The organism is Paludibaculum fermentans, from assembly GCF_051172195.1.
GTDB classification, from domain to species: Bacteria; Acidobacteriota; Terriglobia; order Bryobacterales; family Bryobacteraceae; genus Paludibaculum; species Paludibaculum fermentans_A.
Window position 1 is genome coordinate 467,782 of sequence record NZ_JBPJAQ010000001.1, and the last position, 229,857, is coordinate 697,638.

Sequence of the window (229,857 nt, forward strand, 5' to 3'; positions counted from 1 at the left end):
GCCCGCTGGTAGAAATTGTGGCCCAGTTCGTGGTGAATGACCCCGAAATCCTCTTCCGTGATGTCGATGCACATCTTCACCCGCAGATCGTTGTCGTTGTCCACATCCCACGCGCTGGCATGGCACACGACATCGCGATCCTTGGGCCGCACAAACAACGACCGCTCCCAGAACGTCGGCGGCAGCGGCGCAAAGCCCAACGAAGTGAAGAACCCTTCGCCGTACTTCACCATCTGCTGCGCATCGGTCTTCTTTGCCTTCAGAATCGCGTTCAGGTCATAGCCGACATCGGCGTCCTTCGGAGCCAGCAGCGGATACACGTTGTTCCATTGCTGCGCCCAGATGTTGCCCAGCAGATGCGCCGGAATCGGCCCATTCTCCGGCACCGCGTCCTTGCCGTACTTCTCGCGCAGCTTCCAGCGCGTGTAGGCGTGCAGTTGCAGGTACAGCGGCTTCACCTGCTCCCACAGCCGGTCCAGCTCTTTCGAGAACTCGTCCGGCGGCATGTCGTACTGCGACCGCCACAGCGCACCCGTGTCCGCGAACCCAATCTCCTTCGAGCCCTTGTTCGACAGTTCCGCCAACCGCACAAAGTCCTTCTTCATCGGCGGCGAAATGCTGTGCCACCCCGTCCACACGTCCAGCAACTGCTTCGGATCCCGGCTCGTCGCCATGATCTTCGTGATGTCGTCGATCGTCATGCACTTCGACTGGTCACCGCCCGGGCAGTACTTGCCCTTGCCGTAAGAGGCGTCCAACGAGGCCGCCAGCTTCGCCGTCTCCGCCGCTTCCTTCGGATCAGCCGGCGCCGGCAGCGTCAGCGACAGCTTCATCAGCAGCAACTTGCGCCGCAGGACATCGTCCACCTTGATGGCGTCGAACTTGGCCGCGTCCTTCGCATATTGCACCGCCAGCGTCGTGAGGCGTTCGCTCGCCTTGGCGTTGATGGCCTCTGTATCCTGCGTGATGAAATTCTGCTGCACCCACTGGGCCTGGCCGGCCTCGTTCGTGGCCGCGAACAGCTTCGCTTCCGCGTCTTCGACAAACTTCTTGGCGTCCTCGGCCGTCGGCTGGTTGCCGCACGCGGCGAGGATCAGGGCAATTGGAATAAGCGCAATTCGGCGATCCATGTTGGGTAGTGTATTCCACTCCACACGTGGCCTGTCGAAAACCTCTTGACTCCATCCCGATATTCCTGTTTAGGCAGAAATCTCTGTATGGAAAAGCTAAGCCCAACTTCGGAACGCTTCGTCCTCCACTGGGGCGAACTCGGCACCCGCTGTGGCCTCAACCGCACCGTAGCCCAGATCCACGCCCTGCTCTACATCTCGCCCCAGCCCCTGCCCGGCGGAGCCCTGCGCCAGCTCCTGCGCTTCAAAGGCCAGCTCCGGCGCCTCTTCTCCACCGCATCCTGAAACTGTCCCATTCGACTGGAGGGCCGACCCCAGGTCCGCGCAGGGTCCCCTGACCCTGCCTCTTCCGCTAACTCAACCAACCCCACCGTCCCTGGTCCCTATGGACGAACGCCATCATCCACCGCATCCACCAGCGCGTGCTCGATCACATTCGTGAAGTTTCGGAAAAGGACCGTCAGGGCAGGTCGTCGATCGACTTGGGCCAGTCGGATCCAAGCAGCCGCGACAACGACCGGTCCGCCAGCAGACGCCCGCCGGTCTGACAGCGCGGGCAATAGTTCGTCTCATTCGACGCATAGCGGATCCGCTGCACCGTCGTGCCGCACTCCGGGCACGGCTGCTTGAACTTGCCGTGCACCGCCATCTCTGCCCGGAACGCTGTCACCTTCTCGGGAAAGTCGCTGCCCGCTTCGGCCCGCAGCCGGTCGGTCCACCAGATCAGCGTCGCCTGCGTTGCTTCGTACAGCCGCGTCAGGTCCGCATCGCTCAGCTTCTGTGACAACGCCACCGGCGACAGCCTCGCCTTCTGCAGGATCTCATCGGAGTACGCGTTGCCGATTCCGCTGAACAGGTGCGGATCCGTCAACGATCGCTTCAACGTGTGGTTCTCGCGCCGCAGCGCGGCCACAAACTCAGCCAGCGTGCACTCCAGCGGCTCCAGCCCGCCCGGATCCAGCGCCCGCACGCCCTCCTCGCCCTGCGCCATATGCAGCGACGCCCGGTGCTGCGTACCCGCCTCAGTGAGATTCAACGTGCCGCTCGAGAACACGAACGACGCCAGCACTTTGCCCGCCTTGCGCTGCCAGTGCAGCCGCCCCGCGATCATCAGGTGCAGCACCATCCACACGTCGTTCTCAAAGCCGAACGCAATGCGCTTGCCTACCCGCCGCAGCCGCCGCACCACCTGGCCCTCAGCCGCCTTCACCGGCGGCGTCACGGTCCTCAATAGGAATGGTGTTTTGAACTCCACCCGCTCCAACCGTTCATTCAGGACCCGAGCCTCCAACGCCTCGATGTAGACCTGAATGTCCGGCAGTTCAGGCATGGCGTTTCGACTCTCTCAACCACGGCACCAGGGCCGAGGGCCGGTCCGTCTGGATCCCCGTCACGCCCTTCTCGATCGCCTGCTGCCAGAACTCGGGGAAGTCCGTCTTGCCCTGGCGGTCCAGGAAGATGTCGCAGCCGGCTTCCTGCGCCAGCGCCACTAGTTCCGGCTTGAAGTCCCAATCGCTGAAAGCCACGGCCACCGGCTTCAGCTGCTTCAGGTTGTCGCGCAGCACATCCACACCCACCGACTCCGGCATGCAAGGCCAGCCCGGCCGCAGTTGCACCAGTTCCCGCAGCAGCGCCTGGCTGCCATAGGTGTAGATGGAGTCGCGCATCCCGTGCGCCTCCACCTTGGCAATGATCGAAGCCGGCATCGCCTGCTTCACGTCGAGGTAGATGCGGATCTTGCCCTTCGCCAGGTCGAGCACCTCGTCAAACGTCGGCAACTCTTCCCCGGGCTTCAGCGGATCGTGCTTGATCAGCATCTTCCCGTCGGGCGCCGTCCGCAGGTCAATCTCGATAAAGTCGCACCCTAATGCAATGGCCGCCGTAAAGGCGGCCAAGGAGTTTTGCGGTTGTTGTTCGTGCGCGCCCCGGTGGGCGATCACTTTGATCCCTGAGTCCACGGTTGCGTTCCTCAGCGACGGTCAGTCTCAGCTCTGCGGACGGCGCAACTGGATGCCCAGTTCACGCAACTGCCGCTCGTTCGCCGGCGACGGAGCCTCCGACATCAGGTCGGTGCCCTTCGCCGTCTTCGGGAACGGAATCACCTCGCGAATGGACGACTCGCCGGCCAGGATCATCACCAACCGGTCCAGGCCCAGGGCAATGCCGCCGTGTGGCGGAGCGCCATACGTCAGCGCATCCAACAGGTAGCCAAACTTCGCCCGCGCCTCTTCCAGCGAGAATCCGACAGCGGAGAACACCTGCGACTGGATGTCCTGCCGGTGGATACGAATCGACCCGCTGCCCAGCTCGACACCGTTCAATACAATGTCGTAACTGCGCGCCCGGCACCGCGCCGGATCGGTCGTCAGCTTCTCGAGGTCTTCGTCCTTCGGCGACGTGAACGGATGATGCGCCGCCACCCAGCGCGAGTCTTCGTCATTCCATTCGAACATCGGGAAGTCGAGCACCCACAGGAACCGGAAGTCTGTCGGGTCCAGCAACTTGTGCCGGTCGTTGTACTTCTGGCCCGCATACAGCCGCAGTTGGCCGCACGCCTGGTAAACCGTCTCTTCCGGACGCTGCCCCTTGGGCTCATCACGCCAGCCGGCCAGCAGCAGCAGGTCGTTCTCGCCGGCGCCGGTCCGCTCGCGAACCTTCTCGACGACACCCGGGAAGTCCCGCTCCAGGCGCTTCGGATCGTCATACACCGTCAGGCCGCGCTCACGCCCATAGTCCTTCAGTTCGTCGCGTTCCTTGCGGCTCAACGCGCCCGTGCTCGGAATGTGGATCGCCACCAGCGGCAGACCCTCGCGCGTCAAGCCCGCATCGGCCGGGAACAGGTCTTCCACCGGCCAGAACCGCGGCAGGCGCAGATCCGGCTTGTCGATGCCGTAACCCTGCATCGCCTCGGCATAGGTCATCCGCGGGAACGGAGCCTTCACCGTATAACCGGCCACCGCGCAAACCTTCTCCAGCAGCGGCTCAATCGTCTGGAAGATCTGCTCTTCCTGCGGGAAGGACATCTCCAGGTCGATCTGCGTGAACTCATACTGCCGGTCGGCACGCAGGTCCTCGTCGCGGAAGCAACGGACGATCTGGAAATACTTGTCATACCCGCTGATCATCAGCAGTTGCTTGAAGATCTGCGGCGACTGCGGCAGTGCATAGAAGTTGCCCGGCTGGATGCGCGAAGGCACCAGGAAGTCGCGCGCGCCTTCCGGCGTCGACTTCGTCATGAAGGGTGTTTCGATCTCCAGGAAGCCCTGGCTGTATAACTCGTTGCGCACTTCCAGCGAGATCTTCGAGCGCAGCATCACGTTGCGCTGCATGTGCGGCCGCCGCAGGTCGACATAACGGTATTTCAGCCGCATGTCTTCATTGACGTCCACGTGCTCTTCCATCGGGAACGGAGGCGTCTCGCTGGTGTTCAGCAGCCACATCTTCTCCGCCACAATCTCCACTTCGCCAGTGGGGATGTTGGGATTGATGTTCTCCGCTGTACGAGCCTCCACCAGGCCCTCCACCGCGATGACGTACTCAGACCGCAACATCTCCGCCTTGCCATGCAGGCTGCCGTCGCATTCGGCGCGGAAGACGATTTGCGTGACTCCTTCGCGGTCGCGCAGGTGGATGAAAATCACACCTCCCAGGTCGCGCCGGCGGTAGACCCACCCCATCAAAACGACGCGCTGGCCTTCGTTGGCCGCGCGGAGTGCGCCGCACGAGTGGGTGCGGCGCAGGTCGCCGAGAAAATCCAGAGGAACTTGTTGAGCCATGCTAGGGACTACGAACTTAGAGAATCTCTATATTGTATCGTGCCCGGTCGTCCAGCATGGCCCCAAAGTCTATGGAAGTGACAACAGATACTTCGTGATCGCCTCGTTCTGCTGCGCTGTGAATGGATAGGTCGGCATCATGGAGTCCTTCGTAAACTTCTGAGGATCCAGGAAATGGCCCTTCACCCAGGTTGCATCACGACGATGAGCCAGACCGTTCAGCGGCGGCCCCGTCTTCATCCCTGCGCCGTTCACCATGTGGCAAAGGTTGCAACGGTTCTTCTGATAGAGCGCCGCTCCCTCCAGCACATACTGCGGGATGTCCTGCATTTTCATGGCGTTCTGGGGCGTCAACTTCAACAGGAACGCCGCCAGCGAATTCAGTTGCGAATCGCTCAGCGACACCGACGGCATCTGGCTGCCCGGCACCATCGAAGCCGGCTGCTTGAAGTGGGCGATCATCCAGGCCGCATCACGAGCCGCTCCGCCCGCACCAAGGTTCGGGCCCGGCTTGTCCTCCTGCCGCAACCCCAGCGTATGGCAGGTTCCGCAACTCTCTGACTTGAAGTACGACACACCGGCCAACTCCTCCGGTGTCAGGTCCCGCCACTCCATCGGCCCTTCCCGGTCGGCCGCGAATGCCTCCGGCGGAGTCGAACGCACCGCTGCGGCAGTCAGGCCGCTCCAGGTAATCGCCGCCATGATCACGATGGCGAAAGCGGTCGTTCGCTTCGTCACCCGCAGCATCGGAGCGCGGTCCAGGAACGGCACCAGGAACAGCAGGCCCACCCCCAGGGTCGGCAGCACCACGCTGGCCAGAATCTCCAGCGGCCCCTCGCAATACTTCAGCAATTGGAACAGGAACAGGAAATACCATTCCGGCCGGGGGATGAAGGTCGTATCGGTCGGATCAGCCAGTCGCCCCAGCGGAGCCTTTGCGATCACCGCCAGCGAAAACAGGATGATGAAGGCCACCGAGATCGCCGCGGTATCTTTGAATACCTGCCGCGGATAGAATTTCTGCTTCGGCTTCAACTCATCACCCGGAGCCGGAGCCACCCCATGCCGCCGCACCAGATAGACATGCAGGAAGATCAGCAGCATCGTCAACGGTGGCAGCACCAGCACATGCACCGCATAGAACCGCGCGAAGGTCACCACCCCCACACCGTTCTCGGCGCCCATCAGGCGCAGCACATACGGACCCGCCCCCGGCGCGCTGGCCGAGATCTGCGTCGTCACCACCGTGCCCCAATACGCCCGGTTGTCCCATGGCAACAGGTAGCCCGTCAGTGCGAAGGCCAGCGTGACCAGCAACAGGACCACACCCATCATCCAGGTGGCTTCCCGCGGTTTCTTGTACGCGCCCCACAGGAACACCTGCACCATGTGCAGCACCACGACGATCACCATCATCGAGGCGCCCCAGTGATGCAGCCCGCGAATCAGCGCGCCGCCGGTCAGCTCCGTCATGATGTAGCGCAGGCTGTTGTAGGCTTCCCCCGGCGTCGGCGCATAGTTCAGCGCCAGCATGATCCCGGTGAACGCCTGCGTGATGAACAGGAACATCGCCACCGAGCCGAACACCTGATGCCAGCCGGCCGAGGCGGGAATCTCTTCATCAAGGAAATGCTGGATGGCCGAAGGCGCACCCGTGCGATCTTCCAACCAATCGAGGATGGTGCGCATCGTTATGCCCCCTTCGTCTTCGATTGCTCGGGACCGATTAGCAGGCGATCACCCTGCACCTTCACCAGGTAGCGGTCCAAAGGCCGGGGCGCCGGACCATTCAGAACCTTCCCGTCAATTGAGAAGTTGGAGGTATGGCACGGGCAAAGGAACTGTCCTTTCGATTCCTCCCAGTGATAGGCGCAACCCAGGTGCGTGCACTGCGGCGTATAGGCCACCACCTCTTTTTCGGAAAGCCTGACCACCCAGGCCGTCGATTTCTCGGTGATGATCTTCCAGCCGTCCATGCGGACGCGCCGGAATGGCAGCTCCTCTGGAGCGTTGAGTTTCAGCTGGCTGATGTCGCCGGCGTCAACCCAGCCGCCGGTGGAACGGCTCTTGGCGGGCGTAAAGAGGTAGACGAAGGCGGGGATTCCCAGGGCGCCTCCGATCAGCGCACTCAACGCCTGCGTCGCGCGGACGAGAAAGCCGCGCCGTCCTTGGTTTTCCGTGTTGTACTGCATCGTTAGACCATAGCCGCGCGCTGCGCGGACTGTGATTGAGACACACGGAGCTGGCGGACGGAACAGGCCTACTTACGAGTTAGAAGAAAAGCTGTCGGCCACCGCTCGCCAGCGCCCATCCGCCAGCCTGCGGTATACCACGAGGTACTTACCTTGTTCCGTATGCAGCAAACCCGGATGAGTCTCCATCGTCAGCGCGTAGCGCCCCACTCCGTAGGCGATAGTCCGGTCCACCTCAAACTGCGAGGTCTCCAGCCTTACATCCACAAGCCCTGACCGGAATAGCGCCATCCAGAATTCGTGGATGGCTTCCTTTCCTTGAATTGCGGGACGGCCAGCGATCTGGAGCTGCGCGTCCTCGGCATAGAATAACTCAACCAGGCGTTCCGAGTCGCGCTGGCGGACGCTGCGCATCAACTCCTCGTCCAGCAACTGAAGGTCGCGGGCACTCGGGTCCAGGGCCACCGCTCCAGGCATCGAATTCCCCTCCTTGCCTGAAGCATGGGCAGCGGTTCAGCCGGTGTCAAGGGCTAACCGCCTCAGGCGCAAGCAGAGAGCAATGCGCCGCGCAATACCTCGGCCGCCTCCTGGCTCAGCTTGCCTCCGCCGCTGGTCACATGGAACACGTCGATCGCCTTGTGCGCCTCGGTATCCACCAGCACTACCTCGATGTTTCCATTGGCCCGCGAGATAGCTGAGCTCAAAAGATGCAGCAATCCCGGCTTGTCCTGCGTCACGACTTCAAAAATCGTGGCCGAAGGCGATGCCTCGTTATCGAGCGCTACCGTGGATTGAATCGCCCCCAGCCGGCTGGGCGGAGCCTTCACGGGACGGTGCTTCAGCAACTCATCCACCCGCACCGCGCCGGTGATGACCTTCCTCAGCACGGCCCGCAGCCGTTCCAGTTCCGGCGGATTCAGGTCCAGGGAACGATGCGGATCCACAAAGACAAAAGCATCGGCTACAAAGCCTTGTGAGTTGGAGAACGCCTCAGCCTTCAATATGTCGAGCCCGAAGGAGGAGAGAGCGCCGGCGATGGAAGCGAACAGGAAGGGCCGGTCGGCCGCGACCAGCGACAGATGCCACGTGCCTTCCCGGCGTTCGACGTGAAGGTCGGCCCCTGATTCCTTGGCTTCCTGGTACAGCAGCGAATGCGCCTTTGCCTGCTCCTTGGTATGCGTCCAGAGATAGCGGCTGGGCAGCCCTTCCAGGAACTCCGCCAGCAGCGGATCCACCGCCCCATAGGCGTCGCGCGGATTGTCGCTGGGTTCGGCCGTCAGCTCACCCGTCAGGTGGCGGTGCACAATGCGGTACAGCCGCCAGATCTGCTCCATCCGCCAGGGCGTCATGGCCGACGAATTCACGGCGCTGACATCGGCAAACGTGAGCAGGGTGAGCAGGCGCAGCCGCTCCGCCGTCCTGATCTCGTGCGCCAGCGCGGATGCCACCGCCGGATCGGCAAAGTCCTTCGTCTGCAGGGCCGACGACAGGATCAGGTGCTTCTCGATCAGCGTGAGCACCGACTCAGTATCCAGTTCGGATGCGCCGATGCGATTCAGGAACTCACGGCCCAGTTTCACCGCCTCCTGGCTGTGATCGTTGCCGGAACCCTTACCAATGTCATGCAGCAGCAACGCCAGCCGCAGCAGCCAGAGGTGATCGGAGGACTCCTCCATCATCTCGGCAAAACGCTTCTCCGTCCCCTCTTTCGCCTCGCTGAGGCCGGCCAGCACTTCCAGCGTGACGATCGTGTGCTCGTCGACGGTGTACTGGTGATAGAAGTCGCGCACCACCAGGTGGTCGATACGCTCCCATTCGGGCAGGATGACGGACAGGAACCCGGTGGCCCGCATGGCGCGCAGGGCTTCCGGCGTGTAGGGCAGATTGAGGAATTCGCGCCAGAACGCGGCCTTGGGCGGCTTGTCGTGGAAGTGGTGCGACCACACCATCAGGTGCGAGATCAGGCGCTGTTCGGTCTGCCGGGCCAGCGGCACCCCGTGCCGGGCCACGAACAGGAACATGCGCAGCGGCAGCTCCGGGTCCACCTCCAGGTCGTGCGGATTGCGCAGGAAAACCAGGTCGCGCGAGACCGTGAACTCCGAGTTCGACAGGCGGGACCGCCAGTCGCGGAAGTTGGCCATCAGGCTGCGGTCCTGGGATTCCGAAGTCTCGAGCTCGTACAGGCAGTTGCGAAGAATGGCGGAGCCGTGGCGGTAGTAGGCCCGCATCCATTCAGCGGGGTCATGCCAGGGAGAGAATTCAGCCGCCGAGATCTCGTCCTGCGATTCGAAGTTGAGCAGGTTGTTGTCCCGGCCGGCGCGGAAATGGAGGAAGCAGCGCACAGAGGCCAGGAACTCAGCCGGACGCGGATCGCCGCCGTTCTCCGTGGCCGCGTCGCGGTCTTTCAGCAGGCGCAGCCAGTGGATGGTCTGCAGGTCGCGCAGGCCGCCGGGCGTTTCCTTGAGGTCGGGCTCTAATCGATAGATCGTGTTGTGGAAGCGCGCATGGCGGGAACGAGCCATCTTGCACATGCGCCGCGTGAGGTCGCGCCGGTCGGCCGCGAGGAATTTAGCGAAGCGCTCGCGGAGTGTCGCATAGAGGGTCCGGTCGCCGGTCAGGATCCTTTCGTCCAGCAGGGAGACGGTCAGTTCAAAATTGCCTTCATGGACCGCGGAGCACTCCTCCACGGTGTGCACCGAGTGCGATACCCGCAACCCGGCATCCCACAACATACGTAGGAACTCGCTGAGGGCAGCCTTGGCCTCCTTGGAATCAAAGGCGCGGCGGGCAAGCAACATCAGGTCGACGTCAGAGTATGGAAAAAGCTCCCTGCGTCCATAGCCGCCCACCGCCAGCAGGGTCAAGCCCTCCGGAATGACCGGAGCGATGACCTGCGAAAAGGCTTCCAGCACCAGTGAATCCACCAGTGCCGTGCGATTCTTCAGGACGGGCTGGGGGTTCCCGTCCTGAAGAAAGCGCGCGCGCCACAGCGCGAACTCGTCGTTAGAGCGCTGCTTCGCCGTGATCATCATTGCGGATTCGAATCGCGTTCTCCACCGGCAGGATGAAGATCTTGCCGTCGCCGATCTTGCCGCTGCGGGCAGCGGCAGCCAGCGTGGCGACGATTTCGTCGACCCGGGCATCGCTGACCACAAGCTCGATTTTTACCTTGGGCAGGAGATCGACCTGATACTCCTGGCCGCGGTAAACCTCTTTGTGTCCCTTCTGCCGGCCGTGGCCGCGCACTTCGATGATTGTCATTCCATCGACGCCGATTCCTTTCAGCGCCTCTTTGACTTCTTCCAGCTTGAACGGCTGAATAATGGCTTCGATCTTCTTCATGGCTTACCTCTCTAGGCCTCCAGATTGTAGCCTTCTTCGCCGTGCATCGAAAGATCGAGTCCTTCGACTTCCTGATCGGGGGAGGCTCGCAGTCCGCACGTCAAATCGGCAATCTTCAAACAGATATAGCTGCCAACAGCACCCAGCACCAAAGCGATCGCGACGCCGATCGCCTGGTTCAGGATCTGGCCGCCGTTACCGTCGACCAGGCCGAGCGGCAGCGCCTTGCCGGAGGGATCCTTCAAGGCGTTGTTCACTGCGTTGGTGGCAAAGACGCCGGTCAGCAGCGCGCCCAGGGTTCCACCTGCGCCGTGCACACCGAAGGCATCCAGGGAGTCGTCGTAGCCGAACTTGTTCTTCACGACAACCACCATGAAGTAGCAGAACACGCCGGCGATGAAGCCGATGATGAGCGCCGACATGGGATCCACGAAGCCGGAAGCCGGAGTGATGGCGACCAGACCCGCCACACAACCAGAGATACCGCCCAGGACGGAAGGCTTGCCGGACCGGAACCATTCAGCCAGCAGCCAGCCGATGGAGGCCGCGGCGGCGCCGAAGTGAGTCGCGACAAAGGCCGAGGTGGCCAGGCCGCCCGCGCCCAGCGCGGAGCCGGCGTTGAAGCCAAACCAGCCAACCCACAGGAGGCAGGCGCCGATGAAGCTCAGCACCAGGCTGTGAGGCCGCATCGGTTCCACCTGATAGCCGCTGCGAGGCTTCAGGTACAGAGCCGCCACCAGGGCCGAAATGCCCGAAGTGATGTGCACCACCGTGCCGCCGGCGAAATCGAAGCAGGGAATCTTTCCACCCAAAAACGCGTTCAAAAGGCCGCCCTTGCCCCAGACCATGTGAGCCATGGGGAAGTAGACAATCAGCAGCCACAGCGTCGTGTAAACCAGCATCGCGCTGAACTTGATGCGTTCCGCGTACGCGCCGGAGATGAGCGCGGGAGTAATGATGGCGAACATCAACTGGAACGCCATGAACGTCAACTGCGGGATGGTGGCGGCGTAGTCCGGGTTGGGATCAACGCCCACGCCATGCAGGAATATGTACTGGAATCCACCGATGAAGGGATTGCCTTCGCTAAAAGCCAGGCTGTAGCCAACCACGGCCCACAGAACGGTTGCCAGGGCCATCAGGATGAAGCTGTGCATCATCGTGCCCAGGACGTTTTTGCTTCTGACCAACCCCCCGTAAAAGAGAGCCAGTCCCGGCCCGGTCATCATTAGGACCAAGGCACAACTGACCAGCATCCAGGCGTTGTCTCCGGAGGTTTGCGCCGACTTTACCGCGGCATCCAAAGCTTCTAGTTTCTGATCGACACTCGCAGGCGCTTGCGCCAGCACGAGGCCAGTGGAAAGGGCGAGGGCAGCTGCGCCCAACAGGATCTTTCTGAACACTATTTCACTTCTCCTCTCGTACCACTCGATGGAGCGGACACGGTTTAGCGGTGCTCGAACTTGGGGCGTCGCGAACAGCCTCACCCACGAACGGCGTCGGAACAGACGTCAATGGGTGAAACGGTACGGGAGTCGGCCAGGGAAACCAGACGGGGGTTTGGTTTCTCATCGTACACTGCGGCACATGGGCTGACTAACAGATAAATCTTCTGAAGGTCAGTGAAAATTTTTATTGCCTGATTTCAGATGGATACGAGAACCCGGCCAAAGCCGCATAACCGTAAGATAGTAGGCAGATGAACACCCCGTCCGCACTCTCCACAGGCACGGCCGAAGCGGTTCATTTGCCCTTGCAAATGCTGATTGTGTTCGGCTCGGCGAAGCTGCTGGCGGAGCTTGCCGAGCGGCTTCGGATGCCGGGTATCGTCGGCGGATTGCTGGCGGGCATCCTCATTGGCCCTTCGGCGCTGGGCTGGATCCAGTACGACGGTCTTCTGCACGCCCTGGCCGAACTGGGCGTGATGTTCCTGCTGTTCCAGGTGGGCCTGGAGGTCAAGGCCACGGAACTGATGCGAGCCGGGAAGACGGCCATGATCGTGGCCATGCTGGGCGTGATCCTGCCCTTCCTGCTGGGTTGGGCGATCATGCTGGGCGCCGGGCATCCGCATCTGGAATCGATCTTCATGGGGGCGGCGATGGTGGCGACGAGTGTCGGCATCACGGCCCAAGTACTGGCCGGCAAGGGGTTACTGAAGCACCGGACAGCCCAGATCATCCTGGCCGCGGCGGTGATCGACGACGTGCTGGGCCTGCTGGTGCTGGCGGTTGTGTCGTCGATGGGCGAGGGCAAGGGCATCGACTTCCTGGGCCTGGCTACGACGGCGGTGGTCTCCATCGGCTTCGTGGTGGCGGTGGCCAAGTTCGGGACGAAGACGGTCAACATCGTGCTGCCGAAGATGATGGAGAAGGCCCGCGCGCAGGAGGGCGAGTTTGCCATCGCGGTCTGCTTCCTGTTCATCATGGCCCTGCTGGCGACCTATTCCGGCGTCGCCGCGATTGTCGGCGCCTTCCTGGCCGGCATGGCGCTGGCCGAGATCGCTTCGCCCCGGCTGCACACCCTGGTGCAGGGCGCGGGCGAGCTGATGATCCCGTTCTTCCTGGCCTCCATCGGGCTGCAGCTCGACCTGCGGATCTTCTCCAGTCCTTCGACCCTGGGCCTGGCGGTGGTGATCCTGCTGGCGGCCGTTGTGTCCAAGGCGGTGGGGTGCGGCCTCGGCTCGTACGGCCTGGGGTTGAAGGATGCAACGAGGATCGGGCTGGGCATGGTGCCCCGGGGCGAGGTCGGGATGGTGGTGGCGCAGGTGGGCCTGAGCAAAGGGAACATCAGCCAGGAAGTGTACGGGATCGCGGTCTTCATGGCGGTAATGACGACGATTGTGGCGCCGCCGCTGCTGGGTTTTGCCTACCGGGACCTGGTCTCGCCGGACGGTGAGGACGATGACGGGACGCGTGTCCGACTGGGATGAACAAAGCGCTACAATCGTTAGAAGCTCATTTCAAAGGATTTACCATGGCAGAGACCGTAACCTACTTCTCCCTCACTATCTCAAACAAGCCCGGTGAAGGGGCAAAGCTCCTGACTTCCCTCAAGGACGCAGGCATCAACATGTTGGCGTTCTGGGGCTACCCGGTGAAGGGCAAGAAGGCGCAGTTGGACATCGCGCCGACCGATCCGAAGGCGTTCACCAAAGCGGCCAAGAAGCTGGGCCTGGAAGTTGGCGCCAAGCAGACTTCGCTCTATGTTGCCGGCGCCGACCAGCCCGGCAGCGTGGCCGACGCGCTGGCGAAGGTGGCCGCGGCGGGCATCTCCGTTCGCGCCGCCCAGGCGCTGACCACGGGCGACGGCAAGTTCGCCGTCCTGATCCAAGTGGCGGACGACGACGTCAAGAAGGCCAAGAAGGCCCTCAAGTAGTTCTCCAGCGGGCGGTTAGAGGAACAGTTTGGGCAGATGGCGCGGCGCGCCGGCAAAGGGCTTGTCCTGGCCGGAGGCGACTGTGTACATCCGTTCATGGCTACTGATGGCCGCCCGCCCCAATTCCTCGTAGGCGCGGTTGCAGATGTCGAGGAAGCCGATATTGTAGTTCTCGCCGTCGAAGCGCCCCAGGGCGCTCTGGTCATATAGGGTGAACCAGTGGACGCCGACACAATTGGGCTGGGCGGCGGCATCCTCCAGGTAGAAGCTGTAGGCCTTGCCGCGGTCTTCCTGGATCCTGAGATGCCCGATGCCGGAAGCCGGCAACCCCACGTCCAGCGCTCCGAAGTGCCATTCGCCCACCATCACGGGCATCTTCACCAGACTGTGGATTTTGTTCACCGTGTCGGCGGGCACGCTCTCCTGATAGCAGTTCATGCTGAAGACATCGAACGACTTCATGCCGGGCACGGCCCAATCCTCGGGTACGCCCTGCCAGCGCATGCCGAGGTTCAGGTGATTGGGGTCGACCTGTTTGCAGGCTTTGGAGATGGTCTGGAAGTAACGCTCGACCATGAGGGCGCTGAAGCCGCGGAGGTCGGGCATCGACTCGGGCGGCAGGACGCCCTGCCATTTGCCCTGGGCCACTTTGTCGAACGTCGCGGTGGTGTTCCAGGCCTTGGAGAGAGCGGCGTCGCTGTCGTACTTCTTGCGCAGGAACCGGACGAGCTCTTCGCGGGTGGCGCAGATGCTGGCGTTATAGAGCATGCCGGCGGCGGGCAGTTCAGAGGAGAAGGCCCAGGTGGGCTCGTTCATGAGGAAGTAGCCGATGAGGGCCGGATCGTTGGCGGTGGTCTTGAGGTCAGCGGCGTACTCGGCGGCGTCCTGTTCGAAGGCGGCGTGGAAGACGTCGGGGAAGTCGCGGTAGACCATGCCGCAGCGAGTGCCGCGGAAGCTCATGGGCCGGACGTAGGGGAAGCCGGCTTTGGAGGCGAACTCCCAATCGCTCCAGTTGCCGACGGTGTTGAAGCGCAGGCGCTTCAGTTCGGCGAGGGTGACGCGGGCCCACTTGTCGCGCCAGCCTTCGCGGCCGAGCGAGCGGATCATGTTGGCGGCGAGGTAGTTGACCGACTTGGACCCGGTGCGCTGGCGGTCGCCTGAGCGCACGGCGTCGGCGTACTCGGGCAATTCGGGCAGCCATTTGAGGGCGGCCTGGATGCCATCGACGCGGGCGTCGGCATCGACGCGCACACAGTCGATACCGGCGGACCAGAAAGCATAGCCATCGGGATCGACCAGCCACCAGCGGCCATCCTGCTGTTTGGTGCGGAACCAACCGGTGGGCTCAGTGAGTTTGCGGGCTTTCCAGCCGCCCCACTTGGAGAAGCCCTCGGGCCAGGACTGACCGGGCGCGGCGTCGAACTGGCCCTTGATGCGGGCCTTCAGCTCTTCGACCGAACGGGTCTTGGCCGGCCATTCCAGCAGGGCGCTCTGGCCGAACTCATCGAGAAGGACGCCCTTGGGCAGAACGGGCTCAGTGAGCTTGGGTGCAAGAGTTGGCAGGATGCGCAGGTCGGTCATGCACCAGCGAACGGGCTTGGGTCCCTTGCGGAGGATGGTGAAGGAGAGGCGATCGACTTTGGCGAGGTCGACGCGATCGCCGCCGAAGGTGGGCTTGAGGAACGCTCCGTCGCGATCGGACATCCACTGGCTCTGGTCGACGAGGGCCAGGTCGAGGCGCATGCGGAACGAGCATTGATTCAAGGCGCCGAAGCGGAAGGTGAGTTCGCGGCCTTTGGGGCCTTCGCCGAGGGTGATCTGGAAGACGGCGAGTTGGCGGCCATCCAGCAGCATGTCGGAGGCGAGGCAGCGCTGGCGCAGCAGGGTGCCGGGTTTGAACTCAAAGGCCATGCCGTCGCCGGCGGCTTCAGCAGAGTACCACTTGGCGCCATCGACCGGCGCGGCTCCGTCTTCTTCGCCGAGCTTGCCCAACGTCTTCCAGACACCGAGCTTCGATCCGTCGGCGGCCGCGGCCGTTGCCGCGGTTATTGCCGAAATGGTCAAGAATTTCCTGCGGTCCATGAGAAAAAATGACTCCAGGGGGAATCTATCAGAGTCGCGGCTCCGTGTCACAACAGGAGGGCGTCCTCCTTGAGGTCTACGCCCGAGAGACGGCGGGCGCGAGCTTCCTGCATGAGGAAGTGGAGCTTGTGGGCGGCGAGGGCATAGCCGAGGCCTTCGGGGCGGACATTGGAGATGCAGTTGCGTTCGGCGTCGGTGCGTCCGGGCTGGGGCGCCCAGGTGAGATAGAGGCCGAGGCTATCGGGTGAAGTGAGGCCGGGGCGTTCCCCGATGAGCAGGACGACCAGGGCGGCGCCGAGGCGCTGGCCGATCTCGTCGCCTATCGCGACACGGCCCTGGAGCACAACGTGGAGCGGGGGCAGACGCCAGCCCTCCAACTTCGGCAGTAGGGCAGCCAGCAGCGGCGGGGCATGGCGCTCGACGGCCAGCGCGGAGAGGCCGTCGGCGACGACGAGGGCCGCGTCGTACTCGCCTGGTGTGAGCAGCGCGGCGGATTCCGGGCTGAGGCGGCGACCGAGATCGGGGCGGCGGAGATAGGTGGCACGATCGGGCGCGGCGCTGTGCAGGAGGACATGCGGCGGCAGGTGGCGCGGGTCCAGGGCCTGGTGGACGGCATCGCGGGCGCGGGCATGATCGAGCTGGAAGCGCAGGAGTTCGGCGGTGGGCAGGCTGTGCCCGGTCCGGCCGAGAGCGACGCGCGCGTTGGTATAGGCCCTCAGGTCAATAGCCATTGGTTTGGGGAGAGGGTGGGCTGCGAGTGGAGCCAGGCTTCGAACTCTGGGGCAGGTTTGAGGCCGAGCGTGGAGCGCAGGTAGAGAGCGTCGTGGAAGCTGGTGCTCTGGTAGTGGAGCATGATGTCGTCGGCGCCGGGCACGCCCATGATGTAGTTGACGCCGGCGACGCCGAGCATGGTGAGGAGGGCGTCCATGTCGTCCTGGTCGGCTTCGGCGTGGTTGGTGTAGCAGATGTCGCAGCCCATGGGGAGGCCGAGTAGCTTGCCGCAGAAGTGGTCTTCGAGTCCGGCGCGGAGGATCTGTTTGCCGTCGTAGAGGTATTCGGGGCCGATGAAGCCGACGACGGTGTTGACGAGCAGGGGTTCGTAGCGGCGGGCGACGGCGTAGGCGCGGGCTTCGCAGGTGAGCTGGTCGACACCGTGGTGGGCATTGGCGGAGAGGGCGCTGCCCTGCCCTGTTTCGAAGTACATGACGTTCTCGCCGCGGCGGAGTTCGCGGGCGGCCTGCCAGGCTTCGTCGAGGAGGGCGAGGTTCACGCCGAAGCTGGCGTTGGCAGCCTGGGTGCCGGCGATGGACTGGAAGACGAGGTCGAGGGGGGCTCCGCGCTGGAGGGCCTGTAACTGTGTGGTGACGTGGGCCAGGACGCAGTTCTGCGTGGGGATTGCATAGGCCTGGCGCATGTCGTCGAGCAGGCGCAGGAGGTTGTGGACGACGGTGACGTTATCGGTGGCCGGGTTGATGCCGATGACGGCGTCGCCGTTGCCGTAGGAGAGGCCGTCGAGGACGCTGGCGGCGATACCCTTGGGATCGTCGGTGGGGTGGTTGGGCTGGAGGCGGGTGGCGAGGCGGCCGGGCAAGCCGAGGGTGGTGCGGAAGCGGGTGACGACGCGGCGGCGGGCGGCGACGCTGACGAGATCCTGGAGGCGCATGAGTTTGGAGACAGCGGCGACCATCTCGGGCATGAGGCCAGGGGCGAGGGCGGCGAGGGTCTGTCCATCGGCGGCCTCGGAGAGGAGCCAGTCGCGGAAGCCGCCGACGGTGAGGTGGGCGATGGGGGCGAAGGCCGCGGCGTCGTGGGTATCGAGGATGAGGCGGGTGACCTCGTCGGACTCATAGGGGATGATGGGCTCGTTCAGGAAGCGCTGGAGCGGGACGTCGGCGAGTTGCATCTGGGCGCGGACGCGCTGTTCAGCGGATTCGGCGGCCAGGCCAGCCAGTTGATCGCCAGAGCGAAGCGGCGAGGCTTTGGCCAGCAGTTCCCTGAGGTTCATGCCTGTTCTCCGGCTTGCGCCGCGAACTCCTCTTCGGGGGCCAGGATGAGGCGATGGCGGGCGTGGAGCCCGAAGTAGAGGATGCCCAGAAAGAACCAGACGGCGGCGCCCCACACGCCTTTGTTGTACTCCGAATTGAAGAACAGGGCCAGCAGGGTGACGGCGGCGATGAGCATGGCGAGGATGGCGCCGAAGCGGCCGAGGGGGCTCAAATAGGGGCGCTCGAGCAGCGGGAACTTTGCGCGGAGCATGAGGAACGAGACCATTTGGAGGATGTAGGCGAGGACGGCTCCGAAGACGGCCATGTTGAGGAGGATGGCGCCGACGGGGCTGTTCTGGGGCGTGAGGTGAATGGCGAGAGCGGCGCAGAAGCCGAGGGCGGCCCCGGCGACGAGGGCGCGGTGGGGGGTGCGGCGCTGGCCGTGGGTGACGGAGAGCCAGCGGGGGAAGTAGCCAGCGCGGGAGAGCGAGTAGATCTGTCGTCCGTAGGCAAAGATGATGGTGTGGAAGCTGGCGATGAGGCCGGTGCAGGCGACGAGGGAGAGGACGCGGGTGCCGGCTCCGCGGCCGAAGATGGTCTGGAAGCCGAGGAAGAGGGGTTCGCTGGAGGCGCCGACGGCTTTGGCTCCGGGGGCGATGCCGGCGCTGAGGAAGAGGGTGAGGAAGGCGCAGAGGATGAGGGTGGCGAGGCCCCAGAGGAGGCCGCGAGGCATATCTCGTTTGGGGTCGTGACTCTCTTCGGCGGCCAGGGGGAGTTGTTCGATGGCGAGATAGAACCAGAGAGCGAAGGGCATGGCGGAGAGGATGCCGGCTCCGCCGTTGGGGAACCAGTCGCCGGACCAGCGGGCGAGGTCGAAGTGGGGGAGGGCTCCGATCCAGAAGACGAGAAGGACGGCGAGGGCGGCGAGGGTGATGACGACGGAGAAGCGGAAGGAGAGCTCGACGCCCCAGATGTTGAGGGCGACGAAGACGGCATAGCAGGCGAGCCACCAGAGGGGAGCGAATTCGCGGGGGGTGCCGAAGATGGCGCCGAGGTAGCCGCCGATGCCGACGACGATGACGGTGGGGGTGAGGATGTACTCCATGTTCTCGGCGAGACCGGTGATGTAGCCGCCCCAGGGGCCCATGGCGGTGCGGGCGAAGGAGTAGGCTCCGCCGGTGTGGGGGAGGGCGGGGGACATTTCGGCGAGGGAGAAGCAGAGGCCGGAGTACATGAGGGTGACGATGAGGACGGCGATGAGCATGCCGCCGAAGCCGCCGGCGGCGAGACCGAAGTTCCAGCCGAAGAAGTCGCCGGAGATGACGGCGCCGACGCCGAGGGCCCAGAGGTGGAGGACGCGGGCATGGCGGCGGAGTTGGCGTTGTTCCAGATAGGCCGCGTCGGCGGCCGTGTAAGAGGTTTTCAATGTTGCTCCAGAAACGACGGCACGTCGCGGTGCGCAGGACTTTCGCTTAGGATAGCGGAACGGCGGGGGTGGGCGGCTGGGGTGGTGGTCTATGCGCGTTGGGTTTGTTTGGCGATAGAGCTGGGTCGGCGCTCGTAGGGAGGACCACTTCCTTACGGTCGTGGTTCGTTGCGGCTTGCGGATGGGTGGGCGAGCCCTGGAGGTGGCGGGGCTGGGTGGGTGAGCGCCGCCACCTGGGTGGAACTGCGCGACTGCGCAGGAGTGGAGGAGGTTTGGATGTCAAAGAGCTTGGCCGGGCGCACTTTGGGGGTGGGCCGGGGCTGGTGGGATAGACATTGGGGTTGGGGTTTGGCGGCGTGGCTGGTGTTACGTCGAGGGGCGGGGTAGGCCGGATGGGGGTTGGGGGCTTGGGTTTGATGCCTCGGAGGGAGTGGATTGGGGGGTTGGGGGCTGGGTGGGGTTCATCGTGGAGGTCGCGCTGGTAGCCCGTCGCTTTGGCTCCGGGACTGGGACTTGGCCGGGCTTGGCCCGTCGCTTTGGCTCCGGGAGGGGATGGGTGGTTGGGTTTGATGCCTCGCGGAGAGGGGATTGGGGGGTTCGGGGCTGGGTGGGGTTTGTCGCGGAGGATGCGCTGGTAGCCCGTCGCTTTGGCTCCGGGAGTTGGGCTTGGCTGGGCTTGGCCCGTCGCTTTGGCTCCGGGAGTGGATGGGCGGTTGGGTTTGATGCCTCGCGGAGAGGGGATTGGGCCGGGTTAGCCCGTCGCTGACGCTCGGGGACTGGGTGCGCAGCTTCATCTCGTTTGGCGGCTCGGAGGGGCATGCGGGACTCCATTCCGGCCGGGGTTCGCAGCGCGGTGGGGACCACTCCCTGACGGTCGTGGTTCGTTGCAGGGGTGTCCGCTTTGGTGGGCGGGCTTGGTTTGCGGGACTGGTTCAGGTAGCGGAGGCTTAGGCCGGGGACGGTGGGGGGGCGGATGGCTTTTACTGCCTGGGGCGCTGGGACGGGTCTTACGGCTCGGAAGCCGCGGCCTCTCAGGAGGAGTTGCAGGCCCGGGTTCATTGAGGTGGTGTTGGGACTGCCGGTGGTTGAGGACTCTCGCTCGGATTTACACGATGGGGCGGCCTGGACTGATACGGCTATGGGCTTGGCGGAGCCGGCCACGGAGGCCAGGAGGGTTTCGACCCTGGCGGGGAGGGATGCCTGATGGGCTTCGTCTCCTATGAGATAGGGGAAGATCGACTTCTGAATGGCCCGGATGCGGACGCAGATCCAGGCGTGGTAGCGGCCCAGGGCCTGGACTACGTCGCCTTGTTTCCCGCGGATCCAGAGGGAGGCGTTGGGGATGATTCCATCGTTGACCCGGAGGGCTTCGGCCCACAGCTTGCCTTCGAGTTGGAAGAGGCGGCGTTCGTGACCGCGGAGCATAAAGCGGTGGACGAGGAGGGCCCGGAAGCGCAGGTCGGCGATGTCCGCCGTTTCCTCGAGCGCCCTGCGGTAGAGGAGGTCCTCGATGTCCTGGGGGAGGCGGTGGAAGCCGGCATAGAGGTTGTGACGGCTGGCGTTTTGGGCGACACGGCGCTTGCCTTCGGGCGTGCGGGGGCCGGTCGATTTTTGGGCGTTGGCGCGATTGGCGGCGAGGCGGCGCTCGGAGATGGGTTGCTTTGTCATGGTGGTGGTTCGCTGGCGCTGGGATTCAGCGGGCCTTTCTCCTCGTCACTCGAAGACTGAGGTGGGCGCGCAACAGCAGGCGGGCGCTGTTCGACCGCGTGAGCAGTCCTCGAGTGCCCACCTCGTTCTTGCCAGCCTGTCCCGACCCAATTCGTCTTTCCATACATCTCCTTGGCCGGGATTGTAGTTGATGAGGTCCAAAGAAACTGGATTCCGGACTAGCGACGTCCAGACGGTAAGATATTGCTAATCAATGATTTACGTGGAATTTTGCGATTTTTTGAAAGCCTGTGACCGCGTTCGAACTGAGGCTGGATTTGGGGTAGAACTCCAGGCACAGGTGAAGATCCCATCAAATCCCGGCCGGTTTGCTGTATTTCCCCAGGTAGGGTCTAATGAGGCGGGGGTGATCGCGCCCGCCAATCCACTCCGACGAACCAATCGCAGGGGCGGACGCCAAGGGGAACGGATCCGATATGACGCAATTGCTGAAGATGGCGCTGATTGTCCTATTGGCCGCGCCTGCCGGGGTGTCGTTCGCCCAGGAGGCCGCTTCGGAAGCACCGATCCGAGCCATCGTGGCGGATCAGGTCTTGGCCTGGAATGCGGGGAGTGGGCGAGACTATGCCCGGCATCTCGCGCCGGAGGCCTCGTTCACAAATCTGTATGGGATGGTCTTATACGGTGCGCCCGCATTCGCGAAGCGACACACAGAGATCCTGAACACCTTCTACAAAGGCACCACGAAACACCACACAATCCGTCGCATTCGCTTCGTGGCACCTGACGTGGCAATCGTCGATATCGACAACGAGGTGCGCGGCGTCACGGCCATGCCGGGCGGGATTGTCGTCCCAGCCGATGGCGTGATGAAGACGCAATTGATGGAAGTGTTCGTACGGCGCGAGGGACGGTGGTGGGTCGAGGCCTATCACAACGTTGACGTCAAGCCATCGAAATGACCGTGACTGGATTGTCGAGTCAGGTGTCTCCCATCACGGATGCTACAAACCATCCAGCGAGGAAGACTTGACCTGGACCGTTAGCGCCTGCCGGCCCGCAAGAGACAGCTTTTCTGCGGACCGAAGCAGTCCCTCCAGGACGTGAGGTCGCTCCAGCGCGCCCTTGGCCTCCACCGGTACGGCGATCACGCGGTATTCTCCGGGCGGCAGTCCTTCAAACCGGAACTGCCCGTCCTCGTCCCCTTCCGTCGAGCGGATGCCCGAGAACACATCCGTGCCCAACGGCGAGGGCGACAGAACCACCCACGGCCGGAAAGCCCTCTGATTGTGATTGGAGACGATCCCGGTCACTGCGCCAGCCTGGTCGTCCACCACCAGTTCCACGGCATGGGCCAACGCATAGGGGTTCAGCGAAAGGTTCTGCCCGTTCACGGGCGCCTTGTTGTACATCACAGCCCGCAGGCAATGCGTCGGCGGGATCCCCGAGATGTCGAGGAGATAGTCTCCGAGAGCGGCTCCCTGGAATCGAAAGCGCCCATCGCCGCTGACCTGGACAGGGGCATGCTCCACGACCCAGTTCCGGGACTTAAGCAGGATGCGAATCTGCGTCGTGTCCAACTCAGCCGAACCCCGAACGGAGACCTGTCCCTCAATGGTCACTCCCGGCTCCAATGCCAGCGAGACAGATATGTTCTCGCGGCCGATGGTGAGCTCGGCGGACCCCTTGGCCCCCACTCCGCGAAGCTCCAGCCGATGCGCTCCCGGGGCGAGGCCCCGCAGAAGAAAACCCGTTCCACAGGGGACTTTCCCTGCCAGAGTGCCCGCTGAAGGCGTCAAGGGGCTGAGGACGTGCACGTTCACCAACTCCCCCTCCTGGCAGGAGGCTTTTGGAATGATCACCCGGGCACGATACTTCGCCGTCCTGCGCACCTCAATGCTGCCCATATCGATCTCCGCCCTGGATCCGGCGTGGATCGGCAAAACGGCATCCAATCCCGAGCCGCCGGGCCAATAGGTCCAGTCGTAGTCGGAATCAACGACCTCGATGTCTTTCTCAGAGAACTCCGTGACCAACTTTTCCTGTCCGAAGGCCCGAAGTTCAGGCGTGCGATCCATTTCCATGGCCGAGCGCATTCGTGGTCCCAGGGCAACGACGTAATCACCGGGAGGGAGCCCACGCACCGTGAAGCGCCCGTCCGCGCCGGTGAGAGCGCTCTGGCCCGGCAACAGCACCCCCTTCCCGGCGAAGAAGCTGTAGCCCTGTGCGATCACGGCAAGGCCGGAGACAGGTTTCTGTGTCTCTCTCTCCAGGACGACGCCCGAGACCTGCGCCGGACGTCCAAGCCGGAAGCGTAGCGATCTCGTTGGGTGAGCCTTGCTGAGAGCAACGGTGGCGCGAGTGTGCAGCCGCTCTTCGAACGATCCTCCCGGAGAATAGCCGGCTTTGCGGACGCTCACCTGATAAGTTCCCGGTTGGGTCACAAGGAACTGAAAAACGCCCATCCCATCGGTCTGCGTGGCCGCCACTTTCTCCCTGGGCGCAAGCGACGACACAGCGTCGCCAGCCATGGACTCAAGCGTAACTTCCACTCCATCCAGTCCGCGATTCAGGCCCGACTCGGTGACTTCTCCAGAGATCTTGAACCGGACCCCAGCACTTTCATCAGGGCTTTCCTGTGCGTAACAAAGCGGAATGAGCACCCATATGAAGACCGTCGCAAGTGGATTTCTCACGCCCCCTTACCTCCGTCCAGAAGATCCGAACCAACAAAAGGCCAACGACGAACCATCGCCTCGACAGGCCCTGATTTCGAATCGAATGTACCGTCGTGGATTGTCGCGTCCTTACCGAATTTTCGCATTTGCTACGACGACGTGACAGATCGGCAGCCAATGCTGAGGTAAATTTTGCGACTGCTGACAGTGCGGCTTTTCAAATGAGTGAAAGGGTGGCGCTGCGGTATGGGAGGAAAGCAATTTGCAGTCGCGGCGAGTCCGCACCGCGCCAAGTGTCCAGGATGCGGTGGACCTGGGCGCCGAGAATCGCGCGCGAACTCGCGACCGACGCCGATAAAAGAGCTCTCGTCTTAGCCGGTGTGGTCGTGACGAACGGCGCCCGCAACGGCGGAGTGCAAGGCGCGATCATCCAGTTTGCAGGCCGCGGCGGTACGGCCACTCGTCCGCTGCCCCGGACGGCGGTATAGGCGGCGATGCGTTCGGCCTCGAGGTGTGGACAGCTACGGAAGAGTACGCGGGTCTGCCTGGCCAGGCGATGGATGAAGTCGAGGTCGTCTCTCTTGCGGTGCGCGGCCCGGCGGCGCGGGCCTTGGCGCTGTGGTCCGCCTTGGCTTTGCTCGGAGATGGGTTGCTTCGTCATGGTGGAGGTTCCCGGCACTCGTTGTCGGCGCGGTTTGCTCCTGAGCTCTGCGCGGGTGGCCTGGCTGGGACACCGGGGATGGGCGTTATCTGCGGACGTGACGGGTCCGCGAGCCAGCACACCGTTCGTTCGAGCTTGTTCCGAGCCTCTTCGTCGTCTCATATATCTCCTTGGCTGGGATTGTAGTGGACGAGGTCCAAAGAAGTGGCTACCGGGGGAGATGGAGCAGCCTCGGTAAGTTTAAGAGGGTCAGATGGTTAACGGATACTTCAGTTTATTTTGAAAGCAAGTGACCGGGTTTGAGCGGGGGCTGGGTTACGGGTGGAATCGGGGATGGGCAGGCGGTATGGGACGGTCTGGCCGTAGTGTTGAGGTGGTTGGTTGCTGGTTTCCGGACTCGGACTTTCGCCCTCCCCGCTGGAAGCGGAGAGCGGCAGCGGCCGCGCCGCGGTCACTCGGTGAGGTCGCGGCCCTTGCGCTCCTGGCCCAGGCAGGAAGCTATGGTGGCCAGAAGCAGGGCGATGCCCGCGGTGATTGCCATGGCGTTGGAATAGGGCATGTGCTCCGCCGCTACGGCCTGGATATAGACGATTGCGCTGGAGGCCAGGGCCCCCATCTGGTAGGCGAAGCCGGGCAGCGAGCCTCGGACCGAACTGGGCGCGAGTTCGGCCAGATGAGCGGGAATCACACCCCAGGCGCCCTGCACCAGGAACTGCATGACCCAGGCGGCCGCGATAGTGAGGGCCAGGGTCGGCGCGAACGCCCACAGGGGGACGATCAGGACGGCCAGGCCAAAGGCTACAGCCATGGAACGGCGGCGGCCGATGCGATCGGAGAGGTAGCCGATCAACAAGGCGCCGATCAAGGTTCCGGTCAACGCCAAGGCAGAGACCGCGGACCGGGTGGTTGGCAGAAGGTGCCATTTCCGCTGGAGGAAGGTGGGGAACATATCCACGGTGGCGTGCCCCGCCAGGTTCAAGGCCGCGAGCAGGCCCACCATCGAGAACAGCAGCGTCCGATGGCGATAGAGTTCCGCCAGGATCTCCCGGACGGTCCGCTTCTTCTGGACCTGCCAAACCTCCGATTCGGACACGCGCAGGCGAATCACGAGGCAGAGAAGCGCCGGCAGCCCTCCAATGAAGAAGAGCGGGCGCCAGCCCCACTTGTCGAAGAAGAAGTAGTAACAGCCGGCGGCGAGCAGGTTGCCCATGGCGTAGCCTTGCTGCAACAAGCCCGAGACCAAGCCGCGGCGCGCCGTGGGCGTCTTTTCCATCACGAGCGAGGCGCCAACGCCCCACTCTCCGCCTAAACCAATCCCGAACAAGGCGCGCAACGCGAGGAAGGTGCCGTAGCTCGGCGCGAAGGCGGTGAGGATTTCCACCACGGAATAGAAGATGAGGTCGACCATCAACGGCAACCGGCGGCCGAACCGGTCAGCGAGCAGACCAAAGAGGATTGCCCCCAGAGGCCGAAAGGCGAGTGTCAGTGTGATGGCCAGAGCTATATCGGAGTCCTTCCGGTGGAACTCTTCGGCAATGGCGGTCAGGCAATACACCACCAGAAAGAAGTCGAAGGAATCGAGAGCCCAACCGAGGTACCCGGTGAGGACCGAGAACCGATAGCCGGCTGTCGGGGTAGAGGCTCGCGGGGACTCGGCCGGGGCGGCAGAGTCGGGAGCGATGAGACCGGACACATTCTGGGACAAGATGTTTTCCTCTCTGCTTTCGGGGGGAGATGAGGCCTGGCCTTTATCAATGCAACCGGAAAAATGTGGCGCCAGAGTCTACCAGGGGCACAGACGGGCGATTCGGAGAATGATCAGAAGCGCAAGCAAGCCGCCTCAATACAGTGACTTACGTGACTACATCGAAGTCAGCCAAAAAGCATCCCGGAACACTGGAGCCTGGCCCCTACCGCCGCTATGCTGATCCCACGATGGCAGCCGCCGGGTCAGACATGAGCCGCTGAATCGTGGATCCCAACCAGAAGGAGCGATGATGAAACCCACACGAAGAGACATCCTTCAGTACTCGGCGCTCGGCGCCGTCCTGCAGCAGAGTGTTTTCTCCCAGACTCGAAAATCCGCCGGTCCGGCGAAGTATCTGATCCTTGCCTGTGACGGCGGGGGCATGCGCGGATACCTGTCCTCCCTGATCCTGCAGCGCCTGAACAGCGAGTGCGGCATCCTGGGTGAAGCGAATGGCAATGTCGATCTTTACGCGGGGACGTCCACGGGCGGTTTGATCGCCCTGGGATTGGCGCAGGGAAAGAGCATTGACGACGTCGTGACGCTGTACCAGAATGCAGGCGCACAGATCTTCTCTCCGCTCGGCGTGCAACTCACATGCGCCGGCGCGGTGGCCGGCTGCACAAGCCCGATCCAAAACGATCCGGCAAATGGGGATACAGCGTCGGCGAAGGAACTATTCCAGGCGCTATTCGACAACATTGGAGATCCGTCGCTGTTATCGGTACTCGAGGCCTTCATTCCGGAAGACCCCGTGCTCTCCTCGCTGCCTTCCAAGGTGATGGTCGCGACCTTCCAACTGGCGGATCCCGCCGCCAATCCGGCAATCTGGAGCCCGTTGGTTATCGATAACTTCGACGGCTCCGCTGGAGCAAACACCCGGCTCTTTGATGCCGCATTGGCCACGTCCGCGGCGCCGGTCTACTTTCCTCCCTATTGCCATCCCCAGTTCGGGTGGTGCAGCGACGGCGGCCTGTTTGCGAACAATCCCGCGGCATTGGCGGTGAGCCTTGCGATTCAGCAGGGCCGATCGCTTTCCAACATCGCGGTTCTATCGATTGGAACAGGCAAGACGAGCGCGAACATCGTGCCAACTCTGAGCGACCGGCTCTGTTTTGGAGTCAACCGTTGGGCCTCACTGAAGGGACACGACTCCACGCCGACCTTCCCGCTACTGAATGCGATGATGGATGGGGTTTCCGACAGCACCCACGCCTTGTGCAGTCAGCTGCTCGGAGGCGGCGGTCCGAACGGCAGGTACATGCGGCTCAACCCCGCGCTGCCGGCATCGGTCGCGCTGGATGACTATTCGCCAGAGACGATGCAGATGTTTGAGCAGACGGCCGAAGCGTACTTCGATTCACCGGATTGGGCCCAGGTTGTGCAGTGGGCGAAAAGCACCTTCGTGAAACTCACGCCCGTGCGAGGCTCCCGGGTTCCGCCCGCACTGATTGGATGACCGGCTCACGAACGTGGGCATGAACCGTCCGCATGCTGTTGAATCTGAATTCGAGTGGTATGGGCACATCAGGGACGCATTCCTGATTCGTGCCGGCAATATTTTGATGGGGAACCAAGCCAGATTCGGCACTGGGCGGTGACGGCCCTTGGAAGCGAGCAGGCTCCAGTGCAGCAGCCTTGCCAGGATGGAGGTACTCCCGTCCGTAACGCCGCGGGACACTTGCGTGATCCGTCCTTCATCCTGGTAATGAAAATGTTGCCATTGATGCCGACGCCCGGGCCGGCGGGCCTGAGCGCGATGGTGGCGCTGCCGGCCCGCGCGGTGGGCGAGAAGGGCTGAAACCGGGCACCTGGCGATGCCAGCGGTTGAGGGAACTCCCTGGTCTCAGACCAGCGGCTGGGACCGGCCGGGCGAATCGAATTCAGGTTCGTGGGCTGAACGGGCCGCCGGTTTGCGCTTTCGGCGGAGCAGCCCGACCAACCCAAGCCCGGTTGCCATGGCGAGCCAGGTGGCCGGCTCGGGTACTGGCGCTTGTGATGGCTCAATGATGGTCCAGGTTCCGGGTACATTGCTGCGCCCGTAGAACGCCCCATGTGTGCCGTCGTTGAGTATGAGCAGGTCTGAGCCGCCGGTGGCTGAATTCCTCGTAAGGACGCTGGTGGGCGGATTCTGGTTGGACTGGCCATCGAGATAGACGAGCCAATAGGACGCGTCGGGCGAGAGTTGCAGGGTAGCGAGGTTGTTGGGGTTGCCCACGATTTGGAATTGAGTTGCACCATTTCGGAGGGACGCCAAGCCGACGGGGAGGCAACTGCCGGAGGTGCTCCCGAGCGAGTTGAGGTCCAGACAGAACGGGGTGGAAGGGGCGGGTATTGCACCCAGCACATTAAACTCCAGGGTGAGGCTTCCCGACAGGCATTGGACTGAGCTGCAGTTCAGGCCGTCGTTTGAAAAAGCTGCGCTGTTGTACTGGAGGATGAAACTCGCTTTCGCGGTGGGCGTAGTGAGGCTGATGGCCATCAGGCAGACGAGCAGTGGGATCCAACTCCACAGTCTCCGCGTGATTCCCGGTCTCTGGATGTGTTCGGCAAGGGCAGGCATTGTCTTGGTCCTTTCTGGTTTGTTCAGGTTTGAAGTGGGTTGAGCTCTTCGTGGTGAAGGTGCTGTCAGGAACGACTTTCGCCGATCCTGTTGCGGCGCTACATGGGTGGGGCCTGATTCCTGGCTGCTTTCTCCATGCGCGGCTAAACCATACGTGGAATTGAAGTTAGAGTGCTGTATTCGCGCGCGGCGCGACGCTGAGGGAGGCGGGTTGGCGCCAGAATCACCGGGCGGCGCGTCGTGGCCCCACCTAGACGGCACGCATCTTCCGGGCCGCCGACGGTAGCTATTGCCCGTTTGGGGGACCACGCAGGAAGGCGCCCGCGCCTTGCCAGCCGAGCAGACCCGGGCGAACCGGAGATCCATCGATCACTGATTAACGCTGCTGAGAGCATCGGGCAGGAACAGCAAATACCCCTATTGCCGTGGGGTTTGTGTTGCGCGCACCGACGGCCGAAGAGAGCGGATCCAATTGGCGAGCGCGTATGCGGAACTCGTGCCGCGGCAGTCATCTCGCGCGCATGGAGAGGACGGAACTCCGATCAGGGGGGCGACAACTTTGGCGACATGGTGGAAGCTGGCGCCGCCGCAGTTCTGGCTATGTCCAGGTGATCGCGGAGCCTATTTCCGGAATGCGGCGTGCGCCAGTGCTCGTAGCACAGGAGTGATAGGATTTACGCAGCCAGCGACAGGGAAGCCCACTTCGAGCCCTGGGCCGGCGAAGCGAGAGGCTGGTGATCTATGAGCGATGGAGTTTCGAGAAGGCATATCTTCTTTGGCGCCCTGCTGGCAGGTGGCGTACCGGCCGGCGGGTTCGGCAGTGTGCCGTCGTTGCGCGCGCTTGGCTACAAGCCGTTCTATGACAAGCTCAACGTGGCCACTATCGGGTGCGGCGGACAAGGGGGCGTGGACCTCAACGATGCCGCGGCGACCGAGAACATTGCCGCGCTCTGCGACGTGGACGAGGCGCGGGCGGCCGATTCGTTCAACCGGTATGGCAAGGCTCCGAAGTACAAAGACTACCGGGTGATGTTGGACAAGGAAGGCAAGAACATTGATGCCTGCATCGTGGCCGTCCCGGATTTCATGCACGCCACGATCGCCCTGGCGTGCATGCAGCAGGGCAAGCATGTTTATGTCGAAAAGCCGCTGACCAGGACTCCGTGGGAGGCCCGTTTGTTGCGCGACGCGGCCGCGAAGTATAAGGTCGCGACGCAGATGGGCAACCAGGGTTTTTCTCACGAATGCCACCGTGTGGCCGCTGAGATTGTCTGGTCCGGCGAGATCGGCGAGGTTCGAGAGGCGCATGTCGCGACCTCACCGAGCACGTATCCGACGGAACTGACACAGTTGCCACCGCCCAAGGACGTCCCCAAGACGCTGGACTGGAATCTGTGGCTGGGCAATGCAGCGGCGCGCCCGTTCAGCGATTGGTACATACCGTACAACTGGCGCGGTTTTTACGATTTTGGAACGGGACAGATTGGCAACTGGGCGACGCATACGGCCGGGCCAGTGCATACCGCACTGCAACTGGGCGCGCCGGAGAGTGTGGAGTGCGTCAGCCAGACAGGAAAGAGCAAGTACACCTACCCGACTGGGGGCGTGGTGCGGCTGGACTTCCCGGCGAGGGGACCGTTGCCACCGGTTTCGGTCTACTACCACGAGGCGGCCCGGCCTTCCGACCCCGGGGCCTTCCGGGTACCCGGGATGGAGGATGAGACGATTTTGCCTCCGCCCGACAACCTGGCCGACAAAGGCCGGCCGACGGGCAACGGCAGGGGCGGGTTTGGGGGTGGGCGAGGTCCGGGAGGAGGCGCCGGAGGTCCCGGTGGGCGTGCCTTCCCCGCGGATGGTCCACCGAGGGGCGCAGGCGGCCCGGGAGTGTTGGTTTTCCAGGGCTCTCAAATCGTGACGTCGGCCTCACAGCAGGCTCCTCGAGGAGGGTCCCCGCGCGGCGTGCTGGCGGGCAACGGGTCGGTGCTGGTCGGGAGTAAAGGCGTGTTGGCCACGAGTAATCGCGGCGAAGGCGTGTGGCTGCTGCCTTCCGCGAGGTGGAAGGAGTACAAGCTTCCGCCGCAGCTGCTGACTCGCTCCCCAGGTCACATGCTGGACTGGGTCCGCGCGTGCAAGGGCGGTGACCCGTCCTGTTCCGACTTCAGCGTGACAGCGCCCTACGCGGAGTGGCTGGCGCTGGTGTGCATTGCCTGGCGCGTCCCAGGAAAACTGCTGTGGGACAGCAGGAATACGCGGTTTACGAACAGCGAAGAGGCGAACCAGCTGGTCAGGCCGTTATTCCGTCGAGGATCGGACTTGAAGCTGTGATGGCGCGAGAGCAAGGGGATCGTATGAATCTGACAAGGCGTGAACTGGGCCTGCTCGGGCTGGGCGCTGTCTCAACGGGCAGAGCGTTCGGAGCGGCCAAGCCCAACTCCAAATTCGGCGGCGTCCAGATTGGAGCCAACGTGCCGTATATCTTTCGCGGCATGCCAGGCGGAGCGGACGACATCCTCAAGTACTGCCTGGAGCCGACAATCAGCCTGAGTGCGCTGGAGCTGCGGTCGCGGCCGGTAGAGGACTCGCTGGGCGCGCCGGCGCCCGCGGGCAGGCCGGGTTTTCCGGGTGGAATGCCAGGTGGCGGCCGGAGCGCGGCGCCAGGTGGAGTCCCGAGTGGCGCCCCCCCGCCAGGCGGACGACCGCCGCTGACGCCGGAACAGCAGGCAGAGCGGAAGGCTGCGACGGAAGGCCTCAGAAAATGGAGGCTCTCGCAGTCGATGAGCGGGTTCCGCGACTTCCGGCGGAAGTACGAGGACGCCGGTGTGCTGATCCAGATCGTGAAGTTCGATGGAGTTGACGGGTTCACAGACGATGAACTCGATTATTCCTTCCAGTTGGCGCGCGAACTGGGCGCGAACGCGATTTCCTGTGAGATTCCCGTCAGCACGACCAAGCGAGTGGGGGCCTTCGCGGAGAAGCACAAGATGATGGTGGGCTACCACGGGCACGGCAACCTGACGGATCCGGAGGCCTTCGGCCGTCTCGAGTCGTGGGAGCAGGCGTTCTCCTATTCGAAGTACAACGGCGCCAACGTGGACATCGGCCACTTTTTCGCCGCGAACGGTTTTTCGCCCGCCAAGTGGATCAAGCAGAACCATGGTCGGGTGACTCACGTGCACCTGAAGGATCGGAAGGCGAATAACGGCCCGAACGTGCCATGGGGTGAGGGCGATACCCCACTGAAAGAAATACTCCAGATGATGAAAGCGGAGAAGTACGCTTTTCAGGCAACTATCGAGATGGAGCATCCGGTTCCGCAGGGATCTTCCGCTCTGGCCGAGCTGGCGAAATGCGTGGAGTACTGCCGAGGTGTTTTGGCTTAGCTGCTGGTTTGGGCTGAGCTTAGCGCGCTGCACGAGGCTAGCGGCCGTAGAGTCCTGCGACGGCGCCGGACTTGTCGATGTAGACCACTCCCGGCTGCTGCCGGAGCAGGCGAATTCGAAGCTGCGCAAACAGGCCTTGCCAGGTGAAGAGCTCGTACTCCATGACAGGCGCCAGGCCATCAGAGAAGCGCCCGATGGAGGAATTGCCGAAGACGTTCAGCGCCCGACTGCCGGTCCGGTCGATGTAGGTGCAGACGGAGTTGCAGGCTACCGCGAGTCCTTCCGAGAAGTCCCCTACGCTGCGGAACTGAGGGGGGATTACCTGCCGCCCGGTGGTGTCGATGTAGCCCCATTGCCATCCTTGCTGCACCCTGGCCAGACCATCGTGGAAGTCGCCCACATACTGGTATTGCGGCGCGATTGCGACACGGCCTGTTCTGTCGAGAAAGCCGTAATGCTCGCCAACCCGGAAGCTCGCCAGCCCTGCGGAGAAGTCCCCAACGGACTCAGTCGTGACCGGGAAGGCGATGTGACCGTGCCGGTTGATGACCGCATGCTTTGCCCGGGAGAAATCATGGCACTCTTCCAGGCAAACGGTGGACAAGCCTTCGTGGAATTCGTCCGCATAGCTGAACCGCGGGGGGATCACGATGCTTCCCTGCCTATCGATGAAGCCGAACTTGCCGTCGTCGGCGCGAGCGAAACCGCATGGATTCTCATAGGGCGGGTTGAAGACGTACAGGGGCGCGGTGTCCCTGGTGAATTGCGTCCTGTTGCCGCGATAGTCGAAGGTGATGGTGGTCCAGACATAGATCCGCGCCAATCCCTGGTGAAACTCCCCCGCACCCTGGAACCGCGGCTGGATCGCCATGTTGCCGCGGGTGTCGATGTAGCCCCACAGGCGTCCGAGCCGGACCGGGGCCAGTTCCTCCAGGAAATCGCGAGCGTCGTCGAAGCGGGCCGGGATCACTAACTGGTCCCGCTCGTTGACGAAACCGACTTTGCCGTTCAGGCGGACCGCGGCGAGCCCGTGGAAGAAGTCGCGGGCCTCGTCGAAGCGGGGTGCAATGACGACGTTCCCACCGCGGTCCATGTAGCCGAATTTGCCGGCACGATAGATCTTGAAGAGAGGACCGGCTCCGGGCCGCTTCGAGAGATCGTCCGTGTACGAGCAGGCCCAGCAGGCGGCGATGCTCCAGGTGGCGAGGGTGATGGCCCGGCTGATCATCAGTGATTCAGACACCTGCGCGGGACGGTGAGTTCCCTGGTGGAGCTGCCGGGGCGGACCAGTGACGCGCGGGCGCCGGCGGATCCGTATTCTCTGGCAGAGTCCTGGGAAAGCCTCTGGCGCGTTCTGGTAAGGATGCAGATTCTGGATTTTCGAGGGGGCGGAGCTGAAGCTCCGCGCAGGATAAATCCTGCCCCACAAGACAGTTTCTGGCCTTCCGGACAGATCCTGGCCTACCGGACAGATCCTGGCCCGCAGGGTTCTTGTGAGATTGTTTTTGCGACGGCCTGTAAGGTGTTGCAACGGCGGTACGGGCTATTCTGGAAGTAGCGCTTGCCTATCGTGATTCCAGATTCCGAAGTGACCATGACCTTTGTTCGCGCTTCCGGCCCGGGCGGCCAGAATGTCAACAAGGTCTCTACTGCCGTCGAACTGCGTTTCGATGCGAGACAATCGCGGTCGCTGCCCGCCGACGTACGGCAGCGCCTGCTGGCGTTAGCCGGCAGCCGGGCTACGCAGGACGGGGTGATCATCATCATGTCCCGCGTGCACCGGACGCAGGAGGCGAATCGAGCGGAAGCCCGGGCACGACTGGATGAACTGGTTGCCCGCGCTCAGGTTGTGCCGAAGATCCGGCGCCCCAGCCGGCCTACGTTCGGATCCAAAGTTCGGCGGCTGACAGAAAAATCGCAGCGAGCTTCCGCCAAGAAACTGCGCGGCCGGGCTGACGAAGACTGAGTGGGCTGATCGGCTGTCTCGTGAGGAATTCCAGCTGCGGAGTTCGCCCAGGAGCCCCGGCGTCCATACGGTCACGGCTGTGAGTTAATGGGCGTCCAGTGGCGGGTAGCTGGCCGGCGGGCGGTTGAAAGTGACTTGGGCGACCGCGGTCCAGGGCACGTACTCGGGCCGCTGCTGACCCGAGGCGAAGATCAGAATGCCGGCATTCGCCTTGCCGAGGTCGCCCGCACGTTCCAGGTGGAGTTCCCGGCCACTATGCAACGTCACGGTGGCGTGTTGCGCGGCGGGCTCATCGGGGCCGGGCAGCACGACCGAGGCGATCATAGCGAAGGGGATGGTGTAGTCCACGCCCCTGGAGGGTGCGTCGAGCGTCTCAGTGAACTCGCTTTCGTCCAGGTCGTAGACCAGACGGCCCACGAGATGGCGGCCGTCGCGGGTGGTGACGGTGCCGGTGAGCGGGCCGCCCGGGGGAAAGTCGCCGTAGGCCGGTCCGCCGGCTCCGGGGCTGAACTCGAGGCGCTCGAAGGAGTCCCAGGAGACCAGGACCCGGCCGTAGCGTGGGTCGTCGACGTAGACTCCGCGATTCTCCTGGCCGACTGCGCGGGTGCCTGAGAGCACGAGATCGCCGCCGTCGAGGAGAATCACCCGAGTGCTGTCGCTGGAGTGTCGGGCGATGGAGCGGATGGCGGAGAACGGGATTGAGCGGTCCCCCGCGGCGGTGTGGCCGGCAAGTTCGTCGGAGCCGAGGCACTGCTGCCTGTCCCATTCGACGAAGCCGCTGAACTCCTCGCCCTGGCGAGTGCGCACGGTGCCGTGCAGTTGGTTGGGGGCGGGACCATTCTCCTGACGGGCCTCTTGACCGGCCCCGGGACTGGGGCGGAGATCGATGGCGCGAATACGGAGGCTGTCGAGGTCCACAACGCCATGCGCGGCGTCCCACACGCGCACGCCGTCGTCGAAGTCGCTGGCCGAGAAGCGGTCGAGTTCGAAGGCGGTGCCGCTCTTGAGCGTTATGCGCACGTCGCGGCCACTGGCCTCGATGCGGGCGATGTCGCCGAAGCGGGCCATGAAGAGCCGGTTGAGGTCGACGGGGCGTTCGCGGCTGGCGACCTGGAGTCCAAAGATCCGGAAAGGCTGGCGTTCCATGGGTAACTGGCCGGGCGGGATGTGGACCACCCAGGGGTTCGCCTTCTTCGCGCCATTGAAGTAGTCGCCCCAGAACGCCTCCTCGCCGCCGCCCCAGCGGAGCCGGCCCTGGTAGGCGGCCCCATCCACGGTGGTGACGAGGCCATAGAGGAAGCTGGGGTGCGCCGGTCCTGCGGATGCGGTGGGGGGTGGAAAAGCGGAGCGGGTGGCGGAGGCCGGCGGACCAGAGCGAAGGTTCTGCCGGAGTACGCGGAGGCCGACCAGGAGGGCCAGAAGCGCGAGGGCGGCGGCGAGCACCCCGGCCGTGCGACCAGTCTTCAAAGCTGGGGCTCCACGACAGAGACTAGTCGAAAGCTGTGAACGCCTGATTGCCCTCTCATTGCAATGTACTTTATCATGCAAAGTCGACCAGAAGCAAGATCAGAGAAACGCAGCTGAGGGGCGCGGGCAGACAGGCCGGAGACATGTGGCGCTTATGAGGATGGGGGCCTCAGCGGGCGACCGTCAGCTTGGTCCCATAGGGTGGGAGGAATTTCGGCTTCTCCGCGTTTGCGGGCGAGGCGGAGAGCAGCACCACTGTCTTGCCCCGTAAGGCGTCCAGCACGGTGAGCACTGCCTGGAACGGCACACGGGCGTCGGCCTTGACGTAGACGGTCTCCGCGCTCAAGCGGCTGAGGGCAGCGGGCTCAGAGCGTTGGATGCCGGCAAATATTGTCCCGTCGGCCGTGATGGCGACGACGGTGGTATCCGGTTCGTCGGCGGCGCGCATCTCGACTGCGTGATCGGCCACGGCCATCTGAACGGAAACGCCTTTGCGGAGTGCGGGCTTGGGCGCCTCCTGAGCGGCGGCCAGACAGGCCAGAATGGATCCAGCTATAAAAACTGCAAGTAACCGTTTCATCGCGTTGACTCCTTATCAGCTGATGACTTCGTACAGCCCCAGACTGTTAGCCGTGCTCGATGCGTGCCTTGATATCAGCGTAGGCGACCTCAATGAGCGTGGCCAGGGCTGCCTCGCTGGTGGCCGTGCCCGGCCTGAGCTTCACATGGCGCATATATTTGCCAGCGCCCTGTAACAAGCGGCCGGGATCCGGCAAGGAAGCGCCTTGAAAGAACCCGACGTTCACGTGCGAAGTGAAGACATTGACGTAGGCGAAGGGCACATCGCCCAGGCAGGCTACGGGGCAGCCGTCGTGCACCAGCTCGCGCACTTCGTCCCCGCAGTTTCGTAGCACCTGGAACCATTGACGCGCGATGGTTCCCAATTCGCCTGCGTGTTCGTCCAGCCACGCTTCGATTGCGGGATGGCGTTCGACAGCACCATTGAATCGCAGTAGATCCGTCTTCATGGCCGCTCCACTTTCCGGCCTCGGGCGCCGTTATGGATTACTTTCGCATGCGGAACGGGGCGGGTGGAGTTGCGGGAGCGGAGGTTCCACGATGGGGTGCCGACCGGGATTCCCGCCATTCAGAGAGCCTCAGGGCTTGCCTGCGATGCCCGTTCCCGTTGCTGCCGGGCGTCGCGCAGCCACTGGGCCAGTTTCTCGTCGTTCGCTGCGACGGCGGCCCAGCCTTCGGCCGTGGCGTTCCAGCGATAGTCCCGGATGGTCATGTCGATGCCGCGATCGATGAGGAACTGCATGGCCTGGTAGTTCCGGTGCCAGACGAGCTCATGCAGGATGCTGGCGGGCTCGTGCGAGCACCAGTTGGTGTTGATGTCGGCCCCGTGCGCAAGGAGAAAGTCTGCAACCTCGAAGTGGTTGTTGAGAACCGCCCAGGCGAGGGCGGTGTCGAGGATCCTCTGCTCATTCGGTTCTCCGCTGCCGAACCAGGCGTGCAGGTCCTGACGATAGTGGCCGTTATTCGCGGGGAAGTGATGGGTGAGGTCGCCCAAGGCGAGCTGGCCCTCGGCGTTGAACCAGCGTTTGACCCGGCCCAGGTCGCCATTGCCGGCGGCGTGGGGCAGATCGTCCGGCACGGGCCAGATGCGCAGCAGGAGGGGCAGCAGATGGGTTTTCACATAGGTGAAGGCAAACTCGATGGCCTGCGATGGCGGTGGCAGGCGGGTGTGCAGGATGGCGGGATCGAGGGTCAAGAAGGTTTCCAGCAAGTTTGCGCGGTCGTTCAGGACGGCCACCTCGATCCATCTGGCCTGGAACTGCAGGCCTGCTGTGGAGAGCAGCCAGGGTTCGCGGCGCAGGAGGTCGACGAAGGTGGTGGTGTCGCCGTCGCGCATCGCGTGATCGACTTGTTGGCTGACAAAAGCGTTCCAGGGCTCGAAGGGATCGGGAGTGTGGACTTCCGGCTTGTGCTCGAGGAAGTACTGAACGAACGCAGAACGCCCGGGTCCGGCATCGATTTGATGGCCCAATCCATCGTCGAGAGTGATTGCCGCGTCCAACAGCAGAGCCGCTGAGGACGGTTGCTGGAGGTGGCAGGCATACATGAATGCTTCGTTGACAGCGGCCAGATCGGCGGCGCTCGTATTGAGGCTGGCGCGAACCGCATCGACGTCGCCGAGGGCGGCCAGGAACTTGAGGGTTGGCGGAAGAAGGCCCCTGCGGTGGAAGAGGTCGAGCAGCCGCCTGGCTCGGGCACGGAGGAGTCCTTCAGCTATCGACGGAGCAACGACGGCTCCGGCGTCGAGCAGGAGTTCCGCACAGGCCAGGCGGGTGAAATGCTCTTCATGGGAGGGATCTCCGCTGTCGCCGTAGGAACTGGTGGCCATTGCGAGCAGGCCTCCGTCGTCATCGGCTGTCTGCCACGACAACAGGGCCGGGTATTCGGAGAGCAAGCGCCGGAGAGCTTCGAGGTCGTTGTCGTGGATGATGCGGCGAGCTTGGGCCGCGGCCCATTCGAGCCCGCGGCCGAGGCGCCGTTCCACCTCCTTGACCAGGTCTGGCCAGCCGGGAAAGCCATACTCTCGTGCGAGCACGAGTTGGGCAGCGCGCTGAGAGAGAGGGAATGAGGTTTGCGGTTGCTGGGCACGCGCCCGGGCGAGGGCAGCAGCATCGCCGGCAGCGGTGTCTCGTGCAAGCTTTTTGGCTTGCTTGCGAAGGGATTCGAGGGAGGGGCGAGCGGGCAGCTCGGAGGTAGGCATGGCAATCTCCTTTCGTGAGTGCCTGTGACCCGCTGAGACAGGCTGAAAGAAGATTCGAAGCACACTGGCTGAATCGGAAGCAGGTGGGAGTGATTCCCTTGCCGCGGGCCGGTGGCGCCCTGTCGCGCACTGCCGTCAGTATTGCGGCTTGCGGAAATCCTGTCAAGCGAAGGGTTGCGGTGGGGGAGGCAGGAGTGCTGCTATGATTGGCCCCATTCCAGCGGCCCTGGGGGCCGCACGGAGGGGTGCCGATGACGAGCGCAACACTGTCCCTGCCCACCGCGAGCCAGGCGCGGATTCCGATGTGGCTGAAGCTGGTGTACACGGCGTTCATGGCCGTGCTGGTGCCCGTGTACTGGCACGACTACGGGCCGACGAACTTCCTGTATTTCTGCGACATGTGCCTGTTCCTGACGCTGGCCGGGATGTGGCTGGAGAATGCGCTGCTGGTGAGCATTCCGACGGTGGGCATCCTGTTGCCGCAGGTGGTGTGGGTAGCGGATTTCGCGGGGCACCTGGTGGGGTTGTCGCTGGTGGGCATGACGGACTATATGTTTGACGCGGGTCACTCGTTGTTCCTGCGCAGCCTGTCGCTGTTCCACGGGTGGCTGCCGTTCCTGCTGGTCTACCTGGTTTACCGGCTGGGCTATCATCCCAAGGCGCTGCCGTACTGGTGTTCGCTGGCGTGGGTGCTGATGCTGCTGTGCTATTTCGTGATGCCGAAGCCCGGAGACCCGCTGCCAACCCCTTTGACTCCGGTGAATATCAACTACGTCTACGGGCCCAGCGAGACGAAGATGCAGACGTGGATGCCGGAGGCAGCATGGTTTGCGCTGCTGATGATCGGGCTGCCGGTGCTGGTGTGGTGGCCGACGCACCTGGGGTTGAAGAAGTGGTGCCGTCCGGCGCGTTGAAACAGGCTGCGAAGCGGCGTGAATTTGGGACTGCCGATCAGGTTTTGCGTGTCGCCGGATGCTAGATTTCTCTTCAGAGAGGGACTTGCAGAGATGGCTGAGAGAGACAAACGCGAAGCGGAACGTCTGTCCGCCGTTGTTCTGGAATCCCTGGATGAGGAGAGCGTCAAAGGCAAGCTGCCGAGGCGCGCGCTGCGCAGCAGGACGCAGTTTTATCGTCTGTTCCGGGCCCTGATCGAGGAGACTCCGGAGGCGATGAGAAGGCGGTTGTTGCTGGAGCGGGCGGCGTGGCAGGTGAGCCGTACGAGGCTCTCAGTGACGGAGATCGCCCTGGAAGCCGGCTACGGCTCGCTGGAGGCGTTCACCCGGGCCTTTCGCAAAGCGTTTCGCGTCTCGCCGAGCCTGTACCGGCGGATGGGGGCGCAACCGATTCACCTGCCGGCGCCGAATGGATTCCATTTCTGCGCGCCGGGATCCAAATCTGAAGGAGCACTGGCAATGGACCTGTTCGATCGTTTCTCGGGCACGGATACGTGGCATACCAAGAAGCTGCTGGAAGCGGCAGCGACGTTGACGGACGCGCAGTTGGACAAACGGCTGGGCCATCCGGCGAAGCTGTTGCCGTGGGAGAAGGAGCCGGAGAGTTTGCGGGCGGTATTGGAGCGGCTGGTGTACACGAAGGAGGTGTGGGCCGCCGCGCTGTTAGGGGGTGAGATGCCGGAGGAGAAGAAGGGGAAGGAGGACCTGACCGCGGCGGCGCTGCTGGCCCGGTTTGAGAAAGCGGACGGCGACTACCTGCGGGCCTTGGCGGAGGTGAGGAAGAGGGGCGGGTGGGACGACACCTTCATCGATGCGTTGTGCGAACCGGCGGAGACGTTCACGTTTGGCGGGATGTTCGCGCATGTGATCACGTTCAACACGTACCGGCGGCTGTCGGCGCTGGGCATGCTGCGGGACCTGGGTGTGAAGGTGGAAGGGTTCGGCTGCCCGACGGAGTATGAGATGGCCGTGGCGCCGTGGCGGCCGGTGGAGGTTGCGCGGTAGGGCGCGGAGAGGGAAAGGCCTGAGGCGAGCACGTCCTGGTAGCGGGCTTGGCGGCGGTTTGAAGGCTCAGCCGGACTGCCGAGCCCCGGTTCCCAGCTTGCGCCAGGCCCGGGGGCTCATGCCGAATTCGGCCCGGAAGTTGCGGTTGAAATTGGAGACGTCGCCGAAGCCGCAATCGAGGGCGATGTCGACGACCTTGGCGGGCTGGGTGCTGAGGCGGAGGGCGGCACGGCGCAGGCGCTGCCGGAGCAGGAACTGGTGCGGTGTGACTCCGGCGACCTCCTGAAATGTCCTGAGGAAGTGAAACGGGCTGAGGCGGGCTTCGCCGGCCAGGGCGGTGAGGTCGTGTGGCGCATCGGGATCGTTCTCGATGGCGCGGAGGATGCGAGCGACACGCGCGATTGCAGCAGGACCCGCGCTGCCGGACGCCTGGGAGTGACCGCGATCGAGTTGGACGGCCTGGGCCGCGAGTTCGACTCCGAGTTCTTCCCAAGAGGGTCCAGGGGCTCCGGCGAGAAGGGCGGAAGCCTGGGCGATGAGTGGCGAGAGGGGACGGACCGGCGGCAGACGCATGGACTGGAAGTGCGGCTGGGCATCCAGGCGATCGAAGCGAGCGGGCGAGTAAGAGAACGAGATGCAGCGGTCGCCGGTGCCATGTTCGTGGCTGCACTCGAAGCTGCGGCCGGCGCTGCCGAGCATGAGGGACCCGGGGGTGAGCAGCTCGCGGCCGGCGTGCGAGCGGTAGAGAAAGCTGCCGGCGGCGACGATGGCGATGGAGACGGACGAGTGCCGCTCTTCGAACGGGCGGTCGCGGGGGCCCAGGGTGCAGACGATTTCGGAGACAGACCAGCCGTCTCCGCGGGCGAGCACCTGCGCCTGGGGTGGGGTGACACCGGGATTGGATCTCGCCGCAATTTTCGCCAAGATTCGGCTCCCTCTGCCGCCTTACAACACTAGTATGACAGTCAAAAACACCGAAACACAGGCGATTGCCCTACTCTTGACGGGCCGGTTGGCAGAGACCGGCGAGAAGCTGGCGGCACTGGCCAGGGAGTACCCCGAAGCTCAGTTCGAGACCGCTCCGGCGGCGGGCGCCCGTACGTTTGGAGACGTGCTGCGCCACGTGGCGTTCTGGAATCTGTACCTGGCGGAGACGGTGCGGGGCAAGAAGGCAGACGGGGCGGCGAACGAGCTGCCGAAGTCTGAATACGGGACGAAGGTGCTGGCGATCCGGGGTCTGACGGAGAGCACAAATGACGCAGTGGGGGCGCTGCGTGAACTGAAGAACGGACTGGATGCGGAAAAGGCGGCCCAGGCGGAAGGGATCGTCGAGCATGTCTGCGAGCACTACGGGCAACTGGCGGTGTATGCGCGGCTGGCCGGAGTGGTGCCGCCCGCGTCGCGGAGTTAGGAGGGAAAAATCTGGAGGGCGAGTTTCTGGCCAAACGGGTGAAGTAACTGAGGTGTGACGCCAGGCCGCTTCCGGCCCCGGGAGCGGCGCTGGCGACTCAGGCAAACACCTGATCCGGGCTGGAATTCTATCGGCGTCCGTGGAGGACGGGCAGGGTCTGGTCGATGGACAGACATGCGGGTTTTCCATCTTGCCCTGATGTGTGTTGCATGCGGAACGGCCTCTCTGCTTTACGGGCAGAGCATGCCGGGCGCTCCAGTTTCCGAGAAGGCAGGCGCGACGCGCCTGGCCCAGGCCGCGACAGCTCCGGCTGCCTTGGCGGCGCCTCCGGCGGAGCGCAGTGCCTTGCGGCTGAACAGCCTCTCGGCCGGGGAGCAGGTGGTGAAACCGAGGGGTTTTGCGCGGCAGACGGGTGTGGTGCGCGCGGTCGAAGGGCTGGATCCGGCGAAACTGGACTGGACTGTCCTGCAGGACGGCCGGCAGGACGGCCGTTTGCTGGTGGAATCGGCTGGCGCGGTGAAGTTGCGGGTTCATTTCTCGAACTTTGACGCTGGCCAGGGCGAGGTATGGTTGCGGCGCGGCGACGGAACGGTCGCAGGCGGTCCCTACACAGGCAAAGGTCCGTATGGAGACGGCGACTTCTGGTCGGATCCGGTGGACGGCTCGCAGTTGCAGGTGGAATGGGTGGGCGTCCAGGACGATCAACCGGCGTTCCGCATTGACCGGGTGTCGCACCAATGGCCGCTGGCGTCGGGCAGTGACGATCCGATGTACTGCCAGCTGGACGTGTCGTGCTATTCGGAGTACTCGAATGCCGCCAAAGCTATAGCCAACCTGGACTTCGTGGCCGACGACGGCGGAGTCTACATCTGTTCGGGCGAACTGGTGAACAGCAAGCGGTCGACGTTTGCGCCCCTATTCCTGACGGCGAATCACTGCATGAGTACGGAGACGGAAGTGCGGTCGATGGTGACTTACTGGAACTACCAGACTTCCAAGTGTGAGGGTCCGGCCCCGGAGCGGGCGTCGTCGCTGCAGATCAGCGGGGGGACCATGCTTTCGAGCTATGCGGCCATCGGCGGGGATTTCACGTTGATTCAATTGCCGAAGGCTCCGGCCGGGGCATTCCTGCTGGGCTGGAGCGCCACGGATCCGGCGGTCGGTGCGAAAGTTGCGGCCATCCATCATCCGGGCCTGCCGCCAACCAGTTGGAAACGCATCGCTTTCGGGACGCGCGACTCCGACCAGAAGGGTGCGATGTACCTGGATAGCGAATTGTTCCCATTGGATAACTTTCTGCAATTCGCCGAGACGGGCGGACGTGTGCAGCAGGGTTCCTCCGGCTCGCCGCTGTTGAACGAAAACCAGCAGGTTGTGGGTGTGTTGTCTTATGGTTACGTCCCAACGGACGGGGGCAGCTACTGCGACATTACGGGGGCGGCCGCCTATGGCAAGTTCTCGTTGATCTACCCGATGATCCGGGAGTTTCTGGAAGAAGTACCAGCCCCGGCGCTGAAGGTGAGCAAGGCGAAGCTGAGCTTTGCGGTGGCGGATGGCGTGGCGCAGGAGCCGTCGAGGCAAGCCGTGGTGATCACGACGGATTCGACGACGCCGCGCGGTTTCCAGATCAGCACGGGTGCGTCGTGGCTGGCTCCTTCAGTATGGACGGGGACAGTGAGTGCGGATCAACCGGTGACGGTGGAGTTTTTTGCGGCTCCGCCGGCGCTGCCGGTGCCTGGGACGTTCAATACGACGGCTACGGTGGCGATGGGGCCGGTGACGGCGGCATCACTGCCGGTGACTCCGGTATCGATTGCGGCCACAGCGACCGTGACTTCCCGCAAGCCGGTGGTGACCGCGGCGGTGTTGCCGAATCCGGTGGTGGCGCATACGCCGGGGCAGGATGGCACCAATTTTGAGTTCCAACTGCTGGTGGAAGAGAAGGCCGGCTACCCGGTGCGGATCAGTTCGCTGAAGATCGACGGCGTGGTCTATTCAGACCACATCAAGGATCTGCTGGGGGCGACAGACCTGGCGGCAAACGGGTCGATCCAGGCGACGATCAAGGCGAATCTGCAGCCGTCGCAGGCAGACCGTTTCATCGAACTGAGCGGATTCTCGCCGACGACGGGTGCGCGTTGGAGCGCGAAGGCGACGACGAAGTTCCTGCCGCTGACCCCGGAAGAATAGGCGGAATGCTACAGTCTGGGTAGCGTGATATTCAGGCCTCTTTCTGACAATTATTCGGAAGATGCGGATCGTGAACTGGTAGCGCGGGCCCAGACCGGCGACCGGCAGGCCATGGAAGAGTTGGTGGTACGCCACCAGGCCTGGATCTACAACGTCGCGGTGCGGATGCTGTACTCCGCGGAGAACGCGGAGGATGCGACCCAGGAGATTCTGATTCGCGTCGTGCTGGGCATACATACGTTCCGGGGAGAGAGCAAATTCCGGACGTGGCTCTACCGCCTGGCGACGAACCAGATCCTCAACTTCAGGAAGAAGTGGGCAGCCGCCGATCCATGTTATTCATTCGACTGGTTCGCCGGGGATCTGGACGCTACCGGATTGTCTGAGGTACCGGACCCGCGCACGGTGCCCGTTCCGGTGGAAATACTGATTGAGGAAGCCAAGATGTCATGCACGGCAGCGATGCTGTTGTGCCTGGACGGGCGCCAGCGGCTGGTGTATACGCTGGGGGAGATTTTTGGAGTGAGCGATTCGGTGGGCGCCGAGGTGGTGGGCGTGACGCCGGACAATTTCCGTCAGATTCTTGCACGGACCCGTCGCGATCTGTATGCCTTCCTGGATGGGAAATGCGGCCTGGTGAAGGAATCGAATCCATGCCGTTGCCCGAAGAAGGTACGAGGCTTCATGGAGCGGGGTTACCTGAAGCCGGACAAGCTCCAATTCGCGACTGGGCACCTGCGCAAGGTACGCGATGTTGCCTCCAGCCGAGGGGATGAACTGATCGAAGCCTCAGACCGCCTGTATGCGGCGCTGTATCAGGATCAACCCTTCGTCGAGCCCCCCCAGGAGTTGGTGCGCCGGGCGCTGGCCGGCGTTTCGCTGGATCCGCCTATTTGATTGCTGGATTGTCACACTGCCAGGCGGGCGAAGGTCACAACGGATATGGAGATTTTGTTATGACGAGATTTGCGATACTCCCCCTGCTGTTCGTTTGCGCGGAGGCTGGGGAGGGTGGTGGTTCGGGCAGTCCTTCCGCGCGGGCGGACAAGGACGGAGAAGCGATCCTAGCGGTGGAGCGCGGCGCCTTCGAGCGCTGGGCGAAAGGTGATTTGAACGGCTTCCTGGAGGCTTCAGATCCCGAGGTCGATTATTTTGATCCGTTTCTTGAAACCCGACTTGTCGGCCTGCCGGCGCTGCGCGCGCTTTATGAAAAGATGCAGGGCAAGGTGCAGGTTGACAGCTGGGAGATGATCAATCCGCGAGTGATTGTCTCGGGCGACATGGGTGTGCTGACCTTCAATTTCGCCAGCCACACCAAAGGACAGACCGTGCGGTGGAATACGACGGAGGTCTACCGCCGCAAGAACGGGCAATGGAAGATCATCCACACGCACTGGGCGCTAACGAAGCCGGAGCTACTGAAGCCATTTGATGTCGATTTTTGAAGCTGAGGCGGGTGGTGCCGGAGGTGGGGGTCGAACCCACATGACCAGTAAAGGTCGCGGGATTTTGAGTCCCGTGCGTCTGCCAGTTCCGCCACTCCGGCTGAAGTGTGGGCAGGGCCGACTTTCAATATAGCATTGGGGGGCGGGGCGGCTCCAGCAGCGGGGCGAAAAACAAGGCAGGAGCCGGAACGAGCGGGCTCGCCGCTGAAACCATTGGTCTTGCCGGCGTTCAGGCGGCGGCGAGCTTCTCGATTTCGAACTGGTCGCCGGGCATCGTACCAGTGGCCCTGATCTGGCCTTCGGGCAGCTCCAACACGGAGTGGGCACGGAGGCAACCTGCGATGCGCCAAGGCTTTACGGACGGACTGACCTTCACCACCTGTTTGGCCTTATTCAGGAAGACGATGTCGATGGTGAACTTCATGAAGAAACAGTGAACGGCCTCGCAGGGCGTAATCCAGAGGCCTTCGCCGGGGGTGAGGCCGGTGCGCTTGAGCAGGCCTTCGCGGCGGGTGGCGCTGGAGTTGGCCAGATCGGCGGAATCGGCCACCAGGGTGTCTTTGGTTCGGTTGTGGACTCGGATCTTCATTTTGGCTGCCGGACAACACTGAGCCTATCGACCCTTCCCGTCCTTCCCTGTAGGGACAGGCTCTGTGGGGACTGGCTCGTAGCCCGGGCAGCGTAGCACCGGCAGCCTGGGGTACTTCGGGTAGGCTGTGTCGGTGAGCGCCCGGCGACAGAGCAGGAAGACGCTGCCCCGGTCGTTCTCAATGCGGCGCACCCAGGCGCAGGTCTCGCAGAGGCCTTTGAGCTGTGTCCTGAAGATGTCGTGCAGCCCCATCCCTGGTTGCCAGTTTGGCACGGGGCGGCTATACACTGGAACGGTTATGAAACTCGGACTCGGGCTGTATCGACATATGTTGACCGCGGACAACTTCCGGTTCGCGAAGCAAGCTGGGGCGACGCACATCGTGGCGCACTGGGTGGATTACTTCAGCCACGGTCCGAGGATCCCGGAGACCGACAGCGACACCTGCTGGGGTGTCAGCGACAATCGGGGCAAGTTATGGAGTTATGAGGAGTTAGCCGAGCTGAAACGGGCCATAAATGCCGAAGGCTTGGAACTGGCGGCGATTGAGAACTTCGACCCGTCGCACTGGTACGACATCCTGCTGGACGGTCCCAGGAAGCAGCAGCAGCTCGAGGACATCAAGACGATCATCCGGAATATGGGCAAGGCCGGTATTCCGGTAATGGGCTACAACTTCAGCATCGCCGGGGTATGGGGTCACGTAGAGGGGCCATACGCGCGAGGCGGAGCGCCGTCGGTGGGGTTCCTGGGGCCGGACGGTCCGGAAGAGAGGCCTATCCCGAACGGGCAGGTATGGAACATGATTTACGATCCCGAAGCGGCGCCCGGGACCGTGGGTACGGTCACTACTGAGCAACTTTGGGGACGGTTGGCGGACTTTCTGAAGGCGGTGGTGCCGGTGGCCGAGGAGGCGGGCGTCCGGCTGGCGGCGCACCCGGACGACCCGCCGATGCCCTCGATCCGGGGTACGGCGCGCCTGGTGAACCAGCCGCGGTTGTACCAGAAACTGCTGGATATCGTGCCGAGCTACAACAACGCACTGGAGTTTTGCCAGGGGACGATTGCGGAGATGACGGAGGGGGATCTATACGAAGCGATTGACCAGTACAGCGCCCAGGGCAAGATCGCTTACGTGCACATGAGGAACGTGCGCGGCAAGGTGCCGAAGTACCACGAAGTCTTTATTGATGAAGGGGATGTGGACGTGGCGAAGTGCCTGCGGATCTACAAAAAGAACGGGTTTGACGGGGTGATCATCGCGGATCACACGCCGCAGATGAACTGCGCCGCGCCGTGGCATGCCGGGATGGCCTTCGCGATGGGATATATCAAGGGCGTAATGCGGATGGTGGAAGCGGAGTGAACGCGTGATAAACTGGTAGTTCACGCCAGTTCTTCTCTGGAAACACCCTTGAAAATCGGATTTGTCAGCCTGGGTTGTCCCAAGAATCTTGTGGACACCGAAGTCATGATGGGCCAGTTGAACGCCCGCGGGCACGAGCTCACCAGCTCACCCGAGGATGCCGACGCCATTGTAGTGAATACTTGCTCGTTTATCGGACCGGCCAAGCAGGAATCGGTGGATACGATCCTGGAGATGGCCGAGTTCAAGCGAACCGGAAAGGCCAAACGGCTGATTGTGGCCGGGTGCCTGGTGGAGCGCTATGGCGCCGACATCCGTCAGGAGATTCCGGATGTGGATGCCGTGCTGGGGACGAACGAGCTGGACGCCATTGTAGCGGTCTGCGAGACCGGCGAAAAGCAGGCAAATCCTTTTGAGCCTTACCTTTACCATGACCTGACGCCGCGCATCCTGGCCACGCCACGGCACTATGCCTACATCAAGATCAATGAAGGCTGCGACCATCCGTGCACATTCTGCGTGATCCCGCAGTTCCGGGGTTCGTTTCGCAGCCGGCGATTCGAGTCGGTGATCGTGGAAGCGCAGCGGTTGTTCGCGCAGGGCGTGCGGGAGATCAACCTGATTGGCCAGGACACGACGGCCTACGGCGACGACCTGGGCATCAAGGACGGGTTGGCGCTGTTGCTGGGACGGCTGGCGGAGATCGAGACCGCGCACCAGAAGTGGGTTCGTTTCCTGTATTGCTACCCGAACCGGATCACGAACAAGCTGTTGGATACGATTGCCGAGCACGAGTCGCTGGTGAAGTACATCGACATGCCGCTGCAGCATGCGGCGGCGGGCGTACTGAAAAGCATGAAGCGCGGCGCATCCGGCGAGATCTTCCTCAAGACGCTGGAAAAGATCCGGAAGCGGATTCCGGGCGTCTCGATCCGGACGTCGATGATCGTCGGCTTCCCGGGCGAAACGGAGAAGGACTTCGAGGAGCTGTGCCAATTTGTGGAAGAGGCGAAGTTTGACCGGCTGGGGGTCTTCACTTACTCCGATGAGGAGACGAGCAAGAGCTACCACCTGGACGGCAAGGTGGACGCCCGGTCGATCTACAACCGCAAGCGGAAGCTGATGTCGCTGCAGCGTAAGATTTCGAAGAAGATCAACCGCGGCCTGGTGGGCCAGGAGCTGCCGGTGCTAATTGAGGGCCGGTCAGAAGAGAGCGAACTGGTGTGGCAGGCACGGCTGGCGAACCAGGCTCCGGATATCGATGGGGTCTGCTACCTGAGTGACGTAGGCGATGTGGAGCCGCGGCCGGGCCAGTTCCGGATGATGCGGGTGACGCAGGCTCACGACTATGATCTGGTGGGCGACCTGATCGACGAGCCGCCGAACGAGCCGGCGCCAGCACTGAATCCGTTCCCGATCATTTCGACGAACGCGGGCCATCAGCATCAGCACCAGTAAGAGCGCGCAAGCCGGCTGTGCGATGATCTGATGACATATGCAGGGTCCTGAGCGCGACCCGGATCCCGGCGAAATCACTCAAAGGCTGCAGGCCTGGCGGGCCGGCGTGCCCGGTGCGCAGGATGCGCTGCTGCCACAAATCTACAACGAACTGAAGCAGATTGCCGGCGGCTACATGCGGCGCGAGCGTGCGGGGCATACGCTGCAGCCAACAGCCCTGGTGAACGAAGCCTGGATGAGGCTGGCAGGCGCCAGCCATCCGGATTGGGAGAGCCGGCGTCACTTCTATTGCATCGCAGCGCGGCTGATGCGGCAGGTTCTGGTGGAGCACGCGCGCCGGCACCTGACGGCTAAGCGCGGCCAGGGCCTGAAGCCGGTTCCCCTAACTGAGGCGGCCAACTACTCGATGGAGAACGCAGAGCAATTCGTGGCTTTGAACGACGCGCTGGATGCGCTGGGGCGCCTGGACGACCGGAAGACGAAGGTCGTGGAACTGAGGTATTTCGGGGGCCTGAGCATGGAGGAGACGGCAACGGAGCTGGATATCTCCATCAATACAGTGAACCGGGATTTGCGATTCGCGGAGGCATGGCTGCAAAACGAATTGAACGGACGGCAGCGGCAGGCGGAGTAGGCGGTTGCCTTATACTGATGGGTTGCTGGAGGTCAAGCCGGCCCGGGTGGAGCCGTTGAGCAAAGGTGGCCAGGATTTCGGAGTTGGCGCGTGATGTTGAGGTGCCCGCTCCCTGACGGTCGCGTCTCCGTTTACCCGGATGCACCGAACCTGCCATTGCGCCTGAGCAATCAAGTTTATGAAGTGTCCAATCTGCAAGAAAGAAGTGAAGCTGGGTGATCCGGAGATGCCCTTTTGCAGCGAGCGCTGCCGGTTGATCGACCTGGGCATGTGGTCAGCGGAAGAGTACAGGATTCCGGGTCCATCCGCGGAGAGCAGCCCGAAGCCAGAAGACGAAGAAGATGAATAGAGTGGCGCTGGCCATCGCCACCTGGTTCGGCTGCGGTTTCTGGCCGAAGGGACCGGGGACGGCCGGCTCCATTGGGGCCCTTCTGGTGGCCTGGCCGCTGATCGCATGGCTGCCGGTGCAACCGTGGCACTTTGCTGTCCTGGCGCTGGTGATGACGCCGTTGGGCATCTGGGCGTCCACGCGCACGGCCGAGGTGCGGCAGATGAAGGACCCGCAGATTGTGGTGGTGGACGAGGTGCTGGGGCAGTGGATCACGCTGGCCGGAGCCTCGACCCTGGACCTTCCGCATATCGCCGCGGCGCTGCTGCTGTTCCGCCTGTTTGATATTACGAAGCCGTGGCCGGTGCGGAAACTGGAGTCGCTGCCGGCGGGCACGGGGATCGTGGCCGACGATCTGGCCGCCGGGGTTTACGGAGCGGCGGTGCTTGTGGTGCTGCGATTCGTGGTTCAATTCTAGTAGAAGTAAATTGTCTCGGATGTCATTAAAGAACAGCGCCATTGAGCGTCCCATCATCGAATCGGTCACGCCCCGGGCAGCGATTGCCGGCGGAGACTTTCAAATTCGCGGCCGGTCGTTTCTGGCCGCCCCGCGTCCCTCAGTGGCCATTGGCGGGGTAGCGGCGCCCCTGATAGTGGGTTCGGATTCGCTGGTGGTGGCGCGTGTCCCTGAAGCGGCAGGGCGCGGCGAAGTGATCGTAAGCAACGGCGAACTCGACAGCGCGCCGGCGGTGGTGGCGATTGGCAAACAGATCGCGGACAGCCTGCACCCGGTCGCGAACCCGGCGGTGGACCAGGACGGCAATGTCTATGCGACGTTCAGCGGATCGCGCGGCCAGAAGACTCCGGTTGCAGTCTACCGGGTGGATCCGGACGGGGTGATCACTCCGTTCCTCACGGACCTCATGAATGCGACGGGGCTGGCCTTCGACGCCGAAGGGCGGCTGCTGATCTCGTCACGCTTTGACGGCGTGGTCTACCAGGCCACGCGCAGCGGCGAGATGGGCGTGTATGTCGAAGGCATGGGCGTGGCGACAGGCATCGCATTTGACGGCAAGGGAAACCTGTATGTAGGCGACCGCTCGGGCACGATCTTCAAGATCAGCCCATCGCGCCAGATCTATGTGTACGCGACGCTGGAGGCCTCGATCTCTGCGTATCACCTGGCGTTCGGCGCCGAAGGTTATCTGTATGTGACAGGCCCGACGACTTCGAGTTTCGACGCAGTACACCGGATATCCCCCGCCGGCGAGGTAGAGACGTTCTACCGCGGATTGGGCCGGCCGCAGGGGATGGCGTTCGACATCGATGAGAATTTGTATGTCGCGGCATCGCTGGAGGGTCGGAAAGGCATTGTCCGCATCACTCCGGACCGCGAGGCGTCGCTGTTTGTATCGGGGCCGAACATCGTAGGCTGTGCGTTCGCGCCGGGCGGCGATCTGATGGTCACCACAACGGGCGCGTTATTCCGAGTACCTGCCGGCATCAAAGGCCGGCCGCTGCCTTAGCCCATTCGCACCCCAATGAACGCTGAAATCATCGCAGTCGGCAGTGAACTGCTCACCCCCGAGCGCTCGGACACGAACTCGCTCTGGCTCACTGCTCAATTGAACGAACTAGGCGTCGAGGTGACGCAGAAAGCCATCCTGGGGGATGACCGTGAGCGGTTGGCGACAGCGGTCACGGAGTCGCTCAAGCGAGTGCCGCTGCTCATCCTGACGGGCGGCCTGGGACCAACGGAAGATGATGTCACGCGTGAGGCTGTAGCGCAGGCGCTGCACCGGCGGCTGCTGTTCTCACAGGAGATCTGCGACGAAATTGAAGCGCGGTTTGCCCGAGCGGGCCGCAAGATGGCGGACATCAACAAGCGCCAGGCGTTTGTGGTGGAGGGCGCCGAGAAGTTGAGCAATCCGAACGGGACGGCTCCAGGCTTGTGGCTGGACCTGCCGGGCGGCATGCTGATGCTGCTGCCGGGACCGCCGCGCGAGATGATGCCCATGTTCAGCGACATCTGCCAGCCGCGGTTGGCGGCCCGACTGCCGCAGATGGCGATCCGCAAGCGTTTCTTCCGGGTGGCGGGCATGGGCGAATCGGATCTCGACGCATTGATCTCGCCCGTATACAAACCGTACCTGAATCCGGTGACAACCATCCTGGCGGCCGAAGGCGACGTGCAGATTCACCTGCGCGCCCGCTGCGATTCCGCGGAAGCAGCCGATGCGCTGGCTGAGGAGTTGGGCGTAAAGATCCTGGAGACCCTGGGCAAACGGGTTTACTCCCAAAACGGCGATCCTCTGGAAGCGGTGGTGGGGCACATGCTGCGGGACCGCAACGAAACGGTAGCGGTGGCGGAATCGTGTACAGGCGGAATGCTGGGTGCGCGGATCACCGATGTTCCTGGCTCGTCGGCCTGGTTCCTGGGTGGTTTTCAGGTGTACGCACCGGAGATGAAGGCGCGGCTGCTGGGCCTGAACCAGAAGACGCTGGACGAACACGGCGCGGTGAGTGAGGCGGTGGCGAAGGCGATGGCGGATTCGACCCGGGACCGGACTGGGGCGACCTACGCGCTTTCGATCACGGGCGAAGCGGGTCCGGAGTCACAAACGCCGGGCATCGATCCGGGTGTGGTGTGGATTGGACTGGCGTCGCCAGGCGGTGTTGAGGCGAAGATGTTCCGGTTCTTCAGCGGCCGGAATCGTGTCCGGAAGATGGCCGTGCAAACGGCACTCAATCTACTGCGGTTCCAGTTGTCGTGATTGCGGCTTTCCTCCTGCTCACCACAGTGACGTTTCACCAGGATGTCGAACCCATCCTGCAACGGCGGTGCCAGTCGTGCCACCGGCCAGGAGAGATTGGCCCGATGCCGTTGCTCACCTACCAGCAGGCGAGGCCGTGGGCGAAGGCGATGCGGCAGGCGGTGGAATTGAAAAAGATGCCGCCGTGGTTTGCCAGTGGCGGCGGTCCGTTTCACAACAACCCTTCTCTGACTTCGGAAGAGATCAGGATCATCTCCGCATGGGCGGAGGCTGGCGCGCCGCGCGGCCAGTCGAGAGAGGCGCCCAAACCGGTGCGCTGGTCCGAGGGATGGAATATCCAATCGCCGGACCTGGTGGTGGCGGCGCAACGGCCGTTCGCGGTGCCGGCGACGGGCACTGTGGACTACCAGTTCGTCATTGTGCCGCTAAGAACGATGGAAGATCACTGGGTGACGGCGGCGGAGATTCGCCCCGGCGCGCGTTCGGCGGTACACCACATCGTGGCCTACATCCGGGAGCCGGGCTCGCCGTGGCTGAAGGATGCCCCGCGAAACCAGGCGTTCCGGGCGCAGGGCGTAACGACGAGCGACATCCTGGCGATCTACACGCCTGGGCAGGCTCCGTTCCAGGCACCGGAAGGAATGGCGAAGAGGCTGCCGGCCGGGTCGGAACTGGTGCTGCAGTTTCATTACACGCCGAACGGCACAGCGGAGTTGGACCAGACCAGCGTGGGCATGGTATTCACCTCGAAGCCGCCGACCAAGCGCGTGCTGACGTTGCAGATTGGCAATGCGGAGTTTCACATCCCACCGGGCGAGGCGAACTACCGTGTATCGGCCGGCGGCACGCTACCGAACGACGCGCTGCTGCTGAGCATGTTTCCGCACATGCATCTGCGAGGCAAGGCATTTGAGTACGAGATTACGGCGGAAGGCGGGCGAGCGGAGACCCTGCTGCTGGTAGCGCCGTACTCGTTCCAGTGGCAGCTGAACTATGTCCTGGAGCAGCCGCGGTTGTTGCGCAAAGGAACCCACCTGCGGTTCAGCGGCTGGTTCGACAACTCCGCATCGAATCCATTCAACCCCGACCCCACGAAGGAAGTGGGCTACGGCGAGCAGTCGTGGGAAGAGATGATGATTGGATTCTTCGATGTAGCGGTGGACCCAAAGCTGGACAAGACAGCCTTTTTCGTCCGCTAATCGCCATATTGTTCCGATTAAAAACTATCCCCAAATTGCCTGTCTTTGGACACTGGCGGAAGTAGCCGCATTTGTAACGCAACGGCATTTGCAGGGCGATCAGGGCGCGCTGGAGGCGAGCCTTAATATACTGATCCTGCAAGCGATAAGTACAATCCACGGCAAGCGAGGAAGAGCCCTCCGGTGAGACAGGAGAGGGAGACACTTCACACTTCTTTACCTTCGCGGCGGCGGGAACTCGTAACCATGAGTAGACGAAAGCGCGACTTAATCAATAGCCGTCTCGTGAGGGAGCGGGTTTCTGGAATGATTCGAAGATTCATAACTCTCGTATTGACCGCCGCGGGCCTGCTTGTCGCCCAGCAACAGGAGCGGGTTGTCGGCGCGGTGAAGGCCCTGACGGCCGCGGACAAGGATTTGACCATCCAGACCGATGCCGGCAAAGCGGTAGCAGCGCACATAGCAGACAACTGCCGCCTGATGCGCGTCGAGCCCGGCGAGAAGGATCTGAGCAAGGCTGCGCCGATGGAACTGGCGGGGGTCGCCGTGGGCGACCGTGTGATTGCGCGCGGCACGATGGCGGAAGACAAGTTGACTGTCACGACGCTGGTAGTGATGAGCAAGAGTTCCCTGGCGGAGAAGAGCGCGAAGGAACAGGCGGAGTGGAAGGCGCGTAGCCTGCACGGCGTCGTCAAGAGCGTGAATGCGGCGGGCGGGGAGCTGCAGATTTCCACGGGTTCCAACGGTTCAGCCAAGGAGTGGACGGTCAGTGTGCCGGCAGAGGCCGTGCTGCGGCGCTATGCGAACGGATCGATCAAGTTCGCTGATGCGCAGTTGGCGCCGATCGGCGTGATTGAGACTGGCGACCAGATTCGCGTCCTGGGCAACAAGGACGAGGCGGCATCGAAAATTGTCGCCGAACAGATCGTTTCCGGTTCGTTTCGCACGATGGGCGGAGAGGTGATCTCTTTGAAAGCCGAAACCGGCGAACTGACGATGAAAGACGTGCAGACCAAGAAGCCGGTGGTGATCCACCTGACGGCGGATACCAAAATCCGGAGGATGCCCAACTTCGGCGGCGGCGCCGGAGGGGGCATGATGCGGCCGGGTGGGATGAACGGCGGAGGCCAAGGCGCCCCTGGCGGGGGAATGCAGGCGGGCGGAGGCCGTGGTCCAGGTGGACCCATGGGCGGCCGCACCCCCGACCTGGGACAGATGTTCGACCGGTTGCCGGTCTCCAGCCTGGCTGACGTGAAGCCGGGTGATGCGGTGATCGTGTCGGTGGCGAAGGCAGGGGGCAATGCAGCTCCGAATGCGATTTCGCTGGTAGCAGGCGTGGACTTCCTGTTGCGGGCTTCGGCGGCGCAAGTGAACCAGGCACTCGGTAACTGGAGTACCGAGATGTCGATGCCAGGGCAGTAAATCAGTTTCGTTTTCTTCTCGAGGAATTCCGTATGAACAACAACTACGCTCGTGGTGTGTTTACAGCCTTCCTGCTTGCGATGGCACTCGCCCTGGTGGCGGCCGCGCAGAGCACGACGGTGGTGAAGGGGGAAGTGGATGATCCGTCGGGTGCATTCGTGCCGGCGGCGCAGGTGACGCTCTCAGGGGGCAAGGGCTACACGAAGACAATCACCACGAATGAGATGGGCGCCTATGAGTTCGAGCCGCTGCCTCCGGGCAAGTACAAGCTGCGGATTGCCGCCACGGGCTTCACGCCTTTGGAAGTGCGCAACCTGAGCCTGGAGGGGGGCAAGCCGATTACGCTGAAGAGCCAGCTGGCGATTGCGTCCGAGACGCAGTCAGTCACAGTGGCGGACTACACGGCGGTTTCAGTGGAGACATCGAGTGTTGCGGGCGCCATCGTGCTGCGCGGCGAGGATCTCGATGTGCTGTCGGATGATCCAGACGACCTGGCCTCGGATTTGCAGGCGCTGGCCGGCCCCTCGGCGGGCCCGAATGGCGGCGACATTTATGTGGATGGGTTCAGCGGCGGCAAGCTGCCACCCAAGTCGTCGATCAGGGAAGTCCGCGTGAATTCGAATCCCTTTTCGGCTGAGTATGACCGCCTCGGATTCGGCCGGATTGAGATTCTGACGAAGCCGGGCACGGACAAGCTGCGAGGCCAGGCGTTCTTCAACTTCGGGAACGAGAACCTGAACTCGCGCAATCCGTTTTCCACAACGCGTGCGCCCTACAGCATGCGGCACTACGGCCTGAACCTTGGCGGCCCCCTCTCGAAGAAGGCCTCGTGGTTTATCGATGTCGACCGGCGGGAGATCGACGAGAATGCGGTGATCTCGGCTACGGTGCTGGACAGCAACCTGCTGGAGACACCTTTCCAGCAGACGGTGGTCACCCCGCTGCGCCACTGGTCGATCAATCCACGCCTGGACTACCAGTTGAGCCAGAACAATACCCTGGTGGTGCGCTATAGCGAGGCACGCAACAACAACCAGAACCAGGGGCTGGGCCAGTTCACGCTGCCATCGCGAGCCACCAGTTCAGAGAGCAGCGACCATATCCTGCAGATGACGGAGACCGCGATCCTGGGCACGCATGCCGTGAATGAGACGCGTTTTCAGTACAACCGCAGCAATTCGCTGATGCTGGGCGACAACAGCACGCCGGCGCTGAACGTGCTGGAATCGTTCAACAGCGGCGGCTCGCTGATTAAGGATTCCGGCAGCCGCGAGAACCGCTTTGAGTGGCAGAACATCACGTCGATCACGCACGGGACGCACATGATCAAGCTCGGCGGGCGTCTTCGCTATGACCGGATCGGCGACACCTCGGATTCAAACTTCAACGGATCGTACACGTTCGCGGGCGGGTTGGCTCCGCTGCTGGACGGCTCCAACAACATCGTGAACGGCGCTGACGGGCTGCCGACGATGGTGCAGGTGACCTCGCTGGAGCGCTACCGCCGCACGTTGTACTTCCAGTCGCTGGGCCTGCCGGCGTCCACTGTCCGGGCTTTGGGCGGCGGCGCGAGCCAGTTTACGCTGAGCGGCGGCACGCCCCTGACGAATGTCGCGCAGACGGACGTCGGCCTGTTCGCGGAGGACACGTGGCGCCTGCGGCCGAACCTGAACCTGAGCTACGGGCTGCGCTACGAGACGCAGTCGAACATCAGCGACTACAAGGACCTGGCTCCGCGCATCAGCATTGCCTATGGACTGGGCAAGACGCCGGCGCAGACGAAGACCGTGGTGCGTACGGGCTTCGGGATGTTCTATGACCGCATCGGGGACAACCTGACTCTTCAGTCGCTGCGTTTCAACGGCACCACGCAGCAGCAGTATTTCGTAACGAACCCGGACTTCTATCCGACGGTTCCGGATCTCGGCACACTGGCCTCAAACGTCGTGGATCCCACGCGCCGCACGCTGGTGAATGACATTCGCGCGCCTTACATCGCGCAGACGATCTTCGGCGTGGACCGCCAACTGCCGAAGAACACTTCGATCTCGACGAACTTCATCTATTCCCGCGGCGTTCACATGCTGCGCACGCGTAACGTGAATGCGCCGCTGGCTGACGGGACGTTTCCGATGGGCGACATCGGCAACGTGTACCAGTATGAGTCGACCGGGTTCCTGACGCAGAAGCAGTTGATGATCAATGTCACCTCCCGGTTCAACCGGTATTTCACGTTGTTCGGCTTCTACGTGCTGGGCAAGGCGGAGAGCGATACCGATGGCGTGGGGTCGTTCCCGGTGAACCAGTACAACCTGACCTCGGAGTATGGCAACGCGGCTTATGATGTCCGCCACCGCATGATGCTGGGCGGCTCGATTCGCGCCAAGTGGGGTATCTCCTTCAATCCGTTCATCATGGCGAGTTCGGGCTCGCCGTTCAACATCACGACGGGCCGGGACAACAATGGGGACACGCTGTTCAACGATCGTCCGTCCTTCGCCGCGGCGGGGGCCACGGGCGCGAACATTGTGAACACGGCGTTTGGAATTTTTAACCTGACTCCCGGGCAGAACGATGTGCTGATCCCGCGCAATTACGGCCGGGGACCGGCTCAGTTTACGGTCAACCTGCGCGCCAGCCGGACCTGGGGTTTTGGCGAAAGAGCCTCCGGGACGACGACACAGATGGGGGGCGACGGCCCGATGCGCGGCGGCATGGGCCCGATGGGTGGCGGAGGCGGGATGCGAGGCGGTGGCGGCGGCGGTATGCGCGGCGGCGGCGGTCCGGGCGGCCCGGGCGGGATGTTCGACTCTTCGTCCGGCAAGCGGTTTAGCCTGACCGCGTCGGCTTCGGCCCGCAACCTGTTGAATCACGTCAACTACGGGTCGCCTATCGGCAACCTGAGTTCACCGTTGTTCGGGGAGTCGAACTCCATCGGCGGCGGCTTTGGACCAGGGGGCATGGGCGGCGGAGGCGGCGCCGGCAATCGCCGGATCGACCTCCAACTGCGTCTTTCGTTCTAAATGTAATAAGAGGGTATTACCATGCGATTGAACATCGTGGCAATGACCGGCGGCCTCCTCACGGGGGCCGCTCTGCTATTTGCGGCCGACTTCTGGGAAAAGAAACCGTACACCGAGTGGACGGAGAAGGAAGCCCGCCGCGTTTTGACGGACTCTCCGTGGGCACGGAACGCCAACGTCACATTTGGCGGCGGGGTGGGTGACACCGGCGAGGGCGGCATGGGCCGGCCCGGCGGTGGCGGTGGTATGGGTGGACCTGGAGGAGGAGGAATGGGCGGCCCCGGCGGCGGCGGTATGGGTGGACCTGGTGGAGGAGGAATGGGTGGTCCCGGCGGCGGCGGCATGGGCGGTCCCGGTGGCGGCGGCATGGGCGGTCCGGGGGGCGGCGGCATGAGCGCCGTGGTCCGCTGGCAGAGTTCCCTGCCCGTGCGCCAGGCGATGGCTCAACTGAAATCCGCCAGCGAACCCGGCCAGGCGAAGTCTGCCCAGGCAGCCCTGAGCGAACCGAGCAAGAACTATGTCATCGCGGTGGATGGATTGCCGATGATGGGCGGTGGCATGCGTGGGGGCCCGAGGCCCGGCATGGAGCAGCAGCGATTCCAGGCCGGAGCGCAACAGGGCGGCCCAGAAGGAGGTGCGCGGCGGGGCCCGGATCCGGAGCAGATGAAAGCACGCATGAAAGCCCAGACCCAGATCAACCGCAAAGGACACGACCCGATGCATCCAGTGGATGTGCTGATGCCGAACGGCGAGGGTCCGCGGGTAGTCTATTTCCTGTTTTCGAAGGACGATCCGATCAGCCTGGATGACAAGGAAGTCGAGTTCGTTACCAGCGTCGGCCCGATGATGGTGAAGCGGAAGTTCAAGCTGTCCGAGATGGTGGCGGGCGGAAAACTGGAACTTTAAGGTGAGAGCGGCCGCCCGAGCCTGGAGCCGGGCGGCCGCTGGATTCCTGGCTGACTAGCGAACCATTAAGACAATGGTTTCAATGTGATAGGTCTGCGGGAAGAGATCAATCATAGTCATCTTCTCGAAGCGGTAGCCTGCGCCAATCAGGACGGCGGCGTCGCGCGCGAGGGTGGCGGGATCGCAGGAGACGAGGCTGAGGCGCGGCGGCAGGAGGCGGACCAGGTGTTTGACGACCGCCTTGCCGAGGCCGCTGCGGGGCGGATCGGCCAGGACAAAATCGGGCGTGGCGGTCAGGTTTTCGAGGTACTGCTCGGATTGCAGGCGTAAGGCCTTGGCTTTGACGCCGCTGCGCTCCGCATTGAATTCCAGATCCCGAACGGCCGAGCCATCGCTTTCGACACCGGTGACCTTTTCAAAGCGGCGAGCGAGCGGAAGGGTGAACAAACCCACGCCGGCGTAGAGGTCGAGCGCGGTCTTACCCTCGGCGCCTTCGATGGCGCATTTCACCATTTCATCGGCGAGGAAGCGGTTCACCTGGAAGAATGACTTGTGGCTGACGCGAAACTTTTCGCCGGCCGCGGCATATTCCAGCGCTCCTTCGGAGGCGCCGGGAATCTGCAGGCCCAGCCAGTCGAAGAAGCCCTTGGCCACGCCGCGGCTGCCCTCGGTGGAGAGCACGTTCACCATGGTTTGTTCGCCATTGGTGAATAGCTCTATCTCTTTGAGAAAACGGGGAAAATGCTTGTCGCGGCGCAGTCCGCGCAGTTTCTTCAGCGCGTCGTTGATGAGCGGCGCGGAGATGGGGCATTTGTCCACGTCGACAACGCGATCGCTGCCGGCGGCTTTGAAGCCCAGCGAGTGCTGGGGGCCGAAGTGGAACTGGCTGCGATTGCGGTAGCCCCAGGGTTCGGCGCTGATGGTCTCGATCTTTTCCGGCGCTTCGATTTTGCCTACGCGGCGCAGGACTTCGCGCAGGATTTCCGCCTTTTGGGCGACCTGCATGTCATAAGGCGCCATCTGGTAGTGGCAGCCTCCGCACTTTTCGAAATACGGGCAGGCGGGCTCAATGCGGGCCTCGCTGCGTTCCAACCACTCGGCCACCCGGCCTTCCACCATGCCGGTCTTTTGTTTGACAGGCTCGACGCGCACTTGCTCGCCGGGCATCACGAACGGTACAAGCGTGACCTGGCCGTCAGTCCGGCCGAGGCCCGCGCCGCCGTAAACCCACTTCTCGATCTTCACTTCAGCCATGCGCATCCCTTACGATAAAAATTACTCTTCTCTATCAGTTCAGCATGAAACCACGAGTCCTGTCCGGAATCCAGCCCACTGGAAGCCTCCACATTGGAAACTATCTGGGCGCCCTGAAGAACTGGGTCCGCATGCAGCACGACTACGAATGCGTGTTTTGCATCGTGGATCTGCACGCGATCACGCTCTTTCAGGAGCCGGCGGAACTGCGCCGGAAGATCGAGCAGACGGCGGCTATATTTCTGGCGGCCGGCATCGATCCGAAGATCTCCTCGGTCGTCGTGCAATCGACGGTGGCCGCGCACGCCGAGCTCTGCTGGCTGCTCACCTGTGTGACGCCGCTGGGCTGGCTGGAGCGGATGACGCAGTTCAAAGACAAGTCGGCGAAGCAGGAGAGCATCAGCGACGGGCTGCTGCAGTATCCCGTATTAATGGCGGCAGACATCCTGCTGTACAAGGCAAACGCGGTGCCGGTGGGGGATGACCAGACGCAACACCTGGAATTGACCCGCGACGTGGCGCAGCGTTTCAACTCGCAGTATGGCGACACGTTTGTGATGCCGGAGACCAAGTTGCCGATGGTGGGCGCGCGCATCATGGGACTGGACGATCCGACGAAGAAGATGAGCAAGTCGGAGACGGGTTCGAACCACGCGGTCGCGCTGTTGGACGAGCCGTCCGTGATCAGGAAGAAGATCATGCGGGCCACCACCGACTCCGGCAGCGGGGTCGATTTCGACACCATGGGTGCGGGTGTGGCCAATCTGCTGACCATTCACCAGGCGTTCACCGGCTGGACGGACGACCAGATCAAGAGCCACTTCGCGGGCCTGCGGTATGGCGACCTGAAGAAGACGGTGGCCGAGGCGGTTGTGGCCGGCCTGGAGCCGATCCAGCAGCGGTACCGGGAGATCACCGCCGACCCCGCCTATTTGAAGGGTGTCCTGCGAGAGGCCGCCGAGCGCGTCGCGCCGGTCGCCAATGATACCGTGCGGCTGGTAAAGCAGCGCATGGGCATTTACACGGACTAGGCCAGCCATGAGCGCGGCCGGGGCCAGATCCTACTCGCTGGCGGCGTACGGCCGGATACTCCGGGAGAACCGCAACTTCCGCCTGTTGTGGTTCGCCCAGGTAGTGAGCGAGATGGGCGACTGGCTGTACGCGGTCGCCATCTACAGCCTGCTGTTGGAACTCACCGGCGAGGCGAAATCAGTGGGCTTCGCCGTGGTGCTGCAACTGTTGCCGCAGGTATTCATGGCCCCCACCGCCGGGGTGTTGAACGACCGGCTGAACCGGCGGACGATCATGATCTTCGCCGACTGCTGCCGGTTCTTCATTGTGCTGGCGATGGTGTTTGTGAAGTCGGCCAGCATGGTGTGGCTGGTATGGATCCTGCTGTTCCTGGAAACCATCATGTGGGCGCTGTTTGAGCCGGGCCGCAGCGCAATTGTGCCGAACATCGCACGGGACGATGGCGAGGTGATGGTGGCGAATGCGCTCTCGTCCACCACCTGGGCCATCAATTTCGCGATCGGCAGCGGACTGGGCGGGTTGATCGCCTACAAGTTCGGGCGGGATGTATTGTTCGTTGTGAACGCCCTGTCATTCGTGGTCTCCGCCCTGCTGCTGGCGGCCATGAAGCTGAAAGAGACCCATGCGGCCCATCTGCCGGCCTTCTGCCTGAAGGACATGATCGACTTCAGCCCCGTGATGGAAGGCATCCGGTATATCCGGCGCGACCGGCGGCTGACGGCAACCCTGATGGTGAAGGCGGGCATGGGCCTGCTGGGCGCGCACTGGGTGATCCTGCCCATCTATGGGGAGCGGATTTTTCCGATTACCGGCCACGGTGCGGACCTGGCACGGGGCGGCACGCTGAGCATGAGCCTGCTATTGGGCGCGAGAGGGCTGGGGTCGCTGATCGGCTCGTTCTCGTCGGGCTACTGGGCCAGGAACAATGAGAAACGGATGCGCACAGGAATCCTGTTCGCGTTCCTGATTGCGGCCGCTTCCTACTGCCTATTGAGCGCCGCCCCCACGTTGGCTCTGGCCTGCGCGGCCGTCGCCTTGGGCCATGCGGGCACCTCGATCGCCTGGGTGTTTTCGACGACGATGCTGCAGGGGATGACGGAAGACCGCTACCGGGGGCGGGTGTTCTCAGCGGACTTCAGCGGTTTATTCCTGGTGATGAGCTGCATGAGCTTTCTGGCCTCGCAGGCCGTGGACCTGGGCCTTTCGGTGCGGACGGTGGCGTTCATCAGTGGCTGCCTGGGGCTGGTGCCGGCCGGAATTTGGCTGCTTATGCAGAAGAACTGGAAGGAAGCGGCGCCTCCGGGCGGACAACCGTAATCCGATCGAAGCCTTCGCTGGCTGCCGGCGGCTGCAGGCGAGCGGACATCCAGTCCATCACATGATCCGGGACGACGCGTTGGCGAGCGGCATTGCGCCGTTTGCACTCCGCCAAGGGGAGATCGAAGTACACCACCTCGGCCCGGCAATTGTGAAGCTGGGCAAAGCGCAGCCAGCAGCGGCGTTCCCAGACCGTAAGTGCCGTGGAATCGATGCAAGTGACGGGCATGCCGGCTTGCTGACGGGCCGCCGCGAGTTGGCGCAGGGTGCGGAAGACGAGCCTGTTGACGCCCTGGTGCGTCGCGTCGCCGGTGAGCAGCTCACGGACGGCATCCGAAGAGAGAATGGGCAGCCCCTTACTTTGGGCCCAGGTGGACTTGCCGGAAGCGGGCAAGCCCACCAGGATGACCAGGCGCATTAGAACAGATACCGGCCGGTTTCCAGCATCCGTGTGGCCAACCGGCGGCGAGCCGTCACGGAATCGACTGGTTCGTACTTGGCGAAGCGGCGGAGAACTGCCATGTTCGTCCGGAGCGCGTCACCTTCCGAGGCAGCGGAGAGCACCATGCGGGCGCTGTCCTCGACGGTATTCAGGGCATCTCGCAGGAACACATCGCGCACATCGGCTGCGAAGGCCGCCTTGGGGGTCCCTTGCAGGCGCTCACAGCGCAGCGCCACGCTTTCCATGGCGAAGGTGTTCATGGCGCAATCCGTCAGCGCGGCGACGACTTCCTGTTGCTCGTCGAGCTTTTCACGGAAACGCTGGAAGGCAATGCCGAGAGCAATGAGTGTGATCTTGCGTGCGTTCGACACGAGGTCGGGCGCGGCCGAGGAGAGCGAAGGAGACAGAAGCTCGTCCTGCACCTGTTTGACGGCCGCCACCAGTGGGAGTTGGCCGCGCATGGCCCGCTTCAGGAGCATGCCGGTGGCCAGCAGCCGGTTGATTTCGTTGGTGCCTTCGAAGATGCGGTTGATGCGGGAGTCGCGGTAAGCGCGCTCCACCATGTAGTCCTGGTGGTAGCCGTAACCACCGTGGATCTGGACGCCTTCGTCGACCACGTAGTCGAGCACCTCGGAGGCGAAAACCTTGACGTAGCTGCACTCGATGGCGAACTCTTCGGCACCCTTGAGGACATCGCCGTGGCGCTCGACTTCCCCGGCGACGCGGTAGCTCATTGTCTCAGCGGCGAAGGTGCGGATCATCATCTCGGCCAGCTTGTACTGGATGACACCAAAGCGGGCGATGGGTCCGCCGAAGGCGTTGCGTTCCTTGGCGTACTTGATGCACGACTGGATGACGTTCTTCGAACCGCCGACTGCGAACGGGCCGAGTTTCAGGCGGCCGAGGTTGAGGATATTGAAGGCGATGATGTGCCCGCGGCCGATTTCGCCCAAAAGGTTGGCGGCCGGTACACGCACATTGTCGAAGTAAACGGCGCAGGTGGATGAGCCCTTGATGCCCATCTTCTTTTCTTCCTGCCCGACAGTGAGCCCAGGGACGTTGCGTTCGACCAGGAACGCCGTGAACTGTTCGCCGTTGACCTTGGCGAAGACGGTGAACAAGTCGGCCTTGCCGGCGTTGGTGATCCACATCTTCGAGCCGTTGAGCACATAGTGCGAGCCGTCGGGAGAGAGATCGGCCCGGGTTTTGGCGGCCAAGGCATCGGAGCCGGCATGAGGCTCGGTCAGGGCATAGGCGCCGATCCAGTCGCCCGAGGTAAGTTTAGGCAGATACTGCTGCTTCTGTTCATCGGTACCGAAGAGCAGCAGCGGCAGTGTGCCGATGCCGGCGTGAGCGCCGTGCCAGCCTGCGTAGGAGCCGTCCCTGGCCAAGCCTTCGGCGACGATCATGGCCGAGATGAGGTCCATCTCCATGCCGCCGTAGGATTCAGGAACGACCACGGCGGTGAGGCCGAGTTCGGCGGATTTCTTCAGAACCCGCGCGGCCGCCTCATGATCCTGATGCTGGATCGCCTCCAGGTTCGGAACCACCTCTTTGTTCCAGAATTCGTCGGTTGTTTTTGCGATAGCCCGGTGCTCTTCGGTGAAGTCCTCAGGTGTAAAGATCTCCCGGGAGTCCACCGAGCGGATGAGAAACTCGCCGCCCTTCAATGTGGGCGTAGTTGGTGCGATGGTGCTCATTGCATGTTCTCCAGAATGCCCGCGGCGCCTTGGCCGCCCCCGATACACATAGTCACCATGCCGTAGCGCGCGCCACGGCGTTTCATCTCGCGCAGGATAGTAGCCGTCAGTTTCGCACCAGTGCAGCCCAGGGGATGGCCCAGGGCAACCGCCCCGCCATTCACATTGACCCGGTCCGGATTCAAGCCAGCCTCTCTTATCACCGCCAGAGCCTGCACGGCGAATGCTTCGTTCAATTCAATCACATCGATGTCTTCGATTCGCAGCCCGGCCAGCTTCAGCGCTTTTGGGATGGCGAACACGGGGCCGATGCCCATGACTTCGGGCGCGCAGCCGGCAACGGCAAACGAGACAAAGCGGGCCATGGGCTTCAACCCGAGTTCGCGTGCTTTGGCTTCGGAGGTGACGAGGGCCGCGGCCGCGCCGTCGGAGGTCTGCGACGCGTTGCCCGCCGTCACGGTACCCCTGGCGTGAAAGACCGGCTTGAGCTTGGCCAGAGCTTCCAGGGATGTGTCCGCGCGAGGGCCTTCGTCCTTCGCCAAGCCATTCACGGGTACCAGTTCGTCGTCGAACCGGCCCTCCTGCTGGGCCCGCAGGGCGTTCTGGTGCGAGCGGAATGCGAATGCGTCCTGATCCTCGCGGCTGATGTTGTATTGCCGCTGGAGGTTTTCCGCGGTGAGCCCCATCGAGATGTAGATCTCTGGCCACTCCAGGGCGAGCTTCGGGTTGGGCGCAAATTTGTAGCCGCACATGGGCACCATGCTCATGGACTCGGCGCCACCCGCCAGGACGATGCCGGCGCTTCCCGCCATGATCTTCTCGGCTGCCATGGCGATGGCCTGCAGACCCGACGAACAGAAGCGATTGATGGTGACCGCGGGGACGCTGACAGGCAACCCGGCCGCGAGCGCGGCGATGCGGGCTACATTCATCCCCTGCTCGCCTTCCGGCATAGCGCAACCGAGGATCACGTCGTCGATGGTTTCCGGCGCCACTTGCGGGTATTTGGCGACCAGCGCGCGGAAGACGGCGGCAGCCATATCGTCGGGCCGCATCTGGCGCAGTGCGCCCTTCGGCGCTTTGCCGGCGGGGGTTCGCAGACAGTCGATGATGACGGGCATGGTCATGGGGAGATCCTAATTGCGGAGCGGTTTCCCGTTCTTGAGCATGAAGGCGATGCGTTCCTGGGTTTTGACAGTGCCGCACAGGCTAAGGAACGCTTCGCGCTCCAGGTCGAGCAGATGCTGTTCGGAGACGAGGCGCTCGCCCGGGAATTCTCCACCGGTGAGAACGCGTCCCAACTTCTCGGCGATGAGCATATCGTGGTCGCTGATGTATTCAGACTGACGCATGAGCCAGGCGCCGATGCGCAGGGCGGCAAACGCCGGATCGCCACCCACTTTGATGTCGGAGCGTGGGGCTCCCGGCCGGTAGGAGGAGACCATGGACAGGGCAGCCTGCCTGGCGTCGCCGATCAGCCTGCGCGGATTCATCGTCACGGCCGCCGATTTTTCCAGTAGTCCGAGATCCCGGGCATTTTCAGCCGAGGTGGAGACTTTGGCCATTCCGATGAGTTCGAAGACCTTGCGCGGATCCTTGAGGCGGGCAATGAGTTCCTTGCAGCCGCCGGCGCCGGGAATGACACCGACGCCCACCTCTACCAGCCCCATATAGAGTTCCGCCGCGCTCTGCACGCGAGGTGCGTGCAGCACGAGTTCGCAGCCGCCGCCCAGCGCGCGCTGGTGCGGAGCGACCACCACTGGTTTCGCCGCGTATTTGATGGCCATGCTGGCCTGTTGAAAACGATGGATGGCGGCGTTGAGTTCATCCCATTCCTGCTCCTGCGCCGCGAGCAGAACCATCATGAGGTTGGCGCCGACGCTGAAGTTCTCGCCCTGATTGGCGATTACCAGCGCATCGAAATCCTCCTCCAAGCGCTTGAGGCCTGAGTAGATCATCGAAATGCCGTCGTCGCCCAGCGAGTTCATCTTGGAGTGGAACTCCAGGCACAGGCAGCCGTCGCCGAGATCACGCAGGGAGGCTCCGGAGTTGGACTGAACCACCGTCTGCCGCTGAAGAATAAAGATCCCGGGGCGTGGTGTGTCTACGGCTTGCGGCGGAGGCGGATCGAGCCCCAGAATTCGAGCGATGCCGAACGGACCCACGGTGTGGGCGTAGCCCCATTCCATTGCGTGATCGATGTCCTGGGGCGAATGCGCGATTTGGGGCAGCATTGCCGAAGCGTAGGCATAGACATCGTCGAACAGGCCGCGGTAGAACTCGCCAGCCTTCGAGGTGTCTGCATAGAGGGTACGCAGGCGCGTGGGCAGATCCTCAATCAGCTTCGCATTCTCGAGCGCGGGCAATTTGACCTTGGCGGCCAGGTGGTATTCGAAGGTCTTCCAATCGATTGCCCAGATCTCTTTCTTCGGGCCCCGCCGCTGGAAGAAGCCCTGTCCGGTTTTATCGCCCAGCCAACCGCGCTGGAGCATCTCACCCAGGAAGGGCTGAGGCAGGAAGCGCTCGCGCCACGGATCGTCCGGCACCAAATCGTAGAGGTTCTTCGAGACCAGGTTCCAGACATCCAGTCCGACGATGTCCAGCAGCCGGAAGGAGGCTGACTTGGGGAGGCCGATTACCGGACCGGTGAGCGCATCCACTTCCTCGATGGTGAGATCCAGCTTCTGCATGAGCTGGTAGATTGTCGCGCCGAAGAACGAACCAATCCGGTTGGCGATGAAGTTGGGCGTGTCCTTGCAGATCACAACGCCCTTACCGAGAACGCGGTCAGCGAAAGCACCGACGTCCGTCAGGAGAGACTCATCCGTAGCGGGACCAGGGATCAATTCCAGCAAATGGAGGTAGCGGGGCGGATTGAAAAAGTGCGTGCCCAGAAAGCGCCGGCGGCGATCCTCCGGCCAGCCTTCGCAGATGGATCGCAGCGGGATGCCGGAGGTATTGGTGGTGAGGGTGGCCGCGGCGGGCGCATTCCGCAGGACCCGCTCCCAGAGCGAACGCTTGATCTCCAGGTTCTCGGTCACCGCTTCGATCACCCAATCGACGCCGCTGAGCAGGGACAAGTGTTCGTCGAAGCTGCCTGGCGTCACAAGGGCGGCACCCTGCTCGGTATAGAACGCTCCGGGCGATTGCTTGCGCGCGGCTTCCAGGCCCTTGGCGGCCTGCGCCGCGGTGAGGTCGAGCAGCAGGGCAGGAATGCGCGCATTGGCGAAGTGCGCGGCGATGCGCGCGCCCATGGTTCCGGCGCCGAGCACCGCGACCTGGCGGATTGGCTTCATGATGTGGGATTCCTCTTCAACAGCGTGGAAACAATGAAATTCGCGAGCTGTTCGCCGCGTGCGTCGGCGGGTGACGGCCGCACCACAAACCCGACAAAGGCGGTATACATCAGCCGGGCTCGGGCGGCGGCGCTTTTCTGGTCGTGTCCGGCCGCTCGCAGCAACCGGCTGAGATAGGCGGTACGGCGCGCGTCGATCTGCGCCAGGGCCGTGGCGACGCGCTCCGCCTCGAGCGACCAAGCACGCATGGCGCGTTCGAAGCGCAGGTCCGTGGTGAACGCATGCAGGACTATCGCTTTCAGGCGGGACTGCGGGGAAGCGGCGGCGCGTTCATGCAGGTCGATCATTTTGTCGACGGCGACATGGGTCCAAAAGGAGAGCAGTTGCGCGTGGAAGTCGTCCAGAGACTGGAAGTGCCAGTAGAAGGAGCCGCGCGACACGCCCAATTCGCGGGCCAGGACCTCAGCACGGAGCGCGCGGGGGCCGCCGGCAGCCAAGGCGGACAAGCCGTGCTTCAGCCAGTCAGTTGGACTGAGCGGGCTAACCGGCGCGGTTTTGGAGGAACGCACGCCCCTGACACCCAGGTCAGGGCTGCCTTGAATGAGCATTGTGAGTACCATACATCACTGTATGGTGGATGTCCAGCACAAGCTGGAGGCTCACATTCAGGCAACGCAGGGTCTATTTGAAGCTTCTGACGGCCTCGGCCTCGTCGTCGAAGATTTCGAAGACAGTGATGAGTTTGGTGATCTGGAGAAGATTGTAGATCTTCTCAGGCAGACGGGCCAGTTTGATCTGGGCGGAGACGTTGCGGGCAGAGGTATAGGCACCCACCAGTTCGCCGATGCCGGTCGAATCGAGGTAAGTCACGCCGCCCAAGTCGAGCAACAGCTTCCGGGTTCCCTTCTGGAGCAATTCGCGTAAGGTATTTCGAAACAGGCTGGTGGATTCTCCCAGCGTGATGGTGCCGGTGCAGGCCATCACCGTAACGCCATTTACTTCGCGGGTCTGGATGTGGACGGACATGAGAAAGAGTTCCTCCTGTAGGAGAAAACTCATCGTAGCAAAGGAACCGCTCCCAATTGGGGCGGCGGGGCGCGGCTCTGTGCCTATTTCCGGCGCCGACGCCCGGCTGCCCAGCTAAACCATTGATTTCTAGACGATAGTTTCATGTTCGACATTGCGCGGCATGGGCTTATCGGTGGAGGCAAAATCGGCTGAGGATTCCCGCACGCAGCCGATGTCGTCCGCTCCGGAGGTGCGCAACAGGGAGACTGCCTGGTTCTTCCACTGTTTGTTGTCGCAGTGCACTGACAGAAGGATCGCCCCGCGACGACGCCGGCCATTGCAGCGGCGGGTCTCGTACTCGGGGATAATGCAGCCGGCCAGTGTGCCGATGAGCCCACCGATGACCGCACCGATGCTCATTCCGGCGAGCACGACCAGGGCCGGGTCGGCCGCGAGATAGGGGTCCAGATAGGGAACGTGGATCGAGCCGCCGGCCAGAAGCCAAGCGATAACGGCGCCGATGAAGGCCCCGGCGACGAAGCCCGCGACCGCGCCTTCCGGAGCTTTGCTGCTCTTCACATGGACCAGATCCTTCGTACCCTCGTTGATGGAGAGCAGGAGCGAATGATCTGTGCCACGAAACCCGGCGCGGCGCAGGAGATTCAGGGCATTTTCCGCATCATTGAGGGATACGTAGGTGGCCATGACTGCCAGATTCTTGCTTGCCATTGGGCTGTTCTCCTTACACGGAAGAAGATAAGCAAGCGCACGGCCATTCCGTCATGGTGTTTATTTTCTGTGGTTTGCGAACACCCGCTCACCGCTTCCGGGCCGTTAGAGGAGGAAACAGGCAATTCTTCCCGCCAGGCGGGTAGTAATTCCGCCTGACGATTTTCGCCAGATATCTCCGATCAGGAAAGCACTTCAGCGAGGGCTGTCAAAGCCTGGGCGCACTGCCCGGCCGAGACGTCGTAATGAGTGACGGCCCGCATGGTGGTGGGATTGATGCCGTTGATGAGCACGCCGCGCAATTTCAGGGCCGCGCTGATGGAGGCACTCCCCTGGCTGGTGCTGGAGACGTCGAAAATCACGATGTTGGTGGCAGGCACCGGGGTAATTACCCGGATGCCCGGGATTTGGGCCAGGCCGGCTGCCAGCGTGCGCGCATTCTCGTGGTCGAGGGACAGCCGGTGCGGCATGGTCTCTAAAGCGATGAGCCCAGCGGCGCCAAGGATGCCCACCTGGCGCATTCCGCCGCCGAGACGTTTGCGGTAGAGGCGAGCCTTCTTCATATGAGCCTCGGTGCCGACGATCATCGATCCAGCCGGAGCGCCCAACCCCTTGGAAAGACAGAACTGCACGGTGTCGACCTTCGCGCACATCTGTTTGACGCCGACACCAGAGGCAGTAGCTGCGTTGAAGATGCGGGCGCCATCCATATGGACGGCAATGCCGCGGTCGTGGGCGTGATCGCAGATTTCGTCGATCACCGCCTGTGGATAGACGGTGCCACCGGCCATATTGTGCGTGTTCTCGAGCTCGATGCAGCCGGTGTCGGCGGCGTGGGGACCCAGTGGACGGATTTCGCGCTGAATGGCATCCCATGTAAGGATTCCGTCCTCAGTATGGATGGCCCGGATCTGGCAACCCGAGAACCACGATGTCATGGAGAGTTCGTAGTTCAGGAGGTGGCCGCGGGCATCGCAGATTACTTCCTGGCCGTGGGTGGTGAGGCACTTCACGCCGATGGTATTGCCCATTGTTCCGGTGGGCAGGAACAGCGCAGACTCTTTGCCGAAGATTTCAGCCGCCCGGGCCTCGAGCAGGTTAATGGTGGGATCTTCGCGATAGACGTCGTCTCCCACCTCGGCGTCGGCCATGGCGCGCCGCATCTCGGGTGTGGGCCGGGTCACCGTGTCGGATCTCAGGTCGATCATAGTCTCAGGCATGAATGAATTCCTCAAACACCTCATTGGAGAGCAGGATGCCGCGCGGCGTCAGGCGCAGGGTCTGCCCGTCTGTGGCCAGAAGGCCGTCGGCAACAAACTGATCGATGACAGCGCGGTGCTCCGACCACTCGTCCGGGGTCGGTTGGATGCCTCTCATGAGGCGTAAACCGACGAAGAACCGCTCTTCGGCGAGGATCGCCTCGACGGAACTCAAACGCGGATCCGGAGTGGAGACATATTCGGAGGGCGACTCCACATTTTGCCAGCGCAGGCGGCCGTCGAACGAGTGAGCATCCGCCCCAAACCCATAATAAGGCTCAAGTTGCCAGTACTTGAGATTGTGCAGTGACTCGGAACCTGGCCGTGCAAAATTGGAAATCTCGTAGCGGTGCAGGCCCATTTCCGCCAGGCGATCCACCGCCTGTTCGTAACATTCCACTATCTGCTGTTCGCCGGGGACGTCCATCGCCCCATAGCGTACCCCACCCAGCAGAAGTTCCTTGCCCAGCCGCGAATCCTCGTCAACCTCCAGCATGTATACGGAAACATGGGGCACATCCAGGCTTTCCAACTGATCGAGCGATGCCGCCCAGCCGCGAGCGGTCTGGTCGGGGAGTCCGGCGATGAGATCGATATTGATCTCGGAGAAGCCCTCGGACCGGAGCATGGCGACATCCTGCGCCACATTCGCGGCGGTGTGTTTTCGACCAGTGCGGCGCAGTTCGGTTTCCACAAACGACTGCACACCGAGGCTGACGCGGTTCAAGCCGGAGCGAACCCAAGCCTGGGCGTGGTCCCGGGAGATGGCGCCCGGCGCTGCCTCAATAGTCGCCTCGGCCCAGGCGCGGCCGGGGATGAGGCCCAGGAGCCCGTCCAGGGCGGCCGAATCCATTGAAGCGGGCGTTCCACCACCCAGATAGACAGTCTGCGGGGTCCAGCCCCAGATTGTGGAGCGGATTTCGCGGGTCAGTGCATCCAAATACTGTTGTTCCAATTCACGCGGGAAGACCCCGGAGGCGAAATTGCAGTAAGTGCACTTCTGCGCGCAGAACGGCCAGGAGATGTAAACGCCGGCCACTAGAGGTGAAAGTCCGGAATCCGCTTCTGGATGGCGGAAACCATCAGGTCTTCCAGGGTTTGGCCGGAATCGAGGAGCATAAAAGCGCCGGCCTCGGGCTTCCAGTCGAATTTGTAGCTTTGGACGTGAGCCGAGACCCAGATCTGCTTGACGGGACTGTTCGGGCTGACGACAAAGCGTTCCCGGGGTTCCTCGAACTCGACGGTGAGCGCTCCGTTGTTCATGTCCACGTCGAAATCGTAGTCGTCGCTGGCTCCGGCCAGTTTTGCAAAGACGGTTTCCAGGGTCTGGTCGACCCGCTGCTGGAATTCCTGGTCGGTAAGCATCATCTACAGTTTAGCCGCTTGTGCAGGGGTGACCGAGGCGCCGGAAGCGCAGTCGAAGGAGAGGCAATGATCGGATTTGCTAGTCTGGGTTGGAGCAAGGCATGAGAAGCACCTGCATTCCGCATACCGAATTGCCGGGTACCAGCGCGCTTTTCGCTGACTATCTGTACCGCTTCGAGCGGGTGGCAAAGTTTTACGCGCACAATCCGCACGACCCGGAGTCTGTGCGCCGTGCGGCCATTGCGGCCGGAATTCCCGACGAGCGACGGCAGAAGGTCGTCGCGGCCTTGCGCAAGATCAACGGCGAATCCGCTTCCCTGGCCCAATTGGAACTGCCCGACACCGTGGCGATCGTGACGGGCCAGCAGGTGGGTTTGTTCTCCGGGCCGGCTTACACCGTTTATAAGGCCCTGACGGCAGCCAAGCTGGCGCGCCAGTTGACCGACTCCGGCATCCGGGCCGTACCTGTCTTCTGGCTGGCTACCGAAGATCACGATTTCCAGGAGATTCAGCACGCCTGGATGTTCGATCCGCGGCAGCGCGCGGCCCGCCTGGAAGCGACGGGGGCCGGGCAACCCGGGCAGCCGGTAGGCTCGATTCCCATCACGACCGCGCCCGTGGATCAAATGCGCGAGACACTGCGCGGGTTCCTCTACGCCGACGAGGTGATGGAACTGGTGGATGACGCCTATCAGCCGGGCCGCACCTTTGGCGAGGCATTTCGCCTGTTGATCCAGCGCTTACTGGCCGGCCACGGGCTGATCTTCCTGGATCCGCTGGAACCCGCCTTGCGGGAAGTGGCCGCGCCGATGCTGCATGCGGCGCTGGAACGCCGCGACGAGCTGACGCAGGCCCTGATGGCACGCGGCAAAGAACTGGAAGCCGCCGGCTACCACTCGCAGGTCCTGGTAGACAAAGACACCTCGCTGTTCTTCAAGTTGGAGGGCGGCCGCCGGCTGAAGCTCGCTCCGGATGAAGTCCCCTCCGATTCCGCTTCGCTCTCTCCGAATGCACTGCTGCGGCCGGTGATGCAGGACTATCTGCTGCCCACGGCGGCCTATATCGGTGGACCGGCCGAACTCGCTTATCTCGCGCAATCGCAGGTGTTATACCAGACCCTGCTGGGCCGCATGCCGATGGCCGTGCCGAGGAGTGGGTTCACACTGTTGGATGAGCGTGCGCACACACTGATGGATAAGTTCCACATCACGCTGACTGACTGTTTCCATGGAGCTGATTCCCTGAAGGAGCGCATCGCTTCGCGACTTATTCCCGAGTCATTGGGCGCGACGTTCGAAGACGTCTCGAGCGAAGTCCGCAGTTCGCTGGAGCGGCTGGAGCGAGAACTTCAGAGCTTCGACCCCACACTTGGCGCGGCCCTCGTGAAGAGCCGGGCGAAGATCCTTTATCAGCTTGAAAAGAACCGCCGCAAGACCTCGCGCGAGGCGATGCGCCGCAACCTCCAGGTGACTGAAGGAGCCGCGCACCTGAGCGGCCTGGTGTTCCCCGAACGCCATTTACAGGAGCGGTTGTTCTCGCTGCTGCCTTTCCTGGCGCGGCATGGCTTCGATCTGATCGACACCATTTATGAAAACGTCCACCGCGGCTGTCCGGACCATTTGTTGTTGACCGTATGAAACCCAATTCCGTTAAAAAGGCTCTGCGCGAGGGAAGGCTCCAACTCGGCACGGCTTTCGCTCAATTGCGTTCGCAGGACGTGGCGCGCATCCTGGCCGCCGCCGGATTCGACTGGGCTTTTCTGGACGGGGAGCACGGCGGGTTTGACCAGGAGACGCTGCAGGATCTGTGCCGCATCGCCGTGAAGGTGGGTTTGAGCCCCATCGTGCGGGTGGCTGAGCTTCAGTATTCGCTGGTCGCCCGGGCACTGGACTGCGGCGCCGAGGGTGTGATTTTTCCCAGAGTGGAAGATCCGGCCCTGCTCGAAAAGGCCGTCAGTTGGACCAAGTTTCCGCCTGTTGGAATGCGTGGCATGGGCTTGACGACTATGTCGTTCGACTTCGAGCCGGTCACGATTCCGCAGATGATGGAGCATCTCAACCGCGAGCAGATGGTGGTGCTTCAGATTGAAACCGTGAAGGCCTTTGAAGCGCGTGACGAGTTGCTGTCGGTGGCCAATGTCGACGCGGTGATGATCGGACCGGTGGACCTCACCATCAGCCTGGGCGTCCCCGGCGAATTCGAACACCCGAAGATGCTCGCCACGGTCGAAAAGATCATCGAGAGCTGCATTGCACATGGCGTCGCCCCCGGCGCGCAGGCCAGGAACCTGGCGCTGGCCCAGCGCTGGAAGAAGATGGGCATGCTCTTTGTAGGCTGCAGCAGCGAAACTGCGATGCTTTACGAACGCGGCCTGGAAATCACGAACGCGCTGCGGTGAAGCTACCCGACCCCTACCTGCACAATCCTGACGAACTGCGGATCGACGCTCCGCTGGGCCGCTGGAATTTGTACATCGGCGGCGCGCGACGCCACGTGCCGGGCTATGTAAACCTCGACATCCTGGCGACTCCGGGCGTCGACGTCCTTGGTGACGCGCATGAACTCCCCTTCCCGGATGACGTCTTCCAACGCGTGGAGTGCGATGCGGTGCTGGAGCATGTCTACATGCCGCAGCGTGTGATGCGGGAGATCGAACGCGTGCTCGCACCGGGCGGCTTCGCCCATGTGGTAACGCCGTTTTGCCACCCGTTTCACGAGTACCCCAAGGATTACCGGCGATTCACGCCCGATGGCCTGGCCTCGATGGCCGGGGGCCTGAAGGTAGTGAAAACCGGTTGGCGCACAGGCCCTGCCGCCACCTGGATTATCTTCACCATGGAGTTCGGGAAGATGCTGTTGCCCTGGCGTTGGTGGCGAATCCTGGCACACGGCGTGCTCGGACTGGCGCTGTGGCCGCTGCGTTACCTGGATCCCTGGCTGATGAAGACGCCACACGCAGCGCGGCTGGGCAATCACTGCTACGTGTGGCTGCAGAAGCCGAAAACCGGCCGCTAGACCGGATTGGCGGTCATAAACGCGGCGATCTCCGCGATCTCTTCAGGCGCTAGACGGAAGCCGGCCGCACCAATCACGCCTTCCAACTGGGCGGGCGAGCGCAGGCCGACGATGGCGGCGGTGATCTCGGGGCGGCGCAGTGCCCAGGCGATGGCCACTTCGCCCGGCGTACGCCCGTGCCGGTTGCCGATCTCACGGATGAGTTCGACGAGTGCCAGGTTGCGGGTCAAATGGGGCTCTTTGAAGCTGAGAGCATTCTTGCGGAAATCATCAGCGGGCAGATTCTCGATGCGCTCGCGGGTCATCTTGCCCGTGAGCAGCCCCGACTTCATGGGCGAGTAGACGATCATGCCGATGTTGTTTTCGGCGCAGAAGGGCATTGCCGCGGTTTCGATATCCGGCGAGGGGATGGAGTAAGGCGGCTGCAGGGAGGTAATGGGGCCGAACTTCTGGATCCGCTTCATCTGGGCGGCGTTGAAATTCGACACTCCGATCCAGCGGACCTTGCCTTCTTCCTTCAACCGCACCATGGTCTCCCAGCCTTCTTCGATATCTTCTTCCGGCTCCGGCCAGTGAATCTGGTAGAGGTCGATGACGTCGAGTTTCAGGCGCCGCAGGGAAGCCTCGCACTCTTTCCGAATGGAGTCGCTCTTGAGGCTCTTATAGATCTGGCGGTTTTCATCCCAGCAGCGCTCGCACTTCGTAAAGACATAGGGCTTCCGGGACCGGCCTTCCAGTGCCTTTGCGACAACTTCCTCGGAGTGGCCCAAGCCATACACCGCCGCGGTATCGATCCAGTTGATGCCCGCATCCAGCGCGGCGCGAATGGCCGCAATCGATTCGCTGTCGTCCTGCGGGCCCCAGGCGAAGGCCCATCCGCCGCCCCCCATGGCCCAGGCTCCGACACCGAGCGGGGTGATGTGTAGGTCGCTGTTTCCAAGTTGTTTTGTCTGCATCGCTCTTTTGGTTATACCCCGTAGGGGCCCCACCGCATGGGCGAGGGACCTTTCCGGCCCACCGGAGGATGCCCGGTTCCGATACTCTGATCGAAGCGAGGCAATCACCACAAAATGAACATCGGATTTGTCGGACTCGGCATCATGGGCAAGCCCATGGCCAAGAATCTCCTGAAGGCCGGCCACAAGTTGACCGTGTACGACATCGTCACTGCATCAGTCGAAGAGCTGACCGCCGCCGGCGCGGAAGCTGCCGCCTCAGCCGCCGAAGCGGCAGCGCGTTCCGAGCTCACCATCACCATGCTGCCGGATGGGCCGGATGTCGAAGCCGCTGTGTTGAACCCGGGCGGCGTGCTGGAAGGCGCGGCAGCGGGCTCAATCATCGTGGACATGAGCTCCATCAACCCCGTGACGGCGCAGAAGGTTGGAGCCGCCTGTGCGGAGAAGGGCGTGGAGTTCCTGGACGCGCCGGTGAGCGGCGGCGAGCCCAAGGCGATCGACGCAACCCTGGCGATCATGGTTGGCGGCAGCCAGGCGACCTTCGACAAGAGCCTCCCGGTGTTGAAGTCGCTGGGCTCCAGCGCGACCCTCACTGGCCCGGTAGGCGCCGGCAACGTGACCAAGCTGGCCAATCAGATCATGGTTGCCTGCAATATCGCCGCGATGGGCGAGGCGCTGGTGCTGGCTACCAAGGCGGGCCTGGATCCGGAGGTTGTATTCAATGCCGTAAAAGGCGGCCTCGCGGGCAGCACGGTGCTGAACGCCAAGGCGCCGATGGTCATCGGCCGCAACTTCAAGCCCGGCTTCCGCATCTGCCTGCATCAGAAGGATCTGCGCAACGCCTTGCTGGCCGCGGAGTCGATGAAGGTCGCCCTGCCCTTCACCAGCATGGTGCAGCAGATGCTCGTGGCCTCGGTGAACAACGGCCGCGGCGAGCTCGACCACTCGGCCATCGTCAACATCATCGAAGACATGGCGCAGTGCCAGGTGCGCAAGCCCGAGTAAGGAACCATAGCGATGCAGCCCCTCTATGTACGCGTCCATGCGCGCGACAATGTCGCCATCATTGTGAACCCAGAGGGGCTGCCTGCCGGGACCACTTTCGCCTGCGGGCTGACCCTGACCGAGTTCATCCCGCAGGCCCACAAAGTGGCCCTTATAGAGATCGGCGAGGGTGAACCGGTGGTCCGGTACGGAGAAGTCATCGGACTGGCCAGCCGCACCATCGCGCAGGGGTCCTGGGTCCGCGAGGAGTTGCTGAGCCTTCCGGCCGCGCCGGCCCTCGATCAACTGCCCCGAGCTAATGGCATTCGCCCAGCGCTGGCACCGCTGGAAGGCATCACCTTCGATGGTTATCCCAATCCGGATGGAACGGTGGGCACCAGGAACATCCTGGGCATCACAACGACGGTGCAGTGCGTGGCACCGACCGTTGATTACGCGGTCAAACGAATCAAAGAGGAGTTGCTGCCGCGATACCCCAACGTCGACGACGTGGTGGCGATCACGCACACCTACGGCTGCGGTGTGGCGATCCAGGCGCCTGGAGCTGCGGTTCCCATCCGGACCATCCGCAATCTGGCGCTGAATCCCAACCTGGGCGAATCGCCCCTGATCGTGAGCCTGGGCTGCGAGAAGTTGCAACCCGGCAAGCTCTTCCCTGCGTCACTGAACCTGCCCGTGCTGCAGGATGAGGATCCATTTGTTGTTCGGCTCCAGGATGAGCACGGCTTCCAGGCGATGATCGCGTCGATTCTGCGCTTCGCCGAGAGACGCCTGGAGGAGTTGAACCGGCGCCGACGGGTGCCCTGCCCTGCTTCGCAGTTGAGTGTCGGGCTGCAGTGCGGCGGGAGCGATGCGTTCTCCGGGGTCACCGCCAATCCTGCCGTTGGGCATGCGGCGGACCTGCTGGTGCGCGCCGGAGCCACGGTGATGTTCTCAGAGGTGACGGAAGTCCGCGACGCGGTGCATCTGCTGACGCCGCGCGCCGCCAGCGAAGAGGTCGCCCAGGCGCTGATCCGCGAGATGGCCTGGTATGACGAGTATCTGGAGCGTGGCTTTGCTGACCGCAGCGCCAACCCCACACCCGGCAACAAACGCGGAGGCCTGGCCAACATCGTCGAGAAAGCGCTGGGATCCGTGGCCAAGGCTGGCACCAGCGCCCTGATGGGCGTTGCCGGACCTGGTGAACGCGTCACTACGAAGGGGCTTGTCTTTGCAGCGACGCCGGCCAGCGATTTCATCTGCGGCACGCTGCAGCTCGCGGCGGGGATGAATCTGCATGTCTTCACGACCGGCGAAGGTACGCCCTATGGACTGGCGATGGCGCCGGTGATCAAGGTTTCCTCGCGCACGGCCCTGGCCGAGCGCTGGCCCGACTTGATTGATGTCAACGCCGGCCGCATCGCCACCGGCGACGCGTCGATCGAGCAGGTGGGCCAGGAGCTGTTCGACCTGATCCTGGAAGTCGCGAGCGGCCGGAAAAAGACATGGGCCGAGACGTGGAAACTGCACAACGCCCCGGCCCTCTTTAACCCCGGCCCCGTGACTTGAGGCTCACCCCAACAGTGCCTTTTCGAGCTCGGCGGCGCGGGGGAACAGGAACTCATTCTCTACGCGAATGTGCTCCAGCAGATCAGCTTCCAGCTCCTCGAGCGAGGCAAATACGGCGCGGAAGTTCGCACAGGCATAATCCGCAGGCACGTAGTCGCGAGTGATGGCGCGCATCTGCCGCAGCGACTCGGTGGCTCCGTCGTGTTCGCGGAGCATCATCTGGATGGGGTTGCGCACGGTCCCGAAGGGCGGCGCGCCGATGGGATAGCCGGTCTCGGCGGCTGAATCATAGCGATTGATGACCGGAAAGAGGATCATCTCCTCTTTGTGCAGGTGCAATTCGAGCTCTTCCTGCAGGCTGCAGTAGACCGTGTGCAGGCGGCTGAGCAGGGCGCCGTCCCGTTCCCCGTGGCGCCCGGCCATGCGATCGAGCCTCTGCCGAAGGCGGGGCAACTCCAGCTTCAGATATTCGTGATGGCGGGCATTGATGTGCTTCGTCAGCTCGCGCAGGGAGATGTTCGCCCAGTCGCCGGAGACGGCCTGCCGGGGCGCTGCCGCGGCCTGCAATTCACTGAGCACGGCTTCCACGTTTAAGCCACGCTGCCGGCAAGCTTCGTCGATGGGGACTTCGGCTTCCTGGTGAAAGTCGATGCCATACTTCTCCACAACCACGACGCAACGGAAGTTGCGAGCGGTCCAATCTCCAACGGTACCGGCGGCGACGGTTTGATTCATCGGTCGTTCTCCTGATGCCAGTTTCCGCCCGGAAGCCCGCCCCGGTCTGTGACCGGGATCACAAACGCCTTGGAAATCCGCCATGCGGCGGGTAAGATACTCCGCATGGCAAGCACTACCATCCGTAGCATCCTCTCCGTCGTGGCCGGCTGGGCCACCGTCGGAGTGCTGGTCGTCGCAACGGACGGCTTGCTGAAAGCACTCTTTCCGGATCGCTACGTCGCCGGCCGCCTACCGCCCGACAGCCTGGCCGCGCTGAGCCTCGCCACCAGCACTTTGTGGTCGATCGCCGGCGGTTGGGTGACGGCCAGGCTGGCGCCGGTCAAGCCGTGGCACCATATTCTCGGCCTGATCCTGTGGGGCGAGTTGCTGGGCTTTGTCTCGGCCGCGCTCTCGTGGGGGGAAGTGCAGATGTGGTACCAGGTCGGACTCCTGCTCCTGTGGACGCCGGCCGTCTGCCTTGGAGGCTGGCTGCGGGCCGGCAAGCCGCCATTCCAGGCAGCAAGCGTGAGCTAGGTGCCCGCGACAGTTGCTTTGACGCCGTTGGAGCACGAATGATACTGTTTGGGACGGAGAAGCCATGAACCGGTTCAGTGCCGCCTTTATTCTGTCGATTTACCTATGCGCCGCTCAACCGGCCAAGACCAGAACCATTTCCGTGAATGACCTGAAGGACCGCATCCGCGGCGGCTGGGCCGGGCAGATGTTCGGCGTCAGCTACGGAGCGCCGACTGAGTTCCGCTTCAATGAGAAGATCATCCCGGTCGACAGGCTGCCCGAGTGGAAACCCTCGAAGGTCGACAACGCCCTGAACCAGGACGACCTCTATGTCGACATGACGTTCGCGAAGGTCCTGGATGACAAGGGCCTCGACGCCACTACGGACGACTTCGGTGCGATGTTCAAGAACGCGCGCTACAATTTGTGGCACGCGAATCTGGCCGCTCGCCGGGCTCTCAAGCGTGGAGTGCCCGCCACTCTTTCCGGCACTCCGAAATACAACGCCCACGCGAACGACATCGACTTTCAGATCGAAGCTGATTTCATCGGACTGATGACGCCTGGACTGCCGCAGGTGGCCAACGACATCGCCTGGCGGGCGGGCCGAGTCATGAACTACGGCGACGGCATCTACGGCGGCATGTTCGTGGGCTGTATGTACGCCGCGGCGTTCTTCGAATCAGACCCCCACAAGGTGGTGGAAGCCGGCCTGGCCTGCATCCCGGCGAAGAGTCCCTACGGCCAGTTGATCTCTGACCTGATGACCTGGCACAAGCAGAACCCGAATGACTGGGAGAAGGCGTGGCACCTGATCGAGGAGAAGTGGAACAAGCGCGAACCGTGCCCCGAAGGCGCCCTGAAGCCCTTCAACATTGATGCCAAGATCAATGGCGCCTACATTGCCCTGGGCCTGCTCTACGGCGATGGCGACATGACGAAGACCATCCAGATCTCGACCCGCGCCGGGCAGGATTCCGATTGCAATCCGTCCTCGGCCGCGGGCGTGTTGGGCACGATGCTGGGCTGGAACCGCATTCCCGATGTATGGAAGAGCGGCATCCCGCCGCTGGCCCATCGCAAGTTCCAGTACACCGACTTCACCTTCGAGACCATCGTGGACAGCACCTACAACCGCGCCCTGGCCGTGGTGAAACGAGCCGGAGGCAAGCTGGAAGGGGATAAGCTCACGGTTCCTGCGCAGGCTGCGAGAGCTCCGAAGCTGGAGGTCTGGGACGACTACGGGTCGCCGGCTGAGCGTGTGGCGATCAACGACCCCCGCTGGCAGTGGAGCGGCCAGTGGACCGACGAATCGAGCCGTAACACAGGGTCTCGGGTCTCTTCCACGAAGGGCTCCTCCGCCGAAATAGGCTTCGAAGGCCGAGGTTTTATCCTGGTGGGCCTCTACCTTCCTGACGGCGGCCTGGCTGACGTGTATTTGGATGGCAAGCTCGCCTCGACAGTCGACGTTTACCCCGATGAGGATGCGAGCAAGGGAGGCGAAAGCGTCTACCATGATTTCGCGCTCAAGCCTGGCAAGCACACGCTGAAACTGGTTGTGAAGGGCGAGCCCTACCAGGGCTCCAAAGGGGCGAAGATCGCCCTCAGCAACCTGGTGGTTTTCCGCTAAACACGCTCCGCGTGGACGCGATCTACTTCAGAATCGCATCCACTGTGGCCTGCGTGATTGGATGATAGCCGGGCCGCGCCTGCTGATAGATGGACTGTGCCCGGGTCCGGCCGTCCGGTGTTTTCACCAGCGCTTCAAACAGCGGCTTCACAAACTTGCGACGCCCCACCTGCACCAGGAACTCCTGCAATCGCGGATAGGCCGGCTCATACTTGGCACGCACGGCCATCAGCAGCCACTGGGCCGCCACCTCACTGTTGCCGGCGTGGGTGAAGTCCCATTGCTGGTCGAGATCGGCCATCTTTGCGGCGCTCAGATCCTCCGGCAGCGACCGCAGCCAGTGTAGCCATTCCGCGGTGACCCAGGCCTTGCGAGGCTTCGTTTCGAAGTCGAAGTTGATCTTCGGGGCGTCCGGCGGCAAACCCGGCTGATGAATCCAGGCGTCCAGGTTTTCGTTGGGGAACGACTGATGCAGGTAGGAGACAAACTGGTCCGTCGTGATGGACTGGAAGGCGAAGTGGTCGAAATAGGACCGGATCCAGGCATCGAACTTCTCGCGGCCGTATTTCTCCTCCAGCTTCCGCAGCAGCAGTGCGCCCTTGCCGTACGGCACCTGCGTCATGCCGTCATCCGGATCCCGGCCCTTCAGGTCGACAGCCAGATGCTGATCGGCCGGGGGCAGGTCCTTCATCTCATCCTTGAGTTCGCCCACTTCGATGGCGAACTCCATTTCGGATTGGCGGCGGCCGTACAGCGCCTCCTGGATCCGGCGCTCAATGTAGGTGGTGAACCCTTCATTCAGCCAGAAGTCGGACCAGGTCGCATTCGTCACCAGATTGCCTGACCAGGAATGCGCCAGTTCGTGTGAAACCAACGACACGAGAGACCGGTCGCCCGCGATCACGGTGGGCGTGGCAAAGGTCAGGCACGGATTCTCCATGCCGCCAAATGGGAACGAAGGCGGCAATACGAGCAGGTCGTAGCGGCCCCAACGGTAAGGCCCATAGAGGCTTTCCGCCGTCGCCACCATCTTCTCCATGTCGGCGAACTCCCAGGCCGCGCCTTTCAGGACGGAAGGCTCGGCCCAGACGCCGCAGCGTTGGCCGATCGCCTGAAACTGAAGATCGCCCACCGCGATGGCAATGAGATATGGCGGAATGGGCTCGGGCAGGTGGAAGTGGCCAGGCCGCACGGTCCGCGCAGACATTAACGGAGTCAGTGGCACCGGAGCGTGGATGCGCGCCGAATACGTCACCCGCACGCCGGGTGAATCCTGAATCGGGATCCAAGAACGTGCATGGATCGCCTGCGACTGCGAGAACAGAAAAGGATGTTTCTTGCCCGCGGTCTGCGGAGGCTCCAGCCACTGCAGGCCCGAAGCCTGAGGGGCGGTTTCGTACTCGACCACTACGCTGCGGACACCCGGCGCCAGCGGAATCGTCAAAGGTGCGCCAAGGAACTTGTCCCGCGGCCCGAGAGTGAACCCCGACGAGGAGCCATTTACCCGCAGGATATTTAGGTCGCGTGTATCCAGCACCAGCGTTTTGCCGGCCTGGTCCAGCGTCAGCGTAGCCGCGCCGCGCAGTTTCTTCTCAGCGAAGGAGACGGCCAGGTCGAGCTCAACGTGGCGCACACGGGATTCCGTGGGATTCGAATAGGAGTGGATGTCGGTCACGATTCTGTCTTTAGGCTAGCGCGATTGGGCATCCGGATCTCGACTCCGCGCTGCTCCAGTTCCCGCAACAACAGGGTTACGGCCTCCGACGGCGGGCGTTCGTCCACTCGAACAGCCCAGCTCAGCTCTTCGCGGAACTCTCGCGTCGACACACGCCAAGGCAGCTGTTCGTCGGTAGCCACAATGCCGCTTCCGATCGTGATCAACGACCAGCGCCGGGCGAGCGCCAGGGCCTCCGGCAAGGTCGGCCGCGGCCCCCTCACGATGAAGTGATTGTCGCCAAATACCAGCAGCCCCACCTCTTCGGTCATGTCCGATATGGTAGCGTCTCACTGAGATGACCACCGCCCCGAGAGCAAGACTCCAGGCACTCGATCTGTTTCGAGGCGCGACGATCGCTTCGATGATACTGGTCAACAATCCCGGGCCCGGCCCTACGTACGCGCCGCTGGAACACGCCGAATGGCACGGCTGGACGTTCACCGACACCGTCTTCCCGTTCTTCCTGTGGATCGTGGGCGTGGCCATGACCCTCTCCACCGCCCGCCGCATGGAACGTGGCGACGATCGCGGCGCGCTGCTGCGCCACACCATCCAGCGGGCCGTCATCATCTTCCTTTTGGGCTTCCTGCTGGGTCCCTTCCCGAACATCGACTTTGCCACCATCCGCATTCCCGGGGTGCTGCAGCGGATCGCGGTCTGCTATCTGATCGCCGGAGTCGTCTTTCTGTTTACGAAAGTGCGCGGCCAGGTCGCCTGGCTTATCGGCCTCAATGTCCTCTACTGGGGCCTGATGACGCTCTATCCGACTCCGGAATGCGGTCCAGGCTCACTGACAAAGGAGTGTAATTTCGCCCGCTATGTAGACACGCAGTTTCTCAGCGGCCACATGTGGCGCGTGACCAAAGTCTGGGATCCCGAGGGCATCGTCAGCACGCTGCCCGCCATCGGCACGGTCTTCTTTGGAATCCTCACCGGCCATCTGATGCGGCGCTTTGCGGTGCCATTGCAACGGCTACGCGTGTTGTTTGGGGCGGGTGCAGGCCTGCTCGCTCTCGCGTACGTGCTCGCCATTTGGATGCCATTCAACAAGAACCTGTGGACCACTTCCTACTGCGTACTGATGGCGGGACTCGCCTCGCTCCTCTTCGGAGCCTGGTATTACATCAGCGACGTGCGCGGCTTCGGCCACTGGTTCCGGCCCTTCGAGATCTTTGGCTCCAATGCAATCCTGATGTTCCTGCTGAGCGGCGCACTGGCTAAGATCGCCATCCGCAGCGGCGCCGGAGCCTGGTTCCACCAGAACATCTGCCTCGCTGTCGCATCCCCGATCAACGCCAGCCTGCTCTATGCCCTGACGAATGTCCTGATCCTCTACCTTATCGCCTGGGCGTTGTGGCGCAGACAGTGGTTCCTTAAGTTCTGATCAGGCGCTGTGCGAACTCGATGGCGCGCAGCAGGCTGACCGTCGATGCGATGCCCTGCCCCGCGATGTCGAAGGCGGTGCCGTGGTCAACCGAGGTGCGGATGATGGGCAGCCCCAGTGCGACGTTCACACCGGCTTCAAAATCGAGCAACTTTAGGGGAATGTGGCCCTGGTCGTGGTACATGCACACGATGGCGTCGTAGCGTTTCTTCCTGACGGCCAGGAAGAACACCGTATCAGGAGGAAAGGGCCCATCGACGGGCATCCCCTGCGCCTGCGCCCATTCCACAGCCGGACGGATCTCGCGGATCTCTTCGTCGCCGAACAGTCCGTTCTCGCCGGCATGCGGATTCAGGCCCGCCACCGCGATCTTCGCGCCCGGTTTTAGCCGGAGCACCGCCTCGCTCGTCATGCGGATGATCGTGCAGATGCGGTCGAATCTCGCCCGTGCAATGGCATCGGCGAGCGAGCAGTGCGTACTCACATGGGTCACAATCAACTGGTCGGACGCCAGCATGATGGTGACGTCCTCCACGCCGCACAGAGCGCCAATCAGTTCGGTGTGCCCCGTGAAGCCAGGATCCGTCAACTGCGTGGCTTCCTTGTTCATCGGCAGCGTCACCATGGCCGCGATCTGGCCGGCCAGGGCAGCCTTGGTCGCCGCGATCACATACTCCCGCGCGGCATGACCTGACTTCGCGTTGATTACCCCGGGGGTGACGTCGGCGCCGCTCATCAGCCCCGAATTCACGACGTTCAGGACCCCCTCCCGGTAGTCGTCCGGCTGGGTGATGGAGCGCATCTCCACGCCATGGACGTTGTAGCGTTCCAGTGCCGCCGTGTCGCCGTAGGCGACGAACGGGCACGTGATCTCGCCTCTCTGAAACGCATTCAGGAGGATCTCCGGGCCGACTCCGCTGGAGTCGCCCATGGTTATGCCGAGCAGTTCCATGGTTCCTTTTCAGTCTGGCAGAGCCGTTCGTACAGCCGCAGCAGAAGATCCGGAGCGCCATAACCGCCGGCCTTGCTGATGAGTACACGCCGCCGTCCCTCATGTTCGAACAACGACACCGGAACCCCCGGCAGGACTTCGCCCAATGGGTGCAGCACGGGATCGTCCAGGCGATGCAGGACACCGCGCGCCGTATCGCCGCCAAAGATGATCAGCGTGTCGTGTGCGCCCGCCGTCCGGTCGAAGGCCCAGGGAATCCCCTTCTCCCGAGCCAGGCCGACCTGTGCCGCCGATGCGGGATGTGCGCTGCCATTGATTACGACGCAATCGGAGACCTCCGGCCAGCTCTCCGGCGTTGCCCGCGCAATGCCCAAGGCCCGGGCCAATGCCCCAGCCAGCGCCGCCGGGCCAGCCACCACGACGGGTGGAGGGCTTGCCAGCGCCTCCGCAGCAGCCGCATGGACGTCGGTGGGCGACTCTCCATCAAAGATGCGGACGCGCTCTAAATCGCAGCCCTGGGCAGCCAGCACCTTCCACACATGGCTTTCTGTTACTGGATTCAGCGGATCGCGCGCGAAGCTGGTCTGGTGGACAGGGATCCCGTTCACGTACAGAACTCCGCTGCGGACAGTGCGCCCAAGTTCTGGGTACGCTGGCACATAGCAGATCACTGACTCGGGGTAGGCGCCCAGCAAGGCCTTGAACTCCGCCCCAATGTTGCCGCGCAGAGTGGAGTCCGTTTTCTTGTAGACGATGTCCGAGACTGCACTCTCCATGGCGCCCAACAGCCTGAATGCCGCGACGTCTGGCGCCAGGTGGCGGGATTCGGTATCGAAGACTACCACGCTCTCGGGCCGGCCCGGCTGCGGCTTGAGCAACACGACTGAATCGCGGAAGCGTGCGCCTGCTTCCAGCGCGCCCGTCAGGTCATCAGCCAGTGCCAGCAAGCGGAGCGTTTCCACCCTTTATACATACATGGAAACGAACCAGCCCGTCAGAAGAACCACGAGAGCCGGACGCCCGCGGTGCGCGGTTGAACCAGGCGGGTGCCGACGAAAGCGGATTGGAAGTTGTACAGCGCCCGCTCGTTGCTGATGTTCGAGACCTGCAGCGAGGCCTCCCATTGCCGCTTCTCTCCGCGCAAATGCTGGTAGCCCAGCACCAAGTCCGTCACGGCGCGCGGCTTGGTGCGAGGAGGCGCCGAGGTCAGGTTCACCAGCGGCAACAAATCGGCATAGTCGGGATCTCTCGCTACCTGAACTGGATCAGCGGCGGCGGTCACCAGTCCGCTGTCATAGCGCATCGAACACGTCGCGTAGAAGCCCTTCTTACCTGTGTAATTCACAATCGTCTGCAGACTCAATACCTGATCGTGATCGATGACGAAAGGGCCTGAATTCAGCAGCGCGACGTCGCCATTGCCGATATAGAGCCCGCCCGTGAACGGCGGCGTGGAGATAGCCCGGGCATGGGTCACACTGAGCGAACCCGAAAAACCCCTCACCGGGGTCACCACCATACGGCCTTCCACGGAATTCACTCGGATTGACTTCAACTGCATCGGGAAGATGATGGGCGTATTGAAGAAACTATTATTGTCCTGCTGGTCCTTCGCATCCTTGTGATAGAACGACGCGTTCAGACTAACCTTCCGCCCTACCGCTTGCTGCAGCCCCATTTCGTAGAGGTTCTGCCGCTCTGGCCGGATGAGGACGACGGCACTCCCGACTGTCTCCCGGATGTGCGGCGCCACCAGCACACTGGATTCATCGGAGTTCGAGATCAGCAAATTCTCGTTGGGCGGTGTCTGATACAGCCGGTTGTAGGACGCCCGCAGCACCGTGCCCATCCCTCGAATGTTGTACGAGATGCCGAGCCGTGGTTGGAACTGGCTGCCATGCACTAGAAACCGGTAGTTGTCGAATCTGAGCCCGGCCGAGACGTGCAAGTTGCCGAGGTTGATCTCATCCTGCAGGTAGCTGGAGTAGAGCGAACCCGAGGCGCGCTTGGAGAACTGAAACAGTCGCCCGCCGCGGCTCAGGTCGAAGGCCAGCAGGTTCGGCAGGTAAGCATCCGAACCAGGCACATTGAACATCGGGTCCGTGATGCCGAATGAGAAATTCTCGCTCACCGGGAAATGCTGGATATCGACGCCAAAGCGGACATTATGCCGCCCGCGCACGACGCCCAACTGGTTGAGGAAAGTAACCGTCGACAGATGCCGCGCCTGCGCCGCCGTCACGGGAAAGTCGCCGTCACTTGGGAACAACTGCGCCACGGTCGTGCGGTAAGAGGAGTTGCTGCTCCACAGTGTATTCGCATTGAAAGTGTGGACCCAACCAAGAGCAGCGGATACATCCCGTAGTTCCTGTCGTTCATCCATCCCCCGCGCCTGTTGTGATCGCAGGTTCGCCAGTTCGAAGGAGGATCGCCCAGCTAGCAGATTCAGCCGCAGCACATCGTGTGCGCCGGCCTGGTAATCCAGCCGGGAGAACGCCCGCTGCGAGTTGCCGCCGTTGTGCAGGTTGTCGAGGGAGACCTGGTCCAGATAGCGGTTTGACTTCATCGTGTTCAGCGAGAACGTAAAACCCAGCTTGCCTTTCTCGCCCGCCACCTGCGTTACCTGGGACAGCGTATCGAACCCGGCGCCGCTCACAGCGATCGAGCCGCCCAGCAGCCGGCCGGTGCCCAGGCCGGTCTTGCTGGTGACATTCACCACCGCCGAAACCTTGTTGCCGAACTCCGCGGGGATGTTGCCGGTGAACAGTTCTACGTTCTGGACGATGTTGGGATCGACGGAATTGGCAAAGGCGCCAGTGAGCTGATCAGTAATCGGCATGCCGTCGATGATGAAGGACATCTGGTTGTGTGCGCCGCGCGGATGGATTGCTCCATTGGCGTTCTGCGCGAACCCGGGGAAGCTGACAACTACGGCCTCCAGCCCCCGATTACCCACCTGCAGTGCCATCTTGCCGATGTCGGTCTCGCTCAACTGGGCACGCGTCCCCGTCTCTTCGGCATTCACTAGCAGGGCGCGATCACTGGCCGTCACGCTCACGTGGGTCTCATTTGCAGCCAGTTCGAGCTTGACCGGTAATTCGGCCGTCAGGCGCGCGGCGAGTGCGAGGGTGGTCTCAAAGGGCCGGAATCCGGGCGCTTGGACCGTGACTTCGTAGTTTCTCGCAGGAATGTTCGTGATCTGGAATGCGCCATCCCCATCCGAGACCGAGCTTCGCTCGAAATTTGTCAGTGGACTCTTCACGACCACGTGCGCTCCGGATATTGGAGCCCCAGTCTGGTCGTGTACCGTGCCCGCCACGGAAGCGGTGCTCTGCCCGAAGGCGCACGAACAGACATAGAAATAGATCGGCCATAACCAGCGGTAGTGGTGGCTCATCAAGAGTTAAGTTGTCCCCGTCCCCAGAATTTAGGTGTGCCTAAATTGGATTCTAGAACGACTCCGCCCGTTTGGCAAGCATTTCCGGTAACCGGATCATTTCCAGCCGGGAACGGCCACTTCTGCTCTGTCATCGGACAGGTTGCGGCTCTCCGGCGCCATGGGCTAGGTTTAGGTTGAGTGGCAAAGAAGAGCACGACACGCGCGAACAGCGAATCGACCGACGATTACCTCAAGGCAATCCTCACCATCGGCGGACCGCAGGAAGACCGGGTTACAGGGAACGCCCTGGCGGAACACCTGCAGGTGCGGCCGGCCTCGATCACCGGCATGCTGCAGAAGCTCGCCGGCCAGGAAACGCCGCTCGTGGAGTACGAAAAGCATCGCGGCGCCCGGCTGACCGCGGCCGGCAAGCGCCGCGCGCTGGAAGTGATCCGACACCACCGGCTGATTGAACTCTTCCTGCACGACATCCTGGACTATCCCTGGGACGAAGTCCACGCCGAGGCGGAACGCCTGGAGCACTTTATCTCGGAACGCATGGAAGAGCGCATCGCCGCCAAACTGGGCGATCCGCTGATTGATCCTCACGGCCACGGCATTCCCCGCAAGGACGGCAGCCTGCCGGAGCGCCGGGAAATCTGTCTCGCCGAACTACCGGCTGGCAATACGGGGGTCGTGACCAGCGTGTCCGATCGCCGCCCGGACGTCCTGCGGGAATTGAAGAATCTCGGCATCGTGCCGCGTACGCGCCTGACTGTGACGGAGCGCCGTACTGGCAGCCGCCCAATGCGCGTGCGCGTCGGACCGGCCGCCCAGGACATTGCCCTGACGGGCCGCCTTTCCAGCGCGGTGTACATCAGCCAGTAACTCGCCGAAAACTGGATATAGTGTGAGCTATGCTCCGGCCCCGATGGTACATGTTCCGCCGCGCGAATGAAGCTCTCACGCGGGGTTCGGCTTAGTGCCCGCACCCGAGCAAAACTGGCGCCGCACAGTATGGGGCTTCGCCGTTCTCATCGCCATCTACCTGATCTTCACTAAGCTCATCCCTCGGCCTGCCACACTCACCCCCTCGGCCTGGAGTCTGACAGGCCTGTTCTTCGCCACGGTCGCCGGCCTGATCATCCGGCCCATCCCGGGCGGCGGCCTCGTCCTGCTGGCCATCACCCTCACCCCGCTGCTGACGACCATGAAGCTCTCAGACGCGCTGGGCGGCTATGCCGACTCCACCGTCTGGCTGGTCCAGGCCGCATTCTTCATCTCGCGCGCACTGATCAATACCGGGCTGGCCCGCCGAATTGCGCTTGGGTTTGTTCGCCTCTTCGGACACAGCACCCTGGGGGTATCCTACGCGCTATCGCTCTCCGACATGGTTCTGGCGACGATTATCCCGTCGAACGGAGCCCGCTCAGGTGGCGTGATCCTGCCTATTGTCCGCTCCATCTCCGAGCTTTACGGATCCACGCCGGGCGCCACGGCCAATCGGATGGGCGCCTTTCTGATGGCCGGCGTCTACCAGGCGATCTGCGTCACGGCCGCGATGTTCTACACCGGCCAAGCCAGCAATCCGCTCGCCGCCCAAATGGCCGGCAACCTGGGCTACCGCGTTACCTGGGGCGGGTGGCTCGTCGCGGGCATTGTGCCCGGACTGATTTCCCTGGCGCTCGTCCCCTGGGTGGTGATGCGGCTGTTTCCGCCCCAGGTCAAGCGCACACCGGAAGCTGCCGAATTTGCCCGCACCGAGCTCGAGAAGATGGGCCCGCTCACTTCGAAGGAGAAACTCCTGGCGCTGGTCTTTGCTGGGGTGTGCGGGGCTTGGGTCTCCTCCAGTTGGACAGGCATCGACATCACCGTCGCGGCGCTGTTGGGCAGCATGGTCCTGCTGGTCACGGGGGTCCTTCAATGGGAGCACATCATCAGCGAACACGCCGCCTGGGACATCTTCCTGTGGTACGGCGGCCTGTTGCGATTGGGTAAGGCGCTCAACGAGAATGGCGTCACCGAGACCTTCGCCAAAGCCGTCGGAGCCCATTTTGAGGGCTTGCACTGGTTCCCGCTGCTGGTGATTGCGGTGCTGATCTTCTATTACTCCCACTATTTTTTCGCCAGCATCACGGCGCACATGTTAGCCATGTACGCGCCATTCCTGGTCCTGCTCGCCCACAGTGGGGCGCCGCTTGGACTGGTCGTTTTCAGCCTCGCCTGTTTCCTGAACCTCAGCGCCGGGTTGACGAACTATGGGACAACACCGGCCCCGATGTTTTTCGCCCAAGGTTACGTTTCGATGAAGGACTGGTGGCGGATCGGCTTTGTGATCTCCCTTTGCCACCTGCTGATCTGGGGCACCATCGGCTTTGGCTGGTGGAAACTCCTGGGGCTCTGGTAGCATCCAGGCACTCAGGCAACCCTCGCAAAATCAGTATGTTATGGGAATTTTTGGCGGCTGGCCGAACTCATTTGAACTGCCCGGAGCGAATGGCCTGACTATAAAGTCCGGCCCCGTATCGTTCGATTTCAGAGTAAACAGTCCGGATCGAACCCTTGCGCTCGCCGGAATCTTGAATATACTGTAGATGGGTTGGCTCCCGAGAGTGTGGCCAATCCAAAGGGTTGCCCTGTGCGCTTCCTAAATGTGAACTGCCTGATTACCGTCGCCATGACGACGAGCCTCGCTTGGGGATTCGAAGGCCTGCCGTCTCTCCACGCCCCACTCACCCTGGTAGTACAGTATGAAAATCAGCCGCCGGCGGAGTCGCTTGTGGAGATGCGCCGGGAACTGAATACTCTACTGCAAAAGTCCTCCATTCAGGTTGAATGGCGCCTCCGGGAAGAGATGAAGGAAGGCACCGAAGTCTCGGACCTGGTCCTGGTTAAGTTTCGAGGCAACTGCCGGATGCAGACTGAACCAGCTCTGTTGGATGAGCGCGGCCCCTTGGCCTTCACGCATACCACCGACGGCGAGGTTCTGCCCTTTAGCGAAGTGCTCTGCGACAAAGTGCGGGTCGCGGCCCGCAGTGCTATGCATGGTGGCCAGGTAGCCCGGGGCAATACCCTGATGGGCCGCGCCATGGCTCGCGTCCTGGCCCATGAGATCTATCACATTGCCGGGAACACCAAGGGACACACCAAGGAAGGCGTCTCAAAGCGATCCCTCACCGGAGCCCAACTCATCGCCGACCGGATCGATTTCGACATCCTCGGCGAGCACGCGCTGAAGCGCCGGGATACGCGCTAGTTCGCAAACACCTCCTACGGCCGCCTCAGCCGCGCGGCTTGCTGACTTCGGCCTGCAGTTCCCCCAGGGGCGCGTTTTCTCCCGTCAGTTTCCACCTCTTCCAGAGGTACTCGGCGCCATAAAGTGAGCAGCCCACCGCGACCGCCGCCACGGCGTTCACGCAAAGCACCAGCAGGGCTGTCGTCAGGAAGGCCGCGGCATCCAGCGCCTTCATGCGCGGAATGCGCCGCCATGCAGACCAGTCGAGCAGGCAGAAGCCCATCCAGGCGGTCACCCCAGCCAGTGCGGCCAGGGGAATCTGCGCCAGGATGCCCGAACCGAATCCAATTACAGCCGCGAGCACGGCAGCGTGGAAGATGTTAGACATCCGCGTGGTGCCGCCACAGCGGATGCTCGCCAAGCTCCGCGCCGGGATTCCGACACTCATGGGCGCGCCGAACATCCCTGCAATCACGTTGGAAATGCCATAGGCACCCAACTCGACGTCCGCGTCCACCTTCTTCATCTTGATGTGCCGGCCGCGGAAGTGCTCCACGACGCGAGACGTAATCAGGATGTTGACGCTGGAAACGAAGGCCAGTGCAAACCCGGTGGGCAGTACCGAAAAGACGTCTTTCGGCGCCCATGCGAACCCGGCGAACGGCGGCAATTCCAATGAGAGTACGCCCACCTGGGCCTCACGGAATGCGAATACCTTAGCCGCCACAAGGGCCACCCCGACCCCAATCAGCGGCGCAGGCAGTCTCGGCCAGAGCTTGGCGATCATCACGCATACCCCAATCACGAGAAGCGATAGCAGCAGTGGTTGAAACCGCGCTTCCGTCAATCGCTGGGCGATGACTACCAGAATCTCCATCATCGAGCCGCTGCCGGAACCCTTAATTCCGGTAATTGTGAACAACTGCGAAACCACCATCATGCCGCCGATGCCGCAGGAGAAACCCGTGACAACGGAGTGAGGCACCATGGAGACATACCGCCCAAGCCGCATAAGAGAAAAGGCCATCATAAAAACGGAAGCGACAAGGCTTACTTTGGCGGCGCCACCCAGTCCGTGCAACCGCACGGCCTCTGCAATGAATGGGACGGTAACCGAAGATGTTCCGCCGATCAGGACGGGATTCCTGCCTAGAATCGCCGTGATCGGTGATGTCAGAAGGGATGTGAATACACCCAGGACGGGCGGCAGCCCCATGAGGGCTGCCATCGCCAGTCCATACGGCAGTGCGATGAGGGCGGCAATGAAGCCGCCACTCAGGTCGCCCGCCATCGTTTTCCACGTATAGCGGAGTTTGGGTAGTTGCATGGCTTAAGCCATTACTTTTTCGAACGCCACCTTAAACTTGGCCATCTCTTCCTTGGTTCCAACCGAAACGCGAACGTGAGTGGGCCACGCCTTCCAGACACGGCCGATGTAGACCTTCTCGGCCGCCATCGCCTTCACTATTTCCTGCCCAGGCCGTTTTACGTCCACCATGAACTTATTGCTCACGGAAGGCACGAAGCTGTAGCCCTTCTTGGACATCCAGTCGAAGGTGTCTGTGCGGATATCGGCGATGATCTTCCGGCGCTCGGGCACCAGCGTCTTCACTTTCAGGCTGGCGTGTGCGCCGATCATGCCAGTAACGGGGAGCGCACCGGCGCCGTAATGCTGGATCTTGGAGAGCAGGTCCGGACGGCCAATCGCCGCGCCGGCACGCAGGCCAGCCATGCCGTACAGCTTCGAGAAGGTGCGAAGAACAATGACGTCCTTATCCGCCGCAACCAGATCCGTGCCAAACGCTTCACCGCTCAGGTGGATGTAAGCTTCATCCAGCAACAGGATGCTGCCGGCTGGCTTGTTCGCCACCAGCCATTCGATGTCCGACTTCTTGGTGATCGTGCCGGTCGGGTTATTCGGGTTGCAGATGTAGAACACACCGGCGTCGGGGCTAGCCGCCACCATGGCCTTCACGTCATGCGCGTAGGTCTTGGTCAACGGCACCGTGATCACTTTGGATCCAATGAAGGCAGCCGCGCGCTGGCCGGCTTCGTATCCGGGATCGCCCATCACCAGGGGCTTGGTGGGCGAGGTGAATGCCAACACTGCGCGATGCAGCGGGTCGCTGGAGCCAGCGAACGGCATCACGTAGTTCGGCTTGACACCTTCCTGATCGGCCAGTGTCTTCGAGAAGTCGAACGTCTCTTCGTACAGATAGCGGCCGCCCTTCTGCACAACACTGTGAATCGCTTCGGCCGCCTCGGGACAAGGACCCATCGGGTTCTCGTTGGCGTTGATCTTTACGGCATCCGCCGAGATCCGGCCGATGTTGGAGAGCTGGGCGAGAGCCGGCTCGTTGAAGAAGGGCAGCGAAGAGCCGGCGCCCAGCAGCAGGCCGAGACGGCCCATGCTACGCCGGCTGAATCCGCGCTTGATCAGTTCGACTTTCTGTTCGTGCGAGAGAAGGTTAGTCATTGAGTGGCCCCCAGACAGACTTTCAATGCAAGCGGCGGAACGACAGTCCCGCCGCTCACGGTTAGTGGTTAGAAGTACACACGCATGCCCAACTGAAGCATGCGTGGGAAGTTGCCCTGCGAAGTGATGGTGCCGAACGAACCGCTGCCCCAGGCTGTGTTGGGTCCGCGGAAGAGCGGCGTGTTCATCGCGTTGAGCGCTTCGGCGCGGAACTGCACCTTCAGGCTCTCGAAGATCTGCGCCGTCTTGAACACCGAGATGTCCCAATTCGCCTGACCCGGACCGCGCATCGAAATCGTGCGCGACACGTTGCCGAGCGTGAACGGAGCCGCGTCGGTGAAAGCGGCCTTGTTGATCCAGCCGTCGATCCGCTGGCCGAAGCTGCCAGACGCCTCGGGAGAGACGCCAGTCGCATTCGGGCGCTGCCGCGAAGCGCCCAGGCCCGAGTTGCCGTTGTTGTTCATGTAGATCATCAACGGGTAACCGGTCTGGAAAGTTGAAATTGCGTTGATGGACCAGCCGCCCACCACGTAGTCCATCGCGCGGGAGACACCGGACAGCATCGCCTTGCCCTTGCCGAACGGCAATTCGTAGGTCAGTGCATTCGTCCAGCGGTGCGGGGAGCTGGAGTACGCCAGACCGTATTCACCGGCCATGGAGTAGACATCCTGCGGTCCGCCGTTGCCCGAGTTCAGGTTGTTGCCGGGGCCGCCGCCGCCCATGTCAAAGTTCTTCGCCCAGGTGTAGGCGGTCACCAGCGTCAGGCCCTTGGACATGCTCTTTTGTGCCCGGATCACCATGGAGTCAAACTGCGCCGAGTTGTTGTCGTTGTTGGTGTAGTTCACTGAAGCGAACTGCGGGAAGGGCCGCAGCAACTGGTTCGCTGCGACAGTAGCGCCGCCGATGGCCGACACGCCGCCCTTCTGGTAGTAAGGATTCGACACCGCGGCGTTCAACGCGGAGCCCATGCTGAAGTACTTCGGATCCAGCTGGTTGATGTTCTGCGACGCCGTCGTCCAGGTCAAATGAGCCGAACGAGAACCGGAGTAGCCGATGGAGGCCACCCAACCGCTGCCCAGATCGCGCTGGATGTCGAACGAGAACTGCTGCACCCGCGGCGAGGTCGCCGTCGGCGAGAAGATCGTCATCGGCTTGCCGATGCCGGTCAGGCCGCCGAGGGTGTTGCCCACCGGCTTGTCCAGGCCGTTAGGGAACGGATTGGAGAGCGAAATCAGCGGTGTCTTGTTGCCGTCATTCGAAGCCGAAGGAGCTGACGTGGCCGTGATGCCTTCACTGTTGTAAGGCGAGCCCAACGCGAAGTTCGGAGCCCAGAACATGCCGTAGCCGGCGCGAATAACGGTCTTCGAATTCCACTGATAGGCCACACCGACACGCGGGGACCACTTGCTCAGGTTCGGATTGCCTGTGGTGGAGTTCGCGCCAGGCTGCCCAGCGAACAGGAACACGCCCTTCGTCGTTACGCCCGAGGTTGTGGTGATCGGGTTCGTCGCGTTCGGATCAAACCCGGTGATCAGGTTGTTGTTGACTTCCTTCAGGCCGGTTTCCCGCTCCCACCGCAGGCCGATGTTCAGGGTCAGCTTGGTGCTGACGCGGAAGTCGTCGTGCAGGTAGAGAGCCTGGTAGTCGACATACTGATAGAGCTTCGTGGGGATGAACCCGGTCGCCCCGGCCGGCGCGCCCAGCAGCATGTCCGCCATGTCGGCGCCTGAAGCGCTAGTCGAAGAGTTCGAATTGGCCCGCGTAAACGTGTTGGCGAAGGTGAAGGCGCCGGCGCTGTTGCCGAAGTCGAGACCGTCGTCATGCATCCTGCGGAAGTCGTAGCCGAACTTCAGGCTGTGGCGGCCCATGTATTTGGCGGCCGAGGTGTTGAAGTTCTTCGAATGGTGCACGTAGTTGAAGTTGTTGTTCGTGCCCAGCGAATAGGCGTTCTGCATTGTCACGTTCGGGAATGTCGGCGACGGAACATCCTTGATGAACGCATTGCTGAAGCCGAGCGTGGCCAGGTTGAAGTTCTGCGACTTCTGCGTGCCGATATTCGGGAAACGGTTAAAGCCGTAGCGGACGGTCACAACCCAGGTGGGGGACGGCGTAATCGTCGTGTTGATGGCCGTCGCGTCCACATACCGGCGCAGCAGCCACTGGTCCGGCGAGGAAATTGTCGGGTAGGGATTCTCACCCGGCTCGGCCGAGTTGTACCGCATGTAGCTCAGACTCGCGCGCCACCAGGTGGTGAGCTGCTGATCGAACTTTCCGAAAAGCTGATCGGCCTTGGAGGCCAGCGGACCGGCGCCGGCCAGGTTGTTCTGACCGTAATAGTTCCCACCCGATGCCTTGTTGGGCAGCATGTACGTGGCGGCAATGTTCTTGCCCACGGTGTCCTGGCGGCTCAGCGGAATCACGTTACCCGCGAACGCGGTGCGCGAACCGTCGGCCAAAGTCGTGAGCGGATCGTAAATCGTCAGCAGGTTGCCCGCGCTGTTCTTGGTCTGCGAAAAATCGCCGATACGCTCGAGGGCGGTGGGCGTGTACTGCTCGCGGCTGGCGGCCTGCGTGTCGCGATAGCCTTCGAAGCCAAGCCAGAAGAACGACTTGTTCTTGCCGTTGTAAACCTTGGGAATGATCACCGGCGCGCCGAACGATCCGCCATAGTTGCGGAACGGCTGATCGGTAATCGCGATCTTATTGCGGTTATTGAAGAACGTGTTCGCCAGCCAGTCGGTCTGGCGCATGTAACCCATCAGCGATCCGTGCGCCTGATTGGACCCGGACTTGAGCAGGGTATTGAATACGCCGCCGCCGGTCCGCCCCATTTCTGCGTCATAGGTCGCATACTGTATCTTCATCTCCGAAACCGCTTCCAGAGAGGGGATGATGATGGCGCGATTCGAAAAGTCGGTAATCGGCACACCATCAATCAGATAGTTGTTGCCGCGCACCGGACCGCCATTGATCGAGATCTGCGAGGAACCAGACTGGTCCTGCATGCGGTTATACGCGGGATTGCCCACCTGCACCACAGTCGGTGCCAGGCGGGACATCATAAACGGATTGCGACCCAGGTTCGGCAGGTCGGTCAACTTCTGCCGGTCCACCACCTGGCCCTGGGAGGCAGTAGCAGTTTCCAGCAGCGGAACCTCTTCGGTCACCATCACACTCTCGGTCACCGCGCCGACTTCCATCTTCACATCCAGCCCGACAGACTGTTGCGTTGCGATCGAGATCCCCGTCCGTTCGAACTTCTTAAACCCAGGCGCTTCCGCCACCAGTTTGTATGTCGCCGGGGTCACCGACGCAAAGCTGTATTCGCCACTGGTATTCGAAATCACCGCACGGGACTGGTTCGTCCCCTCATCAATAATCATCACCTTCGCGTTGGCGATCGTCCCCCCTGAACTGTCGGCGATCAGCCCCCGAAGACTCCCGTAAATCGACTGCCCCTGAACGTTTATAGTGGTCGCAAGCATGGCCGCCAAAAGCGGCAATGTTCGCATGCCCCGTAATGCGCTCATTACCAGAGACTTATTGAACTGCATGTGGTGGTATCTCCCCTGAAGTCACGTAACTCGGATCCCGGGCGCATTCAAACCCGGAACTGGATGGATGAGTTTGGTGGGCTCAGTACTTGAGAGCGCTTGTATCGCTACGGAGCGACGTACTGCGATGAGGGAGGTGCGAGGAGAACCGTGACGGGAGAATCGGTTCTCAGTTTACTGCCTGATGTTCTGTGATTGTAATCGAGAACACGGCTGTCACGCTATCGAAAAAATTGATCTGACAAAAAAAGAAACCTTCCGGCTTCAACGTACGTAGGGCTTCCCTCGGGGTTGATAGACGCACGGAATCGGCCGTTCAGGAGAGGCTGAAGACTCGTTAACTTACAGCCTCGACTTCAACTTTGGCCGCATCACGTTGATAGCGGAGCCGCGCTTGGTGCTCCTGCCAGAGCGTGGAAAATCCAGCCCAGAAGTACCCGCTGACGAAGATCATCAGAAAAGGAAGAGCGAAGAAGTTCATGACCTCGACGCAGTACAAAGCCATGAAAAGGAAGAAGCAGCCCATGCCGATCTCAGCGAAGGGCAGCCATCCGGACTTCCGTTTGTAAGCTGTAGCACCCTGGCTGCCTGCGGCCTTCGGAGCGTACTTCGGGGTCCGTACGAACGCCGACTGCTTGCCCATGAGGGCCTCGATCACCGCCTTGGTGTTCGAAATCGTCAGGGCCACGCCCATAGCCAGTAGGAAGGGAAGGATGAAGATCGCCCTTTTCCAGTTGTTCGGGTAGAGCTCGTGCTCAGCCAAAAGATAGAAGGTGACGACAGACCAGAACGAACAGATGATCAGCGGAGCGTCGATCAGGAGCATCTGGCCCCAGCCGATGTAAAACCGCACGATCATGACCGGCAGCATCAGCGCCGACACAATCACCATCAGCGGGTAGCTCAGGTTCGGAGTCAGGTGGAACCATGCCTCTGCCTTCTCCCGCCAACCGATCTTCGCGCGGAAGATCGACGGCAGCAACTTCAGCGCCACCTGGGTCAGCCCCTTTGCCCACCGCTGCTGCTGAACCTGGAAACCATACGTATCCACAGGCAGTTCGCTGGGGCACTCGATCCAAGGCAAATAGATGAAACGCCAGCCCTTGAGTTGTGCACGGTAGCTCAGGTCCGAGTCCTCGGTGAGGGTGTCGTGCTGCCAGCCGCCGGCATCGTTGATCATCGTCCGGCGCAGAATGCCAGCCGTGCCATTGAAGTTGAAGAACAGCCCCTGGCCGAACCGCGCGACATGTTCCAGCGCGAAGTGGCCATCCAGCATCAGCGCCTGCACTTCCGTCAACAGGCTGAAATCGCGGTTCAGGTAGGTCCAGCGGGTCTGCACCACACCGATGTTCGGATCGGAGAAGAAGTGGATCGTCTTCTCGAGGAAATCTTCCGGCGGGATGAAGTCGGCGTCGAAGACGGCCATGAATTCACCCTTGGCCTGCGCCATCCCAGCCTGCAAAGCACCTGCCTTGAATCCGGTCCGATCCGTCCGATGGATGTACTCGATTGGGTTTCCCTGCGCCTTCAAGCGAGCAACCAGGGCTTCCGTATAAGGATGTGTGTCGTCGGTGGAATCGTCGAGAACCTGGATCTCCAGCAGGTCCTTCGGGTACCGAAGCTTGAGCACAGACTCCAGCAGTTGGTCGACCACGTTCCGTTCATTGAAGAGCGGCAACTGGACAGTCACCGGAGGCAGCGCCTCGAACCGCGTCTTGGGCACCAGCGGGACAAGATGCTTGTACTTTAGATAGCTGCGGACAACCGCATATCGATGTGCGCCATAGATCGCCAGAATCGTTAGCAGGACGAAGTAGGGGACGAGCAACAGCCAATCGAACCATCCCAGCTGGTGGATGCCGGAAAAGGTGTTGTCAGTCAGCGCCCGGGTCCAGCGATCTACCTTCGAGGGGGCTAGGATAAGTGCTAACGAACCAATTAGATCCATAGGTTTGCGCCCGTTCCCGTTAACCGCGAATGCCGTTGCGACTGATCGGAGGACGCCGGTGCGGGCGAAACACGCACTGCACCTGCGGACGGCACGGTCTGGACGATTCTGCAATTACTCGCAACTTCAACATTTTACATCAAAGGATGTCATTCTGTTCTTTCAGAATTGTCCTTATCGGAGTAGTCCCGATCTCCCATGGCTCGCAGCAGCCGCGGAGCACTGCTGGTTTTATCCAGCCGTTTTAGGGCATACATTGGGGGAACTACCAGGCGCCTACGGTCGTAAGATGGTCAGTGTAGGTTCGAGGAGGAAGCGGCATGCCCTTAGCAACGCACGTTCGGATACTCGCGTGGTTCAACATCGTGTTGGGTGGAATCGGCGTACTCGCCGCGGTGTTCACCTTCGCCGGAGCGTCCTTCCTTCACATCCTGCTGGCTAATGTGGTCGATGAGGCAGCCGCCGTCCCAGTTGAGTTAATCCAGCTGGCATCCACCATTGTCATCACGCTTATTCTTGTGATGTCCTTGCCCTGCCTGGTGTTAGGCTTCGGACTTTACTACGTGCGGCCGTGGGCCCGCATCCTGGGTTTGGTGTTGGCCGCCGTCAACCTGTTGCATTTCCCGCTCGGCACCGGCGTCTCATTGTATGGCTTCTGGGTCCTGCTCAAACCGGAAACCGAGGCCATGTTCAAGCAGGCCGCAGTGGTGCAGGCTTAGCATCCCGAGGAACCAGATAGAAATCCAGTAGTTCGTCGAGCCCACCCTGAGAGGGTTCCTGTGCCGCATCGGGATGCGTATTCCGGAATCGCTCCAGGGCGGCCTTCTTGAGGACTTCCACCTGTTTGGGGTGTGCGGCCGAGACATCCTGGAACTCTCCTGGGTCCGCCGCAAGATCGAACAAGCGGGTATTCCGGCCCGGGGTCGGGTTGTCGGTTAAGTAGCCATCCGTGCGGGCCCTGCGGCCGCTGCCGTACAGCATCTTCCAGCGGTCAGTCCGGACGAAAACTTCCTCATTCTCCAGATACTCATTGACAATCAGCTTCCGGCCCGAGTACAGCGACTGGCCGTGCTGCACGGGCAATGGCGGAGCGTCCAGGTGCGACAGCAGGGTGGGCCCCAGGTCCAGATGCTCGGTGAATCGCTTTACCACCGCAGGCTGGATTTTCCCTGGCTGCCGCAAGATCAAGGGCACTCTCAGGGCCGGATCGTAGCCGCAGTGCTTCTCAAACCGGCCGTGCTGACCCAAATCGTAACCATGGTCGGCGGTGTAAACGACCAGGGTATTTTCGTCCAGGCGCAGGTCCTTCAGCTTCTTAAGCACCCGGCCCAGGTTCCGGTCGAGAAAATACGCCGATGTATAGTATGCCGCCGCGATTCCCTGCTTCTCGGGGGAGGAAAGATCACGGAAGATCAGCGGGATCTGACCGCCATCCCGCGGCCCCACCACGGGAACAGCGAACCGTGCCGGATCCATCACCCCGGCATCTTCCAGCGGGAAATCGAAAGGCGAGTGCGGTTCCATCAGGCTGACCCACAGCGCGAACTGCGTGTTCGCATTTTCTTCCAGATACCGCATCGCCTGGTTGACGATGAAAGTTCCCTTCATCTCGGCGTCCCGGCGGGGATAGGGCAGTTTCGCCGCATTGAGCCATTCCCGGGCAGGCGTCTGGAAGGGCCTCCAGGGCAGAGACTTCGCTCTCGTCCCTTCCGGCAGGGGCGTGGAGGGGACTTGACGCCTCCACTCGCGATCAATTACATCTTCAGTCCAAACTGTATCGAAGCCGTGCAAACCCGGCTCCGCCGCCCGGTTGAAGTGCATTTTTCCGAACACCGCCGTGCGATAGCCTACCTTGCGTAACTGTTTAGCCAGGGTTGGTTTATCGGTGGACAAGGGTGTGCCCAGCACGGTCACGCCGGCCGAATGCGGCATTTGCCCCGTCAGCAGGGATTGCCGCGACGGTGTACATACGGGAGAATTGCAATGGTGGGCCGCGAAGCGCACGCCCTCTGCAGCCAACTCATCGAGGTTTGGAGTGAGGGCCTGGCGGTTTCCGTCGCACCCCATGACATAGGCAGCGTGGTCATCCGCCATCAGAAACAGCAGGTTCGGGCGCGTGGTGGATTGGCCCCGGATAATCACCGCGGGGGCGATTCCCGCAGCAAAGGCCCTTCGCGTCAGCACAGTCGTGATTATAATCTGGTGGTAGGGGTATGTTGTCTCCTCGAACAGTCGAAGTGCTGCACTCCATCGTGCAGATGTACATCGAGACCGGTGAACCTGTTGCTTCGCGCAGCATCGCACGGGTGCGCAAAGACAACCTGAGCGCCGCCACGATCCGCAACATCATGGCCGATCTGGCGGATCTGGGCTATCTGGACCAGCCCCACACCTCCGCCGGACGAGTCCCAACACCCAAGGCTTTCAAGCACTTCGCCCAGGGACTAGCCGCTTCGCGCGTGCCGGGCGCGAATCTCGACCGCCTGCGCGAGGAACTCGTGCAGCGCAACAGCCTGGAGGAGCGCGCCGAGCACAGCTCGCACTTGCTCACCGAACTCACCCGCAACGTCGGCATTGTGGCCGCGATTCCAGCCATTAGCCAGTGCCTTGACCACCTGGAACTCGTTCCCCTCTCAGAACTTCGTATTCTGATGGTCGTCGTCACCAGCGATGGGTTCGTTCGGAATCAGGTGGCGCATCTGACTGAGCCGGTTTCCCCCAGTGAGCTGACCTCCATCCGCAACTATGTCAACCAGGAATTTGGCGGCTGGAGTTTGCAGGACATCCGCCGCGAGCTGGGTCGGCGGCTATTGGAGGAGCGTGCCACGTATGACTCCCTTCTCCGCAAGCTGACGATTCTATACTCGCAGGGGATGTTGGAAATCGGAATGGTGCCTCAGATCTACCTGGAAGGCGCCTCCAACCTTGTCGGCATCGACTTGCACCTGACCAAAGAACGGCTGCGGGATCTTTTCCGGGCCTTGGAGGAGAAGAAGCGGCTGATGGAACTCCTCGACCAGTTCCTGGCGGATAGCAGCGATGGCATCCAGGTGCAGATCGGGTTGGGGGATGCGCATCCGGCCATGCGCGACTTCTCGCTCATCGGAATTACTGTGGAGATGCCCGGCGGACTGCAGGCCAAAATGGCCGTCCTGGGTCCCATGAGGATGAACTACCCCCGTGTGCTGGCAGCAGTCACACACGTTGGGTTGGTCCTGAAAACTCTGCCACAATAGACGTTAGACGCCTGTTACCCTGAAACTTGGAAGAAAAGATGGAGAAAGATACGACCAACGCCGAGGCTGTGCCCATGCCCGAAAGCGAGGATGTGGCAGCAATCAGTGACGCCTCCGCGCAGCTCGAGGCCCTGGCCGCACAGCGTGATCAACTGGAGAAGGAAAAGGCCGAATTGAACGCCCGCATGCTTCGGCTCGCGGCGGAATTCGACAATTTCCGAAAGCGAACGGAGCGGGAGAAAGCAGAGGCCATCGAATATGGCTCCTACGACGCCCTCAAGGCGCTGCTGCCCATTCTCGACGACTTCGAGCGCGCCCAGAAGATGGACGTGGCCGACTCGGAGTACGCGCGCGGAATGGCGCTCATTTACCAGCGGATGTCTGACGCCATGCGCAAACTCGGCCTGGAGCCGATTGAGGCAGAGGGCAAGCCGTTCGACCCGAACATTCACTTCGCCATTGACCGCTGCGAATCGCCCGACGTCGATGTAGATACGATCGTGGCCGAGTATCAGCGTGGATACATCTTCAAGGGCCGCCTGCTGCGCGCGGCGATGGTGAAAGTCGCGGTGAAGGGTTGAACGTGAGCAAGCGCGACTACTACGAGATATTAGGCATTGAGCGAAGCGCCAACGACCAGGAGCTCAAGAGCGCCTACCGGAAACTCGCGCTGAAGTACCATCCTGACCGCAATCCCGGGAATGGGGAAGCGGAGGAGAAGTTCAAGGAAGCCGCCGAGGCGTACAGCGTGCTCAGCGATCCCGAGAAGAAGCGCACCTACGATACCTATGGCCACCAGGGTGTCAGCGGCGCGGGCCAGCAGGGGTTCAATCCTGACGCCTTCTCGGATTTCGCCGACATTTTCGGGGACTTTTTCGGCTTTGGGGACCTGTTCGGCGGAGGCGGCGGCCGGCGCCGCAATCGGGCCCAGCGCGGTGACGATGTCCGCTACGACCTCGAAATCTCGTTTGAAGACTCGATCCGCGGCCTGGAAGCGGAAATTCAGGTGCCACGGCTCGAAGCCTGCCAGTCTTGCAAGGGCAGCGGCGCGGAGAGCGAGGATGGGTGGACCTCCTGCAGCGTCTGCCGCGGTCGAGGCGAGGTCTTTTACCAACAGGGTTTCCTCTCCATTCGCAAGACATGCGGCCAGTGCGGCGGCTCCGGCAAGATCCTGAGGCGCCCATGCCGCCAGTGTAAGGGCGAAGCGTACATCCAGACCTCGAAGAAACTAAAGGTTAAAATCCCGGCCGGTGTCGACACGGGGATGAAGATGCGCGTCAGCGGCGAGGGCCAACCGGGAGCAAATGGCGGGCCGTCGGGCGACCTGTATGTCTTCCTCAGCGTCAAGGCTCATCCGGTCTTCGAGCGCAAGGAGTACGACTTACACTGCATCGTGCCCGTCAACTTCGCCCAAGCGGCGTTGGGGACCGAGATTCATGTCCTCACCTTTGAGGGGCTGGAGAGCATGAAGGTGCCCGAAGGCCTGCAGAGCGGCGAGACCCTACGGCTGCGCGGCAAAGGCGTGCCGTTCGTGAACGGTGGCGGCCGGGGTGACCTCATCGTCCATGTTGAGGTCCGCACGCCTCGCAAACTAACGCGCGAACAGCGCAAGCTGATGGAACAGTTGCGCGAAACTCTGCCGGCGGAAAACGAACCCGAGGAAAAGAGCATCCTCGACAAGCTCAAAGATTATCTGATGTAGCACGGGGAGCCGCGCTTCATCGCGGCTTCCGCGCCACCACAATCAGCGAGGTGGGAGACCACGGCAACCACCCGTCGATTCGCTTCCACAGCCAGACGAGATGGTCGAAGATGGCGAGCTGGAACCGCGAAAAACTACGTTTGCGTAGGATCCGTCCGTTCAACCACCAGCCGGGCCGGGTAGGCCGGTTGAACCCGAACAATGCCTCGATCTCAAACCCGGCGGCCAGCACCTTCTCGCGGAGCTCGGCTTCTGAATAACGGCGGTAGTGACCCAGAACACGGTCCAGTTCGCCGTACACGGACATTCCTTCGGGCACCAGGATAATGGCGCGCCCGCCAGACTGCAGCGTGCGGTGCATATTCAGCAGGCCCGTCCGATCGTCCTCGACGTGCTCCAGGACGTTGAGGCAGACAATGGTGTCCACCAGATTCTCCAAATCGTCGAAATCCGGCGGATGGCTCAGATTGCAGGTCACAGCGCGGAAGTTGGGCCGGTGCGACAATCGCGACCGCAGGCGCGCCAAGTGCTCCTCATCGATATCCGACGCCAGGTACAACTCGCGGCGCGGCGCCAGGCAGCGCGACAGATTGCCGATCCCCGCGCCAATTTCCAGTACCCGATGCCCAACATAGGGCCGGATGGTATCCGCCATCCAGCGGTTAAACCGCATCGCACCCGAGAGCGTATCCAGGATTTCCGGCCCCGACTCCTTGTAAATGTCTCTGAGAAACGCAAAGCGCAGGACCGTCAGCAGGGCGATTACCGCGTCCCACTTGCCGATCTTCTTGCCTTCCTCGTACGTGCGCCCGTGATAGCTGATGGGCGTCTCGTAGATGTGTACCTGCCTCTGCGACAGCTTGATGGTCACTTCCGGCTCGAAGCCGAAACCATCGCTGCGCAGTGGGATGCTCTGGATGAGCGATGTCCGAAACATCTTGTAACAGGTCCAGACATCGGTCAGGTTTAGATCACTGAAGAGGTTCACCGTGTTGGTCAGAAACCAATTGGCCAGCGAGTGCCAGAAGTACAGCACGCGGCGCTCAGTCCCCACCGCAAACCGCGTTCCGTAGACGACGTCGGCGTTGCCCGTCAACAGCGGCGAAAGCAGCTTGCTATAGTCACGGGGGTCGTACTCCAGATCCGCATCCTGGATGACTGTGTAGTCACCCGCCACGTACTGCAAGCCGGTGCGAACGGCAGCTCCCTTGCCTTGGTTCTTCTCGTGGCGGAACGCACGCACCTGGCCAGGGTAGTCTTTCGCAAATCGGGAGGCGATTTCCCAGGACCCGTCGTCCGAACCGTCGTCCACAACCACCACTTCCCGGTTCAAACCCTCCGGCAGGGGGGTCGCGAGTACCCGGCCCAGCAATGCACCGAGAAACTCTTCCTCGTTGAATGCGGGCACAATAATCGAAAGTAAGGGCATCGTCTGTTCAGCCGTTTAAGCCAGCGGAGGCCTCTGCAGATGCCATTTCGTAGCCTGCTCGTACGCTAGCGCCACGCGAAGCGGAGCACCCTCTTCCCACAACCGGCCCAGGAAGCTCAAGCCTTGTGGCATTCCCTTTACAAAGCCGCAGGGCACAACCACCTGAGGGTGACCCGTCAGGTTTGTCGACCCCAGACTCGAAAACGGCGGGCACACCACCACATCCCAATTGTCGAAGAATTTCTCCATTTGTTCCACGAGGATAGTTCTCGCCCGCTGCGCTCGGAGGTACTCCACCGCCGGAATCAGCCTTGCGGTCCGGAAAGTGTTCGGCCAGTCGCCCGAAGCCTGACCCTTCAACTGGCTCACCCGGCCGTCTCTTGTAATGTCGTCGAAGGCGGTTGCGGCTTCCGCCGTGAGGATCAAACCCAGCGCGCCGGCCATGGAATCGGGCACTTCGACTGGAGTCAGCTTCACCCCAGCCTGCTTCAGGTCCTCAATGGCCTTGAGGTAGACGTCCTTCGATTCGCCGGCCGCCATCTGGTCGAACGATTTCTGAGCAATACCGACGCGCAACCTGCCCAGGGGCTGCCGCGGCTCCCAGTGGAACGGAGCGGCGGTGACGGTGCGGTCGTGCCCGTCTGGTCCATACATCGCGTTGAGTACCAGTGCGCAATCCTCGACGGAACGGCAGATAGGTCCGACCTTGTCCATTGTCCAACTCAGTCCCATTGCTCCCGTCCGCGGCACCCGGCCGTAGGTCGGGCGAAGGCCAACCGTCCCACATCGAATACTCGGCGAGATGATGGAGCCGCGCGTTTCCGTGCCGATCGCGAATCCAACCAAGCCTGCTCCGGTCGATGCCGCGGAACCTGCGGACGACCCGCTGGAGGTCAATTCCAGATTCCAGGGCGTCTTGGTCATTCCACCAAACCACAGTCCACCCTGGGCAAGGGCCCCCATCGAGAGCTTGCCCAGCAGCACTCCGCCTGCCTTCTTCAGCCGCGTGTAGACTGTGCAGTCATAGTCCGGCACTTGATCCTGAAACGGTTCCGCGCCCCAGGTCGTCCTGATTCCCTTGGTGGCAAAGAGGTCTTTCAGTCCATAGGGAACGCCGTGCAGAGGCCCACGATACTTGCCGGCGCGAATCTCCGCATCGGCCGCCTTCGCCTGCCGCAGCGCCACTTCCTCGGTCAGGGTGATGACACACAGCAGCTTCGGGCCGAAGCGCTTCAGCCGGTCCAGATACATTCTTGTGAGCTCAGTTGAAGTCACAAGCCGGGCGCGAAGGAGAGCCGAAAGCTCGGTGACGGGTGCGAACGCCAGGTCCTCTACGGAGGACCACGTTTTCTTCGCCGGCGCCGGCCTCGCGAGCGGCGTGAACCGCGACGGCCCCGCCTTTGGCTGTCTGCCCGGCAGGCCGGGATGGAAGCTGACCGCCGGTTCGGTATCGAGCGGTATGTCGATTTTGCGCAGCTTCTCGTAGTCGGCCACCGCGCGCCCCAACCCCGGCAGCATCGCATCCACCTGGGACTCGGTGAACTCGAGCCCCAGCAATTGCAGGGCAGACGTCACCTGATCGCGCGAGAATTTGGGGGTGGGCGGCCGCTCAGGTGGCTGGGCGGGGACGGTTTGGGTGGCCGAAAGGACGGCCATTAACTGCAACCACTGGCGACGCTCCATGAATGTCCATGGTAATCCACCGTCCCGGTGCGGCATCGGCGGCGTAAAATCGCACTTCTGGACAACTGGGCGCATCATAGGACTCAGATGCGCATTCTTCTCTATAGCGGCAAGGGAGGCGTCGGCAAAACGAGTGTCGCCGCCGCGACCGGGGTTCGCCTGGCGGAACTGGGGTATCGCACGTTGGTAATGAGCGTGGACCCGGCGCACTCGCTGGCCGACTCATTCGACATGGAATCGGGCCTCTTCCAGGCGAAGACTTCGGAACCCCTGGAGATCGCCCCCAACCTTTCGATCCACGAAGTCAATATCCAGAAGGAGATCAAGCGCCACTGGGCCGAAATCGCCGGCTACATTACTGGCGTTCTGCGCACCTCCGGGCTGAATGACGTTGAGGCCGAAGAGATGGCGATCTTCCCCGGCATGGAAGAGCTGAGCGCCATGATGTACGTCAACCAGTACCGGCGGGAATCGCGCTACGACGTCGTCGTACTCGACTGCGCGCCCACCGCGGAAAGCCTCCGTTTCGTGTCGATGCCCACCACGCTCGACTGGTACATGAAGCATATTTTTCCCCTGCAGCGCGGAATCCTGCGGGCAGTCCGACCGCTTGCGAACCGTGTCTCGCCGGTCGAGTTGCCACCCGATTCCTACTTCGCGAACGTGAAGGAGCTTTTCAACAAGATCGAAGGCATCGACACGCTGATGGAAGATCCCACCATTACCAGCGTCCGCCTGGTAACGAACGTCGAAAAGATGGTGATCCGCGAGACCCAGCGCGCCTTTGTCTACTTCTCACTACACGGTCTCACCGTGGATCAGGTGATCGTCAACCGCGTACTGCCCGACTCGATCACCGACGCCTATTTTCAGGAGTGGCGCGCCTCACAACAACGCTTCCTGGGAGAAGTGGAAACCTACTTCGACCCTGTGCCGGTCTCGAAGATCCCGCTGTTCCCCCACGAAGTACTCGGGCTGCCGCGCATCACCGAACTGGCGCGCGTCCTCTATGCAGACCAGTCAGACCCGGCCGCCGTCACCCGCACGGAACGTCCCTACGACTTCACCAAACACGAAGGGTATTATCTGGTCCACCTCCGCGTGCCCTTTACGGAAAAAGGAGAGGTGGGCCTGTTCAAGAAAGGCGACGAGCTCGTCGTCGAAATCGGAACCATCCGTAGGCACATCGGGCTGCCCGCCTCCATGATGGCGCTGACCCCCGTGCGCGCGAAGCTGGATGGTGGCATCCTGAGTGTCAGGATGGAGGAGCGCCCATGATCGATGACAAGACCAATCCGGCAAATTGCGGCAGTTGCTTCTGCGGCGGCGCCGGGCCAGCCATGAGTGAGTTCCTGCGCAAGATCGGCCCGCCCGAAGGCGCAAAACAACACTTTGACACAGCGCGTATCGAGTTCCTGAAAGGCATCCGCGCACTGATCGACGCTCGCATCGAGAACCTCTCCCATCCCGAAACCAAAGGTACGAAGGTCCCGGTCGAGTAGTTTATATGCGTCCACCCACAATCCTGGCTATCGCCAGCTACCAGAAGGGCGATGCCTTCCTCTATCGGGCCAAGGCCGAAGGCGCCCGAGTCCTGCTGCTCACCTCGCTTAGCCTCAAAGACCAATGGCCGCGCGATGCCGTCGACGAGATCTTCTACATGCCGGACGACAACAAGGTGTGGAATCGCGAGGACACGTTCAAGGCCGTCGCCTTCCTCGCCCGCACTGAGCACCTCGACCGCATCGTCCCCCTCGACGACTTCGACCTCGAGCTGGCCGCTTCCCTGCGCGAACACCTCCGCATCCCCGGCATGGGCGAAACCACGGTGCGCCGCTTCCGCGACAAACTCGCCATGCGCATGTGCGCCAACGAAGCCGCCATCGCCGTGCCGGAGTTCGTTCACATCCTGAACCACGAGCGCATCCGCCGCTTCGTCGAACGCACCCCCGCCCCCTGGGTTCTCAAGCCGCGCAGCTTCGCCGGATCCATCGGCATCCGCAAAGTGGAAACGGCGGACGAACTCTGGACGCTCATCCATGAGCTTGGAGACAACGCACCAAACTACCTGCTGGAGCGCTATGTACCCGGCGATATATTCCATGTCGACTCCATCGTGAACGACAGGGAGATCCTGTTCGCCGTTGCCAGCGGCTACGGACGCCCGCCCCTCGACGTCGCCCAGGGCGGTGGTATCTTCACGACCCGACTGCTGGAACGCGGCAGCGAACAGGAGAAGGAACTGCTGGAGCTCAACCAGCACCTGCTCAAATCCCTTGGCCTGGTCCGCGGCGTCTCCCATACGGAGTACATCATCGGCAAGCTCGACGGCAAAGTGTACTTCCTGGAAACCGCTGCCCGGGTTGGCGGAGCCCACATCGCCGAGTTGGTCGAAGCGGCCACCGGCATCAACCTCTGGGCAGAATGGGCCCGGATAGAAGTGGCCGGCGGCAAGAGCGAGTACAGTGTGCCCGCGGCACGCAGCGATTATGCCGGCCTGATTGTCTCACTCGCCAGGCAGGAGCATCCAGACACCTCGGCTTATCAATATCCCGAGATCGCCTGGCGCATGGATAAGAAGCATCATGTTGGCTTCATCGTGAAGGATGAATCGCACACAAACGTGCAAAAGCTGCTCAGCGAGATGCAGGACCGCGTCCAGCAGGATTTCTGGGCGTATGCCCCGGCCAAGTCGACGCCTACGGAATGACCGGGTCGGAGACAATCGGGCCTGCTGCTCCGGTGGCGGGCTCGTCATCCTTGGTGTATGCTTCTGAGTGAATCGTACTCAGGAGGTCCTGTATGCCCGGTTGGAATCGCCGCGATGCCCTTTACCTGTTAAGTGCTGCAGCCTTGCCCGTGCCCGTGTGGGCCGAGGAGCCCTGGGCTGCAAAGAAACCCGCGGAGTGGAGTGAGAAAGAGCTACAGCACATCCTCACCGATTCCCCCTGGGCCAAGCCGGTTTCGGTCACGGTTGGATCGAGCATCCCTTCCGCCGGAGGCGGAGGAAGAGGCCGTGGTGGCCGTGGTGGAGGAGGCGGCGTCTCCATGCCCTCAGCGGATGCGGGCGGCGCCATGGAATCCGGCGCCGGCGGCGGAGGCCGTGGCGTGACGAACGACGGGCCGGCGGCCGCGCCCAGCATCATCTACACCGTCCGATGGATGAGCGCCCTGCCCATGAAGCTGGCCTTCGTCTATTCGAAAATGGGGGCCGAGGCCTCTACCTCGCCGCAGGCGAAAGCGTTCGTTGAGAAGGATGACCAGTTCTACATCGTCAACGTTTCCGGCCCGCCCAGAAGAGGTGAGGCGCCCGCGGAACGCCCGCGGAAACTCACCCCCAAAGTGGAAGCAGAGATTAAGGAAGCCACCACCCTCAGCTGGAAGGGACATGACAAGCTGCAGCCGCTGGTGGTCCAGGTCTCGCAGACGAATTCGTTTGCCTTCAGTTTCAGCTTTCCGCGCACGCACATCATTGAACTCGAAGACAAGGAAGTGGAGTTCTCAACGAAGCTCGGTGAGTTGTCCATCAGACGCAAGTTCAAGCTGAAGGACATGATGTACGAAGGCAAGCTCGCGCTTTAGTCCGGCCACGAGTCATGCCAGCGCAACCGGACAGAGGAATAGACGCCGATCCCCCAAGGGCATCCACCGTCCTTTTCATCCTCGGCTCGGCCCTGATGCTGGTCAGCTTCTTTCTACCAGCGGTACGCGTCTCAGGTTCGGAATTACGGGGCTGGGTTTGCGCCCAGGTTACCCTGTTCAGCATAGTCGAACCGGCCGAAATGGATCCCCTGGCGTTCGGAAGCGGGCTCCTGAATGTATTCGTCCTGCTCTACTTCGGCGCCCGTCTCACCGGGTCGGCACTCCGAGCCCGCCGCTGCCTGCTATACCCCGTCGCCATTTGCCTGGTGATCACATGGGTCTTCTTCAGAAACGAGAAGATGCAGCCCCTGATCGGCCACTACCTCTGGGCCGCTGGGGCGCTCCTCATCACAGGCTGGGAAGGAGTGGACGCCACCAGAGCGATCTTCAGGCGGCGTTGAGCCCCTCGCACGAACCTGCGACACTGCCTTCATGTTCACTCACTGGCGCTGGGCCGCTCTACTCGTGTGCTGTACCGTCTTCGCCGGAGACACCAACTGGCCCGTGTACGGAGGCGATGAAGGAGGATCGAAATATTCTCCGCTCAAGCAGATCCATCGCCGCAACGTCACCTCCCTCAAAGTTGCCTGGACCTTCTCCACCGGCGAGCCCCTCACGCCGCCCGGCCAGGGCAGAGCGCCCGCCTTCGAGGCCACACCCATCGTGATCGACGGCGTCATGTATATCGGCACGCCCTACGGCCACGTCTTTGCCCTCGACGCTGCCACTGGTAAGCAGAAATGGTCCTACGACGCGAAGATCATCCCAGGCAACTATGGCGACTTCGCCAACCGCGGCGTCACGTTCTGGGCCGACCCCAATGCCAAAGCCGGAGCCCCGTGCCGCCACCGTATCTTCCTCTCCAGCATCGACGCCCGGCTCACCGCACTCGATGCCGCCACGGGCACACCCTGCGCCAACTTCGGCGACCAAGGCCAGATCAATCTGGAGACCGGCCTCAAACGCGGTCCCGAATACAAAGGCGAATTTGAAGAGACCTCTCCGCCCGCGGTCATCAACGGCCTTGTGATTGTGGGCTCCGCTATCGCCGACAACCACCGCGCCCGCAGCGTTTCCGGGGAAGTCCGCGCCTTCGATGCCCGCACCGGCGCATTGAAGTGGACCTGGCATCCCATCGACACCGCCAATACGGGCGCGGCGAACACCTGGTCGATCATTTCCACTGACCCCAAGCGCAACCTCGTATTCCTCCCCACCGGCAGTTCCAGTCCCGACTACTACGGCGGCCTCCGCCCCGGCGACAATCGCGATGCAAACTCCGTCGTCGCACTCAATGCGACCACGGGCGAGCGTGTCTGGGGCTTCCAGACCGTCCACCACGACATATGGGATTATGATGTCGCCAACCAGCCCACGCTCTTCACATTCCAGCGACGCGGCCAGAGCATCCCCGCCGTCGCCTTCGGTTCCAAGACCGGCCACCTTTTCCTGCTCGACCGTACCACCGGAGCGCCGCTGTTTGACGTCGAGGAGCGTAAGGTTCCTGCCAGTGACGTGCCCGGCGAACAGGCGTCGCCTACCCAGCCAGTGCCTTTGATGCCCAAACCGTGGACGCGCCAAAGCCTCCAGGCCGACGAAGCCTTCGGCCTGAACGATAGCGACAAAACCTGGTGCCGTGACCAGATCGCCGCCCTGCGCAACGAGGGCATCTTCACGCCCCCCAGCCTGCAAGGCTCGCTCATCATCCCCGGCAATGTAGGCGGCATGCAGTGGGGCGGACTCGCTTGGGATCGCGATCACAACACCCTCATCGTCCCAGTCAACAACCTCGCCGCCGTCATCAAGCTCATTCCCGTCGCCGACTTCAAACAGGCGCGCAGCACTAACCGCATCGGAGCCGAGATCACTGAGCAGAAAGGCGCTCCCTATGCCATGTCCCGCATCCTGCTTCGCGCCCCCAGCGGCGTTCCCTGCACGCCTCCGCCATGGGGTACCCTTGCAGCCATCGACGCGTCTACTGGAGCCCTGAAGTGGCAGGTGCCCGTCGGCGCCTTCCCGGGTATGCCCGATGCCGTCGCCGCCAAGTTCGGCTCGATTCTCCTCGGCGGGCCCATCGCGACGGCTGGAGGTCTCGTCTTCCTGGGAGCCACCCTCGATCCCTTCCTCAAGGCCTACGACATCGAGACCGGTAAGGAACTCTGGCGCGGCCAACTCCCGGCCAGTTCCCGAGCCGTGCCCATGACCTACCAGACTGGCGGGAAACAATTCGTCGCTGTCGCCGCGGGCGGCCATGAATCCAACCTCGGAAAGCTCGACAACACGCTTGTCGTTTTCAGCCTGCCGTAACGAAATCAAGGCTGCTCCGTCCACTCAGATCATCAGGAGGTAGCCGTGGGCGGTCTTTTGCAGGACCTTCGCTACGCGTTGCGCATGCTGGGTCGCGCTCCCGGCTTTACCGCCGTCGTCGTACTCACCCTCGCCCTCAGCATCGGTGCCAATACAGCGATCTTCAGCGTCGTTCATGCCACCCTCCTCAAGCCCCTCCCTTTCCACAACCCCGCAAGTCTTGTGGCGGTGTGGGATACCTACCTGCCGCAGTACCCCCAGTTGGGCATCTCTCCACTGGAACTGGAGGGGCTTCAGGGCGAAGCCAGACTCTTCGCCCAATCCGCCTGGTATCGACACGTGCCCAAGGATCTCCAACTTATGCCGCCCGGCGGTGAAGCCACCGAGGTCCACGCTGCATTCATCTCTGAGAATCTGCTGGCTACTCTCGGAGTCACACCCGCACTAGGCCGCGGCTTCGCCACGAACGAACCGGTCAGTTCCCTCCTCCTCAGCCACCGCCTCTGGCAGACCCAATTCAGCTCGGATCTTAAAGTGATCGGCCGTGGAGTCCGTCTCAACGAGCAGGACTACACCGTGGTGGGCGTCATGCCTGCCGCCTACCAGTTCCCTGACTGGGCGGATCTCTGGCTGCCCAAGGGCCCACTGCTTGCTGACGAGCTCACCAACCCCGTCCGCCATTCCCTGGGCTTCATCGGCCGCCTGCAGCCGGGCGTCACGACGGCACAGGTCGATCAACGCTTCACCGCCCTCTGCCGGCGCCTTACTGCTGAACATCCCACCACCAGCCGCGGCTTCGGCTCTCTCGTCAGTGGCCTGCAGGACGACCTCACGGCCAAACAGTGCCCCGTCCTGCTGCTTCTACTCGGCGCAGTTGCCCTGGTCCTCCTGATCGCCTGCGCGAACGTGGCCAGCCTGTTACTCGCAAGAGCCAGCCGCCGCACGCAGGAGATGTCTGTCCGGGCCGCCCTGGGCGCGGGCGCCTGGCGCATGATCCGTCAAATGCTCACCGAAAGCCTCCTCCTCGCCTTCGCAGGTGGAGCCGCAGGGTTCCTCATGGCCGCCTGGGCCATCGCCCTCTTCGCGCCGGAATCCACTCAGCTCAACGCGCCCGTCATCGCCTTCTCCGTCGCGGCCACGCTCTTCACTGGAGTCATCTTCGGACTCGCGCCCGCGCTGCATGCCGCCCGCACGGACCTCAACGCCACGATCCGTCCCGGCCCTTCCAAAGCAAGCCGCACCGCCACTACCCACAGCTCTCTCGTCGTCGTCGAATTCGCCCTCGCGCTGGTCCTGGTCGCCGGCTCCGGCATTCTCGTGAAGTCGTTCCTGCGGCTCATGCACGTCGATCCCGGTTTCCGCACGCAAGGCCTGCTCACCATGCGTGTCTCCATTCCGTCGTCGCGCAAGCCCGCGGAGTTCTACCACCGCATACAGGAGAAACTCCAGTCCGAGACCGGCATCCAGGCTGTAGCTGCCGCCAACACGCTGCCTCTCGTCGCCAATCGCGCTTTCTCCATACGCTTCAACGTACCTGGCAGCCCCCTCATCCACCCCGACAGCCTGCCCTCCGCGGAACTGCGCATCGTCAGTCCCGGCTACCTCCAGACCCTTGGCATCCCTCTCAAGGCAGGCCGCGAATTCACTGAGCGTGACGTGAACGACTCCGTGGTGATCATCAACGAGACCACGGCCAGGCGCTTCTGGCCGGGAGATGATCCCGTTGGCCGGAAGTTCGTTACCGGGCCCTGGGGCCCCAAACCCAGCTACTCGACGATCATCGGGGTCGCCGGCGATGTCCGCCAGTTCGGGCTGGACTCGGAACCCACTAACGACTTCTATTTCCCCAGCCTGGCGGCGAACTTCCTGATCATCCGAACCACCATCAACCCCGACAAACTTGCGAACACTGCCCGTCAGGCGATCCACTCCATCGACCCCGCTATTCCCATCTCCGACGTGCTCTCCATGCCGCAGATCGTCCAGGACACTTCGAGCACCCGCCGCACCACAATGGGGCTGCTCACGGCATTCGCAAGCCTGGCGCTTCTTCTGGCGCTGATCGGGATCTACGGCGTGATTTCTTGGTCGGTGACACAGCGTACCCGCGAGATCGGGATCAGAATGGCCTTGGGAGCCGGCACCCGCACGGTCCAGCGCATGATTCTTCGCCGGGCCCTGCTGCTATGTGTCGCCGGCCTGCTGCTGGGCCTGGTTGCGGCCGCGACCCTCCGCCCAGTAATCAGAGCCATGGTGTTCGAGGTAAATCCGGGTGATCCGTTCCTGTATGCAGGAACATCAGCAGCGATGCTGGTCGTAGCCATGGCTGCCTGCTACTTCCCTGCCCGCCGGGCTAGCAGGGTCGATCCGCAAATCGCGCTCCGCTGGGAATAGCCTCAAGTACCGGCGTCAAGGACCCGGCCATCCAGTAAGTCGACTCGTCCTGACTAGACCCCCTGGATCTTGAGGCTTTCGTCGCCTATAATCAACCCACCTAAGGTAAGGAGGCAGGCAAAGGATGCATGCCAGCCCTGTTGCCCCGTCCATGTCGGCGGAGCGGTCCGGTCCGTTGCCCAGTAAGCAGCGAGTGGTGAACGACTTCAGTATTCAGGTCGGCACCGTGAACGGCTCGGGCAGCCAAACCGCCAATAATGTGTTGATGCGTTCCATCTTCCAGATGGGCGTGCCCGTTTCGGGCAAGAACCTCTTCCCTTCCAATATCGCCGGGTTGCCCACGTGGTTTACGATCCGCGCCAGTAAACAGGGGTATATCGGGCGTAAGAAGGAGATCGACTTCCTGGTCGCGATGAATCCGGAGACGGCTCGCGAGGACGTCATGAACCTGGCTCCAGGGACGGCGGCGGTGTACGACGCCCCACTGAATCTGAACGAGTTGCGGGATGACATCCACTTCTATCCGGTGCCATTCGACAAGCTGGTGGCTCCGGTGTGTCCGGAGGCCAAGCTGCGGAAGCTGGTGCGGAACATGATCTATGACGGCGTGGTGGCGCACCTGCTGGGCATCGATCTGGAGGAGATGAGGAAGGCGCTGTACAAGCAGTTCGGAGAAAAGAAGAAGAAGGCGGCGGAACTCAACTGGGGCGCGGTGCTGGCCGGGCGCGACTACGCGGAGAAGAACCTGGTCAAGACCGATCCCTACTGGGTGGAGCCGATGGATAAGACGGCGGGCAAGCTCATTCTCGACGGCAATACGGCCGCCGCGCTGGGCTGCCTGTTCGCCGGCGTGACGGTGCTGACGTGGTATCCGATTACGCCGTCGTCAGCTCTGGCCGAGGCCCTGATCAGCTACCTGGGCCGGTTCCGGCACGATGAAGAGACGAAGAAGGCCACGTATGCAGTGGTGCAGGCGGAGGACGAACTGGCCTCCATCGGCATGGCAATTGGCGCGGGCTGGGCGGGTGCGCGGTCAATGACATGCACGTCGGGTCCGGGCATTTCGCTGATGTCGGAGTTCATCGGGCTGGCCTACTTCGCGGAGATCCCAGTGGTGGTGGTGGATGTGCAGCGGGTGGGACCTTCGACGGGCCTGCCTACGCGCACGATGCAAGGTGACATTGTGAGCAATGCGCTGCTGTCGCATGGGGACACGCATCATCCGGTGCTGTTCCCGTCGTCGCCGGAAGAGTGTTTCACGATGGCGCAGGAGGCGTTCGACCTGGCGGAGCAGTTCCAGACTCCGGTGTTCATGAACATGGACCTGGACCTGGGTATGAACAACTGGATGTCGGAAGCCTTCCCGTATCCGGAGAAGCCGCTGGTGCGCGGCAAGGTGCTGGACGCGGAGGCGCTGCGCAAGCTGGGCGGTTTTGCGCGGTACAAAGACGTGGATGGGGATGCGATTCCATACCGCACGCTGCCGGGCACGGATCATCCGGGGGCGGCATACTTCACGCGTGGGACGGGCCACAACGAGAAGGCGGGATATAGCGAACGCGAGGACGACTGGATCCACAACATGGACCGGCTGAACCGCAAGTTCGAGAATATGCGAACGCAGGCGCCGGCTCCGGACGTGCACTATATGGAAGGCGCGCGGGTGGGCCTGGTGTGCTGCGGGACGTCGCGGTATGCGGTACGCGAGAGCCGGGATCAGTTGTCGAGGGAACGCGGGCTGAATCCAAGCTGGCTGAGGCTGCGCTCGTATCCGTTCAGCAAGGAGCTAGAGGAGTTCATCGACCGGCACGACCGGGTGTACGTGGTGGACCAGAACCGGGACGGGCAACTGTTGATGCTGATGCGACTGGAGATGACTCCGGAGCGCATTGGAAAACTGCGGAGCGTGCGGTATTACGGCGGGCTGCCGCTGGACGCGCGCACGGTGACGGATGAGATCGTCCGGCAGGAGGGTCTATGAGCACGGCTCCGGCAGCCCCGAAGAAGACGAATCGGATCGGGCTGGAGGTTCTGCCGTACCGCGGCGGCAAGACGACGCTGTGCGCAGGCTGCGGGCACAACTCGATTACGGAACGGCTGATTGAAGCGTATTACGAGATGGGCGTGGAGCCCTGGCGAGTGGCGAAGATGTCGGGGATCGGGTGTTCGTCGAAGACCCCGGCCTATTTCCTGAGCCAGTCGCACGGATTCAATGCGGTGCACGGACGGGCCCCGGCGGTGGCGACAGGCGCGCTGCTGGGCAATCACACGCTGCAGTGCGTGGTGATCAGCGGGGATGGAGATACAGCGTCGATTGGCATCGGGCAGTTCATGCACATGCTGCGGCGCAATGTACCGTTGACGTACATCATCGAAAACAACGGCGTGTACGGGTTGACGAAGGGGCAGTTCTCGGCGACAGCGGATGTGGGCTCGAAGTTAAAGACGGGGACCGTGAACGAGATGCACCCGATCGACTGCTGCCTGATGGGGATTGAGCTGGGGGCGACGCTGGTGGCGCGGTCGTTCTCGGGCGATAAACGGCAGTTGAGCGCGATTCTGAAGGCGGCGATCGCACACAACGGGCTGTCGGTGATCGATGTGATCTCGCCCTGCGTGACGTTCAACGATCATGTGGGATCGACGAAGTCGTATGCCTGGATGAAGGATCACGAGGAACCGCTGCACGAGTTGGATTTCGTGCCGGGTTTCGCAGAGATCGAGGTGGAATTGGAGGAAGGCGAGTCGCGCGTGGTGGAGTTGCACGACGGCTCGCGGGTGGTGTTGCACAAACTTGAGCACGACTATGACCCGACGGACCGCTTCCACGCCGTGGAGGTACTGCATGAGGCCACGCGGCGGCAGGAGGTACTGACGGGCATCCTCTACCTTGACAACAAGCGCGCCAACTTCACCGAGACGCTGGACATGGTGGATGTGCCGCTGGCGACACTGCCAGTGGAGCGGGTGCGACCGACGAGACAAGTGCTGGAACAGATCATCGAGGAGTTTCGATAGCCATGAAGCCAACCGCGAAAATCGGATCCCTGCTGGGAGCCAAGGGCTCCGCCATCTGGGCGGTGGAGCCGAAAGCCACTGTATACGACGCCATCGCAATGATGGCTGATAGAGGCGTGGGCGCGCTGCTGGTGATGCACGAAGGGCGCCTGGCCGGAATCGTTAGCGAGCGCGACTACACGCGCAAGGTGATCCTCAAAGGGCGTTCCTCCAAAGAGGAACTGGTTGAGGAGATCATGACGGCCAATGTCACGACGGCGACGCCGGAGCATACGGTGGAAGGGGCCATGCGGCTGATGACGGAGAGGCGGATCCGGCACTTGCCTATCCTCGAAGGCGAGAGAGTCGTGGGCGTTGTCTCCATTGGAGATCTGGTGAAGTGGACGATCTCCGCGCAGGAGGAAACAATCGCGCACCTGACGAATTACATCTCGGGAGGGTATGGAGTGGCCTCCTAGGGGATCGCGCTGCTGGGTGACGTTCACGCCTTGTCCACACTTTGGGCGCCTTTGAGGGTTGCGGCAGTTTGCATCTTGGGACAGGGGATGAACGTCCCACCCCGCGCTAGCGCTTTTGGCAGGCGGGGCAGAAGTGAGTGCCCCGCTGGCCTACCACGATGCGGTGGATGGGTTTGCCGCACTGGAGGCAGGGCTCGCCTTCGCGGTCGTAGACGCGGTGGAAGCGCTGAAAGCTCCCGGCGCGGCCCTCCGCGTCGACATAGTCAGAGATGGACGAACCTCCGGCCGCGATCGCCTCGCTCAGCACCTCAAGGATCGAGGTGTGGAGGCGTTGCGCTCGCCTGGCCGAAATGGTGGACGATTGGGCGAGAGGGTGGATCCCTGCACGATGGAGTGCCTCGTCCACATAGATATTGCCTAACCCGCCGATGAACTGCTGATTGAGGAGGAGTGGCTTGATGTGTGCCCGACGAGCCCTGAGGCGCTGGGCGAACGCGGCGGGCGGGCATTCGAAGGGGTCCGGACCAAGGCTCGAAACGTTGGCGGGGAGTTCAGGCGACCAGAGGAAGCGGCCGAACTGGCGGACATCGTCGAAGATGAGGGTGCCGGGGTCGAGGGTGAGGATTGCTCGGGTGAAGGGGCCGGGAACAGCATCGAAGAGCAGCTTGCCGGTCATGCGGAGGTGGACGGAGAGCACGCCTTGGTCGAGGTCGAAAACGAGGAATTTGGCGGCGCGGCGGAGATCCACGATGGTGCGGCCAGTGAGGCTGGCGGCCATGGCTTCGGGTTGGTGGCCGGCCGCATGGGGCGAGAGGTAGCGGGCCTCGAGGATGCGGCGTCCAGCGACGCGCGGACGGAGCGTCCTAACGATAGTCTCGACTTCGGGGAGCTCAGGCATCGACGAAGACGTCGTCTCCCAGGATGACGACTGGGAAGCGGGTGAGGGTGATATCAGAGTTGTAGTCGAGGCAGCCTTTGTCGCAGCGGAACTCCCAGGCGTGCCACGGGCAGACGATGCGGCCGTCGACGAAGTTGCCCTGCCAAAGGGGTCCGTTGCGATGGGGGCAGAGGCCGTCAAAGGCGTGCACGGTGCCCTGATCGTTGCAGATCACGAGATCTTTGCCGTCAATGGTGGCCGGGATCATGCTGCCCGGCGGGAGGGACGTGAGCGTTGTTACGCGAACCAAAGCCATTCCTCTTTATGGTGGCACGAGGGACGGCGGAAAGTGGGTTCGAGGCGCGGCTAGAGTGCCTTCACCACATTGACGACGAACTCGGCGCAGTAATGGCCGGCGATTTTCTCGAAGGCGGGATGTTCCCATTCGGTGTCGGAGATGATGCGGATGGCCAGGAGAGGCACTCCCATTGCTAGAGCGGCTCCAGCTGAATAGGCGCTCTCCATGTCCTCGGAGTCGGTGCCGTAGGTTCTGTGAAGCCAGTCGATGTGATCGATCTGGCGGTTGAACTGGTAGGCCGAGCCGATATTGCCGCGGACGACGCGGCCGCGCGGATTTTGGACCTTCTCCGCCACGGACAGGAGGCGGGGATCGCCAGTGAAGGAGGGGAAAGCAACAGGGTCCCGGCCATTGGCACGGATGCGATGCGGGACGGGCTTCCAATTGGCGGGGCTCTGGCCTTGGCCGGGGTCGCCGTGCAGGGCGCTGAAGGCGGCGTAGTCGGTCGTCTTCTCGCCAAGCACAATATCCCAGAGTTTGAGGCTGCGGTTGTGGCCGCCGGCTGTTCCCTGGTTGATGATGGCGCGGGGCTGGAACTCGCGGATCCCGAGGGAAGTGACAGCCGCGGCATTGATGGGACCCATGTCGGTCCGTGAGATGACGATGTTCTGCCGGCCGATGCGGCCTGTCCAGAAAGTCCAGGCGTGGAGCCGCACTTCTTTGCGGCCGGACAGGGCCTCCAACAAGGGCCCGAGTTCGCTATCGAGGGCACCTTGGATCAGGAGGTCCGGCGCGGCTTTCGCTGAGGCAGCGGCGCCACCGGCCAGAGCCGCCAGCATTGTACGGCGAGTGACTGTCATGGTTATCCCTTTCCGAGATAAAAGAACCGCAGCAGAAACAGAGCCGTCAGGACGTAGACGAGCCAGTTGACCTTGCGCCACTCGCCGGCGATGACGCGCAGCAGAGTATGCGAGGTGAAGCCGAAGGCGAGACCGTTGGCGATGCTGAACGTGAGGGGAATGGCGGCCAGCGTGAGGAAGGCGGGGATGGCCACGACGGGTTTGTTCCACTCGATGTCTTCGGTATGGGTGAGCATGAGGGCGCCGACGATGATGAGCGCGGGGGCGGTGGCCTGGGCCGGGATGACGCCGAAGAGCGGGGCGATAAAAAGGGCGACGAGAAAGAGCAGTCCGCAGACGACGGCGGTGATGCCGCTGCGGCCGCCGGCGACCACTCCGGCCGCGCTCTCGATGTAGCTGACGACGGTGGAGGTGCCGCAGAGGGCTCCGGCGGTGGAGGCGATGGCGTCGGCGGTCAGGATGCGGTTGACGCGGGGGATGTGGCCGTCCCGGTCAAACAGGCCGGCGCGCGTGCCGACAGCGACGAGGGTACCGATATTGTCGAAGAGGTCGACGAACAGGAAGACAAAGACGATTTCGAGCAGGCCGAGCTTCATGGTGCCGGCGAGATCGAGCTGGAAAAAAGTCGCGGAGAGATCCGCGGGGGAGTAAGCCTGCGGGTTCCAGCGGACCAGGCCGGTGACGGCGCCCAGCAGGGTGGTGGCCAGGATCCCGATGAGCATGGCGGCGCGGACGCCCCAGGTCATGAGACCGGCGATGAGAATGAGGCCGAAGAGGGCGACGAGGGTGCCGGGATCGCGGAGGTTGCCGAGGCTGACAAGGGTGGCAGGATCGGCTTTGATGATGCCGGCATTGCGGAAGCCGATGAAGGCGATGAAGAGGCCGATGCCGACGGCGACGGCGGCGTAGAGTTCGCGCGGGATGGATTCGAGGATCAACTGCCGGATGCCCAGCGCGGTGAGGAGCAGGAAAATGATGCCGGAGAGGAAGACGGCGCCGAGGGCGACCTGCCAGGGGACGTGCATGCCGAGGCAGACGGTGTAAGTGAAATAGGCATTGAGGCCCATGCCGGGGGCGAGGGCGATGGGATAGCGGGCGACGATGCCCATAAGCAGGCAGCCGATGGCGGCGGCGAGGCAGGTGGCCGCGGTGACAGCGGTGGCTGGCATGCCGGTCTCGTGCAGGATGGAGGGGTTGACGAAGATGATGTAGGCCATGGTGACGAAGGTCGTCACACCGGCCAGGATCTCGGTTCGCCAGTTGGTGCCGAGTTCCTGAAATTGGAAGTAGTGTTCCAGGCGGGCCCGCATCGAGTAAACAGGATACCAATGTCGGGTGGGCAGGGATCAGTCGGGTAGGACGACGTAGGCACGCACAGGGAACGTGGCCCCGCCCTTCCACGCGATGGGCACGGCATGGAGGCGGCCCGAGTTGGCTGTGAGCGCTTCCAGATTGGTCATGTGTTCACAGATGGGGATGGCGTTGCCGAGCAGGACAGTGTGCGCAGGACGCCGCAGGTCACCCATGTCATCGATATTGACGGAATCGATGCCGACAAAGACGGCCCCGGCTTCGACAAGGTAGAGGCAGGCGTCTTCATTGAGAAAGGGATTAGGTTGGAAGTACTCTTCCTTATTCCAGTGCTGGTCCCAACCGGTATGGACGAGGACGGCTTTGCCGCGCAGGTCGAGACCCTGGAAGAGGTGCGGGCCAATGCCGCGCCCGAGGTTCTGGCGCGCGTCAACCTTGACGATTTCCAGGTCGGCGAGGCGGTCGAGAGGGAGCTCTGAGAGGTCTGGCGCGTCGGGGAAGCGGTGGTAGGGCGAATCGACGTAGGTGCCGGTGTTGCCGCAGAGATGAAGCGACGCGATGAGGAACTCCGACTGGTTCTTGTACTTGCGGCGAGAGCCGGCGTGATCGAAGAGGAGCACGGCCTGTGGACCGGGCAAGCCGGGAAAGGTCTTCATCCCCTCGATGATGGGATGGCTGAGTTCTATGAATCGGGGCATGAGCCGGTTAGGTCTTCAATTTTTGCAATTCTTCATCCAGGAAGGCCAGCTCACGCTCCAATTGCATGCGGAACCGTGTGTTGCAGGCGGTCAGCATCTCCTGCTGAATCCGGGTGCGGCTCAGTTGCAGTTGGTTGTACCGAGCCTGCTGCTTACGCTCTTCTTCTGTCATAGATGGTGTGTCAGCCTGGCCGGAGCGCCTCTTGCCAGCGTCCTCCATCTGGGATTCAATCGATTTACTCTCCCAGCCTCGAGCCATGCCTCATTGTAGGACCGTTAAAGCGGTAATGGAGTGTCCTGTTTGTTCCAGGAGTTTACGGCTGCCATTGTTCGCGGCGCCAGGCCATGTCCCAGAAGAGGTACTCATAGCGGGCGCTGCGGACGAACAGACGCAGGGCTTCGCGGCGCTGGGCGGGCGAGGCTTGGGCGGCCGCCTCGTTCATCATGGCGAGCACCTGACGGACAGTGGCGCCGTACTCTTCACCAGCATAGTTGTCGATCCATCGCTGGTAGTCTTTGTTGCGGGATCCTTGGCGCAGCAGCCTCTTGCCGACTTCCCAGTAAATCCAGTAGCAGGGCAGCATGGCGGCGAGACCTTCGGCGAAGGTAAGGCGCTGTACGGCGGCGAGCAGATGATTGGTGTAGGCGGCGTTGGTGGGCGCCATCTCGGCGGCGGCGACCATTCCCGGAGTGACGCCATAGGAGGCGAGCACCACCTGGTGCAGGCGGCGCTCCTCTTTGAGCGTGTCGATGGAGTGCTGGGCTAGAGTCATCGACCAGTCTTCCCGCGGCGCCCTGGCGGCGAGAAGGTTCAACGCCTGGCCGAAGGCGCGCAGGTAGAGACTGTCCTGGATGAGGTAGAACTGGAAGCACTCGCGCGGCAGGGTGCCGTCGGCGAGGCCCTTGAGAAACGGGTGAGAGAGCGTCTTCGTATAGATTTGCTCGATGGCGGCCCACTGCTCGCCTGTAAAGTCGGCCGCGCGGCAAGGCAGGGCGCCCAGGAGGAGGACGAGAGAACGGCGTGTCATGCCAGCAGCCTCCGCGCCCGCTCGAAGATGGCGCGCAGCATGGGTTCGGTGAGTTTTCCGGTGGAGGTATTCTGCTGGCTGGGGTGGTAGGAGCTGATGAGGATGGGTTCTCCGAGGCCGAGATGATGCTCGGCGTCGTGGGCGAATACGAACTTCGAACGGCGTTTGCCTAGGTAGTTGTCGAAGGCCAGGCGCCCGAGGGCCACCACGATTCGAACCTGCGGCATGAGGGCAAGCTCGCGATCGAGATATCCTCGGCAGGTAACGATCTCCTGCGGCGTCGGCTTATTGTCTGGCGGGGCGCAGCGGACGCTGGCGCTGACCCAGGCGTTGGTCAATTGCAGGCCGTCGTCACGATGATCGCTGGTTGGCTGGTTGGCGAAGCCGGCCTGGTGGAGGGCGCGGAAGAGCCAGTCGCCGGAGCGGTCGCCGGTGAAGACGCGGCCGGTGCGGTTGGCGCCGTGGGCCGCCGGTGCGAGGCCAAGGATGAACAGTGCGGCGCGAGGATCGCCGAAGCCAGGCACAGGCAGGCCCCAGTATTCCCAATCGAGGTAGGCGCGGCGTTTGACACGCGCCACCTCCCGGCAATATTCCCGCAGGCGCGGGCAGCGCTCGCAGTTGATGATTTCGTGTTCGAGCTGTGCCAGCCCCTTCGGCATCGCGGATTTCATCGCTGTTTCTCATTGTGAACGATTGGCGCTAGGATGATTAGCCATGAGCAAGCGAGTGAGTCGCAGAGCCCTGATGGCCAGCGCAATGGCGCCCAACGAGCGTCCTGCCTGGCCTGTGTTCGGCCCACTGGAAGAGACGTCTGTCCTCGAAGCATTGCGGAGCGGCCGCTGGAGCCGGTCGTCGGGCGGACGCAAGGTACTGGATTTCGAGCAGAAGTATGCGGCGCTGACGGGCGCCAGGTACTGCCTCGCGACGATGAATGGCACCAGTGCACTGATCGCGGCGCTGAACTCCGTCGATGTGGGGCCCGGTGACGCAGTGCTGCTGCCGCCCTATACGTTCGTGGCCACGCTGAACGTGCTGCTAATGCAGCATGCGCTGCCGATCTTTGTCGATTCCGATATCGAGACGTTCCAGATGGACGCGGCAAAGCTGGACAAGGCGTACACGCAGGAGTGCATCGCGGTGATGCCGGTACACCTGGGCGGCTCTGCCGTGGACCTGGATGCCGTCATGAACTTCGCGCGGAGACGGAGTCTGAAACTGGTCGAGGACGCCTGCCAGGCGCACATGGGCGAGTGGAAGGGTCGCAAGGTGGGGTCGTGGGGCGATTGCGGCTGCTTCAGCTTCCAGGCCTCGAAGAACCTGAATTGCGGCGAAGGCGGAGCCCTGATCACGAATGATGAAGAACTGGCGAACCGCGCCTATGCATTCCATACGAATGGGCGGCCCAGGGAAGTGGGTTCCGGCCTGGCCTATTCGAGGAACGGGGCGAATCTGAGGATGACCGAGTTTCAGGCAGTGATCCTTCTGGCGCAAATGACGAGGCTGGAAGAGCAGTCACGGATCCGCGAAGAGAATGCGCGTTACCTGGCCGGCATGCTCTCGAAGATTCCGGGCGTGCAGCCCGCGCGGCTGAACAATGGCTGCACCAGGAGCGCGTGGCACCTGTTCATGTTCCGGTATCTGGAAGAGGCGGGCGCGCCGCGGGCGCAGTTCCTGAAAGCGCTAGGCGGCAAAGGAGTCTCGGCGTCCAGTGGCTATACGCCGCTGAACAGAGAGCCGTTCCTGCTGAAGATGATGGAGGGCCGGCACTACACGCGGATCTATGGCCAGAAGCGCATGAAGCAGTGGTTGGAGCAGAATGAGTGCCCCGTGAACGAGCGGCTGTGCCGCGAAGCGGTGTGGCTGACGCAGACCGTACTGCTGGGTTCACGCAGTGAGATGGAGCGGATCGCGGAGGCTGTATCGCAGGCCCGCAAAGGCTGAGGCTACTTACGGAAGGCGAGGACGCCGGCGCCGGGCGCCAGTTCCACCTTCGTGGGAGCGGCTTTCAGCTTCAAGGTGAAGGTGGCGGGATCGGGTCCCGTACGGATCCACTTCACGATGGGCTGTGCCTGGCCCGGCACGCGAATCTCGACGGGGACATCGACGCCGAACTCCTCGCTGACGCCGCTCTGCCGGACCGAAACGGAAACCTGGACCTGCGGCGCCTTGCCCTTCACGCTACTGGTGCATTCCAAGGTGGGTACGCCGGTTGAGTAGACCCAGTTGTCGAAGAAGTTGTCGAGCGTGGAGTCCGGGATACCCTTGGGTGAGAACTCGGCTGCGATGAGGCGGAACTGGTCCGTATTGAAGGGCTGGTAAGCATAGCGTTTGCGGATGGCACCCAGCATGGCGAGGAAGTTGGCATCGCCCATGCGGCGGCGCAGCATGTGGAGGATCCAGGAGCCCTTGTTGTACACGATGATGCGCCAGGGATCGAGGGGCGCGTCGGTGCGCATGCGCATGCCCCAGGTGATGGGCCCGGTGGACTCCACCGGGATGGCGGCTTTGCCGGTACCGGAGGGCATCCGCATCTCGGCCCGGTACTCATCGAGCGTAGTTTCCAGGGCTTTGGGGCCTTTCTTGCGCTCGAGGATGAGCAGGGCGGAGTAGTTGGCGAAGGCCTCCATAAGCCACTCGTCGTGATAGGTGGCGGCAGTGACGAGGTTGCCCCACCACTGGTGGGCGGTCTCGTGGGCATGCAGGATCTCGGAATAGAAGGTGTGCTGCTTCTCGGTCTGCACGTTCGCCGGCCGCTCCTTCTCGCTGAGGAAAGAAATGGTGGAGAGGTACAGCAATCCAGGGAAGCCCTGGCCGAAGTTGCCGGGGATGGGTGACGCTGTGAGTGTCTTCAGGGGCGGCGGACCGAACTGGGTGGACATCCACTCCAGGGAGGAGGCGATCTCGGTGGCCAGCTCACGAAGACGCGCCTGGGGATTCGGGGCGGGTCCCGATTGGTTGGTTACGACCTCGGAGACTCGCGCACCGCGGCCGATCGTACCGCGCGTCCATGCGGGCGGCAGCACGATGGTATTGGGACGTGCCTGCAGTGCGGTTTCGACAGTGCGGTTTGCATAGACCTGGACCTCGAACCCGCCGCGCGTGATGCCCGCGTTCTCATAGGCACCGATGTTGAAACCGGCCAGGCGGACAGGCGCGCTGGTGCGGCGCCGGACGATGCGGAAATCGCCTTCCTCCTTTTCTTCGCCGATGTCGCCAGTCGCGACCACGCGGAGATCCTTCGGCACACGGAAGGTGATGTCGAAGTTCGTAAAGCCGAACCCATGGGACGGGAACCAGTTTGTGCGTGCCGCGACGTAGAAGACGTTGTTGCCGGCCGGCCGGATGACCTTGCCGCTGTGGACGAACTCCAGTTCATGCTTGCTGCCGGCTTCCAGCGGCTGCGCCAGGACCACCAGGAAGGGATCGTTGGTGCGGCCCCCGATTAGGTTCGCGCGCATCGATTCACGACGGTAGATCTCGACCGGCTGCCCATCGATCTTAACAGCGGTCACCTCCATCTCTGGAGCCAGCTCAAAGGCCAGCGCTCCGGATACACGCTGCTGGGGGCGGGCAGAGATGCGGGTAATGACATCCAGCCGGAGGTCGGGCTGCAGCTTGGCGTCGATGCGGTAGTTTTCGATGATCACGTCTTCGCGATTGGGCTCGCCTGCCTGGCGGTGCTTGCGGTCCTGGAAACTCGTCCAGACGTCGAAGCCGAGGATGCCCTTATTAGAGACCCGGCCGAGAATGCTCTCCTCGGGCAGGGTGGGGTCGTACATAAAGTCGAAATTGTCGAGGGTTTTACCGGTGATGGCGGTATAGAAGAGGCCGCGGGCGGGCTGTTTGGCGAGCAAGTCCAGCACGATGCGGACCTGGAAACTGGTGCAGAGATTTCTGACGGTGCTGTCGAGGCGGCTGGCGATGGCCAGGCCCATCTCGGGGTTCGGCTTGGGCACGCCGTCATTGATTGCTTTGAGGAACTCTTCGGCCGTATCGTCGGTGAAGATGAACAGGGCGGATCGGAAGTGCTCATCCAGATTGGGCGACTCCGTGGCCATCGACAGAGAGAGGCGTTCGCTCCGATTTGGCGGGCGTACGATCATCTCGGCATCATCGGAGGGTTCGGCGGCATAGTAGATCGCGACGACGCGGCGGCCGGCCACGGGTTTGCCGAAGATCAGGAAACCGTCGGTGAGATAGATGCGTGTGTCATCGCGCTGCAGGCTGAGATCCCTGACCCGGTAGCAGGCGTCTGGATCCAGTGTCATCTCGCGCACGGCGGCCCCGAGCGTGGCAGCGGTTTCGGCGCAAATGCCGGGTATCAGGATGAGTAGAAGCAGACAGACACGCAGAAGCACGCATCCAGTGTATGCCGCCTGTTCGTCCAGCGGCAGCGGGGGGGGCAGATGTTACGGCGGTCCGCCGTGGAATGAGAGACTGCCGGGCACAGAGGCGGGAGGGGGACAGGCGCCAACCGGTTGCTGGCGCCCGATCAGATAAACATCTCTTCGTCGTGCGTGGCTCTGTCGACGGTAGGTCGGCGGCCCAGTAGGAATGTCTGCACCGCGGCTTTGACGCCAGCCACCACGCCGCTCACTTCGCGCACCGGACGCAGCACGCCGCCATGCACCACGGAGACGACATCCTGGACTCTCATCAGGACATCCTCGACCACCAACTCCACCCGTTCGCCCTGGATGCGCAGATGCGTCGACAGTTCCTGTCGCGCCGTATCCAGGTGAGTGAGTTGGGTATCGATGGCCTGCATGATATCCCTCGCCTGCGTCGTGATCTCTTTCACGTCGCGTGTTGCCTCGGTCATCACCTGCTGGGCCCGAGCCAGGGTCTCTTTCGCCTCGGGGATGAGGGGCGAGACGTCCTGCTGCAGCTTTTTCACAGTACGGTAGATGCCAAGCGAGGCGAGCGCGTTCATCAGGAGCGCAATACTCGAGATCGATACCGCGCCCGCCATCAAATAGAATGCCGCGTCCGATTGCATGCGCGATTACACGCCTTCGATAATTTCGTCGCCGGGGTCGGAAATCGGGGTTACGGCGTCGACTTTCTCCCGATACGCCGAACGGCCCGCTTCGACGGCCGCTGCCAGTTGTTCCTTTTGCCGGGCAATGGCCTGCTTGCTCTTGTCGAGCAGGTCATTGGCCGAATCCTTGAGATCCTCGCTGCGGCGCTTGACGTAATCCTTGCCTTCGTCAGCCTTCTCGCGCAGAAGTTCGCGCGTCTCGGCTCCGGACTTGGGCGCGAAGAGAATACCCGCCGCTACGCCAATCCCCAGCCCGAGGAAGAAATAAGAGAACTTCTTGTCGTCTTCCATGAGTGCTCCTTGCTGCTTACAGTGTACTCCACGCACAATGAGTACAGGCCCATGCCGATCAAACAGCCGCGCAAACTCGACGCCGACGAGTTGCGCCATTACGCCATGAAGCTGCTCTCGTCGCGAGCGCTTTCCATTGGCGAGTTCAAGGCGAAGCTGAGGCTTCGCGCCGCCGATCCAGCTTCGATCGACGAGATTGTCCTGCAGTTGAAGGAGTACGGCGCGCTGAACGATCAGCGCTATGCGGGTCACTTCGCGGAGACACGTGCCGGAAGCGGAGCCGTCGGCAAGCAACGCGTGCTTTCCGACCTCATGCGAAAGAAGGTCGCCCCCAAGGTGGCGGAGAAAGCCGTGTCGGAGGCGTACGCGGGAACCGATGAGGTGGCGCTGGTGGAACAGTGGCTGGAGCGAAAATACCGCAACCAGGACCTGGGCGCCCTACTGAAGGAGCCCGCCAAGCTGGCTTCGGTGTTTCGCCGCCTTCGCCAGGCCGGATTCTCGACGAGTCCGTCGATTCGCGTGCTCAAGCGCTATGCCGCCGAGGCGGAGCAGCTAGAGGACATGGCGGAAGAGTAGCCGATCAGGCTTTGCGGCGCAGGCTGATCAGCGCCAGCAGGATGGCCGCGGCTGTGATCGCCAGGCCAAGGCGGAAGGACCCCGGCGTGTATTTCATCTCGACACGGTGCCGGCCCGGGGCCACGGCGACTCCTCGAAATGCGGCGTTGACCATCAGGACTGGGACGGCGTGCCCGTCGACAGTCGCTTGCCAGCCGGGGTAGAAGGCCTCGGAGGAGACAAGCAGTCCTGGGTGGTCCGTTTCCACGGAAAGTACGAACGACTCGGGCCGGTAGGACAGGACCTCGACCTTGCCTCGGGCTTCGGGCTGGAAGTCGGGCAGGGGGCCGGTGGTTTCCAGGATCACCTCCCGCGCGGGGTCAAACTCGTGCGAGTGCAGCCGCTCGATGGACTCCGCCAGATTCGACGTGCGGTAGACGTTGCCGTTGATCGAGAAGCGCGGCAGGGCGTCGGCGTTCTCCCAGATGGCGTGGCCGTCGACTGACTCCAGCTTGCGGATTGCGGGGCTTTGGAGGACCTCCGACTTGGACGCATCCCAGGCGATGAGGTAGCGCACGCTGAGCATGTCGAGCAGCGGGGACGCAGCCAACTTCACGGGGATGTAGCGCTCCCATTCGTGGGCCTCCCCGAAGATCCGGCGGATGGCGAGGACGCGTTCGGAGGCCAGTGGTTCATTGCCGGAGGCCGTGTAGTGGCCCAGAATCGGGGCCGCATTGCCCCACATCTGGGTGGAATCGATGGCATCGAGGCGCCAGGGTGGCGATTGCGTCGCGGTCAAACCGCGGATCCGGGCGACCACGCTGCGGCTGCCTTCGAACTCCCGGGCTGAGGTGCGCAGGGCGGCGTCAGGATCGCCGGTATTCATGGGGCGGCCGGCTCCTGCCCACCACAGATCCAGCGCGGCGATGGCCACCACGGCGGCGCGCAGAAGCAGGGCTCGGCGCGCGAGCAGTGCTTCGAAGCCGAAGGCGGCCAGGACAGCCAGGCTGAGGGAGAGGACACACAACCCAAACTCGTCGTACAGCGACGACCGGAGGACGCGCGGCAGGCGGGGATACACAAACCGCATGAACGGCGTGTGTCCACCCATCATGAAGAGCGCTGAGAGTGAGCCCGTCAACAGGACAACCTGCCAGCGCGCGGCTCGCCACCACCACAGACTGGCGGCTACCAGGAGGGCGCCCATCAGGCCACAGTAGAAGTAGGCGAAGGTTGGATTCCAGGGCAGATGGTATGTGGAGAAGTCGAAGACGCCATTCCAGTTGGGCCAGACGATCGCGCCAAAGGCAGTTGGGGGGATGCCACCTCCACCGATGTCGGAGAAATCCGTGCGCTGGTGGGCTGTGCTCCAATCGATGAGCTCCTTCGCCGGAATGAGTTGGACCGCAGCCAGGGCCGCGCCCCAAAGGCCGCCGGCCACAACTTGCAGCGGCAGCCGCCAACCCGCGTCGCGGAAAAGGAAGAGCCCGATGGCTAGCACACCGGTCGAGGCGATGGCCATCATGAGCACAGCTGGGAATCCGGCCAGGACAACCATCGCAATGGAGAGCGCGAGGACGGTCAGCCGGCGCCAGGAGAAGCGTTCGGCCAAGGCGAATACCATGGCCCAGGCCAACGGCATCCAGGCTGCGCCGGAGATCGCGCCCTGGTGCTGCGCCTGGGAAGCGAAGAAGGCTCCGAGCTCGTAACTCACTCCGCCGAAGAGAGCCGCGGTCCAGCCCAGGCGCAGGCGGCGGCACAGCAGATAAGCCAGCCAGCCGGCGAGGGCCATGTGCAGGGCGACGTGCCATTCCAGGATGTCCAAGACGTAATTCTCACGAGTGAGGGCATTGACGATCGCGAAGGGCCAGTTGGGCGGATAGAACACCTGCGCCTGCAGGTTGGCGGCGAAGGGCATGCCGCAGTAGGAGTAGGGATCCCAAAGCGGCAGACGCCCTTCGGCCAGGGAGCGGGCGAGGTAGCCGGCCTGCGGCACGTGGTACCCTGGCAGGTCGTACGGAATAACAGCCTTGCGGGTGATGATCGCCCGGCTGAAGAACAGCAGCGGGGCGGTCAGCAACACCAGGGCCACCAGGATCCGGCGGAGCCTGATGCTGCTGCCTGTCACAACTATTCCACCATGGCGGCTTCGTTCACCAGCACACCGATGGACGGAGCGCTGATGGTCACCACATCACCGGGGGCCAAAGCGGCCTCCTGCGTCACGATGATGCCCGTGCCCGTCAGGACAACGCTGCTGGCCGGCACGGCATTGGCCTTCAGCAGGTAATCGATCAGAGTCTCGATCTTGCGGCCCAGCTTCGCCGTGGACGTGCTGCCGTCGAACAGCGTCTGTCCGCCGCGCTGGATGGTGCAGCGCATGTCGAGCGAATAGGGATCCTTCAACTCGTCCGGAGTCACAAACCAGGGACCCAGCGAGCAGCAGGCCGTGTAGACCTTCGACTGTGGCAGGTAGAGCGGATTCTCACGCTCAATGTCCCAGGCTGAGACGTCGTTGGCGAGCGTGTAGCCCAGGACTTTGCCCTTTGAGCCCAGCAGAACGGCCAGTTCCGGTTCCGGCGCCGTGAATTTCGAATCGGACCGGATACCGATTGGCATGTTAGTGCCCACGCACACCCGCGATGTCCCTTTGAAGAAAATCTCGGGCCGCTCGGCCGTGAAGACATGGCGATAGAAGCCTTCGCGCGTGTTGTGTTCAGCGTCGCGGAAACTGGCGCTCATCTCATAAGTGCAGCCGCAGGCCCACACTTCGCGGGGCTCCACGGGGATCGCCGGTTCAATGTGCTCGGGGGCCCGCACCGCATAGCGGCCGGCCAGTTCCGTCAGGGGAGTGCCGTCGCGTTCAGACCGCTCGATCAGTTCACGCAGCGTGTAGCCAGGAATCGGGCGCGCCAGCCCGCCCTCGAATAATGCGGCCGTCAGGCGGCCCTGCCACCAAACTTGTCCAATTTTCATCTGTTTCCCGATTGCCTAGTATTTGATGTAAACCGTCTTGTGGTCGCTATAGAACTCCAGCGCCGCCGGACCTTGTTCCTTGGGACCGAAGCTCGAATCCTTGCTGCCACCGAACGGCAGTTGATACTCGACACCGGCGCTGGGCAGATTCACCGTCACCAGGCCCGCTTCGATGCCATAAATGTACTCGAACATGCGCGAAAGGTTCGTGGTCTGCAGGGAGGCCGACAGGCCGAAGTCGCTGCCGTTGGCGAGTTGCATGGCGTGTTGGAAGTCGCGCGCCTTGAGGATGGCCATGACGGGCCCGAAGATCTCTTCGCGGGCGATCACCATGTCTTCGGTGACATTGGCGAATACCGTGGGCTCGACAAAGTAACCCTTGTCGTAGTCTCCGCCCGTCAGCCGGTGGCCGCCGGTCAAGGGCTCACCAGCCTCCTTGCGGCCGATCTCGATGTAGCGCAGCACCGTATCCATCTGGCCTTCGTCAACGCACGGGCCGATGTCGATTCCCGCCTGCATGCCGTTGCCAACCTTCAGCTTCTTCGTGCGCTCGACTACGGCCGCCACGAACTTGTCGTAAATGCCTTCTTCCACGATCACGCGCGACGTGGCGGTGCACTTCTGGCCGGTGGAGAAGAATGTGGCGTTCACGCAGTTCTCAACGGCCGAGCCGAAGTCGGCGTCGGCCAGCACGATGGTCGGATTTTTGCCGCCCATCTCGAGCTGGATGCGCAGGTGGCGCTTGGACGCTTCGGTGTGGATCCAGTTGCCGATCTCGCAGGAGCCGGTGAAGCTGATGGCCTTGATCGGCTTCGCATTCACAATCGCCGCACCCAGGGTGCCACCGCTGCCACCTACGAAATTCACGACGCCCTTGGGGACGCCCGCCTCGTGACAGGCTTCAATGATGCGCCAGGCGCTCAGCGGAGCGGCTGACGCCGGCTTCATCACCACGGTATTGCCGCAGATGAGCGCGGGCGCCAGCTTCCAGGCCGGAATGGCGCTGGGGAAGTTCCACGGCGTGATCAGCCCCACGACGCCAACGGGCTTGCGCAGCGCGAACATGTGGACGCGGTCGCGTTCGCTGGGGGCCATGACGCCCGCCATGCGGGAGCCTTCGCCCGCAAAGTAGCGGAAGATGTTGATGGAACGGCGGACTTCACCCTTGGCTTCGGGCAGGGTCTTGCCTTCCTCGCGCGTCATGTCGGCGCTGATCTGTTCGAACTTGCGGTCGAGGATGTCGGCGATCTTGTAGAGCAGCGCTCCGCGCGCCGGGCCACTCATGGCCGACCAAGTCGGCAGCGCGCTCTGCGCCGCGTCGGCTGCCCGCTGGATATCCTCAGCCGAACCCTTGCCATGCAGTCCGACAACTTCGCTCGTATCCGCCGGATTGCGATTCTCAAATGTGGGTCCTTCGACCCACGCGCCGTCGATGTAATTCGGAAAGATGGGTGTGCTCATAATCCGTCTCTAGAACTTCACAGCCGGCGCGGTCCGGGCGCCTGGCTCCGTTTTGAAGTAGTCGTCGTTGCGATGGAAGCCCATCATGCCCGCGAACAGGTTGGTGGGGAACAGGCCGATGCTCGTGTTGTACGTCTGCACCGTTTCGTTGTACTTGCGGCGCTCCACGGCGATACGGTTCTCCGTCCCAGCCAGTTCGTCCTGCAGCCGCATGAAATTCTCATTCGACTTCAGGTTGGGATAGTTCTCCACCACCACCAGCAGGCGTCCAATCGCGGAGTCCAGCCCCTGGTTGGCTTGAATCTTCTCCCCGGGCGTTTTGGCGTTCAACAGCGCCGAACGGGCGTTGGCCACTGTCTCCAGAATCTGTTTTTCCTGGGCCGCAAAGCCCTTGACGGTTTCCACCAGGTTTGGGATCAGGTCGGCCCGGCGTTGCAACGCCACATCCACCTGCGACCACGCGCCGCGGATCGCCTCCTGTTTTGTCACCAGTTCGTTATTGGCCGAGGCGGCTTTGCCGCCGACAATCAGCACGAGCACCAGGATGATGCCGCCGATAATCAATCCAGTCTTCATGGGTAATTCCTCACCGCTCCAGTCGATCGACCACGGCGACCAGTGCCGCGATCTCCTCAAGGTACGTTGAAAAGAGACTGCCGGGGTCCAGGCTGCGGGGCCGGGTTTGACCCTCGCGGAGACCTAACAGCATATCGAACGCGCGCCCTTCAATGCCAAACGCCTCGCGAAGCTGGCTCACTACTTCCCGCTTGGGCCAGGGCGCCGAATGACCCGCCAAAAGCAAAGCGTGGCGGGCCAGTACACAAAATGTGGAAACCGAATCCGCCATCAGACGCAGCATCAGGTCGCGGTCGCTGAGTACGCCGGCGGCCTTTTGCCGCAATCTCAATAGTTTAGCCCGGAGTTCGTGCTCCACTTGCGCACGGTAAAAGGCATCGTCGATCGTCAGGCCGGCGGTGACGTCCTCTCCGTGCAGCACCCGGTGCCGCTCCGCAATGTCGTGATACTCGATGGGGAAGCAGTCCGACGAGGTCAGCACTTCGTCACGGCTCATGAGCAACGGCGCCGGATTGCCCTTCTCCCGCCACCACTTGAAGACCGGCTCCGACGCTTCCAGTTCCTTCGGCCCGATCCTGTCCAGAACGCACATCACGTTCAGGTCGGAGTAGACCCCATGCACATCGCCGCTGGCGCCCGAGCCATACAAAATGACCGATCGCAAGCCCTTGCCATGCGCCTTTTGGAGTTTCTCGACGAGCTGGTTTAGCAAACGATCCATCGGCTCCATCGGTTTCATCTCCTACCAGTCACTGGACGCTCCGCCGCCGCCCGAGTCTCCGCCGCCAAATCCGCCGAAACTGTCGCCGGAGTCGTAGCCGCCAAACCCGCCGCTGCTGCGAGTGCGCGATCCGCCGCCGCCCAGCAGTTGGCCCAAAATCATGCCCACCAGGAAGCCGCCACCGCCCCCTCCGCCGCCACGACCGCTGCGGCCGCCCCCGAAAAACAGCATCAGCAGCATCAGGCCGCCCACAACAATCAGAACCTCCCAGGGGAAGTTCTCAGGGCCGGGCCGCGAGTGCCGCATCGGAGCCGCCAGGCCGATCTTCACGCCCTTCGCCTGGGCAATCTTCTCCGCAATCGTGTGGGCCGCATCCGACAGCGCCTGTGCGTAGTTTCCTGCACGCAGCGAAGGCCGCATCTCCCGCAAGAGCCCGCCGGCGTTGCCATCCGGGATGATCGGCTCCAGACCGTACCCGACCTCCAGGCGCGTTCGCCGGTCGTTGATGGAAAGCAGCAGCAGGACGCCTTCGTTGTCTTTCTTGCTGCCGACGCCCCACTTGCGGTACAGCACGTTGGCCACATCTTCGATCGGCTCGCCTTCCAGGCTGGTGAGCGTCACCAGGGCGATCTGGGCGCCCGTGGCGTTCTGCACCTGCGCACAGTATGCCTCCAGTTGCTGGACGGACGCCGGGTCGAGCACCTTGGCGAAGTCGTTGACATACCCGTTGGGGCGCAACGCGCCGAAATCCGCCGCGGCCGCACTCCAACCAGCGGCCAGGAGCAGGATCAGAGCTTTGGTCCAACTGCTCATTACTTCAGCAGGCCAGGTCTTCCCGCGTGACGGTCAGGCCTTCCAGCCGGCCCAGCATAGCCAGTCCGATCTTCTCGGAATTGAAATACTCCCGCGCCAGGCTCAGCACCTGGTCAGCGGTGACGGCTTCAATGCTTTCGGCAAGTTCGTCCAGGGTGTAGAACTTCCCGAAGTTCATCCACTGCCGGGCCAGGTTGCTCATGCGGCTGCTGGTCGATTCCAGGCTCAGCATCAGCGAGCCCTTCATATGGTCCTTGGCGTGCCGCAGCTCCTCGGCGGGCAGCGGATCGTTTTTCAGCCGCCGCAGCTCCAGCATCACGCCGTCCAGCAGTTTTCGCGCTGTCTCCGACGAGGTGCCTGCGTAGATCGCCATCAGGCCGGTGTCGCGATAGAGGTTTAGTTCGGAGAAGATCGAGTACGCCAGCCCCTGCCGTTCCCGGATGTTCTGGAACAGCCGTGAACTCATGCCGCCGCCCAGGATGACATTCAGGGTGTAGGCAGCGAAGCGCAACGGATGGGTCGCCGGCACCATGGGAACGCCCAGGCACAAGTGCACCTGCTGCAGGCTCCGCCGGTTCTTGAGTATCAGCGGCGCCGCAGTGGGCGGTGTGGTGAAGTCTGGCAGCGCGCCCCCAACGGGCAGCGGACTGAGATACTGCTCGGCCACTCGGATCAGGTCTTCGTGCCGTAAGCTTCCAGCCGCGGTTAAGGTGATGTTTTCCGGACGGTAATAGCGCTGGTGATAGCTGCGCAGGTTCTCCGGGCAGAACCCGGCGATGGTCTTTTTGGTCCCCAGGATCGGCTGGCCCAGGGAGTGATGCTTCCAGAAGTTGCTGACAAACAGCTCGTGGACGAACGTCTCCGGGCTGTCGTTCTCCATCTTGAGCTCTTCCAGGACCACGCCCTTTTCCTTCTCGATATCCGATATGTCGAACCGGGGGTTCAGTAGCATATCGGAGAGAATCTCGAAGGCCAGAGGCATGTGCTCGTCCAATACCTTGGTGTTGTAGCCGACCAGTTCGCGGCCTGTGAATGCATCGAGGTGGCCGCCAATGGCGTCCACTTCTCGAGCAATATCCTCGGCCGAGCGCTTCGGCGTACCCTTGAACAGCATGTGTTCAATGAAGTGCGAGGTTCCGTTCTCTTCAATCGTCTCGCACCGGGATCCGGTACCAATCCAGAATCCGACCGCCACGCTGCGTACAGCGGGCATCGGCTCCGTAATGACACGAATGCCGTTCGATAGCGTGCTGACGCAAATATCCCGTTCCAAGGTGAGCTTCGACATGGACTGTCTCCAGTCTATCCTCTCACGTCCTGGAAAGCGGGCCGCCCCGCCGGGTGGCTAGTACTTCAGCCCAAAGCCGTTCTTGAACAGCACATCGGCCGTGGTGGCCGTCCCCAGCGGCAGTTGCTCGTCGGAACGCGGCCAGGCAAACGACAGTTTGCCCGTCGGCTTGTAGTCGCCAAACAGGACATCGGTCACGCCCTGCCCCTCGGTGCCTGGCAGCCAGGCAGCCACAAATGCGTCGGCCTGGGCCAGCACATCGTTGATGATCAGCGGCCGGCCCGACACCAGCACCACCACCACCGGGATGCCCGCCGCCTTCATGTTCTTCACGGCGGCCAGGTCTGCGTCGTCCAGGGCGAGAGTCTTCCGGTCGCCCATCATCTCGGCGTACGGCTTCTCACCAATTACCACCACGCCCACCGTCGCACCCTGGGCACCTGATCCGTCGGCTGAGTAGGTCACCTGTGTACCCTTCGCCACAGCCGACTGGATCGCCGCCCGAATGGTCGTGCCGCCGGTGGTGATGTTGCCGCTCTTGCCCTGCCAGTCGATGGTCCAGCCGCCGCACTGGTTGCCGATGTCGTCAGCGTTCTTGCCGGCAATGTGGATCCGCGCCACCGTCTTCTTCAGCGGCAGCGTCTTCTTGTCGTTCTTCAGCAGTACTAGCGACTGCCGCACGGCTTCCCGCGCCACCATCCGGTGTTCCGCTGAGCCGAAGGTCTTGTGGAGATTCCGGTCGGCCAACTGCGACCGGTTCTTGTCCATCAGGCCCATGGCGAACTTCACCCGCAGAATGCGTGTCACTGCATCGTCGATACGCGACATCGGCACGCGGCCTTCGTTCACAAGCTCCTTCAGGTCCTTCACATACTCGCGGTAGCGCTCGGTCACCATCACCATGTCCATGCCCGCATTGATCGAGATCTCGATCGCCTTTTTGTAGTCCGGCGTGATCTGGTCAATCGCGTTGTAGTCGGAGATGATGAAGCCCTGGAAACCCAGCTCGCCCTTCAGGATGTCCGTCATCAACTGCTTGCTGGCTGAGCATTTCACGCCGTTCCAACTGCTGTAGGACGGCATCACCGTACCCGCACCGGCTGCGATGGTTGTCAGATAGCCCTGCAGGTGCAGGCGCCGCAGCGTGGGTTCGTCTACCCGCGTGTCACCCTGGTCCAGCGGCGACTTCCCGCCCATGCCCGTACCAAGGGTCGTGCCACCGTCGCCGATATAGTGCTTGGCGCAGGCCAGCAGCGACAGGGGATTCGACAAATCTGGACTCTGCAATCCACGCACCGCGGCTTCGCCCAACTCCTTCACTACCTTCGGATCGTCAGAGAAGCCTTCATAGGTGCGGCCCCAGCGGACGTCCTGCGGGACCGTGACACAAGGTGCGAAGGTCCACTGAATGCCGGTGGCCCGCACCTCTTCCGCTGTCACGCGGGCAATCTTTTCGACCAGCGCCGGGTTCCGAGTGCAACCGAGGCCGATGTTCTGCGGGAACACTACCGCGCCAATGACATTGTTATGCCCGTGCAGCGCGTCGACACCGTAGATCAGGGGAATGCCCAACCGCGTCTTCAGCGCACGCTTCTGATACTTGTCATACAGATTCGTCCAGGCTTCCAGGCTGTTGCCGTCTTTGGGGTCGGAACTGCCCCCGCTCAGCACCGAGCCGAGGAAGAGATTCTCAATATCGGCCTCGTCCTTCAGGGCCTCCTGGTCGGGTTGGGTCATCTGGCCAACCTTTTCCTCCAGGGTCATCTTGGCCAACACTGTCTTGACCTGGGCATCGAAGGAGGAGAGCGCCTTCGGCTTGGCGGGCGCTGCCGCACCCAGCTCGGAAACGAAATAAGCACTCGCTGCAATCGTGCAAATCGCTGCGATAGAGAAGAGTTTCGGATATTGCATGCGTTAACTCCGCGGAGCGCTCCTAGCTTATCAGCCCTTTCCCCTCATGGCCATGCCCTCCCGTCATAATGGAACCTAGCCCCTCCATGGCCGCGCTCCTCATTTTCATCGCCACTTATGTAGTACTCGCCATCGGCCGGTTCCCGGGCCTGCGCGTGGACCGCACCGGCGCGACCATCATCGGCGCCAGCTTTATGGTGGCCGCCGGGGTGCTCAGTTTCGACGAAGCCCTGCATGCCGTCGACTGGGCCACCATCGTCCTGTTGCTGGGCATGATGATTGTCGTCGCCAATCTGCGGCTTTCCGGCTTCTTCCGCCTGGTGGCCGCGGCCGTAGTCCGGCATGCCCACGGGCCGCGCATGCTGCTGGCCGGCATCGTCGCGGTGGCTGGTGTCTTCTCGGCCTTTTTCGTCAACGACACCATGTGCCTGGTGCTCACCCCGCTGGTTCTGGAAGTGACGCTGTCCCTGCGGAGAAACCCGGTGCCTTATCTGCTCGCCGTCGCCATGGCCTCCAATGCCGGCAGCACCGCCACCATCACCGGCAATCCGCAGAACATGATGATCGGCTCGCTTTCCGGAATCCAATACCGGACATTTGCCATGGCCCTCACGCCCATTGCCCTCGGGTCGCTGGTCCTCACCTATTTCGTAATCCGGTTGCTTTACCGCCGGGAGTTCACCAGGGAGCGGTTCGACGTCGGACAGGAACTGCGCGTCCGCGTCAACAGTGGCTTGATGTGGAAATCGATCCTGGTGGCCGTTGCCATGGTCGGCTGTTTCTTTGCTGGCTATCCGGTGGCCCAGGTGGCGATTGTCGCCGGAGCCGTCATGCTGGTCACCCGGCGCGTGAAGCCCGAAAAGATCTACCACGACATCGACTGGTCTCTGCTTGCGATGTTCGCAGGATTGTTCGTGGTGGTCTCAGGCGTGGAGAAAACCTCCATCGAGGAGGATCTCTTCCGGATTGCCCAAGGCTTCGGACTGCACCGGCCCGCGGTCCTCACCACCTTCTCCGCCATGCTGTCCAATGTCGTCAGCAATGTTCCGGCGGTGCTGGTGTTCCGGCCCGTGATGGCGAAACTGCCGAATCCCGAGCTCGGCTGGCTGACCCTGGCAATGTCGTCGACCTTGGCTGGCAACTTCACCATTCTGGGGTCGGTGGCGAACCTGATAGTCGTGCAGCGTGCACGAGCTGAGGTCCGCATCACATTTTGGGACTACTTCCGGGCAGGTGCGCCACTCACCGTGGCCAGCCTCGCCTTCGGAGCGCTTTGGCTGACATACTTGAGGTAGAGGTATGCAAACCCTACTCGGCATGGAAACGGCGGACCTGCAGGCACTACTGCCTGGGCAGCCGGCGTTCCGCGCCCGCCAACTTTACCAAGCGCTCTACCATGGGCGCGTCACTTCCCTGGAAGCGGTTTCGACCCTCCCCAAGCCTGTCCGCGAGCAGTTGGAAGCCGAATGCAGCATCGGCCACCTGACCCAGGCAACGCGCTACCAGTCCACCGACGGAACCAGGCGTTACCTGCTCAGCCTGCCCGACGGAAAATCAGTGGAAGCCGTGTTCATGCCGGAGGAGAACCGGGATACGCTCTGCATCTCGACTCAAGTCGGCTGCCCAGTCGACTGCAAATTCTGCCTCACCGCCCTGATAGGACTTGAGCGGAACTTGACCGCCGGCGAAATCGTCGGCCAAGTCCTTCATCTGGCTCAGGATAACCACCTTTGGTCCGATCAGAAGCGAATCAACATCGTCATGATGGGCCAAGGCGAGCCGCTGTTAAACCTCGCCAATGTGCTCAAGGCCACCCGGTTGCTGTGCGACCCCAAGGGGCTGAATATCGCGCCGCGCCGCATCACGGTCTCCACCTCCGGGATCATCCCAAAAATGGCGGAACTGGCGAAGGCCGAGATCCGGCCTCGGCTGGCGATCTCGCTGAACGGCTCACAACAGGATCAACGGGCCGCCCTGATGCCCATCACCCGCAAGCACACCCTCGAAGCACTGATTGAGGCGTGCCGGGTATACCCGCTCCGTCCCTGGGAAAAACTGACGTTTGAGTACGTGCTTCTGAAAGATGTCAACGATTCGGCCGAAGATGCTCGGCGGGTCGTGCGCCTGCTGGCCAACCTGAACTGTAAAGTGAACCTGATCGCACTCAACCCCGGACCCGGTATCCCGTTCGAAACTCCTGATCCTGAAAAGGTTATTGCCTTTCAGGAGATCCTGAAGCGATCCTTCCCCTGCTTCATCAGGCGCCCGCGCGGCCTGGACATCTTCGCCGCCTGCGGCCAGCTCAAACGGATGGAATCGACGGGCTCATCACTGGTACAACTCTAGCGCTCAGAACACGAACCGCAAGGCCACCTGGAAAACCCGCCCATCATTCAGGGTGTTCGTGATCTTGCCGAACGCTGGCGACGAGAGGTTCCGCTGTGGTTCGTCAAACTGCGGCGTGTTTGAGAGATTGAACGCCTCGGCACGCAGTTGGGCGGTGAGTTCATTTGGAAAGCGGAACTGCCGCGCAACGGAAGCATTCCAATTCCAGATGGAAGCTTTGCGCATCGTACCGCGGCCCAGAGTGCCGGCATGCTGCCCCGGAGTGATGTAGGCGAACTTATTGCGGCTCAAGATGATAGGCGCGGTGTCCGGATGCCCGATGGTGGCGCCGAGAATCGTCGGATCCAGCAGATTCGGGCGATCCGATCCTCCGCCGTCGACATTGCCGAAGCCTGGACCGTCGCTGCCGACGAAGAGCGTCAAGGGAGTTCCCTTCTTCCACATGTTGGCCCCGGAGATCTGCCAATTCGAGGTCATGGCGTGGAACCAATGGGTCGAGGCGCGCACCGAGGGAATCTCCCACGCGTAATTCATGGCAAAGGCATGCGTGGAGTCGAAGTTCGACAGGCCCTTGCGGTCTTTCAGCGTGTTGTACTGATACTGGCTTCGGAAACTAGAGATGTCTTTGTTTGCCGCCGTCGCCGTGAAATCATTGCCCTCGTCAATGGCCTTCGAGAACGTGTAGTTCGATGAAAAAATAAGGCCTTTGCGGAGCGGAAGGTCCCACGCCACCTGTCCTCCGTCGTAATAGGCGATGCCGCCGTTGACCACTAGCTTCGTGTCGTAATAGCGTGGGTCCGGACGCCGCATGTCGATGTTGCCGGTGGAAAGTGCCATCCCGGCAATCGGTTCCGCGCGGTTCTGGGTATAGGTATTCAGCAGTTTGATCGTGCGGCTGCCGATGTAACTCAGCCGCACCATGGAACCCGCGACCACTTTGTGCTCGATGGTGGCGTTGTACTGGTGAGAGTAAGGCGTTGAGAGATCCGGCGAAATCCAGGTCGGAGAATACCGTACGTTCGGCGACGACAGATCCAGGCTGCGCAGCGGATTGGCGAGATATGGATCAGGCACCATCACGTACAGAATACTGGGCGGGTTATTGCGGATCTGCTGATAGGTCACAGGCAGGATTTGCCCGAATGTCGTGGTGTACATCGCCCGCACCACCCAACCCTGACCCGCCTGCCAGGCCAAAGAAACCCTCGGGCTGAAGTTATTCGCGTCGGTGGCGTATGGGATGTTCTCACGCTTCTGAACCTCCACCGGGCGGGTGTCCGCCGTGTAGCGCACCCCGTAATACAACTGGAATCGAGGGTGCAGTTTCCACTTGTCCGCCACATAGCCGGTCGCCGTCAGGTTGCGGTAGCCACGCGATAGCTCGCCAACCGCGCCTTCAAACATGTTCGGAGTGCCCAACCTCAGATTCTCGATGGAACTCCGCCCGAAGTTGCTGCCGAACTGGAATTGCCCGCGTATGTTATTGGCCTCAATGCCGTTGAGCTGGAATCGGGCAACGTCGGCTCCGGCCGTGACCTGGTGCCGACCGGCTTGGTGCAGCAGCGCCGCACCGAATCTGTATGTGTTGGTGGCTCGATTGACCGGGAACGAACTGTCCGGCCCGAGTTCCTCGACGCTGTAGCCGAACCGCACGCGCGGCCCCACCGCGTTGGGCTCCGAATAAAGCGCAGACCGGTTGCGGTTGTGCGAAACCCCCAGTTGCAGTTGGGTGGCCGCCGACATAGACCGCTGCCAAGTCATCCGTGCCTTGTGATTATGGATCTCCGTGTCAGGATTCTGTCCGGCCACCAACTGGAACGCAATGATCTTCTGGCGATCAATGGAATAAGTCGTCAGCAGCTTGGTCTTCGCATCAATCGGCGTGTCGAGCCGCACGGAACCGGCAATGTTGTTGATTCTCTGAGGGGAGTTCGTATTTAGGGCGCGCGGATCGAAGTCCAGCCGGTTTGGGAGTTCCTTAGGGTACGCATCCAGGAAGCGTTGGACGATGGCGCGGACAGCCGGATCGGTCGCCAGGGGCGTCCGCTCATCGGCCAGCGGAACAAGTACGTTGCCGTTCACCATGCCGCGGATGCTGCCTTGCGAGAAGGTCGTGGTCAAGGCGCCCAGGCGCGGCAGCAATCCGGTCAGCCGGCCGCCGTAAGAGTTTCTGTGTGAAGGCTTTACAGCCCCGACCTGGAAGAACGTGCGTGCGTTCACTACGCTGTTCTGGTGTGACCAGAAGGCTTCCCCATGCCAACTGGTAGGGATGGAGAGGGGCCGCAGCATCAGCGTTTCTGAGGCGGGCCGGCCATGCTCAGCGGCAAAGTAGTGTGATTCCGCCAGCGGTTCGACGACGGCGGTGGCCGTGGTCCCGACACGGATATTGGCTTCCTTCACCGCGTTCGTGTCGATGAACCAGATGGCTACGTTCTCGTTCCGCTGCCCGCTGGTTACCAGGCGCGTCTGCTGTCGCGCCGGAGCCTCTGCCGGTTTCGCGGCAGGTTTTTCGGCCGGTGTGTCGGCGCACAGAACTAGGGCCAGCAGAATATCCTGGAGCAGCAGCACCTGACTATTGTATGTGATCCGGGTATGCGGGTCCGAATTCGGAGGGGTCCTGGCGGACTGCTATGGCTTGTGTTTTGGAGCCAGCATCGCCTTCAACGTCAGCCAGGCAGATTCGTTGTACTCGGTCTTCAGCCGCTCCTGCGCCTCGGTGCGCAGGTCGCCCGGTCTCGGTCCCTGCTGCTTCAGGCTCCGGCCCAATAGCAGGGTTGCGGTGTCATCCTCAGGTTTGCGCTCCAGGGAGGCCCGGAAAGCATTGGCGGCATCGTCATAGCGGCCCTTCCGCCACAGCGCGTAACCCGCGTTGAAATGGTAATCGGGGTCGGCCGGATCGATCTCCACCGCTTTCAGGAAGGCCTGGTCAGCATCGGCATCGTTGATCCGAAGCAGGGTCGCCCCCAGGTTATTCCAAACTTCCGGCAGCGGGACCATGCCCGACAGGTTGCGGAAGACATCGGCCGCACCCTTGAAGTCCCCTGTACTGTAGCGGCTAAGCCCAAGAAAGAACAATGCTTCCCGGTAGTGCAGGTCCACTGGCGCTACTTTCTGAAACCACTCGGCGGAGGTACGGTAGTTCTTCGCCGAGAAGTTCAACCGCCCTAACTGGAAGCATGGCTGGGAGTAGGTAGGCTCCAAACGAGCAGCGTTCGTGAAAAGCTTGTGTTTCTGGTCGACGGTTGTCGCCAACAAGCCTCGGACATAGCTCTCCAGCGCATCGAGCCGGACGCGAGGCCGGCTGCGGCGAAACTCCTCTTCATTGATCGTCAGGCCCGGAGAGAGGGTCTTCACCACGTTCCAGGCAATGTCGGTCTCCAGTGAGGACAGATTCTCCAGTGGGCCGGCGGCTTCGGAAGTCCCGCGTCGACGGACACGGCGGACGTCCAGGATGTGTGCCGTGATCTTGAGCATCCCCTTGGTCGCGGGGCCGGCGGTGGCAGGCTCCAGGTCGATCTCCCCGTATACCACTACGCCCGCGTCGGAATTTACCGCAATCTCCATCACGCTGGCCGTCGTCAGGCGCACATAGCGCCGGATGCTCATCTGGCGCAAAATCTCATCGCGGGATTCGGCCGATGCCACAACGAGACCCTCAGAAGCTAGACTTTCTAGGACAGTTTCGGAAATACTGTCGCCAATCCAGTCCACACTTTTCGATTTACTTACATTGAAAAACGGGAGTATTAGGATTGTTTCTGCTGGAAGAGAGGGTGCCAGCAGTGCGGCGAGCAGCAGGGGACCGATCCAGCGAAACACGAGGGAAGTATACCAGAGGGGGAGGAGGCTGAGACGGAAACGGCCGCCCCGGTCGAAACTGGACTCGGGGCGGCCGCTCATCAGTTTGACGTTTGTTCTGCTACGAACGTCTTTCGTCTATCCTACTGATCGGACTAGGCTTAGTTGAAAACCAGCCGGGTAGTCGTGCCACCCAGGCGGATCTCCTGAACCTTCATCTTGCCATTGTCATCGGTGTAGCGGACGGAGGTGGCCGAGTACTTCGTATCGGAGGTCTCAACCTTCACGGACGCTTCTACCTTATCTTTGCCCTTGGCGATTGTGGCCTTGTCGTTGTCGACGGTCAACTTGTAGTCGCCTGCTTTCAGATCCTTACCGGCAACGGTGGAGGGCTGGAAAAGGGTCACCTGATAGGTGGCTGCACTGGCACAAACCAGCGCGATAGTAAGAAACAGAGCGAAAAACTTCACGGTCTTAGTCATCGTGGACTCTCCTGACTGAATTATAGTCTCATATGCGGAGCTTATGGCAACTCTTCGCGAAAAAATTCCCAACTTCTAGGTGGTGTAACCTAAACCTATTAGTTTTGGGTTCCGCAGAGGCTCAGCGCCATTTCGCCCGCTCACACTAGCTAATACGTCCGAGGTCAGCTTTTGTTCCGACCTTTACCGTAAGGTACATGTAAACTCTCTAATCCAGCCAGAGGCGGTTTCGACCGCGGCCAGATCGTCCCCAAAACAATCTATCCACCGAATGTCGGATTCCCGGCGGAACCAAGTCAGTTGCCGCTTGGCGTACTGCCGGGTGGCGATTGTAGTCAGCTCTATAGCCTGCTCCATGGTGAGTGCCCCGTCCAGGTAGCGCAGGCACTCCTTATATCCAATGGATTCAAAGGCTTTAGCGTCCTTCGGGACCCCGGAGGCCAGCAAGCCTTGGACTTCCTCGGCCAAGCCCGCTTCAAACATAGCCCTCGATCGACTAGCAATCCTCACATGCAGTGCCGGCCTCGGCGGACTCAGACCTATCTTAAGGACCCGAAATCCCTCCAGTCGGCGGCGGTCCGCCTGGAATAGTTGGGAGGCAGGCCGCCGGGCAAGCAGGCAGATCTCCAGGGCGCGGAGAGTTTTGTTGCCATCGTTCGGGTGGATCCGCGCCGCCGTGGCCGGATCCAGACGGCTCAGCAGCCGGTACAAACTGCCCTTCCTCGTCAATAATCGTTTCCGTAATTGGTCGTCCCGGGACGGGCCGTCGTTCAGACCGTCCAGCAACGCCCGGATATAGAATCCAGTCCCTCCGGCCAGGATCGGCAATCGACTGCGCGAGACGATATCGGCCAGGACAGGACCAACGAATTTCACGTAATCGCCGGCGTTGAAGAGCGTTGCCGGGTCGAGGATGTCCAGCAGGTGGTGGGGGATGCCCGCACGCTCGGCCGCCGGCGTTTTGGCCGTCCCAACGTCAAGACCGCGATACACCTGGAGCGAGTCGCAGTTGACAATCTCACCATCAAATCGCTGAGCCAACGCCAGGGCAAGGTGGCTCTTACCGGATCCGGTAGGCCCGGCAACTACCACTAAGGGGGACTCCACGTCTTTCATTCTAAGGCTAGGGCGGGTCCTTGCCGATCTAACGACAAGGCGATGCAGGACAAACCCAGCGCAACCTGCCGGACCCATGAGGCATCGGATATAGTGTCACATCGGATATAGTTGAGAATGAAATATATCGCCGTTGGCGGTGTCGGCTGAGGGACTGCTCTGGAGGGTTGGCACTTTTCATGGAGAGGCACGGAATGATAAACCCATGCGTGGCGAGGCTGGCAGCGGTGTTTCTGACCGCGGTATCTGTCGTATCGGCGCAGCCACAGGCAACCGCGCCCAAGAACCCAAAGGCTTCGGCTTACTATCACGCGGCATTAGGGCACCTCTACGCGGAGTTGGCTGCCCAGTACGGCGGACGCGGCGAATACGTCAGCAAGGCGATCGACAACTACAAGATTGCCATGCGTGAGGACCCGGAAACGGCCAGCCTGGCGCAGGACCTCTCTGACCTTTACCTGCAGTCCGGCCAGATCCGGACCGCCGTCACCGAGTTTGAAGACTTCGTGAAGAAGAGCCCGGAGGACATCAACGCCCGCCGCATCCTGGCCCGTCTCTACACCGCCCGCATCCGTGAGGGACAACAAACCCGGCCCAATGAAGAGATGATGAAGGCGGCCATCGAGCAGTACGAGAAGATCGGCGAGAAGGCTCCAAAGGATGTCGACAACTGGCTGATGCTGGGCCGGCTGCACAAGCTGGCGCAGAACTCATCCGCCTCTGAGAAGGCCTACAAAAAGGCTCTCGCCATCGACGCTGAGAACGAGGACGCCCTCACCGGACTCGCAATGGTCTACTCGGACCTGGGCGATACCGCCAGCGCCAGCCAGGTGCTGCGCAAGGTGGCCGACAAGAATCCCAGCCTGCGGACACTCACTGCTCTCGCCGCCGCCTATGAGCAGTTGAAAGACTATAAGCTCGCCGCGGAAACTTACCGCCGCGCCGTCGAACTGAACAAAGAAAATGGCGACCTGCGGCGTGCCTATGGCGAGGCGCTCTTCAAGGCAGAGGATTACGACACCGCCAAAGGCGTATTCGAAGATCTCTCTAAGGAAGATTCAAGCGACCTGCTCTCTGTCCTGCGCCTGTCGCAGATCTACCGCCAGAAGCGGGATTTTGCCAAGGCCGACGAGTACTCCAAGAAGGCGAAGCAACTGGATCCCAACAACCTCGAGATCCAGTACAACGATGTCAGCCTGCTGGAGGCACAGGGCAAGACTCCGGAAGCGATCGCGCGCCTGAAGGAGATTCTGGACGGTATGCCGAAGAAAACCGACTCGGTCGGCGAGCGCGGCAATCGTGTCATCCTCCTGGAGAAGTTGGGCCTGCTCTACCGGATCACAGAGCAAACGCCCAACGCTGTCGCGACTTTCCGCGAAATTGCCGAACTGGAGCCGGAATCGGCTTCCAGGGCTCAGGCTCAGATCATTGACGCCTACCGTGCCGGCAAGGACTTCGCCTCGGCGGAAAAGGAAGCCAAAGCGGCCGCGCTGAAGTACCCGAACGACCGGCTGATCAAGTCAGTTGTCTCCAGCCTGCAGACCGACCTGGGCCATTTCAAGGAAGCCGAGGCCACGCTGAAATCGATGCTGGACGGCAAAACAGACCGCGAAACGTGGCTGTCGCTCTCCCAGGTCTACGAGAAATCCAAGAACTACACGGAGATGAGCAAGGCCATTGATACGGCCGAGAAGCTCTCCACCTCTGATGACGAGAAAGAAAACGTACACTTCCTGCGCGGCGCAATGTACGAGCGGCAGAAGAAGTTCGATCTGGCGGAAGAAGAGTTCCGGAAGTCATTGAAGGTGAATCCGGAAAGCGCCGCTGCCCTGAACTACCTGGGCTATATGCTGGCCGATCGCAATGTGCGCCTGCCCGAAGCGCTGGAACTCATCCAGAAGGCGGTCAACCTCGACCCTAACAACGGCGCCTATATGGATAGCCTCGGCTGGGTTTACTTCCGCATGAATCGCCTGGATGAGGCCGTTGCTCAATTGCGCGGCGCGTTGGAGCGCGGCAGCCGCGACCCAACGGTCCACGATCACCTGGGCGACGTCTATAGCGGCCTGAACAAGTGGAAAGATGCCCTCGCCCAGTGGGAACTGGCCCTGCGGGAGTGGCATACGAACGCCCCCAGCGACGTCGACACCACGGAAGTGGCCAAGATCCAGAAGAAGGTCGAGGGCGCCAAGGTGCGGCTGGCCAAGGAAAACGGGCCGAACAAAAACTAAGCGCTAATCAGCGCGGTACGAAGAGGCAGGTGAATGCGGAATCGCGTTCCCTGCCTCTTTTCGTTACCGGGGAGAGGACTCTCCACGGTGATGTCGCCGCCATGCTCCCTGACCATCCGGCGAAACCCGAACATGCCCCAGTTGCCCGCGGCAATGCGATCGCCTGTGACCTGGAACCCTGGATCGAAGAGCGAATTGATTTGCTCATCCCGCAGCGGAGTGCCGTCGTGATCAATCACCACGTCGATACCGTGCGACGACGCCTCACTGCAGGCGTGGATCAAACCGCTTCCCTCGCCGATCGCCCGCACCGAGTGAGTGATGATTCCGAGAAAAACGGAGCTCAGCTGAGAAGGTTTGCACTCCAATCGGGGCAGGGCGGAAAGCTTAGTTTCGATAGTGATCCCGCTGGAGAGGTTTGCGCGCGTCAATGCCACGGCGTCCTCCACCAATTGGTTCAGGTCGACTTCCTGAATCTCCGCCTGGTCCAGGTTGGCGAAGCGCTGCATGCGGGTGACGATGCGGCTCAAGCGGTCGATGGACTCCTGCGCGGCCTTGCGCAGGTCCGACTGCAGCCGAACCAGCCGGCAATGATCCTCTGGCGGGGCGGTGGCCTGGCGGGCGGTCAGCAGCAACAGGGTGTCGACGGAACTCTTCAGGGCGCCCAGGGGATTGTTCATCTCGTGGCTGAGCGCGGCCGCGATCTTGGCAATCGTAATGGACTGCTCCGCCATCACCGCGCGGGTCTGCGCCTCGCGCAGTTCCTCGGCTGCCTGCAGGCTGCGCTCATAGGAGACATACGTCAGGTAGCGCTGGCGATACAACAGGCCCGAGAGGCCGGCGGCCAGGACAGAAAGCATCATGATGAACAGCAGGTTCGTTCGCAGCGGGCCACTCCCCAGGTAAAGGGTGCGGTGGATGATACTGGTTTCGACAGTGTAGATTACGCACATCGCGAGGCCCATGGCGAAGGATTGGGCCGGCCGCAGCGGATAGGCTGCTACGCTGACGAGTAGGACGAGTGTGACGAGGCTTGGGATGAAATCCTCATAGCTGGGTGCCACACCGGTGATCAGCAGCGAAAATAGAATCAGCGTGGACGCCGTGACAAGAGAACTGCAAACTGCAATCGTGCGCGCCCGCCGTGCGGTATTCGGCCAGGAAGCGAAGAGAAAGTTGAGCGAACCCAGCGCGAACATCACCGCCGCTTCGATCAGGCGCAGCCTGAGCGTCTCCGGTTCGGGTTGCACAAAGAACCGGCCCACAGTCAGAAATAGCGTCGTGCCGATGGTGACGCCGCCCGCCACCTGCAACCCCGTGGCACCCAGGCGCTGGATTTGCCGCCTGAAACCGTCATCGGCCTCGGCGGCACCGGGAAAGAGATAGGCTTGCCAGCGTCGAAGCCACATAGGAATACATTAGCGCGGGTGCGCCGGGTTCAGTTCCTCCGGCTGACAGGGCAGCCTATGCTAAACTCACATTTTCTCACGAGGTCCGCACCTTGCTGAAGCGCCTCCAGGCACGACTGAGCCGAGCGATCGATGTGCGGCCAGGAGAATACGCCCGCACCGCACTGATGTTTCTATACCTCATGTGTGTGCTGCTGGCCTATTACATCCTCAAACCCTCTTCACGAGCGCTATTCCTCACGCGATTTAGCACCGACCATCTGCCCTATCTTTATATGGTCATGGCGGTCAGCGGCGGCATTCTCGCCTACTTCTACTCGCGCATCGCCGTGAAGTGGTCGCTGAACGCGGCCGTCAATGCCTCCATCATCTTCGTCGTGCTCTGCCTGTTGGAGCTCTGGCAATTGCTCGATACGGGCCAAAGTTGGGTTTATTACGTATTCAATGTCTGGGTAAGCCTGTTTAGCCTCGTGCTGGTTTCCCAGGGCTGGCTCGTGGCAAGCCAGGTCTTCGATGCGCGTGAGGCGAAGCGGGTCTACGGTGTGCTGGCCGGCGGCGCCGTACTGGGCGCGGCGGTCGGCGGATCCCTTACCGCGCAATTCGCCGCCGCGGTCGGAACACGCAATCTTCTGATGGTCAGCGCGTTCTTCGTCGTCCTGGCCTACGTCTTCTACCGGCTGCTACTGTTGCAGCCAGGTGTCAATCTCGAGAAAGCGCGTGGCGCCTCACGCGAGGAGATTGAGTTTTCCGTCCGCGACATCGGCCAGGCCGTGCTGCAGAAGCGGCATTTACAGGTGATTGTGGCTATTCTCACAGTCACTTACGTGGTCGATACCCTGGTGGAGTTTCAGTTCAACTCCATGGCCGTGCGCGGCCGCACGGGCGACCAGTTGACCGCCTTCCTGGGCGGCTTCTATGGCCTCTACCTGAACCTCGCCACGTTCTTCCTGCAGATCTTCCTCACCTCGTGGATCGTCAATCGCTTCGGCGTGGGCGGCACTTTGCTGGCGATGCCCATCGGCATCGGCTGCGCGTCAGGAGCAATGCTGTTCTCCCCTGGGGTCTGGGCCGCCGGCGCTGCCCGGCTGATCGAAGCCTCCACCCGGTATTCTCTCAATCGCACCGGCATGGAACTGCTCTATCTGCCCCTTCCGGACGACCTGAAACAACGCACTAAGGCTTTCGTCGATGTTTTCGTGGACCGCATGGCGCGGGGCCTGGGGGCTGTGATCATCCTCACCCTGGGCTTCCTGTTCACTGACAGCCTAACCGCGGTCACGGTTACCGTCCTCGTGCTCTGCGGCGTCTGGATCGCCTTGTCCCTCTACGCCCGCCGTGAGTACATCGCCACGGTACGCAGCCGCCTGGAATCGAGGCGGCTCGACCTGGAGAGCATGCGCATCCCTTATCAGGACGCCGGCCTCCTGCGACTGCTGGAAGAGACGGCCCGCAAACAGAGTCCGCGGCAGGCCGTGTACGCCCTCGCGATGCTGGACGAAGTGCCGGATTATCCGCTGGAACCGCTGGCTGTCCGCATGGTACGCCAGGCGCCCAGCGAGGTCCGCGCCAAGATCTTCGACATTGCCGCCCACCGCGGCTGGCACTCCCTGCTGAACGAGGCCCACGCGGAGATTGAACTACCTGGCAGTGTGGCCCTGAAGTCGGCCGTCCGCTACGCGTGCAGTGTGAACGGCTGTGAGGAAGAATTGCTCGGCCGCATGCTGGATTCCACTGATCCGAAGATAGTGGAAGCGGCTGTCGAGTCGTCGGCCAAGACGCCCCTCACCTGGGCCAGAACCGCACTGGACTCAACCGATCCGGCCCGCCGCCGGTTGGGCGCGCTCGCCTTGCGGGGGCACACCAAGTTCGCTCTGGCGGAACTGCCGCGAATGCTCGCCGATTGCGACAGCTCTGTCCGCGGGGCGGCCGCGGATACGCTGGTCCTGATGGGAGACGCAGTCGCCCCTGTCCTGGCGCCAATTGTCGCCGACGAGTCCGCCTTGTCCCGGCTCCGGTTGCGTGCCTTGCGCGTCCTGACCCGGACCCAGTCCCAGGCAGCCCTGGATTCGATGCTCGGTCTGCTCAGCGTGGACGACCTCGTGGTGCGCGGCGGAGTCGTGCGGGCGCTGACCACAATGCGGGACCGCTCGCCGCAGCTTCGGTTCGGCGGAGAGCCAGTGGAAGAGCAGATCCAGCAGGAAGCGCGTAGCTACTACGGGATGCATGCGGCGCTGGGCGCGCTGCGGCAGAGCGGCCGCAAGGCTCCGGCTCTCGCCTTGCTCATGCGCACGCTGGAAGAGCGCATGGGCCGTACGGTGGAGCGCCTGTTCCGCCTGTTGGGCCTGCGCTACCCGCCTAAGGATATCGATGCGGCGTTCCGCGCGTATCAGCGCAATAAGCAGGAGGAACTGTCGAACGCCATCGACTTCCTCGACAATATTCTCGATCACGAGCTGAAACGCCTGGTGCTGCCCCTGCTCGACGAAGATGGCACCGACGACCAGGCGCTGCTGCTTTTCGGCATCGACCGGCCTACCGCGGGTGATGCGTTGGGGCGGATGATAGATGAAGGGGATCCGTGGCTGATGGGCTGCGCCTTGGCCGCGGCCCGCGATCTGGGTCTGAACTCGGGTGTCTTGGGGAGGCCGGAAACGATGCGCCAGTTAAACATCGTCGAGCGTGTGATCGCATTGGAAGGCGTGGACCTGATGAAAGGGTTGACCCCGGACCAGTTATCCCGCGTCGCCGCCATCGCCACCCAGGATCATGCCCAGCCCGGGCGCGACATCCTCACCCCGCAAAGCCCGCTCGATGCGATGTACATCATCCTGGACGGCAGCGTCGCTCTGCTGCAGGATGGCGAACAGTTGGAAGTGGTTCATCAGAACGAAGTGCTGGGCAGTTGGGCGCTGTTGGACAATTCGCCGTTACCGGTGACGGCGAGGGCACTGGAAGATACGGTTCTGCTGCGAATCTCGCGCGACGATTTCTTTGATCTGCTGTCGGACAACATGGAAATTGCCTCAGCCATCCTGTCGACACTGGTCAAACGGTTCCGCGCGCTACTCAGTGGTGAGGTGAAACAGTGATGCAGGAACTCGACGCCACAACCGAGGAACGGGAGCGGCTGGCGGCGCTCGGCCAATTGGTGGCCGGGGTCGTCCATGAGATCAATAATCCGATCGGCTCCATCATTTCCAATAACGAGGTTGTACTGAAGGCTCTCGACAAGCTCAAGGATGCGCTCGTCACGGCATCCACGGGCAACCAGCCGCCGCCAAAGAAAGCGATCGATCTGGTCGACACGCTGCGCAGCCTCGCCGCGGTGGACAAAATCGCCTGCGAGCGGATCTCCGCCGTAGTTCGCAGCCTCAAGACGTTTTCCCGCTCCACCGATACGGAAGTTCGCCTGGTCTCTCTCAACGACCTGATGCGGGACACCGCTAAACTCATCGACTGCCAGTACAAGCGCTGCCTGCGCCTGGATATGCAGCTCGGTGATATTCCCGAGGTGGAGTGCCGGCCTCAGCAGTTAGGCCAGGTGTTCCTCAATCTGCTTCTGAACGCGGCGCAGGCCATCGAAGTCTCAGGCAGCATCATTGTCAGGACCCGCCTCGCCGAGGATGGCATGGTGGAGGCGTCCATCACCGATACCGGCAAGGGCATCGCGCCGGAGAACCAGTCGCGCATTTTCGAGGCGGGCTTCACGACGAAGCCCATGGGCATCGGCTCAGGGCTGGGCCTCGCGCTATCAAAGCGCATCGTGGAAGAAGACCATCACGGCCGCATCTGGTTTGAGAGCGAGCCGGGCAAAGGTACAACGTTTTTTGTCAGGATCCCTGGGAGGTAGCGTTTGGAGAACGGTCAACAGCCGAAGGTATTGTTGGTGGACGACGAGGAGATGGTGCTCACGAGCGTGCGAGCGTTCCTGAGCCTGGAGACCGATTACGACGTCGAGACGTTCAGCAACCCGGTGCAGGCGTCTGAACATCTCAAGACCAGTCCAGTCGATGTCGTCGTTAGCGACTACATGATGCCGCACATGAACGGACTGGAGTTGCTGCGGGCCGCCAAAGAGCATCAGCCTGAGGCGGGCCGCATTCTTCTCACCGGGCATGCGGACAAACAGAGCGCGATCCAGGCGATCAACGAGGTCGGCCTCTATCAGTACCTGGAAAAGCCCTGGGACAATGCGCAGTTGCTGCTGGTCATTAACGGCGCAATCGAGCGCGCCCGCCTGTTGCGAAACCTGGAAGAGAAGATCGCCCAGCTCGACTCCGCTAACGGGCAGATCAAGGACGCCCAGCGCCGCCTCATCCGTGCATTCCTGTAACGGCTGATGCGGCGCACCCGGCCCGCCAGGGCAGGCTGAATTATTGGTCGCGACTTGGGACAATAGGACGCATGAAGTACCTCGTATCTCTTCTCATCGCGGCTGCGCTCTGTTTCGCGGCCGAATCGAAGCTCGGTAAACCCCTGACTTTGACCACCCAGACCGCCATCGCCGACATCAACGCGAAACCGGCCGAGTTCGTCGGCAAGACCGTGCAGGTGAAGGGCAAGATCTCCGAAGTCTGCCAGTCCATGGGCTGCTGGATGCAGTTGGTGGATCCCGCCACCAAAGCGGCCGTGAAGATCAAGGTCAAGGATGGCGAGATCGTCTTCCCGAAAGACTCCGTCGGCAAGATCGCGGTCGCCGAAGGGAAGCTCTCCAAAATCGAGATGACCAAGGAACAAGCCATCGCGCAGGCCAAGCACGAAGCCGAAGAGAACAAGAAGAAGTTCGATCCGGCCAGCGTCAAAGGACCGGTGACCATCTATCAGATTCAGGGCACTGGCGCGGTGATCGAGTAGGGACCGATGAAAAGAACACTCCTCCTGGCGGCGCTCGGCGCCGCTTCCCTCCTGGGCTGGGCCCAGACACGCCCGGCCGCGGCTCCGGTGAAGAAGCCGAAGCTCGTGGTGATGATCGTGGTCGACCAGTTCCGGTACGACTACCTCACCAAATTTGGGTCACAGTTCACGGGCGGATTCAGGCGCCTGCTGGACCATGGCGCGGTCTTCTCGAATGCTTACTACGACCATATGCCGACCGTGACCGCCGTGGGGCACTCCATTGTGCTCACCGGCGCCATGCCGGCCTCCAGCGGCATAGTCGGCAACGAATGGTACGACCGCCGGACTGGCCAGCAGGTGACGAGTGTCTCCGATGATCACGTCGAGCAATTGGGTGCCCCCGCCAAACGGGGTGCCTCGCCGCACCGCCTGCTCGTCTCCACAGTGGGCGACGAGTTGAAGATGAGCGGCAAGGCTCCTTCCAAAGTGGTGAGCTTATCCATCAAGGACCGCAGTGCAATCATGCCCGGCGGCCACATGGCCGATGGCGCCTACTGGTTCGACAAACCCAGCGGCAATTTTGTCAGCTCCACGTGGTACTTCAAGGAACTGCCCGCCTGGGCAAAGACCTTCAACGACAAGAAGGTGATCGACCAGTGGAAGGGCACGCTGGGCTACGACAAGATGGCTGAGTCGAAGTTCGGCAATGACGTCGTCGAGACCTTCGCCGAGACCGCAATCGAAGGGGAAAACCTCGGCCGCAACGAAGGCATCGACCTGCTCTCCATGAGCTTTTCAGCCAACGACACGGTCGGGCACGCCAAAGGCCCGGACTCGCCCGAAGCGAAAGAGATTACGCTCCACACCGACAAAGTTCTGGATAAGTTCTTCACCTTCCTCGACAAGCGCATCGGCATGTCCAATGTGGTGGTCGTCCTCAGCGCCGACCACGGCGTGGCGCCGCTGCCGGAGCTCATGGCCACCCGCAAAATGCCCGGCGGCCGCATTCAGGAAAGTGCTGTTCTCGACGCCGTCACCGCCGCGCTCAATGCCAAGTACGGTGAGTCAAAATGGGTGCTCGGCAAGAGCGGTCCCAGCCCGTACCTGGACCACAAGCTGATCGCCGACAGCAAACTCGACCTGGAGGAAGTGCAGCAGGTGGCTGCACACGCCGTCCGCAATCTGCCGCACATCGCCCGCGTCTTCACCCGTGAAGAATTGCGCCGCGGTCTGTCGCAGAACGACATGGTGGGCCAGCGCGCCCAGAACGGCTTCTTCTACCAGCGCGCGTCCGACCTGGTCATTGTGCCGGAACCTTACTGGCTCTTCGAAAAGAGCGGCACCTCGCACGGTACCCCCTGGAACTACGACGCACACGTGCCCGTCATCTTTATGGGGCCCGGTGTGAAGGCCGGGAAGTATGCCGGACGGGTCTGCGTGAACGATATCGCGCCGACGCTCACCAACATGCTCGAGGTGGAAACACCCAGCGGCGCCGTGGGACGTGTTCTCACTGAGATGCTGGTCAAATAGACGGCAAAAGATGATAGCATCTTGAAGCTATGTTACTTATCGCTGACATCTTAGGCATCCTCACCTATGGCATGATCGCCGCCATGCTGGGCACCATCCTGCCCGAGTTGTCCAAGAAGTTTGGGTTGTCGCCCAAACAGAATGGCAACATCGGAATGGCACAGGCGGTCGGATTGATGATTGGATCCTTCTGCGCCGGACCCCTGATGGACCTGGAAGGCAAGAAGTTGGGCATGCTGCTGGCGCTGACCGTCATCACGGTGGCCCTCATTGGACTGCGCTCGGCTTCCGGCTATGGTTCCGTGGCCGGCCTGATGCTGCTGCTCGGCACCGGTGGCGGCGCGCTGGTAACAGCGGCCTTCGCCCTCGCCGGCGACATCAGTGTTCCCTGGCTGCAGGGTGCGGCCGTTTTTAACGCCGTCAACCTCTTCTTCGGCCTCGGCGGCCTCATCACCCCACTCGTCGCGGCACGCCTGTTCCAGAACAACGCGAACCGACTGCTCATCTTCGCCGCCTCCATCGCAGTCATCGCCCTGGCGGTGAATGGCATGACGGCCATGAGCCCGCCCAGCGGCAAGGTTGCCTTTCAGGCGGATCAGGTTTCCATCCTCATCAGCAGCCCGGTGCTCCTGCTCCTCTCCCTGGCCCTGTTCCTCTACGTCGCCTGCGAAGTGGGCGTGTGGAACTGGCTCGCACGCCACCTCATCGCACAGGGCGTGCCGGAGTCCAAGGCGCTCACCATCCTCTCCCTCGGCTTTGCCTTGGGCCTGCTGTTGGGCCGCATCGCCGTCGTACCCGTCCTGGCCAGCGTGACCCCGAAGATGGTTCTCTTCGGCGCCGGCATCGCCATGGCGATCACCACTTACCTGATGCTCCAGACCGGCAATCCGAAAACCGCCTGGATCTTCGTCTTCCTCGGCGGCCTCGCCATGGCGCCGGTGTTCCCAACCGCGCTCGGCCTGGTTGGCGGCGCCTTCAAGGCGCAAGGCCTCGACTCCACGGCTACCGGCCTCGCTTCAACAGCCGGTTGGCTGGGCCTGGTCATCAGCTCCCCTGTCATCGGCGGCATGGCTGGCGATGATCCCAGGAAACTCAAGAAGGCATTGCTGCTGCTGCCCATCGCCTCTGCAGTGATGGCGGTAGTGATTCTCGCCTTATAGGCGAATCACAGGGAGTTCTCAATGAACAATGGAGCGCGTTCTGGTTCATCCGTGAACTGGAACGCGCTTCGCGTCGTTTTGCCCTACCTGCTGGTGGCCGGTCTCTGGATCCTGACGTCCGACGAAGCCGCGGCCCGCCTCTTCCCCGGCAAGGATCTTTGGCTCAAGGTCAGTGTCTACAAAGGCCTGTTCTTCGTCCTCGTCACCAGCCTCCTGCTCTACGTCCTGCTGCGGCGCACCTTCACCAGCATGGAAAAATCGCGCCAGGCGCTGGAAAAATCGGAACGGCTCTTCGCCGCTTACATGGACCACTTGCCCGTAGGCGTCTTTCTCAAGGGCTCCGATGGCCTCTATATCTTCGCAAACGAGTTCTGGAAGCAGTCATTCTCTCAAGGCCGCCCGTTGGAAGGCGCGCGCGCGTCCGACCTCTTCCCCCCCGAAACCGTGGCGGCTTTCCAACGCGACGATAAGGCCATTCTCGACGACGGCCGTGTCAGTGAACGCAATTTCGTTCTCAACCTCAACGGCAGATCCACTGAGTGGATGATCAAAAAATTCCCAGTCACCCTCGAAGGCGGCAACACCCGCCTGGTGGGCGGCGTGGCCATGGAAATCACTGAACGGCGCAGGCTGGAGGAACAACTCCGCCAAGCCGCCAAGATGGAGGCAGTGGGTCAGTTGGCAGGCGGCATCGCGCACGACTTCAATAACCTGCTGACGGTCATCAACGGCTACGCCGAGCTCGTCGCGATGCGGCAGACCGACGTGGGCGCCGCGGCCGACGAGATCCGCAAAGCCGGGGAACGGGCCGCCGCCCTCACCCGCCAGTTGCTCGCCTTCAGCCGCCGCCAGATCCTCAAACCGGAAGTCGTGAATCTGAACTCGATCATCACCGGTCTTGAATCAATGCTGCGCCGCCTCATCGGCTCCCACATCCTCCTCAGCGTCCAACTCGACACTGCTCTCAAACCAGTCACGGCCGACCCCAGTCAGGTGGAGCAGGTCATCATCAACATGGCCGTGAATGCCCGCGATGCCATGCCCGCCGGCGGCCGGATCACCCTTACCACTGACCATATCCATATTTCCGGCCAGAATGAACGGGAATGCCTCGGCCTGCAGGATGGCGACTACGTCCGCTTCACCATCTCCGATACCGGCGAAGGCATGGACGAGGCCACCCAGCGCCGCGTATTCGAACCGTTCTTCACCACCAAGGAGGTGGGCCGCGGTACCGGACTCGGTCTTTCCATGGTCTACGGCATCGTCAAACAAAGCCAGGGCTCCATTCAGGTGGAGAGCCGGCTGGGCGAAGGCGCCACTTTCCGCGTCTATCTGCCCGCGGCCGTCGAAGCCCCTCCGTCGCCGCAACCCGGCGAAGATCAGTTGCTCTACGGCTCGGAGACTCTGCTGCTCATTGAGGACGATGAGAGCGTTCGTGACCTGCTCGCTGGCATGCTGCGCCAGCGCGGCTACCGTGTCCTGCAGGCGCGTGATTGCGACGACGCCCTGCAGTCCCTCGCTTCCGCGCCCGGTTCCGTCAACCTTGTCATCAGCGATGTCATCATGCCTGGCATCAATGGGCCCGAAGCCACCCGCCGCCTGCGCGCCATCGAGCCTGGCTTGCGCGTCATGTTCGTCACGGGCTACTCCTCCGAAGACCTGAACCTTCGCGGGATTCAGGACCAGGGCAGCCTCACGCTGGAGAAGCCGTTCGATCTCGACACCCTCGCCCGCGCCGTCCGCCAGAGCCTCGATCGGCCTTGACTCCTATTTGCGCAGCCGCGCATCCCACTCCAACATCAGCCCCGCCGCCGGCACAATCGGAAACAGCTTCAGCAGCCGGGGGTACGCCTGCGCCGTACGGCTGTCGAAGCCGTTGAAATAGTCGTACGTCGTGTTCTCGTGATTGGTGAGGTTCGCCACTTCCACGAACAGCGTGCTGCGCCACGAACCCCACTGGAATACCTTGTTCACCCGCACATCCGCGCGGTGATAAGCCGGCAGCCGTAGCGCGTTCTTCCGCGTGTCCAGGAAATACGTGTCCGGCGCCGTCCGCCGGAAATAGCCCGGGATCGGAAAGTTGCTGCCGTACGAATAGCGCCCGCTCAGGTTCATCGTCGGCTTCAAACGGTAGCTCCCATAGGCATTCACCGTGTGCCGTTGCTCGAAATCGGAGGGGTAAGCCGCGCCCGTCACCCCATCCCTCATCGACGTCAGGACATATCCGTAGGAAACCCATCCCGAAACGCGGTTCGCCGTCCGCCGCTGCAGGAAGATCTCCGCCCCCCGCGCAATGCCACGCTCCGAGTTCATGTACGGCGCGATGGCCGGAGGGTGGAAGATGAGGCCGCCGGCCAATAAACGCGCCTCCTGCAGCGGCTGCCGGATCAGGTCCCGCTCGGCGCGATAGAAGAATTCCGCCCGCAGCCGGGTTCGCTGCCCCAGCGTCTGTTCCACCGCCGCCACGGTATGATTCGCACGCTCCGGCAATAGGAACCGGTTGCCGGTATTCTCGATCAGCAGCAGTTGCAGCGCCGGATACTGCACCGCCTGGCTCCACGCCACCTGCAGGCGCGTCGTTGCACCCACGCGCAACAGCGCCGAGGCGTGCGGAGAAATCGCCGGCGCATCCACGGCCGAGTACGAGTCCGTCCGTACACCTGCGGTCAGCGTCAACGGCCCGCCCACCCAGTCCTGCTGAACATAGCCGCCCGACCGCAGGGCCGTCCCGTGCCAGTTGTCCCGCCGCCGCACCGCCAGGGGATTGAAGTTGTAAATCGCCGAGAAGCCGTCGTCGTGCAGGCGCCGGAACGATCCGCCCGCCTGTAGCGGCGCCTTTGCGTTCCAGCTCCACACCAACGACGGGTTCCACACTGCTTCGCCGTAGCCCTGCCCCGCCAGCAACAGTTCCAGCGGGTTCTTCGCGTCCGAGCGCTCGCGCATCCAAGCCAACCGGTTGGTAATCTGCACCGCGGCCGTGGGCGCATACCGCCATCCCAGGCTCACCCCGGTGACATGATGCCCCGCTTCCATGATCCCGTTCACCCCCAGCGTGGTTCGCGCGCGTGTCCGGTCGAGGTCCGACCGCCCGTCCATGATGCTCAGGGTGACGCTCTGCGACTTCGACAGGTCGTATGCCAGCTTCCCCTGGAGATCCGCGAACCCGAAGGCCATCGAACTCGCCTCCGGCACCCGCCGCAGCAGGTATTGCAGGTAGCTCCGCCGCATCGACACCAGCCATGAGCCGCGCGACTCGCGCCCCAGCGGTCCTTCGGCAATCACCGCCGCGCCGGTCACCCCCAGGTTCATGCGCACCGCCACGCCTTCCCGGCTGCCTTCGCGGAGGCGGACATCCAGCACGGAAGCCGACCGGTCCTGGTACATGGCCGGAGGCGCCCCCGCATGCAGCGTCATCTCCTCCACCAGATCCGCCTGCAGCATCGACAACGAACCCGTGTCCTGGTGATTCTGTACCGTGTGGAACGGGTTGTGCATCAGCACGCCGTCCACATACAAACCCACGCGGTCGAAGGCTGAGCCGCGCACCGAGAACTGCGCCGCAAAGTCGTTCGACGAGGCCACGCCCGGCAGCGACTGCACCGCCCGCAAGGGATCGTCCACCAGCACGCCGGCCAGGTTCTTCATCTCCGCGCCGGTGAGCGTCCTCTCCGACGGGCTCGCCGACTGTGTGACGTCGAATGGCCCCTCGCGCACTTCCACCGAGTCGCGCCGGCCCAGGGAGTCCGGTGTCATGGCCAAGTCCAGCTCCACTGCTCCGGCCAGCGGCGTCCGCAACGGGCGATACCCCACCGCCGACAACGTCATCGTGCATTCCGGCAGCGTGGGCGCCTCAAAGGCGAACCGCCCGTCCAGCCCCGTGCGCGCCGTCAGCACGTTGCCGCCACAGGCCAGCACGCACTCAACGCGCGCCAGCGGTTCTCCACCCCGGGCATCGCGCACCAGGCCATTCAGCCGCCCTTGGCCCCATGCGCTAAGATTCAGGACACAAATAGAAAGAACACAGACACGCGTACCCGCGCCGAGGACCAACATCTCACTCCCCCAACGGTCCTTGCGGACCATTCCCACACCTACCCCTACCCTCTCCGGTGACCAACCGTACGAAAGACCCCGGCTCCCATCACTGGAAGCCGGGGCATTGTATTAAAGAGAGCTGACAGCTAAGAATACTAGACTTCGTAACAGGCTTGACCCCGCACAGGACGAACGAGCGGCAGAATCTGCAGCACGCGGTGGTTCTTGAACTCCACGTGATACTGATGCTCGTCGATCTCCCGGATCGCGGCCACTTCGCACTCACAACACAATACAGGACCCTGGCTGCCCCAATCGCACCGGTGGACCCGGATCGGCTGGTTCTTCTCCGCCATGGCCCTGCATCTCATGGCAACCTCCGGAGTGGTAGTGATCCACTCCGGACGGTTGTCATCCAACCAATGACTCTGACGTGCCTGCGGCGCATTTCTGTGCCGCATCACGATATGGAACGACACGGTTACCCTCCTCGTGATGGATTAGCACCCGCGGCGCGTCACGTTTAGCGCGTCGCGGGTTTCAGCGCGTAGCTGGAAAGCACTTTCATGTAGTTCGCGCGCTCGAAAGCCGCCGGTTCGGCCACCGACTGCGAACTCATCGAACCTCTCATCTGGGCGATGGATTCGTACTCGTGCTCTTCCATCCAGTCGAGCAGGTCTTCTTCCACCTTCGCCAGGTACGGAATGCCGTGGCGCAGCAGGGCAGAAGTCATCATGGTGCAACGCGCGCCGGCCATGACACCCTTCACCGCATCTTCCGCTGTGTGCACGCCGCCCGTGATCGCCAGGTCGGGACGAATCCGGTTGTACAGCAGGGCCGTCCAGTGCAGGCGCAGCCGCAGTTCCTGCGAGTCGCTCAGCATCAGGTTCGGCACCACTTCCAGGGCTTCCAGATCGAAATCCGGTTGATAGAAGCGGTTGAACAGAACCAGGCCGTCGGCGCCCGCCGCATCCATGCGCGTGGCCATGTGGGCAAAGGCCGTGAAGAATGGCCCAAGCTTAACCGCCACCGGGATCCGCACGCTCGCCTTCACGTGGCTCACCAGGTCGAAGTACATCTCTTCCACCTTGCCCGACGGCATTTCCAGCTCGGTCGGCAGGTAGTAGATGTTGAGTTCGATGGCGTCGGCCCCGGCCTGCTCCATCATTTGCGCGTATCGGATCCAGCCGCCCGTCGAGACGCCGTTCAGGCTCCCGATCACGGGGATGTCCACCGATTCCTTCGCCTTCCGCAGATGGTTCAGGTACGGCTCCGGTCCGAAATTGTACGAAGTCATCTCCGGGAAGTAGCTGACGGCCTCGCCGTAGCTGTCGGAGGTCTCCGTGAGAAAGCGGTCGAGTTCGCCGCTCTCCACCTGGATCTGCTCCTCGAACAGGGAGTGCAGTACCACGGCCGAAGCGCCTGAGTCTTCCAGCCGGAGAATATTGCCGATGTCCTTGCAGAATGGCGAGGATGACGCCACTAAGGGTGAGCGGAGCTTAAGTCCGAGGTATCCAGTGCTGAGGTCAATTGACATGGCTTACTTCCCTCCTTCGGTGGTCTTGGTCTCCGCGCCCGGCATGGCCGCCATCTGTTCGTAGATGCGCCAGCGGTTCATGACGTCGGCCTGCGCCTCGGCCAGGAGACGGCGGGCGTCATCCGGCTTCGAATGGACGAGCATCGTGTAGCGGGTCTCGTTGTAGATGTACTTGTCCAGCGGCAGGGACGGTGCCTTGCAGTCGAGGACAAACGGGTTCTTGCCGTCCAGCGCCAATGCCGGGTTGTACCGGAACATCGGCCAGTGACCGGTCTGCACAGCCAGCTTCTGCTGTTCCAGGCCGAACTTCAGATCGTATCCGTGGGCGATGCAGTGGCTGTAGGCGATGATGATCGACGGACCATCCCACTTCTCGGCCTCGATGAAGGCCTTCACCGTCTGCATGTCACTCGAGCCCATCGCCACCCGCGCCACATAGCAGTTGCCGTAAGCGACCGCCATCATCGCCAGGTCTTTCTTGCCCGACGGCTTGCCGCCGGCCGCAAACTTCGCCACCGCGCCGCGCGGCGTCGACTTCGAGCACTGTCCACCCGTGTTCGAATAGACTTCGGTGTCCAGTACCAGGATGTTCACGTTCTTGCCAGAGGCCAGCACGTGATCCAGGCCGCCGTAACCGATGTCATAGGCCCAGCCGTCGCCACCCAGGATCCACACGCTCTTCTTCACCAGCGCATCTGCTACGCCCAGCAGGTCGCGCAGTGCGTTGCCACTGCCGTTCGCCCCGGCGGCGAGCAGTTCCTGCACCCGGTTCTTCAGGGCGCCGACACGCTCGCGTTGTGCGAAGATCCCGGCTTCCGTCGCCTGGTCGGCTTCCAGGAGTTCCTTCACCAGGTTCTCGCCCAGCTTCACGGCGAAACGGTTGACCAGCTCCTTGGCGTAGATCACCTGTTGATCCACGGCCATCCGCATACCCAGCCCGAACTCGGCGTTGTCTTCGAACAGCGAGTTCGACCAGGCCGGACCCCGGCCTTCGTTGTTGTACGTGTAGGGCGTGGTCGGCAGGTTGCCGCCGTAGATCGACGAGCAGCCCGTGGCGTTCGCGATCATCGTGCGGTCGCCGAACAATTGGGTCAGCAGCTTGACGTAAGGCGTCTCGCCGCAGCCGGAACAGGCGCCCGAGAACTCAAACAGGGGCTGCAGGATCTGCAGGTCCTTCACCTGGCTCTGGCTCAGCTTCGTGCGATCGAATTCAGGCAGGCCCAGGAAGAAGTCCCAGTTCGCCGCCTCGGATTCGCGCAGCGCGGGCTGCTCCGTCATGTTGATCGCGCGGTGCTTTACTTCCGTCTTCGACTTCGCCGGGCAAGCCTCCACGCAGAGGCCGCAACCCGTGCAGTCTTCCGGAGCTACCTGCAGCGTGTAGCCCGACTCCTTGTAGTCCTTCCAGCGCGCCGGAACCGACTTGAAGGTAGACGGGGCGCCTTCCAGCGCCGATTTGTCGTAGATCTTGGCGCGGATCGTGGCATGCGGGCAAACCAGTACGCACTTGCCGCACTGGATGCAGAGGTTCTCGTCCCACACCGGGATCTCGAGGGCAATGTTTCGCTTTTCCCACTGCGCCGTACCGCTGGGGTAGGTGCCGTCAATGGGCATCGCCGAAACCGGCAGGCTGTCGCCGTCACCGGAGATCATCATGCCCAGTACGTCACGGACAAATCCGGGCGCTTGCGAGGGCACTGAAGGCCGCAGCATCTGTGTGCTGGAAACTTCGGCCGGAACTGTCACCTGGTGCAGGTTGGCCAGCGACTGGTCGACCGCCGCGAAGTTCTTCTGGACCACAGACTCGCCGCGCTTGCCGTAGGTCTTGACGATCGCCTTCTTGATCTGCGCAATCGCCTCTTCCCGCGGCAGCACGCCGCTGATGGCGAAGAAGCAGGTCTGCATCACGGTGTTGATGCGCGAACCCATGCCCGTAGCCTTGGCCACTTCATAGGCATCAATCACATAGAACTTGATCTTCTTCTCAATAATGTCGGCCTGGACGGGACGGGGCAGTAGGTCCCAGATCTCCGACGCACCCACCGGCGCGTTCAACAGGAACGTGGCGCCCGGCTCGGCCCACTTCAGCATGTCCAGCCGCTCCAGGAACGAGAACTGGTGGCAGGCAATGAAGTTGGCGCGCGAAATCAGGTAAGTGCTGCGGATCGGCCGCGGCCCAAACCGCAGGTGCGAAACCGTGATCGAACCCGATTTCTTCGAGTCGTACACGAAGTAGCCCTGCGCGTAGTTGTCCGTATCTTCGCCAATGATCTTGACGCTGTTCTTGTTCGCACCCACCGTGCCGTCGGCGCCCAGTCCATAGAACAGGGCCCGCACCGTCTGCGGATCTTCGGTCGAAAAGTCTGCGTCGTATTCCAGCGAATTGTTCGAGACGTCGTCCTTGATGCCCAGCACGAAGTGGTTGATCGACTTCGCCTTGGCCCCTTCGTCGAAGGCAGCCTTCACCATCGACGGCGTGAACTCTTTCGACGACAGGCCGTAGCGGCCGCCAATCACCTTGGGCATCGTCGCGAACGGCAGTGTGCCCGCCGCCTGAGCCTCGCTCAACGCCGTAATCACATCGAGATACAGCGGTTCGCCGGGGCCGCCCGGTTCCTTCGTGCGGTCCAGCACCGTGATCGACTTCGTCGTCGCCGGCAGGGCCGCCAGGAAGTGCTCCATCGAGAACGGCCGGTACAGCCGGACCTTCAGGATGCCCACCTTCTCGCCGCGCTTCACCAGCTCGTCCACGGTCTCGTGGGCGGCTTCGGCGCCGGAACCCATCAGGATCACTACCCGCTCGGCGTCGGCAGCGCCTTCATACTCAAACAGCTTGTACTTGCGGCCCACCAGCTCGGCAAAGCGGTCCATCGCTTTTTGTACGATTGCCGGCGTTGCCACATAGTACGGATTCACCGTCTCACGCGCCTGGAAGTAGACGTCAGGATTCTGGGCCGTACCACGGATCACCGGCCGGTCAGGCGACAGGGCACGTGCGCGGTGAGCCTGGATCAGGTTCGACGGCAACATCGCCTTCATGTCATCGACCGTCAACTGCTCCACCTTCGCCACTTCGTGCGAGGTGCGGAAGCCGTCGAAGAAATGGATGAACGGGATGCGCGATTCCAGGGCCGCCGCCTGGGCAACCAGCGCCATGTCCATCACTTCCTGCACCGAGTTGGCGGCCAGCATGGCCCAACCCGTCGCACGGACACTCATCACGTCCTGGTGATCGCCAAAGATCGAAAGACCCTGGGCTGCCAGACTACGCGCCGCTACATGCATGACCGTCGAGGTGAGCTCACCCGCGATCTTGTACATGTTCGGGATCATTAGCAGCAGGCCTTGCGACGATGTAAATGTCGTCGTTAGCGCACCACCTTGCAGAGCGCCATGCACCGCGCCCGACGCGCCGCCTTCGCTCTGCATCTCAATAACCGTGGGGACGGCGCCCCAAATGTTGGGCTTACCTTCCGAGGACCATTGATCCGACCATTCGCCCATCGGCGACGAGGGCGTAATCGGGTAAATGGCGATAACTTCGTTTGTTTTGTGCGCGACGTACGCGGCCGCTTCGTTCCCGTCCAGGGTAACTTTGATTCTGGGCATGGTTGGTGAACTCGCAATGGATCAAGTGCATGCCGGGGGCCAATAGGAGTAACGGAGAGTGAGATCTCTAAATATTGATTCTGCAAGGCTTGTTTTCGTTGATGCTTGCATAAGGAATCTTGATAGTGGGGCAGATCACCCAGCTGTCCCAAGTTTCTACAGCCGCCGCATTCCACCATGCTGCATTTCACCCACCCTGCCCTGGTGCGCTTTCTCTCGCATTCCGGCGAAACTTCTCGGCCCCGGAATCTGTCTTTACTTACTGATGCTTTATTTCCGTACCGTCGTGCTGGCTTTGACCGCCTGGACACTCGCTCTGCCGGCACAGCCGCGGATCGGCCAGATCGAGATCTACGGCACGCGCAAAATTCCTCAGGACAAGATTCGCAAGGCCCTCGGACTCGCCCCAGGCGACCCTCTAACCAAACCAAAGGGCGAGATCGAGGACACGCTCGAGTCCATCGACGGCGTGGTGCAGGCCCATGTCGAGGCGTTCTGCTGTGATCAGGGGAAACCTATCGTTTATGTCGGGATCCTGGAACGCGGCGCCCGCAATGTCCAATACCGCTCATTCCCCGATCAGGACCTCTCCCTCCCCGATGAGGTCACCCGCGCCTATGCCGCCTTCACCGCCGCCCTCGAACGCGCCTCCGCCGAAGGCGACCTCAAAGAGGACCTCTCCCACGGCTACTCCATCATAGAGAACCCCGCCTGCCAGGCCGCCCAGGCCAAATTCGTCGATCTAGCCGAGAAACACCTGGCCGTCCTCCGCAATATCCTTAAGAACGCGCGCGATCCCGAAGACCGCGCCATCGCGGCCTACATCATCGGCTACGCACCGGATAAAACCGCCGTCCTCGGCGACGTCCAACTCGCCATGCAGGATCCCGACGGAGCCGTCCGCGCCAACGCCGCCCGCACCATCAGGGGCTTTGCTTTCTATAGCTTCGCCAACCCAAATGCCAACCTGAGGGTGCAGGCTACGTGGTTTGTCGAACTCGCCAATTCCGTGGAGCTCGGCGACCGCCTGGAAGCCGCCAAGGGCCTGCTGCTCTTCACCGAGAAACGCGACGAGACCGTCCTCGCCAACATCCGCGACCGCGCCATGCTCTCCCTGCTCGAAATGGCCCACTGGCAGTATCTCCCCCACGCCCTGCCTGCCTTCCTCGTCGTCGGCCGCGTTTCCGGCCTCTCCGACGAAGAACTCGAGAAGGCCTGGTCGGACGGCGAACGCGACAAGACCCTCAAGTCCATCGAGAAACCGGCGAAGAAGTAATCACCCCTTCGCCATTCTTCCTTCAAACAATCTAGATATTCTTGCTAGAGATTATGCAGATAGGGTACGCTATCCACGTAGCGTACCCAGAATGACTGTTCCTGTCCTATCGCATCTCCGCGCATTGGAAGCCGAAAGCATCCACATCCTGCGCGAAACCGCGTCGCAGTTCCGCAAGCCGGTGCTGCTTTACTCCATCGGGAAGGACAGCTCCTGTCTGGTCCACTTGGCGCGCAAAGCCTTCTTTCCCGGGAAGATCCCTTTCCCCCTCCTCCACATCGACACGACTTACGAGTATCCCGAGATGATCGAATTCCGCGATCGTTTCACGAAGGAGATCGGGGCGGACCTGCGCGTCTACACCAACGACAAGGCCATCCAGGAGGGCGCCAATCCCTACGACCTCGGTACCGCCAAGTGCTGCCACCTGCTGCGCACCCGCGGCCTGGTCGAAGGCCTCCAGGAAGGCGGCTATGATGCCGCCATCGGCGGAGCCCGCCGCGATGAAGAGAAGTCCCGCGCCAAGGAACGTGTCTTCAGCTTCCGCGACCGCGAAGGCCGCTGGGACCCTCGCAATCAACGCCCGGAACTATGGAATCTCTACAACGGCAAGGTAGATCCCGGTGAATCCATTCGCGTCTTCCCGCTCTCTAACTGGACTGAGATGGACATTTGGCGCTACATCGAGTTGGAAGCCATCCCCATCGTGCCCCTCTACTTCGCCCAGCCGCGTCAGGTCGTCCTCCGCGGACCCACGGTCATCCCACTGGAAACAAACGTCAAACTCCTACCTGGGGAACAGCCCCAGACCGTCACCTGCCGCATGCGTTCACTCGGCTGCACGCCCTGCAGCGGCGCCATCCGCTCAGAAGCCGACACCATCAGCAAGATCATCGACGAGCTCGCCGCCTTCCGCCGCAGCGAGCGTGAGAATCGCGTGATCGATCACGACCAGGACGGCTCCATGGAGATTAAGAAGCGGGAGGGCTACTTCTAAATGGCCGCGCTCACCGACAACAGGACCATTGCGCTTACCCACTTCACGGTCAGCAACCGCGACGAGAAACCGCTGCTGCGCATCTCCACCGCGGGCAGCGTCGACGACGGCAAAAGCACCCTCATCGGCCGCCTGCTCTTCGACACCAAGACGGTGTGGGAAGACAATCTGGAGGAGATCAGCAAGAGCAAGGTGAACCGCGCCAGCCACGGGCTGGACCTTTCCCTGCTCACCGACGGCCTGCGCGCCGAGCGCGAGCAGGGTATCACCATCGACGTTGCCTACCGCTACTTCTCCACGCCCAAGCGCCAGTTCATCGTCGCCGACACCCCCGGGCACGAGCAGTACACCCGCAACATGGCCACCGGCGCCTCCACCTGCGACCTCGCCATCATCCTGCTCGACGCCCGCAAAGGCGTGCTGGAGCAGTCGCGCCGCCATTCGCGCATCGCCTGGCTCCTCGGCGTCCGCCATCTGGTCTTTGCTGTCAATAAGATGGACCTCGTCGAGTTCAGCCACGAGGTTTTCGACGACATCCGCGCCCACGCCACAAAGCTGCTGGCCGGCATGGACGGGGTGATCGCCGACTTCATCCCGCTCAGCGCTCTCGATGGCGACAATGTCGTCACCCGCAGCGAGCGCACCCCCTGGTACAAAGGCCCCAGCCTGCTCGAACTGCTCGAAACAGTCGACCCGCCCCACATCGCCGCCGCCCAGCCCTTCCGCATGAGCGTGCAGATGGTCATCCGGCCCCACCTCGACTTCCGCGGCTACGCCGGTCAGTTGGCCAGCGGTTGGGTCCGCGTCGGCGACCCCATCGTCGCCCTGCCCAGCGGCAAGCGCAGCACCGTCAAGCGCATCGTCACCTTCGACGGCGACCTGACTGAGGCATTTGCCCCCATGTCGATCACGCTGGAACTGGAAGACGAGCTCGACATCGCCCGCGGCGACCTGCTCGCCTCACCCGCCACTGCGCCCAAGGTGGCTCGCCGCCTCCACACCACCCTGGTCTGGATGAGCGAGGAACCGCTCGACAAACAAAAGACTTACCTGCTGCAGCACGGCACCCGTGTGGTGCCCGCCCGGCTCAACGGCGAGTCGCTCACTTTGAATGGCATCGGTCCGGTGGAGGTCGAAACCGCCGAACTGCTGCCCTACGACACCTACCGCGAAAACCGCTCCACCGGCGGCTTCATCCTCATCGACACCATCTCGAACCTGACGCTCGCCTCCGGGCTGATCGAGGGCGAGGTGCGTGAAGAGGAAGAGACCCTGGAGAGCTTCTCCGACGCACCCTTTACTCCGGCCGAGCGCCGCAAGCTCCGCGCCCTGCTGGCTCACATGAAGCGCTTTGGCTTCAGCTTCGACCACGAGGATTTCGAACAGGGAGAGGGCATCTGATCATGCGCGATCCGTTGACGCAAGCTACGGCAGTCATTGAACATGCGCTCAGCCAGGGCGGCCGGCCCGGCTTCACCTGCAGCTTCCAGGCGGAAGATGTCGCGGTGCTTCACCTGCTGCGGCAACAGATTCCGGACGTTCCAGTGATGTTCCTGGAGACCGGCTACCACTTCGCAGAAGTGATCGAGTATCGCGACCAGTTGGCCAGAGAATGGGACTTGAACCTCGTCAACCTCGAGGCAAAACAGAGCGTCGCCAGCCAGGAATCGCAGTTCGGCATCCTCAACCAGACCGACCCGGCGCGCTGCTGCCACTTGCGAAAGGTGGAGCCGCTCATCGCAGGCTTAACCAATGTGGATGTATGGTTTACGGGCTTACGCCGGGAGCAGAGCCCCACCCGCGCCAACCTCCAGCCGGAAGAACAGCATCGCTTCCCCACCGGGCTCACCCTCAAGAAGATCAGCCCCATCTACGACTGGACCAGTTCCGAAGTCTTCGCCTATCTAGCCGCTAACGACATTCCAGTACTTTCCTTGTATGATCAGGGCTACACCAGCATCGGCTGCGAACCCTGCACCGCCAAACCCGAGCCCGGGGAACATGCCCGAGCCGGTCGCTGGGGCGGCCGCAAGCTGGAATGCGGACTGCACACGGTAACCGTTAAGGAAGCTTGAGATGGAAGCGCTCCTGGGCTTCGGCATCGCACTGGTCGTGGGCCTCACCGGCATGGGCGGCGGACCCCTGGCTGCGCCTCTGCTCATGCTGGTCCTGGGCGTACCCACAACGGAAGCTGTCGGCACTTCCCTGCTCTTCGTGACCATCACTAAGTCGGCCGCCGCGCTCGTCTACTGGTCGCGCGGCCACGTCGACTGGGCTAACCTGCGCCGGTTGCTCTACGGTGGCCTTCCGGGCGTGCTCATCGGATCGCTGCTGCTGCAGCGCATGAGCAAGCATGAGGGCCTGCAGCCCGTGGTGCTCACTGTGATCGGTTTCATCATCGCCGTGATGGCGTTGCTCAGCCTCTACAAGACTTTCCGCAAAGTAGAGGTGGAAGAACGAGCGGAGCGTCCCGGAGCCCTGCCCTGGGCCGCCTTCCCCATCGGCCTGGAAGTTGGCTTCTCCTCAGCCGGCGCCGGAGCGCTCACCAGCCTTTCTTTACTTCAGTTTACGCGCCTGACACCTGCCCGGATCGTGGGCACTGACCTGGTCTTCGGCCTCTCCATCGCCGCGCTCGGCGGAGGCATCCAGTTCGCCGCCGGAAACGTAAACCAACATCTGCTGTTTGTCCTTTCCTCCGGCGGAGTCTTCGGAGCTCTCTGCGGAGCCTGGCTCGGCACCCGAGTCCCGGCCCGGGCCCTCCGGGTCGCCCTCTCCGCCATCATGATCATCCTCGGACAACAGTTGTTGTGGAAGGGCATCACCGCCCTCGCCCGCTAAACTGCGCATTGACCCTGCGTATCAAAATTGATACAGTGCAGCTTGGCGCCGGGATTCAAGCGACTGCCCGCGTATTTCTATCGCTCTGACCAGGGTCGCGAACCTGTGCGCGAGTGGCTGAAGGATCTCGACCCGGAAGAGCGGAAGGTTATCGGCGAGGACATTAAAGACGTGGAGTTTTCCTGGCCGGTGGGAATGCCTGTGGTGCGGTCGCTGGGGCGCGAGCTTTGGGAGGTCCGAAGCAGTCTGCCGCGCGGTCGCGTTGCGCGAGTAATTTTCTGTGTGCATGGCGAACGGATGGTCTTGTTGCACGGGTTTATCAAGAAGACGCAAAAGACTCCGCAACACGACCTCGAATTGGCTCTGAAACGGAAACGAGGGGCAAGCCAATGAAAAGCAACAACATCGGATCGTCTTTTGACAGCTTCCTACGAGAGGAAGGGGTGTACGAGGAAACGACATCCAATGCGATCAAGCGCGTCCTGGCACGCCAGATTGAAGCGGCGATGAGGGAGAACCAGTTCACCAAGGCCGAGATGGCTCGCCGGATGCACACTAGCCGCGCGGCCCTCGACCGGCTGCTCGATCCCGATTACGATGCAATCACCCTGAGTACCCTGCGCAAAGCAGCTGCGGCGGTTGGCCGGGAGTTGCGCCTCGAACTCGTGTAGCCGCCCCTCTTCCTCTGTTCCGCCCTGTATTTCCAACGCGGTCCCATCCCGCGTGGCATCCTACTGAGTAGGTATCGCTCGCGTGATCCTTCTCACCAACGTCACCAAGGAGTTCGACGGCAAGCGCAAAGTTCGCGCCCTCGCCGGCGTCAACCTCCACATTCGCAGAGGGGAAATGGTCTCGCTCGTCGGACCGTCCGGCTCCGGCAAGTCCACCCTGCTGAATCTTATCGGGACCCTCGACCAGCCCACTTCCGGCCAGATCGCCCTGGACGGTCAACCGCTTTCCGGTGTCGCCGACGACGAGCTCACCCGCGTCCGGCGTGACAAGATCGGCTTCATCTTCCAGTTTTTCAATCTCTTGCCGTCGCTCAGCTGCCTGGAGAACGTCTCCCTACCGCTCCACTTGCGGGGCTGGAATCGAAAGCAGATCAGGGAACGCGCCGCGGAACTGCTCGACCTGGTCGGACTCACCCAGCGCAAGGATCATCTGCCCGATGAGCTGTCCGGCGGCGAACGCCAGCGCGTAGCCATCGCTCGCGCCCTCTCCGTCTATCCCCCCATCCTGCTGGCGGACGAGCCCACCGGGAATCTCGACACCCACACCGGCGGCGAGATCCTGGCCCTGGTCCGTGACCTCCACGAACGCCTGGGCGCCACGGTCCTCATGGTGACCCACGACCGGGCCGTGGCCGAAAGCTGCCCGCGCACAGTCACCCTGCGCGACGGTGTTGTCGTCGATGATGTCTCCCGGCGGTAACCCACTCATGTTATTGCGCTTGATCACCTGGCCGTACGTCCGCAAACACCTGCTGCGCTGCGCGCTCACCACAGCCGGCATTGTCCTGGGCGTGGCTGTCTTCGTCGGCATGCATACGGCGAACCAAAGCGTCCTGTATGCCTTCAACCGCACTGTCGACAAAATCGCCGGCACCACCCAATTGCAGGTAACGGCCGGGGAAACGGGCTTCCCCGAAGAGGTGCTGGAGCGCGTCCAGGCCCACCCGGGTGTCGGCGTCGCTGCGCCCGTCATCGAAGCGACGGTACAAACCGGACTCCAGGGGGAAGGCAACCTCCTCGTCCTGGGCGTCGATATGACCGGCGACCGCAATCTGCGCGACTATGAACTCGAGAAGGCGGACGAGTCCATCATTGACGATCCTCTCGTCTTCCTGGCCCAGCCCGACTCCGTGATCGTCAGCGAAAAGTTCTGCCAGCGCAACGGCTTGAAGCTGAACGACCACCTCACCATGCGCACCATGGAGGGGCCCAAGAAGTTCACCATCCGCGGCGTTATGCAGGGTGACGGGCTCGCCGCAGCCTATGGCGGCAACCTGGCCATCATGGACATCTATGCCGCCCAGATGGTCTTCGGCCGCGGACGCACGTTCGACCGCATCGACCTCTCCGTCGCCGAAGGCCAGCAGGTGGCCCAGGTCCGCAAGACGCTCCAGGCGGCGCTCGGTCCGGGACTCCAGGTGGACCCGCCCAACTCCCGCGGCCAGCAGTTCGAAGCGATGGCCAAAATCTACTCGGTCAGCGCCAACATCAGCAGCCTGTTCGCCCTGTTCATCGGCCTGTTCCTGATCTACAACACGTTCTCGATCGCCGTCACTCAGCGCCGCAGCGAAATCGGGATCCTCCGCGCCTTGGGAGCCACGCAGGGTCAGGTGAAACGCCTGTTCCTGCTGGAGAGCGGCATTGCCGGGCTGCTGGGCTCGCTGGTGGGCCTCGGCTTCGGCTTGCTCATCGCCCGCGGCATGGCGCGCTATATCAGTGATTTCATGGGAGAAGTCTACGGCGTCGCACAGCGCGCCGAAGAAATCTCAGCCGATCCCCGCCTGCTTCTGACCGCGCTTTTTCTGGGCGTGGCCACCAGCCTGATCGCCGGCTGGATCCCCGCCCGGAACGCCGCTGCCGTCGATCCCGTGAAAGCCCTGCAGAAGGGCCGCGTCCAGGTCATCACCGAGGGTGAGAACCGCCTGCGCCGCTGGTCGGCCCTCACCTGCCTGGTCCTGGCCGTCGTCTCCATCTTCTTCAGCCATCAGCCTTTTTTCCTTTACTCGGGCTATCTGCTCAGCGTCCTGGCGGCGCTGCTGCTCACCCCTGCACTCTGCAGTTGGCTGGCGGCGCTGCTGCGGCCCGTGATGAAGTTCCTGCGGCCCGTGGAAGGTGCCCTGGCCGCCGACAGCATCCTGCAATCCCCGCGCCGGACCTCGGGCACCGTGGCCGCCCTGTCGCTCTCGGTCGCTTTGGTCATCGGTTTGGGCGGCGTCTCCAAAGCCAGCTACGAAACCATCCTGAATTGGGCGGATGCGGCCCTGAATCCCGACCTTTTCGTCAGCAGTTCGCAGGGCATCACCCAGCGCAGCTTCCGCTTCCCTGCCTCCCTGGGCGAGGAGATCCGCGTCGTGGAAGGCATAGATGAGATCCAGGCCGTGCGCACCGCCCGCATCGTCCACGAAGGCACGCCCGTCATGCTGGTCGCGGCCGAGGTTCACCGGCTCGCCAAGCGCGTGAAAATGCAGGTACTGGAAGGCGATCCCAGGACAATGTACCAACTGGTCGAGCGCGGCCAGGGGGTGGTGATCAGCGACAACTTCGCCCTCCTGCGGAATGTTCACAAGGGCAACATCCTCCACATCATGACGCCTTCCGGACAACTGGACATGCCCATCCTGGGCGTCGTGGTCGACTATAGCGACCAGCAGGGCACCATCCTGATGGATCGCCGGGTCTTCGTAAGGTATTGGAAAGACGACACCATCAATGTCTTCCGGGTCTATCTGAAGCGCGGCTACACCCAGCAGGCCGTCCGCCAGGAGTTATTGCGCCGCTTTGGCGAGCGCACGCGCTTCTTCGTCCTCACCAACGGTGAGATCCGGGCATTTATCCTCAAGATTACCGACCAGTGGTTTGGGCTGACGTATGTCCAGATCTTCGTCGCCGTGCTGGTGGCGATTCTGGGTATCGTGAACACGTTGACGGTGTCGATCGCCGACCGGAAACGGGAACTGGGCGTCCTGCAAGCGGTGGGCGGCCTGCGGAGCCAGGTGCGGCACACCATCTGGATGGAGGCGCTGGCCATCGGAACGCTGGGCTTGCTGATTGGCTACGCCCTGGGCGCGGTGAATCTGTACTACATCCTCGAGGTGACCCGCCGCGATATTGCCGGTATGCGCCTCAACTACCGCTATCCGTTCGAGATCGCCCTGACGCTGATCCCGGTCATGCTGGGGGCGGCACTGTTGAGCGGCGCTGGCCCCGCCGAAGCGGCGGTTCGCGGCTCCCTGGTGGAGGCCCTGGAATATGAATAAGTACTTCCTGATCTTTCTCTTATCCCTCTCGCTGGCGGCCCAGGACGGCCGCGCCATCGTGGCCGAATCGCAGAAGCGGTCGCACGCCGACTCCCAGCGGTACGAGGGCACGCTCGAGGTGAACGACGCGAAACGCAAGGTCTCCACCAAACGCTGGATCTATGAGCGCCTGGGCTCGGCCGGCGAGTCGAAGGCCGTGCTCCGCTTCACGGCTCCGGCTGAGGTGAAAGGCGTCGCCCTGCTCATCCACAATCACCCCGACCGCGCATCGGATCAATGGATGTGGACCCCGGCAGTCGCCCGCGAACGCCGCATCGCGCTGCAGGACCGCCGCACGCGCTTCTTCGGGACCGACTTTTCATTCGAGGACCTCGAGGAACGCGATGTAGACCGCTCCAGCTACAAGACCCTGGGCGAGGAGAATGGCGCCTGGAAGATCGAAGGCACCCCCAAGCCGGAGGCCAAATCGCAGTACACCCGCCTCCTGATCTGGATTCGCAAAGACAACTACGTCGCGACGCAGATCGAATGCTACTCCAATGACAAGCTGATCCGCCGCATCCGCTATACCGAGCTGGAAAAAGTGCAGAACATCTGGACCGCCCGGAACGTGGAAGTCCATGACCTGTCGAGGGATAGCAGAACCACGCTGAAGCTGGAAAAGCTGCAGTACAACCTGAGCCTGGCCGCCGAAAGCTTCACCCTGCAGGCTCTGCGCCGGGAGCAATAACGTGCGCCTGCCGGTCCTGCTGCTCTGCTGTGCCTGCCTCTCCGGGCAAAGCTTCACGCAGAGGGGCTTTTTTGAGACGCGGAACTACGTCTATCCTCAGACGACGCAGGGGGATAGCGGCCGGCTGGTGAGCGAGGAACTGCTGCGCTGGGAGCCGTCCTGGAAACCGCGGCCCTGGATCCAGGTCAACGGCGGGCTGGACGTGCGCTTCGATTCGCACCGCCAGTTTGAGCGCGCCTGGCGGCTCGACTGGGCGGACCGCGGCGAACAGCGGCCCGCGTTCGGCGTGCGGCGCTTGAGTGTTTTGTTGAACAAAGGCGGGCTCACCTTTGAGGGCGGGCGGCAGTTCATCCGCTGGGGCAAGGCCGATCTGCTGAATCCCACGGACCGTTTCGCGCCCAAGGACTTCCTGAACGTCATCAACTCCGATTTCCTGGGCGTAACCGCCGCCCGCATCACCTACGAGCGCGGTTCGAATACCTTCGATGTCGTTTACCAGCCGGTGTTTACCCCCAGCCGCGGACCGTTGTTCGGGCAGCGTTGGGTTCCACTGCCGGAGCAGGTGCAAAACCTACCCATCCGCAACCTTGGAGCCGACTTCCCGGGCCGTGGCCAGATGGGCGCCCGCTGGAGCCACGGCGCGCGCGGTGTCGAGTACTCCCTGAGCCTCTTCGACGGCTATAACCACTTGCCGCTGCTCAACTTACAACCGGGACTGAGTGTCGGAGTGCAGCGCTACTTCGCCCAGATGCGGATGTATGGCGGCGACTTCGCCATGCCCCTGCCCTGGTTCACTTTGAAGAGCGAGGCGGCCTACTTCACCTCCAAGACACGCACGGCGGACGAATATGCCCTGTATGTCGTTCAATTGGAACGGCAAAGCGGGGAGTGGACGTTTGTCGGGGGCTACGCTGGCGAAGCGGTGACCAACAAGCGGGTGCTGCTGGACTTCGCGCCGGACCGGGGCTTGGCCAAAACCTTCCTGGGCCGGGCCAGCTATAATCTCGACGCCAATCGGACGGTATCGTTCGAAGGAGCCCTGCGCCAGAACGGCGCGGGCATGTACTCGAAGGTCGAGTATTCGCAGAGCATGGGCAGCCACCTGCGGGCTACTGCAAACTTCACACTGCTGCGCGGCGACGCGGGTGATTTTCTGGGGCAGTATCGACGCAACTCCAATTTGCAGCTCATTTTGCGTTATAGCTTTTAGAGTGGCTCAACTACGACAGCTTCGCGCGGCCGATCTGGACGATGCCATGGCGTTGTCCACTTCCGTCAGTTGGAACCAGACCGGGGAGGATTGGGCCCGATTGCTGCGCCTGACACCGGAGCATTGCTTCTGCGTCGAGGAAGACGGCCGGGCCGTGGCCTCCGCTGTGGCGATCGCCTATGGTGACGCGCTGGCCTGGATCGGGATGGTGTTGACGTTGCCGGAGTATCGCGGGCGCGGCTTCGCTTCGCTACTACTTAGACAGTGTTTGGATTCGCTCACCGTACCCACGGTGAAGCTGGACGCGACGGAGTTGGGCCGGCCGGTCTACGCGCGCCTGGGCTTCCAGGAGGAGTATGTGGTCGAGCGTTGGCGCGGGACGCTCCCGGACAGCCCGAAGCAGAGTTTCCCGATCGACTGGGAACTGGACCGCCAGGCGTTTGGCGCGGATCGAAGGGCCTTGTTGATGGAGTTGGGCGAGGCGCGTCCAGGCCGGATGGCTTCCTTTGTCGGCCCCATCGTCTGCCGGACACAGGAGGAAGCTCGGGTGCGCATCCTCGGTGCAGGAGTCTCCGGGCCCACCCTCTGGGATATCCCTGAGAACAACCGGGATGCCGTCGCCTTGGCAACGGAACTCGGCTTCCAGCCCGTGCGGAAGCTGTGGCGGATGCGCAAAGGGGCGCCCATCGAGGAGCGCCCGGATTGGGTCTATGCGCTGGCCGGCTTTGAGTTCGGCTGACGGCTATTCCAGGATCGTAACCCGGCCCGTGGCGAGGTCGTAGTCGGCTGCCACCACTTTCAGCGTGCCTTCATGTACGGCATGCGCCAGTATGGGCGGGGCGTTGCGGATCTGGCCGGCCACCCGTTTGGCATTGGCCAGTACGCAATTGCGGACGGCGTCGCCCGGCTCCTTCTTCGTGGCCTGCACCGACGGCTCTATCGCCTTCACAATGCTGGAGATGTGCGCTTCCCTGGTGTGGTTGACGGCGGCCGTGACGGCGCCGCACTTCTCGTGGCCAAGCACCATCACCAGCTTGACGCCGAGATGCTCAACGGCATACTCCACGCTGCCCAACACCACGTCGTCGACCACATTGCCCGCTTCGCGGATGACAAAGAGGTCACCCAAACCGGCGTCGAAAATCAACTCCGGCGGCACGCGCGAATCGGCACAGCCCAGCACGACGGCATAGGGGTGCTGGCCTTTGGTCAGTTCCGCGCGGCGTTCCAGGCTGGCATCGGGATGGGTCTCACGGTGTGCGGCATAACGGTCGTTGCCATCAACAAGCATCGCCAGCGCCTTGGCGGCCGGCACTCCGGCCGGATGTTCTTCCGCTGCCTTCAGCGGCAGCAGTGACGAGCAGAGGGTGAAGAGCACGAGTCGGTTCATCTAATTATCTACTTTAGGACCTTGTCGTCTTGAATGAGTAGAAGTTTAGGAAATTTCCGCGAAGCCCGTACGCCGCTCGTACAATGGAGGCATGCTGCGGTGTCTCGCCTTCATGGCCCTAACTGCTGCTTTGTGTGGAGCCCAGGAATTGGGCGAGTACAAAGTGGAGCGCGCCGGCTCCGGCTTCCGCTTTCTGGAAGGTCCGGTCTGGTCGAAGGACGGGCATGTCATCTTCAGCGATACGTCCACCGGCAAGATCCACCGCTACACGCCCACCAAAGGCATGGAACTGCTGCGCCAGGATGCGGGCGGGCCCGCCGGCAACGCCCTGGACGAGCGCGGCCGGTTGATCACCTGCGAGGAATCGCGGCGCCGTGTGGTGCGCACGAACTCGAAAGGCGAACTGGACGTCCTGGCCGATAAATTTGAGGGCAAGCGGTTGAATGCGCCAAACGACGTGACGATCCGCAAGGATGGTCATATCTTCTTCACCGATCCGGCGTTCGGGAAGGACGACGACGCGAAGGAGTTGCCGTTCTACGGTGTCTTCCACATCACGCCGAAGGGGGAATTGAGCGTGGTAGCCCGCTGGCCGAAGCGGCCAAACGGCATTGCGCTTTCGCCAAACGGGCACGTCCTGTATGTCACCGGCAGCGATGAACGCGTGGTGCGGGCCTATGATGTGGACCGTCAGGGCGCGGCCACGAATGAGCGAATTCTGATTTCGGGCATCCAGGGTGTGCCCGGTGGTATCCGAACCGACGAGAAGGGCAATCTGTACATTGCCTGCAAGGGTGTGGCGATCTACTCGCCCGAGGGGAAGCTCCTGCGGAACTTGGAGATCTCGGAAAATCCGTCCAATCTCGCCTTTGGCGATGCGGACCTAAAAACGCTTTATGTCACAGCGCGCACCACTCTGTACAGGGTGAGGCTGGACGTGAAGGGATCGGCACAAATCGAGTGAAACAGGAATCCGCGCAGAGCCGGCGCTATCCGGCGCGCCCCTTGTTGGGCGTTGGCGCAGTGATCTTTAAAGATGACAAAGTCCTTTTGATTGAACGGGGTAAGGAGCCCCTGAAGGGCTGGTGGACGCTCCCCGGCGGTTTGGTGGAGACCGGCGAAAGGCTGGAATGCGCCGTGCGTCGGGAAGTGATGGAAGAGACCGGGCTGGCGGTGAAACCCGTCGTGGCAGTCGCCATCTTTGAGCGCATCATGCCCGATGTGGAAGGCCAGACCGAGTTTCATTACGTGATCGTCGATTATCTGTGCGATTGCACGGGCGGGACGCTGGCCGCGGCAAGCGATGTCGCGGCGGCGAAATGGGTGGCGCTGGACCGGTTGGATACGGTCAAAATGGCGCCGGGCACTCCGCCGGTGATCGAGAAAGGCCGCCTCATGCTGGCGGGCATTAAGGGATGAATCCAGAGAGCCTGGAGTTGTTGGAATACGAGAGGTTGCGAGCCCTGGTCGGGCGTTATGTCGGCAGTGAAGCCGGGCGCCGCGAACTGGGGCGGGTGGAGCCGTCGATGGACCGTGCGGCCCTGGAGACCGGGTTGGCCGAGGCCGCCGAGGCGATGGCCTGGTTCAAGGATGCCGCGAAACCGAAGACCCGGGGCGGCGACGCTCCCCCGCGCCTGCGGTTTGAAGGGCTGCCGGACGTCGAGGCCGCGGCGGCGAAGCTGCGGATTGAGGGTGTCGTGCTGGACGCGCTGGAGATCAGTGCGATTGTGATGGTGCTGGAGCGCGCAACGGAGGTCCGGCTGGCGCTGGCTCCGCAGTCGCAGTTCTACCCGCTGCTGGCGGGCCGCGCGGCGCAGATTGGCGATTTCCGGCCGGCTTTGCGGCAAATTAGCGGCAAGATCCTGCCGGACGGTTCCATTTCAGACGATGCCAGTGTCGCCTTGCGCAGGATCCGCCGCGACAAGGAGCGGATGCGCGGCGACATACAGGACTCGCTGGAACGGTTTCTGAAATCGCACCGCGAGGACGGGCTGCTGCAGGAAGAGTTCGTCACGATTCGCAACGAGCGTTTCGTCGTTCCGGTGATCCCGGGGGCCAAGAAGAAGCTGCCGGGCGTCGTACACGGGTCGAGCGGCAGCGGACAGACTCTGTTCCTGGAACCCATTGAAACCATTGACCTGAACAACGATCTGGTGCGGATGGGCGAGGAAGAGCTGCGCGAGGTCTACCGGATTCTGCGGGAGATGACGGACCATCTGCGCGAGCACCGGTTTGAGATTCAGGGCGCGGCCGAGACGCTGGCGGCGCTGGACCTGATCTTCGCCAAGGCACGGTTTGCGCAGGACTTCGACTGTGTCATTCCCCGGTTCTCGCCGGATGAGTCACCGCGGCTGTTCCTGAAGCATGCCCGGCATCCGCTGCTGCAGGACGTGTTGAGGCGGCAGCAGAAGAAAGTCGTGCCGGTCTCGCTGGAACTGGACAGTTCGCGAAGGACGCTGCTGATCAGCGGCCCGAATACGGGCGGCAAGACAGTGGCGATGAAGACGGTCGGGTTGATGGCATTGATGGCGCAGAGCGGCTTGCCGGTGCCGGCCGAAGACGCCGAGTTCCCGCTCTACGACGACGTGCTGGCCGATATCGGCGACAACCAGAGCATTGAGCAGAGCCTCTCCAGTTTCAGCGCGCATGTGGCGCGAATCAAAGAGATGGTGGAGGCGGCCACGTCGGGCGCCCTGGTGCTGCTGGATGAACTGGGCCGGGCGACCGATCCCGAGGAGGGCGGCGCGCTGGGCGTGGCGATTCTGGACGAATTTCGGCAGCATGGCGCGTTCACGCTGGCCTCCACCCACCTGCTCGCGCTGAAGGTGTACGGCTCGAATACGCCGGGTGTCGTGAATGCCTCGATGGGGTTCAACGAGGAGACGCTGGAGCCGACATTTGTGCTCCGGATCGGGGCTCCGGGCAAGTCGGCGGGGTTGGACATCTCCAAGCGGCTGGGGCTGCCGGCGCGGCTGATTGAGCGCGCGCACAAGGCAATGTCGTCGACGGAACGGGACATCGCAACCTTCCTCAATCAGTTGGAAGCCAAGATTGGGGAAGTCTCCGCCGAAGCCGAGGAACTGCGCAAGCAGAAGGCGGAACTGGAAGCGCGCGAGCAGAAGCTGACCAAGGAAATGGAGCAGCGCGAGCGGGCCCGGTTGCGGGAATTCGAGCAGACGGCGGCCGAGGCGCAGAAGCGGTTTGAGCAGCAGGCGCGGGAAGCGATCGAGTCGGCGCTATCGGCTCCGGAGCAGCGCAAGCAGGTGGAGAAGGTGATGCGCCAGGTGGCGCGGACGAAGCGCGAGTTCCAGGAGTCGGTGGAGGCGCTGGCCCATCCGGAAAAGGCGAAGAAGCAGGCTCCGAAGGAAGAGATCGTGGAAGGAGCGCGCGTGCGGCTGCGTGACGTCAGCGGCCCGGCGCGGATCCGTAAGGTATTGAATAACGGGCTATTGGAGGTAGACGTCGGCTTCCTGAAGATGCAGGTTCCGGTAACGGAAGTGACGGAAGTGCTCAAGGGCGACGCACCGCAGACCAAGATGCTGCCAAAGGGTGTGAGCCTGACGACCGGGCCGCGCTGGGACACGCTTTCGCGCGAGGTGAACATCATCGGCAAGCATGCCGAGGAGGCGCTGGAGGAGGTAGACCGGTTCCTGGATTCCGCCTACCTGGCTGGAGTGTTGCGGGTGCGAGTGGTCCACGGCCACGGGATGGGGATTCTGCGCAAAGGCGTCCAGGATCTCTGCAAGGCGCATCCGAACGTGGAGAAGTTTTATCCGGCCAGCCCCAGCGAGGGCGGCACTGGGGCCACCATCGTGGAGCTGAAGGAGAACTGAGCGGGCAGGATTAAAGTGCGGCGAGGGCGGCCAGGACCTCTTCGGTGTGGCCGTCCACTTTCACTTTGCGGAAGATCTTGGCGATGCGGCCTTCCTTGTCCAGGATGAAGGTGGAGCGCTCAACGCCCATGTAGGTTTTGCCGTAGTTGGTCTTTTCGACCCAGACTCCGTACTTTTCGGCGACGGCATGATCTTCGTCGGCGAGGAGGGTGAAGTTGAGGCCGTATTTCTCCTTGAATTTCGCGACGGCGGACACCGGATCTGGCGAAGCGCCGAGGATGACGGCGTTGTTCGTTTCGACGCGGGGCAGTTCATCGCGGAAGCTGCAGGCTTCCTTGGTGCAGCCGGGGGTATCGGCTTTGGGGTAGAAGTAGAGGACTACGTTCTTCCCTGCCAGGGAGCTGAGCTTGAGCTTCTCGCCTGCGTCGGTGAGAAGGGTGAAGTCGGGGGCTTTGGAGCCTTCGTTGAGTTCGGCCATATCGCTCTTTAGGATGCGGCGCAATGGGGCTGCGGATGCCGAAATTCGACGGCCGGATTTGGCAGGAGCCAAGCGGCATGTTATATTCAGAATTGTCCGCAAGAGCGGGGACGTAGTTCAGTTGGTTAGAACGCCGGCCTGTCACGTCGGAGGTCGCGGGTTCGAGCCCCGTCGTCCCCGCCATTCCCTTTCCTGCCCAGCCCATTCGGGCTTCCCTTTCCCCAGATCATAAAATTTCTGCCGTGCCGGTGGTGCGGCTGTAACGCTGCCGATTTGTTAGGATGAGGGCCTATGCTCCCCAATCAGAATCCGCCCGCCCTTAAGCTGGAATCCGCTGCCGACTATCGCGAAGGGTATGCCAATAGCGTGCAATTGCGCGCTAGCCTGTGGGACTTCTTCCTCATGTTTGGTACGGTACGGCAGCAGACTCCGGAAGCGGTGACGATTCAGAACTTCCAGGGTGTCTATCTCAGCCCGCAGCAGGCCAAAGCGCTGTTGAACGTGCTGGCCACGAATGTGCAGCAGTACGAGTCGACGTTTGGCGAAATCCGGCTGGAACCGCAGGGCGATGCGAGTGTGATCCAGTAGAAGTTCATGCCACAGCGGGCGCGGCCGACGACCTACGTCTACTTCTTCCTGTTCTTCCTGATTGCGCAGTTTGGGATTCATGCCACGCTGCTGACGATGCCTTACTTCTGGGATGAAGTGGGGTCGACGATACCGGCCGCCCTATCGATCGGGCATCCCGGAACGGGTGTGCCGCCGGCCATTTCGTTGTACCTGGCAGGGGTCTGGAAGCTGTTCGGAGCCTCTGAATTGTCCACCCGGTGCGCGATGCTGCTGCTGTCGGCTGTCGCCATGCTGGGCATCTTCCTGTTGGCGATTGGGCTGTGCGGATCCCTGCAAGGTGCTCCGGCGATCATGGTCGCCGCCCTGACCGCGTTGTCGCCCTTGTTCTTCGGCCAGTCGATACTGGCACAGACACCGATTCCTGCTGCGCTCTGCCTGGCTTACGGGCTGTGGTTCTACCTGACCGGGCGAAGGGTGGTCGCGGGCGTCTTCGGGCTGTTGCTGCTTTGGGTGCTCATTTCCAGTTTGCCGGGGATCGGGTGGGGCCAGGTGGCGCCGCCTCGGCCGGTCGACTTCGCCGTAACGGCGGCGCGGCGTTTCGGCTCGCTATTCCTGGCCAATTTCCATTTTCTGGCAACGATTGGGGTGCTCATGGGGCTGCGTTCGGGGCGATTGAACCGGACGCGCTGGAAGGTGGCCGGCGGCGTGGCGGGTGTCTATTTCCTGTCGCTTTGCGTGGCCGGGCCGGTACTCGACCGGGACCTTGTGCCGGTGCTGCCTGTGTTCTACACGGCGGCCGTGGTGGGGTTCTACAGCTATGCCTCCAAGTGGAGGATGGCTATGCCCGTGGCGATGCTGTGTGGGTTCCTGACCTGCCTGTGGTTCGCGCCGCCCTTGTGGCCGGACGCTCTTGAGAACAGCCTGGCCATGTCGGATTTCTCAGACCTGCAGCGCATGACGGCGGTATATCTCGAAAAGAATGCCCACGGGCAGGTGGTCGCCACGGCGTGGCCTCTGTCAGTGGTCTTGAAAGAACCGCAATTCGGCTTCGTGGAGAAACCGCAGCGGGTGATGAGGCTGCCGGATTTTAGCGCTGCGTGCCTGGCCAAGGTCGAGAAGGACAGTGCCGGCATCCTGGTGCGCTATTCACGCAGTTGGGATCCGCCGCGGAATATCCTGCTGGCGAACCGCGCGACGCGCTGGTTTGGACGCCGGTATCTGGGTTATCAGCTACCGGTCGAACCCGACGAGATCGAGCGGAAGCTGGGCCTGCACTTGACGGCTAGCTGGCAGAAGCGGGGGCAGTGGGTGGAGATTTACAGCCGCTAAGCGGAATCCCCCTTCCTGTCCGCCTACTTCAGCACTTTGTAGATGTTCGAGTAGTCGTCTGTCCAGACCGGCAGCCAGGGCGCCGGCTTGGGGGCTTCACCCGCCTTCTTGAAATCGGGCCGGTCCAGCAGGTCCTTGTTGCCGGTGATCAGCACCCAGGTGGTGCCGTAGCACTTCTCTTCCTCGTCGTCTTCCGTCTCCACCACCAGGGCGTACTTGCCAATCGAGTTGGCGGCGCGCTCCAGCACGGGCTTGAGATCGATATAGCGGTTGGAGATGTGGATGGCCAGGGCCCCATCGGGCTTGAGGTGGTGGAAGTACAACAGCATCGCCTCACGGGTCAGCAGGTGGACCGGGATGGAGTCGCTGGAAAAGGCGTCGACAGCGATGGTGTCGAAGTTCTGGACCGCCTCACGTTCCAGCGACAGGCGGGCATCGCCCATGGCTATGTCGATGAGGCCTTCGGCCGACTTCAGATACCAGAACTGCTCGTAAGCGATCTTTTTCACCAGCGGATTGATTTCATAGAACCGGTAGAGGTCGCCCATGCGGGAATAGGAGGCGATGGTGCCTGTTCCCAGGCCGATGACCGCCACGCGCTGGATGCTGCCGATGGAGCGGGCCTTCATGACAAGGCCCAGCGCGGTATCGGGGCAATAGTAGGTCGCGATCTCTTTGCGGCGAGCGGGGTGCGTGTACTCTTCGCCATGGTTGATGGCGCCGTGGACCAGGGAGCGGTGCCCGTCCCAGTCGTACATCCCCTCATACTGTCTCACGCGCAGCTCGCCGTAGAAGTTGCGGGCGACGAGGATGCTGTCGGAGACCATTTCGCGCATCTCCCGGGCGAGGCCCCCGATCATGAGCGCGGAGAGCGTGAACAGCGCGATGGATGGCCAGCCGAGCAGCTCCTTGCGGAAGGGCCAGTCCTGGTCGCGCAAGAGGACCAGGGCGGCGATGGCCACGCAGCAGGCGAGGGACAGCGGCAGCTCGTAGTTCGCGTTGAAGACATACGGGGCGATGAGGGCCACGAAGACTCCGCCGATGGCGCCGCCGATGGAGACCATCAGGAAGTAGCCGGTGAGGAACTTGGGGTGCGGTTTGAGGCGCGCCAGTTCGCCGTGGCAGCACATGCAGATGATGAAGAACGACAGCGAGTATTCGGCGATGCAGATGCGGACGTCGGGGCGGGCGGAGGGGTCAAGCCGCATCAGCCAACCGATGGCCCCGATGGCGAATGGTAGAGCCGAAAGGAAGTAGATGCGGCGGTACCAGCCTTCGGCGTCGAAGCAGAGGATGAACGTGAGCAGGTACAGAGCCAGCGGGAGGATCCAGAGGAACGGGATGGGGGCGAGGTCCATGCTCATGTGGCTGGTGAGTGATAGCAGCAGCATGGAGGGCACGGCGGAGAGGCCGATGGCCATCAGGTAGAGCGAGCGGGTGGGCGCCTGCGGAGCGGTCTCTTCCGGAGCGGCCACCGATTCAGCCACGACCGCGGTGCGGTAACTGCGCCATCCGGTGAAGATACAGAGCACGGCGAAGATCGCGAAACCGCCGCTCCAGACATAGGCCTGGTGGTGCAGTGTGAGGTTCGGCTCGATCAGCGGCGGATAGCTGAGCAGTGCCAGCATCGAGCCGAGGTTGGAGAGCGCAAAGAGACGGTAGGGCGTGGCGCCCGGATTGGACTGAACGTACCAGGCTTGGATCAGGGGTCCGGTAGTGGAGAGCAGGAAGTAAGGTAGGCCGATGGTGGCGGCCAGCAGTCCGAGGATGCGGAAGGTGGGGGCGTCCGGCGTGAGCGGCTTCCACGAGGCGGAGGGTGTAATCGGCAGCAGGGCGAGGCAAACCAGCAGCAGGCCGGCGTGCAGCATCCACTGCTGCTTCGGCTTGAGCCTCTTCACCAAACCGTGCGAGTAAAAGTAGCCCAGCAGCAACGCCGACTGAAAGAAGAGCAGGCAGGTGGCCCAAACGGCGGCGGTGCCCCCAAACCAGGGCAGGATCATTTTGGCAATGATCGGCTGGACCTGAAACAGCAGAAAGGCGCTGAGGAAGATGGTAAGAGCGTAGAAAAGCATTCGGAATGTACGATTCTACGGTATTCGGGCAGCTCTGATGGGCGTATCGGACGATGGCATTTCGAGGGAACGGGCACTAGGATCGCTGGACACAGAGGTGGGCCAACCGCCACGCAGTAGAAATTTGATCTGCTTTTGGAGCCGGTGCCGCGTTTACGGAAGGAGATCGAAATGAAACGCAACATCTGGCTGGCGCTGGGATTCGGCGCACTGATCACGAGCAGTTATGCATGGGACGGCGCGCTGCTGCGCCTGGGCTTGAAAGACGTGGACATCCAGCGGATCGCGGAACAGGAGTGCCGCAAGGACTACCTGGGCGAACTGCCGTATGTCAGCAGCACGGCCCGCAAGGCATTGAAGGGCATGACGGAGGACGAGCGGGCACAAGCCGTGCGTGAGGTGGCGGCCGTGGCCAAGGCCTTGGTGCTGTCCCCTTCCTTTGAAGCGGCGCACAACGAGTACATCAAGAAACGCTACAACGCCGTCAATTATGGGATGAAGGTCCAGAGCCAGGAAGAGAAGATGCAGGCCGCCTCAAAGAATCCGGACGCGATGATGGCGGACATGCAGCGGCAGGTGGGCATCCAGTTGGCGAAATCGTACAGCCAAATGGATGTTTCGAGCCTCAAGATGGTATTCGACCAGGACCTGGAGAGCTGGAAGAAGAGCGCGGCCCGCCCGGGCAAGGAACAGGCAAAGTTCAGGCAGTTGCTGGACAAGGGGACGCAGCTGAAGGCCTTGCAGCAGAGCAATCCGGACGAGTTTCGGAAAGGCTATGCGGTGCTGAAAAGCACGGAGATGGGCGGCCCTGACAACTGGGCGGAACTGCAGGCCGGCGGCGACGCGGCGGCGAAGGAAGAGCAGCAGAAGAACTTCAACCAGTACGCGCTGCGTCCGGTGCTGAAGAAGAAGCTGGCTGAGTTTGTGAAGCTGGCGCGCAGCGTCGACTATGAGGCGCAGACCACGACAACGGGCGTACGGAAGTTCGTGAAGCCGGATTACGAGCGGCGCCCGAACAACTGGAAGCTGCTGTTCCGCGTGGGCAAGGCTCCGTCGCTGGCAGCGGCCCAGGCGGCCGAGCAGGTGATGAAGGAACTGTAGATCCGCTGAGGAGTGGAGGGTCTAGCGGACCTTCCACTCCTGCAGGCCGGCCGACCAGTTGGGTTGCATGGTGACTTCCAGCCGGAGTGCCTGCGTGGTGACAGGTTGGAAGGTGATGCGATTGAAGTTGTCCCGGGCAGTCCCAAAGCTGCTGGCTCCTTCCACGGGGACCCAGGCGTCGCCGCGCTTGTAGAGCAGGCGCCAGGAAGCAGGTACGCGCACCTCACCGTGGCCCGTGTCGTCAAACCAGTAGATCTCACTTTCAGAGACCCTGGCGGTCTTCTCAAACGCCAGTTCCACCCATTCGGTTGTGCCCTTGGTGGGCCACCAGTCGAAGTAGGAGGAAGGGTCGCTGGAGGACTCCGGCTGCTCCCCGTCGATGATGGTTTTGGGCTCCTTTTTGCCGGAAGTCGTGATCCGGCTGGTGGTCGCCACCGAGGGGAACGGCAGGGGCTTCGCGGCCGCGTCGTTCATGGGCAGCCACACCGTCATTTGACCCTTTCCGCGGTTGGCCCAGGCGAAGTAGGGGATGGCGGTGAAGGGCTGCGTTTTTCTGGTAATCCGTCCCTGGGCATCGAAGGCGAGGGCTTGCGCGGTGCTGCGGATGACGGTGACACCGCCCAGCAGTTCGGGCTTGAATTCCGCCGTGAGAGTGGCATTGGCGGGCAGCACCAGGTTGCGAACTCGGCCCTCGGGGTTGTCCGGCCACTCCGCGGTGTACACGAGAGGACCGCGCTGCAGCGCGACACGGCCGCGGTCGGCCGCCACCTGGTCATTGGCCAGCACGCGGCGAATGGGCATCGGCAGATTCAGTTCGATGACATCGCCGGCGCGCCAGCTGCGGTCGATCGCAACGTAGCCATTCTGAAGCTTCATCGCGACGGGCTGGCCGTTCACCTTGATGGAGGCGGCGGGGGCGGAAGGCTCCGCAAAGCGGTAAAGGTCGCTGGGCACGGCTTCTCCGCGAGCCCAGCCCGGAATGCGGACATTCACAGTGAAAGCGGCCGGCTTGGCTGGGTCGACCGTGAGTTTCACCGCTCCATCCCAGGGATAGCGGGTCTGCTGGGTGACCTTCACCTGACCCACACCCTCCATCTCGATGCCGGCGGTGCTGGCGGCGAACAGGTTCACGAAAAGCGTGGAGCCGTGCTGGGCGTACATGTAGCCGGGTAAAGACGCGAGGAAGCGGGTGATGTTGCCGGGGCAACAGGCGCAACCGAACCACGGACTGCGCTCGTGCTGTCCGTTGGACTCCAGTGGATTCGGGTAGAAGAATGTCTTGCCGTCCAGCGAGACACCGGAGATCAGGCCGTTGTAGAGGGTGCGTTCCATCACGTCGATGTACTTGGCGTCGGCGTGGAGCAGGAACAGGCGGTGGTTCCAATAATCGTTGCCGATGGCGGCGCAGGTCTCGTTGTAGGCGCTCATATTGGGCAGTTCGTAGGCTTTGCCGAACGCCTCGCCCGCTCCGGTGGCGCCGATGCCGCCGGTGATGTAGAGTTTGCGGGAGACGACGTTCTCCCAGATGCGGTCGATGGCCTGGACGTAGGCGGTGTCGCCGGTCATGGCCGCGACATCGGCCATGCCGGAGTACATGTAGGTGGCGCGGACGGCGTGACCCACGGCTTCCGTCTGGTCGACAACTTTCACATGCGACTGGTTGTATTCGCGGCCGCCACCCTTCTCGGGGCCGGGCCCGCGGGTGTCGAGCAGGAACTTGGCAAGCTTCAGGTAGCGCTCTTCGCCGGTGATGCGGTAGAGCTTGACGAGGCCCATCTCCGTAATCTGGTGGCCGGGCCAGATGGCCTGTTTGCCGGGGCCGAAGGTCCGGTCGAGCAGGTCCGCGGTCTTGAGGGCGATATCGAGCAGATTCCGTTTGCCGGTGGCCTGGTAGTGCGCGGCCGCGGCCTCATAGAGATGGCCGAGATTGTAGAGCTCGTGGCTGTCGACCCCCTCCGATGCCCAGCGGTTGGGGCTGGACCATTTGTGAGGATGCTCCGGATTCATCGTGCGGGCGGTGTATAAGTACCCGTCCGGTTCCTGCGCTGCGGCGATGCGCGTGATGAGCGTATCGAGATAGGCCGCGAGCTTGGGATCCGGTTGCACGCTGAGGGCGTACGACGCGCCTTCCAGCACCTTGTAAATATCGGTGTCGTCGAAGGGAAAGCCGGGCAACTTGTCGCTGAAGCCCTGCCCCTGGAGCGCTTTGGCCGCGCGGATGAAGTTCTCGACACGATCGGTCTCCTCGCACTTCTCAAAGGCGAAGGGAATGGTGACGGCGCGATTGACTTCGATGCGGGGCGCCCAAAAGACGTCATTCACGTGGACTGCGGTGAAAGGGACCGGCTTGACGGGGTAATCGTGCTGCGCCGCGGCAGGGCTGACGAGCGACAGGGCGGCCGACACAACGAGGAGGATCCGGCTGGCTTGCATGCGCTTGCATTATGCCACGGTCCGGCGCATTGCTGAGCCGGAATTGTCCGCACTTCCTGGCAGGGGACCCTCTCGTTAGGGCGCCAGGCAGGATTTCGGGCGCCCATTCTGAGGCCAGGTTCATGTTGCCAGCCGAACACCTGCCGCAATAGACTGTGAGCTTATCGGACGCGACCTGAGACAGCTGGCGAAAGCTTTGCAGAGTTTTCGCAACACCGCCGGCCTGTGCAGAGGGCTACTTTGCTGGGATCGAGGCCGTGCGTCCACGCTGCTCGTGCTTGTAGGGATGCTGACGCTGGCGGGTTACGCCGCCGAGCGTCCACCGATGAAGCACGTGCTCTTCCTGAATTCCTATCACGAAGGCTACGAGTGGAGCGATGACGTGTTGCGCGGGATCCGCTCTACCGTCACTGGACAGCCGTTCGAGGTGGAGATCTGGACAGAGAACATGGACACGAAACGCGTGTCGGGCAGCGAGCCTGCTCAGGCGCTGCTGGCGTTTCTCGCGCAGAAGTATCGCGGCCGGAAGCTGGATGCGGTGGTGGCGTCGGACGATGACGCGATCCAGTTCATGAAGCAGCATGGCTCCGACCTGTTCGGGACCACTCCGGTCGTGTTTTGCGGCTTGAATGAATGGTCACTGGCCGAACAACTGCCCCGGACCCAGTTCACGGGTGTCCTGGAAGATTTCAAAGTAAGTGCGATTCTCGACCTGGCGCTGCGGTTCAATCCGGAGGCGGGGACGGTCTGGGTGGTGAGCGACAACTCACCCATTGGCAAATACCAGAAGTCGGGTTTCGAACGGATTGCCTCGCAGCGGAAACAGATCCGATTCCAGTTTGTGGATGGGGCCACGCTCACCCTGGACGAGGTGGTGTCGCTGATGAGCGAGGTCGGCCGCACCGACATCGTTATCCTGACCGCATTCACGCATGACAAGACCGACGAGTATCTCGATCGCGCGGAGGCGCAACGGCGCATAGTCCAGGCTTCGGCGGGTCCGGTATACAGCCCTTCCATCAGCGCCCTGGGCCAGGGCATTGTCGGCGCAAACGATAACGCGGGGTTCCCGCATGGTGTCATTGCCGGCCGGAAGGTCGTGCAGGCGCTCAGCGGCACCCCAACGGCACAGATCCCCATTGAGAAGCACGCGCGTGAGCGGTATGTCTTCGATTACGCACAACTGGTCCACTTCGGGTTTGAAGACCTGGCGTTGCCGGCAGGCAGCCGGATTCTCAACCGGCCGGCCTCGTTCTACGCGGATAATCGGCGAGCGATCTGGCTGGCGGCGAGCGCCCTGACGGTGGAGACCGTGATCATTCTGTTTCTGCTCGTGAACATCCAGCGGCGGCGGGCAGCGGAGCGCGCACTGGCCAGCCAGGCCGGAGCATTGGCGTCGGCGAACGAGGGCCTGCACAGCGCCAACATCGCACTGCAGGCGGAGATTGAGGAACGGGAAAAAGCGGAGGACCGGGTTCAGGCAATCCAGGAACAGTTCTGGCAGTCGCAGAAGATGGACGCGGTGGGGCGGTTGGCCGGCGGCATCGCCCACGACTTCAACAATCTGCTGACCGTCATCAGCGGCTACGGGCGGATGATCCTCGACAACCGAAAGCCGGAATCGACGCCGGAGCGGGTGGAGCAGATGGTGAAGGCCAGCGACCAGGCCGCGGCGCTGACCAGCCAGTTGCTGGCCTTCAGCCGGAAGAACGTGATCCAGCCCAGGGCCATCTCTTTGAATGAGGTGGTCCGCGACACGCTCAGCATGATCCAGCGGATCGTCGGTGAAGAGATTGTCGTTTCGACCCAACTGGAGCCCGCCCTGCCCGCCGTAATGGCCGATGCGGGCCAGGTGAGCCAGGTGTTGTTGAACCTGGCCGCCAATGCCCGGGATGCCATGGCCGCGGGTGGACGCTTCGAGATCGGAACCTCAGCGGTGGTCCTGGGCGCCGACTATGCGCGGGAACATGTGGAGGTTGAGCCAGGGCGCTATGTGGAATTGTCGGTCAGCGACACCGGTCTTGGCATGAATGAAGAGACTCGCCAGCGCATCTTCGAACCGTTCTTCACGACCAAGCCGGTGGGGCATGGCACAGGGCTCGGATTGTCGACCGTGTACGGCATGATCAAGCAGGCGGGCGGTTGCATCTGGGTCTATAGCGAACCGGGCGAGGGCAGCACCTTCAGGATCCACCTGCCGGCCCTGGAAACTGAGGCGGAGTCTACGCCCGGGCCGCAGCCACCGGCGGCGGCGCCCGTGGGCAACGAGACGATTCTGGCCGTCGAGGATCAGGACGAGGTCCGGTCGTTCGTGGTCACCGTGCTGGAGGCGCATGGCTACCGTGTGCTGCCCGCCAGCAATGGGGACGAGGCACTGAGCCTGGCCGGGGAAGCGGGCCACATCGACCTGCTGCTCACGGATGTAATCATGCCCGGCATGAACGGAAGGGCGCTGGCGGAGAAACTGGGTGAACGGCAACCAGGATTAAAGGTCCTGTACACCTCCGGCTACGCGGAAGCGGTGATCGTCAGCCGCGGCGTGCTGGAGCCCGGCTTGGCTTACCTGGCGAAACCCTTCGCGCCCGGCGACCTTCTGCGCAAGGTACGCCAGGCGCTGGATTGAAGCTCTCGTCTACTCGTAGCGCAGCGCGATCATAGGGTCGACGCGCGTGGCGCGCAAGGCCGGTGAGAGGCAGGCCAGCGCCGTGACCGCGAGCAGCAGCAGGCTCATCCCGACGAATGGGATGGGGTCAAAGGCGCCTACACCGTAGAGCGATCCTCGCAACAACCGGTTGAGGATCAGCGCACCGGCGGCGCCTATCCCGACACCCGCGCCCCCGAGAATCAGGCCCTGGCGCAGCACCAGCCGCAGCACGTCGCCCTGCAATGCGCCCATCGCCATGCGGATGCCGAATTCGTTGGTACGCTGTGCGACAGAGTAGGCCATGACACTGTAGATGCCAAGCGCCGCCAGGCCCAGCGCGACCGCCGAGAACAGCGCGATCAGCAGCGTCAGGAACCGCGGACGGGCCTGCGCCTTGGCCATCACTTCCGTCATCGCCATAACACCGGAGACCGGCAGCGACGGATCGAGTTCACGAATCACCGCGCGCAGCGCGGGGACCATCTGGGCCGGGTCGCCCTGGGTCCGCGTCACCAGGTATGCCGAACGGAAGTTTCCCTGCGTCTGCGGCATCGGGAAGTACAATTCCGTGCCGGCCGGCTTGTCCAGCCCGGCATTCTTCACATCCGAGACGACGCCCACGATGGTCCTCCAGGGGTCGTCGAAGCCAGGCCGCATACGTTTGCCGATGGGGCTTTGTCCGGGGTAATAGATGCGGGCCAAAGTTTCGTTGATGATCAGCACGGGCTGGCTGGACGCCCCGTCGCTCTCATTGAAGAGACGGCCTTCCACCAGTTGGATGCCCATGGTGGAGAAGTAATTCACCCCCACCCCATTCCAGTAATCGATGTTCTGGATAGGCCCGCCCTGCTTCTGCACGAAGCCTTCAATCTGCGTATCGTTGGCGTTAACCGGGCGGATGGGCGGTAGGCCATTCACAACGGAGGCGCTGTAGACGCCGGGCAGAGTGCGCGCACGCTGCTCGAGTTTCGCCCAGAAGCCCAGGATGTCGGCCGGCTCCCGGTATAACTCACGCGGCAAGGCGACCCGCATGGTCATAACGTTCCCGGGCTGGATGCCGCTGCGGACGGTCTGCAACTTCCAGAAGGCGCTCATCATCAGTCCGGCTCCAATGAGCAGCACCAGGGCCAGCGCGATCTCTGAAGTGATCATCAGGCGTCGCAGGAAATGGGCTTCCCGCGTAGCGGTCGTGCGGCCTCCTGCAGCCTTCAGCGTCTCGGCCAGCGGCCTCGGCAGGGATTGGACCAGTGGTGCGAAGCCAAAGAAGATGCCGGTGAAGACAGAGATTCCCATGGTGAAGGCCAGCACGGTGGGATCCAGGCCAATTTCGGAGGCGCGCGGCAAGCTGGCGCCGGCGGCGGAGACAATCAACTTCAGGCAGCCGAACGCGAGGCCCAGGCCGGCTACCGCGCCACCCATCGAGAGCAGCAGGCCCTCGACTATGAACTGCCGCACCAGGCCCGTGGTGGAGGCCCCCATGGCCCGCCGCACGGCAATCTCCTTCTGCCGGGACTCCGCGCGCGCCAGCAGCAGGTTGGCGACATTGCCGCAGGCGATCAGGAGGACGAAGCCGACCGCGGCGAACATAGCCAGCAGGGCCGGCTTGACGCTGCCCGTCACTTCCTGCTGCAAGCCGAACATCACAAGCGGGTGCCCCTCGGGGTCGAGCATATGCTGGTTCGGGTTCGCGCGCTCCTTTTCACCAGTCGCGCGGACATATTGCGCCGCCTCCTGGCGGGCCTGTTCCAACGTGGTGCCCGCTTTCAGCCGGCCCAGGAGATTGAAGCTGTGCCCGCCCCGATTGCCCGGGCGCGCCGGATCAAGCTGCAGGGCGCTCCACATCTCCGCCGGTTCCGTTTCGCCGGGCGGGTACTGGAAGCCCTCGGGCATCACTCCAATGACGTTCGCCTTCCTGCCGTCCAGCCAGACTTCGCGGCGCAGGATGTTCGGATCACTGCCGAAAGCGCGATTCCACAATCCGGCGCTGAGCACAACCGCCGGGTTGGCACCGGGGGCGTCGTCCGACGGCGTCAGCACACGGCCCATGCGCGGCGACACCCCCAGCGTCTCCATCAGGCCTCCGCTCACGAATCCGGCCACCACGCGGAGCGGTTCGTTCGACCCCGAGAGATTCACACCGCCCAACCGCCAGGCGTCGATCGACTGCCAGCTTTTCAGGTCCCGCCGCAATTCCAGGAACTCTGGGCCGGAGGTCCAAAAGCGCCGCAGGCCGCCATTGGGGAACCGCGGGAACTCGGTGTAGATGCGGGCCAGCCCATCTGGATTCTTATAAGCAAGCGGGCGGAGCAGTACGGCATTCACCACACTGAAGATCGCCGTGGTGGCGCCAATGCCAAGGGCCAGGCAGGCGATCGCGGCCAGGGCAAAGCCGCGGCTGCGTGCCAGGGAGCGTACTGCCAGGCGAACTTCAGACAGGATGTTGGGCATGGTGGTTCTCCTGTTATATACGCAGGGGTGCTGGCGCCGGGTCGGTAAACATGTAAAATGTCAGCGTCCGTGAATCGTTCAATCGCAATAGGGTGCCCTCTGAAAACCGCAATTTCCACGCGGTTCGCGAATCCTGCGCCTGCGGCCCGAACGGAAGCCGAAGACCTGCGCCGTGAACGAGATGAAACCACACAGTCCGGCAAGGAGCACTCATAATGATTACTCGGCGTGAAGCTGCCAAGGGAGTCGCGTTGACGGCGCTCTCTTACTCTCGTGTGATGGGAGCTAACGATAGGATCGGCGTGGGTGTCATCGGCACCGGCAGTCGCGGCACCTATGTGATGACCCTGTTCCAGAAGAATGCCGACGTCGAGGTGCGGGCTTTGTGCGACGTCTATGCGGCGCGCATTGATGAGGCACAACAGAAGGCTCCGGGCACAAAGACGTTTCGGGCTCACGAAGAACTGCTGGCGCTGAAGGAAGTGGATGCCGTCCTCGTCGGGTCGCCCGACCACTGGCATAAGACGCACGCCGTCGACGCCATGAACGCGGGCAAGGACGTCTACGTCGAGAAGCCGATGTGCCGGACGCGCGAGGAAGCTCCGTTGATGGTGAAGGCGGCTCGGATCAACGACCGCATCCTCCAGATCGGTGTCCAGCAGCGCTCCGGTCCCATCTACATCGAACCGTTGGAACTGTTCGTACGCACCGGCAAGCTGGGGAAGATCGCCCACATCGATGCCATCTGGCACGGTGGGGTCACCCGCCGCATGGTGACCGAACCGGCCGAGAAGCCTTCCAATCTCGACTGGGCGCGCTTCCTGGGACCGGTGAAGTATCGCGATTGGGATCCAGGCCAGTACTTCAACTTCCGCGCGTACCTCGACTACAACGGCGGGAAGATGACCGACTTCGGCCATCACTGGATGGACGTAGTCCACATGTATATGGGCGAGCGGGCCCCCAGGACAGCCAGCTTCGCCGGCGGCATCTACTACGACTTCAAGGATGGGCGGACGGCCCCGGACACCTGCAATGCCCTGTTCGAGTACGACGGCTTTTCCACCCTGTTCCAGTCAAATGCCTATGGGAACCCGCCGGAGTACGGCATCACCTTCTATGGCGACAAGGGCCGCCTGTTTGTAAACCGCAACCGCTATGAGTTCCTGTCGGCCGAGAAGGGCGCCCAACCGGTGGTGAAGCGCACTCCCGGCGACATCACGGCGGATCACGTGCGAAACTTCCTCGATTGCTGCAAGTCGCGGAAGCACCCAAATGGGGACTGCGGCGTGGCTTCCATCTCTATTTTGCCGCCGCTGCTGGCCGTGCAATCCTATGTCGAGAAACGCCAGATTCGCTTTGATCCCGACCGTTTGGAGGTCTTTCCCCTGTAGTAATGAGGGAGCGAAGGGGGAGGGCTGGTCCGGACGATGGTTGAGTGGGTTCCCTGGGTTCGCTATCATCTCTGGTAGATAAGGTCGAGAAGGAGTTCCCTGGATGGGTCCGCTAGGCTGGCAAGAGACCCTTGTCATATTCGTGTTGGTCCTGCTGCTCTTCGGGCCGAAGAAGTTGCCCGAGGTCGGCAAAAACATCGCCAAGGCCATCAGTGAGTTCCGCCGGGCTTCCAACGATTTGAAGGATACCTGGCATCGCGAAATGGCGAATCTGGAAAAGGAAACTCAGGAGATCCGCAAGGAGACTGAGTCGCTCGCCCAGATTACCAACGATACGGTCAACGACACGAGTTACTACAACTACGATTCGTCGTACGACTACGGTGCCTATGGGTATCCGGAGTCGGGCGATGCGTCAACAACGACAAGCACGGATTCTACCGCCGTAAGCGCTTCCGCAATTCAGGGCGCTGACAGCACCGGTGCGGCCGCCACAGAGGTGGCCGAAGCGGCTCCAAACTTGAAAGCGGCCGAAGGAGCCGTGCCCACTTCCGGCACGACAGCCTCCGCGACGCCCGAAAGTTCCTCCACGGAGTCGTCGGCAGCCCGCTAGCACAAGTCCGGTCACAAATCAGGAACACGCAGTACGCGAATGCCGGAAATGCCGGATCATACAAACGACCCGCAAGAACCACGTCCGGAGCTTGAACCGGAGCACGATGGGCGTCTGACGCCCGAATCTACGTCCGGGAATCTTGACCCGTACGCCAAGGAAGATGGCCTGGCTGAAGAAGTGACGGCGGTACCGGCGGAAATCACGCCGGTCACCGCCGTTACTCCGGCGCCCGTAGTTGCTGCCGCGCCGCCAGCCCCGCCCGCACCCCCAAAGTCCACTGACCCCGAAGAAGACGACGAGGAAGACGACGGCATGCTGCGCATGTCCTTCCTGGAGCACCTGGAAGAGCTGCGATTCCGCCTCATCCGGGCCCTGATGGGGCTTGGTGTGGCGTTTGGCGTCTGCCTGTTCTATACCGATAAGCTGTGGGACGCAGTCCGCGAGCCCGCCGCCAGTGCCTTGAAACAATTGGGTTTACCCGAAGATCTGGCTCAGATTACGCCCATCGAGGGCTTCAGCATCATCTGGGTCAAGATCCCCGTCATCTGCGCCCTGTTTATCGCCTCGCCGTGGATTCTGTATCAGGTTTGGGCCTTTATTGCGCCCGGTCTGTACAAGAAGGAACGAAGGCTGGCGACGCCGTTCATCTTTACGACGGCGGGCCTCTTCATCGCAGGCGGCGCCTTCGCCTACTTCGTCGCCTTCCGCTTCGGCCTCGCCTTTCTGCTCGGCATCGGCGTCGGCCATGGTGTGAAACCGGTGGTCTCCATCACCGAATATACAGATCTGTTCGTGAATGTGATTCTCGGCGTGGCGCTGGTTTTCGAACTGCCCGTCCTGATCTTCTTCCTCACCTTGCTGCGCATCGCGTCGCCAAGGTTTCTGCTTGCGCATTCACGCTACGCCATTCTCATCATTGTGGTTCTGGCCGCCGTCATCACCCCGACGCCGGACGCCGTGAACCTGACAATCTTCGCTGCTCCGATGATCCTGCTTTACTTCGCGGGCGTCTTCGCCAGCCACCTGCTGGTGCTCAGCCGCGAAGGCCGGAAGTTCCCCTGGTATCGAGTCCTCTACGTTCTGCTGGTGTTGGCCGCGATTATCGGCGGACTACTCTGGCTGGCCCTGACGAAGTATGGGTATCACTGGCTGTGGAAATGGCCGTTTCTGATGAAGTAGACTTCACAGTGACATTCGAATGAGCACGCAACCCGCTCGCACCCAACCCGTTCGCAGTCCACAGACGGAACAGGGGGTGCGCGCGGTGCGCCAGGAGAATACTCTGGCCCAGAAAGCCTACCGGTTGGTGCGGGAACGCATTCTCAAAGGCGACTACCCGCCCGGAGCCGCTCTCTCCCGCCGCCGCCTGGCCGACGAGTTCGGCATGAGCCTGCTGCCCGTGGCCGAGGCCCTGCAAAGACTCGTGAATGATGGCCTGCTGGAAAGCCGTCCGCGCGTCGGCACCCGGGTCCGCACGCCCAGCCGGGACGAGGTCAAAGACCGTTATCTTCTGCGTGAGGCACTGGAAAGCCAGTCCGCGCGCCTGTTTGCTGAGCACGCCACGCAAAAAGACAAGGCCGAGATTCTACGCATGGCGAAGCACCTGGATCACCTCTATGCGTGCTGCGACGGCTCCGATACCGATCACGAATTCCGCTTGTCTGTCCGCGTCTACCACGTCAAGTTCCACCTGCGTGTGGCCGAGATCGGCGGCTGTGCCCTGCTGCGCCAGGCGATTGAGCGGGAACAGGATCTGCTGTTCAGTTGGTTGTCGGATACGGCCGCACAGGTTCATCCGCTGCCTGCGCGCTATCACTCGGAACTGGCCGAAGCGCTGTGCTCCGGAGAGATCCTGGTGGCGGACGAAGCCATTCGCCAGCACATCCGCTACGCCCTGGATGAACTGCTCAAGGTCGCCTATCAGCCGAATGGCACGCGCTGGCGCATGGCGCCTAAATCAGCCCGCTGACTAGCGCTTAAAGAACCAGAGCCAGAAATACTGCTGGCCCGCGCCGTGCCGATAGCGCGGCTCAAAACCGCACTTCTCAGCCATCTCCACGGCCTGCTCATCCGAAAACGGCACGCCGAGCCAAGTGTCGTCCACTTCCGTCTGCAAGGTGGGATCACCCTGCACCTGGAACTTGAACAATGCCCCCGGGCGCAGTAGCCGGCTCACTTCCGAGACGTAGTTGTAGATCACTTCGCGGCTCGGGATGTGTTGGAAAACGATGGTGGAGAAGGCGAAATCAAAGTCAGCCACCGGGATGACCGAAAGGTCCATGCCGTTGTTCTGGTAGACGTGCGCGCCAGGGAACGGCTTGACGGCTTCCGTGGCCAGCGCCACCATCTCACCGCTCACGTCCACGGCGTGGACTTCCCCGAAATACTTGGACAACGCCCGGGTGACACGGCCGGCGCCGCAGCCAATCTCCAACACCCGCATCTGGCGGGGGTCCTTTCCCTGGCAGATATTTGTGAGATCCGTCAGGATCTCTTCCGCAAAGGTGCGTTCGCCCGAGGCGTAGAAGTCCTGGTCGGTCCAGTCCGTGCGTTCCGTGTTGACATAGAAGCGTGCGTTCTCCCGGGCGCGTTCGTCCCAGTCGCGACGCATCTTGTCGAGGGTCTGTTCCAGTTTCTGTGACTCCATAAGACTCACTTTGATTGTACCCGGCGGGCTGTCCTCGAAATGACGTGGTATATTGAAAAAGACAGCAAGCGTGGGCGGCTAGCTCAGTTGGGAGAGCACCGCGTTCGCAATGCGGGGGTCGTGGGTTCGAATCCCACGCCGTCCACCAAACCCACCCTGCTGTCACCCACCGGACCGTCACCTTCCACTGGAACCAAATCCGCCCGCACCACGGGTCGACTCGTTCAAGCCGCCTTCCTCCCACTCAATGGCCTCATAGCGCGCGATCACCATCTGGGCAATCCTGTCACCCTTGACGATGTGGTACGGCGCGGTGCCCAGGTTCAGCAGGATCACGCGGATTTCGCCGCGATAGCCCGGGTCGATGGTCGCCGGCGCATTGGGCAGCGTAATGGCATGGCGCAGGGCCAGGCCGCTGCGCGGACGGAGTTGGGCTTCATAACCCGGCGGCAATTCAATTGACAGCCCAGTCGGCACAAGCGCCGGCTTGTTCGGCTCCAGCACGACATCTTCCAACGCTTTCAAGTCCATGCCTGCGTCTTCCGCCGCTCCATGTGCGTATACGGGCAATTCCGCCTCGGCGTGAAGCCGGTTGATACGAATCTTCATGATCTTGTGTTCGCTATCATAGCTGTTTGCCCAACGAACCAGCAGCACGACGAGTGATCACGGTCGGTCCGATGCCGCCCGAGAAACTGGCTTATGCCTTGGCTCGCTACAGCCGGTCCCCCGACTCCATCCAGCAGTCCATCGACTGGGTCCGGACCCACGACTCCTCTAAGTTCCTCGAGAGTTTCTACTTCCAGTACGGCCACGCGTCCATCGCGGATCTCGGGCATGTCGCCCTGTCCTGGGAGGGCGTCAGCGAGATTGCCGCCATCGAGATCGAGGACGAGCAACTGTGGGATGGCCAGGCGCGGTCGTCGCGCTATCAGGATTTCTCCCGCTCCGGCTTTGTGACGCCGCCCGGGTTGGACCCCGCCCAGACGGAGATCTATCAGGCCGCCGGCCGCCGGCTTCTGGATGCCTACCGCGAGATCCACGGCCGCATGGTGGAGGCGCTCAGCGCCAAACTCCCCCGGCCGGACTCCATGAAGCCGGAGGCCTATCAGCGCAACATCGCCGCGCGCGCCTTCGATGTGGCCCGCTATGTCCTGTTCCTGGGCATTCCCACGGGTGTCGGCCAGGTGACCAGCATCCGCACGCTGGAGAAGCAGATCCGGCGCATGCGGAGTTCCGAATACGGCGAAGTGCGCGAAGTGGCGGAAGAGGCGGCGCGGTCCTGCGCCGAAACGCCTCACTGTGCATGGCGGCCGGAGGTTCAGGAAGAACCCCTGGCTCCAACGTTAGCCAAGTATGTCGACCCTGACCAGTATCCCGGCCAGGCCAAAGCGGATTTAGCGCAGTGGGCGGCGGAGAATCTGCCGGCCGCGGCGCGTGCGCCGCAGGACGCGGTGGTCCTGACCAGGACGACTGATCCACTGGTGGACATTGCCGCAACGCTGCTCTATGCCGTGACCGACCGGCCGTTCCAGGAATTGCACGAACTAGTGAGCGGATGGGGCCGTGCCCGCCAGGCGGAAGTTCTCGATGTGGCCCTGAAAGCCCGCTCACGCCGCGACGAACTACTGCGCGAATTCCGGGGCGGACCCTACGCCTTCGACATGCTGATCGATATCGGCGCTTACCGCGACATGCACCGGCACCGGCGCTGCCATCAGACTCGGCAGGCTTTCACCTGGCAGCACGGCTTCGCGGTGCCCCAGGGGTTGGTCGAGGCGGGTTTGGAATCGGTCTACGAAGCCGCGCTGCAGCAGGCGCGCGACGCCGCCAGCGAATTGCCCGGCGGCAGCGGCCACTATCTGCTACCCTTCGCCGCCAAAGGCCGCTTCCTGTTCCGGATGGACTTCGCCGAGGCGGAGTACATTTCGAAGCTGCGCAGCGGGGTGAAAGGCCACTTCAGCTATCGCGATATCGCCTGGCGCATGAAGGTCGAAATGGACCGTGTAGACCCCGAGCTGGGCCGGTTGATCGAAGCAACTCCGCCGTGGGTGGAAGACCCCTTGGTGCGCTGATCTACTCTTGACGCGATCTGGTATTCTGGGGGTGTCCCTCCCAGCTGAGCGGGAGTAATTCAGTGGTAGAATGTCAGCTTCCCAAGCTGGACGTCGCCGGTTCGACCCCGGTCTCCCGCTCCAACTTTTCAACGACTTGAGAATCATCAGCAACTTCTTCCACTCCATTCCACTCCGTTAAGCCGCTTCGGAGCGGTTTTCCTCGGTTTCGCGCTCTGCCTCAGCCGTCTCCGGCTGTTCCCCGGACAGAATCGCGTTCACCAGCATCTCGGCGGCTGCCCGCCGTGCTTCAATGCTGGACTGCGTATAAACGTCGAGCGCCACGCCGATGCCGTGGCCGCGCTGATCCGCCGCTACCTTCGGGTCCACTTTGATGTCATGGCCCAAACTGGCATGCGTGCGCCGAAGCACCTGGAAATTAGCCCATCCAAGCCCTATGGCGTCGAGCTTGGGTTTCATGTGCCGATACCAGACGTTGTCGCGCCAGAGGGGTTTCTTTGGATTCTCCGATGCGAATAGCCATGCTTCGGGCTGTGGCGCTACCAGCTCCATCCACTCCCGCAACACTTCTGCGGTTTGAGAAGGGATGCCGACCTTCCTCTTGGACAAAGCCGTCTTCGGATCGTCGATGTCGCCGCGATAAAGACGCTGTTCAATGCTCAGCTCGCCGCAATCTTCCGTGACGTGCCTGCGCTGAAGCGCCAGTATCTCGCCGGGCCGCATACCGGCAAAGAGGGCGAGATGATCGATAACGCGCTCCCGCAAGGGCAGCGCGTTTATATGCTGCTGTGCCTCCTTTCTGTTCATGACGCGCTTTGTGCCGACCTTCGCCTCTTTCGGGGTGAAGAGGGCAGGGGTCGGGTCGCGCACGATGTATCCTTCCGCCACGGCGAGCCTGAAGACTGCACGCAGGTCCCACCTCAGATGGGCCACCACGCTTTTTGAGAGCGTCGCGGCTTTCCCTGAGAGAAACGCCTGTAATCGTTGAAGCCCGAGCCCGGAAAGTTTCTCCTCGCCGAACTCCTCCAGGTGGTGACGGATGCGGTTCTCCGTGGTGTCGCGCGTGGATCGCTTCCACTTCGACCGCAGAAACGGCAACGCAACGCCTTCGAGAAAATCCCCGAAAGTAATCTGTGGATCGGGAGCGGACGCGGTCCTGGCGTTCACTTCCTTCATGAAGTCCGCTTGCGCCTGCTGCGCCTCGCTCTTGCTCATCTTCGAGAACAGGCCGATAGTGTGGTACTTCTTGCTGCCGCCGTCCCGATATTGAAGAATCCACATCTTGCGCTTGCCGTGGGTTGAAACTACCTGCAAACTGCCATTTTGATATCGCTTTCTCCGCACAGTTTCCTCTCGTGCGTTCTTAGCGATCAACTCAGTTGATCGGATCATAACATCGCAAACCGCCCTAGCGAAAACAGCCGGTGAGCCGCTGCGCTTCGATTTCGCGCGCTTCCAGGTCCGCCATCCAGCGCTTAAGACCCTCGGCGCGCACAAGCCTGCGCCTGCCGATGCGCAGGACGGGCAGGGGCGGCAGGTCGTGGACCTTGCCCGCGATGATGTTATGGACATGCGCCTTCGAGCAGCGCAGCTCGGCTGCCACTTCGCGAATGGTAAGCACGGGCGGCGAGGGCGGCGAGGGCGGTGATGCCGGTAAGGGAGTAGGGGGCATGGACATGGCTCACCCCCGGCTCTTCCTGAGCAGTATCTGTCCGCCTTTGCAGGTGCTGTCCTGCCACTCGGCGGAGAGCTGGTCCACACCGAACGGCGTGACGGTCATTCCCTGAATCGAGCATCCGTCCGGTGTCTTGCCAATTGCCTTGTCCAGCGTGAACAGTACGGAGCCCTTCTCTGCGGTTCCGGTCAGCACCGAGGACATCGGCGCAAAGCGCGCCATAAGTTGCTGCTGCGCGTCCCGGCCCCTGAACAGTGGCGGCACGATCGGAAAGCAGTTGAGCACCGGGAATCCCGCGAGCTTGGTAGCGTCACCTTCCTTGGGGCGGATTTCCAGTTTGAGCGTGCAGCTATTAGGAGGAACGGCGCCGATGCCCTCCCATACGCCGGTGACGCGCTCGAAAGATGGATCGGACGCAGGAACCGGAGTCGCATTAGTAGGGGCCGGGGGCGGTGCGCTGTCCTTCTTTGGCGCGGGCTGCTGGGGACGCATCGGCGGGCCGAAGCGGATGAGCGGTCGCGGGCCGAAGAACACGGGAGCGATATAGTAAACGCCCGCTACGCCCAGCAGGGCAAATACGAAATTGCGTTGTTTGGTGGTCATGGTTGTTCCGTTCTGCCGGTCAAGGCGGGAGCGAGGCAGGCGCGGACAATCAACCTGAGTGACTGGCCGACTGGCGGCTCAGAGGGATGAGGATTGTTTCCGGCTCGTCCCTCGCTCCTGCGGCAATCATGCGGCAGCCACGGCAGACGCCGAAAGACAAGCGACGTTAAGCGGCCACACTGCGGCCAACAGAATCAGGCTTGCTCACCAAGAAGCTTGCGCCGTAGGAATGCAAACTCATGAGGCGTGATGAGCGCCGCGAGACGATTGGAGTGATCATCCGCCTTTTTCTGGTCGCCCAGAGCCAGATACATCTCCCAGAGTCCAAAATGCGCCGTCCAGCCGTTGGGATCGAGCAGTAGCGACTTCGCGAATACCTTTTCGGCTTCCTCGTAGCGCCGCACGCGCGCCAGGTGAATGGCGTACATGGCGTGTACTTGCGCATTGTCGGCGTGTTCTTCGGCCTCCAGGGCCATGAGACGGAGCGCCTGGTCTTCTCTTCCGGTGCGAAACAGGAACTCCGTATATCCGCCCCGCGAAACCGTCTCTTTCCGGTCGAGCTTCAGCGCTTTCCCAAATTCCTTCGCCGCCGCCTTCCTATCATCCATGAAGAAGTGCAGCATCGCGCGGACATTGTGGGTGCGCCAGCTTGGGCCAGCGTCCTTTTCAATCTGCTTTAGCCAGATCAGCGGACCGGCGACGAGCGCCTCGTCCGGACCGCCTGCGATGCCGGTTAGAAGCTTGATCGCCCAGGATTCGACGACGCCCAGCTTTACCTCGGGATGGCCGGGCGCGGCGCGCGCTACTTTGTCGAACTGCGCCATCGCCTGGTCGATTTGCGAAATTCCGCCACGGAGCAGGTGAAACGCGACGGTCAGCTCCCTCGCCATCCAGCTCCTGGGGTTGTAGACAAAGAAGGGCGTGTAGGCTTCACCCGCCTGAAACTTGATGCGTTTTCCTTCGGCTGTCTGCTTCGTGTCGGGCAGGGCGACGATAACCGGGTCGTACTGCCCGTCGCGCTGGTAGTAGTCCTTCAGCAGCCTGCGCAGCCTGTCCATCGCACCGCGCGCGGTGGTGTCGTCCTCGTCGAATGTCGTCTTGCCGAATACATCCTCAAGCAGGTTAAGTTCCGCGATTTTGTGACCGCCCAGCGCGCGCTCGACGATATACCGCAGCACCTTCGCGGGATTCGGGTTCGACGCGATGACATCGTCCGCAAGGAGCCGGTCGAGCTGGCGCTCGACTTCGTGCCGGGATGGGTTGACGCCTTCCGCATTCGCCATGAGGCATGACCGATCCAGCCATTGTCTCGCGGCAAACGGCACGCGCGCTTAACGTCGATTGTCTTTCGCGGACAACCGCAGTGCCCGCACGCTGAAACCATGAAAACTTCACTCATCCTCCTTGCGGCGCTCACGGCGGGAATCGCCACGGCGCAGCAGGATACAACACCGCAACCGACGAAGACCGATACGCCCGCGCAGGCGGCCCCGATCAAAGAAAAGAAGAAGAAAGAGAAGAAGGTGGCCTGCTCGGACATCCCGCCCGACCAGCAGATACTCTTCCGCCTTCCACCGGAAAAGGAGGCGGAATGGGCACGCAAGCGCGCGGAGTTCCAGCGCAAGACGGGCATCTACATTCCGCCGCCGAAGCCACCCAAGCCGCTTCCGCCATGCCCTCCAGCGGCTCCAGTTCCACCTGCCGCACCTGCGCCCGCGAAGCAATAAGCAAAGGGGGCGCGAGTCTCTCGGGCCTCGCGCTCCCGCATTTCAAACACCATGCACACGGCAAACAAACTCGTCACACTCCCGGCAAGCCGATTAGGCGTGCATTCTTCAAGCGCGACACCCGAATGGGAAACGCCGCGCGCCCTGTTCGAGGAACTTTCGGCGATTTACGGTCCCTTCACGCTCGACCCTTGCGCAACGCAAGACAACGCCAAGTGCGCGCGGTTCTTCACGCGCGAGACGGACGGCCTCACGCAGCCCTGGGACGGCAAGGTGTTCATGAATCCGCCCTACGGTCGCGCCATCGGCAAGTGGGTAAGCAAAGCCTACGAGGAATCACGGCGGGGGGCTTTGGTCGTGTGCCTTCTGCCTGCGCGCACCGACACGCGCTGGTGGCAGGACTATGTCCGGCGCGGCTACGTGCATTTCCTGAAAGGGCGGCTGCGCTTCGGCGCGGCCCGGCACGCCGCGCCCTTCCCGAGCGCCATCGTCGCGTTCGGACGTTTCTTCAGCGACTAACAAAGGAATAACCATGAGCCTGTTCGACACATTCTTCCGTTCGAAAGAAGTCCGCGTCTTCACGCCGTCCTTTCCCGCGCAAATGCGGGCGCGCGATCCCTGGGACCTGGATTTTCCGCTGTTCTTGTGGGGGCAAAACGACGCCTTCACGCTGCGCAACGCGGTGGAGTCCGTCGCCATTTTCGGCGAGCTGGGCGCTGCCAAGACCACCGGCTCCGCCGCCTGGCTGCTGCTCAAATATCTGCGCCTCGGCATGGGCGGGCTTGTCTGTTGCGTCAAGCCCGGCGACCGGGAATTGATCGAAGCTTATGCGAAGAGCACGGGGCGAGAGGATTCGGTGATCGTGGTCTCGCCGTCGAGCGCCTGGCGGTGCAACCTGATTCGCTACGCGCTCAAGCGCCCCGGCGTCACCGGCAGCCGCGTCGAGCAGCTTGTCTCGCTGCTCATGACGATTGTCGAAGCCGCCGAACGCTCCGACCGGGGCAGCGGGCAGGGGGATAAATTCTGGCAGCGCTCCCTGCGCCAGATTCTGCGCAACGGCCTGGAAGTCTGTCTCGCGGCCGGACGCGAAGTCACGATGACACTGCTCAACGATGTCATCACGTCAGCTCCGCGCTCGCACTCGGATGTCCATGGCGAAACCTGGCAGAAGGAATCCGCCTGCTACCGGCTGATTGTGGAAGCAGAGACGAAAGAGAAGGGCGAGAGGGAACAGGCGGACTTCGAGCTGGCGGCGCGGTATTTCCTGCGGGATTTCCCGGACCTGCCCAACGACACGCGCGGCTCAATCCTTGCGACCTATTCCGTTATGGCCGACGTGCTGCTGCGCGGCCACATGGCAGACCTGTTCGACGGTGAAACGAACTTCGTTCCCGATCTCACGTTCGACGGCGCGGTGGTAATTCTCGATCTGCCCATCAAGGTCTATGGGCAGGCGGGCGTCTATGTGCAGTCGGCCTTCACCTATCTCTGGCAAACCGCCTGCGAGCAGCGCGACGTGAAAGCCAACCCCCGGCCCGTGTTCTGGTTCGTGGACGAAGCGCACGAGCTGGTCAGCTCCTACACCTCGGAGTTCCTGGCGACCGCGCGCAGCTCGCGCGTCGCCTCGGTGCTCATCTCCCAGAACAAGCCCAATTACCTGGCCGCGATGGGCGGGGAGGCCGGACGCCACCGCGTCGATGCGTTCCTGGGCAACATGGGCACGAAGATTTTCCACGCCAACGGCGATCCGGAAACCAACCGCTGGGCCTCCGACACCATCTCGGAAGAAATCCAGACGCGCACGAACTGGAACGCGAGCAGCGGAGCCGGACAGGGCAGGGGCGGCGGAGGGGAAGCGGTCGGCCGCAAGGTAATGCCCTCGGAATTCACCACTCTCAAAAAGGGCGGGCCGCAAAACGGCTTCGTGACCGAGGCCGTCGTCTACCAGACCGGCGCGAGCTTCGCAGCCAATAACGGCGAGCCCTGGCTGCGCACCTCATTCGCCCAGCAAATCCCCGGTGTCACCGGCATGGGCGGCAAACGGGACAAGTAGGGCTTTGGAACACGGCGGGGGGCGAGTTAAGCGCCGCGCCAAACATCACGCGCTCAAAGGAGGGCGCAACGCATGAAGCTAATGAAAGAAACGCGGTCCGTCTTCGGCGGCACCGATTTATGGCAGAGAACGGAGTGGGCGCTGGGGCTGTTAAGCCTCATGACTAGCTGCTTCGCGATCAGCGTCGTCGTGTTTATCCGCAAGGATTTTGGCGAGCGCTACCTGGGCTGGCTCAATCTCGCCTTCGGCTACACCATCGTCGCCAATTTCATGTTCATAGGCGGCATTGTCGGCTCGTTCCTGGGATGGGGCGGAGGGCAGCTTATGTTTGTCTTCTGGGTCGCCTTTATCGCCATGAGCGCCTGGCACCGCCGCGAGATCACCCGCAAGAACAAGGCGGGAATCGAATGGCACTCGATGTACATGGGCACCTCCATCCTGCCGCTGCCTTTCTCGCGCGAGATCGTCTACAAATTCGCGGAGCCGGGACTGGTATTTTTGCTAGGCCATCTGCTCGGGGCCTTCTCGGCCCAGGTCGGAATCTGGCTTCAGATCGCGGCAGGCGCGCTGTTCGTCAACAACCATATCGTCTACTACCAGCAGCGCCAGGCTATCCTCGACATGCGCGATGCGGAAATCGAAGCGCGCTACTTAAGCAAGGCGCTCTCCGGCGCACCGTCGAATGAAACTGGCGGACTCATGGTCGCGGAGTCCTGCATCGAGATGATGAAGACCGACGCGGATTTGAAAGCGGCCTTCGGCGGACTCGCTCCCGAACTTAAAGACATGCTCGATGCCGCGCCCGCAGACGCGGCCGAGAAAGTGGCCGGGTGACATGCCATGTCGCCAGCGGAAAAGTACGGCAAGCCTGCGGAGGCTCTGTCGGCGGAAACACTCACCCAAGCGCGCGCGGCGGGGCAGGCGCTCGCAAGCAAGGGCGTAGTCGAGCAGACAAGCTTGGGAACGGGTGCTCCGGCTCCGACACCCGCCATGAAATACGGCGGAGCAAGCGACGTTCGCGAGCGGCAACTGCCTCCGCCTTCGAGGTCGAGATGACACACGCCATGCGCGCATTTGTTTGTGGTGAATCACGGCGGGGGCAGACCGGTGCTCCCGTCGTCCGGATGGGATTTTCGGAGTGTGACTCGGACCAGGTCAGGACCATCTTCCGTCACCCGTGCGTCCGAAACGCGAGCGCATTTTCGGCGACGACAGAACACAGCTTCGATGGGGTGAAGCCCTCTGCTGTGATATTTGGGCAGCACTCGCTGTGGCTGCTACATCACGCTGGCAAACCACAAGATTCCGGCCTGGCATCGCAGGCCGGAAGTTTCCCTAAGCACCGCTTAGGAGACACGTCTATACGCTTACTTTCTGCTTGCTTCTCTCAACCGATTGGGGTAGCCGTCGGTGCTACACCACTACCGGTAGTGTTCTGCAAACCCTGACGGGATCGCCCCATGTTGTTCATCAACCACGCTACCGACACCAAGGCCGCCAAAGACTACTTTACCGAGCACCTGTCCCGCTCCGACTACTACATGCGCGATGCCCAGGAGGTCGTAGGCGACTGGCACGGACGCGGCGCGGAGCTGCTGAACCTCTCCGGCCAGGTGGACAAGGAAAGCTATTTCCGGTTGTGCGAGAACCTCAACCCCGAGACCGGCGAGCAACTGACGCCGCGCGTCAAATCCGACCGGCGCGTGCTCTACGATTTTACGTTCGATGCTCCCAAGTCCGTCACGCTCGCCTACGAGCTGGGCGGCGATGAGCGGATCATGTCCGCGTTCCGCGAAGCCTACACCGAAACGATGGGCGAAATGGAAGACGCGATGCGCGTCCGGGTGCGGACGAAGGGCGCGCAAGAGGACCGGCAAACCGCCAACATGGTCTGGGGGGAATTCGTCCACCGCACCACGCGGCCCGTGGACGGCGTGCCCGATCCGCAACTGCACTGTCACGCGGTCGCGTTCAATGCCACCTATGACCCGGTAGAGGAACGATGGAAGGCCGGAGAGTTCGGCGATATTGTCCGCGACAAGGGCTATTATCAGGCGGCTTTTCATTCCCGCTTTGCTAAGAACCTCGCGGGACTTGGCTACGGCATCGAGCGCGACGGCAACAGCTTCCGCCTTGCCGGTATTGACGAATCGACTTGCGAAGAATTCTCACGGCGCAGCGAGGTTATCGAAGCCGAGGCGAAGCGATTAGGCATCACGGACCCGGCCAAAAAACGCGAGCTGGGGCGCAAGACGCGCGAGGCCAAACCCGACGAACAACTAAGCATGGCGGAGCTGCGCGAGCTATGGCTTAAACGCCTGAACGACGGCGAGCGCACGGCGATTATCGGAGCGCGCACCAGCCATGAAACCCAAGGCATGACGGCGGATGAGGCTATAGATTATTCCCTCTCCCATTCCTTCGAGCGTTCCTCCGCCGTCACGAAAAAGAAGTTCCTCGAAACCGCGCTTAAACACAGCCTGGGCAAGGCGAGTGTCGCGGATATCCGCAAGGCTGCCGAGCGCCCCGACATTCTGGAAAAGGACAAAAAAGGGCGGCGCTACGTTACGACAAAGGACGTGCTTACCGAAGAACGCGACATGATCGCGTTCGCTCGCGACGGACGCGCCACGCGCGCCAAGCTCGGCGGCTTACAGACTCCCGCCCTCGATCCCAAACTGAGCGACGAACAGCGCAACGCCGCGCTCACCATTCTTAACTCGCGCGACAAGGTGACCGGGCTGCAAGGCAAGGCGGGCACCGGCAAAACCACGATGATGCAGGCGACTATCGGCGCGATTGAAAAGACCGGCACACAGGTTTTCGTATTCGCTCCCTCGGCGGAAGCCTCCCACGGAGTGCTTGCGGGCGAAGGCTTCGCCAATGCCGAGACGGTCGAGCGCCTGCTTATCGACAAGGAAATGCAAAAGCGCATGAGCGGGCAAGTGATGTGGGTGGACGAAGCCGGGCTGCTCTCCGTCAAGGATATGAAGCGGCTTTTCGACGTGGCGAAGGAACAAAACGCCCGCGTCATTCTCTCGGGCGATTCCGCGCAGCATAACGCGGTCACGCGCGGCGATGCGCTGCGCGTGCTCGAGAATTCCTCCGCGATGCAGTTCGCTCGGCTTACGGAGATCCGCCGCCAGACAAATGCCACCTACCGCAAGGCAGTCGAGGCCATCGCCCAAGGTGACGCCGCTGCGAAAGACGGCAGGACGAAGCTCGAACACGGCATGGAAATGCTCGACGGCATGGGAGCCATTATCGAAACCAAGGGGGACGAACGCTACAAGCAGATTGCCGAGGATTACGCGGACGTGATTACGCAGCGCAAGGCGAACGGCGAGCTAAAGACTTCGCTCGTCGTCGCTCCCACCCACGCGGAAATCCGCCACGTCACCGCCGCGATTCGAGTCACGCTCAAAGCGCAAGGCAAGCTCTCCACCAAGGAACGGGAATATACTATCCTGCGCTCGCGCAATCTCACGGAAGCGGAGCGGGGCGATTCGGCGAGCTACGAAGCGGGCGAGGTCGTCCAGTTTCACCAGAACGCCAAGGGATTCAAGCGCGGCGAGCGCGTCACGGTGCAGAACGCCGACACTGCCGGCGTTCACGTCAGGCGCGCGGACGGCAGCAAAGCGCTATTGCCCTATGCCGAGACCAAACGCACGCAGGTCTACCGCGCGGAAAAGCTCGCCCTGGCCGAAGGCGACAAGCTCCGCGTCACCATGAACGGGTACACGCGGGAAACACGGCGGGGGCTGCTTGGGGCAAAGGGTAAAGACCGACTCAATAACGGTGCGCTCTATCAGGTCGCGGGCTTCACCAAGCAGGGAGATATTCAGCTTACAAACGGGTTTGTAGTGCCCAAGGATTACGGCGGGCTCACGCATGGCTATGTCGTCACGTCCCACGCATCGCAGGGCAAGACGGTGGATGTACCGCTCGTCGCGCTCGGCTCCGAGTCCTTCGCCGCTGCGAACCGGGAGCAGCTTTACGTGTCGCTTTCTCGCGGGCGGGAAGCCGTCCGGCTCTACACCGACGACAAGGCCGCGATGCTCGATGCCGTCAAGGATTCCTCTGCGCGTCTCTCCGCCACGGAGTTAATGGGGCAGCAAGTCGAGCGCAAGGAACGCAAGCGCAAGGCGCTGACGCGGTTCTACGGCCATGCCCAGCGGCTCTATTACAAGCTGCGCGAGCGCATTGCCGCGCATGATTTTATCCAGGCGTACAAGGCGCAACAACAGGGAAGGAGTCTCGCCCATGAAAGATAATTCCGCCAAGTCCTACGCATCGTCGGTGCATCGCTTCACCAAACAGCAAACGCCGCAAGCGCCGGACACCGAAACCGGCGACATGGGGGAAGTCTTTCAGGAAGCCCGCGCCAAAAGCCGGGAAGCGCTCATGCTCGACGTGCGGCGGCATGACGGGGCGATTGTGAGTTTCCCTTACGCTATTCTGCGCCGGGTCGTATATCAGCCCACGGGCGAGATTATTCTCCGGTTCGGATCGGACACGGTGACGGCGGAAGGTCGCAACCTTCACCGGCTGCGGGACGCCCTGGTCGAGCACCGGGCGCGGTTTATTCAGGAAGGAACCGAGGCGGAGGAAGACGGCAAGCCCGAGGATGCCGCCCATATCGAACGCATTGAGATTGTGGAAGGAGAAGACGAATTATGACGCAGGAAGCGGTTAAGGCGCTGGGCGATGCCGAGCTATCGCAGGTCGTCGCCTGGGCGCAAGCGGAAATCAAGGCGCGGGCCGAACGACGCAAGCAGGAAACCATAGCCAAGATAAGAGAGCTGGCCGGGACGGTCGGTGTCTCCGTGACGATTGGAGGGGCGAGGGGAAGGCCGGTGAAGGCGAAGATAGAAAAAGCAACTCAAGGCTCCGGGAAGTAGCAAGGCGTTCACAAAAGAAACGCGGGCAGGAGAAACTTCTCCTGCCCGCTTGTGCCCGTTACATTATCACAGAGAATAGTGGCGAACCACGTAGGTTCCGTCAGCGCTGCTAGTCAACGTGAAGGCGTCCGTGCTGTTCACAAAGATCATTGTCGGGCCACCTCCAAATGAAACCGCCGAATAGCTGGCAGTCGGCGGGCTCCCCAAGCCCCATCCATTGGGCAGAGTGTAATACGATGGCGACGTGTACGTACCGTTGCCATTGCTTTTGAACGTGAACACCTGGGTGCTTTGCATCAGGGCGTAGTCGGCCTTGCCGTCACGGTCCAGATAGCCTACGAATGGCGCAAAACCGGAGCTTGGCGGCGTACCAAACCCCCAGCCGGATGTCACTGTTGTGTAGTTCGGCGACGTTGTATACATTGCCGGGAACGTGCCGTCGCCGTTGTTTCTGAACGTAAATATCTGTGTGCTTCCCAGCACGGCAAAGTCCGTCTTCCCGTCGCCGTCGAGGTCTCCCACTACCGGCGTATAAGAGGAACTAACAGGAGTTCCAAAATTCCAGCTATTCGGAAGGGTGTAGTAGTTCGGAGACGTTGTATACAACGGTGGAAACGTGCCATCGCCGTTGTTTCTGAACGAAAACACTGCATTTCCCGACAGAAAGGCAAAATCGGTCTTCCCATCGGCATTCAGATCTCCGACGATTGGCGCATACGTGCTGCCCGGAGGTGCCCCGAAAGCCCAGCTATTCGGAAATGTGTAGTAATACGGAGACGTCGTTTTGAGAGTGGTGAATGTCCCATCCCCACTGCTCTTAAACGTGAAGACCGCCGTAGAGCCAAGAAGCGCGAAGTCGCTCTTTCCGTCTCCATCGAAATCGCCGACGATTGGCGTGTACGATGAGGTCACCGGCGTACCGAAGGCCCAGCTGTTCGGGAACGTGTAGTAGTAGGGCGAGGCACTTGGCTGAGAATAGGTTCCATCACCGTTGCTCAGGAAACTATACACCTTCGTGCTCTCGACCAGAATAAAATCCGTCTTACCATCGTTGTTAAAGTCCCCGACAACGACAGTGTTCCCATTGGTGACCGGGTTTCCAAATGACCAGCTATGCGGGAATGTGTACGTATGGCTCGTCACATTGCCCGCACCGTCACCGAAGGATGTAACGACCTGGGTGCTACTGATGACGGCAAAATCCGGCTGTCCGTCACCATTAAAGTCCCCCGCGATATTGCCGGTCGGGCTGACATAGGCGACGGATACTTTGTTGACGCCGACGCCAGCAGCCAGGGCAAAGCACCCGTACGAATTGACGACGACATTACTGATCGCATATGTCGCTGTGTTGATGGCCCGCACGGTACATGACGTAGAAGTCACCTGCGCCGAATAGGCAGTGGTACCATCCGTCGAGAAGGCCACCTCCTCACCGTGGTCGGAGCCAATTGTAGTTCCGGTTTTATTGTTGGTAGTCGTATCAATGACAGCAATGTTCTGGTCGTTGGTATTAACGACCCATGCCTGAGTTCCATCCGGCGTGACGGCAACGCCCACCGGCAGCCGTCCAACCGTGATATCTTTGTTCCACGACGGCGTCCCGGACGCGTTAATAACGGTCACAAATCCATAGACGCTTAGGTAGGGGTCATAGCTCGCCGCATAGGCATATTGCCCATTTGGTGTTATCGCGACACCTCTCGCATAGATACCGGGCAGTGTGACTGTGTAGGCGAGAGTCGGAGCTGCCCCAGTATTGTAAATCTTAACGGAGGCATGTGAGGTAGGGCCATCAACCGTAACGTAGGCGTAAGACCCATCCGGTGTGAATGCCACATAGTCAGGCGTGTCACTGAAAGAAAGTGTATAGATCGACCCGCCTGCGGTGGGAATCACCGAAATTGTCTTGTTTCCGGGATTCGATACCCAAAGATACGCGCCGTCTCGGCTTACGGCCACACGATAAGGATTTGCCCCACTGGGAAGCGAAAAGTAGCTAACAGCGTAGGTCGCGGTATTGATCTTCGCCACCTTGTCAGCGGTAAAGAGGGCGGCATATGCAAATGCGCCGTCGGGACTTGCTGCGATGCCGACAGGCGAGTTGTCAACGTTCACAGTTGCACGTACGGTGTTGGTCCAGGTGTCCAGAATCTCCACCTGACCACACTTGGCTGGGCTTGATTGCCAGCAGTAGCTGGTTCCGACGTAAGCGTTGGCGGCTGCCGCAAGTTGTGGCATCGCGGCCAGCCATGCCAACAACAATAACAACACTCGGGCTGGGCGCAATGCTGAGCGCAGCCATGATCCTGACCATAGAGTGACAGTGGTTCGAGCATACGGATGTTTCATGAGTGATCCTCCGAAGCGAAATCGCCGCGAGACATTCGCAGCGTGGGAGGGATCGTACGCTCGCGGGAAAGTTCCCGTCAAGCGAAAAATGCTCTGATTATTTCACTATTACAATTGGTTACTTACGAGCGCCTTGACGCGCCGCAGCATGCCCCCCGCCGTGTTTCATGCCTTGGCTTTGGGTTGCAGGTCTTGCAACCCACGTACCCGCGGGGACACGTCTATATATAGAGCACCGTTTGGGGGATTACCCAAACCTTCAACTTGGCCTCGGGAATGCGTTAAAGCTCCTCTGTGCGCATCGCCTTTCCAGCGGTGTCGAGCCATGCCGAATTGAGTTACTACTACCTCAACCTGCTAGCTAAGCTAGGGGCCACCCCACATACGCTTCTTCAAGTCTCCGTACGCCGGATTGTCGAATGCAGGACGATCCGCGTTTCTGAACGGGTCTGGTTTGAATACACTCCAATAGCGCTCTTCAAGAAGTCGGCTGTTTGCGCGTGCACCTGTGGTCACATCGAGCGGGGCCACATAAGGCGTATCATAGTCCTTTCTGAGCGCAACGACGAGAGCACAATCGGTAGCTTTGTATGAGCTGAGTTGTCTCATAGCGTCTTTGTTGAAGGAAGAGATTCCGTCGAGGATATTGTTTGGAAGCGCGTAATAGCTATCATCGCTGTTGAAACTGAAATGGAGCAGACGATATCCGTTGCTACGCGCCAACATCCAAAAGAACTTGGGATTATAATTTACTAACCCGTGGTTAAACATTCCTTGAGCGGGCAGGTTGTGCAGCATCACCCCGCCAACCTCGGTGAAATCATGTATCACTTTGAAAGCATTCAATTGATTTGCAACATGCTCCGTCGTCCCACAATTTGAGACAACCTGGTATCGTCCCCGATGCGGGGATGGAACATCATCGTAATTGAGATCCATAAATATGCTGCCGGGTGTTCCGTCAACGTCAACAGATGCGTATTCGTAACCTAGCCAACGCCAGAAACTGCTGGCGAGCGGGGCCGCAACTTCTAAGTGCCTAGTGGCCCCGTGTAGAATGGTGACCTTTCCTGATGGCTGCGGTAACGGGCACGGACCTGCATGGTGGAGCTCACCAAGAATACGAAGTTCTTCTGTTCCTTCCAGAAATGACTCCGCGAGTTGTTGAGCGCCTATCTCCATCACCGCCCCACGCGGCTTGAGGTGCCCAGCCTCCGTGAGTTGGATAAATAGCGGCAGTTCTTTGCTTCCCAGTGCCATCCGTTGGTTTTAGCCATGGTCAATAGAAGGTCAAGGGAATTCCTTAACAGTTCTAGACTAGCGGCAGTGCTCTCGGCACTCGGCTTCGCGCTCGGCATTCCGCTGCTGTTCGCGGATCGTGTGCGCTGCTTCATAGGCGAGCGCCGTGCCCACGGAAGCGAGCCGCACATAGCGCCAGCGCTTGTCCGCGTCTTTAACGAGTTCTCCGATAACGATGGGGGCAAACAGGCCCGCCATGTGTATCCAGTGGCCCGCCGCGCCCATGGATGTGCGCGGGCGATTGAACTGCTGACGATTTGCGTGTTCCTCGTGATCGGTCTTGGCAGAAGGGTTGTGCTTCGGTCGCGTGCGCTCAGACCAGTTGGTGGCGGTGTCCATCGTCGGTTCCCGTGCAATTGCGCCGTGAATCTTACGCTCCACGGAACTTCCTGGCAAGCAAAACCACAACCTATGGTGGGTAGAGTGGGGGAGAACCCACTATAGTTCGATTCAATGATGGCGAAGCATGGCGCGCGCCTGCTTCACTGTCGGCAGGCTCGCGGCATCCACGTTCCTGAAGAATTCCCCAATCGCCGCCGCTGGCACGTTTACGAGACGGCGGGCCAGGCTGTGGGCATGGCCCGCAGGATCGACGATGCAGAAGTCTCTCCGGTCGGCGCGCGCGAGCTGATAACCATGCTCGCGAAGCGCTTCGATGAAGCGCGCCGCCGTCGCGCTCTCGCGATAGAGCCGCATCACGTCGCGCTTCATTGCATATGGGTCGATACCGCTCTTCTTGCCCCGGAAGGTTTCCCAGGGCTTCGCACGGCGATGCGGGCGATGCCCCTGCGACCTGTGGCTGCCGAGGACGCTCGGCACATGTTCCAGGTGAAACTCATGCTCCAGGTGACGCGCCGTCGCCTGGTGCTTCTCGTAATCGTCCGTCATCGGTACGGCGCGCATTGCCGGAACGGCAATACGCGACCACACGACGTGCCTGTGGACGCGGCCTTTCTTCTGGTGCTCGACAACGAAGCGGGCGTGCCCTGCAAGCCCGAGATTCGTTTCCAGCGTATCGACGGCAATCATCCACTGCTCAGGCGTGAGGTGCTCCGTGTCGAGCGGGTTGATATTGACGTGATAGAAGAAGTTCTTGCACTGCGTCGCAAGCGCTACCGCCTCCATTTCATGAAGGGCGTCGGCAATGGTCAGCGCGGCGAGATTCCGAATCTCGCAGAGCATGACGCGCTCGTTCTCTTCCGCGTTCGCCAGATGCTTCGCGAAGAACCGCGCGTTGCTCCGCGATCCGCCGTTAATGATCATGCGCGTCCTTTGACAGGGTAGGGTGCTTGCCCATCGTCACCAGAATGGCGGCTACCGCTTCGCGGAAGCCTGCCATCGCCTGCTTCAGCTCGTCGTCCGTGACTACATCGCCCCGGCCGTGCTTCTTAACCACGGCCTGAAGCATCCCACTCAATACTCCAAGCATCCCTAGCAAGTGCGCGAGCTGCTGTGTCTCTACAGCCGGGCGGCGCTGCGCGCGTGTCACGGGCTTCGCAAGTGCCCGTGACCGCACATAGGAGCCGACGGTCAGTCCGGCGCGCTGCGCCGCTGCTTCAATCTGCGCGCGCTCCGCGTCCGTCGCCCGGAATCCAATAATCGGAGCGCGCTTCCTCGTCTCGCTGCCGCTCTGTTTCTGCCGAAACGCCACGCATGCCCATGTCGTTGGCGTCCGACGATGCGATTGAGCATTGACGCCAGGAGCGGGAATCACGGCGGGGGCGACTACGCCCTGGCATTCCGTGACGCTCGCTAGTGGCGGTTTTTCGTGCTCTTTATCCCCGGACGCGGTTAAACCACATATTGCTTGTCACTCAGGTATGAATGACAAGGGTTGTTTTAGAGCGGGACAACGGTTGTGTCAAGAAGAGACAGCGTGGCCGAGGACGACGATAGCTGGGCGAAGAAGCAATATCCGCACGGCATCTGTGGGGCTGGACGATATTGCATTACCTCAGACTCGGGTAGTGCATCAGTTTGAAAAGTGCGTACTTAACTTATATAGATACACACTTATTCTAAACGGAGTTGCGAAACATGATGTGGATTGTGGCTATTCTAGCCATTGTATTGATGGCTGTATTGTTCTTTTTGTTCAAAGTCCTTTATGAGGCAAACATAATGCGGTCCATGTTTGTTATGGCCGTACTTGATAGAGAGTTTTTAGAAGGACAGCGTGGGAAGATAAATGACTACATGAAGTCGATTGCGGCGGCCAATGCAATAGAAGTTTCAAAACAGTTTAACGCCGCCTTAGATAGCATGGCTTTTAGGATCGCAAAGGAAGCACCTATCCTCTTAGGTGCGCGGGCGGTGCTTTGGGAAGCATTCAAGAATGCCAATTCCAATACCTCATTTAGACAATAGGAGCTAACAGTCACACTGAGATACTACCCAGAATCGAATGTTCGTGACCGCCAGGCACCCTATACAAAGGCGGGTTCCTTGACCGCGCGAGGGCCCTTGCTGCGTTCGCAGGTGAATCGCGCTCAGCCCCATGCCTGGGTTAGAGCGGGACGGAAGACGTGTCAAGGTGTACCAACAATGTTGGCTTTACCGGAAGGCACATGCTGGGCGAGGTTGCGCAACCACCGCTGCACCGGCCTCTCAAAGCAAAGAAAACTGATACGGCTTATAACAAGAATGCTGATGACAGCCGTGATGTAGAGTAACCACGGATTGAGGTTGAGATAGTAATAATCCCTAGCGTTCCACCCAAGGAAGGCGTGCAACAGATAAATAGAATAGCTTGCCTCGCCTAGCTTAACTGTCAATTTGCTACCAATCGCCCTGGAGCACAGTGCCTGCGGATAGTGGGATAGCACATAAACCAGTACTGTCACCATTGGCACGTAGAGCAGGGAGCCGTTGCGGCCAAAGAACGGATTATGTGGAGCGATCATCAGATAAACCGATAGATGTGCGGCAAGCGTCGCAACGACGCATCCCGTTACAACGTATCCCGAAATGGCCTTCTCCACTCGGGTTGGCGCTTTGTCTTTGAGCGAGAGATGGATGTTAGCCGCCACGGCACCGCAGACAAAGGCTGGCAGATTAATCAGTGGGTTAAAGTAATTAAGCCACCGCAGTAGCGAGTCCTGGTAATTGTGCTGCACCGTTGCGATTGGCCCGAAGGCGACTTCCGCCACGCGGTCGATTGCACTTGAGTAATGGTCGAACCACAACAGGAGACCCACGCCGACTAAGTAGCCGAACCCGGCGATAGAAATCTGCTTGAATAGGCTGGATTGCGAGCACAGCCAGCGCACGATCAAGAGATAGGTGAGGTAGAAGAACGCTTCGACACTCAGAGACCAAATGACGGATGAGACCATGTGATATTGGTAGATGAGATTGTTCTGGCATATCACGCTATAAAACCAGGCTTGGGTAAACGTAAGATAGAACGGCAGCGCAAAGAAGAAGCCCATGCGTACCCCTGCATGCCCGCATGAGCCCCGATGATAATAGAACGAGGACGCAAACTCGGCTATAAAAAGGACGAAGTACAACGGGTAAAGCCTTGCGAACCGTGCCCACAAGAACTGCTTGCGACCGCCGGGCGCGTCGCAAATAGAATGATAATTGTAGTGGATTACAAATCCGCTCAGCACAAAGAACAATGCCATGCCCAGACCGGCCATCGTAGAAATGCCGTTTGTCAATGAATTCGCGATCTTCTGGTCGTTTAGGACCCAATGCGTATAGTGAGCTATCAAGACGAAGAAAGCCGCGAAGAAGCGCAACCCATCCAATGCGGGAATATGTTTGCCTGTTGCCATGGGCGCGCCTCCGATTCTGAGCAACCTTATCTATTGCGCGCAGTAGCTGGCCGCAACCGCTTTGTTTGCGGTGAAGGCGCACGTTGCGCTCAGCGGATAGTGCTACCACCCCAGGAAGTGAATCCAGCGAGGGGTTTCTGATACCGGCCCACCGCCGTGAGGTGCGCCTCGGGCCGGTGATCCTCCCTCATCTCAAACAGGGTGAGCTGCTTCTGCCTGGCCTGCGCCTGCAATTGTCCCCGGCGCATCTTCACCTCACGCCAGACATACGCTTTTCCGTCAATCAGAATGAACCGCGAGTTCATGACGCCCTCACGCAATAGGTGTTGCCCAAGCACTCAATCTCCGTGTAGTCCATCGACAGATCACGCGCCAGCAGATCGTAGTCGAGGTAGGGCAGAACTTGCTCGTTGACGCCTGCCGGGTAGATGCCTTCCTCCGCGAATTGCTCCGCTAATTCCTTCGTCGTCATCTCGTACACGTCCACGTCGTCCAGCGCGCCCGATGCCGTGGCGTCCTCCCACGTCGTGCCTTGGTATTCCATAAGGTAGGAAAGGGCCGCGAGCCGATGGCCCTCGTAACCGGTGTCGAGCGCTTCAAAGTAACCCGCCACATTGCCCTGATGCGGTTTGCAGAGCTTGAAAAGCAGACAGTCCTCGTCGGTGCCGTCGATGAACTGAATCTCGACCTCCTCAAACGGAGCCTTCTTCATCCGCTCTGTGAATTCCTCCGCAGTCTCGAAGTAAAACCCTGCGTAAGTGATGTCGTAAGGCGTGGCGTGTAATGTCGGCATGATGTTTCCTTTGCTGGAAGTGGGGTTGATAAAAAATCAACCTCTGGCTCACGCCGAGTGCGGGGTAGCAAAGGTCAAGGGTTCCGATGTCGCCCGCGACATTTTTGGGGGGACCGTGAAAGACGCAGCTATTGCGCCGGTTTCCGCTCGCGGAAATTCGCGGGGGAGCCAAAACCCGAAGGCGGGTTCCTTGACCACGCGAGGGCGGAGCCCTTAGCGCCTTCCTGCGCTCGCGGGTAAATTCCTCTCAGCCCCATGCTTGGGCATGTTGAAACAGCGCCGCCAGTTCCGCTTCTGACGGCTTGGCCTTCGACTCAAACCGGAATGTCTGATAGCCCGCCGCTTTCGTGATGGCGTCACGCTGCCGGTCGGCGTTCGCATCATGGGTGCGGTCGTCCAGCTCGATGAGCGCGACAACCTTTAGGCTTCTCGCCTCGCACACTATGAAATCCGCGATCTTGCGGTCAAACCTGGCACGAAGCGCCCATCGCGCGCGGCGGGACAGCGCCCCGTCGTCGGTCAGCAGCGCCGCAAACGCCACCTGCGGGAACACTCTATACGCCGGTAATGCCCGTTGCAGCCGGTGAAAGAATTCCGTTTCGTTCGGGGTCAACAGCGCCCTACGCCGGATGCGCGAAAGCCACGGCTTGCGCCTGAAGAGGAGAAACACGGCGGGGGCAACGACGAGCAGAACCAGCGCGCCACAGGCGGCGAGAAAAGCAGAGTCCGAAGTCAGGCGGAGGAGCCACGGCGGAAGATACACGTAACGGTCTTAGCCGCGTCGTTCCATACGTGCAAGGCGCTTGGCTACGCCTGCCGATTGTGCCTGCACGTTGGCGAACAGCCGATGCCCTTCGGATGGCGCATGTCTTCCGAAATCAGAGCAGCCCTGCGCCTCTCATCCTGCCAGTGAGGCGGATTGTTGTAGAGGTTGATGATGTGGCCGACATTGCGGGAGAAGAGCCGGATTTCAAATCTGTCGTAGGCTCCCGGCGGTGCCGCGAGCACCTCGTTCAATTCACGTATGGCCGCGCGAATCTTCAGCTCGCCCGTGACGAAATGCAGTGGTCGAAGGCACCCGACGATGAGAATGTATGGAATCTTCCTGTCGAGGAAAAGCATCGCTTGCCTTTAGGTTATCGAATGTTCTCGATGAGCTTTGACGCGGGGACTTTGAGCGCGCGAGCGAGCTTGAGGATGTTGAGCAGCGACAGGTTTCTGCGCCCGCATTCGATCTGCGAGACGTAGTTGCGGTGCAGGTCCGCCTGCTCCGCAAGGTCCTCCTGGCTCAGACCCTGCTCCAGCCGGACCTTCTTGACCCGTTCCCCGAATTGAAGAAGGGGATTCTTCATCCCCTGAGCATGGCTTAGATGCACACTATGAGTCCATACACGATGGTGTGGCACACTATCGTGTGCCTTCATGGTACGATCGGATCGCGCGGGAAGGGGCGCGGATTTGCGGTGAGCCGGGTTGCACATCTGGACGTTCATATGCGGCAGTTCGGAGAAGCGGTCACGCGCGCCCGCGATGCGCGGGGCATGAGCCGTGAAGCGCTCTGCGGGGCCTGCGGTTTGCCGGACGGCACGCTGGAGCGGATCGAACGAGGGCTTGCACCGTTACGGGGCTTCGGCTTCACCGAGATCTGCCGTCTTGCCTGCGCGCTCGGCATGAGCCCGGAGGGGCTTCTTGAGAGCTATGAAAGGGCGATCCACCCCAAAGACGCCTGGTGGCGCGGGGATTCGTCGCCGCAGAGGAACAAACCATGACTATACGACGCATATCTCGGAAGCAGGGCCTCGCGCTGCTGCTCTGTTCTGCGGGACACGCACAGGCGCGGGGGATTATGATGAAGAACAACCCGCTGGCTGTTGGGCCACTAGCCATGATCCTGGCTTTGACTGGCATCGCGGTGCTTCCCAGTACCGCCTCTGCGCAGGCGGGGGGACAAGGGCAGGACACTACCGTCGTGGATGCTTCAACATCCGGCCGCGCACCCGGTTTCCCGGAGAGTCTTGAAACTGGTTATGTCCCGGCTGCTCCCAACAGTCTGGGCATAACGATGATATTTCTGAGTTATCGTAACGACCCGACCGCGCAGCCGCAGATCAAGGTTTATATCGATAACAGGAACGGTGATGCTGAATATTGGGGATTCAACGATGATGGTGTCTGGCTGAGCAATCCAAACCTGGTTCCAAAATCAGGCGGTAAGCCCTTCACGGTCAGAATCGTGGATGGGAAGGCGGTCATCCAGGGGCGCGAGGACATTCCACGCGGGCTGCGTAATCCTTCCAACGCCTATCTTGCGTATTATGGACCGGCAGGTGAAAAACCGGCTGCCGCGGTTGCCTCGACGGGTAAAGGGGCAGGCGGCAGTGGCCAGCCAAGGCGGCCTCTTCGTCCCGGCATTCTGAACAATCCGGACGTTGCGGAGGTCTTGAGCACCGTCGGCCGTGGTGATACCACTCGCGGGCGGCCCGCCGCGATTGAAGGCACCAAGGCAACGGTCGATGCCTCGGGGCTCCTGACGTTCCAGGGCTCCGACAACAAGACACAGGGCTACAAGGTAGAGCGTGTTTCTCAAGGAGTGCAGGAGCCCGGCAAACCGCTCATGGGCGCGTATCTTTATACCGCTCCCGATAAAAACTCCGGCATCCTCTTCACCTTGGTCGGCACTCCGGATGGGAAAGTCAGCGGCATGCCGTTGAACGGGCAGGCGCTCGGCATGCTGAAGCCAAAATCCACCGGGCAGTGAATTCCGGCATTCCTGGTAGGGTTCCCCTAGCCTCTTCTGTCTGTCGAGCAACTACAACATAAAGGACGTTATGTTGTAGTAGTCAGCGAACTGTGCTAGCCTCCGCGTCCATGAATGGCAAGCGAGTCAAACTGCCTCCCTGCGTGGCGACTATCTATCGGGCGGTCGCAGATTTGGAGAAACAATATGCGCCGCGAAAGTTCACTCCCGATGGTCATCTCGTCGGCTCAATAGGCGAAGTTGTAGCAGCCGAAGCGCTCGGGTTGACTCTCTATCCGATGTCACGTGCCGGGCACGACGCCTACGACGCCAATGGCGATGTACAAATCAAAATGACAGCAGGCAATAGTGTTGCCATGTACGCAGAGTGCCATCGTCTAGTCGTTCTGCGCGTCGTCTCCCCTGAAGAAGCAGAGATAGTTTACGACGGTGATGGTGCACCCGCATGGGCCAACGCGCGCAAGCCCGGCAAGAATGGACAGCGGGTGGTGGGCCTTGCAAAGCTGCGGGCATTGATAAAGGAACACAATGAATGAGCGATGTCGCTGTGCTCCCCGCTCCGTTCGCACTTCCGGTATTGATCAGCAACGCGGGCGAAGAGGCAGCATGGCGTTTCCTCGAATTCTTCACGGTCAACATCCGCAACAAGAATACGCGCGCGGCGTATTCCGTGGCCGCGAGCGCTTTCCTGGACTGGTGCCAAGCTAGGGGCATGACGGCCATTTCGGACGTAAAGCCCGTACACGTCGCCGCCTATATTGAGCAGCTCCAGGAGAAGATGAAGGCTTCCTCTGTAAAGCAGCACCTCGCCTGCATCCGGATGCTGTTCGATTGGCTGGTGACAGGGCAAGTCGTGCCGTCCAATCCCGCCCATGCCGTGCGCGGGCCGCGTCATTCCGTCAAGAAAGGATCGACTACGGTGATGTCGTCGAAAGAGACTACCGATTTCCTGAACAGTATCGACACGTCGAATGTTGTCGGGCTGCGCGACCGGGCGTTCGTCGCGGTTATGGTCTACACCTTCGCGCGCGTCTCCGCCGTCGTAAATCTCAAGGTGGAGGACTATTTCCCCCTCAAAAAGCGCTGGTGGCTCCGCCTCAACGAAAAGGGGGCTCTGCGCAGGAATCTGACAAACCGTCGTGGTGACGCGGATGCGGCGTTTTTGCATCCTTGGCTAAACTGGCGGATTGAGAGATAACGACTGGACACGAATCCTGGGATGGCCCGGTTATCGGGTGTATCAGCAAGAGATAGACGAAAAAGCCAAGACATTGAAGCTGTGGGTGCGGCGGAAGCGCGGCAACCGCAAGCTGGTGTGTTCCGGCTGCGGGCGCAAGTTGGACAAGCCCATGGACGTTACCGAGCGCGAAGTGCGGGACATGCCGTGTTTCGAGTATCGGACCACCGTAGTGATTGAGTTGTACCGGGTTCGATGTCCGGACTGCGGACCGAAGACGGAGCGAGTCGAGCCGTTGCCGAGTAAGGCGCCGTTCAGCAAGCGCTTCGAGGAGGCGGTGGGGAGGGCCTGCGAGAGTGCGGCGGCGCGTCAAGTGGCACGGCACTTCGGGCTGGCGGAGAGCACGGTGCGGGCCATTGACTTACGATACCTGGAGCGTTGGAAGGCGCAGAGAAGGATGCCGGCTCTGCGAGAGATGGGAGTGGACGAGATCTTTCTGGGAAAGAAGACGAAATTCGTTACCGTAGTAACCAATTTGGAAAGTGGCGAGCCCTTGTGGTTCGGACTGGAGCGGAAGAAGGAGACCCTGGACGAGTACTTCCGGACCCAATTGAGCCGAGGCCAACGAGAACGGATCGAATCGGCATGTGTGGATATGTGGGAACCGTTCCGCACCAGCATTCTGGAATGGGCGCCGCAGTGCGCCATCGTGTACGACAAGTTCCACATCATGCAGCACGCCAACCAGGCAGTGGATGAAGTACGGCGGGCGGAGTTCTTCCGCAAAGGCGGGGGTATGCGCGAAGTGGTCAAAGGAAAGCGCTGGTTGCTGCTGACGCGCTGGGTGAACCTGACGACCATACGGCGTCAGCAACTCAATGAACTGTTTGCGCTGAACCGGAAGGTCCTGAAAGCCTATCTGCTCAAAGAGAGCCTGGATCGGTTGTGGACTTACACCTACGAAGGGGCCATGGAGCGCTACTTCAATGCCTGGCGGCGGCAGTTGTGCTGGCAGCGCTTACCGGCCTTCGAGAAGTTGGCCTATATGTTGATCGACCATTGGGAGGGGATCCTGAACTACTGCCGAGTCAAAGTCCGGTTCGGCGTCGTTGAGGCGATCAACGGAAATATCAAGATGATCCTGCGGCGTGGACGCGGCTACAGGAATCTAAATTACCTACTCCTCAAGGCGCAGCGCATGGCCGTCACCAAGACCGAATTCGTCGCATTCCAGAAAGCAGCGTGAAATGGGCCGTCTGTCAGATTCCTGCGGAGAGCCGAAAAGGGAGGCAAGGTCAATGAAATGGGCTGCCATCATAAGCTGGAGCAGTATTTGGATGAATACATCGCGGCGGCAGGGATCGGCGACGACAAGAAAAATCCCCTCTTCCGCGCGGCGGTCGGCCGAACGAAGAAGCTCTCCGAAAGACCCATGTCGCGCCAAGACGCCTGGTACATGGTGCGCCGTCGCGCAAGACAGGCCGGAATTGAGACCGCGATTGGCAATCACTCGTTTCGGGCTATTGGCTTGACGGATTACCTGGACAACGGCGGCGACATTACCATCGCCCAGCGCATGGCCGGGCATGAGGATATTAGCACCACGCGCTTGTACGACCGTAGGAACGACGATATCGATTTCAGCGAA

204 protein-coding genes and 4 tRNA genes (2 of these 208 cut by a window edge) are annotated in these 229,857 nt (G+C 62.0%); 106 read left to right on the plus strand and 102 right to left on the minus strand.

Translation table 11 applies throughout. The features are described 5' to 3' along the window. Positions 1-1,130: the 5' portion of a M2 family metallopeptidase gene (locus ACR9Y2_RS01900; protein ID WP_435039328.1), read on the minus strand. It extends 661 nt beyond the left edge of the window; only the first 1,130 of its 1,791 coding nucleotides appear in the window; its start codon is at positions 1,128-1,130; its stop codon lies beyond the left edge, outside the window. Between the two features lie 87 nt (positions 1,131-1,217). Between ACR9Y2_RS01900 and ACR9Y2_RS01905 the strand changes: the two genes are divergently transcribed. Beyond that, complete coding sequence (locus ACR9Y2_RS01905; RefSeq protein WP_435039329.1) at positions 1,218-1,415, plus strand: hypothetical protein; 198 nt, start codon at positions 1,218-1,220, stop codon at positions 1,413-1,415. Between the two features lie 175 nt (positions 1,416-1,590). Here the strand turns inward: ACR9Y2_RS01905 and ACR9Y2_RS01910 are convergent, their stop codons facing one another. The 9 genes from ACR9Y2_RS01910 to ACR9Y2_RS01950 all read right to left on the minus strand — a co-directional run bounded on the left by ACR9Y2_RS01910 (position 1,591) and on the right by ACR9Y2_RS01950 (position 11,843). Next, on the minus strand, positions 1,591-2,460 hold the full coding sequence (locus ACR9Y2_RS01910; protein ID WP_435039330.1) for an Fpg/Nei family DNA glycosylase: 870 nt from the start codon (positions 2,458-2,460) through the stop codon (positions 1,591-1,593). After that, positions 2,453-3,088, minus strand: coding sequence for a glycerophosphodiester phosphodiesterase (locus tag ACR9Y2_RS01915; RefSeq protein ID WP_435039331.1), 636 nt, complete (start codon positions 3,086-3,088; stop codon positions 2,453-2,455). The genes ACR9Y2_RS01910 and ACR9Y2_RS01915 overlap by 8 nt, the downstream gene beginning before the upstream one ends. A gap of 27 nt (positions 3,089-3,115) precedes the next feature. Then, on the minus strand, positions 3,116-4,906 hold the full coding sequence (gene aspS / locus ACR9Y2_RS01920; protein ID WP_435039332.1) for an aspartate--tRNA ligase: 1,791 nt from the start codon (positions 4,904-4,906) through the stop codon (positions 3,116-3,118). Between the two features lie 69 nt (positions 4,907-4,975). Beyond that, the gene (locus ACR9Y2_RS01925; RefSeq protein ID WP_435039333.1) at positions 4,976-6,595 is read right to left on the minus strand and encodes a cytochrome b N-terminal domain-containing protein; all 1,620 of its coding nucleotides are present in this window, start codon (positions 6,593-6,595) and stop codon (positions 4,976-4,978) included. Positions 6,596-6,597: 2 nt separating this feature from the next. After that, positions 6,598-7,098, minus strand: coding sequence for a ubiquinol-cytochrome c reductase iron-sulfur subunit (locus ACR9Y2_RS01930; protein ID WP_435039334.1), 501 nt, complete (start codon positions 7,096-7,098; stop codon positions 6,598-6,600). A gap of 72 nt (positions 7,099-7,170) precedes the next feature. Further along, positions 7,171-7,575, minus strand: a complete 405-nt coding sequence (locus tag ACR9Y2_RS01935; protein ID WP_435039335.1) for a YybH family protein — start codon at positions 7,573-7,575, stop codon at positions 7,171-7,173. Positions 7,576-7,637: 62 nt separating this feature from the next. Further along, positions 7,638-10,130: an HD domain-containing protein gene (locus ACR9Y2_RS01940; protein ID WP_435039336.1), complete on the minus strand. Its 2,493-nt coding sequence runs from the start codon at positions 10,128-10,130 to the stop codon at positions 7,638-7,640. Continuing rightward, entirely contained in the window at positions 10,102-10,440 is a 339-nt protein-coding gene (locus ACR9Y2_RS01945; RefSeq protein WP_194453104.1) for a P-II family nitrogen regulator, read from the minus strand. The genes ACR9Y2_RS01940 and ACR9Y2_RS01945 overlap by 29 nt, the downstream gene beginning before the upstream one ends. Before the next feature lie 11 nt (positions 10,441-10,451). Next, a complete protein-coding gene (locus ACR9Y2_RS01950; protein ID WP_435039337.1) occupies positions 10,452-11,843 on the minus strand; it encodes an ammonium transporter in 1,392 nt (463 codons plus the stop codon). Positions 11,844-12,139: 296 nt separating this feature from the next. Between ACR9Y2_RS01950 and ACR9Y2_RS01955 the strand changes: the two genes are divergently transcribed. Both ACR9Y2_RS01955 and ACR9Y2_RS01960 read left to right on the plus strand, forming a co-directional pair. Continuing rightward, positions 12,140-13,369, plus strand: coding sequence for a cation:proton antiporter (locus ACR9Y2_RS01955; protein WP_435039338.1), 1,230 nt, complete (start codon positions 12,140-12,142; stop codon positions 13,367-13,369). Between the two features lie 44 nt (positions 13,370-13,413). After that, the gene (locus ACR9Y2_RS01960) at positions 13,414-13,815 is read left to right on the plus strand and encodes an ACT domain-containing protein (protein ID WP_435039339.1); all 402 of its coding nucleotides are present in this window, start codon (positions 13,414-13,416) and stop codon (positions 13,813-13,815) included. Between the two features lie 15 nt (positions 13,816-13,830). Here the strand turns inward: ACR9Y2_RS01960 and ACR9Y2_RS01965 are convergent, their stop codons facing one another. From ACR9Y2_RS01965 to eat, 4 genes are read right to left on the minus strand one after another with little or no spacing between them, the layout of a single operon-like run. Further along, the gene (locus ACR9Y2_RS01965; RefSeq protein WP_435039340.1) at positions 13,831-15,897 is read right to left on the minus strand and encodes a hypothetical protein; all 2,067 of its coding nucleotides are present in this window, start codon (positions 15,895-15,897) and stop codon (positions 13,831-13,833) included. 47 nt (positions 15,898-15,944) lie between these two features. Continuing rightward, the gene (gene eutC, locus ACR9Y2_RS01970) at positions 15,945-16,628 is read right to left on the minus strand and encodes an ethanolamine ammonia-lyase subunit EutC (RefSeq protein WP_435039341.1); all 684 of its coding nucleotides are present in this window, start codon (positions 16,626-16,628) and stop codon (positions 15,945-15,947) included. Then, on the minus strand, positions 16,613-17,902 hold the full coding sequence (locus ACR9Y2_RS01975; protein ID WP_435039342.1) for an ethanolamine ammonia-lyase subunit EutB: 1,290 nt from the start codon (positions 17,900-17,902) through the stop codon (positions 16,613-16,615). The genes eutC and ACR9Y2_RS01975 overlap by 16 nt, the downstream gene beginning before the upstream one ends. Next, positions 17,899-19,308 carry an ethanolamine permease gene (gene eat, locus ACR9Y2_RS01980; RefSeq protein ID WP_435039343.1) on the minus strand — a complete coding sequence of 470 codons (1,410 nt, stop codon included), beginning with the start codon at positions 19,306-19,308 and terminating at the stop codon, positions 17,899-17,901. Before eat ends, ACR9Y2_RS01975 begins: the two co-directional genes overlap by 4 nt. 1,203 nt (positions 19,309-20,511) lie before the next feature. Here eat and ACR9Y2_RS01985 point away from each other — a divergent pair. Further along, positions 20,512-21,036, plus strand: a complete 525-nt coding sequence (locus ACR9Y2_RS01985) for a hypothetical protein (protein WP_435039344.1) — start codon at positions 20,512-20,514, stop codon at positions 21,034-21,036. 416 nt (positions 21,037-21,452) lie between these two features. Then, positions 21,453-21,938: an SgcJ/EcaC family oxidoreductase gene (locus tag ACR9Y2_RS01990; RefSeq protein ID WP_435039345.1), complete on the plus strand. Its 486-nt coding sequence runs from the start codon at positions 21,453-21,455 to the stop codon at positions 21,936-21,938. 42 nt (positions 21,939-21,980) lie between these two features. Here ACR9Y2_RS01990 and ACR9Y2_RS01995 read toward each other — a convergent pair whose 3' ends face one another. The 3 genes from ACR9Y2_RS01995 to ACR9Y2_RS02005 all read right to left on the minus strand — a co-directional run bounded on the left by ACR9Y2_RS01995 (position 21,981) and on the right by ACR9Y2_RS02005 (position 26,020). Next, complete coding sequence (locus ACR9Y2_RS01995; RefSeq protein ID WP_435039346.1) at positions 21,981-23,507, minus strand: hypothetical protein; 1,527 nt, start codon at positions 23,505-23,507, stop codon at positions 21,981-21,983. A 364-nt stretch (positions 23,508-23,871) separates the two neighbouring features. After that, positions 23,872-24,315 carry a hypothetical protein gene (locus ACR9Y2_RS02000; RefSeq protein ID WP_435039347.1) on the minus strand — a complete coding sequence of 148 codons (444 nt, stop codon included), beginning with the start codon at positions 24,313-24,315 and terminating at the stop codon, positions 23,872-23,874. 451 nt (positions 24,316-24,766) lie between these two features. Beyond that, complete coding sequence (locus ACR9Y2_RS02005; protein WP_435039348.1) at positions 24,767-26,020, minus strand: MFS transporter; 1,254 nt, start codon at positions 26,018-26,020, stop codon at positions 24,767-24,769. Between the two features lie 289 nt (positions 26,021-26,309). Here ACR9Y2_RS02005 and ACR9Y2_RS02010 point away from each other — a divergent pair, with 289 nt between their 5' ends. Continuing rightward, entirely contained in the window at positions 26,310-27,521 is a 1,212-nt protein-coding gene (locus ACR9Y2_RS02010; protein WP_435039349.1) for a patatin-like phospholipase family protein, read from the plus strand. Between the two features lie 387 nt (positions 27,522-27,908). Here ACR9Y2_RS02010 and ACR9Y2_RS02015 read toward each other — a convergent pair whose 3' ends face one another. Continuing rightward, positions 27,909-28,625, minus strand: a complete 717-nt coding sequence (locus ACR9Y2_RS02015) for a PEP-CTERM sorting domain-containing protein (RefSeq protein WP_435039350.1) — start codon at positions 28,623-28,625, stop codon at positions 27,909-27,911. A gap of 741 nt (positions 28,626-29,366) precedes the next feature. Between ACR9Y2_RS02015 and ACR9Y2_RS02020 the strand changes: the two genes are divergently transcribed. Together ACR9Y2_RS02020 and ACR9Y2_RS02025 are read left to right on the plus strand one after the other, a co-directional pair. After that, complete coding sequence (locus ACR9Y2_RS02020; RefSeq protein WP_435039351.1) at positions 29,367-30,950, plus strand: Gfo/Idh/MocA family protein; 1,584 nt, start codon at positions 29,367-29,369, stop codon at positions 30,948-30,950. Between the two features lie 23 nt (positions 30,951-30,973). Beyond that, positions 30,974-32,005 (plus strand): sugar phosphate isomerase/epimerase family protein, encoded by a 1,032-nt coding sequence (locus tag ACR9Y2_RS02025; protein WP_435039352.1) that lies wholly within the window; start codon positions 30,974-30,976, stop codon positions 32,003-32,005. Between the two features lie 37 nt (positions 32,006-32,042). Here ACR9Y2_RS02025 and ACR9Y2_RS02030 read toward each other — a convergent pair whose 3' ends face one another. Then, positions 32,043-33,233: a WG repeat-containing protein gene (locus tag ACR9Y2_RS02030; protein ID WP_435039353.1), complete on the minus strand. Its 1,191-nt coding sequence runs from the start codon at positions 33,231-33,233 to the stop codon at positions 32,043-32,045. A gap of 333 nt (positions 33,234-33,566) precedes the next feature. Between ACR9Y2_RS02030 and arfB the strand changes: the two genes are divergently transcribed. After that, positions 33,567-33,971, plus strand: coding sequence for an alternative ribosome rescue aminoacyl-tRNA hydrolase ArfB (gene arfB, locus ACR9Y2_RS02035; RefSeq protein WP_435039354.1), 405 nt, complete (start codon positions 33,567-33,569; stop codon positions 33,969-33,971). Positions 33,972-34,055: 84 nt separating this feature from the next. Here the strand turns inward: arfB and ACR9Y2_RS02040 are convergent, their stop codons facing one another. The 4 genes from ACR9Y2_RS02040 to ACR9Y2_RS02055 all read right to left on the minus strand — a co-directional run bounded on the left by ACR9Y2_RS02040 (position 34,056) and on the right by ACR9Y2_RS02055 (position 38,217). Then, on the minus strand, positions 34,056-35,438 hold the full coding sequence (locus tag ACR9Y2_RS02040) for a hypothetical protein (RefSeq protein ID WP_435039355.1): 1,383 nt from the start codon (positions 35,436-35,438) through the stop codon (positions 34,056-34,058). 169 nt (positions 35,439-35,607) lie between these two features. Further along, a complete protein-coding gene (locus tag ACR9Y2_RS02045; RefSeq protein WP_435039356.1) occupies positions 35,608-36,018 on the minus strand; it encodes an ExbD/TolR family protein in 411 nt (136 codons plus the stop codon). Between the two features lie 46 nt (positions 36,019-36,064). Further along, a complete protein-coding gene (locus ACR9Y2_RS02050) occupies positions 36,065-36,466 on the minus strand; it encodes a DUF1801 domain-containing protein (protein WP_435039357.1) in 402 nt (133 codons plus the stop codon). Positions 36,467-36,585: 119 nt separating this feature from the next. Beyond that, on the minus strand, positions 36,586-38,217 hold the full coding sequence (locus ACR9Y2_RS02055) for an ankyrin repeat domain-containing protein (RefSeq protein ID WP_435039358.1): 1,632 nt from the start codon (positions 38,215-38,217) through the stop codon (positions 36,586-36,588). A 251-nt stretch (positions 38,218-38,468) separates the two neighbouring features. On the opposite strand from ACR9Y2_RS02055, the gene ACR9Y2_RS02060 reads away from it, so the two are divergent. Continuing rightward, positions 38,469-39,131: a hypothetical protein gene (locus ACR9Y2_RS02060; RefSeq protein WP_435039359.1), complete on the plus strand. Its 663-nt coding sequence runs from the start codon at positions 38,469-38,471 to the stop codon at positions 39,129-39,131. A 93-nt stretch (positions 39,132-39,224) separates the two neighbouring features. Beyond that, positions 39,225-40,175, plus strand: coding sequence for a helix-turn-helix domain-containing protein (locus tag ACR9Y2_RS02065; protein ID WP_435039360.1), 951 nt, complete (start codon positions 39,225-39,227; stop codon positions 40,173-40,175). Between the two features lie 66 nt (positions 40,176-40,241). Here the strand turns inward: ACR9Y2_RS02065 and ACR9Y2_RS02070 are convergent, their stop codons facing one another. Next, positions 40,242-41,099 (minus strand): helix-turn-helix domain-containing protein, encoded by an 858-nt coding sequence (locus ACR9Y2_RS02070; protein WP_435039361.1) that lies wholly within the window; start codon positions 41,097-41,099, stop codon positions 40,242-40,244. Positions 41,100-41,133: 34 nt separating this feature from the next. Here ACR9Y2_RS02070 and ACR9Y2_RS02075 point away from each other — a divergent pair, with 34 nt between their 5' ends. From ACR9Y2_RS02075 to ACR9Y2_RS02090, 4 genes are all read left to right on the plus strand, one after another. After that, positions 41,134-41,586, plus strand: coding sequence for a DinB family protein (locus ACR9Y2_RS02075; protein WP_435039362.1), 453 nt, complete (start codon positions 41,134-41,136; stop codon positions 41,584-41,586). Positions 41,587-41,829: 243 nt separating this feature from the next. Then, a complete protein-coding gene (locus ACR9Y2_RS02080; protein WP_435039363.1) occupies positions 41,830-43,776 on the plus strand; it encodes a trypsin-like serine peptidase in 1,947 nt (648 codons plus the stop codon). Between the two features lie 24 nt (positions 43,777-43,800). Next, positions 43,801-44,673, plus strand: coding sequence for an RNA polymerase sigma factor (locus ACR9Y2_RS02085; RefSeq protein WP_435039364.1), 873 nt, complete (start codon positions 43,801-43,803; stop codon positions 44,671-44,673). 59 nt (positions 44,674-44,732) lie between these two features. Next, positions 44,733-45,221 carry a YybH family protein gene (locus ACR9Y2_RS02090; protein WP_435039365.1) on the plus strand — a complete coding sequence of 163 codons (489 nt, stop codon included), beginning with the start codon at positions 44,733-44,735 and terminating at the stop codon, positions 45,219-45,221. Positions 45,222-45,233: 12 nt separating this feature from the next. On the opposite strand, the gene ACR9Y2_RS02095 is transcribed toward ACR9Y2_RS02090, so the two are convergent. The 3 genes from ACR9Y2_RS02095 to ACR9Y2_RS02105 all read right to left on the minus strand — a co-directional run bounded on the left by ACR9Y2_RS02095 (position 45,234) and on the right by ACR9Y2_RS02105 (position 46,083). Then, positions 45,234-45,322, minus strand: a tRNA-Leu gene (locus tag ACR9Y2_RS02095). Between the two features lie 128 nt (positions 45,323-45,450). Continuing rightward, positions 45,451-45,810 carry a DUF192 domain-containing protein gene (locus ACR9Y2_RS02100; protein WP_435039366.1) on the minus strand — a complete coding sequence of 120 codons (360 nt, stop codon included), beginning with the start codon at positions 45,808-45,810 and terminating at the stop codon, positions 45,451-45,453. 24 nt (positions 45,811-45,834) lie between these two features. Beyond that, positions 45,835-46,083 carry a hypothetical protein gene (locus ACR9Y2_RS02105; RefSeq protein ID WP_435039367.1) on the minus strand — a complete coding sequence of 83 codons (249 nt, stop codon included), beginning with the start codon at positions 46,081-46,083 and terminating at the stop codon, positions 45,835-45,837. A gap of 25 nt (positions 46,084-46,108) precedes the next feature. On the opposite strand from ACR9Y2_RS02105, the gene ACR9Y2_RS02110 reads away from it, so the two are divergent. From ACR9Y2_RS02110 to ACR9Y2_RS02160, 11 genes are all read left to right on the plus strand, one after another. Then, on the plus strand, positions 46,109-47,176 hold the full coding sequence (locus tag ACR9Y2_RS02110) for a mannonate dehydratase (protein WP_435039368.1): 1,068 nt from the start codon (positions 46,109-46,111) through the stop codon (positions 47,174-47,176). A gap of 48 nt (positions 47,177-47,224) precedes the next feature. Beyond that, positions 47,225-48,634 carry a 30S ribosomal protein S12 methylthiotransferase RimO gene (gene rimO / locus ACR9Y2_RS02115; protein WP_435039369.1) on the plus strand — a complete coding sequence of 470 codons (1,410 nt, stop codon included), beginning with the start codon at positions 47,225-47,227 and terminating at the stop codon, positions 48,632-48,634. 37 nt (positions 48,635-48,671) lie between these two features. Beyond that, positions 48,672-49,268 (plus strand): sigma-70 family RNA polymerase sigma factor, encoded by a 597-nt coding sequence (locus tag ACR9Y2_RS02120; protein WP_435039370.1) that lies wholly within the window; start codon positions 48,672-48,674, stop codon positions 49,266-49,268. A 178-nt stretch (positions 49,269-49,446) separates the two neighbouring features. Continuing rightward, positions 49,447-49,617 (plus strand): DNA gyrase inhibitor YacG, encoded by a 171-nt coding sequence (locus tag ACR9Y2_RS02125; protein WP_435039371.1) that lies wholly within the window; start codon positions 49,447-49,449, stop codon positions 49,615-49,617. Beyond that, the gene (locus tag ACR9Y2_RS02130; protein ID WP_435039372.1) at positions 49,610-50,074 is read left to right on the plus strand and encodes a phosphatidylglycerophosphatase A family protein; all 465 of its coding nucleotides are present in this window, start codon (positions 49,610-49,612) and stop codon (positions 50,072-50,074) included. The genes ACR9Y2_RS02125 and ACR9Y2_RS02130 overlap by 8 nt, the downstream gene beginning before the upstream one ends. Positions 50,075-50,093: 19 nt before the next feature. Continuing rightward, entirely contained in the window at positions 50,094-51,122 is a 1,029-nt protein-coding gene (locus ACR9Y2_RS02135) for an IPT/TIG domain-containing protein (RefSeq protein WP_435039373.1), read from the plus strand. 15 nt (positions 51,123-51,137) lie between these two features. Further along, positions 51,138-52,370: a competence/damage-inducible protein A gene (locus tag ACR9Y2_RS02140; RefSeq protein ID WP_435039374.1), complete on the plus strand. Its 1,233-nt coding sequence runs from the start codon at positions 51,138-51,140 to the stop codon at positions 52,368-52,370. Then, complete coding sequence (locus ACR9Y2_RS02145; RefSeq protein ID WP_435039375.1) at positions 52,367-53,569, plus strand: thiol-disulfide isomerase; 1,203 nt, start codon at positions 52,367-52,369, stop codon at positions 53,567-53,569. The genes ACR9Y2_RS02140 and ACR9Y2_RS02145 overlap by 4 nt, the downstream gene beginning before the upstream one ends. Before the next feature lie 306 nt (positions 53,570-53,875). Continuing rightward, complete coding sequence (locus ACR9Y2_RS02150) at positions 53,876-54,991, plus strand: hypothetical protein (protein ID WP_435039376.1); 1,116 nt, start codon at positions 53,876-53,878, stop codon at positions 54,989-54,991. Between the two features lie 32 nt (positions 54,992-55,023). Continuing rightward, on the plus strand, positions 55,024-58,014 hold the full coding sequence (locus tag ACR9Y2_RS02155) for a carboxypeptidase regulatory-like domain-containing protein (protein WP_435039377.1): 2,991 nt from the start codon (positions 55,024-55,026) through the stop codon (positions 58,012-58,014). Between the two features lie 21 nt (positions 58,015-58,035). Further along, entirely contained in the window at positions 58,036-58,920 is an 885-nt protein-coding gene (locus ACR9Y2_RS02160) for a hypothetical protein (protein ID WP_435039378.1), read from the plus strand. 54 nt (positions 58,921-58,974) lie between these two features. Here ACR9Y2_RS02160 and ACR9Y2_RS02165 read toward each other — a convergent pair whose 3' ends face one another. Then, positions 58,975-60,174: a class I SAM-dependent RNA methyltransferase gene (locus ACR9Y2_RS02165; RefSeq protein ID WP_435039379.1), complete on the minus strand. Its 1,200-nt coding sequence runs from the start codon at positions 60,172-60,174 to the stop codon at positions 58,975-58,977. 44 nt (positions 60,175-60,218) lie between these two features. On the opposite strand from ACR9Y2_RS02165, the gene trpS reads away from it, so the two are divergent. Both trpS and ACR9Y2_RS02175 read left to right on the plus strand, forming a co-directional pair. Next, positions 60,219-61,205, plus strand: coding sequence for a tryptophan--tRNA ligase (gene trpS, locus ACR9Y2_RS02170; RefSeq protein WP_435039380.1), 987 nt, complete (start codon positions 60,219-60,221; stop codon positions 61,203-61,205). 7 nt (positions 61,206-61,212) lie between these two features. Next, positions 61,213-62,523: an MFS transporter gene (locus ACR9Y2_RS02175; protein WP_435039381.1), complete on the plus strand. Its 1,311-nt coding sequence runs from the start codon at positions 61,213-61,215 to the stop codon at positions 62,521-62,523. Here the strand turns inward: ACR9Y2_RS02175 and ACR9Y2_RS02180 are convergent. The 10 genes from ACR9Y2_RS02180 to cyaY all read right to left on the minus strand — a co-directional run bounded on the left by ACR9Y2_RS02180 (position 62,474) and on the right by cyaY (position 72,325). Beyond that, positions 62,474-62,941 carry an AAA family ATPase gene (locus ACR9Y2_RS02180; RefSeq protein ID WP_435039382.1) on the minus strand — a complete coding sequence of 156 codons (468 nt, stop codon included), beginning with the start codon at positions 62,939-62,941 and terminating at the stop codon, positions 62,474-62,476. The two genes, ACR9Y2_RS02175 and ACR9Y2_RS02180, sit on opposite strands and share 50 nt — an antisense overlap. After that, positions 62,941-64,665, minus strand: coding sequence for an acyl-CoA dehydrogenase family protein (locus ACR9Y2_RS02185; RefSeq protein WP_435039383.1), 1,725 nt, complete (start codon positions 64,663-64,665; stop codon positions 62,941-62,943). Before ACR9Y2_RS02185 ends, ACR9Y2_RS02180 begins: the two co-directional genes overlap by 1 nt. Continuing rightward, positions 64,662-65,792, minus strand: coding sequence for a thiolase family protein (locus tag ACR9Y2_RS02190; protein WP_435039384.1), 1,131 nt, complete (start codon positions 65,790-65,792; stop codon positions 64,662-64,664). Before ACR9Y2_RS02190 ends, ACR9Y2_RS02185 begins: the two co-directional genes overlap by 4 nt. A 9-nt stretch (positions 65,793-65,801) precedes the next feature. After that, complete coding sequence (locus tag ACR9Y2_RS02195; protein ID WP_435039385.1) at positions 65,802-67,961, minus strand: 3-hydroxyacyl-CoA dehydrogenase/enoyl-CoA hydratase family protein; 2,160 nt, start codon at positions 67,959-67,961, stop codon at positions 65,802-65,804. Further along, positions 67,958-68,581, minus strand: coding sequence for a TetR/AcrR family transcriptional regulator (locus tag ACR9Y2_RS02200; RefSeq protein WP_435039386.1), 624 nt, complete (start codon positions 68,579-68,581; stop codon positions 67,958-67,960). The genes ACR9Y2_RS02195 and ACR9Y2_RS02200 overlap by 4 nt, the downstream gene beginning before the upstream one ends. Positions 68,582-68,642: 61 nt before the next feature. Continuing rightward, on the minus strand, positions 68,643-68,987 hold the full coding sequence (locus ACR9Y2_RS02205) for an STAS domain-containing protein (RefSeq protein ID WP_435039387.1): 345 nt from the start codon (positions 68,985-68,987) through the stop codon (positions 68,643-68,645). Between the two features lie 129 nt (positions 68,988-69,116). Next, positions 69,117-69,698, minus strand: a complete 582-nt coding sequence (locus ACR9Y2_RS02210; protein ID WP_435039388.1) for a DUF3341 domain-containing protein — start codon at positions 69,696-69,698, stop codon at positions 69,117-69,119. Positions 69,699-69,880: 182 nt separating this feature from the next. Beyond that, positions 69,881-70,918 (minus strand): threonine aldolase family protein, encoded by a 1,038-nt coding sequence (locus ACR9Y2_RS02215; protein WP_435039389.1) that lies wholly within the window; start codon positions 70,916-70,918, stop codon positions 69,881-69,883. After that, complete coding sequence (gene hemW / locus ACR9Y2_RS02220) at positions 70,911-71,996, minus strand: radical SAM family heme chaperone HemW (RefSeq protein ID WP_435039390.1); 1,086 nt, start codon at positions 71,994-71,996, stop codon at positions 70,911-70,913. Before hemW ends, ACR9Y2_RS02215 begins: the two co-directional genes overlap by 8 nt. Then, positions 71,996-72,325 carry an iron donor protein CyaY gene (cyaY, locus tag ACR9Y2_RS02225; protein ID WP_435039391.1) on the minus strand — a complete coding sequence of 110 codons (330 nt, stop codon included), beginning with the start codon at positions 72,323-72,325 and terminating at the stop codon, positions 71,996-71,998. The genes hemW and cyaY overlap by 1 nt, the downstream gene beginning before the upstream one ends. A gap of 98 nt (positions 72,326-72,423) precedes the next feature. Between cyaY and bshC the strand changes: the two genes are divergently transcribed. The 3 genes from bshC to ACR9Y2_RS02240 are packed head-to-tail and all read left to right on the plus strand — an operon-like array spanning position 72,424 to position 75,337. Then, positions 72,424-73,959, plus strand: a complete 1,536-nt coding sequence (gene bshC, locus ACR9Y2_RS02230; protein WP_435039392.1) for a bacillithiol biosynthesis protein BshC — start codon at positions 72,424-72,426, stop codon at positions 73,957-73,959. Continuing rightward, the gene (locus tag ACR9Y2_RS02235; protein ID WP_435039393.1) at positions 73,956-74,720 is read left to right on the plus strand and encodes an HpcH/HpaI aldolase family protein; all 765 of its coding nucleotides are present in this window, start codon (positions 73,956-73,958) and stop codon (positions 74,718-74,720) included. Before bshC ends, ACR9Y2_RS02235 begins: the two co-directional genes overlap by 4 nt. Next, a complete protein-coding gene (locus tag ACR9Y2_RS02240) occupies positions 74,717-75,337 on the plus strand; it encodes a class I SAM-dependent methyltransferase (RefSeq protein ID WP_435039394.1) in 621 nt (206 codons plus the stop codon). Before ACR9Y2_RS02235 ends, ACR9Y2_RS02240 begins: the two co-directional genes overlap by 4 nt. Here ACR9Y2_RS02240 and ACR9Y2_RS02245 read toward each other — a convergent pair. Continuing rightward, entirely contained in the window at positions 75,334-76,293 is a 960-nt protein-coding gene (locus ACR9Y2_RS02245; RefSeq protein WP_435039395.1) for an aldo/keto reductase, read from the minus strand. The two genes, ACR9Y2_RS02240 and ACR9Y2_RS02245, sit on opposite strands and share 4 nt — an antisense overlap. A 114-nt stretch (positions 76,294-76,407) precedes the next feature. Between ACR9Y2_RS02245 and garR the strand changes: the two genes are divergently transcribed. Next, positions 76,408-77,298, plus strand: coding sequence for a 2-hydroxy-3-oxopropionate reductase (gene garR / locus ACR9Y2_RS02250; RefSeq protein WP_435039396.1), 891 nt, complete (start codon positions 76,408-76,410; stop codon positions 77,296-77,298). A gap of 12 nt (positions 77,299-77,310) precedes the next feature. After that, on the plus strand, positions 77,311-78,846 hold the full coding sequence (gene garD / locus ACR9Y2_RS02255) for a galactarate dehydratase (protein WP_435039397.1): 1,536 nt from the start codon (positions 77,311-77,313) through the stop codon (positions 78,844-78,846). Between the two features lie 3 nt (positions 78,847-78,849). Here garD and ACR9Y2_RS02260 read toward each other — a convergent pair whose 3' ends face one another. Then, complete coding sequence (locus tag ACR9Y2_RS02260) at positions 78,850-79,581, minus strand: DUF542 domain-containing protein (protein WP_435039398.1); 732 nt, start codon at positions 79,579-79,581, stop codon at positions 78,850-78,852. A gap of 105 nt (positions 79,582-79,686) precedes the next feature. On the opposite strand from ACR9Y2_RS02260, the gene ACR9Y2_RS02265 reads away from it, so the two are divergent. Both ACR9Y2_RS02265 and ACR9Y2_RS02270 read left to right on the plus strand, forming a co-directional pair. Continuing rightward, the gene (locus ACR9Y2_RS02265; RefSeq protein ID WP_435039399.1) at positions 79,687-80,097 is read left to right on the plus strand and encodes a hypothetical protein; all 411 of its coding nucleotides are present in this window, start codon (positions 79,687-79,689) and stop codon (positions 80,095-80,097) included. Positions 80,098-80,161: 64 nt separating this feature from the next. Beyond that, complete coding sequence (locus tag ACR9Y2_RS02270; RefSeq protein WP_435039400.1) at positions 80,162-81,709, plus strand: ADP-ribosylglycohydrolase family protein; 1,548 nt, start codon at positions 80,162-80,164, stop codon at positions 81,707-81,709. Positions 81,710-81,731: 22 nt separating this feature from the next. Here the strand turns inward: ACR9Y2_RS02270 and ACR9Y2_RS02275 are convergent, their stop codons facing one another. Together ACR9Y2_RS02275 and ACR9Y2_RS02280 are read right to left on the minus strand one after the other, a co-directional pair. Then, a complete protein-coding gene (locus tag ACR9Y2_RS02275) occupies positions 81,732-83,384 on the minus strand; it encodes a M1 family metallopeptidase (protein ID WP_435039401.1) in 1,653 nt (550 codons plus the stop codon). Then, positions 83,381-83,695, minus strand: a complete 315-nt coding sequence (locus ACR9Y2_RS02280) for a hypothetical protein (protein ID WP_435039402.1) — start codon at positions 83,693-83,695, stop codon at positions 83,381-83,383. Before ACR9Y2_RS02280 ends, ACR9Y2_RS02275 begins: the two co-directional genes overlap by 4 nt. A gap of 92 nt (positions 83,696-83,787) precedes the next feature. Between ACR9Y2_RS02280 and ACR9Y2_RS02285 the strand changes: the two genes are divergently transcribed. Then, positions 83,788-84,810 (plus strand): acyltransferase family protein, encoded by a 1,023-nt coding sequence (locus ACR9Y2_RS02285; RefSeq protein WP_435039403.1) that lies wholly within the window; start codon positions 83,788-83,790, stop codon positions 84,808-84,810. Here ACR9Y2_RS02285 and pdxA read toward each other — a convergent pair. Genes pdxA through ACR9Y2_RS02300 form a run of 3 tightly spaced genes read right to left on the minus strand, consistent with a single transcriptional unit; the run spans position 84,800 to position 89,159 of the window. Beyond that, complete coding sequence (gene pdxA / locus ACR9Y2_RS02290; protein WP_435039404.1) at positions 84,800-85,762, minus strand: 4-hydroxythreonine-4-phosphate dehydrogenase PdxA; 963 nt, start codon at positions 85,760-85,762, stop codon at positions 84,800-84,802. The genes ACR9Y2_RS02285 and pdxA overlap by 11 nt on opposite strands. Continuing rightward, a complete protein-coding gene (locus ACR9Y2_RS02295; RefSeq protein ID WP_435039405.1) occupies positions 85,744-86,709 on the minus strand; it encodes a four-carbon acid sugar kinase family protein in 966 nt (321 codons plus the stop codon). Before ACR9Y2_RS02295 ends, pdxA begins: the two co-directional genes overlap by 19 nt. Before the next feature lie 47 nt (positions 86,710-86,756). Continuing rightward, positions 86,757-89,159 (minus strand): TonB-dependent receptor, encoded by a 2,403-nt coding sequence (locus ACR9Y2_RS02300; protein WP_435039406.1) that lies wholly within the window; start codon positions 89,157-89,159, stop codon positions 86,757-86,759. Positions 89,160-89,339: 180 nt separating this feature from the next. Between ACR9Y2_RS02300 and ACR9Y2_RS02305 the strand changes: the two genes are divergently transcribed. The 3 genes from ACR9Y2_RS02305 (at position 89,340) to ACR9Y2_RS02315 (ending at position 92,397) form a co-directional block, all read left to right on the plus strand. Further along, entirely contained in the window at positions 89,340-90,029 is a 690-nt protein-coding gene (locus tag ACR9Y2_RS02305; RefSeq protein ID WP_435039407.1) for a metal-dependent transcriptional regulator, read from the plus strand. A 94-nt stretch (positions 90,030-90,123) separates the two neighbouring features. Beyond that, a complete protein-coding gene (locus ACR9Y2_RS02310) occupies positions 90,124-91,548 on the plus strand; it encodes a DASS family sodium-coupled anion symporter (RefSeq protein ID WP_435039408.1) in 1,425 nt (474 codons plus the stop codon). Between the two features lie 231 nt (positions 91,549-91,779). Further along, positions 91,780-92,397, plus strand: coding sequence for a hypothetical protein (locus tag ACR9Y2_RS02315; protein ID WP_435039409.1), 618 nt, complete (start codon positions 91,780-91,782; stop codon positions 92,395-92,397). A gap of 25 nt (positions 92,398-92,422) precedes the next feature. Here ACR9Y2_RS02315 and ACR9Y2_RS02320 read toward each other — a convergent pair whose 3' ends face one another. The 4 genes from ACR9Y2_RS02320 to ACR9Y2_RS02335 all read right to left on the minus strand — a co-directional run bounded on the left by ACR9Y2_RS02320 (position 92,423) and on the right by ACR9Y2_RS02335 (position 100,354). Next, the gene (locus tag ACR9Y2_RS02320) at positions 92,423-93,703 is read right to left on the minus strand and encodes a SulP family inorganic anion transporter (protein WP_435039410.1); all 1,281 of its coding nucleotides are present in this window, start codon (positions 93,701-93,703) and stop codon (positions 92,423-92,425) included. A 3-nt stretch (positions 93,704-93,706) separates the two neighbouring features. Beyond that, on the minus strand, positions 93,707-94,852 hold the full coding sequence (locus ACR9Y2_RS02325; RefSeq protein ID WP_435039411.1) for a pyridoxal phosphate-dependent aminotransferase: 1,146 nt from the start codon (positions 94,850-94,852) through the stop codon (positions 93,707-93,709). Between the two features lie 68 nt (positions 94,853-94,920). Continuing rightward, positions 94,921-98,382, minus strand: a complete 3,462-nt coding sequence (locus ACR9Y2_RS02330; RefSeq protein ID WP_435039412.1) for a TonB-dependent receptor domain-containing protein — start codon at positions 98,380-98,382, stop codon at positions 94,921-94,923. A 361-nt stretch (positions 98,383-98,743) separates the two neighbouring features. Continuing rightward, positions 98,744-100,354: a glycosyltransferase gene (locus ACR9Y2_RS02335; protein WP_435039413.1), complete on the minus strand. Its 1,611-nt coding sequence runs from the start codon at positions 100,352-100,354 to the stop codon at positions 98,744-98,746. A 320-nt stretch (positions 100,355-100,674) separates the two neighbouring features. On the opposite strand from ACR9Y2_RS02335, the gene ACR9Y2_RS02340 reads away from it, so the two are divergent. After that, positions 100,675-101,073, plus strand: coding sequence for a hypothetical protein (locus tag ACR9Y2_RS02340; protein WP_435039414.1), 399 nt, complete (start codon positions 100,675-100,677; stop codon positions 101,071-101,073). Here ACR9Y2_RS02340 and ACR9Y2_RS02345 read toward each other — a convergent pair. After that, complete coding sequence (locus ACR9Y2_RS02345; RefSeq protein WP_435039415.1) at positions 101,045-102,496, minus strand: sulfatase family protein; 1,452 nt, start codon at positions 102,494-102,496, stop codon at positions 101,045-101,047. The two genes, ACR9Y2_RS02340 and ACR9Y2_RS02345, sit on opposite strands and share 29 nt — an antisense overlap. A gap of 71 nt (positions 102,497-102,567) precedes the next feature. Here ACR9Y2_RS02345 and hrcA point away from each other — a divergent pair, with 71 nt between their 5' ends. From hrcA to dnaJ, 3 genes are read left to right on the plus strand one after another with little or no spacing between them, the layout of a single operon-like run. Next, on the plus strand, positions 102,568-103,590 hold the full coding sequence (gene hrcA, locus ACR9Y2_RS02350; protein WP_435039416.1) for a heat-inducible transcriptional repressor HrcA: 1,023 nt from the start codon (positions 102,568-102,570) through the stop codon (positions 103,588-103,590). A 38-nt stretch (positions 103,591-103,628) separates the two neighbouring features. Further along, positions 103,629-104,171 (plus strand): nucleotide exchange factor GrpE, encoded by a 543-nt coding sequence (grpE, locus tag ACR9Y2_RS02355; RefSeq protein ID WP_435039417.1) that lies wholly within the window; start codon positions 103,629-103,631, stop codon positions 104,169-104,171. Positions 104,172-104,173: 2 nt separating this feature from the next. Next, the gene (gene dnaJ / locus ACR9Y2_RS02360; RefSeq protein WP_435039418.1) at positions 104,174-105,292 is read left to right on the plus strand and encodes a molecular chaperone DnaJ; all 1,119 of its coding nucleotides are present in this window, start codon (positions 104,174-104,176) and stop codon (positions 105,290-105,292) included. Between the two features lie 16 nt (positions 105,293-105,308). On the opposite strand, the gene ACR9Y2_RS02365 is transcribed toward dnaJ, so the two are convergent. Further along, a complete protein-coding gene (locus tag ACR9Y2_RS02365; RefSeq protein WP_435039419.1) occupies positions 105,309-106,721 on the minus strand; it encodes a glycosyltransferase in 1,413 nt (470 codons plus the stop codon). A gap of 15 nt (positions 106,722-106,736) precedes the next feature. Continuing rightward, positions 106,737-108,404 (minus strand): amidase, encoded by a 1,668-nt coding sequence (locus ACR9Y2_RS02370; RefSeq protein ID WP_435039420.1) that lies wholly within the window; start codon positions 108,402-108,404, stop codon positions 106,737-106,739. An 87-nt stretch (positions 108,405-108,491) separates the two neighbouring features. On the opposite strand from ACR9Y2_RS02370, the gene ACR9Y2_RS02375 reads away from it, so the two are divergent. The 10 genes from ACR9Y2_RS02375 to ACR9Y2_RS02420 all read left to right on the plus strand — a co-directional run bounded on the left by ACR9Y2_RS02375 (position 108,492) and on the right by ACR9Y2_RS02420 (position 120,223). Then, a complete protein-coding gene (locus ACR9Y2_RS02375; protein ID WP_435039421.1) occupies positions 108,492-109,682 on the plus strand; it encodes an ArsA family ATPase in 1,191 nt (396 codons plus the stop codon). Next, entirely contained in the window at positions 109,679-109,906 is a 228-nt protein-coding gene (locus ACR9Y2_RS02380) for a hypothetical protein (protein ID WP_435039422.1), read from the plus strand. The genes ACR9Y2_RS02375 and ACR9Y2_RS02380 overlap by 4 nt, the downstream gene beginning before the upstream one ends. A gap of 5 nt (positions 109,907-109,911) precedes the next feature. Beyond that, the gene (locus ACR9Y2_RS02385; protein ID WP_435039423.1) at positions 109,912-111,114 is read left to right on the plus strand and encodes an ATP-grasp domain-containing protein; all 1,203 of its coding nucleotides are present in this window, start codon (positions 109,912-109,914) and stop codon (positions 111,112-111,114) included. A gap of 92 nt (positions 111,115-111,206) precedes the next feature. After that, complete coding sequence (locus ACR9Y2_RS02390; RefSeq protein WP_435039424.1) at positions 111,207-111,986, plus strand: hypothetical protein; 780 nt, start codon at positions 111,207-111,209, stop codon at positions 111,984-111,986. A 14-nt stretch (positions 111,987-112,000) separates the two neighbouring features. Beyond that, complete coding sequence (locus ACR9Y2_RS02395; RefSeq protein ID WP_435039425.1) at positions 112,001-112,447, plus strand: hypothetical protein; 447 nt, start codon at positions 112,001-112,003, stop codon at positions 112,445-112,447. A 31-nt stretch (positions 112,448-112,478) separates the two neighbouring features. Next, complete coding sequence (locus ACR9Y2_RS02400; protein WP_435039426.1) at positions 112,479-114,353, plus strand: pyrroloquinoline quinone-dependent dehydrogenase; 1,875 nt, start codon at positions 112,479-112,481, stop codon at positions 114,351-114,353. A 45-nt stretch (positions 114,354-114,398) separates the two neighbouring features. Continuing rightward, positions 114,399-116,747 (plus strand): ABC transporter permease, encoded by a 2,349-nt coding sequence (locus tag ACR9Y2_RS02405; RefSeq protein WP_435039427.1) that lies wholly within the window; start codon positions 114,399-114,401, stop codon positions 116,745-116,747. 124 nt (positions 116,748-116,871) lie between these two features. Beyond that, complete coding sequence (locus tag ACR9Y2_RS02410) at positions 116,872-118,728, plus strand: 2-oxoacid:acceptor oxidoreductase subunit alpha (RefSeq protein ID WP_435039428.1); 1,857 nt, start codon at positions 116,872-116,874, stop codon at positions 118,726-118,728. Continuing rightward, entirely contained in the window at positions 118,725-119,765 is a 1,041-nt protein-coding gene (locus ACR9Y2_RS02415; protein WP_435039429.1) for a 2-oxoacid:ferredoxin oxidoreductase subunit beta, read from the plus strand. The genes ACR9Y2_RS02410 and ACR9Y2_RS02415 overlap by 4 nt, the downstream gene beginning before the upstream one ends. 2 nt (positions 119,766-119,767) lie before the next feature. Beyond that, positions 119,768-120,223, plus strand: coding sequence for a CBS domain-containing protein (locus ACR9Y2_RS02420; protein ID WP_435039430.1), 456 nt, complete (start codon positions 119,768-119,770; stop codon positions 120,221-120,223). A 106-nt stretch (positions 120,224-120,329) separates the two neighbouring features. On the opposite strand, the gene mutM is transcribed toward ACR9Y2_RS02420, so the two are convergent. The 8 genes from mutM to ACR9Y2_RS02460 are packed head-to-tail and all read right to left on the minus strand — an operon-like array spanning position 120,330 to position 125,966. Further along, positions 120,330-121,121 (minus strand): bifunctional DNA-formamidopyrimidine glycosylase/DNA-(apurinic or apyrimidinic site) lyase, encoded by a 792-nt coding sequence (gene mutM, locus ACR9Y2_RS02425; RefSeq protein WP_435039431.1) that lies wholly within the window; start codon positions 121,119-121,121, stop codon positions 120,330-120,332. Beyond that, positions 121,114-121,416, minus strand: coding sequence for a Rieske (2Fe-2S) protein (locus ACR9Y2_RS02430; protein ID WP_435039432.1), 303 nt, complete (start codon positions 121,414-121,416; stop codon positions 121,114-121,116). Before ACR9Y2_RS02430 ends, mutM begins: the two co-directional genes overlap by 8 nt. A 50-nt stretch (positions 121,417-121,466) precedes the next feature. Continuing rightward, positions 121,467-122,258 (minus strand): 5'-methylthioadenosine/S-adenosylhomocysteine nucleosidase, encoded by a 792-nt coding sequence (locus ACR9Y2_RS02435; RefSeq protein WP_435039433.1) that lies wholly within the window; start codon positions 122,256-122,258, stop codon positions 121,467-121,469. Positions 122,259-122,260: 2 nt separating this feature from the next. Further along, the gene (locus ACR9Y2_RS02440) at positions 122,261-123,568 is read right to left on the minus strand and encodes an NCS2 family permease (RefSeq protein WP_435039434.1); all 1,308 of its coding nucleotides are present in this window, start codon (positions 123,566-123,568) and stop codon (positions 122,261-122,263) included. Positions 123,569-123,604: 36 nt separating this feature from the next. Beyond that, complete coding sequence (locus ACR9Y2_RS02445; RefSeq protein WP_435039435.1) at positions 123,605-124,267, minus strand: cyclase family protein; 663 nt, start codon at positions 124,265-124,267, stop codon at positions 123,605-123,607. Positions 124,268-124,274: 7 nt separating this feature from the next. Continuing rightward, on the minus strand, positions 124,275-124,526 hold the full coding sequence (locus ACR9Y2_RS02450) for a hypothetical protein (RefSeq protein WP_435039437.1): 252 nt from the start codon (positions 124,524-124,526) through the stop codon (positions 124,275-124,277). Between the two features lie 55 nt (positions 124,527-124,581). After that, complete coding sequence (tenA, locus tag ACR9Y2_RS02455; RefSeq protein ID WP_435039438.1) at positions 124,582-125,295, minus strand: thiaminase II; 714 nt, start codon at positions 125,293-125,295, stop codon at positions 124,582-124,584. Beyond that, positions 125,292-125,966: a uracil-DNA glycosylase gene (locus ACR9Y2_RS02460; RefSeq protein WP_435039440.1), complete on the minus strand. Its 675-nt coding sequence runs from the start codon at positions 125,964-125,966 to the stop codon at positions 125,292-125,294. Before ACR9Y2_RS02460 ends, tenA begins: the two co-directional genes overlap by 4 nt. A gap of 55 nt (positions 125,967-126,021) precedes the next feature. Between ACR9Y2_RS02460 and ACR9Y2_RS02465 the strand changes: the two genes are divergently transcribed. Next, complete coding sequence (locus ACR9Y2_RS02465) at positions 126,022-127,236, plus strand: DegT/DnrJ/EryC1/StrS family aminotransferase (protein ID WP_435039441.1); 1,215 nt, start codon at positions 126,022-126,024, stop codon at positions 127,234-127,236. A gap of 2 nt (positions 127,237-127,238) precedes the next feature. On the opposite strand, the gene ACR9Y2_RS02470 is transcribed toward ACR9Y2_RS02465, so the two are convergent. The 3 genes from ACR9Y2_RS02470 to ACR9Y2_RS02480 all read right to left on the minus strand — a co-directional run bounded on the left by ACR9Y2_RS02470 (position 127,239) and on the right by ACR9Y2_RS02480 (position 130,627). After that, positions 127,239-129,653 carry a M1 family metallopeptidase gene (locus ACR9Y2_RS02470; RefSeq protein ID WP_435039442.1) on the minus strand — a complete coding sequence of 805 codons (2,415 nt, stop codon included), beginning with the start codon at positions 129,651-129,653 and terminating at the stop codon, positions 127,239-127,241. Positions 129,654-129,787: 134 nt separating this feature from the next. Then, entirely contained in the window at positions 129,788-130,294 is a 507-nt protein-coding gene (locus ACR9Y2_RS02475; protein ID WP_435039443.1) for a hypothetical protein, read from the minus strand. A 6-nt stretch (positions 130,295-130,300) separates the two neighbouring features. Beyond that, on the minus strand, positions 130,301-130,627 hold the full coding sequence (locus tag ACR9Y2_RS02480) for a YtxH domain-containing protein (RefSeq protein WP_435039444.1): 327 nt from the start codon (positions 130,625-130,627) through the stop codon (positions 130,301-130,303). A gap of 51 nt (positions 130,628-130,678) precedes the next feature. Here ACR9Y2_RS02480 and ACR9Y2_RS02485 point away from each other — a divergent pair, with 51 nt between their 5' ends. Further along, positions 130,679-131,203 (plus strand): regulatory protein RecX, encoded by a 525-nt coding sequence (locus ACR9Y2_RS02485; RefSeq protein ID WP_435039445.1) that lies wholly within the window; start codon positions 130,679-130,681, stop codon positions 131,201-131,203. A 4-nt stretch (positions 131,204-131,207) separates the two neighbouring features. Here ACR9Y2_RS02485 and ACR9Y2_RS02490 read toward each other — a convergent pair whose 3' ends face one another. The 8 genes from ACR9Y2_RS02490 to ACR9Y2_RS02525 are packed head-to-tail and all read right to left on the minus strand — an operon-like array spanning position 131,208 to position 140,928. Continuing rightward, positions 131,208-133,310 carry a YfhO family protein gene (locus tag ACR9Y2_RS02490; protein ID WP_435039446.1) on the minus strand — a complete coding sequence of 701 codons (2,103 nt, stop codon included), beginning with the start codon at positions 133,308-133,310 and terminating at the stop codon, positions 131,208-131,210. Between the two features lie 2 nt (positions 133,311-133,312). Continuing rightward, positions 133,313-134,158, minus strand: coding sequence for a fumarylacetoacetate hydrolase family protein (locus ACR9Y2_RS02495; protein WP_435039448.1), 846 nt, complete (start codon positions 134,156-134,158; stop codon positions 133,313-133,315). A gap of 15 nt (positions 134,159-134,173) precedes the next feature. Further along, positions 134,174-135,619 (minus strand): aldehyde dehydrogenase family protein, encoded by a 1,446-nt coding sequence (locus ACR9Y2_RS02500; RefSeq protein ID WP_435039449.1) that lies wholly within the window; start codon positions 135,617-135,619, stop codon positions 134,174-134,176. A gap of 9 nt (positions 135,620-135,628) precedes the next feature. After that, positions 135,629-136,195: a LemA family protein gene (locus tag ACR9Y2_RS02505; protein ID WP_435039450.1), complete on the minus strand. Its 567-nt coding sequence runs from the start codon at positions 136,193-136,195 to the stop codon at positions 135,629-135,631. Positions 136,196-136,205: 10 nt separating this feature from the next. Next, positions 136,206-136,916 (minus strand): hypothetical protein, encoded by a 711-nt coding sequence (locus ACR9Y2_RS02510; protein WP_435039451.1) that lies wholly within the window; start codon positions 136,914-136,916, stop codon positions 136,206-136,208. 21 nt (positions 136,917-136,937) lie between these two features. Then, positions 136,938-137,729: a TPM domain-containing protein gene (locus ACR9Y2_RS02515; protein WP_435039453.1), complete on the minus strand. Its 792-nt coding sequence runs from the start codon at positions 137,727-137,729 to the stop codon at positions 136,938-136,940. A gap of 4 nt (positions 137,730-137,733) precedes the next feature. After that, the gene (locus ACR9Y2_RS02520) at positions 137,734-139,017 is read right to left on the minus strand and encodes a M16 family metallopeptidase (RefSeq protein ID WP_435039454.1); all 1,284 of its coding nucleotides are present in this window, start codon (positions 139,015-139,017) and stop codon (positions 137,734-137,736) included. 57 nt (positions 139,018-139,074) lie between these two features. After that, complete coding sequence (locus tag ACR9Y2_RS02525; protein ID WP_435039455.1) at positions 139,075-140,928, minus strand: glycoside hydrolase family 3 protein; 1,854 nt, start codon at positions 140,926-140,928, stop codon at positions 139,075-139,077. A gap of 86 nt (positions 140,929-141,014) precedes the next feature. On the opposite strand from ACR9Y2_RS02525, the gene ACR9Y2_RS02530 reads away from it, so the two are divergent. Together ACR9Y2_RS02530 and rlmN are read left to right on the plus strand one after the other, a co-directional pair. Next, on the plus strand, positions 141,015-142,223 hold the full coding sequence (locus ACR9Y2_RS02530; RefSeq protein WP_435039456.1) for an SLC13 family permease: 1,209 nt from the start codon (positions 141,015-141,017) through the stop codon (positions 142,221-142,223). Between the two features lie 4 nt (positions 142,224-142,227). After that, positions 142,228-143,274, plus strand: coding sequence for a 23S rRNA (adenine(2503)-C(2))-methyltransferase RlmN (gene rlmN / locus ACR9Y2_RS02535; RefSeq protein ID WP_435039458.1), 1,047 nt, complete (start codon positions 142,228-142,230; stop codon positions 143,272-143,274). A gap of 3 nt (positions 143,275-143,277) precedes the next feature. On the opposite strand, the gene ACR9Y2_RS02540 is transcribed toward rlmN, so the two are convergent. The 4 genes from ACR9Y2_RS02540 to miaA form a co-directional block, all read right to left on the minus strand. Further along, on the minus strand, positions 143,278-145,842 hold the full coding sequence (locus tag ACR9Y2_RS02540) for a TonB-dependent receptor domain-containing protein (protein ID WP_435039460.1): 2,565 nt from the start codon (positions 145,840-145,842) through the stop codon (positions 143,278-143,280). Positions 145,843-145,902: 60 nt separating this feature from the next. Then, entirely contained in the window at positions 145,903-146,880 is a 978-nt protein-coding gene (locus ACR9Y2_RS02545; RefSeq protein ID WP_435039461.1) for a tetratricopeptide repeat protein, read from the minus strand. A gap of 353 nt (positions 146,881-147,233) precedes the next feature. Continuing rightward, a complete protein-coding gene (locus ACR9Y2_RS02550) occupies positions 147,234-147,554 on the minus strand; it encodes a hypothetical protein (protein ID WP_435039462.1) in 321 nt (106 codons plus the stop codon). Between the two features lie 183 nt (positions 147,555-147,737). Further along, positions 147,738-148,661, minus strand: coding sequence for a tRNA (adenosine(37)-N6)-dimethylallyltransferase MiaA (gene miaA / locus ACR9Y2_RS02555; protein ID WP_435039463.1), 924 nt, complete (start codon positions 148,659-148,661; stop codon positions 147,738-147,740). A 203-nt stretch (positions 148,662-148,864) separates the two neighbouring features. Between miaA and ACR9Y2_RS02560 the strand changes: the two genes are divergently transcribed. Continuing rightward, a complete protein-coding gene (locus ACR9Y2_RS02560; protein ID WP_435039464.1) occupies positions 148,865-150,901 on the plus strand; it encodes a tetratricopeptide repeat protein in 2,037 nt (678 codons plus the stop codon). Here ACR9Y2_RS02560 and ACR9Y2_RS02565 read toward each other — a convergent pair. Then, on the minus strand, positions 150,898-152,310 hold the full coding sequence (locus ACR9Y2_RS02565; protein WP_435039465.1) for a sensor histidine kinase: 1,413 nt from the start codon (positions 152,308-152,310) through the stop codon (positions 150,898-150,900). The genes ACR9Y2_RS02560 and ACR9Y2_RS02565 overlap by 4 nt on opposite strands. 92 nt (positions 152,311-152,402) lie before the next feature. On the opposite strand from ACR9Y2_RS02565, the gene ACR9Y2_RS02570 reads away from it, so the two are divergent. From ACR9Y2_RS02570 to ACR9Y2_RS02600, 7 genes are all read left to right on the plus strand, one after another. Next, positions 152,403-155,399, plus strand: coding sequence for an Npt1/Npt2 family nucleotide transporter (locus ACR9Y2_RS02570; RefSeq protein ID WP_435039466.1), 2,997 nt, complete (start codon positions 152,403-152,405; stop codon positions 155,397-155,399). Beyond that, positions 155,399-156,160 (plus strand): sensor histidine kinase, encoded by a 762-nt coding sequence (locus tag ACR9Y2_RS02575; RefSeq protein WP_435039467.1) that lies wholly within the window; start codon positions 155,399-155,401, stop codon positions 156,158-156,160. The genes ACR9Y2_RS02570 and ACR9Y2_RS02575 overlap by 1 nt, the downstream gene beginning before the upstream one ends. 3 nt (positions 156,161-156,163) lie before the next feature. After that, positions 156,164-156,643, plus strand: a complete 480-nt coding sequence (locus ACR9Y2_RS02580) for a response regulator (protein ID WP_435039468.1) — start codon at positions 156,164-156,166, stop codon at positions 156,641-156,643. A gap of 71 nt (positions 156,644-156,714) precedes the next feature. Then, positions 156,715-157,164 carry a DUF4920 domain-containing protein gene (locus ACR9Y2_RS02585; protein WP_435039469.1) on the plus strand — a complete coding sequence of 150 codons (450 nt, stop codon included), beginning with the start codon at positions 156,715-156,717 and terminating at the stop codon, positions 157,162-157,164. 6 nt (positions 157,165-157,170) lie between these two features. Beyond that, positions 157,171-158,679 (plus strand): alkaline phosphatase family protein, encoded by a 1,509-nt coding sequence (locus tag ACR9Y2_RS02590; protein ID WP_435039470.1) that lies wholly within the window; start codon positions 157,171-157,173, stop codon positions 158,677-158,679. 29 nt (positions 158,680-158,708) lie between these two features. Beyond that, on the plus strand, positions 158,709-159,839 hold the full coding sequence (locus ACR9Y2_RS02595; protein ID WP_435039471.1) for an MFS transporter: 1,131 nt from the start codon (positions 158,709-158,711) through the stop codon (positions 159,837-159,839). Between the two features lie 21 nt (positions 159,840-159,860). After that, positions 159,861-161,606: an ATP-binding protein gene (locus ACR9Y2_RS02600; RefSeq protein WP_435039472.1), complete on the plus strand. Its 1,746-nt coding sequence runs from the start codon at positions 159,861-159,863 to the stop codon at positions 161,604-161,606. Between the two features lie 3 nt (positions 161,607-161,609). Here ACR9Y2_RS02600 and ACR9Y2_RS02605 read toward each other — a convergent pair whose 3' ends face one another. The 4 genes from ACR9Y2_RS02605 to nifJ form a co-directional block, all read right to left on the minus strand. Beyond that, the gene (locus ACR9Y2_RS02605; protein WP_435039473.1) at positions 161,610-163,925 is read right to left on the minus strand and encodes a TonB-dependent receptor; all 2,316 of its coding nucleotides are present in this window, start codon (positions 163,923-163,925) and stop codon (positions 161,610-161,612) included. A 107-nt stretch (positions 163,926-164,032) separates the two neighbouring features. Then, positions 164,033-164,248, minus strand: coding sequence for a hypothetical protein (locus ACR9Y2_RS02610; RefSeq protein WP_435039474.1), 216 nt, complete (start codon positions 164,246-164,248; stop codon positions 164,033-164,035). A 152-nt stretch (positions 164,249-164,400) separates the two neighbouring features. Next, entirely contained in the window at positions 164,401-165,408 is a 1,008-nt protein-coding gene (locus tag ACR9Y2_RS02615; RefSeq protein WP_435044813.1) for a dihydroorotate dehydrogenase-like protein, read from the minus strand. A 9-nt stretch (positions 165,409-165,417) separates the two neighbouring features. Then, on the minus strand, positions 165,418-169,020 hold the full coding sequence (nifJ, locus tag ACR9Y2_RS02620) for a pyruvate:ferredoxin (flavodoxin) oxidoreductase (protein WP_435039475.1): 3,603 nt from the start codon (positions 169,018-169,020) through the stop codon (positions 165,418-165,420). Between the two features lie 265 nt (positions 169,021-169,285). Between nifJ and ACR9Y2_RS02625 the strand changes: the two genes are divergently transcribed. From ACR9Y2_RS02625 to ACR9Y2_RS02680, 12 genes are all read left to right on the plus strand, one after another. Continuing rightward, positions 169,286-170,296: a POTRA domain-containing protein gene (locus tag ACR9Y2_RS02625; protein WP_435039476.1), complete on the plus strand. Its 1,011-nt coding sequence runs from the start codon at positions 169,286-169,288 to the stop codon at positions 170,294-170,296. A gap of 91 nt (positions 170,297-170,387) precedes the next feature. Then, on the plus strand, positions 170,388-171,293 hold the full coding sequence (gene cysD / locus ACR9Y2_RS02630) for a sulfate adenylyltransferase subunit CysD (RefSeq protein WP_435039477.1): 906 nt from the start codon (positions 170,388-170,390) through the stop codon (positions 171,291-171,293). Beyond that, positions 171,294-172,694, plus strand: a complete 1,401-nt coding sequence (locus tag ACR9Y2_RS02635; RefSeq protein WP_435039478.1) for a sulfate adenylyltransferase subunit 1 — start codon at positions 171,294-171,296, stop codon at positions 172,692-172,694. It begins immediately after the preceding gene. Between the two features lie 2 nt (positions 172,695-172,696). Beyond that, the gene (locus ACR9Y2_RS02640) at positions 172,697-173,368 is read left to right on the plus strand and encodes a phosphoadenylyl-sulfate reductase (RefSeq protein ID WP_435039479.1); all 672 of its coding nucleotides are present in this window, start codon (positions 172,697-172,699) and stop codon (positions 173,366-173,368) included. 1 nt (position 173,369) lies between these two features. Further along, complete coding sequence (locus tag ACR9Y2_RS02645; RefSeq protein WP_435039480.1) at positions 173,370-174,131, plus strand: sulfite exporter TauE/SafE family protein; 762 nt, start codon at positions 173,370-173,372, stop codon at positions 174,129-174,131. Positions 174,132-174,173: 42 nt separating this feature from the next. After that, complete coding sequence (locus tag ACR9Y2_RS02650; RefSeq protein WP_435039481.1) at positions 174,174-174,524, plus strand: type II toxin-antitoxin system RelE/ParE family toxin; 351 nt, start codon at positions 174,174-174,176, stop codon at positions 174,522-174,524. Further along, on the plus strand, positions 174,521-174,802 hold the full coding sequence (locus ACR9Y2_RS02655; RefSeq protein ID WP_435039482.1) for a helix-turn-helix domain-containing protein: 282 nt from the start codon (positions 174,521-174,523) through the stop codon (positions 174,800-174,802). Before ACR9Y2_RS02650 ends, ACR9Y2_RS02655 begins: the two co-directional genes overlap by 4 nt. 82 nt (positions 174,803-174,884) lie before the next feature. Then, positions 174,885-175,562 (plus strand): ABC transporter ATP-binding protein, encoded by a 678-nt coding sequence (locus tag ACR9Y2_RS02660; RefSeq protein ID WP_435039483.1) that lies wholly within the window; start codon positions 174,885-174,887, stop codon positions 175,560-175,562. Between the two features lie 7 nt (positions 175,563-175,569). Next, positions 175,570-178,119 carry an FtsX-like permease family protein gene (locus tag ACR9Y2_RS02665; protein ID WP_435039484.1) on the plus strand — a complete coding sequence of 850 codons (2,550 nt, stop codon included), beginning with the start codon at positions 175,570-175,572 and terminating at the stop codon, positions 178,117-178,119. After that, positions 178,112-178,849 carry an outer membrane lipoprotein-sorting protein gene (locus ACR9Y2_RS02670; protein WP_435039485.1) on the plus strand — a complete coding sequence of 246 codons (738 nt, stop codon included), beginning with the start codon at positions 178,112-178,114 and terminating at the stop codon, positions 178,847-178,849. Before ACR9Y2_RS02665 ends, ACR9Y2_RS02670 begins: the two co-directional genes overlap by 8 nt. Position 178,850: 1 nt before the next feature. Then, positions 178,851-180,059, plus strand: coding sequence for a hypothetical protein (locus tag ACR9Y2_RS02675; RefSeq protein WP_435039486.1), 1,209 nt, complete (start codon positions 178,851-178,853; stop codon positions 180,057-180,059). Position 180,060: 1 nt separating this feature from the next. Then, complete coding sequence (locus ACR9Y2_RS02680) at positions 180,061-180,798, plus strand: GNAT family N-acetyltransferase (RefSeq protein WP_435039487.1); 738 nt, start codon at positions 180,061-180,063, stop codon at positions 180,796-180,798. A gap of 3 nt (positions 180,799-180,801) precedes the next feature. Here the strand turns inward: ACR9Y2_RS02680 and ACR9Y2_RS02685 are convergent, their stop codons facing one another. After that, complete coding sequence (locus tag ACR9Y2_RS02685; RefSeq protein WP_435039488.1) at positions 180,802-181,449, minus strand: carbonic anhydrase; 648 nt, start codon at positions 181,447-181,449, stop codon at positions 180,802-180,804. A gap of 91 nt (positions 181,450-181,540) precedes the next feature. Between ACR9Y2_RS02685 and ACR9Y2_RS02690 the strand changes: the two genes are divergently transcribed. The 3 genes from ACR9Y2_RS02690 to ACR9Y2_RS02700 are packed head-to-tail and all read left to right on the plus strand — an operon-like array spanning position 181,541 to position 185,282. Then, a complete protein-coding gene (locus ACR9Y2_RS02690; RefSeq protein WP_435039489.1) occupies positions 181,541-182,413 on the plus strand; it encodes an SMP-30/gluconolactonase/LRE family protein in 873 nt (290 codons plus the stop codon). After that, the gene (locus ACR9Y2_RS02695) at positions 182,410-182,868 is read left to right on the plus strand and encodes an NUDIX hydrolase (RefSeq protein WP_435039490.1); all 459 of its coding nucleotides are present in this window, start codon (positions 182,410-182,412) and stop codon (positions 182,866-182,868) included. The genes ACR9Y2_RS02690 and ACR9Y2_RS02695 overlap by 4 nt, the downstream gene beginning before the upstream one ends. Then, positions 182,865-185,282, plus strand: a complete 2,418-nt coding sequence (locus ACR9Y2_RS02700) for an endonuclease MutS2 (RefSeq protein WP_435039491.1) — start codon at positions 182,865-182,867, stop codon at positions 185,280-185,282. Before ACR9Y2_RS02695 ends, ACR9Y2_RS02700 begins: the two co-directional genes overlap by 4 nt. Before the next feature lie 10 nt (positions 185,283-185,292). Here ACR9Y2_RS02700 and bcp read toward each other — a convergent pair whose 3' ends face one another. Beyond that, entirely contained in the window at positions 185,293-185,760 is a 468-nt protein-coding gene (gene bcp / locus ACR9Y2_RS02705) for a thioredoxin-dependent thiol peroxidase (protein ID WP_435044814.1), read from the minus strand. Positions 185,761-185,866: 106 nt separating this feature from the next. Between bcp and ACR9Y2_RS02710 the strand changes: the two genes are divergently transcribed. The 3 genes from ACR9Y2_RS02710 (at position 185,867) to ACR9Y2_RS02720 (ending at position 187,659) form a co-directional block, all read left to right on the plus strand. Next, positions 185,867-185,943: transfer RNA gene (locus ACR9Y2_RS02710), tRNA-Asp, on the plus strand. Positions 185,944-186,051: 108 nt separating this feature from the next. Next, positions 186,052-186,348, plus strand: coding sequence for a DUF3467 domain-containing protein (locus tag ACR9Y2_RS02715; RefSeq protein WP_194448056.1), 297 nt, complete (start codon positions 186,052-186,054; stop codon positions 186,346-186,348). Between the two features lie 6 nt (positions 186,349-186,354). Continuing rightward, positions 186,355-187,659, plus strand: a complete 1,305-nt coding sequence (locus ACR9Y2_RS02720) for a hypothetical protein (protein WP_435039492.1) — start codon at positions 186,355-186,357, stop codon at positions 187,657-187,659. 23 nt (positions 187,660-187,682) lie between these two features. Here the strand turns inward: ACR9Y2_RS02720 and ACR9Y2_RS02725 are convergent, their stop codons facing one another. Next, a complete protein-coding gene (locus tag ACR9Y2_RS02725; protein WP_435039493.1) occupies positions 187,683-189,731 on the minus strand; it encodes a spermidine synthase in 2,049 nt (682 codons plus the stop codon). Between the two features lie 171 nt (positions 189,732-189,902). On the opposite strand from ACR9Y2_RS02725, the gene ACR9Y2_RS02730 reads away from it, so the two are divergent. Further along, on the plus strand, positions 189,903-190,832 hold the full coding sequence (locus tag ACR9Y2_RS02730) for a hypothetical protein (protein WP_435039494.1): 930 nt from the start codon (positions 189,903-189,905) through the stop codon (positions 190,830-190,832). Between the two features lie 21 nt (positions 190,833-190,853). On the opposite strand, the gene ACR9Y2_RS02735 is transcribed toward ACR9Y2_RS02730, so the two are convergent. After that, entirely contained in the window at positions 190,854-193,265 is a 2,412-nt protein-coding gene (locus ACR9Y2_RS02735; protein ID WP_435039495.1) for a glycoside hydrolase family 127 protein, read from the minus strand. A gap of 286 nt (positions 193,266-193,551) precedes the next feature. On the opposite strand from ACR9Y2_RS02735, the gene ACR9Y2_RS02740 reads away from it, so the two are divergent. Next, positions 193,552-195,888 carry an ATP-binding protein gene (locus ACR9Y2_RS02740; RefSeq protein ID WP_435039496.1) on the plus strand — a complete coding sequence of 779 codons (2,337 nt, stop codon included), beginning with the start codon at positions 193,552-193,554 and terminating at the stop codon, positions 195,886-195,888. A gap of 9 nt (positions 195,889-195,897) precedes the next feature. Here the strand turns inward: ACR9Y2_RS02740 and ACR9Y2_RS02745 are convergent, their stop codons facing one another. Further along, a complete protein-coding gene (locus tag ACR9Y2_RS02745) occupies positions 195,898-198,357 on the minus strand; it encodes an ABC transporter permease (RefSeq protein ID WP_435039497.1) in 2,460 nt (819 codons plus the stop codon). Positions 198,358-198,572: 215 nt separating this feature from the next. Here ACR9Y2_RS02745 and ACR9Y2_RS02750 point away from each other — a divergent pair, with 215 nt between their 5' ends. From ACR9Y2_RS02750 to ACR9Y2_RS02765, 4 genes are all read left to right on the plus strand, one after another. Beyond that, complete coding sequence (locus ACR9Y2_RS02750; protein ID WP_435039498.1) at positions 198,573-199,751, plus strand: Gfo/Idh/MocA family protein; 1,179 nt, start codon at positions 198,573-198,575, stop codon at positions 199,749-199,751. Between the two features lie 142 nt (positions 199,752-199,893). After that, positions 199,894-200,364, plus strand: coding sequence for a Sec-independent protein translocase subunit TatA/TatB (locus ACR9Y2_RS02755; protein WP_435039499.1), 471 nt, complete (start codon positions 199,894-199,896; stop codon positions 200,362-200,364). 48 nt (positions 200,365-200,412) lie between these two features. Then, positions 200,413-201,546 carry a twin-arginine translocase subunit TatC gene (gene tatC / locus ACR9Y2_RS02760; RefSeq protein ID WP_435039500.1) on the plus strand — a complete coding sequence of 378 codons (1,134 nt, stop codon included), beginning with the start codon at positions 200,413-200,415 and terminating at the stop codon, positions 201,544-201,546. Between the two features lie 19 nt (positions 201,547-201,565). After that, positions 201,566-202,336 carry a GntR family transcriptional regulator gene (locus ACR9Y2_RS02765; protein ID WP_435039502.1) on the plus strand — a complete coding sequence of 257 codons (771 nt, stop codon included), beginning with the start codon at positions 201,566-201,568 and terminating at the stop codon, positions 202,334-202,336. Here the strand turns inward: ACR9Y2_RS02765 and ACR9Y2_RS02770 are convergent, their stop codons facing one another. Next, positions 202,337-203,014: a methyltransferase domain-containing protein gene (locus tag ACR9Y2_RS02770; protein WP_435039503.1), complete on the minus strand. Its 678-nt coding sequence runs from the start codon at positions 203,012-203,014 to the stop codon at positions 202,337-202,339. A 72-nt stretch (positions 203,015-203,086) separates the two neighbouring features. Here ACR9Y2_RS02770 and ACR9Y2_RS02775 point away from each other — a divergent pair. After that, positions 203,087-203,162: transfer RNA gene (locus ACR9Y2_RS02775), tRNA-Ala, on the plus strand. A 29-nt stretch (positions 203,163-203,191) separates the two neighbouring features. Here ACR9Y2_RS02775 and dut read toward each other — a convergent pair. After that, the gene (gene dut / locus ACR9Y2_RS02780; protein ID WP_435039504.1) at positions 203,192-203,623 is read right to left on the minus strand and encodes a dUTP diphosphatase; all 432 of its coding nucleotides are present in this window, start codon (positions 203,621-203,623) and stop codon (positions 203,192-203,194) included. Between the two features lie 53 nt (positions 203,624-203,676). On the opposite strand from dut, the gene ACR9Y2_RS02785 reads away from it, so the two are divergent. Both ACR9Y2_RS02785 and ACR9Y2_RS02790 read left to right on the plus strand, forming a co-directional pair. Further along, a complete protein-coding gene (locus tag ACR9Y2_RS02785; protein WP_435039505.1) occupies positions 203,677-205,089 on the plus strand; it encodes an FAD-dependent thymidylate synthase in 1,413 nt (470 codons plus the stop codon). A gap of 48 nt (positions 205,090-205,137) precedes the next feature. Further along, positions 205,138-205,212 (plus strand) — tRNA-Gly (locus ACR9Y2_RS02790). Positions 205,213-205,266: 54 nt separating this feature from the next. On the opposite strand, the gene ACR9Y2_RS02795 is transcribed toward ACR9Y2_RS02790, so the two are convergent. From ACR9Y2_RS02795 to ACR9Y2_RS02810, 4 genes are all read right to left on the minus strand, one after another. Then, positions 205,267-206,433, minus strand: coding sequence for a tyrosine-type recombinase/integrase (locus ACR9Y2_RS02795; protein ID WP_435039507.1), 1,167 nt, complete (start codon positions 206,431-206,433; stop codon positions 205,267-205,269). Positions 206,434-206,497: 64 nt separating this feature from the next. Next, positions 206,498-206,767, minus strand: coding sequence for a helix-turn-helix domain-containing protein (locus tag ACR9Y2_RS02800; RefSeq protein ID WP_435039508.1), 270 nt, complete (start codon positions 206,765-206,767; stop codon positions 206,498-206,500). A gap of 3 nt (positions 206,768-206,770) precedes the next feature. Continuing rightward, on the minus strand, positions 206,771-207,367 hold the full coding sequence (locus ACR9Y2_RS02805; protein WP_435039509.1) for a hypothetical protein: 597 nt from the start codon (positions 207,365-207,367) through the stop codon (positions 206,771-206,773). 194 nt (positions 207,368-207,561) lie between these two features. Further along, a complete protein-coding gene (locus ACR9Y2_RS02810; RefSeq protein WP_435039510.1) occupies positions 207,562-208,650 on the minus strand; it encodes a tetratricopeptide repeat protein in 1,089 nt (362 codons plus the stop codon). A gap of 21 nt (positions 208,651-208,671) precedes the next feature. On the opposite strand from ACR9Y2_RS02810, the gene ACR9Y2_RS02815 reads away from it, so the two are divergent. The 7 genes from ACR9Y2_RS02815 to ACR9Y2_RS02845 all read left to right on the plus strand — a co-directional run bounded on the left by ACR9Y2_RS02815 (position 208,672) and on the right by ACR9Y2_RS02845 (position 216,048). Next, the gene (locus ACR9Y2_RS02815; protein WP_435039511.1) at positions 208,672-209,094 is read left to right on the plus strand and encodes a hypothetical protein; all 423 of its coding nucleotides are present in this window, start codon (positions 208,672-208,674) and stop codon (positions 209,092-209,094) included. 51 nt (positions 209,095-209,145) lie between these two features. Next, positions 209,146-209,613, plus strand: a complete 468-nt coding sequence (locus ACR9Y2_RS02820) for a DNA N-6-adenine-methyltransferase (protein WP_435039513.1) — start codon at positions 209,146-209,148, stop codon at positions 209,611-209,613. Positions 209,614-209,626: 13 nt separating this feature from the next. Next, on the plus strand, positions 209,627-211,147 hold the full coding sequence (locus ACR9Y2_RS02825; protein ID WP_435039514.1) for a type IV secretory system conjugative DNA transfer family protein: 1,521 nt from the start codon (positions 209,627-209,629) through the stop codon (positions 211,145-211,147). 72 nt (positions 211,148-211,219) lie between these two features. Further along, a complete protein-coding gene (locus ACR9Y2_RS02830) occupies positions 211,220-211,981 on the plus strand; it encodes a hypothetical protein (RefSeq protein ID WP_435039515.1) in 762 nt (253 codons plus the stop codon). Positions 211,982-212,607: 626 nt separating this feature from the next. Further along, entirely contained in the window at positions 212,608-215,421 is a 2,814-nt protein-coding gene (gene mobF, locus ACR9Y2_RS02835; RefSeq protein ID WP_435039516.1) for a MobF family relaxase, read from the plus strand. Further along, positions 215,411-215,827, plus strand: coding sequence for a hypothetical protein (locus ACR9Y2_RS02840; protein WP_435039518.1), 417 nt, complete (start codon positions 215,411-215,413; stop codon positions 215,825-215,827). Before mobF ends, ACR9Y2_RS02840 begins: the two co-directional genes overlap by 11 nt. After that, positions 215,824-216,048: a hypothetical protein gene (locus ACR9Y2_RS02845; RefSeq protein WP_435039519.1), complete on the plus strand. Its 225-nt coding sequence runs from the start codon at positions 215,824-215,826 to the stop codon at positions 216,046-216,048. The genes ACR9Y2_RS02840 and ACR9Y2_RS02845 overlap by 4 nt, the downstream gene beginning before the upstream one ends. A gap of 66 nt (positions 216,049-216,114) precedes the next feature. On the opposite strand, the gene ACR9Y2_RS02850 is transcribed toward ACR9Y2_RS02845, so the two are convergent. The 5 genes from ACR9Y2_RS02850 to ACR9Y2_RS02870 all read right to left on the minus strand — a co-directional run bounded on the left by ACR9Y2_RS02850 (position 216,115) and on the right by ACR9Y2_RS02870 (position 221,350). After that, the gene (locus ACR9Y2_RS02850) at positions 216,115-218,400 is read right to left on the minus strand and encodes an FG-GAP-like repeat-containing protein (protein WP_435039521.1); all 2,286 of its coding nucleotides are present in this window, start codon (positions 218,398-218,400) and stop codon (positions 216,115-216,117) included. 366 nt (positions 218,401-218,766) lie between these two features. Continuing rightward, a complete protein-coding gene (locus ACR9Y2_RS02855) occupies positions 218,767-219,660 on the minus strand; it encodes a hypothetical protein (protein WP_435039522.1) in 894 nt (297 codons plus the stop codon). A 57-nt stretch (positions 219,661-219,717) separates the two neighbouring features. Further along, complete coding sequence (locus ACR9Y2_RS02860; protein ID WP_435039523.1) at positions 219,718-220,080, minus strand: hypothetical protein; 363 nt, start codon at positions 220,078-220,080, stop codon at positions 219,718-219,720. A gap of 69 nt (positions 220,081-220,149) precedes the next feature. Next, positions 220,150-220,962, minus strand: coding sequence for a relaxase/mobilization nuclease domain-containing protein (locus ACR9Y2_RS02865; protein ID WP_435039524.1), 813 nt, complete (start codon positions 220,960-220,962; stop codon positions 220,150-220,152). Further along, positions 220,952-221,350 (minus strand): plasmid mobilization protein, encoded by a 399-nt coding sequence (locus ACR9Y2_RS02870; protein ID WP_435039525.1) that lies wholly within the window; start codon positions 221,348-221,350, stop codon positions 220,952-220,954. The genes ACR9Y2_RS02865 and ACR9Y2_RS02870 overlap by 11 nt, the downstream gene beginning before the upstream one ends. A gap of 386 nt (positions 221,351-221,736) precedes the next feature. Here ACR9Y2_RS02870 and ACR9Y2_RS02875 point away from each other — a divergent pair, with 386 nt between their 5' ends. Next, positions 221,737-222,066 carry a hypothetical protein gene (locus ACR9Y2_RS02875; protein ID WP_435039526.1) on the plus strand — a complete coding sequence of 110 codons (330 nt, stop codon included), beginning with the start codon at positions 221,737-221,739 and terminating at the stop codon, positions 222,064-222,066. A gap of 161 nt (positions 222,067-222,227) precedes the next feature. Here the strand turns inward: ACR9Y2_RS02875 and ACR9Y2_RS02880 are convergent, their stop codons facing one another. The 6 genes from ACR9Y2_RS02880 to ACR9Y2_RS02905 all read right to left on the minus strand — a co-directional run bounded on the left by ACR9Y2_RS02880 (position 222,228) and on the right by ACR9Y2_RS02905 (position 225,626). Continuing rightward, the gene (locus ACR9Y2_RS02880) at positions 222,228-223,481 is read right to left on the minus strand and encodes an acyltransferase family protein (protein ID WP_435039527.1); all 1,254 of its coding nucleotides are present in this window, start codon (positions 223,479-223,481) and stop codon (positions 222,228-222,230) included. 89 nt (positions 223,482-223,570) lie between these two features. After that, on the minus strand, positions 223,571-223,786 hold the full coding sequence (locus tag ACR9Y2_RS02885; RefSeq protein ID WP_435039528.1) for a hypothetical protein: 216 nt from the start codon (positions 223,784-223,786) through the stop codon (positions 223,571-223,573). Beyond that, positions 223,783-224,274 carry an antirestriction protein ArdA gene (locus ACR9Y2_RS02890; protein WP_435039529.1) on the minus strand — a complete coding sequence of 164 codons (492 nt, stop codon included), beginning with the start codon at positions 224,272-224,274 and terminating at the stop codon, positions 223,783-223,785. Before ACR9Y2_RS02890 ends, ACR9Y2_RS02885 begins: the two co-directional genes overlap by 4 nt. Positions 224,275-224,521: 247 nt before the next feature. Beyond that, positions 224,522-225,037, minus strand: a complete 516-nt coding sequence (locus ACR9Y2_RS02895) for a DUF2726 domain-containing protein (protein ID WP_435039530.1) — start codon at positions 225,035-225,037, stop codon at positions 224,522-224,524. Positions 225,038-225,081: 44 nt separating this feature from the next. Then, positions 225,082-225,396 carry a hypothetical protein gene (locus ACR9Y2_RS02900; protein ID WP_435039531.1) on the minus strand — a complete coding sequence of 105 codons (315 nt, stop codon included), beginning with the start codon at positions 225,394-225,396 and terminating at the stop codon, positions 225,082-225,084. 14 nt (positions 225,397-225,410) lie between these two features. Further along, on the minus strand, positions 225,411-225,626 hold the full coding sequence (locus ACR9Y2_RS02905) for a helix-turn-helix domain-containing protein (protein ID WP_435039533.1): 216 nt from the start codon (positions 225,624-225,626) through the stop codon (positions 225,411-225,413). Between the two features lie 141 nt (positions 225,627-225,767). Between ACR9Y2_RS02905 and ACR9Y2_RS02910 the strand changes: the two genes are divergently transcribed. The 6 genes from ACR9Y2_RS02910 to ACR9Y2_RS02935 form a co-directional block, all read left to right on the plus strand. Beyond that, positions 225,768-226,043 (plus strand): helix-turn-helix domain-containing protein, encoded by a 276-nt coding sequence (locus tag ACR9Y2_RS02910; protein ID WP_435039534.1) that lies wholly within the window; start codon positions 225,768-225,770, stop codon positions 226,041-226,043. Between the two features lie 77 nt (positions 226,044-226,120). After that, positions 226,121-227,032, plus strand: coding sequence for a hypothetical protein (locus tag ACR9Y2_RS02915; RefSeq protein WP_435039535.1), 912 nt, complete (start codon positions 226,121-226,123; stop codon positions 227,030-227,032). Positions 227,033-227,142: 110 nt separating this feature from the next. Then, positions 227,143-227,568 carry a DUF6998 domain-containing protein gene (locus ACR9Y2_RS02920; RefSeq protein WP_435039536.1) on the plus strand — a complete coding sequence of 142 codons (426 nt, stop codon included), beginning with the start codon at positions 227,143-227,145 and terminating at the stop codon, positions 227,566-227,568. Then, positions 227,565-228,230: a tyrosine-type recombinase/integrase gene (locus ACR9Y2_RS02925; RefSeq protein WP_435039537.1), complete on the plus strand. Its 666-nt coding sequence runs from the start codon at positions 227,565-227,567 to the stop codon at positions 228,228-228,230. The genes ACR9Y2_RS02920 and ACR9Y2_RS02925 overlap by 4 nt, the downstream gene beginning before the upstream one ends. A gap of 37 nt (positions 228,231-228,267) precedes the next feature. Further along, positions 228,268-229,455 carry an ISL3 family transposase gene (locus ACR9Y2_RS02930; RefSeq protein ID WP_435039538.1) on the plus strand — a complete coding sequence of 396 codons (1,188 nt, stop codon included), beginning with the start codon at positions 228,268-228,270 and terminating at the stop codon, positions 229,453-229,455. A gap of 57 nt (positions 229,456-229,512) precedes the next feature. Further along, on the plus strand, positions 229,513-229,857 hold the 5' portion of the coding sequence (locus ACR9Y2_RS02935; protein ID WP_435039539.1) for a tyrosine-type recombinase/integrase. It continues 21 nt past the right edge of the window; only the first 345 of its 366 coding nucleotides appear in the window; the start codon lies at positions 229,513-229,515; its stop codon lies beyond the right edge, outside the window.

Bases quoted from the DNA above. Each gene is read 5' to 3' on its own strand.
- ACR9Y2_RS02150 (WP_435039376.1), top strand. From the start codon at position 53,876: ATGATTCGAAGATTCATAACTCTCGTATTGACCGCCGCGGGCCTGCTT.
- ACR9Y2_RS02550 (WP_435039462.1), bottom strand. From the start codon at position 147,554: ATGACTAAGACCGTGAAGTTTTTCGCTCTGTTTCTTACTATCGCGCTG.
- ACR9Y2_RS02880 (WP_435039527.1), bottom strand. From the start codon at position 223,481: ATGGCAACAGGCAAACATATTCCCGCATTGGATGGGTTGCGCTTCTTC.
- ACR9Y2_RS02515 (WP_435039453.1), bottom strand. From the start codon at position 137,729: ATGAGCAGTTGGACCAAAGCTCTGATCCTGCTCCTGGCCGCTGGTTGG.
- ACR9Y2_RS02100 (WP_435039366.1), bottom strand. From the start codon at position 45,810: ATGAAGATCCGAGTCCACAACCGAACCAAAGACACCCTGGTGGCCGAT.
- ACR9Y2_RS02000 (WP_435039347.1), bottom strand. From the start codon at position 24,315: ATGACGAAGCAACCCATCTCCGAGCAAAGCCAAGGCGGACCACAGCGC.
- ACR9Y2_RS02560 (WP_435039464.1), top strand. From the start codon at position 148,865: ATGATAAACCCATGCGTGGCGAGGCTGGCAGCGGTGTTTCTGACCGCG.
- ACR9Y2_RS02300 (WP_435039406.1), bottom strand. From the start codon at position 89,159: ATGAGCCACCACTACCGCTGGTTATGGCCGATCTATTTCTATGTCTGT.
- tatC (WP_435039500.1), top strand. From the start codon at position 200,413: ATGCCGGATCATACAAACGACCCGCAAGAACCACGTCCGGAGCTTGAA.
- ACR9Y2_RS02185 (WP_435039383.1), bottom strand. From the start codon at position 64,665: ATGAGCACCATCGCACCAACTACGCCCACATTGAAGGGCGGCGAGTTT.
- ACR9Y2_RS02020 (WP_435039351.1), top strand. From the start codon at position 29,367: ATGAGCGATGGAGTTTCGAGAAGGCATATCTTCTTTGGCGCCCTGCTG.
- ACR9Y2_RS02030 (WP_435039353.1), bottom strand. From the start codon at position 33,233: ATGATCAGCCGGGCCATCACCCTCGCCACCTGGAGCATCGCCGCCTGC.
- ACR9Y2_RS02585 (WP_435039469.1), top strand. From the start codon at position 156,715: ATGAAGTACCTCGTATCTCTTCTCATCGCGGCTGCGCTCTGTTTCGCG.
- ACR9Y2_RS02745 (WP_435039497.1), bottom strand. From the start codon at position 198,357: ATGCCCAACATCCTGTCTGAAGTTCGCCTGGCAGTACGCTCCCTGGCA.
- ACR9Y2_RS02135 (WP_435039373.1), top strand. From the start codon at position 50,094: ATGTCATTAAAGAACAGCGCCATTGAGCGTCCCATCATCGAATCGGTC.
- ACR9Y2_RS02655 (WP_435039482.1), top strand. From the start codon at position 174,521: ATGAAAAGCAACAACATCGGATCGTCTTTTGACAGCTTCCTACGAGAG.
- ACR9Y2_RS02845 (WP_435039519.1), top strand. From the start codon at position 215,824: ATGACGCAGGAAGCGGTTAAGGCGCTGGGCGATGCCGAGCTATCGCAG.
- ACR9Y2_RS02385 (WP_435039423.1), top strand. From the start codon at position 109,912: ATGCGTCCACCCACAATCCTGGCTATCGCCAGCTACCAGAAGGGCGAT.
- ACR9Y2_RS02330 (WP_435039412.1), bottom strand. From the start codon at position 98,382: ATGAGCGCATTACGGGGCATGCGAACATTGCCGCTTTTGGCGGCCATG.
- ACR9Y2_RS02060 (WP_435039359.1), top strand. From the start codon at position 38,469: ATGACGAGCGCAACACTGTCCCTGCCCACCGCGAGCCAGGCGCGGATT.
- ACR9Y2_RS02370 (WP_435039420.1), bottom strand. From the start codon at position 108,404: ATGGAGCGTCGCCAGTGGTTGCAGTTAATGGCCGTCCTTTCGGCCACC.
- nifJ (WP_435039475.1), bottom strand. From the start codon at position 169,020: ATGCCCAGAATCAAAGTTACCCTGGACGGGAACGAAGCGGCCGCGTAC.
- ACR9Y2_RS02865 (WP_435039524.1), bottom strand. From the start codon at position 220,962: ATGATCATTAACGGCGGATCGCGGAGCAACGCGCGGTTCTTCGCGAAG.
- ACR9Y2_RS02505 (WP_435039450.1), bottom strand. From the start codon at position 136,195: ATGAAGACTGGATTGATTATCGGCGGCATCATCCTGGTGCTCGTGCTG.
- ACR9Y2_RS02245 (WP_435039395.1), bottom strand. From the start codon at position 76,293: ATGCAGACAAAACAACTTGGAAACAGCGACCTACACATCACCCCGCTC.
- mutM (WP_435039431.1), bottom strand. From the start codon at position 121,121: ATGCCTGAGCTCCCCGAAGTCGAGACTATCGTTAGGACGCTCCGTCCG.
- ACR9Y2_RS02160 (WP_435039378.1), top strand. From the start codon at position 58,036: ATGCGATTGAACATCGTGGCAATGACCGGCGGCCTCCTCACGGGGGCC.
- trpS (WP_435039380.1), top strand. From the start codon at position 60,219: ATGAAACCACGAGTCCTGTCCGGAATCCAGCCCACTGGAAGCCTCCAC.
- cysD (WP_435039477.1), top strand. From the start codon at position 170,388: ATGACTGTTCCTGTCCTATCGCATCTCCGCGCATTGGAAGCCGAAAGC.
- ACR9Y2_RS02165 (WP_435039379.1), bottom strand. From the start codon at position 60,174: ATGGCTGAAGTGAAGATCGAGAAGTGGGTTTACGGCGGCGCGGGCCTC.
- ACR9Y2_RS02730 (WP_435039494.1), top strand. From the start codon at position 189,903: ATGAAACGCAACATCTGGCTGGCGCTGGGATTCGGCGCACTGATCACG.
- ACR9Y2_RS02440 (WP_435039434.1), bottom strand. From the start codon at position 123,568: ATGCGGGCCCGCCTGGAACACTACTTCCAATTTCAGGAACTCGGCACC.
- bcp (WP_435044814.1), bottom strand. From the start codon at position 185,760: ATGGCCGAACTCAACGAAGGCTCCAAAGCCCCCGACTTCACCCTTCTC.
- ACR9Y2_RS02450 (WP_435039437.1), bottom strand. From the start codon at position 124,526: ATGGCTCGAGGCTGGGAGAGTAAATCGATTGAATCCCAGATGGAGGAC.
- ACR9Y2_RS02545 (WP_435039461.1), bottom strand. From the start codon at position 146,880: ATGAGCATCCGGCGCTATGTGCGCCTGACGACGGCCAGCGTGATGGAG.
- ACR9Y2_RS02820 (WP_435039513.1), top strand. From the start codon at position 209,146: ATGCACACGGCAAACAAACTCGTCACACTCCCGGCAAGCCGATTAGGC.
- ACR9Y2_RS02520 (WP_435039454.1), bottom strand. From the start codon at position 139,017: ATGTCGAAGCTCACCTTGGAACGGGATATTTGCGTCAGCACGCTATCG.
- ACR9Y2_RS02130 (WP_435039372.1), top strand. From the start codon at position 49,610: ATGAATAGAGTGGCGCTGGCCATCGCCACCTGGTTCGGCTGCGGTTTC.
- ACR9Y2_RS02055 (WP_435039358.1), bottom strand. From the start codon at position 38,217: ATGCCTACCTCCGAGCTGCCCGCTCGCCCCTCCCTCGAATCCCTTCGC.
- ACR9Y2_RS02905 (WP_435039533.1), bottom strand. From the start codon at position 225,626: ATGAAGAATCCCCTTCTTCAATTCGGGGAACGGGTCAAGAAGGTCCGG.
- ACR9Y2_RS01960 (WP_435039339.1), top strand. From the start codon at position 13,414: ATGGCAGAGACCGTAACCTACTTCTCCCTCACTATCTCAAACAAGCCC.
- ACR9Y2_RS02140 (WP_435039374.1), top strand. From the start codon at position 51,138: ATGAACGCTGAAATCATCGCAGTCGGCAGTGAACTGCTCACCCCCGAG.
- ACR9Y2_RS02850 (WP_435039521.1), bottom strand. From the start codon at position 218,400: ATGAAACATCCGTATGCTCGAACCACTGTCACTCTATGGTCAGGATCA.
- ACR9Y2_RS02365 (WP_435039419.1), bottom strand. From the start codon at position 106,721: ATGCCCTTACTTTCGATTATTGTGCCCGCATTCAACGAGGAAGAGTTT.
- ACR9Y2_RS02635 (WP_435039478.1), top strand. From the start codon at position 171,294: ATGGCCGCGCTCACCGACAACAGGACCATTGCGCTTACCCACTTCACG.
- ACR9Y2_RS02200 (WP_435039386.1), bottom strand. From the start codon at position 68,581: ATGGTACTCACAATGCTCATTCAAGGCAGCCCTGACCTGGGTGTCAGG.
- garR (WP_435039396.1), top strand. From the start codon at position 76,408: ATGAACATCGGATTTGTCGGACTCGGCATCATGGGCAAGCCCATGGCC.
- ACR9Y2_RS02210 (WP_435039388.1), bottom strand. From the start codon at position 69,698: ATGGCAAGCAAGAATCTGGCAGTCATGGCCACCTACGTATCCCTCAAT.
- ACR9Y2_RS02670 (WP_435039485.1), top strand. From the start codon at position 178,112: ATGAATAAGTACTTCCTGATCTTTCTCTTATCCCTCTCGCTGGCGGCC.
- ACR9Y2_RS02045 (WP_435039356.1), bottom strand. From the start codon at position 36,018: ATGAAACGGTTACTTGCAGTTTTTATAGCTGGATCCATTCTGGCCTGT.
- cyaY (WP_435039391.1), bottom strand. From the start codon at position 72,325: ATGATGCTTACCGACCAGGAATTCCAGCAGCGGGTCGACCAGACCCTG.
- ACR9Y2_RS02265 (WP_435039399.1), top strand. From the start codon at position 79,687: ATGGCAAGCACTACCATCCGTAGCATCCTCTCCGTCGTGGCCGGCTGG.
- ACR9Y2_RS02460 (WP_435039440.1), bottom strand. From the start codon at position 125,966: ATGAAATCCGCGATGCCGAAGGGGCTGGCACAGCTCGAACACGAAATC.
- ACR9Y2_RS02740 (WP_435039496.1), top strand. From the start codon at position 193,552: ATGCTGACGCTGGCGGGTTACGCCGCCGAGCGTCCACCGATGAAGCAC.
- mobF (WP_435039516.1), top strand. From the start codon at position 212,608: ATGTTGTTCATCAACCACGCTACCGACACCAAGGCCGCCAAAGACTAC.
- ACR9Y2_RS02735 (WP_435039495.1), bottom strand. From the start codon at position 193,265: ATGCAAGCCAGCCGGATCCTCCTCGTTGTGTCGGCCGCCCTGTCGCTC.
- ACR9Y2_RS02475 (WP_435039443.1), bottom strand. From the start codon at position 130,294: ATGCAATCGGACGCGGCATTCTATTTGATGGCGGGCGCGGTATCGATC.
- ACR9Y2_RS01995 (WP_435039346.1), bottom strand. From the start codon at position 23,507: ATGGCTGGCGACGCTGTGTCGTCGCTTGCGCCCAGGGAGAAAGTGGCG.
- ACR9Y2_RS02380 (WP_435039422.1), top strand. From the start codon at position 109,679: ATGATCGATGACAAGACCAATCCGGCAAATTGCGGCAGTTGCTTCTGC.
- ACR9Y2_RS02190 (WP_435039384.1), bottom strand. From the start codon at position 65,792: ATGACCATGCCCGTCATCATCGACTGTCTGCGAACCCCCGCCGGCAAA.
- pdxA (WP_435039404.1), bottom strand. From the start codon at position 85,762: ATGGAACTGCTCGGCATAACCATGGGCGACTCCAGCGGAGTCGGCCCG.
- ACR9Y2_RS02830 (WP_435039515.1), top strand. From the start codon at position 211,220: ATGAAGCTAATGAAAGAAACGCGGTCCGTCTTCGGCGGCACCGATTTA.
- ACR9Y2_RS01925 (WP_435039333.1), bottom strand. From the start codon at position 6,595: ATGCGCACCATCCTCGATTGGTTGGAAGATCGCACGGGTGCGCCTTCG.
- ACR9Y2_RS02410 (WP_435039428.1), top strand. From the start codon at position 116,872: ATGCATGCCAGCCCTGTTGCCCCGTCCATGTCGGCGGAGCGGTCCGGT.
- ACR9Y2_RS02720 (WP_435039492.1), top strand. From the start codon at position 186,355: ATGCCACAGCGGGCGCGGCCGACGACCTACGTCTACTTCTTCCTGTTC.
- ACR9Y2_RS02685 (WP_435039488.1), bottom strand. From the start codon at position 181,449: ATGAACCGACTCGTGCTCTTCACCCTCTGCTCGTCACTGCTGCCGCTG.
- hrcA (WP_435039416.1), top strand. From the start codon at position 102,568: ATGTTGTCTCCTCGAACAGTCGAAGTGCTGCACTCCATCGTGCAGATG.
- ACR9Y2_RS02500 (WP_435039449.1), bottom strand. From the start codon at position 135,619: ATGAGCACACCCATCTTTCCGAATTACATCGACGGCGCGTGGGTCGAA.
- ACR9Y2_RS02325 (WP_435039411.1), bottom strand. From the start codon at position 94,852: ATGACTAACCTTCTCTCGCACGAACAGAAAGTCGAACTGATCAAGCGC.
- ACR9Y2_RS02320 (WP_435039410.1), bottom strand. From the start codon at position 93,703: ATGCAACTACCCAAACTCCGCTATACGTGGAAAACGATGGCGGGCGAC.
- ACR9Y2_RS02690 (WP_435039489.1), top strand. From the start codon at position 181,541: ATGCTGCGGTGTCTCGCCTTCATGGCCCTAACTGCTGCTTTGTGTGGA.
- ACR9Y2_RS02530 (WP_435039456.1), top strand. From the start codon at position 141,015: ATGGCCGCGCTCCTCATTTTCATCGCCACTTATGTAGTACTCGCCATC.
- ACR9Y2_RS02725 (WP_435039493.1), bottom strand. From the start codon at position 189,731: ATGCTTTTCTACGCTCTTACCATCTTCCTCAGCGCCTTTCTGCTGTTT.
- ACR9Y2_RS02700 (WP_435039491.1), top strand. From the start codon at position 182,865: ATGAATCCAGAGAGCCTGGAGTTGTTGGAATACGAGAGGTTGCGAGCC.
- ACR9Y2_RS02575 (WP_435039467.1), top strand. From the start codon at position 155,399: ATGCAGGAACTCGACGCCACAACCGAGGAACGGGAGCGGCTGGCGGCG.
- ACR9Y2_RS01930 (WP_435039334.1), bottom strand. From the start codon at position 7,098: ATGCAGTACAACACGGAAAACCAAGGACGGCGCGGCTTTCTCGTCCGC.
- ACR9Y2_RS02640 (WP_435039479.1), top strand. From the start codon at position 172,697: ATGCGCGATCCGTTGACGCAAGCTACGGCAGTCATTGAACATGCGCTC.
- ACR9Y2_RS01975 (WP_435039342.1), bottom strand. From the start codon at position 17,902: ATGAACCTCAGGGAACTGCTGGCCAAAGCCTCGCCGCTTCGCTCTGGC.
- ACR9Y2_RS02910 (WP_435039534.1), top strand. From the start codon at position 225,768: ATGCGGCAGTTCGGAGAAGCGGTCACGCGCGCCCGCGATGCGCGGGGC.
- ACR9Y2_RS02920 (WP_435039536.1), top strand. From the start codon at position 227,143: ATGAATGGCAAGCGAGTCAAACTGCCTCCCTGCGTGGCGACTATCTAT.
- ACR9Y2_RS02900 (WP_435039531.1), bottom strand. From the start codon at position 225,396: ATGCTTTTCCTCGACAGGAAGATTCCATACATTCTCATCGTCGGGTGC.
- ACR9Y2_RS02435 (WP_435039433.1), bottom strand. From the start codon at position 122,258: ATGACAGTCACTCGCCGTACAATGCTGGCGGCTCTGGCCGGTGGCGCC.
- ACR9Y2_RS02525 (WP_435039455.1), bottom strand. From the start codon at position 140,928: ATGCAATATCCGAAACTCTTCTCTATCGCAGCGATTTGCACGATTGCA.
- ACR9Y2_RS02110 (WP_435039368.1), top strand. From the start codon at position 46,109: ATGAAACTCGGACTCGGGCTGTATCGACATATGTTGACCGCGGACAAC.
- ACR9Y2_RS02195 (WP_435039385.1), bottom strand. From the start codon at position 67,961: ATGAAGCCAATCCGCCAGGTCGCGGTGCTCGGCGCCGGAACCATGGGC.
- ACR9Y2_RS01935 (WP_435039335.1), bottom strand. From the start codon at position 7,575: ATGCCTGGAGCGGTGGCCCTGGACCCGAGTGCCCGCGACCTTCAGTTG.
- aspS (WP_435039332.1), bottom strand. From the start codon at position 4,906: ATGGCTCAACAAGTTCCTCTGGATTTTCTCGGCGACCTGCGCCGCACC.
- ACR9Y2_RS02175 (WP_435039381.1), top strand. From the start codon at position 61,213: ATGAGCGCGGCCGGGGCCAGATCCTACTCGCTGGCGGCGTACGGCCGG.
- ACR9Y2_RS02205 (WP_435039387.1), bottom strand. From the start codon at position 68,987: ATGTCCGTCCACATCCAGACCCGCGAAGTAAATGGCGTTACGGTGATG.
- ACR9Y2_RS01965 (WP_435039340.1), bottom strand. From the start codon at position 15,897: ATGGACCGCAGGAAATTCTTGACCATTTCGGCAATAACCGCGGCAACG.
- grpE (WP_435039417.1), top strand. From the start codon at position 103,629: ATGGAGAAAGATACGACCAACGCCGAGGCTGTGCCCATGCCCGAAAGC.
- ACR9Y2_RS02770 (WP_435039503.1), bottom strand. From the start codon at position 203,014: ATGGAGTCACAGAAACTGGAACAGACCCTCGACAAGATGCGTCGCGAC.
- ACR9Y2_RS02375 (WP_435039421.1), top strand. From the start codon at position 108,492: ATGCGCATTCTTCTCTATAGCGGCAAGGGAGGCGTCGGCAAAACGAGT.
- ACR9Y2_RS02805 (WP_435039509.1), bottom strand. From the start codon at position 207,367: ATGACCACCAAACAACGCAATTTCGTATTTGCCCTGCTGGGCGTAGCG.
- ACR9Y2_RS02050 (WP_435039357.1), bottom strand. From the start codon at position 36,466: ATGAAGACGGATCTACTGCGATTCAATGGTGCTGTCGAACGCCATCCC.
- ACR9Y2_RS02480 (WP_435039444.1), bottom strand. From the start codon at position 130,627: ATGGAAGACGACAAGAAGTTCTCTTATTTCTTCCTCGGGCTGGGGATT.
- ACR9Y2_RS02155 (WP_435039377.1), top strand. From the start codon at position 55,024: ATGAACAACAACTACGCTCGTGGTGTGTTTACAGCCTTCCTGCTTGCG.
- ACR9Y2_RS01990 (WP_435039345.1), top strand. From the start codon at position 21,453: ATGACGCAATTGCTGAAGATGGCGCTGATTGTCCTATTGGCCGCGCCT.
- ACR9Y2_RS02235 (WP_435039393.1), top strand. From the start codon at position 73,956: ATGAAACCCAATTCCGTTAAAAAGGCTCTGCGCGAGGGAAGGCTCCAA.
- ACR9Y2_RS02065 (WP_435039360.1), top strand. From the start codon at position 39,225: ATGGCTGAGAGAGACAAACGCGAAGCGGAACGTCTGTCCGCCGTTGTT.
- ACR9Y2_RS02420 (WP_435039430.1), top strand. From the start codon at position 119,768: ATGAAGCCAACCGCGAAAATCGGATCCCTGCTGGGAGCCAAGGGCTCC.
- ACR9Y2_RS02855 (WP_435039522.1), bottom strand. From the start codon at position 219,660: ATGGCACTGGGAAGCAAAGAACTGCCGCTATTTATCCAACTCACGGAG.
- ACR9Y2_RS02565 (WP_435039465.1), bottom strand. From the start codon at position 152,310: ATGTGGCTTCGACGCTGGCAAGCCTATCTCTTTCCCGGTGCCGCCGAG.
- ACR9Y2_RS02015 (WP_435039350.1), bottom strand. From the start codon at position 28,625: ATGCCTGCCCTTGCCGAACACATCCAGAGACCGGGAATCACGCGGAGA.
- ACR9Y2_RS02485 (WP_435039445.1), top strand. From the start codon at position 130,679: ATGCCGATCAAACAGCCGCGCAAACTCGACGCCGACGAGTTGCGCCAT.
- ACR9Y2_RS02430 (WP_435039432.1), bottom strand. From the start codon at position 121,416: ATGGCTTTGGTTCGCGTAACAACGCTCACGTCCCTCCCGCCGGGCAGC.
- ACR9Y2_RS02395 (WP_435039425.1), top strand. From the start codon at position 112,001: ATGCCAGCGCAACCGGACAGAGGAATAGACGCCGATCCCCCAAGGGCA.
- ACR9Y2_RS02025 (WP_435039352.1), top strand. From the start codon at position 30,974: ATGAATCTGACAAGGCGTGAACTGGGCCTGCTCGGGCTGGGCGCTGTC.
- ACR9Y2_RS02590 (WP_435039470.1), top strand. From the start codon at position 157,171: ATGAAAAGAACACTCCTCCTGGCGGCGCTCGGCGCCGCTTCCCTCCTG.
- ACR9Y2_RS02890 (WP_435039529.1), bottom strand. From the start codon at position 224,274: ATGCCGACATTACACGCCACGCCTTACGACATCACTTACGCAGGGTTT.
- ACR9Y2_RS02010 (WP_435039349.1), top strand. From the start codon at position 26,310: ATGATGAAACCCACACGAAGAGACATCCTTCAGTACTCGGCGCTCGGC.
- ACR9Y2_RS02445 (WP_435039435.1), bottom strand. From the start codon at position 124,267: ATGCCCCGATTCATAGAACTCAGCCATCCCATCATCGAGGGGATGAAG.
- ACR9Y2_RS02285 (WP_435039403.1), top strand. From the start codon at position 83,788: ATGATACTGGTCAACAATCCCGGGCCCGGCCCTACGTACGCGCCGCTG.
- ACR9Y2_RS02125 (WP_435039371.1), top strand. From the start codon at position 49,447: ATGAAGTGTCCAATCTGCAAGAAAGAAGTGAAGCTGGGTGATCCGGAG.
- ACR9Y2_RS01985 (WP_435039344.1), top strand. From the start codon at position 20,512: ATGGGCTTCGTCTCCTATGAGATAGGGGAAGATCGACTTCTGAATGGC.
- ACR9Y2_RS02215 (WP_435039389.1), bottom strand. From the start codon at position 70,918: ATGCCTGAGACTATGATCGACCTGAGATCCGACACGGTGACCCGGCCC.
- ACR9Y2_RS02495 (WP_435039448.1), bottom strand. From the start codon at position 134,158: ATGAAAATTGGACAAGTTTGGTGGCAGGGCCGCCTGACGGCCGCATTA.
- bshC (WP_435039392.1), top strand. From the start codon at position 72,424: ATGAGAAGCACCTGCATTCCGCATACCGAATTGCCGGGTACCAGCGCG.
- ACR9Y2_RS02595 (WP_435039471.1), top strand. From the start codon at position 158,709: ATGTTACTTATCGCTGACATCTTAGGCATCCTCACCTATGGCATGATC.
- ACR9Y2_RS02715 (WP_194448056.1), top strand. From the start codon at position 186,052: ATGCTCCCCAATCAGAATCCGCCCGCCCTTAAGCTGGAATCCGCTGCC.
- ACR9Y2_RS02075 (WP_435039362.1), top strand. From the start codon at position 41,134: ATGACAGTCAAAAACACCGAAACACAGGCGATTGCCCTACTCTTGACG.
- ACR9Y2_RS02340 (WP_435039414.1), top strand. From the start codon at position 100,675: ATGCCCTTAGCAACGCACGTTCGGATACTCGCGTGGTTCAACATCGTG.
- rlmN (WP_435039458.1), top strand. From the start codon at position 142,228: ATGCAAACCCTACTCGGCATGGAAACGGCGGACCTGCAGGCACTACTG.
- ACR9Y2_RS02390 (WP_435039424.1), top strand. From the start codon at position 111,207: ATGCCCGGTTGGAATCGCCGCGATGCCCTTTACCTGTTAAGTGCTGCA.
- ACR9Y2_RS02925 (WP_435039537.1), top strand. From the start codon at position 227,565: ATGAGCGATGTCGCTGTGCTCCCCGCTCCGTTCGCACTTCCGGTATTG.
- ACR9Y2_RS02510 (WP_435039451.1), bottom strand. From the start codon at position 136,916: ATGGATCGTTTGCTAAACCAGCTCGTCGAGAAACTCCAAAAGGCGCAT.
- ACR9Y2_RS02625 (WP_435039476.1), top strand. From the start codon at position 169,286: ATGCTTTATTTCCGTACCGTCGTGCTGGCTTTGACCGCCTGGACACTC.
- ACR9Y2_RS02810 (WP_435039510.1), bottom strand. From the start codon at position 208,650: ATGGCGAATGCGGAAGGCGTCAACCCATCCCGGCACGAAGTCGAGCGC.
- ACR9Y2_RS02765 (WP_435039502.1), top strand. From the start codon at position 201,566: ATGAGCACGCAACCCGCTCGCACCCAACCCGTTCGCAGTCCACAGACG.
- ACR9Y2_RS02915 (WP_435039535.1), top strand. From the start codon at position 226,121: ATGATGAAGAACAACCCGCTGGCTGTTGGGCCACTAGCCATGATCCTG.
- ACR9Y2_RS01910 (WP_435039330.1), bottom strand. From the start codon at position 2,460: ATGCCTGAACTGCCGGACATTCAGGTCTACATCGAGGCGTTGGAGGCT.
- ACR9Y2_RS01905 (WP_435039329.1), top strand. From the start codon at position 1,218: ATGGAAAAGCTAAGCCCAACTTCGGAACGCTTCGTCCTCCACTGGGGC.
- ACR9Y2_RS02415 (WP_435039429.1), top strand. From the start codon at position 118,725: ATGAGCACGGCTCCGGCAGCCCCGAAGAAGACGAATCGGATCGGGCTG.
- ACR9Y2_RS02335 (WP_435039413.1), bottom strand. From the start codon at position 100,354: ATGGATCTAATTGGTTCGTTAGCACTTATCCTAGCCCCCTCGAAGGTA.
- ACR9Y2_RS02610 (WP_435039474.1), bottom strand. From the start codon at position 164,248: ATGAGATGCAGGGCCATGGCGGAGAAGAACCAGCCGATCCGGGTCCAC.
- ACR9Y2_RS02605 (WP_435039473.1), bottom strand. From the start codon at position 163,925: ATGGTCCGCAAGGACCGTTGGGGGAGTGAGATGTTGGTCCTCGGCGCG.
- ACR9Y2_RS02080 (WP_435039363.1), top strand. From the start codon at position 41,830: ATGCCGGGCGCTCCAGTTTCCGAGAAGGCAGGCGCGACGCGCCTGGCC.
- tenA (WP_435039438.1), bottom strand. From the start codon at position 125,295: ATGACACGCCGTTCTCTCGTCCTCCTCCTGGGCGCCCTGCCTTGCCGC.
- dut (WP_435039504.1), bottom strand. From the start codon at position 203,623: ATGAAGATTCGTATCAACCGGCTTCACGCCGAGGCGGAATTGCCCGTA.
- ACR9Y2_RS01945 (WP_194453104.1), bottom strand. From the start codon at position 10,440: ATGAAGAAGATCGAAGCCATTATTCAGCCGTTCAAGCTGGAAGAAGTC.
- ACR9Y2_RS01940 (WP_435039336.1), bottom strand. From the start codon at position 10,130: ATGATGATCACGGCGAAGCAGCGCTCTAACGACGAGTTCGCGCTGTGG.
- ACR9Y2_RS02840 (WP_435039518.1), top strand. From the start codon at position 215,411: ATGAAAGATAATTCCGCCAAGTCCTACGCATCGTCGGTGCATCGCTTC.
- ACR9Y2_RS02600 (WP_435039472.1), top strand. From the start codon at position 159,861: ATGAACAATGGAGCGCGTTCTGGTTCATCCGTGAACTGGAACGCGCTT.
- ACR9Y2_RS02400 (WP_435039426.1), top strand. From the start codon at position 112,479: ATGTTCACTCACTGGCGCTGGGCCGCTCTACTCGTGTGCTGTACCGTC.
- ACR9Y2_RS02270 (WP_435039400.1), top strand. From the start codon at position 80,162: ATGAACCGGTTCAGTGCCGCCTTTATTCTGTCGATTTACCTATGCGCC.
- ACR9Y2_RS02875 (WP_435039526.1), top strand. From the start codon at position 221,737: ATGATGTGGATTGTGGCTATTCTAGCCATTGTATTGATGGCTGTATTG.
- ACR9Y2_RS02280 (WP_435039402.1), bottom strand. From the start codon at position 83,695: ATGACCGAAGAGGTGGGGCTGCTGGTATTTGGCGACAATCACTTCATC.
- garD (WP_435039397.1), top strand. From the start codon at position 77,311: ATGCAGCCCCTCTATGTACGCGTCCATGCGCGCGACAATGTCGCCATC.
- ACR9Y2_RS02885 (WP_435039528.1), bottom strand. From the start codon at position 223,786: ATGAACTCGCGGTTCATTCTGATTGACGGAAAAGCGTATGTCTGGCGT.
- ACR9Y2_RS01955 (WP_435039338.1), top strand. From the start codon at position 12,140: ATGAACACCCCGTCCGCACTCTCCACAGGCACGGCCGAAGCGGTTCAT.
- ACR9Y2_RS02090 (WP_435039365.1), top strand. From the start codon at position 44,733: ATGACGAGATTTGCGATACTCCCCCTGCTGTTCGTTTGCGCGGAGGCT.
- ACR9Y2_RS02825 (WP_435039514.1), top strand. From the start codon at position 209,627: ATGAGCCTGTTCGACACATTCTTCCGTTCGAAAGAAGTCCGCGTCTTC.
- ACR9Y2_RS02645 (WP_435039480.1), top strand. From the start codon at position 173,370: ATGGAAGCGCTCCTGGGCTTCGGCATCGCACTGGTCGTGGGCCTCACC.
- ACR9Y2_RS02750 (WP_435039498.1), top strand. From the start codon at position 198,573: ATGATTACTCGGCGTGAAGCTGCCAAGGGAGTCGCGTTGACGGCGCTC.
- ACR9Y2_RS02260 (WP_435039398.1), bottom strand. From the start codon at position 79,581: ATGAATCAAACCGTCGCCGCCGGTACCGTTGGAGATTGGACCGCTCGC.
- ACR9Y2_RS02800 (WP_435039508.1), bottom strand. From the start codon at position 206,767: ATGTCCATGCCCCCTACTCCCTTACCGGCATCACCGCCCTCGCCGCCC.
- ACR9Y2_RS02665 (WP_435039484.1), top strand. From the start codon at position 175,570: ATGTTATTGCGCTTGATCACCTGGCCGTACGTCCGCAAACACCTGCTG.
- ACR9Y2_RS02180 (WP_435039382.1), bottom strand. From the start codon at position 62,941: ATGCGCCTGGTCATCCTGGTGGGCTTGCCCGCTTCCGGCAAGTCCACC.
- ACR9Y2_RS02120 (WP_435039370.1), top strand. From the start codon at position 48,672: ATGCAGGGTCCTGAGCGCGACCCGGATCCCGGCGAAATCACTCAAAGG.
- eutC (WP_435039341.1), bottom strand. From the start codon at position 16,628: ATGGCTATTGACCTGAGGGCCTATACCAACGCGCGCGTCGCTCTCGGC.